This is a genomic window from Bordetella genomosp. 13 (assembly GCF_007679965.1).
Classification (GTDB): Bacteria; Pseudomonadota; Gammaproteobacteria; order Burkholderiales; family Burkholderiaceae_B; genus Bordetella.
The window spans coordinates 847,609-1,078,294 of record NZ_VEHL01000001.1 but is presented as its reverse complement, the minus strand read 5'-3'; the positions used below and the strand labels follow the sequence as shown (position 1 = coordinate 1,078,294).

General features: G+C 69.5%; 203 protein-coding genes and 2 riboswitches (2 of these 205 running past the window's edge). Of the genes, 112 read left to right on the top strand and 91 right to left on the bottom strand.

Annotation, left to right across the window (positions count from 1 at the left end; all coding sequences use genetic code 11):
- Positions 1-846 carry the 3' portion of a Holliday junction branch migration DNA helicase RuvB gene (gene ruvB, locus FS845_RS04940; RefSeq protein ID WP_144631325.1) on the top strand. 228 nt of this gene lie to the left of the window's left edge, so only the last 846 of its 1,074 coding nucleotides appear in the window; the start codon falls outside the window, past its left edge; the stop codon is at positions 844-846.
- Between the two features lie 113 nt (positions 847-959).
- Here ruvB and FS845_RS04935 read toward each other — a convergent pair whose 3' ends face one another.
- The 3 genes from FS845_RS04935 to FS845_RS04925 all read right to left on the bottom strand — a co-directional run bounded on the left by FS845_RS04935 (position 960) and on the right by FS845_RS04925 (position 4,107).
- Positions 960-2,444: an MFS transporter gene (locus FS845_RS04935; protein ID WP_144630977.1), complete on the bottom strand. Its 1,485-nt coding sequence runs from the start codon at positions 2,442-2,444 to the stop codon at positions 960-962.
- 79 nt (positions 2,445-2,523) lie between these two features.
- On the bottom strand, positions 2,524-3,027 hold the full coding sequence (locus FS845_RS04930; RefSeq protein WP_144630976.1) for a peroxiredoxin: 504 nt from the start codon (positions 3,025-3,027) through the stop codon (positions 2,524-2,526).
- A gap of 195 nt (positions 3,028-3,222) precedes the next feature.
- Positions 3,223-4,107: a dienelactone hydrolase family protein gene (locus FS845_RS04925; protein WP_144630975.1), complete on the bottom strand. Its 885-nt coding sequence runs from the start codon at positions 4,105-4,107 to the stop codon at positions 3,223-3,225.
- Positions 4,108-4,333: 226 nt separating this feature from the next.
- Between FS845_RS04925 and moaC the strand changes: the two genes are divergently transcribed.
- Genes moaC through glp form a run of 5 tightly spaced genes read left to right on the top strand, consistent with a single transcriptional unit; the run spans position 4,334 to position 7,267 of the window.
- Positions 4,334-4,822 carry a cyclic pyranopterin monophosphate synthase MoaC gene (gene moaC / locus FS845_RS04920; protein ID WP_144630974.1) on the top strand — a complete coding sequence of 163 codons (489 nt, stop codon included), beginning with the start codon at positions 4,334-4,336 and terminating at the stop codon, positions 4,820-4,822.
- On the top strand, positions 4,803-5,054 hold the full coding sequence (locus tag FS845_RS04915) for a MoaD/ThiS family protein (protein WP_144630973.1): 252 nt from the start codon (positions 4,803-4,805) through the stop codon (positions 5,052-5,054). The genes moaC and FS845_RS04915 overlap by 20 nt, the downstream gene beginning before the upstream one ends.
- 4 nt (positions 5,055-5,058) lie before the next feature.
- Complete coding sequence (locus tag FS845_RS04910; RefSeq protein WP_144630972.1) at positions 5,059-5,538, top strand: molybdenum cofactor biosynthesis protein MoaE; 480 nt, start codon at positions 5,059-5,061, stop codon at positions 5,536-5,538.
- Complete coding sequence (moaB, locus tag FS845_RS04905) at positions 5,535-6,050, top strand: molybdenum cofactor biosynthesis protein B (protein ID WP_144630971.1); 516 nt, start codon at positions 5,535-5,537, stop codon at positions 6,048-6,050. Before FS845_RS04910 ends, moaB begins: the two co-directional genes overlap by 4 nt.
- Positions 6,051-6,058: 8 nt before the next feature.
- Positions 6,059-7,267 (top strand): gephyrin-like molybdotransferase Glp, encoded by a 1,209-nt coding sequence (gene glp / locus FS845_RS04900; RefSeq protein WP_144630970.1) that lies wholly within the window; start codon positions 6,059-6,061, stop codon positions 7,265-7,267.
- A gap of 107 nt (positions 7,268-7,374) precedes the next feature.
- On the opposite strand, the gene mobA is transcribed toward glp, so the two are convergent.
- Genes mobA through FS845_RS04885 form a run of 3 tightly spaced genes read right to left on the bottom strand, consistent with a single transcriptional unit; the run spans position 7,375 to position 10,240 of the window.
- On the bottom strand, positions 7,375-7,989 hold the full coding sequence (gene mobA / locus FS845_RS04895; RefSeq protein WP_144630969.1) for a molybdenum cofactor guanylyltransferase MobA: 615 nt from the start codon (positions 7,987-7,989) through the stop codon (positions 7,375-7,377).
- Entirely contained in the window at positions 7,982-9,106 is a 1,125-nt protein-coding gene (gene moaA / locus FS845_RS04890; RefSeq protein ID WP_144630968.1) for a GTP 3',8-cyclase MoaA, read from the bottom strand. The genes mobA and moaA overlap by 8 nt, the downstream gene beginning before the upstream one ends.
- 24 nt (positions 9,107-9,130) lie before the next feature.
- Positions 9,131-10,240 carry a substrate-binding domain-containing protein gene (locus tag FS845_RS04885; RefSeq protein WP_144630967.1) on the bottom strand — a complete coding sequence of 370 codons (1,110 nt, stop codon included), beginning with the start codon at positions 10,238-10,240 and terminating at the stop codon, positions 9,131-9,133.
- A 160-nt stretch (positions 10,241-10,400) separates the two neighbouring features.
- On the opposite strand from FS845_RS04885, the gene FS845_RS04880 reads away from it, so the two are divergent.
- The 8 genes from FS845_RS04880 to FS845_RS04845 all read left to right on the top strand — a co-directional run bounded on the left by FS845_RS04880 (position 10,401) and on the right by FS845_RS04845 (position 20,407).
- Complete coding sequence (locus tag FS845_RS04880; RefSeq protein WP_144630966.1) at positions 10,401-10,964, top strand: formate dehydrogenase subunit gamma; 564 nt, start codon at positions 10,401-10,403, stop codon at positions 10,962-10,964.
- Between the two features lie 163 nt (positions 10,965-11,127).
- Entirely contained in the window at positions 11,128-12,648 is a 1,521-nt protein-coding gene (locus tag FS845_RS04875; RefSeq protein WP_144631322.1) for a formate dehydrogenase beta subunit, read from the top strand.
- A gap of 13 nt (positions 12,649-12,661) precedes the next feature.
- Positions 12,662-15,538, top strand: coding sequence for a formate dehydrogenase subunit alpha (gene fdhF / locus FS845_RS04870; protein WP_144630965.1), 2,877 nt, complete (start codon positions 12,662-12,664; stop codon positions 15,536-15,538).
- 22 nt (positions 15,539-15,560) lie between these two features.
- Entirely contained in the window at positions 15,561-16,382 is an 822-nt protein-coding gene (gene fdhD / locus FS845_RS04865) for a formate dehydrogenase accessory sulfurtransferase FdhD (protein WP_144630964.1), read from the top strand.
- A gap of 13 nt (positions 16,383-16,395) precedes the next feature.
- Positions 16,396-16,650 (top strand): formate dehydrogenase subunit delta, encoded by a 255-nt coding sequence (locus tag FS845_RS04860; RefSeq protein ID WP_144630963.1) that lies wholly within the window; start codon positions 16,396-16,398, stop codon positions 16,648-16,650.
- 131 nt (positions 16,651-16,781) lie between these two features.
- Positions 16,782-18,449: an OFA family MFS transporter gene (locus FS845_RS04855; RefSeq protein WP_144630962.1), complete on the top strand. Its 1,668-nt coding sequence runs from the start codon at positions 16,782-16,784 to the stop codon at positions 18,447-18,449.
- 530 nt (positions 18,450-18,979) lie between these two features.
- On the top strand, positions 18,980-19,270 hold the full coding sequence (locus FS845_RS04850) for a type II toxin-antitoxin system RelE/ParE family toxin (protein ID WP_144630961.1): 291 nt from the start codon (positions 18,980-18,982) through the stop codon (positions 19,268-19,270).
- A gap of 6 nt (positions 19,271-19,276) precedes the next feature.
- Positions 19,277-20,407: a 50S ribosomal protein L11 methyltransferase gene (locus tag FS845_RS04845; protein WP_222129958.1), complete on the top strand. Its 1,131-nt coding sequence runs from the start codon at positions 19,277-19,279 to the stop codon at positions 20,405-20,407.
- 39 nt (positions 20,408-20,446) lie between these two features.
- On the opposite strand, the gene FS845_RS04840 is transcribed toward FS845_RS04845, so the two are convergent.
- Genes FS845_RS04840 through FS845_RS04820 form a run of 5 tightly spaced genes read right to left on the bottom strand, consistent with a single transcriptional unit; the run spans position 20,447 to position 25,372 of the window.
- Entirely contained in the window at positions 20,447-21,751 is a 1,305-nt protein-coding gene (locus FS845_RS04840; protein ID WP_144630960.1) for an MFS transporter, read from the bottom strand.
- Positions 21,752-21,811: 60 nt separating this feature from the next.
- The gene (locus tag FS845_RS04835) at positions 21,812-22,561 is read right to left on the bottom strand and encodes an SDR family NAD(P)-dependent oxidoreductase (protein ID WP_144630959.1); all 750 of its coding nucleotides are present in this window, start codon (positions 22,559-22,561) and stop codon (positions 21,812-21,814) included.
- Between the two features lie 15 nt (positions 22,562-22,576).
- Positions 22,577-23,350, bottom strand: a complete 774-nt coding sequence (locus FS845_RS04830; RefSeq protein ID WP_260986152.1) for an acetoacetate decarboxylase family protein — start codon at positions 23,348-23,350, stop codon at positions 22,577-22,579.
- Positions 23,347-24,522 carry an alpha-hydroxy acid oxidase gene (locus tag FS845_RS04825; RefSeq protein WP_144630958.1) on the bottom strand — a complete coding sequence of 392 codons (1,176 nt, stop codon included), beginning with the start codon at positions 24,520-24,522 and terminating at the stop codon, positions 23,347-23,349. The genes FS845_RS04830 and FS845_RS04825 overlap by 4 nt, the downstream gene beginning before the upstream one ends.
- 4 nt (positions 24,523-24,526) lie before the next feature.
- Positions 24,527-25,372 (bottom strand): fumarylacetoacetate hydrolase family protein, encoded by an 846-nt coding sequence (locus FS845_RS04820; RefSeq protein WP_144630957.1) that lies wholly within the window; start codon positions 25,370-25,372, stop codon positions 24,527-24,529.
- A 212-nt stretch (positions 25,373-25,584) separates the two neighbouring features.
- Between FS845_RS04820 and FS845_RS04815 the strand changes: the two genes are divergently transcribed.
- Complete coding sequence (locus FS845_RS04815) at positions 25,585-26,610, top strand: GntR family transcriptional regulator (RefSeq protein ID WP_260986151.1); 1,026 nt, start codon at positions 25,585-25,587, stop codon at positions 26,608-26,610.
- Positions 26,611-26,658: 48 nt separating this feature from the next.
- Here the strand turns inward: FS845_RS04815 and FS845_RS04810 are convergent, their stop codons facing one another.
- Both FS845_RS04810 and FS845_RS04805 read right to left on the bottom strand, forming a co-directional pair.
- Positions 26,659-27,183, bottom strand: coding sequence for a chromate transporter (locus tag FS845_RS04810; RefSeq protein WP_144630956.1), 525 nt, complete (start codon positions 27,181-27,183; stop codon positions 26,659-26,661).
- Positions 27,180-27,752, bottom strand: coding sequence for a chromate transporter (locus FS845_RS04805; RefSeq protein WP_144630955.1), 573 nt, complete (start codon positions 27,750-27,752; stop codon positions 27,180-27,182). The genes FS845_RS04810 and FS845_RS04805 overlap by 4 nt, the downstream gene beginning before the upstream one ends.
- A 378-nt stretch (positions 27,753-28,130) precedes the next feature.
- On the opposite strand from FS845_RS04805, the gene FS845_RS04800 reads away from it, so the two are divergent.
- Complete coding sequence (locus FS845_RS04800; protein WP_144631314.1) at positions 28,131-28,931, top strand: EamA family transporter; 801 nt, start codon at positions 28,131-28,133, stop codon at positions 28,929-28,931.
- A gap of 103 nt (positions 28,932-29,034) precedes the next feature.
- Here the strand turns inward: FS845_RS04800 and FS845_RS04795 are convergent, their stop codons facing one another.
- The 6 genes from FS845_RS04795 to atzF form a co-directional block, all read right to left on the bottom strand.
- Positions 29,035-29,856, bottom strand: coding sequence for an anti-sigma factor family protein (locus FS845_RS04795; RefSeq protein WP_144630954.1), 822 nt, complete (start codon positions 29,854-29,856; stop codon positions 29,035-29,037).
- Between the two features lies 1 nt (position 29,857).
- A complete protein-coding gene (locus FS845_RS04790) occupies positions 29,858-30,382 on the bottom strand; it encodes an RNA polymerase sigma factor (protein WP_144630953.1) in 525 nt (174 codons plus the stop codon).
- 20 nt (positions 30,383-30,402) lie between these two features.
- On the bottom strand, positions 30,403-30,780 hold the full coding sequence (locus tag FS845_RS04785) for a hypothetical protein (RefSeq protein ID WP_144630952.1): 378 nt from the start codon (positions 30,778-30,780) through the stop codon (positions 30,403-30,405).
- 123 nt (positions 30,781-30,903) lie between these two features.
- Positions 30,904-31,626: a GntR family transcriptional regulator gene (locus tag FS845_RS04780; protein WP_144630951.1), complete on the bottom strand. Its 723-nt coding sequence runs from the start codon at positions 31,624-31,626 to the stop codon at positions 30,904-30,906.
- A 1-nt stretch (position 31,627) separates the two neighbouring features.
- Entirely contained in the window at positions 31,628-35,299 is a 3,672-nt protein-coding gene (gene uca, locus FS845_RS04775) for an urea carboxylase (RefSeq protein WP_144630950.1), read from the bottom strand.
- Positions 35,300-35,321: 22 nt separating this feature from the next.
- Positions 35,322-37,145 carry an allophanate hydrolase gene (gene atzF / locus FS845_RS04770; protein ID WP_144630949.1) on the bottom strand — a complete coding sequence of 608 codons (1,824 nt, stop codon included), beginning with the start codon at positions 37,143-37,145 and terminating at the stop codon, positions 35,322-35,324.
- A gap of 442 nt (positions 37,146-37,587) precedes the next feature.
- Here atzF and urtA point away from each other — a divergent pair, with 442 nt between their 5' ends.
- The 8 genes from urtA to FS845_RS04730 all read left to right on the top strand — a co-directional run bounded on the left by urtA (position 37,588) and on the right by FS845_RS04730 (position 47,830).
- On the top strand, positions 37,588-38,841 hold the full coding sequence (urtA, locus tag FS845_RS04765; protein ID WP_144630948.1) for an urea ABC transporter substrate-binding protein: 1,254 nt from the start codon (positions 37,588-37,590) through the stop codon (positions 38,839-38,841).
- 20 nt (positions 38,842-38,861) lie between these two features.
- Positions 38,862-40,505 carry an urea ABC transporter permease subunit UrtB gene (gene urtB / locus FS845_RS04760; RefSeq protein ID WP_144630947.1) on the top strand — a complete coding sequence of 548 codons (1,644 nt, stop codon included), beginning with the start codon at positions 38,862-38,864 and terminating at the stop codon, positions 40,503-40,505.
- Positions 40,502-41,659 carry an urea ABC transporter permease subunit UrtC gene (gene urtC, locus FS845_RS04755; protein ID WP_222129957.1) on the top strand — a complete coding sequence of 386 codons (1,158 nt, stop codon included), beginning with the start codon at positions 40,502-40,504 and terminating at the stop codon, positions 41,657-41,659. The genes urtB and urtC overlap by 4 nt, the downstream gene beginning before the upstream one ends.
- A complete protein-coding gene (urtD, locus tag FS845_RS04750) occupies positions 41,656-42,501 on the top strand; it encodes an urea ABC transporter ATP-binding protein UrtD (protein ID WP_144630946.1) in 846 nt (281 codons plus the stop codon). Before urtC ends, urtD begins: the two co-directional genes overlap by 4 nt.
- 73 nt (positions 42,502-42,574) lie before the next feature.
- Positions 42,575-43,273: an urea ABC transporter ATP-binding subunit UrtE gene (gene urtE, locus FS845_RS04745; protein WP_144630945.1), complete on the top strand. Its 699-nt coding sequence runs from the start codon at positions 42,575-42,577 to the stop codon at positions 43,271-43,273.
- A 202-nt stretch (positions 43,274-43,475) separates the two neighbouring features.
- Positions 43,476-45,482: a gamma-glutamyltransferase family protein gene (locus FS845_RS04740; RefSeq protein WP_144630944.1), complete on the top strand. Its 2,007-nt coding sequence runs from the start codon at positions 43,476-43,478 to the stop codon at positions 45,480-45,482.
- Between the two features lie 156 nt (positions 45,483-45,638).
- On the top strand, positions 45,639-46,730 hold the full coding sequence (locus FS845_RS04735) for a tartrate dehydrogenase (RefSeq protein ID WP_144630943.1): 1,092 nt from the start codon (positions 45,639-45,641) through the stop codon (positions 46,728-46,730).
- Between the two features lie 119 nt (positions 46,731-46,849).
- A complete protein-coding gene (locus FS845_RS04730; RefSeq protein ID WP_144630942.1) occupies positions 46,850-47,830 on the top strand; it encodes a Bug family tripartite tricarboxylate transporter substrate binding protein in 981 nt (326 codons plus the stop codon).
- 18 nt (positions 47,831-47,848) lie between these two features.
- Here the strand turns inward: FS845_RS04730 and FS845_RS04725 are convergent, their stop codons facing one another.
- The 10 genes from FS845_RS04725 to FS845_RS04680 form a co-directional block, all read right to left on the bottom strand.
- Positions 47,849-48,142: an addiction module antidote protein gene (locus FS845_RS04725; protein ID WP_144630941.1), complete on the bottom strand. Its 294-nt coding sequence runs from the start codon at positions 48,140-48,142 to the stop codon at positions 47,849-47,851.
- Positions 48,143-48,152: 10 nt separating this feature from the next.
- Complete coding sequence (locus FS845_RS04720; RefSeq protein WP_144631309.1) at positions 48,153-48,443, bottom strand: type II toxin-antitoxin system RelE/ParE family toxin; 291 nt, start codon at positions 48,441-48,443, stop codon at positions 48,153-48,155.
- 192 nt (positions 48,444-48,635) lie between these two features.
- A complete protein-coding gene (locus FS845_RS04715; RefSeq protein WP_144630940.1) occupies positions 48,636-49,781 on the bottom strand; it encodes a mechanosensitive ion channel family protein in 1,146 nt (381 codons plus the stop codon).
- A 361-nt stretch (positions 49,782-50,142) separates the two neighbouring features.
- Positions 50,143-51,063, bottom strand: coding sequence for a LysR family transcriptional regulator (locus FS845_RS04710; RefSeq protein WP_144630939.1), 921 nt, complete (start codon positions 51,061-51,063; stop codon positions 50,143-50,145).
- Positions 51,064-51,078: 15 nt separating this feature from the next.
- Complete coding sequence (locus FS845_RS04705) at positions 51,079-51,561, bottom strand: YajQ family cyclic di-GMP-binding protein (protein WP_144630938.1); 483 nt, start codon at positions 51,559-51,561, stop codon at positions 51,079-51,081.
- A gap of 165 nt (positions 51,562-51,726) precedes the next feature.
- Entirely contained in the window at positions 51,727-53,316 is a 1,590-nt protein-coding gene (ggt, locus tag FS845_RS04700; protein ID WP_222129956.1) for a gamma-glutamyltransferase, read from the bottom strand.
- A gap of 42 nt (positions 53,317-53,358) precedes the next feature.
- A complete protein-coding gene (locus FS845_RS04695; protein WP_144630937.1) occupies positions 53,359-54,336 on the bottom strand; it encodes a Bug family tripartite tricarboxylate transporter substrate binding protein in 978 nt (325 codons plus the stop codon).
- A gap of 142 nt (positions 54,337-54,478) precedes the next feature.
- Positions 54,479-55,159: a M23 family metallopeptidase gene (locus FS845_RS04690; protein WP_144630936.1), complete on the bottom strand. Its 681-nt coding sequence runs from the start codon at positions 55,157-55,159 to the stop codon at positions 54,479-54,481.
- A gap of 304 nt (positions 55,160-55,463) precedes the next feature.
- Positions 55,464-56,840: a methyl-accepting chemotaxis protein gene (locus FS845_RS04685; RefSeq protein WP_144630935.1), complete on the bottom strand. Its 1,377-nt coding sequence runs from the start codon at positions 56,838-56,840 to the stop codon at positions 55,464-55,466.
- A gap of 163 nt (positions 56,841-57,003) precedes the next feature.
- Positions 57,004-58,380, bottom strand: a complete 1,377-nt coding sequence (locus FS845_RS04680; protein WP_144630934.1) for a ClcB-like voltage-gated chloride channel protein — start codon at positions 58,378-58,380, stop codon at positions 57,004-57,006.
- Positions 58,381-58,674: 294 nt separating this feature from the next.
- Between FS845_RS04680 and FS845_RS04675 the strand changes: the two genes are divergently transcribed.
- From FS845_RS04675 to FS845_RS04650, 6 genes are all read left to right on the top strand, one after another.
- Positions 58,675-58,992: a glycine zipper domain-containing protein gene (locus FS845_RS04675; protein WP_186332156.1), complete on the top strand. Its 318-nt coding sequence runs from the start codon at positions 58,675-58,677 to the stop codon at positions 58,990-58,992.
- Positions 58,993-59,053: 61 nt separating this feature from the next.
- Complete coding sequence (locus FS845_RS04670) at positions 59,054-59,608, top strand: hypothetical protein (RefSeq protein ID WP_144630932.1); 555 nt, start codon at positions 59,054-59,056, stop codon at positions 59,606-59,608.
- Positions 59,609-59,789: 181 nt separating this feature from the next.
- The gene (locus tag FS845_RS04665) at positions 59,790-60,971 is read left to right on the top strand and encodes an MFS transporter (protein ID WP_144630931.1); all 1,182 of its coding nucleotides are present in this window, start codon (positions 59,790-59,792) and stop codon (positions 60,969-60,971) included.
- Positions 60,972-61,171: 200 nt separating this feature from the next.
- Positions 61,172-61,477, top strand: a complete 306-nt coding sequence (locus tag FS845_RS04660) for a hypothetical protein (RefSeq protein ID WP_144630930.1) — start codon at positions 61,172-61,174, stop codon at positions 61,475-61,477.
- Positions 61,478-61,854: 377 nt separating this feature from the next.
- Positions 61,855-62,241, top strand: a complete 387-nt coding sequence (locus FS845_RS04655; RefSeq protein WP_144630929.1) for a DUF4148 domain-containing protein — start codon at positions 61,855-61,857, stop codon at positions 62,239-62,241.
- 291 nt (positions 62,242-62,532) lie between these two features.
- Positions 62,533-64,689: an EAL domain-containing protein gene (locus tag FS845_RS04650; protein WP_144630928.1), complete on the top strand. Its 2,157-nt coding sequence runs from the start codon at positions 62,533-62,535 to the stop codon at positions 64,687-64,689.
- Between the two features lie 199 nt (positions 64,690-64,888).
- Here the strand turns inward: FS845_RS04650 and FS845_RS04645 are convergent, their stop codons facing one another.
- Positions 64,889-66,202: an MFS transporter gene (locus FS845_RS04645; RefSeq protein ID WP_144630927.1), complete on the bottom strand. Its 1,314-nt coding sequence runs from the start codon at positions 66,200-66,202 to the stop codon at positions 64,889-64,891.
- Between the two features lie 218 nt (positions 66,203-66,420).
- Here FS845_RS04645 and FS845_RS04640 point away from each other — a divergent pair, with 218 nt between their 5' ends.
- Positions 66,421-67,092 (top strand): ArsR/SmtB family transcription factor, encoded by a 672-nt coding sequence (locus FS845_RS04640; RefSeq protein ID WP_409929252.1) that lies wholly within the window; start codon positions 66,421-66,423, stop codon positions 67,090-67,092.
- A gap of 75 nt (positions 67,093-67,167) precedes the next feature.
- Here FS845_RS04640 and FS845_RS04635 read toward each other — a convergent pair whose 3' ends face one another.
- Positions 67,168-67,431, bottom strand: a complete 264-nt coding sequence (locus tag FS845_RS04635; RefSeq protein ID WP_144630925.1) for a hypothetical protein — start codon at positions 67,429-67,431, stop codon at positions 67,168-67,170.
- 174 nt (positions 67,432-67,605) lie between these two features.
- Between FS845_RS04635 and FS845_RS04630 the strand changes: the two genes are divergently transcribed.
- From FS845_RS04630 to FS845_RS04620, 3 genes are all read left to right on the top strand, one after another.
- Positions 67,606-68,265: a response regulator transcription factor gene (locus FS845_RS04630; protein WP_144630924.1), complete on the top strand. Its 660-nt coding sequence runs from the start codon at positions 67,606-67,608 to the stop codon at positions 68,263-68,265.
- Positions 68,262-69,671, top strand: coding sequence for an ATP-binding protein (locus FS845_RS04625; protein WP_144630923.1), 1,410 nt, complete (start codon positions 68,262-68,264; stop codon positions 69,669-69,671). Before FS845_RS04630 ends, FS845_RS04625 begins: the two co-directional genes overlap by 4 nt.
- Before the next feature lie 113 nt (positions 69,672-69,784).
- Complete coding sequence (locus FS845_RS04620) at positions 69,785-71,236, top strand: DegQ family serine endoprotease (RefSeq protein ID WP_144630922.1); 1,452 nt, start codon at positions 69,785-69,787, stop codon at positions 71,234-71,236.
- A 285-nt stretch (positions 71,237-71,521) separates the two neighbouring features.
- Here the strand turns inward: FS845_RS04620 and FS845_RS04615 are convergent, their stop codons facing one another.
- Positions 71,522-71,986 carry a MarR family winged helix-turn-helix transcriptional regulator gene (locus tag FS845_RS04615; protein ID WP_144630921.1) on the bottom strand — a complete coding sequence of 155 codons (465 nt, stop codon included), beginning with the start codon at positions 71,984-71,986 and terminating at the stop codon, positions 71,522-71,524.
- Positions 71,987-72,248: 262 nt separating this feature from the next.
- On the opposite strand from FS845_RS04615, the gene FS845_RS04610 reads away from it, so the two are divergent.
- Positions 72,249-73,574, top strand: a complete 1,326-nt coding sequence (locus tag FS845_RS04610; protein WP_144631305.1) for an MATE family efflux transporter — start codon at positions 72,249-72,251, stop codon at positions 73,572-73,574.
- 696 nt (positions 73,575-74,270) lie between these two features.
- Here FS845_RS04610 and FS845_RS04605 read toward each other — a convergent pair.
- The 3 genes from FS845_RS04605 to zigA all read right to left on the bottom strand — a co-directional run bounded on the left by FS845_RS04605 (position 74,271) and on the right by zigA (position 79,001).
- On the bottom strand, positions 74,271-76,067 hold the full coding sequence (locus FS845_RS04605) for a gamma-glutamyltransferase family protein (protein ID WP_144631303.1): 1,797 nt from the start codon (positions 76,065-76,067) through the stop codon (positions 74,271-74,273).
- A 20-nt stretch (positions 76,068-76,087) separates the two neighbouring features.
- On the bottom strand, positions 76,088-77,590 hold the full coding sequence (locus tag FS845_RS04600; protein ID WP_144630920.1) for an ABC transporter substrate-binding protein: 1,503 nt from the start codon (positions 77,588-77,590) through the stop codon (positions 76,088-76,090).
- A 208-nt stretch (positions 77,591-77,798) separates the two neighbouring features.
- Positions 77,799-79,001: a zinc metallochaperone GTPase ZigA gene (gene zigA, locus FS845_RS04595; RefSeq protein ID WP_144630919.1), complete on the bottom strand. Its 1,203-nt coding sequence runs from the start codon at positions 78,999-79,001 to the stop codon at positions 77,799-77,801.
- 120 nt (positions 79,002-79,121) lie between these two features.
- On the opposite strand from zigA, the gene aztA reads away from it, so the two are divergent.
- The 3 genes from aztA to FS845_RS04580 are packed head-to-tail and all read left to right on the top strand — an operon-like array spanning position 79,122 to position 81,840.
- The gene (gene aztA, locus FS845_RS04590; RefSeq protein WP_260986150.1) at positions 79,122-79,877 is read left to right on the top strand and encodes a zinc ABC transporter ATP-binding protein AztA; all 756 of its coding nucleotides are present in this window, start codon (positions 79,122-79,124) and stop codon (positions 79,875-79,877) included.
- Positions 79,874-80,752, top strand: a complete 879-nt coding sequence (gene aztB / locus FS845_RS04585) for a zinc ABC transporter permease AztB (protein WP_260986149.1) — start codon at positions 79,874-79,876, stop codon at positions 80,750-80,752. The genes aztA and aztB overlap by 4 nt, the downstream gene beginning before the upstream one ends.
- Before the next feature lie 14 nt (positions 80,753-80,766).
- The gene (locus FS845_RS04580; protein ID WP_144630918.1) at positions 80,767-81,840 is read left to right on the top strand and encodes a metal ABC transporter substrate-binding protein; all 1,074 of its coding nucleotides are present in this window, start codon (positions 80,767-80,769) and stop codon (positions 81,838-81,840) included.
- Positions 81,841-81,902: 62 nt separating this feature from the next.
- Here FS845_RS04580 and FS845_RS04575 read toward each other — a convergent pair whose 3' ends face one another.
- The 9 genes from FS845_RS04575 to FS845_RS04535 all read right to left on the bottom strand — a co-directional run bounded on the left by FS845_RS04575 (position 81,903) and on the right by FS845_RS04535 (position 90,933).
- On the bottom strand, positions 81,903-82,895 hold the full coding sequence (locus FS845_RS04575; protein ID WP_144630917.1) for a Bug family tripartite tricarboxylate transporter substrate binding protein: 993 nt from the start codon (positions 82,893-82,895) through the stop codon (positions 81,903-81,905).
- A gap of 43 nt (positions 82,896-82,938) precedes the next feature.
- Positions 82,939-83,604 (bottom strand): RraA family protein, encoded by a 666-nt coding sequence (locus FS845_RS04570; RefSeq protein ID WP_144630916.1) that lies wholly within the window; start codon positions 83,602-83,604, stop codon positions 82,939-82,941.
- Between the two features lies 1 nt (position 83,605).
- Positions 83,606-84,421 (bottom strand): carbon-nitrogen hydrolase family protein, encoded by an 816-nt coding sequence (locus FS845_RS04565; protein WP_144630915.1) that lies wholly within the window; start codon positions 84,419-84,421, stop codon positions 83,606-83,608.
- Entirely contained in the window at positions 84,418-85,371 is a 954-nt protein-coding gene (locus FS845_RS04560; protein ID WP_186332155.1) for a LysR family transcriptional regulator, read from the bottom strand. Before FS845_RS04560 ends, FS845_RS04565 begins: the two co-directional genes overlap by 4 nt.
- Entirely contained in the window at positions 85,368-86,273 is a 906-nt protein-coding gene (locus tag FS845_RS04555) for a TauD/TfdA dioxygenase family protein (RefSeq protein WP_144630913.1), read from the bottom strand. The genes FS845_RS04560 and FS845_RS04555 overlap by 4 nt, the downstream gene beginning before the upstream one ends.
- Before the next feature lie 181 nt (positions 86,274-86,454).
- Complete coding sequence (locus FS845_RS04550; RefSeq protein WP_144630912.1) at positions 86,455-87,615, bottom strand: metallophosphoesterase; 1,161 nt, start codon at positions 87,613-87,615, stop codon at positions 86,455-86,457.
- A gap of 230 nt (positions 87,616-87,845) precedes the next feature.
- Positions 87,846-88,907, bottom strand: a complete 1,062-nt coding sequence (locus tag FS845_RS04545) for a phosphotransferase (protein ID WP_144630911.1) — start codon at positions 88,905-88,907, stop codon at positions 87,846-87,848.
- On the bottom strand, positions 88,904-90,100 hold the full coding sequence (locus FS845_RS04540; RefSeq protein ID WP_144630910.1) for an acyl-CoA dehydrogenase family protein: 1,197 nt from the start codon (positions 90,098-90,100) through the stop codon (positions 88,904-88,906). The genes FS845_RS04545 and FS845_RS04540 overlap by 4 nt, the downstream gene beginning before the upstream one ends.
- A gap of 80 nt (positions 90,101-90,180) precedes the next feature.
- Positions 90,181-90,933: an SDR family NAD(P)-dependent oxidoreductase gene (locus FS845_RS04535; RefSeq protein ID WP_144630909.1), complete on the bottom strand. Its 753-nt coding sequence runs from the start codon at positions 90,931-90,933 to the stop codon at positions 90,181-90,183.
- A 73-nt stretch (positions 90,934-91,006) separates the two neighbouring features.
- On the opposite strand from FS845_RS04535, the gene FS845_RS04530 reads away from it, so the two are divergent.
- The 11 genes from FS845_RS04530 (at position 91,007) to FS845_RS04480 (ending at position 107,702) form a co-directional block, all read left to right on the top strand.
- On the top strand, positions 91,007-91,654 hold the full coding sequence (locus FS845_RS04530) for a GntR family transcriptional regulator (RefSeq protein WP_409929250.1): 648 nt from the start codon (positions 91,007-91,009) through the stop codon (positions 91,652-91,654).
- A 159-nt stretch (positions 91,655-91,813) separates the two neighbouring features.
- On the top strand, positions 91,814-92,992 hold the full coding sequence (locus FS845_RS04525; protein WP_222129955.1) for a YbfB/YjiJ family MFS transporter: 1,179 nt from the start codon (positions 91,814-91,816) through the stop codon (positions 92,990-92,992).
- A gap of 15 nt (positions 92,993-93,007) precedes the next feature.
- A complete protein-coding gene (locus FS845_RS04520) occupies positions 93,008-93,889 on the top strand; it encodes a LysR family transcriptional regulator (RefSeq protein WP_144630907.1) in 882 nt (293 codons plus the stop codon).
- Positions 93,890-93,913: 24 nt separating this feature from the next.
- Entirely contained in the window at positions 93,914-94,999 is a 1,086-nt protein-coding gene (locus FS845_RS04515; RefSeq protein ID WP_144630906.1) for an NAD(P)H-dependent flavin oxidoreductase, read from the top strand.
- Positions 95,000-95,209: 210 nt separating this feature from the next.
- Positions 95,210-96,880 (top strand): Na/Pi symporter, encoded by a 1,671-nt coding sequence (locus FS845_RS04510; protein WP_186332154.1) that lies wholly within the window; start codon positions 95,210-95,212, stop codon positions 96,878-96,880.
- Between the two features lie 132 nt (positions 96,881-97,012).
- Positions 97,013-97,783 (top strand): hypothetical protein, encoded by a 771-nt coding sequence (locus FS845_RS04505; RefSeq protein ID WP_144630904.1) that lies wholly within the window; start codon positions 97,013-97,015, stop codon positions 97,781-97,783.
- Positions 97,784-98,028: 245 nt separating this feature from the next.
- Positions 98,029-100,053: a glucan biosynthesis protein G gene (locus tag FS845_RS04500; RefSeq protein WP_313960314.1), complete on the top strand. Its 2,025-nt coding sequence runs from the start codon at positions 98,029-98,031 to the stop codon at positions 100,051-100,053.
- The gene (gene mdoH, locus FS845_RS04495) at positions 100,034-102,529 is read left to right on the top strand and encodes a glucans biosynthesis glucosyltransferase MdoH (RefSeq protein ID WP_144630902.1); all 2,496 of its coding nucleotides are present in this window, start codon (positions 100,034-100,036) and stop codon (positions 102,527-102,529) included. The genes FS845_RS04500 and mdoH overlap by 20 nt, the downstream gene beginning before the upstream one ends.
- A 4-nt stretch (positions 102,530-102,533) precedes the next feature.
- Entirely contained in the window at positions 102,534-103,235 is a 702-nt protein-coding gene (locus FS845_RS04490; RefSeq protein ID WP_186332153.1) for a tetratricopeptide repeat protein, read from the top strand.
- 262 nt (positions 103,236-103,497) lie between these two features.
- Entirely contained in the window at positions 103,498-105,753 is a 2,256-nt protein-coding gene (locus tag FS845_RS04485; RefSeq protein WP_186332152.1) for a putative bifunctional diguanylate cyclase/phosphodiesterase, read from the top strand.
- Positions 105,753-107,702, top strand: a complete 1,950-nt coding sequence (locus FS845_RS04480; RefSeq protein WP_144630899.1) for a sensor histidine kinase — start codon at positions 105,753-105,755, stop codon at positions 107,700-107,702. Before FS845_RS04485 ends, FS845_RS04480 begins: the two co-directional genes overlap by 1 nt.
- A gap of 26 nt (positions 107,703-107,728) precedes the next feature.
- Here FS845_RS04480 and FS845_RS04475 read toward each other — a convergent pair whose 3' ends face one another.
- The gene (locus tag FS845_RS04475; RefSeq protein WP_144630898.1) at positions 107,729-109,156 is read right to left on the bottom strand and encodes an amidase; all 1,428 of its coding nucleotides are present in this window, start codon (positions 109,154-109,156) and stop codon (positions 107,729-107,731) included.
- 173 nt (positions 109,157-109,329) lie between these two features.
- Here FS845_RS04475 and FS845_RS04470 point away from each other — a divergent pair, with 173 nt between their 5' ends.
- Entirely contained in the window at positions 109,330-110,319 is a 990-nt protein-coding gene (locus FS845_RS04470) for a Bug family tripartite tricarboxylate transporter substrate binding protein (protein WP_186332151.1), read from the top strand.
- A gap of 43 nt (positions 110,320-110,362) precedes the next feature.
- Here FS845_RS04470 and FS845_RS04465 read toward each other — a convergent pair whose 3' ends face one another.
- Positions 110,363-111,244, bottom strand: coding sequence for a LysR family transcriptional regulator (locus tag FS845_RS04465; RefSeq protein WP_186332150.1), 882 nt, complete (start codon positions 111,242-111,244; stop codon positions 110,363-110,365).
- A gap of 91 nt (positions 111,245-111,335) precedes the next feature.
- Positions 111,336-112,208 (bottom strand): LysR substrate-binding domain-containing protein, encoded by an 873-nt coding sequence (locus FS845_RS04460; RefSeq protein WP_260986148.1) that lies wholly within the window; start codon positions 112,206-112,208, stop codon positions 111,336-111,338.
- A 203-nt stretch (positions 112,209-112,411) separates the two neighbouring features.
- Here FS845_RS04460 and eno point away from each other — a divergent pair, with 203 nt between their 5' ends.
- The 3 genes from eno to FS845_RS04445 are packed head-to-tail and all read left to right on the top strand — an operon-like array spanning position 112,412 to position 115,458.
- Positions 112,412-113,704, top strand: a complete 1,293-nt coding sequence (gene eno, locus FS845_RS04455) for a phosphopyruvate hydratase (protein WP_144630895.1) — start codon at positions 112,412-112,414, stop codon at positions 113,702-113,704.
- 42 nt (positions 113,705-113,746) lie between these two features.
- The gene (locus FS845_RS04450) at positions 113,747-114,205 is read left to right on the top strand and encodes a MarR family winged helix-turn-helix transcriptional regulator (protein ID WP_186332149.1); all 459 of its coding nucleotides are present in this window, start codon (positions 113,747-113,749) and stop codon (positions 114,203-114,205) included.
- Positions 114,202-115,458 (top strand): multidrug effflux MFS transporter, encoded by a 1,257-nt coding sequence (locus tag FS845_RS04445; RefSeq protein ID WP_144630893.1) that lies wholly within the window; start codon positions 114,202-114,204, stop codon positions 115,456-115,458. The genes FS845_RS04450 and FS845_RS04445 overlap by 4 nt, the downstream gene beginning before the upstream one ends.
- Before the next feature lie 48 nt (positions 115,459-115,506).
- Here FS845_RS04445 and FS845_RS04440 read toward each other — a convergent pair whose 3' ends face one another.
- The 4 genes from FS845_RS04440 to FS845_RS04425 form a co-directional block, all read right to left on the bottom strand.
- A complete protein-coding gene (locus tag FS845_RS04440; protein ID WP_144630892.1) occupies positions 115,507-116,043 on the bottom strand; it encodes a GNAT family N-acetyltransferase in 537 nt (178 codons plus the stop codon).
- Between the two features lie 8 nt (positions 116,044-116,051).
- Entirely contained in the window at positions 116,052-116,624 is a 573-nt protein-coding gene (locus FS845_RS04435) for an XRE family transcriptional regulator (protein WP_144630891.1), read from the bottom strand.
- Positions 116,625-116,754: 130 nt separating this feature from the next.
- The gene (locus FS845_RS04430; protein ID WP_144630890.1) at positions 116,755-117,264 is read right to left on the bottom strand and encodes a GNAT family N-acetyltransferase; all 510 of its coding nucleotides are present in this window, start codon (positions 117,262-117,264) and stop codon (positions 116,755-116,757) included.
- Complete coding sequence (locus FS845_RS04425; RefSeq protein ID WP_186332173.1) at positions 117,261-122,132, bottom strand: response regulator; 4,872 nt, start codon at positions 122,130-122,132, stop codon at positions 117,261-117,263. Before FS845_RS04425 ends, FS845_RS04430 begins: the two co-directional genes overlap by 4 nt.
- 286 nt (positions 122,133-122,418) lie before the next feature.
- Here FS845_RS04425 and FS845_RS04420 point away from each other — a divergent pair, with 286 nt between their 5' ends.
- Together FS845_RS04420 and FS845_RS04415 are read left to right on the top strand one after the other, a co-directional pair.
- Positions 122,419-126,567 (top strand): CheR family methyltransferase, encoded by a 4,149-nt coding sequence (locus FS845_RS04420; protein ID WP_260986145.1) that lies wholly within the window; start codon positions 122,419-122,421, stop codon positions 126,565-126,567.
- A 52-nt stretch (positions 126,568-126,619) separates the two neighbouring features.
- Positions 126,620-129,079 (top strand): glycogen/starch/alpha-glucan phosphorylase, encoded by a 2,460-nt coding sequence (locus FS845_RS04415; protein ID WP_144630888.1) that lies wholly within the window; start codon positions 126,620-126,622, stop codon positions 129,077-129,079.
- Between the two features lie 54 nt (positions 129,080-129,133).
- Here the strand turns inward: FS845_RS04415 and FS845_RS04410 are convergent, their stop codons facing one another.
- Together FS845_RS04410 and FS845_RS04405 are read right to left on the bottom strand one after the other, a co-directional pair.
- Complete coding sequence (locus FS845_RS04410) at positions 129,134-129,535, bottom strand: hypothetical protein (protein WP_144630887.1); 402 nt, start codon at positions 129,533-129,535, stop codon at positions 129,134-129,136.
- A 58-nt stretch (positions 129,536-129,593) separates the two neighbouring features.
- On the bottom strand, positions 129,594-131,384 hold the full coding sequence (locus tag FS845_RS04405; RefSeq protein ID WP_260986173.1) for a bifunctional diguanylate cyclase/phosphodiesterase: 1,791 nt from the start codon (positions 131,382-131,384) through the stop codon (positions 129,594-129,596).
- Between the two features lie 289 nt (positions 131,385-131,673).
- Here FS845_RS04405 and FS845_RS04400 point away from each other — a divergent pair, with 289 nt between their 5' ends.
- A complete protein-coding gene (locus FS845_RS04400) occupies positions 131,674-132,579 on the top strand; it encodes a DNA-3-methyladenine glycosylase 2 (RefSeq protein ID WP_144630885.1) in 906 nt (301 codons plus the stop codon).
- Positions 132,580-132,672: 93 nt separating this feature from the next.
- Here the strand turns inward: FS845_RS04400 and FS845_RS04395 are convergent, their stop codons facing one another.
- Complete coding sequence (locus FS845_RS04395) at positions 132,673-133,071, bottom strand: acyl-CoA thioesterase (protein WP_144631290.1); 399 nt, start codon at positions 133,069-133,071, stop codon at positions 132,673-132,675.
- Between the two features lie 121 nt (positions 133,072-133,192).
- Entirely contained in the window at positions 133,193-134,137 is a 945-nt protein-coding gene (locus FS845_RS04390) for a LysR family transcriptional regulator (protein ID WP_144630884.1), read from the bottom strand.
- Between the two features lie 111 nt (positions 134,138-134,248).
- On the opposite strand from FS845_RS04390, the gene FS845_RS04385 reads away from it, so the two are divergent.
- The 6 genes from FS845_RS04385 to FS845_RS04360 all read left to right on the top strand — a co-directional run bounded on the left by FS845_RS04385 (position 134,249) and on the right by FS845_RS04360 (position 139,894).
- Entirely contained in the window at positions 134,249-135,484 is a 1,236-nt protein-coding gene (locus tag FS845_RS04385; RefSeq protein WP_260986143.1) for an MFS transporter, read from the top strand.
- A gap of 94 nt (positions 135,485-135,578) precedes the next feature.
- Positions 135,579-136,424: an STAS domain-containing protein gene (locus tag FS845_RS04380; protein WP_144630882.1), complete on the top strand. Its 846-nt coding sequence runs from the start codon at positions 135,579-135,581 to the stop codon at positions 136,422-136,424.
- A gap of 2 nt (positions 136,425-136,426) precedes the next feature.
- The gene (locus FS845_RS04375) at positions 136,427-136,801 is read left to right on the top strand and encodes an STAS domain-containing protein (RefSeq protein ID WP_144630881.1); all 375 of its coding nucleotides are present in this window, start codon (positions 136,427-136,429) and stop codon (positions 136,799-136,801) included.
- A complete protein-coding gene (locus FS845_RS04370) occupies positions 136,798-137,211 on the top strand; it encodes an anti-sigma regulatory factor (protein WP_260986142.1) in 414 nt (137 codons plus the stop codon). The genes FS845_RS04375 and FS845_RS04370 overlap by 4 nt, the downstream gene beginning before the upstream one ends.
- Positions 137,196-138,209, top strand: coding sequence for an ATP-binding SpoIIE family protein phosphatase (locus FS845_RS04365; RefSeq protein ID WP_144630880.1), 1,014 nt, complete (start codon positions 137,196-137,198; stop codon positions 138,207-138,209). The genes FS845_RS04370 and FS845_RS04365 overlap by 16 nt, the downstream gene beginning before the upstream one ends.
- Entirely contained in the window at positions 138,206-139,894 is a 1,689-nt protein-coding gene (locus tag FS845_RS04360) for an ATP-binding protein (protein WP_144630879.1), read from the top strand. The genes FS845_RS04365 and FS845_RS04360 overlap by 4 nt, the downstream gene beginning before the upstream one ends.
- A gap of 84 nt (positions 139,895-139,978) precedes the next feature.
- Here the strand turns inward: FS845_RS04360 and FS845_RS04355 are convergent, their stop codons facing one another.
- Complete coding sequence (locus FS845_RS04355) at positions 139,979-140,452, bottom strand: BON domain-containing protein (protein ID WP_144630878.1); 474 nt, start codon at positions 140,450-140,452, stop codon at positions 139,979-139,981.
- 219 nt (positions 140,453-140,671) lie between these two features.
- On the opposite strand from FS845_RS04355, the gene FS845_RS04350 reads away from it, so the two are divergent.
- Positions 140,672-141,727, top strand: a complete 1,056-nt coding sequence (locus FS845_RS04350; protein ID WP_260986141.1) for a diguanylate cyclase domain-containing protein — start codon at positions 140,672-140,674, stop codon at positions 141,725-141,727.
- A gap of 108 nt (positions 141,728-141,835) precedes the next feature.
- Here FS845_RS04350 and FS845_RS04345 read toward each other — a convergent pair whose 3' ends face one another.
- Positions 141,836-142,561 (bottom strand): hypothetical protein, encoded by a 726-nt coding sequence (locus FS845_RS04345; RefSeq protein WP_144630877.1) that lies wholly within the window; start codon positions 142,559-142,561, stop codon positions 141,836-141,838.
- 201 nt (positions 142,562-142,762) lie between these two features.
- Between FS845_RS04345 and FS845_RS04340 the strand changes: the two genes are divergently transcribed.
- The 25 genes from FS845_RS04340 (at position 142,763) to FS845_RS04220 (ending at position 168,370) form a co-directional block, all read left to right on the top strand.
- Entirely contained in the window at positions 142,763-144,211 is a 1,449-nt protein-coding gene (locus FS845_RS04340) for an MFS transporter (RefSeq protein WP_144630876.1), read from the top strand.
- Positions 144,212-144,444: 233 nt separating this feature from the next.
- Positions 144,445-145,374, top strand: coding sequence for a LysR family transcriptional regulator (locus tag FS845_RS04335; RefSeq protein ID WP_144630875.1), 930 nt, complete (start codon positions 144,445-144,447; stop codon positions 145,372-145,374).
- A gap of 244 nt (positions 145,375-145,618) precedes the next feature.
- Complete coding sequence (locus tag FS845_RS04330; RefSeq protein ID WP_144630874.1) at positions 145,619-146,593, top strand: tripartite tricarboxylate transporter substrate binding protein; 975 nt, start codon at positions 145,619-145,621, stop codon at positions 146,591-146,593.
- A gap of 37 nt (positions 146,594-146,630) precedes the next feature.
- Positions 146,631-147,779 carry a mandelate racemase/muconate lactonizing enzyme family protein gene (locus FS845_RS04325; protein ID WP_144630873.1) on the top strand — a complete coding sequence of 383 codons (1,149 nt, stop codon included), beginning with the start codon at positions 146,631-146,633 and terminating at the stop codon, positions 147,777-147,779.
- Positions 147,776-148,783, top strand: coding sequence for a D-2-hydroxyacid dehydrogenase (locus FS845_RS04320; protein ID WP_144630872.1), 1,008 nt, complete (start codon positions 147,776-147,778; stop codon positions 148,781-148,783). Before FS845_RS04325 ends, FS845_RS04320 begins: the two co-directional genes overlap by 4 nt.
- 241 nt (positions 148,784-149,024) lie before the next feature.
- Positions 149,025-149,579: a DUF3455 domain-containing protein gene (locus tag FS845_RS04315; protein WP_144630871.1), complete on the top strand. Its 555-nt coding sequence runs from the start codon at positions 149,025-149,027 to the stop codon at positions 149,577-149,579.
- A gap of 142 nt (positions 149,580-149,721) precedes the next feature.
- A complete protein-coding gene (locus tag FS845_RS04310) occupies positions 149,722-150,291 on the top strand; it encodes a sigma-70 family RNA polymerase sigma factor (protein WP_144630870.1) in 570 nt (189 codons plus the stop codon).
- A complete protein-coding gene (locus FS845_RS04305; protein WP_313960313.1) occupies positions 150,288-151,013 on the top strand; it encodes an anti-sigma factor domain-containing protein in 726 nt (241 codons plus the stop codon). Before FS845_RS04310 ends, FS845_RS04305 begins: the two co-directional genes overlap by 4 nt.
- Before the next feature lie 90 nt (positions 151,014-151,103).
- Entirely contained in the window at positions 151,104-151,649 is a 546-nt protein-coding gene (locus FS845_RS04300; protein ID WP_144630869.1) for an RNA polymerase sigma factor, read from the top strand.
- Complete coding sequence (locus tag FS845_RS04295; RefSeq protein ID WP_144630868.1) at positions 151,646-152,326, top strand: anti-sigma factor domain-containing protein; 681 nt, start codon at positions 151,646-151,648, stop codon at positions 152,324-152,326. The genes FS845_RS04300 and FS845_RS04295 overlap by 4 nt, the downstream gene beginning before the upstream one ends.
- Before the next feature lie 149 nt (positions 152,327-152,475).
- On the top strand, positions 152,476-153,411 hold the full coding sequence (locus FS845_RS04290) for an alpha/beta hydrolase (RefSeq protein ID WP_144630867.1): 936 nt from the start codon (positions 152,476-152,478) through the stop codon (positions 153,409-153,411).
- Between the two features lie 79 nt (positions 153,412-153,490).
- Entirely contained in the window at positions 153,491-154,267 is a 777-nt protein-coding gene (locus FS845_RS04285; protein WP_144630866.1) for a hypothetical protein, read from the top strand.
- 74 nt (positions 154,268-154,341) lie between these two features.
- A complete protein-coding gene (locus tag FS845_RS04280; RefSeq protein WP_144630865.1) occupies positions 154,342-155,358 on the top strand; it encodes an acyl-CoA desaturase in 1,017 nt (338 codons plus the stop codon).
- Positions 155,355-156,656, top strand: a complete 1,302-nt coding sequence (locus FS845_RS04275) for an NAD(P)/FAD-dependent oxidoreductase (RefSeq protein ID WP_313960312.1) — start codon at positions 155,355-155,357, stop codon at positions 156,654-156,656. Before FS845_RS04280 ends, FS845_RS04275 begins: the two co-directional genes overlap by 4 nt.
- Positions 156,657-156,661: 5 nt before the next feature.
- On the top strand, positions 156,662-157,474 hold the full coding sequence (locus tag FS845_RS04270; RefSeq protein ID WP_144630864.1) for a DUF1365 domain-containing protein: 813 nt from the start codon (positions 156,662-156,664) through the stop codon (positions 157,472-157,474).
- Positions 157,471-158,772 carry an SAM-dependent methyltransferase gene (locus FS845_RS04265; RefSeq protein WP_144630863.1) on the top strand — a complete coding sequence of 434 codons (1,302 nt, stop codon included), beginning with the start codon at positions 157,471-157,473 and terminating at the stop codon, positions 158,770-158,772. Before FS845_RS04270 ends, FS845_RS04265 begins: the two co-directional genes overlap by 4 nt.
- 79 nt (positions 158,773-158,851) lie before the next feature.
- Entirely contained in the window at positions 158,852-159,646 is a 795-nt protein-coding gene (locus FS845_RS04260; RefSeq protein WP_144630862.1) for a DUF1295 domain-containing protein, read from the top strand.
- Positions 159,643-160,734 (top strand): SAM-dependent methyltransferase, encoded by a 1,092-nt coding sequence (locus FS845_RS04255; RefSeq protein WP_144630861.1) that lies wholly within the window; start codon positions 159,643-159,645, stop codon positions 160,732-160,734. Before FS845_RS04260 ends, FS845_RS04255 begins: the two co-directional genes overlap by 4 nt.
- Positions 160,735-160,745: 11 nt before the next feature.
- Complete coding sequence (locus FS845_RS04250) at positions 160,746-161,291, top strand: lipocalin family protein (RefSeq protein WP_260986140.1); 546 nt, start codon at positions 160,746-160,748, stop codon at positions 161,289-161,291.
- A 149-nt stretch (positions 161,292-161,440) separates the two neighbouring features.
- The gene (locus FS845_RS04245) at positions 161,441-162,322 is read left to right on the top strand and encodes a DUF3348 domain-containing protein (RefSeq protein ID WP_144630860.1); all 882 of its coding nucleotides are present in this window, start codon (positions 161,441-161,443) and stop codon (positions 162,320-162,322) included.
- Between the two features lie 10 nt (positions 162,323-162,332).
- Positions 162,333-165,464 (top strand): DUF802 domain-containing protein, encoded by a 3,132-nt coding sequence (locus FS845_RS04240; RefSeq protein ID WP_186332148.1) that lies wholly within the window; start codon positions 162,333-162,335, stop codon positions 165,462-165,464.
- Complete coding sequence (locus FS845_RS04235) at positions 165,461-166,237, top strand: OmpA family protein (protein WP_144630858.1); 777 nt, start codon at positions 165,461-165,463, stop codon at positions 166,235-166,237. The genes FS845_RS04240 and FS845_RS04235 overlap by 4 nt, the downstream gene beginning before the upstream one ends.
- Positions 166,234-166,989: a DUF2894 domain-containing protein gene (locus tag FS845_RS04230; protein ID WP_144630857.1), complete on the top strand. Its 756-nt coding sequence runs from the start codon at positions 166,234-166,236 to the stop codon at positions 166,987-166,989. The genes FS845_RS04235 and FS845_RS04230 overlap by 4 nt, the downstream gene beginning before the upstream one ends.
- Positions 166,990-167,225: 236 nt before the next feature.
- Positions 167,226-167,774: a hypothetical protein gene (locus tag FS845_RS04225; RefSeq protein ID WP_144630856.1), complete on the top strand. Its 549-nt coding sequence runs from the start codon at positions 167,226-167,228 to the stop codon at positions 167,772-167,774.
- 8 nt (positions 167,775-167,782) lie between these two features.
- Positions 167,783-168,370, top strand: coding sequence for a hypothetical protein (locus FS845_RS04220; RefSeq protein ID WP_144630855.1), 588 nt, complete (start codon positions 167,783-167,785; stop codon positions 168,368-168,370).
- Between the two features lie 83 nt (positions 168,371-168,453).
- On the opposite strand, the gene FS845_RS04215 is transcribed toward FS845_RS04220, so the two are convergent.
- The gene (locus tag FS845_RS04215; RefSeq protein ID WP_144630854.1) at positions 168,454-168,798 is read right to left on the bottom strand and encodes a hypothetical protein; all 345 of its coding nucleotides are present in this window, start codon (positions 168,796-168,798) and stop codon (positions 168,454-168,456) included.
- 426 nt (positions 168,799-169,224) lie between these two features.
- Here FS845_RS04215 and FS845_RS04210 point away from each other — a divergent pair, with 426 nt between their 5' ends.
- Positions 169,225-169,602 (top strand): YXWGXW repeat-containing protein, encoded by a 378-nt coding sequence (locus FS845_RS04210; protein ID WP_144630853.1) that lies wholly within the window; start codon positions 169,225-169,227, stop codon positions 169,600-169,602.
- Between the two features lie 118 nt (positions 169,603-169,720).
- Here the strand turns inward: FS845_RS04210 and hutG are convergent, their stop codons facing one another.
- Entirely contained in the window at positions 169,721-170,512 is a 792-nt protein-coding gene (gene hutG, locus FS845_RS04205; RefSeq protein ID WP_144630852.1) for an N-formylglutamate deformylase, read from the bottom strand.
- Positions 170,513-170,587: 75 nt separating this feature from the next.
- Positions 170,588-171,499, bottom strand: coding sequence for a LysR family transcriptional regulator (locus FS845_RS04200; RefSeq protein ID WP_144630851.1), 912 nt, complete (start codon positions 171,497-171,499; stop codon positions 170,588-170,590).
- 154 nt (positions 171,500-171,653) lie between these two features.
- On the opposite strand from FS845_RS04200, the gene FS845_RS04195 reads away from it, so the two are divergent.
- The 3 genes from FS845_RS04195 to FS845_RS04185 all read left to right on the top strand — a co-directional run bounded on the left by FS845_RS04195 (position 171,654) and on the right by FS845_RS04185 (position 176,986).
- A complete protein-coding gene (locus tag FS845_RS04195) occupies positions 171,654-172,673 on the top strand; it encodes a Bug family tripartite tricarboxylate transporter substrate binding protein (RefSeq protein WP_186332147.1) in 1,020 nt (339 codons plus the stop codon).
- A gap of 61 nt (positions 172,674-172,734) precedes the next feature.
- Entirely contained in the window at positions 172,735-174,339 is a 1,605-nt protein-coding gene (locus tag FS845_RS04190; RefSeq protein WP_144630849.1) for a gamma-glutamyltransferase family protein, read from the top strand.
- A gap of 457 nt (positions 174,340-174,796) precedes the next feature.
- On the top strand, positions 174,797-176,986 hold the full coding sequence (locus FS845_RS04185; protein WP_260986139.1) for a TonB-dependent receptor: 2,190 nt from the start codon (positions 174,797-174,799) through the stop codon (positions 176,984-176,986).
- A gap of 154 nt (positions 176,987-177,140) precedes the next feature.
- Here the strand turns inward: FS845_RS04185 and FS845_RS04180 are convergent, their stop codons facing one another.
- Entirely contained in the window at positions 177,141-177,887 is a 747-nt protein-coding gene (locus tag FS845_RS04180; protein WP_144630848.1) for a glucose 1-dehydrogenase, read from the bottom strand.
- Between the two features lie 290 nt (positions 177,888-178,177).
- Between FS845_RS04180 and FS845_RS04175 the strand changes: the two genes are divergently transcribed.
- The 3 genes from FS845_RS04175 to FS845_RS04165 all read left to right on the top strand — a co-directional run bounded on the left by FS845_RS04175 (position 178,178) and on the right by FS845_RS04165 (position 180,515).
- A complete protein-coding gene (locus FS845_RS04175) occupies positions 178,178-179,179 on the top strand; it encodes a Bug family tripartite tricarboxylate transporter substrate binding protein (protein ID WP_144630847.1) in 1,002 nt (333 codons plus the stop codon).
- Complete coding sequence (locus FS845_RS04170; protein WP_144630846.1) at positions 179,176-179,949, top strand: class II aldolase/adducin family protein; 774 nt, start codon at positions 179,176-179,178, stop codon at positions 179,947-179,949. The genes FS845_RS04175 and FS845_RS04170 overlap by 4 nt, the downstream gene beginning before the upstream one ends.
- A gap of 68 nt (positions 179,950-180,017) precedes the next feature.
- Complete coding sequence (locus tag FS845_RS04165) at positions 180,018-180,515, top strand: TspO/MBR family protein (protein ID WP_144630845.1); 498 nt, start codon at positions 180,018-180,020, stop codon at positions 180,513-180,515.
- Between the two features lie 63 nt (positions 180,516-180,578).
- On the opposite strand, the gene FS845_RS04160 is transcribed toward FS845_RS04165, so the two are convergent.
- From FS845_RS04160 to FS845_RS04150, 3 genes are read right to left on the bottom strand one after another with little or no spacing between them, the layout of a single operon-like run.
- Positions 180,579-181,433 carry an HpcH/HpaI aldolase/citrate lyase family protein gene (locus tag FS845_RS04160; protein ID WP_144630844.1) on the bottom strand — a complete coding sequence of 285 codons (855 nt, stop codon included), beginning with the start codon at positions 181,431-181,433 and terminating at the stop codon, positions 180,579-180,581.
- Positions 181,424-182,677 (bottom strand): CaiB/BaiF CoA transferase family protein, encoded by a 1,254-nt coding sequence (locus FS845_RS04155; RefSeq protein ID WP_144630843.1) that lies wholly within the window; start codon positions 182,675-182,677, stop codon positions 181,424-181,426. Before FS845_RS04155 ends, FS845_RS04160 begins: the two co-directional genes overlap by 10 nt.
- Positions 182,674-183,669, bottom strand: coding sequence for a tripartite tricarboxylate transporter substrate binding protein (locus FS845_RS04150; protein WP_144630842.1), 996 nt, complete (start codon positions 183,667-183,669; stop codon positions 182,674-182,676). Before FS845_RS04150 ends, FS845_RS04155 begins: the two co-directional genes overlap by 4 nt.
- 81 nt (positions 183,670-183,750) lie before the next feature.
- On the opposite strand from FS845_RS04150, the gene FS845_RS04145 reads away from it, so the two are divergent.
- The 3 genes from FS845_RS04145 to FS845_RS04135 all read left to right on the top strand — a co-directional run bounded on the left by FS845_RS04145 (position 183,751) and on the right by FS845_RS04135 (position 186,066).
- On the top strand, positions 183,751-184,218 hold the full coding sequence (locus tag FS845_RS04145; RefSeq protein WP_144630841.1) for a MarR family winged helix-turn-helix transcriptional regulator: 468 nt from the start codon (positions 183,751-183,753) through the stop codon (positions 184,216-184,218).
- A gap of 61 nt (positions 184,219-184,279) precedes the next feature.
- Positions 184,280-185,479, top strand: a complete 1,200-nt coding sequence (locus FS845_RS04140) for an MFS transporter (RefSeq protein ID WP_260986138.1) — start codon at positions 184,280-184,282, stop codon at positions 185,477-185,479.
- 140 nt (positions 185,480-185,619) lie between these two features.
- Positions 185,620-186,066, top strand: a complete 447-nt coding sequence (locus FS845_RS04135; RefSeq protein WP_144630840.1) for an SRPBCC family protein — start codon at positions 185,620-185,622, stop codon at positions 186,064-186,066.
- 11 nt (positions 186,067-186,077) lie between these two features.
- On the opposite strand, the gene FS845_RS04130 is transcribed toward FS845_RS04135, so the two are convergent.
- A complete protein-coding gene (locus tag FS845_RS04130; RefSeq protein WP_260986137.1) occupies positions 186,078-186,479 on the bottom strand; it encodes a DUF1801 domain-containing protein in 402 nt (133 codons plus the stop codon).
- Between the two features lie 146 nt (positions 186,480-186,625).
- On the opposite strand from FS845_RS04130, the gene FS845_RS04125 reads away from it, so the two are divergent.
- Entirely contained in the window at positions 186,626-187,126 is a 501-nt protein-coding gene (locus FS845_RS04125) for a DUF6985 domain-containing protein (RefSeq protein ID WP_144630839.1), read from the top strand.
- Between the two features lie 27 nt (positions 187,127-187,153).
- Here FS845_RS04125 and FS845_RS04120 read toward each other — a convergent pair whose 3' ends face one another.
- Positions 187,154-188,071, bottom strand: coding sequence for a LysR family transcriptional regulator (locus tag FS845_RS04120; RefSeq protein WP_144630838.1), 918 nt, complete (start codon positions 188,069-188,071; stop codon positions 187,154-187,156).
- Between the two features lie 113 nt (positions 188,072-188,184).
- On the opposite strand from FS845_RS04120, the gene FS845_RS04115 reads away from it, so the two are divergent.
- The 3 genes from FS845_RS04115 to FS845_RS04105 are packed head-to-tail and all read left to right on the top strand — an operon-like array spanning position 188,185 to position 191,373.
- Positions 188,185-189,123, top strand: coding sequence for a hydroxymethylglutaryl-CoA lyase (locus tag FS845_RS04115; RefSeq protein ID WP_144630837.1), 939 nt, complete (start codon positions 188,185-188,187; stop codon positions 189,121-189,123).
- A complete protein-coding gene (locus tag FS845_RS04110; RefSeq protein WP_144630836.1) occupies positions 189,120-190,334 on the top strand; it encodes a CaiB/BaiF CoA transferase family protein in 1,215 nt (404 codons plus the stop codon). Before FS845_RS04115 ends, FS845_RS04110 begins: the two co-directional genes overlap by 4 nt.
- A gap of 46 nt (positions 190,335-190,380) precedes the next feature.
- The gene (locus FS845_RS04105) at positions 190,381-191,373 is read left to right on the top strand and encodes a tripartite tricarboxylate transporter substrate-binding protein (RefSeq protein ID WP_260986136.1); all 993 of its coding nucleotides are present in this window, start codon (positions 190,381-190,383) and stop codon (positions 191,371-191,373) included.
- A 142-nt stretch (positions 191,374-191,515) separates the two neighbouring features.
- On the opposite strand, the gene FS845_RS04100 is transcribed toward FS845_RS04105, so the two are convergent.
- The 13 genes from FS845_RS04100 to FS845_RS04040 form a co-directional block, all read right to left on the bottom strand.
- Positions 191,516-192,553, bottom strand: a complete 1,038-nt coding sequence (locus tag FS845_RS04100; RefSeq protein ID WP_144630835.1) for an alpha/beta fold hydrolase — start codon at positions 192,551-192,553, stop codon at positions 191,516-191,518.
- Positions 192,554-192,760: 207 nt separating this feature from the next.
- Entirely contained in the window at positions 192,761-193,225 is a 465-nt protein-coding gene (locus tag FS845_RS04095) for an Lrp/AsnC family transcriptional regulator (protein WP_144630834.1), read from the bottom strand.
- A 7-nt stretch (positions 193,226-193,232) separates the two neighbouring features.
- Positions 193,233-194,444, bottom strand: coding sequence for a diaminopropionate ammonia-lyase (locus FS845_RS04090; protein WP_144630833.1), 1,212 nt, complete (start codon positions 194,442-194,444; stop codon positions 193,233-193,235).
- Positions 194,445-194,696: 252 nt separating this feature from the next.
- Complete coding sequence (gene pdeM / locus FS845_RS04085) at positions 194,697-195,347, bottom strand: ligase-associated DNA damage response endonuclease PdeM (RefSeq protein WP_144630832.1); 651 nt, start codon at positions 195,345-195,347, stop codon at positions 194,697-194,699.
- Positions 195,328-197,793 (bottom strand): ligase-associated DNA damage response DEXH box helicase, encoded by a 2,466-nt coding sequence (locus tag FS845_RS04080; RefSeq protein WP_144630831.1) that lies wholly within the window; start codon positions 197,791-197,793, stop codon positions 195,328-195,330. Before FS845_RS04080 ends, pdeM begins: the two co-directional genes overlap by 20 nt.
- Positions 197,790-199,394 carry an ATP-dependent DNA ligase gene (locus tag FS845_RS04075; protein ID WP_144630830.1) on the bottom strand — a complete coding sequence of 535 codons (1,605 nt, stop codon included), beginning with the start codon at positions 199,392-199,394 and terminating at the stop codon, positions 197,790-197,792. Before FS845_RS04075 ends, FS845_RS04080 begins: the two co-directional genes overlap by 4 nt.
- On the bottom strand, positions 199,391-200,392 hold the full coding sequence (locus FS845_RS04070; protein ID WP_222129970.1) for a ligase-associated DNA damage response exonuclease: 1,002 nt from the start codon (positions 200,390-200,392) through the stop codon (positions 199,391-199,393). The genes FS845_RS04075 and FS845_RS04070 overlap by 4 nt, the downstream gene beginning before the upstream one ends.
- Positions 200,393-200,489: 97 nt before the next feature.
- On the bottom strand, positions 200,490-201,689 hold the full coding sequence (locus tag FS845_RS04065; protein ID WP_144630828.1) for an alpha/beta hydrolase: 1,200 nt from the start codon (positions 201,687-201,689) through the stop codon (positions 200,490-200,492).
- A gap of 121 nt (positions 201,690-201,810) precedes the next feature.
- A complete protein-coding gene (locus tag FS845_RS04060; protein ID WP_144630827.1) occupies positions 201,811-202,824 on the bottom strand; it encodes a Bug family tripartite tricarboxylate transporter substrate binding protein in 1,014 nt (337 codons plus the stop codon).
- 70 nt (positions 202,825-202,894) lie between these two features.
- Complete coding sequence (locus tag FS845_RS04055) at positions 202,895-203,959, bottom strand: isocitrate/isopropylmalate dehydrogenase family protein (RefSeq protein ID WP_144630826.1); 1,065 nt, start codon at positions 203,957-203,959, stop codon at positions 202,895-202,897.
- A 19-nt stretch (positions 203,960-203,978) separates the two neighbouring features.
- Positions 203,979-204,392: a cupin domain-containing protein gene (locus FS845_RS04050; protein WP_144630825.1), complete on the bottom strand. Its 414-nt coding sequence runs from the start codon at positions 204,390-204,392 to the stop codon at positions 203,979-203,981.
- A 27-nt stretch (positions 204,393-204,419) separates the two neighbouring features.
- Complete coding sequence (locus tag FS845_RS04045) at positions 204,420-205,814, bottom strand: NAD-dependent succinate-semialdehyde dehydrogenase (protein ID WP_260986172.1); 1,395 nt, start codon at positions 205,812-205,814, stop codon at positions 204,420-204,422.
- A complete protein-coding gene (locus FS845_RS04040; RefSeq protein WP_144630823.1) occupies positions 205,814-206,650 on the bottom strand; it encodes an amidohydrolase family protein in 837 nt (278 codons plus the stop codon). The genes FS845_RS04045 and FS845_RS04040 overlap by 1 nt, the downstream gene beginning before the upstream one ends.
- A 133-nt stretch (positions 206,651-206,783) precedes the next feature.
- Here FS845_RS04040 and FS845_RS04035 point away from each other — a divergent pair, with 133 nt between their 5' ends.
- Complete coding sequence (locus FS845_RS04035; protein WP_144630822.1) at positions 206,784-207,662, top strand: GntR family transcriptional regulator; 879 nt, start codon at positions 206,784-206,786, stop codon at positions 207,660-207,662.
- A gap of 11 nt (positions 207,663-207,673) precedes the next feature.
- Here FS845_RS04035 and FS845_RS04030 read toward each other — a convergent pair whose 3' ends face one another.
- The 4 genes from FS845_RS04030 to FS845_RS04015 form a co-directional block, all read right to left on the bottom strand.
- Positions 207,674-209,281 (bottom strand): UdgX family uracil-DNA binding protein, encoded by a 1,608-nt coding sequence (locus tag FS845_RS04030; protein ID WP_144630821.1) that lies wholly within the window; start codon positions 209,279-209,281, stop codon positions 207,674-207,676.
- The gene (locus FS845_RS04025; RefSeq protein WP_144630820.1) at positions 209,278-210,489 is read right to left on the bottom strand and encodes a putative DNA modification/repair radical SAM protein; all 1,212 of its coding nucleotides are present in this window, start codon (positions 210,487-210,489) and stop codon (positions 209,278-209,280) included. The genes FS845_RS04030 and FS845_RS04025 overlap by 4 nt, the downstream gene beginning before the upstream one ends.
- Positions 210,490-210,608: 119 nt before the next feature.
- Positions 210,609-210,818: a DUF2945 domain-containing protein gene (locus FS845_RS04020; RefSeq protein WP_186332146.1), complete on the bottom strand. Its 210-nt coding sequence runs from the start codon at positions 210,816-210,818 to the stop codon at positions 210,609-210,611.
- A gap of 23 nt (positions 210,819-210,841) precedes the next feature.
- Positions 210,842-211,120: a hypothetical protein gene (locus FS845_RS04015; RefSeq protein ID WP_260986135.1), complete on the bottom strand. Its 279-nt coding sequence runs from the start codon at positions 211,118-211,120 to the stop codon at positions 210,842-210,844.
- Positions 211,121-211,167: 47 nt separating this feature from the next.
- Between FS845_RS04015 and FS845_RS04010 the strand changes: the two genes are divergently transcribed.
- Positions 211,168-211,719, top strand: coding sequence for a Bug family tripartite tricarboxylate transporter substrate binding protein (locus tag FS845_RS04010; protein ID WP_260986134.1), 552 nt, complete (start codon positions 211,168-211,170; stop codon positions 211,717-211,719).
- A 21-nt stretch (positions 211,720-211,740) separates the two neighbouring features.
- Here the strand turns inward: FS845_RS04010 and FS845_RS04005 are convergent, their stop codons facing one another.
- A complete protein-coding gene (locus FS845_RS04005; RefSeq protein WP_222129954.1) occupies positions 211,741-212,670 on the bottom strand; it encodes a DMT family transporter in 930 nt (309 codons plus the stop codon).
- Between the two features lie 224 nt (positions 212,671-212,894).
- Complete coding sequence (locus FS845_RS04000) at positions 212,895-213,800, bottom strand: AraC family transcriptional regulator (protein ID WP_144630817.1); 906 nt, start codon at positions 213,798-213,800, stop codon at positions 212,895-212,897.
- A gap of 97 nt (positions 213,801-213,897) precedes the next feature.
- Between FS845_RS04000 and FS845_RS03995 the strand changes: the two genes are divergently transcribed.
- The 3 genes from FS845_RS03995 to FS845_RS03985 all read left to right on the top strand — a co-directional run bounded on the left by FS845_RS03995 (position 213,898) and on the right by FS845_RS03985 (position 216,853).
- Positions 213,898-214,650 carry an SDR family oxidoreductase gene (locus FS845_RS03995; protein WP_144630816.1) on the top strand — a complete coding sequence of 251 codons (753 nt, stop codon included), beginning with the start codon at positions 213,898-213,900 and terminating at the stop codon, positions 214,648-214,650.
- Between the two features lie 86 nt (positions 214,651-214,736).
- Positions 214,737-214,828: riboswitch (glycine riboswitch) on the top strand.
- A gap of 3 nt (positions 214,829-214,831) precedes the next feature.
- Positions 214,832-214,916, top strand: a riboswitch (glycine riboswitch).
- 49 nt (positions 214,917-214,965) lie between these two features.
- Positions 214,966-216,198 (top strand): D-amino acid dehydrogenase, encoded by a 1,233-nt coding sequence (locus FS845_RS03990; protein ID WP_144630815.1) that lies wholly within the window; start codon positions 214,966-214,968, stop codon positions 216,196-216,198.
- 127 nt (positions 216,199-216,325) lie between these two features.
- On the top strand, positions 216,326-216,853 hold the full coding sequence (locus FS845_RS03985) for a ferritin-like domain-containing protein (protein WP_260986133.1): 528 nt from the start codon (positions 216,326-216,328) through the stop codon (positions 216,851-216,853).
- 108 nt (positions 216,854-216,961) lie between these two features.
- Here the strand turns inward: FS845_RS03985 and FS845_RS03980 are convergent, their stop codons facing one another.
- Positions 216,962-217,870 (bottom strand): manganese catalase family protein, encoded by a 909-nt coding sequence (locus FS845_RS03980; protein WP_144630814.1) that lies wholly within the window; start codon positions 217,868-217,870, stop codon positions 216,962-216,964.
- 312 nt (positions 217,871-218,182) lie between these two features.
- Between FS845_RS03980 and FS845_RS03975 the strand changes: the two genes are divergently transcribed.
- The 3 genes from FS845_RS03975 to FS845_RS03965 all read left to right on the top strand — a co-directional run bounded on the left by FS845_RS03975 (position 218,183) and on the right by FS845_RS03965 (position 220,272).
- Positions 218,183-219,073, top strand: coding sequence for an MBL fold metallo-hydrolase (locus FS845_RS03975; RefSeq protein ID WP_144630813.1), 891 nt, complete (start codon positions 218,183-218,185; stop codon positions 219,071-219,073).
- Positions 219,074-219,165: 92 nt separating this feature from the next.
- Complete coding sequence (locus tag FS845_RS03970; RefSeq protein ID WP_144630812.1) at positions 219,166-219,687, top strand: DUF421 domain-containing protein; 522 nt, start codon at positions 219,166-219,168, stop codon at positions 219,685-219,687.
- 123 nt (positions 219,688-219,810) lie between these two features.
- Entirely contained in the window at positions 219,811-220,272 is a 462-nt protein-coding gene (locus tag FS845_RS03965; RefSeq protein ID WP_144630811.1) for a response regulator, read from the top strand.
- Here FS845_RS03965 and FS845_RS03960 read toward each other — a convergent pair.
- The 3 genes from FS845_RS03960 to FS845_RS03950 form a co-directional block, all read right to left on the bottom strand.
- Positions 220,197-223,214 carry a PAS domain-containing protein gene (locus FS845_RS03960; protein ID WP_144630810.1) on the bottom strand — a complete coding sequence of 1,006 codons (3,018 nt, stop codon included), beginning with the start codon at positions 223,212-223,214 and terminating at the stop codon, positions 220,197-220,199. The genes FS845_RS03965 and FS845_RS03960 overlap by 76 nt on opposite strands.
- A 199-nt stretch (positions 223,215-223,413) precedes the next feature.
- Complete coding sequence (locus FS845_RS03955; RefSeq protein WP_144630809.1) at positions 223,414-225,318, bottom strand: LTA synthase family protein; 1,905 nt, start codon at positions 225,316-225,318, stop codon at positions 223,414-223,416.
- A gap of 156 nt (positions 225,319-225,474) precedes the next feature.
- Entirely contained in the window at positions 225,475-226,221 is a 747-nt protein-coding gene (locus tag FS845_RS03950; protein WP_144630808.1) for an FkbM family methyltransferase, read from the bottom strand.
- 194 nt (positions 226,222-226,415) lie between these two features.
- Between FS845_RS03950 and FS845_RS03945 the strand changes: the two genes are divergently transcribed.
- Complete coding sequence (locus FS845_RS03945) at positions 226,416-227,783, top strand: dihydrolipoyl dehydrogenase (RefSeq protein WP_144630807.1); 1,368 nt, start codon at positions 226,416-226,418, stop codon at positions 227,781-227,783.
- Between the two features lie 71 nt (positions 227,784-227,854).
- Here the strand turns inward: FS845_RS03945 and FS845_RS03940 are convergent, their stop codons facing one another.
- Positions 227,855-228,406 carry a type 1 glutamine amidotransferase domain-containing protein gene (locus tag FS845_RS03940; RefSeq protein ID WP_144630806.1) on the bottom strand — a complete coding sequence of 184 codons (552 nt, stop codon included), beginning with the start codon at positions 228,404-228,406 and terminating at the stop codon, positions 227,855-227,857.
- Between the two features lie 128 nt (positions 228,407-228,534).
- On the opposite strand from FS845_RS03940, the gene FS845_RS03935 reads away from it, so the two are divergent.
- Positions 228,535-229,602 carry a DNA topoisomerase IB gene (locus FS845_RS03935; protein ID WP_222129953.1) on the top strand — a complete coding sequence of 356 codons (1,068 nt, stop codon included), beginning with the start codon at positions 228,535-228,537 and terminating at the stop codon, positions 229,600-229,602.
- 99 nt (positions 229,603-229,701) lie between these two features.
- On the opposite strand, the gene FS845_RS03930 is transcribed toward FS845_RS03935, so the two are convergent.
- Positions 229,702-230,686, bottom strand: partial view of a succinylglutamate desuccinylase/aspartoacylase family protein gene (locus FS845_RS03930; RefSeq protein ID WP_144630804.1) — the 3' portion only. 23 nt of this gene lie beyond the right edge of the window; only the last 985 of its 1,008 coding nucleotides appear in the window; its start codon lies beyond the right edge, outside the window; its stop codon occupies positions 229,702-229,704.

Below are 230,686 nucleotides of genomic sequence, written 5' to 3'. Positions count from 1 at the left end.
CTGGGCAAGACCACGCTGGCGCACATCATCGCGCACGAAATGGGCGTGCAGCTGCGCCAGACGTCCGGCCCCGTGCTGGAGCGCCCCGGCGACCTGGCCGCGCTGCTGACCAACCTGGAACGCAACGACGTCCTGTTCATCGACGAGATCCACCGGCTGTCGCCCGTGGTCGAGGAAATCCTCTACCCTGCGCTGGAAGACTTCCAGATCGACATCCTGATCGGCGAAGGTCCGGCCGCGCGCAGCGTCAAGCTGGATCTGCAGCCCTTCACGCTGGTGGGCGCCACCACGCGCGCGGGCATGCTGACCAACCCGCTGCGCGACCGCTTCGGCATCGTCTCGCGGTTGGAGTTCTACGACGTGGCCGACCTGTCGCGCATCGTCACGCGCAGCGCGGGGCTGCTGAACGCCACCATCACGCCCGAGGGCGCCCAGGAAGTGGCGCGCCGCGCACGCGGCACGCCACGCATCGCCAACCGCCTGCTGCGGCGCGTGCGCGACTACGCGGAAGTGAAGGCGGGCGGCATCATCGACGCCGACGTGGCCGGCCGCGCGCTGTCCATGCTGGAAGTCGATCCGCAGGGCCTGGACCTGATGGACCGCAAGCTGCTGGAAGCCATCGTGCACAAGTTCGACGGCGGCCCGGTGGGCGTGGACAGCCTGGCCGCGGCCATCGGCGAAGAGCGCGACACCATCGAGGACGTCATCGAGCCCTACCTGATCCAGCACGGCTATCTGCAGCGCACCCCGCGCGGGCGCATGGCCACGCAGACCACGTGGCGGCACCTGGGGCTGGCCGTGCCGGCCGGCCGCACCGGCTCGGGCAGCGGCGAACTGTTCGACTGACGGCACGGCGCGCCGGGCGAGGAATCCGGCGGCGCCTTCCCGCACCGGGGTGCCGGCCGACGCCCGTCGGTGCGTCAGGGCAGGCCGCTGCCGACCCCTTCCCCGGATGCGACTCAAGTACCCGTACGCACGTCCTGCTTCGGCGGGTCGACGCCCGGCGCAGCAGCCCCCGAAGCAACGACGCCCGACCGGGCACCCCCAGGCGCCTCGGCGCCCGGGATCAAGGCATCTTCGGCAGACATGTCCGGCATGTCCGCCGCGCGATGGACGGCGCTCTCTTCCACTGCGGGCGCCTCGCTGGCCGAGGCCGGCGGCGTCACCACGTCGGGCTGGGGCTCGGCCATTTCCATGGTCACGTCCAGCTCGGGATCGACCCGCGGGTCCAACTGGACCGACGCGGGCGAGCTCTGCAGCGAATCGGGCATGGGCACGAAGTGCGTGGGCGCCTCGTCGACCTGGTGCGCGCCGGTGACTCGGCTGGGCTGCACGCGCCACACGAGTATGAGCGCGCAGGCCGAGATGAAGACGTAGTACATCGCCGGCCCGGCCATCGACATCAGGAAGCCGGCGATCAGCGGACCCAGGCAGGCGCCCACGCCGTACGTCATCAGCAGGATGGCGCTGAGGCTGACGCGCCGCTGCGGCTCGACGTGGTCGTTGGCGAAGGCGGCGCCCAGCGGATACAACGTGAACTGCAGCACGCCGAACACGCAGGACAGCGCGATCAGCAGCCAGTACGGCAGCGTGACGAAGCCCCACATGGCCACCGGCAGCAGCACCAGCAGCGCCGCGTTGAAGCGGATCAGGCCCGCGCGGTTGATGCGGTCGGACAGCCAGCCCATGGGCCACTGCGACAGCAGGCCGCACGTGACGGCCGAAGCCACGAACACCGCCACCTGGGGCGTCGTCAGGCCGTATTTCAGTGCGTACACCGGCGCCAGGCCGTAGAACGCGCCGGACAGGTTGCCCGCCACGAACAGCACCGTCAGCGACAGCGGCACTCGCTTCACGTAGAAGCGCAGGTCCAGCGGCGCCGGCAGCGGCGTGGGCGGATGCGAACGCGCGGTGATGGCGATGGGCACCAGGCACAGCACCATGCACATGGCCACCATCGTCAGCGGGCCGTTGTCCATGGTGGCGTACAGCGTCAGGGCCAGCTGCCCCAGCACGGTGCCCAGGCCGGACACGGCCATGTAGAGGGAGAACACCCGGCCGCGCTGGCTGTTCTCGGTCTGTTCGTTCAGCCAGCTTTCGATGACCATCAGCTCGGTCACCATCACCACGCCGGCGATGATGCGCAGCGGCAGCCAGTAGATGGGATCGGGGATCAGCATCTGCCCCAGGATCATGCTGGTGGCGACGGCCGCGCACGCCGAGAACGCGCGTATGTGGCCCACCCGGATGATCAGCTTGTGGCCCAGGCGGGCGCCGCAGACCAGGCCGAAGTAATAGCCGGCCATCAGCAGGCCGATCCAGGTCTCGCTGACGGCCGCCTGCGACAGCCGCAGGCCCATGTAGGTGTTGAACAGGCCCGTGCCGATGAGCATCAGCAGCGTGGCGCTATACAGCGGGGAGAACGTCGAGAGTGTGGAAATCATGGCAACGCGGCCGGTGCGCGGCGGGATTGCCGGCCGGGGCGCGCATGGCGTGCCCGGCCGTGGGTGCGACGGGAAAGGATCAGGCCTGCGACAGCATCGTGTCGACGTCGCTGACCTCGAACTTGCCGGGGGCCTCGACGTTCAGCGTCTTGACGACGCCATCGTCGATCAGCGCCGAGTAGCGTTGCGAGCGCACGCCCATGCCGCGTTGCGTCAGGTCCAGTTCCAGGCCCAGCGCGCGCGTCCAGACGGCAGCGCCGTCGGCCAGCATGCGCACCTGGCCGGCGGCCTTCTGCTCGCGCCCCCAGGCGCCCATCACGAAGGCATCGTTGACCGACACGCACCACACTTCGTCCACGCCCTTGTCGCGCAGTTGCTGTGCCTTGGTGACGAAGCCGGGCAGGTGCTTGGCCGAGCACGTCGGCGTGAAGGCGCCGGGCACGGCGAACAGCGCGATCTTCTTGCCGCGGACCAGGTCGGACACCTGGAAGGCATTGGGACCGAGCTGGCAGCCCTCGGTCTCGGTTTCGATGAATTCGGTCAGCGTGCCGTCGGGCACGCGATCGCCGACTTTGATGGTCATGGACCTCTCCGTGATGGGGGAATGAGACGCGGCATGCGCCGCGTCCGCTGCCTCAATCATAGATCGACTCGGCGGCCGCGACGGCGGCCGATGCTGCAAGCTGCAACCACCCGCAACCGGCAGGAACGGCGCCCGTCCGGATCCAACGGCGATCAGGCCGGCTTCGGCCCGGATCGGGGCGTGATCAGGCCGCGATCAAGCCGACAGGCCGTGCGTGGCGAACCAGTCCATCATGCGCTTCCAGGCCTGCTCGGCCTCGGTCTTGCGGTAGCTGGGGCGGTAGTCGGCGTGGAAGGCATGGCCCGCCTCGGGGTACACGTCGATGCGCGAGGCGCGGGCCGCCTCGGGGCCCTTCGCCAGGGCGGCGCGCATCTTGTCCACGTCTTCCAGGGGAATGCCGGCGTCCTTGCCGCCGTACGCGCCCAGCACCGGCGCGTGCAGCTTGTCGACCAGGCTGAGCACGGGGGCCGGCTTCAGCTCGCTGGGCTGTCCGCCCAACTGGCCGTACCACGCGGCGCCGGCCTTCAGTTTGGGATTGTGCGCGCTGTACAGCCAGACGTTGCGGCCGCCCCAGCAGAAGCCCACGATGCCCAGTTTCTCGGCCGCGCCGCCTTCGGTGGTGGCCCACTTGGCGGCGGCGTCCAGGTCGCCCATGACCTGCGCGTCGCCGGCCTTGTCGACCACTTCCGCGCGCAGCGTGGGGATGTCGGTGTACTTGGAGGGATCGCCGTGGCGCGCGAACAGTTCGGGCGCGATGGCCAGGTAGCCCGCGTGCGCCAGGCGGCGGCAGACATCCTGGATGTACTCGTGCACGCCGAAGATCTCGGACACCACCAGGATGGTGGGCAGGTTCTTCTTGCCGGCCGGCGCCGCGCGGTAGGCGGGCATGTTGCCGTCGGCGGTGGGAATCTGCACCTTGCCGGCCGTGAGGCCCTTGGCATCGGTCTGGATGGCGGTCTGCGCGTTGGCCTGGCCCGCGGCCAGCGAGAAGCCCGTCGCCACGCTGGTGACGATGAAACCGCGGCGCGAGACGCGCAGCGGGGGCAGCAGACTGTCGAATTCGGGATCCTTGACTTCCATGGTGCGAGCCTCCGGGAGTGGACGGAAATGATGTGGGATGTACCGCGGGAAAAATCGACGTGCATGCATCGGCGTGCGCGCGCCGGCGCGTCATGGCATCCGGACGGCCGGCGTGGACTGCGGCGATTATCGCGCCCCGTCCCCGGCTCGTCTATCATAGGCGCGAGAGGCGGCCAGCCTGCTGCGCCGCCCGATGAACCAACCTCTGTTCGATCGAAATCCCACCATGTCGTCATCCCTACCCACGCTCAGCCACCTGGATGAATCCGGCCAGGTCCGCATGGTCGATGTCGGTGCCAAGTCCGACACCGACCGCGTGGCGATCGCGTACGGCCGCGTACGCATGAATGCCCACGCCTATGGCCTGTTGACCGCGCCCGGCCAGGGCAAGGGCGAAGTGCTCAACACCGCCCGCGTGGCCGCCGTGCTGGCGGCCAAGCGCTGCGCCGAGCTGATCCCGCTGTGCCACAGCCTGCCCCTGGCCTTCGTCGGCATCGACTTCGGCCTGCTGGACCAGGCCCATGCCGTCGAGATCCGCGCCACCTGCCGCACGCAGTACAAGACCGGCGTCGAGATGGAAGCCATGACCGCGTGCAGCGTCGCCGCGCTCACCATCTACGACATGTGCAAGGCCGCCGACAAGGGCATCGTCGTCGAACAGATACGCCTGGAATACAAGGCAGGAGGAAAAAGCGGTGAATGGCGCAACGATTAACCTGCTGTACTTCGCCCGCGTGGCGGAGCTGATCGGCAAGCGTTCCGAAAGCTGGCCGCTGTCCGGCGCCACCACCGGCGCCCAGCTGCTGGCCGAGCTGCAGCAGCGCTATCCCCAGCTGGGGCCCGCGCCGCGCCTGCGGCTGGCCGTCAACCACGAGCACGCCAAGGGCACCGTGCCGGTGCAGCCGGGCGACGAGGTGGCCATCTTCGAGCCCGTCACCGGAGGCTGACGCCATGATCCTGGTGCAGGAAGCCGATTTCGACACGGCCGCGCTGGCGGCCGAACTGCGCGCCCGCACGGGTGCGCAGGCGGGCGCGCTGGTCACGTTCACGGGCTACGTGCGCGATTTCTCGCCCGGCCAGCCCACCGAGACGCTCTACCTGGAACACTATCCGGGCATGTGCGAGCGCGAGCTGGAAGCCATCGCCGCCACCGCGCGCCAGCGCTGGAACCTGGCCGGCACGGTCATCGTGCATCGCGTTGGCGCCCTGTCCCGCGAGGCCCAGATCGTGTTCGTCGCCGCCGCCAGCGCGCACCGCGGCGACGCCTTCCGCGGCTGCGAATACATCATCGACGCGCTGAAGACGCGCGCGCCCTTCTGGAAGCGCGAGACCCTGTCCTCCGGCAAGCAGTTCTGGGTCGAGCAGCGCCAGGCCGACGACGACCGGACCCAGGCATGGGACGCCGGCGCCTCCCCCAAGGAAGAACAATGACAGACCCCATCAAGCTGGGCTGCGCCATCATGACGGTCAGCGATACGCGCACCGCCGGCGACGACACCTCGGGCAACCTGCTGGCGCAGAACGTGGCGCATGCCGGCCACCTGTGCGTCCGGCGCGAGATCGTGCCCGAGAACATCTACCAGATCCGCCGGGTCATCAGCGACTGGATCGCCGACCCCGCGGTGCAGGTCATCCTGACCACGGGCGGCACGGGCTTCTCGCACAAGAACTCGCTGCCGGAAGCGGTGGCGCCGCTGTTCGACAAGGAGATCACCGGCTTCGGCGAACTCTTTCGCCAGCTGTCGTACGCCGACGTCGGCAGTTCGACCATCCAGTCTCGGGCGCTGGCCGGCTACGCCAACGATACGGTGATCTTCTGCATGCCCGGATCGAACCACGCCTGCGAGATGGCCTGGACCCAGATCATCCGCGAGCAGCTGGACAGCAGCTACAAGCCCTGCAACTTCGCCACCCACCTGCACCGCCGCGCCAACGCGGCCTAGGTTTCTCCATGCTCGAATTCGATCAGGCGCAGGCCCGGCTGGCCGACGCCGCGCCCGCCCCCACCCGCACGGAAACCGTCTCGCTGGCCGATGCGCCGGGCCGCGTGCTGGCCGTCTCGCTGGACGCCACGCTGGACCTGCCGCCGGCGGACAACAGCGCCATGGACGGCTATGCCATCCGCCATGCCGACTACCGGCCCGGCGCGCGCCTGCCCGTCCAGCAGCGCGTCTACGCGGGCGACATGCCGCAGCCGCTGGCCGCCGGCCAGGCGGCGCGGCTGTTCACCGGCAGCCTGATTCCCGACGGCGCCGACACCGTCATCATGCAGGAGGACGCGCGCGAGGCCGACGGCCACGTCGAGATCACCGAGGCGCCGCGCGCCTTGGGGCAGCACATCCGCCGCCGCGGCGAGGACACCCATGCCGGCCGGCCGCTGCTGGCCGCGGGCACCGTGCTGCAGGCCGCGCACGTCGCGCTGCTGGCGTCGCAGGGCCTGGCCGACGTGCCCGTTTACGCCCGGCTGCGCGTGGGCGTGCTGACCACCGGCGACGAACTGGTGCCCCCCGGCGCGGCGCGCCAGACGCAGCAGATCTACAACTCGAACGCCAGCATGCTGGGCGCGCTGGTGCGCGGCATCGGCGCCGAACTGACGCATGCCCTGCATGCGCGCGACGACGAGGCCGACCTGCAGGCCGCGCTGCAGACGCTGGTGGACGATTGCGACCTGGTGCTCAGCGTGGGCGGCGTGTCCGTGGGCGAGAAAGACCTGGTCAAGCCCGCCATCGAGGCTCTGGGCGGCGACCTGGCGTTGTGGAAGGTGCGCATGAAGCCCGGCAAGCCGGTGGCGCTGGCGCGCATCGACGGCACGCCGCTGGTGTGCCTGCCGGGCAATCCCGTGTCGGCCTATGCGGTCTTTGCCGTGCTGGTGTCGCCCATGCTGCGGCGCATGCAGGGCCGCGCCGAGATCCATCCTCCGCTGCCGCGCGCCACGCTGCGCACCGAGCGGCCCCGCCAGGACAGCCGCGAAGAGTTCGTGCGCGTGCAGGCCCGCCCGCTGCCCGACGGCGGCATGGAGCTGACGCCTTACGGGCATCAAGGGTCCGGCGTGATCAGTTCGCTGCCGTGGGCCGATGGCCTGGCGCGCCTGCCGGCCGACGTGATGGTGCAGGACGGCGCGCAGGTGCCGTACTACGACCTGAAGCACTGGCTGGCGTGACGGGCACCCCGTCGGCACGGCGGGCGGCGCGCATGCCGATGCGTCGTTCGCGGCATGCCGGGACGTGACCGGCATGGCTGGCACGTCGCTGATCGCAGCCGCGTGCGCTAGCCGCCGACAAGACGCGCGGCGTCCTCGAGATCTTCCGGCGTATTGATGTTCAGGAAGGCATGCGGCGCGGCATCGTCGAAGTCGACGTCGATGGCGCCCGCATCCTGCTGCCATCGCTCCACCTTGCGGTCGCCCGCCGCCAGGAAATCGTGCAACCCTTTTGCCTGGTCCGTGCGCACCGCCATGCAGACGGAATGGCGGCGACCGCCCGCGCACGCCACCGCAAGGGGCACGCCACGGTCGTCGGCCGCCCGCACCAGGCGCGCCGCGAGGTCTGTCGGCAAAAAAGGCGTATCGCATGAGGCCGTGACCAGCCAGCGGCCCTGCCATGCCGCCAGGCCCGCCGCGATGCCGGCCAGTGGGCCGGACCAGGCGGGCAGCGCGACATCGTCGGCCAGCACGCGGCCCAGTGCGGCATAGCGTTCGAGATTGCGATTGGCGCTGATCAGCAGCGCATCGACCTGCGGCGCCAGGCGCCGCGCCACATGGCGCACCAGCGGCGCGCCGGCCAGTTCCACCCACCCCTTGTCGGCCTGGCCCAGCCGCGAACCGCGCCCGCCGGCCAGGATCAGCCCGCCGATGCCCGCCGTGGCGGTGCCTGGCTCAGCCACCGATGTAGCTCATCTCGATCTTGCGCGTGACGGGACCCGCGGGCTCGGCGTCGGATGGCTGGCCGGCACGGCGCTCGGAATAATTGTCGGCGCGCGCGCCCCAGATGGAGGCCAGGCGCGCGGCCAGCTGGTCGTCGGACGCGCCGCCGCGCAGCGGCTCGCGCAGGTCGTGGCCCTGCGTGGCGAACAGGCACAGGAACAGCTTGCCCTCGGGCGACAGGCGCGCCCGTGTGCAGCCCTCGCAGAAGGCATGCGAGACGCTGGAGATGACGCCGATCTCGCCGCCGCCGTCCAGATAGCGCCAGCGCTCGGCCACGCGGCCCATGGGATCGGTCTGCAAAGGCGCCAGCGGCCACACCGAGCCGATGCGCGCCAGCACCTCGGCGCTGGGCAGCACTTCGGTCAGGTTCCAGCCATTGGTGGAGCCCACGTCCATGTATTCGATGAAGCGCAGCACGTGCCCGCTGTGGCGGAAGCGCCGCGCCATGGCCACGACCTGGTCGTCGTTGACGCCGCGCCGCACCACCATGTTGATCTTCACGGGCGCCAGGCCCGCGTCGGCGGCAGCGTCGATGCCGCGCAGCACGTCGTCGGGCGTGAACTGGCTGTCGCTCATGCGCGCGAACAGCGCCGGATCCAGCGCGTCAAGGCTGACGGTGACGCGGTTCAGGCCGGCCTCCTTCAACGCACGAGCCTTGCGCGCCAGCACCACGCCGTTGGTGGTCAGCGTGAGATCCAGCGGTCGCCCCTGCGGCGTGCGCAATTCGGCAAGCATGCCGACCAGGGTCTCGATGTTCTTGCGCAGCAGCGGTTCGCCGCCGGTCAGGCGGATCTTCTCGGTGCCATGCCGCGCGAACACGCCGGCCAGCCGGGCGATCTCCTCGAAGCTGAGCAGGGCCGAATGCGGCATGAAGGCATAGTTGCCGTCGAATACTTCGCGCGGCATGCAATAGGTGCAGCGGAAGTTGCAGCGGTCGGTGACCGAGATGCGCAGGTCCCGCAACGGCCGCGCGCGCCGGTCGAACAGGTCCTGGCCCGGCGCGGGCATGGGGCCCGCGGGGGTCTCTGCTACGCCTTCCTTGAGGCGGCGATCGGCCAGGAAAATCACTTTCTTCATACGGAGATCATATCGCGGCGGACCTCAGGATGCCTTGCGCCCAAAGGAGCGATCCTCGGGAAACGCGTCGCGTATCGTCTGCAACCGCCCGGTCTCGGACGCGTCGTAGCCGACCAGTTGCCCCACGTACCCCACGTACTCCGGACTCTGCATGATCGCCAGCAAGTCCTGCATGGCCGGCGTATCCAGGGACACCTTGCGGATGGCAAAGAAATAGCGCTCGTGCGCCAGCGGGATGAAATCCAGGCCGAAGCGCCACGCCGCGGTCTCCACCCCCACGCCCGTGTCGGCCATGCCGCTGGCGATATGCGCCGCGATCGCCATGTGGGTGAACTCGTTGGTCTCGTAACCCTGCACCTGGCTGATCGACACGCCCGCGCGTTCCAGCATCACGCCCACCAGATAGCGCGTGCTGGAGCCGATCTGGCGGTTGACGAAGCGCACGTCGGGGCGCGCCAGGTCCGCCATGCCGTCGATGTGCTTGGGATTGCCCGGCTGCACGAACAAGCCCGTGCTGCGCGTGGCCAGGTGGATCAGCATGTAGTCGTCGGGGTCCAGCCAGGCGGCATAGCGCGCCATGATGGCGGCCTCGAAATCGCCGCAGGGAATCTGGAAGCCCGCCAGGTCGCACTCGCGCCGCTCGAGCGAGGCCAGCGCCTCGATGGCGGTGCGGTAGCGCAGCTCCATGCCAGGGCTGCGGCCGCTCATGTGCTGCATCAGTGCCTCGACGGCGAAGCCGTGGCTGGCGTGCAGGCGCAGGTGCGGACCGCTCTGCGGCAGCAGGCGCTGCAGCTCTTCCTGCAGTTCGGACGCCATGCTTTCCAGCGTGGGCATCAGCCGCGCCTCGATGCGGCGGTTGGCCCACAGCAGGCGCTGCGCGAACTCGGACAGCTGCGTGCCCTGGCGCCGCCGCGTGATCAGCAGCTGCGTGCCGAAGATGCCCTCGAAGCGGCGCAGCACGCCCCAGGCGTGCCGGTAGGACAACCCGCAGGCGCGGCAGGCGCCGGCAATGTTGCCGGTGGCGTCGATGGCCGACAGCAGGGCCAGCACGTCCTGCAGCGGCAGGTCGCCGTCTCCGGGCGCGCCGGACAGAAGCCATTGCGGACGCAGGCCCAACTGGAACTTATATGTCATTTATTTCTTATTGAGACGCTGAAATTTCAGGATTAGAGTTAGCGCCACCGGAGTTTTGTGCGAATAAATATGTCTTTCAAAACATATTAATCACGCACGCCTCCCAAGGCAATCACGAAACAGGCCCCCTCTTGAAGCGGGCCATACAAGGAGACACGCCATGCGCCAGCGCGAGGCCAAGTCCGATCTCTCGTCCAACGGTGGCGCCCGCGGGGGTCCCCAGTCCCTGGCGAATGCCCAGTCGTCCGCATCCGCGCCAATCGCCGCCGCCGCCCGTGTCCTGGCGCGGCTGAAAGACCAGCCCGGCGCCCTGCTGCCCATCCTGCACGGCATCCAGGAAGAACTGGGCTGTATCCCGCCCGAGACCGTGCCGCTGATCGCCGAGGCGCTGCACCTGTCGCGGGCCGAAGTGCATGGCGTCATCACCTTCTATCCGCACTTCCGCCTGGCACCCCACGGCCGTCACACGCTGGAAGTGTGCCGCGCCGAGTCCTGTCAGGCCCTGGGCGCGGAACACCTGGCCGAGCATGCGCGGCAGCGCCTGGGCTGCGACTTCCACGCCACCAGCGGCGACGGCGCGTTCACGCTCGAACCCGTGTATTGCCTGGGCCTGTGCGCCCAGTCGCCCGCGGTGATGCTGGACGGCCGGCCGCACGCGCGCGTCACGCCGGCCAAGCTGGACAGGCTGCTGCAGTCGGCCCGCGACACGGAGGCCGTGCAATGAACATGCCGAACCGTCCCACCTGCGGCGGCGGCGCGGCCGTCGGCATCGCAGATGCCCGCCTCGCGGAAGCCGCCCTCGGACACTGTCCGCGCCGCAACGGGAGGGCCCCCCTGTGAACGCACCCATCACTCTCTACATTCCGCGGGATGCCGCCGCGCTGGCCATGGACGCCGATGCGGTCGCGCAAGCCATCGAACAGGAAGCGCAGCGCCGCGGCCAGGCCGTGACCCTGGTGCGCAATGGTTCGCGCGGCCTGTTGTGGCTGGAACCCCTGGTGGAAGTGGCCACGCCGCAAGGCCGCGTCGCCTACGGCCCCGTGCAGCCCGAGGACGTGCCCGCGCTGTTCGACGCCGGCTGGCTTTCGGGCGGCGCGCATGCGCTGGGCCACGGGCCTACCGAAGACATTCCGTACCTGAAGAAGCAGGAACGCCTGACCTTCGCGCGCGTGGGCATCACCGATCCGCTGTCCACCGAGGACTACCTCGCGCACGGCGGCATGCAGGGCGTACGGCGCGCGCTGGGCATGACGCCGCAGCAGATCGTCGATGAGGTCACCGGCTCCGGCCTGCGCGGCCGCGGCGGCGCGGCGTTTCCCACGGGCATCAAGTGGAAGACGGTGCTGTCCTCGCCCGCCGACCAGAAGTACATCGTGTGCAATGCGGACGAGGGCGACTCGGGCACCTTCGCCGACCGCCTGCTGATGGAAGGCGATCCCTACGTGCTGATCGAGGGCATGACCATCGCCGGCCTGGCCGTGGGCGCCACGCTGGGCTATATCTACGTGCGCTCCGAATACCCGCACGCCATCGCCGCCCTGGAAGCCGCCATCGAACGCGCCCGCGACGCGGGCTGGCTGGGCCAGGACGCGCACGGCAGCGGCCGGCGCTTCGACCTGGAAGTGCGCAAGGGCGCGGGCGCCTACATCTGCGGCGAAGAGACCTCGCTGCTGGAAAGCCTGGAAGGCAAGCGCGGCGTGGTGCGCGCCAAGCCGCCGCTGCCCGCCATCAGCGGCCTGTTCGGCAAGCCCACCGTCATCAACAACGTGATCTCGCTGGCCTCCGTGCCCATCATCCTGGCGCGCGGCGCGCAGTTCTACCGCGACTACGGCGTGGGCCGCTCGCAGGGCACCCTGCCCTTCCAGCTGGCCGGCAACCTGAAGCAGGGCGGGCTGGTCGAGAAGGCCTTCGGCCTGACGCTGCGCGAACTGCTCTACGACTTCGGCGGCGGCAGCGCCACCGGCCGGCCGCTGCGCGCGGTGCAGGTGGGCGGCCCGCTGGGCGCCTACCTGCCCGAGTCGCAATGGGACGTGCCGCTGGACTACGAAGCCTACGCCAAGGTGTCCGCCATGATCGGCCACGGCGGCCTGGTGGCGTTCGACGACAGCGTCGACATGCTGCGCATGGCGCGCTACGCGATGGAGTTCTGCGCGGTCGAATCGTGCGGCAAGTGCACGCCCTGCCGCATCGGCTCGACGCGCGGCGTCGAGACGCTGGACAGGATCGCCGCCGGCGGCCCCGCGCGCGAACAGCAGGTACATCTGCTGCGCGACCTGTGCGACACCATGCTGGGCGGCTCGCTGTGCGCGCTGGGCGGCATGGCGCCGTATCCGGTGCTGTCCGCGCTGAACCACTTCCCCGAAGACTTCGGCGTGTCCGCCGACCATGCCGCCACGGCGGCGGCCTGAAGGAGAGCACGCCATGCTCGAAACCGTCATCAAGCGCGAGCGCGACCTGGGCACCCCGGCCCGCGTCTCCGAAAAGCTCGTCACCCTGACCATCGACGGCCAGGAAATCTCGGTGCCCGAAGGCACATCGGTGATGCGCGCGGCCGCCGAGGCCGGCATCAACATCCCCAAGCTGTGCGCCACCGACAGCCTGGAGGCCTTCGGTTCGTGCCGCCTGTGCCTGGTGCAGATCGACGGCCGGCGCGGCTATCCGGCCTCGTGCACCACGCCCGCCGAAGACGGCATGATCGTCTACACCGAGACGCCCAAGCTGCACGAGCTGCGCCGCGGCGTGATGGAGCTGTACATCTCCGACCACCCGCTGGACTGCCTGACCTGCCCGGCCAACGGCGACTGCGAACTGCAGGACATGGCCGGCGTGGTGGGCCTGCGCAACGTGCGCTACGGCTACGACGGCGCCAACCACCTGGACGACGCCAAGGACGAATCGAATCCGTACTTCTCGTACGACCCGTCCAAGTGCATCGTCTGCAACCGCTGCGTGCGCGCCTGCGAGGAAACGCAGGGCACCTTCGCGCTGACCATCTCGGGCAAGGGCTTCGAGTCGCGCGTGTCGCCGGGCCAGAGCCAGTCCTTCCTGGACAGCGAATGCGTGTCGTGCGGCGCCTGCGTGCAGGCCTGTCCGACGTCCACGCTGCAGGAAAAGACCGTCATCATGATGGGCCAGGCCGAGCACTCGGTGGTCACCACCTGCGCCTATTGCGGCGTGGGCTGCGCCTTCAAGGTCGACATGAAGGGCCAGGAAGTGGTGCGCATGGTGCCGTGGAAGGACGGCCAGGCCAACCGAGGCCACTCGTGCGTGAAGGGACGCTTCGCCTGGGGCTACACCACGCACAAGGAACGCGTGTTGAAGCCCATGATCCGCAAGCACATCAGCGACCCGTGGCAGGAAGTGTCGTGGGACGAGGCCATCAATTACGCGGCGTCGGAGTTCCGTCGCATCCAGGGCGAGCACGGCCGCGACGCCATCGGCGGCATCACCTCGTCGCGCTGCACCAACGAAGAGACCTGGCTGGTGCAGAAGCTGGTGCGCGCGGCCTTCGGCACCAACAACGTCGACACCTGCGCGCGGGTGTGCCATTCGCCCACGGGCTATGGCCTGAAGCAGACGCTGGGCGAATCGGCCGGCACGCAGACCTTCGACTCGGTGATGCACACCGACGTGGTCATCGTGATGGGCGCCAATCCCAGCAGCGGCCACCCGGTGTTCGCCTCGCGCCTGAAGCGGCGCCTGCGCCAGGGCGCCAAGCTGATCGTGATCGATCCGCGCCGCATCGAGCTGGTCAGCTCGCCGCACATCAAGGCCGATTACCACCTGCAGGTGCGGCCCGGCACCAACGTGGCGCTGCTGTCTTCGCTGGCGCACGTCATCGCCACCGAGGGCCTGATCGACGAAGCCTACGTGGCCGAGCGCTGCGAACCCAAGGCCTTCAACGAATGGCGCGAATTCGTGTCGCGCCCCGAGAACTCGCCCGAGGCCATGGAGGCCACCACCGGCGTGCCGGCCGAGGCCGTGCGCGGCGCGGCCCGCCTGTACGCCACGGGTGGCAACGGCTCCATCTACTACGGCCTGGGCGTGACGGAACACAGCCAGGGCTCGACCACCGTGATGGGCATCGCCAACCTGGCCATGGCCACCGGCAACGTCGGCCGCGAGGGCGTGGGCGTGAACCCGCTGCGCGGCCAGAACAACGTGCAGGGTTCGTGCGACATGGGCTCGTTCCCGCACGAACTGCCGGGCTATCGCCACATCTCCGACGACGTGGTGCGCGGCCAGTTCGAACAGGCCTGGGGCGTGACGCTGCAGCCCGAACCGGGCCTGCGCATTCCCAACATGTTCGAGGCCGCGCTGGGCGGCAGCTTCAAGGGCCTGTACTGCCAGGGCGAGGACATCGTGCAGTCCGACCCCAACACACAGCACGTGGCGGCCGCGCTGGCCTCGATGGAATGCATCGTGGTGCAGGACCTGTTCCTGAACGAGACCGCGAAGTACGCCCACGTGTTCCTGCCGGGCTCGTCGTTCCTGGAGAAGGACGGCACGTTCACCAACGCCGAGCGCCGCATCTCGCGCGTGCGCAAGGTGATGGAGCCCAAGAACGGCAAGGCGGACTGGGAAGTGACGGTGGCGCTGTCCAACGCGCTGGGCTACCGCATGGACTACACGCATCCGCGCCAGATCATGGAAGAGATCGCGCGCCTGACGCCGACTTTCGCGGGCGTGACGTACGAGAAGCTCGAGCGCCTGGGCAGCCTGCAATGGCCGTGCAACGACGATGCGCCCGAGGGCACGCCCACCATGCACATCGACCACTTCGTGCGCGGCAAGGGCAAGTTCATGATCACGCAGTACATCCCGACGGACGAGCGCAGCACCCGCAAGTTCCCGCTGCTGCTGACCACGGGCCGCATCCTGTCCCAGTACAACGTGGGCGCGCAGACGCGCCGCACGCCCAACGTGGCCTGGCACAGCGAGGATCTGCTCGAGCTGCATCCGCAGGATGCCGAGGACCGCGGCGTGGCCGACGGCGACTGGGTTGGCATACAGAGCCGGGCCGGCCAGACGGTGCTGCGCGCCATCATCACCGACCGGGTGCAGCCGGGCGTGGTATACACCACGTTCCACTTTCCCGAGTCGGGCGCCAACGTCGTCACCACCGACAACTCGGACTGGGCCACCAATTGCCCCGAGTACAAGGTGACGGCCGTGCAGGTGACCCGCGTGTCGCAGCCTTCCGAGTGGCAGCGCCAATGGACGCGCTTCTCCGACATCCAGGAAAAGCTGCTGCGCGAACGGGCCCGCGAGAACGAAGCGGCGCTCAGCGGGAAATAACCCGACAGCCGCCAAGGATCGCATGCCCGACACTCCAGCTTCCCGCGCCGACAGCGCCCAGGTGCGCGTGACCCGCGTGCGCGCGGGCGCCATCGCCTCCGCGGCGCAGGACGACCACGTCGCCGACGAAACCCCGGTGGCGCTGGAGTTCAACGGCATCAGCCACGCCACCATGCTGGCCACGCCGGCCGACCTGGAGGACTTCGCGATGGGCTTCGCCCTGACCGAAGGCATCGTGGGCAGCGCCTCGGACGTGCGCGGCATCGAGCTGCGCCCGCAGTGCGACGGCATCGTGGTGGAGCTGGAGATCGCCACGGCCTGCGCGGTGCGGCTGCGCGAGCGCCGCCGCGCCATGGCGGGACGCACGGGCTGCGGCCTGTGCGGCGTCGAGACCCTGCCCGAAGTGCTGCGCGACGTGCCGCCCGTGACGGCCGGCGCCCGGGCGTCCGCGGGCGCGGTGCTGCAGGCCATGCGCGACATGCGCGCGCGCCAGCCGCTGCACGACCTGACGGGCGCCACCCACGCGGCCGGCTGGGCGCGGCTGGACGGCGCCATCGAGCTGGTGCGCGAGGACGTCGGCCGCCACAACGCCCTGGACAAGCTGATCGGCGCCCTGGCCCGCGACGGCCGCGACGCCTCGGCGGGCATGATCGTGGTGTCCAGCCGTGCCAGCTTCGAGATGGTGCAGAAGGCGGCGTCCGCCGGCACCGGCGTGCTGGCCGCCGTGTCGGCGCCCACCGCCCTGGCCATCCGCACCGCGCAGCGCGCGAACCTGACGCTGCTGGGCTTCATGCGGCAGGCCGACGCCACCATCTATACCCATCCCGAACGCATCATCCCCTGAGGGCGGAACCCGCATGGAAATCGGCAACCTCATCCGCATGGCCAACCGCATCGGCGACTTCTTCGCGGCCATGCCCGACCACGACGAAGCCACTGAAGGCGTGGCCAATCACATCCAGAAGTTCTGGGAGCCGCGCATGCGCCGCGAGCTGCTGGATTTCCTGGCCGAGCATCCGGATGGCGACGCGGGCACGCAGCAGTTGCATCCGCTGGTGCTGGCCACGGTGACGGCGCAGCGCACGCGCCTGACGCCGCGCGTGGCGCAATGATCTTTTCAGGGCACAATACCGCCCCTTGAAACGCCGCGCGTCCGACCGGGCGCGCGGCGCGCAGCTTTCCCTTGCAGCAAGCCGATCACATAAAAGCGGCACAGAGCCGCGACCCAGGAGGAGACACCACCATGAGCCAATCCACCACGCTCGACCTGCCGGGCTCACGCCCGGGCATTCTGGCCAAGGAGCGCACCATCGCCGGCCCCGGCTTCAGCCGATGGCTGGTGCCGCCCGCCGCGCTGGCCATCCACCTGTGCATAGGGATGGCTTACGGTTTTTCCGTGTTCTGGCTGCCGCTGTCGCGGGCCGTCGGCGGTTCCGCGCCGCTGGCCTGCCCGGCCGACATGAGCCTGATGGCGGAACTGTTCACCACGCAGTGCGACTGGCGCATCTCCACGATGGGGTGGATGTACACGCTGTTCTTCGTGCTGCTGGGATGCTCGGCGGCGCTGTGGGGCGGCTGGCTGGAACGCGCCGGCCCGCGCAAGGCCGGCGTGGTGTCTGCCGTGTGCTGGTGCGGCGGCCTGGTCATCTCGTCGATCGGCATCTACCTGCACCAGATGTGGATGCTGTGGCTGGGCTCGGGCGTGATCGGCGGCATCGGGCTGGGCCTGGGCTACATCTCGCCCGTCAGCACCCTGATCAAGTGGTTTCCGGACCGGCGCGGCATGGCCACCGGCATGGCCATCATGGGATTCGGCGGCGGCGCGATGATCGGCGCCCCGCTGGCCGACATGCTGATGCGCCACTTCGCCACGCCCACCTCGCCCGGCGTGTGGCAGACCTTCCTGACCATGGCGATCGTCTACTTCGTCTTCATGATCTCGGGCGCCATGGGCTACCGCGTGCCGCCCACCGGCTGGAAGCCCGAGGGCTGGGCGCCGCCGGCCAACCAGGCCAACAACGCCATGATCACCAAGGGCCATGTGCACGTGAAGCGCGTGTGGGGCATCCCGCAGTTCTGGCTGGTGTGGCTGGCGCTGTGCCTGAACGTGACCGCCGGCATCGGCATCCTGGGCATGGCCTCGCCGCTGCTGCAGGAGGTGTTCGGCGGCATCCTGATCGACCAGCCGCAGCTCGGCTACGGCGAACTGGACAAGGCGCAACTGGCCGCCATCGCCGCCATCGCGGCGGGCTTCACCGGCCTGCTCAGCCTGTTCAACATCGGCGGCCGCTTCTTCTGGGCCAGCCTGTCGGACAAGCTGGGCCGCAAGCTGACCTACATGACGTTCTTCGTGCTGGGCTTCGCGCTGTACGCGTCGATCCCGTGGTCGGCGCACGCCGGCTCGCTGGCGCTGTTCGTGGGCGCGTTCTGCATCATCCTGTCGATGTACGGCGGCGGCTTCGCCACGGTGCCGGCCTACCTGGCCGACCTGTTCGGCACGCAGATGGTGGGCGCGATCCACGGCCGGCTGCTGACGGCGTGGTCGGCGGCGGGCATCTTCGGCCCGGTGCTGGTGAACTACATCCGCGAATACCAGCTGTCGCTGGGCGTGCCGCGCGCGCAGGTGTACGACGTCACCATGTACATCCTGGCCGGGATGCTGGTGCTGGGCTTCCTGTGCAACCTGGCCATCCGGCCGGTGAATCCCAAGTACTTCATGAACGACGAGGAACTGGCGCGCGAGAAGGCGCTGGCGCACGAACGCGCGGCGGCCTCCGAGGTGCGCGGGCAGTCCAGCTCGACGTTCCGCACGCCCATCGCGCTGGTGCTGGCGGCCTGGGCGTGCGTGGGAATCCCGATGGCGTGGGGGATCTGGATCACGTTGCAGAAGGCGGTGGTGCTGTTCCACTGAACGCGAGGATGTCCGTGCGCGGTCGTGGCTCGGTGTTGGACCTGGATCGTGCGTCGATTCGAGTTCTTCTGGCCGCCGCGGACTTACCTGCGAAGTCTCGTCCTCGCGCTGCCGCGCTGCGGGCGTGACTTCTCCGGCAAGTCCGCGGCTGACAATAATTCAATGCAACGAACGTGAACACGCCGCCTGGCGTCCGTGCGTAGGTACGGACGATGGCGGTGGGGGCACTGTGTCCGATAAATGGCACCCTGTGCCCGCACTCAGGCCAAGACGTTAAAATACGGAGTTAAATCCTCCTGGCCGGACAAACGAATGGGCATCAAGGCTTTCCCTGACCGCGTAATCGACCTGCCGGCTACCCGTGCCGAACAGGACGACCGAGACGCCCTGACGCGCACCGGCCTGGCTAGCGTTCGGGCTGGCCAGGTGGTGTCTCATGAACGCGTACGGGCCTGGGTCGAATCCCTCGGCCAAGCCGCTCCCCTGCCCACGCCTCGTCCTCGAACTGGAAAATACGACCCGAGCCGTTGATGCTGCGGATCGTATGGGCGGACGAGGCCGTCCAGGATCTTCAACGCCTGTACCTCTTCCAATCGGTTCATAATGGCGAAGCGGCTGCCGAGCGCGTCGCCTCCGGATTGCTCCATTTTGTGGAGCGCCTGCCGATCAATCCGCGCGTTTGGCGCCAACTCAAGCAATTCGAAGGCGAGGTGCGTCGCGGATTGTGGTCCCGTTATGAAATCCGCTACGACATCGACGAGCACGTTGGCGAGCTACGCGTGATTCGTCTTTTCGAGCACCGAGAGAACCGGCAACACTGACACTCCGTGACTGAACACTCCCCCTTCCCCATCCTGACCTGGACCGAATCCGGCGCCGAACATCAACTGCGGTGGCGCTCCGAGCGCGGCCTGGCGCCCCCCACCCGCGTGATCACGGCCGACGACACGCTGTCGGCCGACGCGGCGTTCCGGTTGGCCAGCGAGGGCACGGCGCTGCTCTGGCAAGGCGACTTCCAGAATGCGCGGCTGCTGCTGCAGGCCATCGCGCGGCGCATCGACAAGCGCGCCAAGCCGATCGAGGGCGAGCCGCGCGAGCGCTTCAACCGCGTGCGCATGGCGCAGGCGCAGCGGGCCCGCACGCTGGGCATGATCCTGGTGCCCGTGCAGGCCGACCACACCATCACGCTGCGGCGCGCGCCAGACGTGCGCGAGGCCTGCCAGGAGGTCTATGGCGACGTGGACGAGGCCTATGCCATCTCGCTGCGCGAGTTGCAAGGCCTGATCGGCGCGCACGAATGGCGCCACAAGGGTGTCGAGATCGGCCCGCTGGCCGGGCGCATCCATCCTCACTACGGGGTGTTCTCACCCGTGCGCGGCGAATACCTGGACCTGGTCGCGCGCGCGCCGCTGCCCACGCAGGACCTGGCATTCGACGTCGGCACCGGTACCGGCGTGCTGGCCGCGGTGCTGACCAAGCTGGGCGTGAAGCGCATCATCGCCACCGACCAGGACGAGCGCGCCCTGGCCTGCGCCAAGGACAACGTGGGCCGGCTGGGCCTGAAGCAACGCATCGTGGTCAAGCGCGCCGACCTGTTTCCCACGGGCACGGCGCCGCTGATCGTGTGCAATCCGCCCTGGCTGCCGGCCAAGCCCGGATCGCCGCTGGAACATGCCGTGTACGACCCCGACAGCCGCATGCTGCGCGGCTTCCTGCAGGGCCTGCGCGAGCACCTGGCGCCGGAAGGCGAAGGCTGGCTGATCATGTCGGACCTGGCGGAACGGTTGCAATTGCGCGCGCCGGGCGATCTGCAGGCGTGGATCGAGGCGGCCGGCCTGAAGGTGCTGGACCGCCTGGACGCCAAGCCGCGCCATGGCCGCGCGGCGGACACCAGCGACCCGCTGCATGCGGAAAGGGCCGCGGAAGTGACGTCGTTGTGGCGGTTGGCGGCGGCTTGACTCCCCGCCGCCCCGGCCGGTCCAACACCACCGACAGCGCTAGCGCAAGCCGGTCTTCAAGGTTTCCTTGTAGGCCAGCACCGCAATCAAGGTAAGCACCGCCGCGCCCACCACGATCCAGGATGGCGACAATGGATTGCCGGTCTGCGCGACGAAATACGTGGCGAGGAACGGCGCGGTGCCTCCAAGCAGCGTGACCGGGATATTCAGGCTGATGGAAAGGCCGGTGTAGCGCAGGCGCGTGGGCATGATCTCGGACATCGCGCACAGCGCCGTGGCCGAATGCGGAGCGAAAGCCAGGCTCATCAGGCACAGGCCGAACACCGTCTGCCCGAAGTTGTTGGGGTCCAGCAGATGGAACGCCGGATACGTGACCAGCGCAACGGCCAGCGCGCTGATCAGCATCAAGGGCTTGCGGCCGACGATGTCGCTGAGCAACGCGAAGAACGGCAGCAGCACGCAGTAGAACACCAGGCTGTACAGGTTCGCCCGCTGGGCCTCCGCCAGGCCGAATCCCAGTACACGCGCCAAATAGGTGGGCGAGTAGATGTAGTAGATGTAGATGCACGCGGACGGGGCGGATATCAGTCCCATGCCGATCAGGATGGCGCGCCACTCCTTCTTCAGCCCGGTCAGCAGCGGTGCCTTCTCGACCTCGGCGTGTTCCTGCACGGACGAGAAGTGCGGGGTCTCCTCCAGCTTCAGGCGCAGGTACAGGCCGACCAGGCCCAATGGCACGCCGGCCAGGAACGGCAGCCGCCATCCCCAGGAATGCAACTGCTCGGTAGTGAGCATGCCCGTGATCAACGAGGCCACCCCGCCCCCCACCAGCAGCGCAAGGCCGATCGTGAAAGTCTGCCATCCCGTGTAGAACCCGCGCCGGTTGGGCGGCGCATATTCGGAGATGAATGAGGTCGCTCCGCCGTACTCGCCGCCGACGGAAATCCCCTGAATCAGCCGCGCCACCGTCAGCAGGATGGGCGCGGCGATGCCGATGGCCGCATACGTAGGCATCAGCCCGATGGCGGTCGTGGCGGCGGCAATCAACAGGATCGCGACCGCCAGCGGGGTCTTGCGGCCGTAGCGATCTCCCAGGTGGCCGAACACCAGGCCGCCGATCGGCCGGGATGCATAGCTGATGGCAAACACGGCAAAGGTCAGCAGCAGGCTGGCCGCGGGATCGTCCGACGGAAAGAACAGCAGCGCGATGACCGGCGCGAAATACCCATAGATGACGAAATCGAAGTACTCGATGAAATTGCCGATGCACGCGGCGATCAGCGCGCGCTTGTGCTGCGCCGTTGCCGGCCGGTCCACGGGCAGCGGATTGGCGATGGTCTGCATGTCTTGTCTCCTGTTGGTCTGGTCCATGCAAGGATGGGGAATGGGGCGCGCAACGGCGCGCTAGGCCAGCGTGCTGCCCCCGTCGATCACGAGCGCCGCGCCATTCATGTGCCGCGAGGCGTCCGAGAGCAGGAAGGCCACGCTGGAGGCCACGTCGTCCGGAACGCCCTCGGGCGCCGCCACCGCGCGCGCGACGGCGCCCCCTGGATGCCTGTTTGCCGCCATCGCCTTGATGGCGTCGATCATGGCGGTCTGTGTCGGACCGGGCAGGACGGCGTTGATCCTCACCGGGGTGCCGACCTGTTCCAGCGCCGCCGTGCGCACCAGGCCAAGCACCGCGTGCTTGCTCGCGACATAGCCCGCGAGATTGGCCCGGCCGCGGATCGACGAGGTCGATCCCACCGCCACGAAACTGCCGCCGCCGGCCGCGCGCAGCGCCGGCACGGCATGCTTCAGGCACAGGAACGTGCCCAGCACGTTGACGGCCATGGTGTGCTGGAAGACCTCGGCCGAGCAGGCCTCGATGGGCTGCATTTCACCCGCCACGCCGGCGTTGCTGACGAACCCGTCCAGCCTGCCGAAGTGTTCCAGCCCCTGCCGCACCAGTGCCTGCACCTCTGCCTCGCGCGTCACGTCTGCGGCCACGGCGAGCACCTCCGTGGCGGCCTCACACGCGCGGATCGCCACATCCAGCGGCTGGCCGGCACGGTCGGTCAGGACCAGCCGCCATCCCTGCCGCGCGAGGGTCGTCGCGACGGCCACGCCGATGCCGCCCGCCGCCCCGGTAACAACTGCCACGTTGCCGGTCATGTCCGATGCGCCATATCAGGGAGTGAGGCGCTTGAGCAGGCGCCGGTCTTCGACGGCGAAACCGCCGCCGTAGACTTCGGAGACCATGAAGTGCGCGCTCAGCACCTCGGGCTCCAGGTCGGCAATGGGATCGTATTCGCTGGCGTGCAACCGCCAGTCGATGCGGCCGGCGACAGGCGCGGAATACTGCAGCGGCGTGCGGCGATAGACGATGTCGGCATAGGCGGTTCCCACCCGCTCGGGATCGGGAAGGCGGCGCACGTGGATCTCCCCGCCCGGCTGATCGGCGTCGTCGGTCAGCAGTACCAGCGGCGCGGCGCTGTCGGGCGTGAAGCGGTAGTCCACCAGCGGTACGTTCCGGCGGCGCACCCATCCGCTGACGCCGCCGTCCGGCGTTTCGTCGAAGGCATAGTGGGTGTCCTTCTTCGTGTACCCGAACAGTTCGCGTCCCGCGCAGATGCCCATCGGGTCGCTGCAGTACATGTAGATATGCGTCTGCGTGTATAGATCCTGGTAGCGGACCGGCACGGTGACCATCAGGTCGAACATCTGCCCGGCATGGATCGCCAGCGTATGCCCGGGCGACAGCATGAAGCGGAAGGCGACCCGGTCGTTGACCAATTCAAAGGGCGTGTCCGCCAGCAGCTTCTCGACCTTACGGGGATCAACACGCGTGACGACCTCCAGCGTACGCAGGGGGCACTCCCATTCGACGGGATAGGCGGGCGAGTATGGCGGATTGACGCCGCTGCCATCGTGCATCTTGTAGTTTCCAAACATCCGGGTCATACAGGGTCTCCTTGGGTCATCGATGCGGAATAAGGATTGAGAATGGCGGCGGGGCTGGCATCCGCGATGCGGGCAAGGCCGCACAGGGCCATGGTGGCCTCCAGTTCGCGGCGCAGGATGTCCAGGCAGCGGGTCACCCCTGCCTCGCCCTGCGCGCCCAGCCCGTATAGATAGGCGCGGCCGATGAATGCCGCTCGCGCCCCAAGCGCCAGGGCGCGCAGCACATCCTGGCCGCTGCGCACGCCGCCATCGAAATAGATCTCGGCGTGGTCGCCCACGGCGCGGACCACGGCGGGCAGCTCCCGTATGGAGGAGGACGCGCCGTCCAGTTGGCGGCCGCCATGGTTCGAAACGATCAGTGCGTCGGCGCCGGCGTCCACGGCGCGGCGCGCGTCGTCGGGATCGAGGATTCCCTTGACCACGAGCCTGCCGCCCCACTGCTTCTTGAGCCATCGCACGTCGTCCCATGACACCGTGCGGTCGAACTGGTGGCCAACCCATTCCGAGAAGCCTAGCGTGCCTGACACGCCCTGCGCATGGCCGACGATGTTGCCGAACGTACGGCGCGGCGTGCCCAGCATGCCCGCGCACCAGCGGGGCCGCGACAGCAGGCGGGATAGATTGCGCAGGTCGATGCGCGGGGGCACCGACAGTCCGTTGCGTATGTCCTTGTGCCTCTGACCCTGGATGGGCAGATCCATGGTCAGCACCAGAGCGGAACACCGGGCGGCGCGAGCACGCTCGATCAGGCGCTCGATGAAGTCCCTGTCCTTCATCACATAGAGTTGGAACCAGAAGGGCCCCACGTCGTGCTGCACGAGGTCCTCTATGGAGCAGATACTGACGGTGGACAGCACGTAGGGCACGCCGGCCCGTGCGGCTGCGCGGGCGGCCAGGATCTCGCCATCGGGGTGCAGCATGCCAGTCAGACCAGCTGGCGCCAGTCCCACCGGCATGGCGGCCGGCAGGCCCAGCAGCGTGGTGCCCACCTGGATATCGGCGACGTTGCGGCCCACCCGCTGACGGAATCGCAGTCCGGCCAGGTCTTCGCCGTTCGCCCGATAGGTCGATTCGCTCCAGGAGCCGCTGTCCACGTAGTCATAGAAGATGCCAGGCACGCGGCGGCGGGCCATGGCCTGGAGATCGCCGATGCAGGTGATGGGCGTCGCCATGGGTTCAAGCCGCCGCGACCAACGGCGTGCGTTGCTCGCCCAGGCCCTCGATGCCCAGGCGCATGGCCTGGCCGGCCCGCAGATAGACGGCAGGCTGATGCCCCATGCCGACGCCTGCCGGTGTGCCCGTTGCAATGATGTCGCCGGGGTGCAGGCTCATGAATCCGCTGACGTAGGCAATCAGTTGGGCGACGCCGAAGATCATGTCCGCGGTGGTGCCGTCTTGCCGGCGCACCCCGTCGACGTCCAGCTGCAGCGCCAGCTTCTGCGGGTCCGCCACCTCGTCGGACGTGACCAGCCAGGGACCCAGCGGCGCGAAGGTGTCGGCGGACTTACCCTTGTCCCACTGCCCGCCTCGTTCCATCTGCCAGGCGCGCTCCGAGACATCGTTGACGATGCAATAGCCGGCCACGTGCGACAACGCCTGGTCCGCAGCGACGTCGCGCGCTGTCTTGCCCATGACCACGCCCAGCTCGACTTCCCAATCGACCTTGTGCGCACCGCGCGGCACCACGACGGGATCGGTCGGGCCCACGATCGCACTGGCCGCCTTCAGGAAGATGATCGGCTCCTTCGGTTCGGGCAAGCCGGCCTCGCGGGCGTGATCGCGATAGTTCAGGCCGATGCAGACAATCTTGCCCACCCGGCCGACGCAGGGCCCCAGCCGGGCGCCGGCCGGCACGACGGGCAGGTCCTCGCGCGCCAGGCCGGCCAAGCGGGCCCTGCCGGCATCGGACAATACCTCGCCCGCGATGTCGGGAACCACGCTCGACAGGTCGCGGACCTGGCCGTCCATGTCCAGCATTCCTGGCCGCTCCATGCCTGGCTCTCCCCAACGTACCAACTTCATGCCGCAGTCTCCTTCCTAGGGTTGCGGCACGGCGCCGCCTGTTCGGTCATGACTTAAATGTACATTGTGTGCGAAGTACATTTTATTAGGGAAAGTCCGTACTACGCACATCCAGCGCCAGGGGACCGGCACGGCGCGCGCGCCATGCCGGCTGCGACACGCTGCGCGGCCGCGCTACCATTCCTTCCGAGAGGGTGCCCGCCGAGGCACCCGTGGCCGAAGAACGCATGCTGGAACTGACCCACGAATCCCCCGACATGGCGCGCTATTCCATTCAGGAGCGGGCCTACTTGTTGCTCAAGGGCATGATCGATGCCGGCCGCCTGACGCCGGGCGAACGCCTGCTTGAAGCTCAGGTTGCCAAGGCGTTCGGCATCAGCCGTTCGCCCGCGCGACATGCGCTAAAGCAGCTGTGCATGGAAAACCTGATACGGGAATCGGCGGGCCGTGGCTATGAGGTTGTCGGCCTGCCGCGCGAGCCGCGGCAGCTCGGCAAGCCGGGGCCCGCCATGCGGCGCGCGGTCTTGGAGACGGTCAAGATCCAGTCGGTGCCCCAGTGGGAACGCATGTATGGGCAATTGGAGCGAGAGCTCTGTACACGGATGATCTTCTCGTCCGTGCGCATCGTCGAGGAACGGCTGGCGGAGCATTTCGGCGTCAGCCGCACGGTGGTGCGCGATGTGCTGGCCCGCATGCACAGCGTGGGGCTTGTCGCCAAGGACGCGCTGGGCGGCTGGATCGCGCCCCAGGTCACGCCCGACAAGACGCATCACCTGTACGAACTGCGCTGGCTGCTGGAGCCCCAGGCGCTGCTGCAGGCCGCGCCGCACGTGCCCGCCGAGTATCTGGAGCACGCGCGCCGCACGGTGTTGGAGGCGCTGGACGGCTTTCCGCGGGAGAATTTCGATACCGACGTGGTGGAGAACGACCTGCATGTCCGGCTGCTGTCGCACTGCCCGAATGAGGAAATACTGCATGCGCTGGCGCGCACCCGCGTGCTGTTCGTCCCCACGCGATACCTGTTCGATCCGGTGCTGCACATTCCGCTGGTGCTGATCGAGGACGCACTGCGCGAACATGCGCGGATCTATGAGTTGCTGCTTGCGGGGCAGGCCACGAAAGCCGCGCAGGCCCTGCACGATCACCTGAAGCAGGCGGACGACCGATGGCTGCAGCGCTTTCATGGCGCCCAGAGCATGCGGCAGGACGCCATGCCGTCCTACCTGGCCAAGGCGTGATGGCGCCGGCGCCTCGTGGCCGCACGCCTGGGCGACGCGGCACAGGCGTCAGAAACTCCCCGCCAACCCCAGCACCGCCCCCGCCGCCAGCGTCCACAGCGGATGCACGCGCGTCAGCACCGACGCGGCCGCGGTGCCCGCCGCGATCACGGCCAGCAGCCAGTTGTGGACCGAGCTCTCGATGATCAGCCACGCGCTGGCGGCCACCATGCCGGCGGTCACGGGGACCAGGCCGGCCTGCAGGCGCATGCGCCACGGCTTGTGGCGAAAGCGTTCCCACAGGCCCATCACGATGATGGTGACCAGCGAGGACGGGCCGAACTTGGCGAGCGAGGTGACCAGCATTCCCGCCCAGCCGGCCACGTGCCAGCCCACCAGCGGCACGATCATCAGATTGGGGCCGGGCGCGGCCTGGCTCAGCGCGAACAGGGCGCTGAAGTCCGCGGCGGACATCCAGCCGTGGATCTCCACCACCTGGCGCTGCATCTCGGGCAGGATGGTGTTGCCGCCGCCGAAGGCCAGCAGCGACAACTGGGTGAAGATGACCACCATGGCGATCAGGGTGGCGCTCATTTGGGCCTCCGCGCCAGCAGTACGCTGATCGGCGTCAGCACCAGCATGGTCGGCAGGAGCGGCGTGCGCAGCACGGCGATGGCCAGGCAGGCGGCGGCCACCAGCAACAGGCCCACCACGTTGCGGCGCAGCGGCATCACGATCTTGATGGCCATGGCCACCAGCAGGCCCGCCGCCGCGGCCGCCAGGCCGGCGAAGACGTGCTGCACGTGCGGATCGGCGCTGTAGCGGTCGTACACCACCCCCAGCATGATGACCACCGCGGTGGGCACGGCGATCAGGCCCATCATCGCGGCGAAGGCGCCCGTGGGGCCGCGGAACTTCATGCCGATGGCCACCGACATGTTGATGATGTTGCCGCCCGGCAGAAATTGGCACAGGCCCAGCAGCTCGGTGAATTCCAGGCCGGTCAGCCAGCGGCGCCGCTCGACCATCATGCGGCGCGCCAGCGGCAGCGCGCCGCCGAAGGACGTCATGCCCAGCGTGAGGAAGCCCATGAACAGTTCGAGGCGGGTGGGCGGCGGCGCGGTGTCGGCGTCGGACGGCTGGACGGGCTGGGTCGGATCCATGGACGAAATGGCCGGGCGGCCCCGGCGGCAAGGCGGGTTGGACGAAACCGGGGAGCCTACTCCCGGTACGATGCGCTGTCCATGTGTAAAGAACCGTGCCCCTCGCCTCGGCCCGCGCTTGCCGCACCGGTGCACGCGCGCCTGTGCTCGCGCGGCGGCGGAGAACTGCAATGGAAACCTCTGGCGCAGGCGATCCGGCCGCCCAGGCGCGCCCGCGCAACACCGCTGCGTGCCGCCCGCCGCGAACGCGCGGCCGTCCCGCCACGCTCACGTAGAATGGCAGCGCCGCGACCACGCGGCCCCCGCATCATGAACACCGCCGCCCTCTCCGCCTCCCGCCAGAACGCCCTGTTGCCCATCACCATGCTGGTGATCGCCATGATCTCCATCCAGGGCGGGGCGGCGCTGGCCAAGACCCTGTTTCCCGCCGTGGGGGCCATCGGCACCTCGGCGCTGCGGCTGTCGTTCTCCGCCGTGATGCTGACGCTGGCGATGCGTCCGTGGCGCCTGAAGCTGGACCGTGCCGGCTGGCGCGCCGCCGTGCCCTACGGGCTGTCGCTGGCCGGCATGAACCTGCTGTTCTACCTGGCGGTGGAGCGCATCCCGCTGGGCATCGCGGTGGCAATCGAGTTCACCGGACCGCTGGTGCTGGCGGTGCTGTCGTCGCACCGCGCCGTCGATTTCCTGTGGGTGGCGCTGGCCGCCTGCGGCCTGTGGGTGCTGCTGCCGCACGATGCGGGCGGCAGCGCGCTGGACCCGTGGGGCGTGTTCTACGCCGCGGCGGCCGGCGTGTGCTGGGCGGCCTACATCGTGTACGGCCGGCGGGCCAGCCTGAAGGGCGGCGTGCCCATGGTGGCGCTGGCCTCGATCGTGGCGGCCGCCGCGGTGCTGCCCATCGGCCTGGCGCAGGGGGGCACGGCGATGTTCTCGCTGGAGATTCTGCCCTATGCGCTGGGCGTGGCGTTCCTCTCCAGCGCCCTGCCCTATGCGCTGGAGGTATGGGTGCTGGCGCGCCTGCCGGCGCGCGTGTTCGGCACGCTGCTCAGCCTGGAATCGGCCTGCGCGGCGCTGTCGGGCCTGGTGTTCCTGGGCGAGACGCTGACGCTGGCGCAATGGCTGGGCGTGGCGGCCATCGCTGCGGCCTCGGCGGGCGTGACGGCCACGCGCGGGCGGGATTGAGGCGGCAGCGGCATCGCGGCTCGGCGCCGGCGGGCGCTTGCCGCCAGCGGCCAACGCAAGGACTGCGCGCTACTGCCGCTCACGTCAAGCGATCCCGCGCGGATCAACTCAGCTGCTTGTAGACCTCGTCGGCCACGCGCTGCAGCGTGGCCCGGTCGACCTCGCCCGACAGGGCATAGCCGAAGCTGCCCTCGACCCAGTAGAACACCCGCACCGCGCCGTCCTGCGTGAAGCGGAACGCGGTCTGGTCGCCGGCCGCTTCGCGCGTCACGTACAGCGTCAGGCGCTGGCCGTCGGTGGCCGTGTACATGAACTGCGCCACGGGACCCTGGCCGCCGGGCAGCAGCCTCCCCCCTACCAGCTCGTAGCCCAGCCCGCCCAGCGCGGGCGCCTTCACGGAGGCGCCCAGTCGCTTGGTCAGCCAGGTCACCAGGGCCTGCTGCTGGTCGGCGCCGACCTCGACGGGACGGCGCACGTCTGCCGCGTACACGGCATGCGCCACGGCCGCACGGCGCGCGAACGACGTGCCATCCGCGCCCTGCGCGACGGCCGGCACGGCCCCGGCCTGCCGCGCGTCCACCGCGCCGCGAACGAACCACGCCGCGCAGGCGCTGACCACGGCCACCGCCAGTCCGGCCGCCAGCACACCCCAGCGGCCCGCGAAGGCGGACGGGCGGCGCGGCGGCGCCAGCGGCAGGCGCAACGGCAAGGGTTCGTCCAGCACGGGATCCAGGAACTCGCGCAGGGCCTCGTTCTGGCGGCGCCAGCCGTCGACACGCGCGCGCGCCTCGGGCTGCTGCGCCAGCAAGGCGGCGACCCCGGCGCGGCGCGCCTCGGGCAGTTGGCCGTCGGCATAGGCATGCAGATCGGCCTCGGTGATGGGCGTCCCGGTGGCCGGGACGGCGCGCAGGGTTTCATCGCTCATGTCATTTGACGCTTTGCAGCCGGCCTGACGGCCGGGCTTCCTCGTCCGGCAGTGCCATCAGCACGGCCAGGCGTTCGCGGGCCCGCGACAGGCGCGACATGACGGTGCCGATGGGCACGTCCAGCACCTGCGCGGCTTCGCGGTAAGTGAATTCCTCGACGGCCACCAACAGCAGCACCTCGCGCAGGTCGGCCGGCAGCCGCTGCAGGCAGCGGCCCAGGTCGCGCAGCGCCAGGCCGTCGGCCTGCGCCGCGCGCACCGGGATCTCGGGCACCTCGGCTTCGGCGCCGTACTCGGCCTGGCGCCGCTGGGCACGCAGGCTGTCGATGAAATGGTTGTGCATGATGCCGAACATCCATGCGCGCAGCTCGCCACGCCGCTGCCAGCGCGAGAACCGGGCCCAGGCACGCTCCAGCGTGTCCTGGACCAGGTCGTCGGCCTGCTGGCGGTCGGCGGTCAGGCCGCGCGCGTAGCGTCGCAGGCTGGGGATGCAGGCCACGATCTGGGCCTCGTCCTCGGCGCGCATGGCGGTCCGGCTGCCGGCGATCAGGGCTTGATGACGTGCCAGACGCCGTTGACGCCATCGCCGGTCTTGTCGCCGGCCTTGGTGTCCTTGACGAACAGGTACACCGGCTTGCCCTTGTGGGCCCACTGCTTGGCGCCGTCGTCGCGCGTGACGATGCTCCAGTCGCCTTCCGCCTTGGCGCCCGACGAGACCATGACGGGCGGCCAGTTGGTGGCGCACTGGCCGTTGCAGACGCTCTTGCCGCTGTTGGCCTGGTCCTTGTCGAAGGTGTAGAGGGTCATGCCCTTGCTGTCGACCAGGACACCGTCCTTGGTCATGGCGGGCGACTGGGCCTGGGCGCCGGCGGCGTACAGGGCGGAGGCGGCGACGAAGGCCGCGGCGGCGATACGGATGGACATGGTCTGGCTCCTTTGGGGACGGGGCGGGCCGGAATCGGCAGGCACCTCTCCCACAGACGACGGCGGCCCGCGATTTATTCCATCCACTGTATTCCAACCGCCGCCCGCCGGAACGCGCCGCCGTCAGCGATGCCCGGCGCGCGCCTGGTGCAGCATGTGCACGGTGATCTTGCGCACCTCGGCCTTGCTGATCTCGATGTGCGATTTCAGCATGATCCGGGCCGGCTCGGCGTTGCGCGCCAGGATGGCGCGCAGCACCGCGCAATGCTCGTCGTAGGTCGCGTCCACCCGGAACTCCTTGGTGAAGTCCAGGCGCCGAACGATGCGGATCTTCTCGGTGACGTCGCGATGGATCTGGGCCATCTCGGGGTTGCCGGCCGCGGCCACCAGCGCGCAATGGAACGCCTCGTCCAACTGGGCGACCAGCCGGCCGTCGCGGATGCGCTGCGCGGGCGGAACCAGCCAGACGTCCTGCAGCGCGCCCAGGATGCCGGAAGGATCCATCTCCGTGCGGCCGCACAGCCGGTCCACGGCCGCCAGCTCCAGCACGATGCGCACGTCGTACAGGCCCTCGAAGCGCTCGAAGTCGAAGGGACGCACCTGCCAGCCGCTGCGCTGCCGCGAGACCAGGAAGCCCTCGCGCTCCAGGCGCGCCAGCCCCAGCCGCACCGGCGTGCGGCTGACGCCCAGCCGGGCCACGATGTCGCCCTCGCTGAACAGGTCGCCGGGCAGCATGCGGAATTCGAACAGGTCTTCCTTCACCTGTTCGTACACCGCATCGGACAGCGATCCCGAACCCGCGGGCAACTGGCGCAGCCCCGGACCGATCTGCACGGAAGACGGCATGTCAGGCTCCGGCGCCGATTTCGGCTGCGGGCGTGCGTTCGGCATCGGCGTCGGCCTGGACTGCGTCGAGCACCACCAGGGGATCGCCCATGTCGATCCGCCTGCCGCGCGCGCAGCGGATGGCGGCGACCACGCCCGCGCGCGGCGCGGCCACGGTCAGCTCCATTTTCATGGCCTCGATCACCACCAACGGATCGCCCGCCTCGACCCGCTGGCCGACCTCCACGGGAATCTTCCAGACGCTGCCGGACATGTCGGCGGCCACCAGGCTCTGCCCCGCCGCCAGCGGCACGTCTTCTTCCTCGACGGGCGGCGGCGCATCCTGCGCGGCGCTGTCCTCGGCCTGCCACAGCGCCACTTCGGCGTCGAAGGCCGCGCGCTGCCGCTGCTGGAACGACGCGATGCCGTCCGCGTGCTCGGCCAGGAAACGCTGATGCTGCGCGTAGTCGAACACCTCTTCCTCGATGCGCAGCCCGATGCGGCCCGCGCGGAAATCGGCGCGCAGCACGTCCAGCTCGGCCTCGCTCACCGGATAGAAGCGCACCTGGTCGAAGAAGCGCAGCAGCCAGGGCTTGCCGTCCTGGAACACGGAATTCTTCAGGAACTTGTTCCAGATGGGCAGCGTGCGGCCCACCAACTGGTAGCCGCCGGGCGAGTCCATGCCGTAGATGCACATGTACACGCCGCCGATGCCCACCGTGCCTTCGGCGGTGAAAGTCCGTGCGGGGTTGTACTTGGACGTCAGCAGCCGGTGACGCGGGTCGATCGGCACCGCGCACGGCGCGCCCAGGTACACGTCGCCCAGTCCCATCACGAGATAGCTGGCCTCGAACACGATGCGGCGCACGTCCTCGCGCGAATCCAGGCCGTTGATGCGCTGGATGAAGTCCACGTTGTTCGGCAGCCATGGCGCGCTGGCGCGCACGGTCTCGCGGTAGCGCTCGACTGCGCCCAACGTGGCGCCGTCCTCGAAGGCCATGGGCAGGTACACCACGCGGGTCGGCACCTTGACCTGCGAGGCGTCCGGCAGGCCCTGCTCGATGCGCAGCAGCCGCTCGACCAGTTCGCCCTGCGAGATGCGCCGGCCTTCGTAGCGGATCTGCAGCGAGCGCACGCCGGGCGACAGCTCTTCGATGCCAGGCACCGGGTCGGCCTGCAGCGCCTGCATCAGCAGGTGCACGCGCAGGCGCAGCGCCAGGTCCAGCACATTCTCGCCGTACTCCAGCAGCAGGTAGCCGTCGCCGGCCTGCCGGTAGGCCACGCCAGGGCGGCCGGGCGCGGGCGGCAGGCTGGCCACCAGCGTGGTGGCCGCGCCATCCGCGTGCGCGGCCAGGGCGACGTGCGTGGCGCCCGGGGCCGACAGCGTCTCGATGCGCGCGTCCTGCTCGCGTTCCAGCGCCACGGCTTGCGCGTAGTCGATGCGCTTGAAGCGGATGCGGTCGCCCGGCTTCACCTGCCCCACCTTCCACAGCTCGGCGCGCGCGATGGTGACGGGGCACACGAAGCCGCCCAGGCTGGGGCCGTCGCGCGTCAGGATCACGGGGCTGTCGCCCGTGAAGTTGATGCTGCCCACGGCATATTCACAATCGTGGATGTTGGACGGATGCAGGCCCGCCTCGCCGCCGTCCTGCCGCGCCCACGTGGGCCTGGGGCCGGTCAGCCGGACGCCCAGGCGGTTGGAGTTGTAGTGCACTTCCCAGTCGGCGGCGAAGAACTCGTCGATGGCTTCCGGGGTGAAGAAGTCCGGCGCGCCATGCGGCCCGTACAGCACGCCGATCTCCCAGTGGCTGCCGTAGGCGGGTATCAGCGCGGCGGCTGGCGCCTGCGGGGCACGCGGCGCGATGGGCGCGTCGGACAGCCGCGCATCGCCGCGGCCCAGCGGCAGCATGTCGCCCATGCGCAGGATGCGGCCGGCGTGCCCGCCGAACTGGCCCAGCGCGAAGGTCGAGCGGCTGCCCAGGTACACGGGCACGTCGAACCCCTCGCGCACCGCGAGATAGACACGGCACCCCTCTGTGACACGGCCGGTGGCCAGCACCTGGCCGGACCGCACGGCCACGGGCTGCCACATCGCGATGGGCGCGCCGTCCAGCGTGGCCGCGCAGGCGCCGCCCGTCAGCGCGATCACCGTATCGGCATGGAAGCGCAGCGTGGGGCCGGCCAGCGTGGCCTCCAGGCCCGCCGCCTCGGGCGCGTTGCCGACGATGCGGTTGGCCAGGCGGAACGCGTAGTCGTCCATGGGGCCCGAGGGTGGCACGCCGATGTCCCAATGGCCCGTGCGGCCCGGATAATCCTGGATGCTGGTGTAGGTGCCGGCCTCGATCACCTCCACCGCCGCGGGGCGGTAGACGAACGAATCGAGAAAGCGCGTCGACACCTTGCCCGCGCGGAACGCCGGATCGTCCACGATCTGGCGCAGGTAGTCCAGGTTGGTGGCGATGCCATGCAGGCGCGTGCGCGCCAGCGCGTCGGCCAGGCGGTCCAGCGCCTCGGCGCGGTCCTTGCCATGCACGATGAGCTTGGCCAGCAGCGGGTCGTAGAAGGCCGGCACGTCGGTGCCCGTCTCGACCCAGCCGTCAACGCGCGCATCGTCCGGAAAGCGCACTTCGGTCAGCACGCCCGGCGACGGCTGGAACTGCCGCAGCGGATCCTCGGCATACAGGCGCACCTCGATGGACGCGCCTTCGGGCCGCACCTGCATCGCCTGCCAGTCCAGCTCGCCCGCGGCCACGCGCAGCATGCAGGCGATCACGTCCAGGCCCGTGACCGACTCGGTGACGGGATGCTCGACCTGCAGGCGCGTGTTCACCTCGAGGAAGTAGAAGCTGTCGCGCGCGCCGTCGTAGATGAACTCGACCGTGCCCGCCGAACGATACGAGACCGACTCGCCCAGCCGCACCGCGGCCTGCAGCAGGGCCTGCCGCGTGGCGGGCGGCAGCAGGGGCGCGGGCGTCTCCTCGATCACCTTCTGGTTGCGCCGCTGCACCGAGCAGTCGCGTTCGCCCAGCGCGGCCACGCGGCCCTGGCCGTCGCCGAAGATCTGCACCTCGACGTGGCGCGCGCCGTCGACGTAGCGCTCGATGAACACGCCGCCATCGCGGAAGAAATGCGTGCCCATGCGCTGCACGCCTTCGAACGCGGCCCGCAGTTCGTCGGCGTCCGCGCAGCGCGACAGCCCGATGCCGCCGCCGCCCGCGGTGCTCTTCAGCATGACGGGATAACCGATGCGCTCGGCCTGGTCCAGCGCCTCGTCCAGGCTGGCCAGCAGGCCCGTGCCCGGCGTCATCGGCACGCCTGCGGCCGCGGCCAGCTCGCGGGCCCGGTGCTTCAGGCCGAACTCGCGGATCTGCTGCGCGGTGGGCCCGATGAACGCGATGCCGGCCGCTTCGCAGGCCTCGGCGAACTCGGCGCTTTCGGACAGGAAGCCATAGCCGGGAAAGATCGCCTGCGCGCCGGTCTGCCGCGCGGCGTCCAGCAGCGCATCGATGCGCAAATAGCTGTCGGCTGCCTTCTCTCCGCCCAGCGCCACGGCCACGTCGGCGGCACGCACGTGCGGCGCGTCGCGGTCGGGGTCCGAGTACACGGCCACGCTGCGGATGCCCAGGGACTTGAGCGTGCGGATCGCGCGCACGGCGATCTCGCCGCGATTGGCGATCAATACGGTGTCGAACATGTTCCTTCCCCTTGTATGGTGATCAGCGCGTGGCGGCGTTCAGGCTGGCGATGTAGGCGCGCCAGCCGCCGAATCCGGTGATGTCGCGCGCACCTTCCAGGGCACGCGGCTCGCAGATGAAACCCTTGACCAGCCGGCCGTCGGCCAGCTCCAGCGTGCCGATGCCCAGCGGGCCCGGAATCTCCGCCACGAAGCTGCCGAACGCGGCGGCGGGCACGTCCCACAGCTCGACCAGGATGGACGCGCCGTCCGCCGCGCGCACCAGCCCGGGCTTGGGCGGCGTGGTGTTGGCCAGCGCATACAGGCGATAGCCGTCAGCGGTCGCGGTCTGCTGCGCCAGCACCGCGCCGCGCGAGGTCAGCTGGTGATTCAGCGGCATGCCGGTCAGGTGGGCGCCCACCACGGCCACGCGGATGGTGCCGGCCTGCGGCTCCGTGCGTGGCGCGGACGCGGGCAGCGGCGCGCCCGTGGCGCCCAGCGGCAGTCCCAGGCGGGCCTGCCACACGCGGCCGAACTCGGCCAGCGCGGCGTCCTGCCAGGCCATGCCGATCAGCGTGATGCCCACGGGCAGGCCGTCCTCGCGCAGGCCCGCAGGCACGGCCAGCGCGCTGAGGTCCGCCAGGTTGGCGAAGTTGGTGTAGTGGCCCAGGCGCGAATTCAGCGTGACGGGATCCGCCTGCAGCTGCTCGATCGTGTAGATGGACGGCGAGGTCGGCACCACCAACGCATCGAATCCGGCCAGCGCGCCGTGGATGGCGCGCGCCAGGTCGGCGCGGCGGTACTCGGCGCGGAACGTGTCCGCGGCCGTGTAGCGCGACGCCTGCTCGACGATGCCGCGCACCACCGGATGGATGGCGTCGGGCTGCTCGCGCCACAGGCCTTCCACCGCGCAGAAGCGCTCGGCCACCCAGGGGCCCTGGTACAGCAGTCCGGCCAGCTCGACGAAGGGCGTGAAGTCTATCTCATGCACGTCGGCGCCCAGCTCGCGCAACTGCCGCACCGATTGCTCGAAGGCCAACCGTGCCTGCTCGTCGCCGTGGAATTCCAGTTGCGCCGGGATGGCCAGGCGCGGCTTGCCCGGCCATGGCGACGCGGAGGCGGGACGCTCTCGCGAATACGGATCGGACGCATCGAAGCCGCCCGCGATCTCGGCCACCCGGCTGGCGTCGTCCACTGTCAATGCGAACACCGACACGCAATCCAGCGTGCGGCAGGCCGGCACGACCCCGGCGGTGCTGAGCCAGCCTCGCGTGGGCTTGAGGCCGACCAGGTTGTTGAAGCCCGCCGGCACGCGGCCCGAGCCCGCGGTGTCGGTGCCCAGCGAGAAGACGGCCAGGCCGCGCGCCACCACCGAGGCCGAGCCCGAGCTGGAGCCGCCGCTGACGTAGGCGGGATCGAAGCTGTTGGCCACCGCGCCGTACGGCGAGCGCGTGCCCACCAGGCCCGTGGCGAACTGGTCCAGGTTCGTCTTTCCCACCAGGATGGCCCCCGCCGCGCGCAGGCGCGCCACCACGGTGGCATCGCCCACGGGATCATGCGCGAACGCGGGGCAGCCCGCCGTGGTGGGCCAGCCGGCCGCGTCGATGTTGTCCTTGATGGCGAAGGGCACGCCGTACAGCGGCAGACTCGCGAGGTCGCCGCCGGCCGACGCCAGGCGTTGCGCCAGCTCGCGCAGTTGCGCATCCAGCCGCGCGCGGTCCAGCCGGGCTATCCACGCGTTGTCGTGCGCATCGAGCTCGAGGTACGGCGCCAGCAGGTCCTGCGGCGCGGCGCCGGCCGCATAGGCCTCTTGCCATTGGGCGATGGTCCAACCGGACCGGGACTGCATGGAGGTGCTGGCGTTCATCGAGGGATTCCGTCTTGTATGCAAGTAAGGATTCCTCAAGCAATGCGCATGCCATGTTGCTGCCGGAGACCGCGCACGTGCCGCATTTCCCCAGGGAAACGCCTGCGCGCGACGCGTCGCGGCAAGCGCGCGGGGGCAAGGCCGGCCGATGCATCCGGCGCGTGCCAACGCACAACGGTGGTGCGCTCCATGCACCGAAGCCAGGCGACGCGCACCATCGCGGCCAAGCCTCGCCGAGGCGGGTTTACCCCTGTCCGGACGGCCGCTTCCCAATGAGCGCACGCCGTTGCCGGCGTATTGGCATGGGTATTGCTTTTGATCCCATGTCCACGCTTGCCGCGCAGTCCGCCATCAAGGATGCCAGCCAGCGATGGGCCGAGCAGTGATCCCGCTTTCGGAACCCCGCATGCCGGCACGACCGGCCTCTATCACAGGAGTCACCATGCAACGCAGACTAGTCCTCAAGCACCTTGCCGCGGCCACCATGCTGGCCACGGCGGGAGGATGGGTGTCGACCGCCGCAGCCGCCGACACCATCAAGGTCGGCATCCTGCATTCGCTGTCGGGCACCATGGCCATCTCCGAGACGTCGCTGAAGGACGTGGCCTTGATGACCATCGACGAGATCAACGCGAAAGGCGGCGTGATGGGCAAGAAGCTCGAACCCGTCATCGTGGACCCGGCCTCGAACTGGCCGCTGTTCGCCGAGAAGGCCCGCCAGCTGCTCAGCCAGGACAAGGTCGACGTGGTGTTCGGCTGCTGGACCTCCGTGTCGCGCAAGTCGGTGCTGCCCGTCTTCAAGGAGCTGAACGGCCTGCTGTTCTATCCCGTGCAGTACGAGGGCGAAGAGCTGGAGAAGAACGTGTTCTACACCGGCGCCGCGCCCAACCAGCAAGCCATCCCGGCGGTCGAATACCTGATGAGCGAAGACGGCGGCGGTGCCAAGCGCTTCGTGCTGCTGGGCACCGACTACGTCTACCCGCGCACCACCAACAAGATCCTGCGCGCCTTCCTGCATTCCAAGGGCGTGAAGGACAGCGACATCGACGAGGTCTACACGCCGTTCGGCCATTCCGACTACCAGACCATCGTGGCGAACATCAAGAAGTTCGCGGCGGGCGGCAAGACGGCGGTGATATCGACCATCAATGGCGACTCGAACGTGCCGTTCTACAAGGAGCTGGGCAACGCGGGCCTGAAGGCCACGGACGTGCCGGTGGTGGCGTTCTCGGTGGGCGAAGAGGAACTGCGCGGCGTGGACACCAAGCCGCTGGTCGGCCACCTGGCCGCGTGGAACTACTTCCAGTCGATCAAGAACCCGGCCAACGCCGAGTTCGTGAAGAAGTGGAAGGACTACGCGAAGGCCAAGAACCTGCCCAACGCCGCCAGCGCGGTCACCAACGACCCGATGGAAGCCACCTACATCGGCATCCACATGTGGAAGCAGGCCGTCGAGCAGGCCAAGACCACCGAGGTCGACAAAGTGATCTCGGCCATGGGAGGCCAGAAGTTCACCGCGCCGGACGGCTACACCATCGAGATGGACAAGACCAACCACCACCTGCACAAGCCGGTGTACATCGGCGAGGTGCAGGCCGATGGACAATTCAACGTGGTCTGGAAGAGCAAGGGTCCGATCCGAGCCCAGCCGTGGAGTCCGTACATCCCCGGCAACGAAGGCAAACAAGGTCTGTAAACGCGGAATAGGGCGCAGCCATGCGACTTGCGGCAATCACCGGCCGGCTGGGCCGGTTCCTGCTGGGCTGCGCGCTCGGCCTGGCGGCCCTGTCCGCCGGAGCCGGCGCGCAGGGCCTGGATCCGGCCTTGCTGGCCCCATTGGCCGGCGACGAGACCGATGCCAAACTGGGCGCCATCGACCGCCTGGGGCGCCTGCCCGACCCGCTGGCGGCCGAGGTGCTGAAGGCGCTGGGCGACGGCCAGCTGCTGGCCACGCCCGATGGGCGCGTGCTGGTGGAGCGCGGCGGCCAGCCGGGCGACCAGGTGCTGGACCCTGCCACGGGCCAGTCGCTGGCCAGGCCCGACGACGCCGACGGCGTGATGATCAACAACCGCCTGCGCCGCGCCATCAGCGCCGCGCTGGCGACCTCGCAGCTCTACGCCAAGACGCCCGCCGAACGGCTGGCCGCGGCGCAGCGCCTGCAGCAGAGCAGCGACGCGAGCCGCCTGCCGCTGCTGGACGAGGCCCTCAAGCGCGAGACCGATCCCCAGGTGCGCGGCGCGCTGGAGATCGCGCAGGCGCGCCTGCAGCTGGCCTCGGACGACCCCGCCCTGCGGCGCGCGGCGGCGCAGTCCCTGGGCCAGACGCGCAACGCGGCATTCCGCCCGCTGCTGGCCGCGCTGGTGCAGACCAACCCCGACGGCACCCATGCCGAGCCCGACGCCGGCGTGCGCGAGGCCGCCGAGACCGCGCTGCGCGCGATCGACCGGCACATGGCTACGCTGGAATGGGCTGGCAACCTCTTCTACGGCATCAGCCTGGGCAGCGTGCTGTTGCTGGCCGCGCTGGGCCTGGCCATCACCTTCGGGCTGATGGGCGTGATCAACATGGCGCACGGCGAACTGCTGATGATCGGCGCCTACACCGCCTACATGGTGCAGACGGCGTTCCGCCAGTACCTGCCCGGATGGATCGACTGGTACGTGCCGGCGGCGCTGCCCGTGGCCTTCGTGGTGACGGCGGCCGTGGGCATGGCGCTGGAGCGCACCGTGATCCGCTGGCTGTACGGCCGTCCGCTCGAGACCCTGCTGGCCACCTGGGGCATCAGCCTGATGCTGATGCAGACGGTGCGTACGCTGTTCGGCGCGCAGAACGTCGAGGTCAGCAATCCGGGCTGGATGTCCGGCGGCATGACGGTGCTGGGCGGCCTGGTGCTGAGCTACAACCGCATCGCCATCATCGTCTTCGCGATGGCGGTCGTGTTCCTCGTCTGGCTCCTGCTGAACCACACGCGGCTGGGATTGTTCGTGCGCGCCATCACGCAGAACCGCCGCATGGCCGACTGCGTGGGCGTGCCCACGGGCCGTGTCGACATGCTGGCGTTCGGCCTGGGCTCGGGCATCGCCGGCCTGGCCGGCGTGGCGCTGTCGCAGCTGGGCAACGTGGGCCCCGACCTGGGCCGCGGCTACATCGTGGATTCGTTCATGGTGGTGGTGCTGGGCGGCGTGGGCCAGCTGGCCGGCACCGTGATCGCCGCGCTGGGCCTGGGCGGCGTCAACAAGTTCCTGGAGCCCTACGCGGGCGCCGTCATGGCCAAGATCACCATCCTGATCCTCATCGTGCTGTTCGTCCAGAAACGGCCACAGGGTCTGTTCGCCCCGCGCGGCAGGAGCGTCGATTGAATACCGTCCCGTTTCCTCCCGACCTGGCGGCCTGCGCGCGCCAGCCGCTGTTCCCGCCGCGCGCCTGGCTGGCGCTGGCCGTGGTGGTGGCGCTGCTGGCGCTGCTGCCCGCGCTGAACCTGTTCTACGCGCCCGGCGACGCCCTGCACGTGTCCTCGTACATGGTGGCGCTGGCCGGCAAGTTCATGTGCTATGCGCTGGCCGCGCTGGCGCTCGACCTGGTGTGGGGCTATGCCGGCATCCTGTCGCTGGGCCATGGCCTGTTCTTCGCGCTGGGCGGCTATGCGCACGGCATGTACCTGATGCGCGCCATCGGCCGCGACGGCGTCTACCAGAGCGACCTGCCCGACTTCATGGTGTTCCTGAACTGGAAGGAATACCCCTGGTACTGGGCGTTCACCGAGCACTTCGCCTACGCCATGCTGCTGGTGGCGCTGGTGCCGGGCGCGCTGGCCTTCCTGTTCGGCTACTTCGCGTTCCGCTCGCGCATCAAGGGCGTGTACTTCTCCATCATCACGCAGGCGCTGACGTACGCGGCCATGCTGCTGTTCTTCCGCAACGACACCGGCTTCGGCGGCAACAACGGCTTCACGGACTTCAAGCGCATCCTGGGCTTCGACATCACGGCGCCCTCGACCCGGGCGGTGCTGTACTGGACCACGCTGCTGGCGCTGGCCGGGTCGCTGGTGGTGGCGCGCATGGTCACGCAGTCCAAGCTGGGCCGCGTGCTGACCGCCGTGCGCGATTCCGAGAGCCGCCTGCGCTTCCTGGGCTACGAGCCGCTGGGCTTCAAGCTGTTCGTGTGGACGCTGTCCGCGGTGATGTGCGGCATCGCGGGCGCGCTGTACGTGCCGCAGGTGGGCATCATCAATCCCGGCGAGATGTCCACCGAGAATTCCATCGAGATGGTGATCTGGGTGGCCACCGGCGGCCGCGGCACGCTGATCGGGCCCATCCTGGGCGCGGGCGTGGTCAACGGATTGAAGACGTGGTTCACCAGCGTGGCGCCGGAGTTCTGGCTGTACGCGCTGGGCCTGATCTTCGTGCTGGTCACGCTGTTCCTGCCGCAGGGCATCGTGGGGCTGGCGCGGCGTTGCGCCGAGCGCTGGCGCGAGCGCCGCGCGGCGGTGCGCATCGAGGAGCAGAAGGCATGACGCATCCCATCGACACGAACCCCGACGCCGCGCTGCAGGGCGGCGCGGGCGGCGATCCCAGCTACGGCCGCGTCAGCGCGGGCGGGCTGGACACCACGCACGGCGCCATCCTGTACCTGGAAGACATCACCGTCAGCTTCGACGGCTTCAAGGCGTTGAACAACCTGACGCTGGACATCGGCGTGGGCGAGCTGCGCTGCATCATCGGTCCCAACGGCGCCGGCAAGACAACCATGATGGACGTCATCACCGGCAAGACGCGGCCCACCTCGGGCACCGCGTACTTCGGCCAGACCATCGACCTGACCGCCCTGTCCGAGGCCGAGATCGCGCACGCCGGCATCGGCCGCAAGTTCCAGCGGCCCACCGTCTTCGAGCAGCACAGCGTCTTCGAGAACCTGGAACTGGCAATGAAGACCGGCAAGCGCGTGCGGCCCACGCTGTTCGCGCGCCTGAGCAGCGAACAGGCCGACCGCATCGCGCAGACACTGGACCTGATACGCCTGCGCGCGCATGCCGCACGGCCCGCGGGACTGCTGTCGCACGGCCAGAAGCAATGGCTGGAGATCGGCATGCTGCTGATGCAGGAGCCGCGCCTGCTGCTGCTGGACGAACCCGTGGCCGGCATGACCGACGCCGAGACCGAGCGCACCGGCGAGCTGTTGAACGAACTGCGCGGCCAGCATTCGCTGATGGTGGTGGAGCACGACATGGATTTCGTCACGCAGATCGCCGGCCCGGGCAAGGTGACGGTGCTGCACGAGGGCTCGGTGCTGGCCGAGGGCACGATGGCCGCCGTGCAGGCGCATCCGCGCGTCATCGAAGTCTATCTGGGACGATGACGCGCTCCCTCTTACCACCTTCGCCATTGTTGAAAAGGCCAGGCCGCCGGCCGGCGGCCGCCGAGGAGTTTCCATGCTCGACGTAACGTCAGTGAACCAATACTACGGCGGCAGCCACACGCTGCGCGGCATCTCGCTGTCGCTCAAGCGCGGCGAATGCCTGGCCCTGCTGGGCCGCAACGGCGTGGGCAAGACCACCCTGCTGAAATGCCTGATGGGCGTGCTGCCCGTGGCCAGCGGCGGCGTGACGCTGGACGGCCGCGACGTCACCCGGCTGGCGCCGCACCAGCGCGCCGCGCGCGGCATGGCCTACGTGCCGCAGGGCCGCGACATCTTCGCGCGGCTGACGGTGCAGGAGAACATCGTGATGGGCATGGCCACCAAGCCCGCCGCGCGCGCGCGCCGCATCAAGGAGGAAGTATTCGAGCTGTTTCCGGTACTGCGCACCATGCTGAACCGGCGCGGCGGCGACCTGTCGGGCGGGCAGCAGCAGCAGCTGGCGATCGCCCGCGCTCTGGTGGCCGAGCCCAGCCTGATCATCCTGGACGAGCCGACCGAGGGCATCCAGCCCTCCATCATCAAGGACATCGGCCGCGTCATCCACATGCTGCGCCAGCGCGGCGACATCGGCATCCTGCTGTGCGAGCAGTACTTCGACTTCGCCAAGGAACTGGCGGACCAGTTCGTGGTGCTGTCGCGCGGCGAGGTGGTGGCCCGCGGCGACCGGACGCAGATCGACGGCGACGACGTCAGGAAACACCTGTCGGTGTAGCGCCGGCCGGCGTCGCGGCGCAATTGCTTGACCCTTCAATCAAAGGGAAAACTCCGGGTGTCGGAAGCCCACCTTATGTGGGAGGATTTGGCACGCCCATGGGATCACCGGCAAGGCTTTGTTCGACAAGCAAGGGGAATTGCAGGACATCGCCGCGTCCACCATGGCGCCAACCGCTTTCCAACGCTATCAAGGATTCTCGATGAAGAAGAAAACCCTGCCGTTGCTCGTACTCATGGCCCTGACGGTGCCGCTGGCCGGCTGCGGCGGCAGCGACTCGGACGATGAATCGCCCCCGGTCGTCACCAACCCGCCGCCCACGCAGGAGCCCACCATCGTGGCCGACTCGGACCCTGCCAGCTGCTCCGTCGTGTCCAGCAGCGGCAGCGCCGTCGTGGTGGGTTCCGGCCAGGCCGGGGACCCGGCCGCGCCGGAACCGGCCTCGGGCTACCGCCTGGGCTACAAGGCCAAGTACGCCAGCAAGTACATGGTGGTCGCCAACACGCCGCTGGCCACCAAGGCGGGATGCGACGTCCTGAAAGCGGGCGGCACCGCCGCCGACGCGGCCATCGCCGTGCAGGCGGTGCTGGGCCTGGTCGAGCCGCAGTCCAGCACCATCGCGGGCAGCGCATTCATGATGTATTACGACGCGGCCACGAAGAAAGTCACCGCGTACGACGGCCGCGAGACCGCCCCGGCCGCCGCCACCGGCTATTACCTGGCCCGCCAGGACCAGGCCGACCCGACCTCGCCCGCTCCCGTGCCCAGCGCGCGCCGCAGCGGCCGCTCCATCGGCGTGCCCGGTGTGATGCGCATGCTGGAAATGGCCCACAAGGAGCACGGCAAGCTGGAATGGAGCGAGTTGTTCGACGAGGGCATCCGCCTGGCCGACGACGGCTTCAAGATCCCCGGCCGCATGGGCAGCGCGCTGGCCGGCTCGGCCAGCTCGCTGCGCCTGGATGCCGATGCCGTGGCGATCTATTTCGACGTGAACGGCAACGTCCGGCAGACCGGCGACGTGATGACCAATGCGCCCTACGCCCAGACGCTGCGCATCCTCGCCCAGAAAGGGGCGGACGGTCTGTACACCGGCCGCATCGCGCAGGACATCGTCGCCAAGGCCAGGCAGACGGTGGGCGCCGATCCGGCCCGCACGCCCATCACCCCCAGCCTGATGACCACCGACGACCTGGCCGCGTACCAGGCCAAGAAGCGCGAGCCGGTCTGCACGACGTACCGCAATGCCTACTACGTGTGCTCGATGTCCCCGCCCTCGTCCGGCGGCATCGCCATCGCGCAGGCGCTGGGCATCCTGGAGAACTTCGACCTGTCCGCCTACGGCCCCACCGGCCCGCTGGACGAAGGCGGCATTCCCAGCGTGATGGGCGTGCACCTGGTGTCCGAGGCGGAACGCCTGGCTTATGCCGACCGCGACAAGTACGTGGCCGACACCGACTTCGTTCCCCTGCCCGGCCGCGGCGTGTCCAGCATGCTGGACAAGAACTACCTGAAGTCGCGCGCCAACCTGATCAACACCGCCGCCAGCATGGGCACCGCCACGGCGGGCGTGTTCGACTCGGCCACGGCGCGCTTCGGCATCGACAACACGGTGGAGTACGGCACCACGCACTTCTCCATCGTCGACACCTACGGCAACGTGGTGTCCATGACGACCACCGTGGAGTCGAGCCTGGGGTCTTTCCACATGACCAACGGCTTCCTGCTGACCAACCAGCTGACCGACTTCAACTCGCCTCCGAACGGCACCGACGGCAATCCCGTCGCCAACCGGGTCGAGCCGGGCAAGCGGCCGCGCAGCACGATGGCGCCCACGCTGGTATTCCGGGGCACCGAGCCGGGCGACTTCCTGATGGCCACGGGTTCGCCCGGCGGCGGGACCATCATCCAGTACGTGGTCAAGACGGTGGTTGGCGCGTTGGACTGGAACCTCAACGCCCAGCAGGCGACCTCGCTGGTCGACTTCGGGGCGACCAACTCGCCCAATACCAACATCGACACGGCCAACACCACCCTGGACCTGTTGCCACTGCAGAACGGCCTGCGCGCCATGGGCCACGGCATCAACGCCGGCGCGCAGTCCAGCGGCATCTCGACCATCATGCGCGTGCAGAAGGATGGCGCGGTGCAACTGGAGGGCGGCGTCGACCCGCGGCGTGAAGGCATCGTGCTGGGCAACGGCGCGCTGTAACGCGCGTGCATGCGGCGTGGCGGCCCGATCCGCCACGCCGCATTGTTAACTCTGGGTAAACGCAGTTTTGAACTGTCCACGCATCGGCGCGCGGACGGCGCGCGTAGAGTCCAGCGGGAGTCCCGCCGCATCCGGCGGGCGCTGGAGACCCACGCAATGAAGACGTACCGCATCGCCACCATACCCGGAGACGGCATTGGCAAGGAAGTGATTCCCGCCGGCCGCCGCGTGATGGAAGCCCTGGCCGAGACCCAGGGCGACTTCCGCTTCGAGTTCGAGGATTTCGACTGGGGCGGCGACTACTACCGCCGCCACGGCATCATGATGCCCGAGGACGGCCTGGACGACCTGCGCGACAAGGACGCCATCCTGTTCGGCTCGGCGGGCGATCCACACATTCCCGACCACGTCACGCTGTGGGGCCTGCGCCTGAAGATCTGCCAGGGCCTGGATCAGTACGCCAACGTACGGCCCACGCGCATCCTGCCCGGCATCGACGCCCCCCTGAAGCGCTGCGGACCCGACGACCTGAACTGGGTGATCGTGCGCGAGAACTCCGAGGGCGAATATGCCGGCGTGGGCGGCCGCGTGCACCAGGGCCTGCCCATCGAAGCCGCCACCGACGTGTCGATGATGACGCGCGCCGGCGTCGAACGCATCATGCGCTATGCATTCCGGCTGGCCCAGTCGCGGCCGCGCAAGCTGCTGACCGTGGTGACCAAGTCGAACGCGCAGCGCCACGCCATGGTGATGTGGGACGAGATCGCCGTGCAGGTCGCCGCCGAATTCCCCGACGTGAAGTGGGACAAGGAACTGGTCGACGCCGCCACCGCGCGCATGGTCAACCGCCCCGCCTCGCTGGACACCATCGTGGCCACCAACCTGCACGCCGACATCCTGAGCGACCTGGCCGCCGCGCTCGCCGGCAGCCTGGGCATCGCGCCCACCGGCAACATCGATCCCGAGCGGCGCGGCCCGTCGATGTTCGAGCCCATCCACGGCTCGGCCTTCGACATCATGGGCAAGGGCCTGGCCAATCCGGTGGGCACGTTCTGGTCCGTCGTGATGCTGCTGGAGCACCTGGGCGAGACGGCGGCCGCGCAACGCGTGATGGCGGCGGTGGAGGCCGTGACCGCGGACCGCTCGCTGCACACCGGCGACCTGGGCGGCCGCGCTGGCACCGAGCAAGTCACCGAGGCGGTGTGCCGGCACGTCCGGCAGGCCGGTTCGGCGCAGAAAGCGGCGTAGCGGCCATCGCGCGGCCGCCCCGGCCTGAGGCCGGACAGCCGCGCGGGACGCACGCCCAGCCCCGCCCGCCCAACACCACACAACAGCGGCGCGGCTTTCCATCCCTGGAGGAGACACGCATGAACAAGACGCTGCAACACGCGCGCGGCCTGCTGGCCGTGGGCATCGCACAACTGCTGCTGGCCGGCGCGGCCTCGGCGCAATCGTATCCGGCCAAGCCCATCACGCTGATCGTGCCCTTCCCGGCGGGCGGCACCACCGACGTGCTGGCCCGCGCGCTGGGGCAGGACCTGGGCAAGCGGGTGGGCCAGCCGGTGATCGTCGAGAACCGCCCCGGCGCGGGCTCGACGCTGGGCGCCGACTACGTCGCGCGCACCGCGGCGGACGGCTACACGCTGCTGATGGGCGCGGTGCACCACACCATCGCAACCAGCGTCTACCGCAAGCTGAACTACGACTTCCAGAAGGACTTCGCGCCCATCACCACGGTGGCGCTGGTGCCCAACATCCTGGTGGTGAATCCGGCAGTGAAGGCCGCGTCGGTGCAGGAGCTGCTGGCCTTGGCGAAGGCCCAGCCCGGCAAGCTGACCTTCGGCTCGAACGGCGTGGGCACCGGACAGCACCTGATCGGCGCGCAGTTCGAGGCGCTGGGCGGGGTGAAGCTGCTGCACGTGCCGTACAAGGGCAGCGGGCCGCTGACGACCGACCTGCTGGGCGGCCAGATCGACATGTCGTTCGACACCATCACCCCCGTGCTGCCGCACGTGCAGCAGGGCAAGCTGCGCGCGCTGGCGGTGACGACGGCGCAGCGCTCGAAGGCCCTGCCCGACGTGCCGACCATGCAGGAAGCCGGACTGAAGGACTTCGACATGGGCACGTGGTTCGGCGTGCTGGCGCCGAAGGGCACGCCGGCCGACGTGGTGCAAAAGCTGAATACGGAGATGGTGGCGATCATCCGCTCGCCAGACTTCGGCCGCCGCATGGCGGAGATCGGCGCGGTGCCCGTGGGCAACACGCCGGCCGAGATGGCGACGCAGATCCGCGACGATACGCGGAAGTACGGGAAGCTGGTGAAGGAGGCGGGGATTTCGCTGGAGTAGCAGGTGCGGAGGACGGGATCAGGCGGCTTGCGGATGCAACCTGATCCCCAATGCACGAGTCACCTTCAGGATCGTTGCGAAGCTTGGGTTGCCGTCGCCAGACAGCGCTTTGTAAAGGCTCTCTCGGCCCAGGCCGGTGTCCTTGGCAAGCTTTGCCATGCCTTTGGCCCTTGCGATATTGCCAAGCGCCTTGGCGATGAATGCCGCATCGTCGCCTGCTTCTTCCATGCAGGCTTCCAGATACAGCAGCATGTCTTCATCGGTTTTCAAGTACTCGGCACTGTCCCACTTGCGCAGCTTTACGGTTTCCATGATGGGAGTCCTAAAGTAGCCTGGACAACGCCAGCGCAGTCTTGATGTCTCTTGACTGGGTGGACTTGTCGCCACCAGCCAGCAAAACCACTACTTTGGAACCGTGCTGCGCAAAATACACGCGATATCCCGGACCATAGTGGATCCTCATCTCAGACACACCTTCGCCGACCGGTTCGCAATCGCCGAAATGTCCGTCTTCTGCGCGATCGATCCGAACCTGGATGCGATGCACCGCTTTGCGGTCTCTCAAACCCGCTAACCAGCGATCAAAAACCGAGGTTGTCTGGATGTTCCTGATGGGCATTATTGTATAAAACAGGATACAACCAAGCAACCTTGATGATAGTGGCCGGTTACGCGGCCCGAACTCAGAGGCCGCGCCAGGAAGCTTTCATCGTAAAAGGCGAGTCTTCAACGCAGCCCTGGCTGCCCACAGAACAAGACGAACTTACCGTTTCGCACCGGCGGCATTCCATCAGAACGCTCCGAATCACGCCGGCCCCAACGGCCCCAGCGCCCCGCCGTCCACCGCGCCCTCGTCCGCCTTGCGGCCCGCCGGCATGGCGGGGGCGTCGCGGTCTTCCCGCGATTGCGGATCGTCTTCGTGCAGGCGCAGGCGCGGCAGGTATTCCGGGCGATTCGCGTGCACCCAGGCGATCAGGCCCTCGCGCACCTTGCAGCGCAGGTCCCAGGCATCGCCCGAGGCGCGCGCGCTGACCAGCGCGCGGATCTGCATGGCGCGGTCGTTGGTGTCGGTGACCTGCAGCACGCAGACGCGGCCGTCCCACTCCTTGGCCCCTTCGCACAGGCGCTTCAACTCCTCGCGCAGCGGGTCCAGCGGGGTTCGGTAGTCCATCCACAGGAACACCGTGCCGATCAGCTGCGAGGTCGTGCGCGTCCAGTTCTCGAAGGGGTTCTCGATGAACCACTGCAGCGGCACCACCAGGCGGCGCTCGTCCCAGATGCGGATGACCACGTACGCGCCGGTGATCTCTTCCACGCGGCCCCACTCGCCCTTGACGATCAGCACGTCATCGATGCGGATGGGCTGCGTCAGCGCGATCTGCAGGCCGGCGATGACATTGCCCAGCACGGGCTTGGCGGCGAAGCCCGCCACCAGGCCCATCAGGCCGGCGGACGCCATCATGCTGGCGCCCAGCTGGCGCGCGCCCGGCAGCGTCAGCAGCATGGCCGCGATGCCGATCACCAGGATCAGCAGGTTCACGCAGCGTCCCAGCACGCGCGTCTGCGTCTGGATGCGGCGCGCGCCCAGGTTGTCGGCCACGTCGGCGGGATTGAGCATGACGATGCCGTCGGCCACGCCGCCGCAGCTGCGTATGGCCAGCCACGTCAGCATGCCGATCAGCACCAGGCGCGACAGCATGATCATGCCCGCCAGACCGGGCAAGGTCTCCGGCGCGCCCTGGATGACGACGTGGACCGCGAAGGCGATCAGCAGCCACAGGCTGGGCACGTAGGCGCGGCTGACCACCAGCGAGGCCAGCGGTCGATGGCGGGTGACGCGGCGCAGGACGGCCGCGCCGATGCGGTGGACCACCCAGGCGACGGTAACGGCGACGGCCAAGGCAATGGCGAAGACAAGCAGGGGATGGCGCGAGACGAACTCAGGTTCCATCGATCAGCTCCCGATGGCGGCAGGCGTTGCAACAGCCTCTACCGTACCGAACGTTGCAGCGCCGCAAAACACAAGCGGCACCTTTTTTACATCCCGAACGGTTTGGTCAATCAGGGAGGTGACGGCGGGCGGCTGCGCCCACCTGGCAACCGGTATTCAAGACGCCAAGCGATGAAGCAACTCGCACCAAGGATTCTGGCGAAGGGCGCGCGGCGGCGCCCTTCTGCCCGAGGCCGCGTGAGGGCGGCGCTCAGGGCAACGACATATTACTTGTTGTAATTGAATATTTAACCCGGCCGGCGGATTTATTGACGTTGCTTGTCATTCGAGCGTGGCGCCTCCCGCTCGAGGGCAGCCCGAATCACCAGCTAGCCTCGTCGTCGCCGCCCTGCCTCCTGGCCTCGAAATGCTCCACCAGAAAATCCACGAACAGCCGCACCTTGGCCGACAGGTGGTGCTTCTCGGGGAACACCGCGTAGATGTCCGCCGGCGGCAGCTGATAGCCGGCCAGCACCTGCTCCAGCCGGCCGCTGCGCAGGTAGCGCGCCAGGTCCCATTCGGCGCGCTGCAGGATGCCCAGTCCGGCCAGTCCCCAGGTCATGGTGACCTCGCCGTCGTTGCTGCTGAGGGCGCCGCGCACCTTCACGGTCTCGCTGCCGCGGCCGCGCGTGAAGCGCCACAGGTTGTACGCGGCCTCGTTCTGGCGCAGCAGGATGCACTGATGGCGCAGCAGGTCGTGCGGCGTCTCGGGGCGGCCGTGCTCGTCCAGATAGCGCGGGGCCGCGCAGACCAGCCGGCGATTCGGCGCGATCTTGCGGGCGATCAGCCGCGTGTCGGGCAGGTCGCCGAAGCGGATGGCCAGGTCGAACCCATCGCGCACGAAGTCCACGGCGTGATCGGTCAGTTCCAGTTGTATGCCCACGGCGGGATGGCGCCGGCAGAACAGCGCCACCGCGGGCGCGATGTAGCTGCGCCCGAAGCCCAGCGGCGCATTCACTTTCAGCAGCCCGCCGGGCTCGGCCTGGCGGCTGGAGATCAGCCGGTCCAGGTCTTCGATCTCGCCCAGGATACGGCGGGCGTTCTCCAGGTACAGCTCGCCTTCGGCCGTCAGGCCGATGCGGCGCGTGCTGCGGTTCAGCAGCCGCACGCCCAGCCTGGCTTCGATCTGCGCCAGGCGCTTGCTGACGGCGGCGGGCGTGACGCCCAGTTCGCGCGCGGCGGCGGAGAAGCTGCCGGCGCGCACCAGCTCGACCACCAATGCGAGTTCCTGGGAATGGCCCATTCGCCCGCCAGGCGCTCAGTCGCGGAAGTTCTCGAACTGCAGCGGCAGGTCGACGTCGGTCTTGCGCAGCAGCGCCATCACGGCCTGCAGGTCGTCGCGCTTCTTGCCGGTGACGCGCAGCTTGTCGCCGTTGATCTGGCTTTCGACCTTGATCTTGCTGGCCTTGATGGCGGCCACGAGCTTCTTGGCGGTGGCCTGCTCGATGCCCTGCTTGATGGTGACCTTCTGGCGCGCGCCGCCCAGGTTCTCCAGCGGGTCGGCCACGTCCATGCAGCGCACGTCGATGCCGCGCGCCGACAGGCGGCCACGCAGGATGTCCAGCATCTGCTTCAGCTGGAACGCCGACTCGGCGACCTGGGTCACGTCATAGCCTTCCAGTTCGAAGCTGGCCTTGGTGCCCTTGAAATCGAAACGCGTGGACAGTTCGCGATTGGCCTGGTCGACCGCGTTGGTCAACTCGTGTTTGTCGACCTCGGAGACGACGTCGAAACTGGGCATGGCGGTGATCCTCTTGCTTGCTGATGGGGGAAAACCGCAGTGTATGCCGATTCGACGCGATGCCTGAAGGCATGCGACCCGGCGCCGCCAGATGCCGGCCACCGTCGGTGACCGAACGACGAGGCCGCCCGAAGGCGGCCCGCTCGCGATGCGCCGCGGGTGGGATCAGAACCCGACGGCCTGCCCGTCGCGGCGCGAATCCGATGCGGCGATGTAGCCGTACTCGCCACGCTGGATCAGCTGCGCGGCGCCGAAGTCCAGGCTGTGCGGCGCGGCGACTTCCAGGTTGTGGCCGCGGTCGCGCAGCGCCTGCACCACGTCGCCGGACAGGTGCGACTCCACCGTCACCACCGGGCCGTTCTCCACGCGGAAGCGCGGCGCGTCGCTGATGGCCTGCGGGTTCTGGTTGAACGCGCCCAGGCGCGCCATGACCTGCAGATGGCCTTGCGCCTGCATCGAGCCGCCCATCACGCCGAACGCCATCACCGGCTGGCCGGCACGGGTGACGAAACCCGGGATGATGGTGTGCAGCGGACGCTTGCCCGGGGCCACGCGGTTGACGTGGCCCGGCGTCAGCACGAAGCCGCAGCCGCGGTTGTGCAGCGCGATGCCGGTCTCGGGCACCACCACGCCCGACCCGAAGCCGTGGTAGTTGGACTGGATGAAGGACACCATGGTGCCGTCGGCATCGGCCGCGGCCAGGTACACCGTGCCGCCTACCTTCGGCGCGCCCGCGCCCGGCGTGCCGGCGCGGTCCATCGACACCAGCCTGGCGCGCTCGGCCAGGTAGGCCGGATCCAGCAATTGCGACGTGCTCACCTGCATGGTGGCCGGGTCGGAGACGTGCTGGTGCAGGTCGGCGAAGGCCAGCTTCATGGCCTCCAGTCCGACGTGATAGAAATCGGCGCTGTCGCGGCCCATCGATTCCAGGTCGAAGCGGTCCAGGATGCCCAGCGCGATCAGCGCGGCGATGCCCTGCCCGCTGGGCGGGATCTCGTGCAGCGTGTAGCCGCGGAAATCCTGCGACACCGGCTCGACCCACATCGGCTGGTGCGCCGCCAGGTCCTCGGCGCGCAGCGCGCCCCCGGTGTTGCGCGCATGCGCGTCGATGCGCGAGGCCAGCTCGCCGCGATAGAAGCTTTCGCCGCCGCTTTCGGCGATCAGGCGCAACGTGCGCGCCTGCTCGGGAAAGCGCCAGTGCTCGCCCGCGTGCGGCGCACGGCCCAGGCGCAGGAAGGCGTCCTTGAAGCCCGGCTGCTCGGCCAGCTTGGGCGCCTGCGCGGCCCACTGGCGGGCAATCGTGGGCGACACCGGGAAGCCTTCCTCGGCATAGGCGATGGCCGGCTCGAACAGGCGCGCGAACGGCAGCTTGCCGTGCCGGTCGGACAGCGCCTTCCAGCCCGCCACCTGGCCGGGCACGGTGACCGTGTCCCAGCCGATGGGCGGCATGGCGTCGCGGCCGGCGAAGCGTTCGTCGGTCCAGCCCGCCGGCGCGCAGCCGGTGGAGTTCAGGCCCTGCAGCTGGCCATCCTTCCAGACCTGCACGAACAGGTCGCCGCCGATGCCGTTCATCACCGGCTCGACCACCGTCAGCGCGATGGCCGTGGCCAGCGCCGCGTCGACCGCGTTGCCGCCCTGCAACAGCATGCGCAGGCCCGCCTGGGCGGCCAGCGGCTGGCTGGTGCTGACGACGTTGCGCGCCAGCACGGGCATCTTCTGGGAGGGATAGGGAAACGACCAATCGCGGGACGACATGGGATGAACTCGGCGATGAATGGGAAAGACGAACCTTAACGCTTACTGCAGCGTCATGCCCGATTGTTTGATCAGGGCTTCCGTGCGGGGCAGTTCGGCGTTGACCATGGCCTCGAAGTCGGCGACCGAGCCGCCGACCGGCTCGGCGCCGGTGGTGGCCAGCTTGGCGCGGAAATCCGGATCCTTCAGGGCACGGTTGATCGAGGCGTTGAGCTTGTCGACGATGGGCTTGGGCGTGCCCTCGGGCGCGACGATACCGTACCAGGGCGCCACGTCATAGCCCGGATAGCCCTGTTCGGCCACCGTCGGCAGGTTCGGCGCCATCTCCGAACGCCTGGCGGTCGAGATGGCCAGCGCGTTCAGCTTGCCCGACTGCACGTAGGGCAGCGCGGTCATGATGGTGTCGAAGTACATGGAGACCTGGCCGCTGAGCAGCGCCGGAATGGCGTCGCCGGCGCCCTTGTAGGGCACGTGCACGATGTCGATGCCGGTCAGCTGCTTCAGCAGTTCGCCGGCCAGGTGCGACGTAGTGCCCGCGCCGAACGAGGCGTAGGTCAGCTTGCCCGGGTTCTTCTTCGCGTACGCGACCATCTCGGGCAGCGTCTTGAAAGGCTCGCTGGGATTGGACAGCAGCACGTTCGGCGTGACGGCCACGACCGCGACCTTCGCGAAGCTGGCGGGATCGTAGCTCAGGTTCTTGTACAGGAAGCGGTTGGTGACCATCGAGGCCGGGCCCGACATCAGCAGCGTGTAGCCGTCGGCGGGCGAGCGTGCCGCAGCCGAGCTGCCGATGGCCGCGGCGGCGCCGGGCTTGTTCTCGACGATGACGCTCTGGCCGTATTCCTTGCCCAGCGCCTGGCCCAGCTGGCGCGAGATCAGGTCGGTGGCGGCGCCGGCCGAGAACGGCACGACGATCTTGATGGGCCGCTCGGGCCAGTTGTCGGCGCTTTGCGCCGCGGCCGGCAGGATGGCCGAGCCCGCCATCAGGCCCAGGCCCAGCAGGTAGTGTTTGATGCCCATGGCATTCCCCTTGTGCTTTGTCGGATGAGCGTCCGGCCCCGGCCGAACGCAAGTCCGCTATTAGAAGCGCGGCAGTGGTCCCGGGACGGGACCACTTTTGCACTGCAACAAGGAACCAATGTTCCGGGTAAACCCGGATCGATCAACGCTTGGGCAGGGCGCCCAGCGGGTTCACCGGCTTGCCGTTCTGGCGCAGCTCGAAGTAAACGGCCACGCGCGAGGCGTCGCTGTTGCCCATCTCGGCGATGGTCTGCCCCTGCCTGACCGCCTGGCCCTGCTTGACCAGCAGCTTGTGGTTGTGGGCATAGATGCTGAGGAAGCCGCCGGCATGGCGCACGATCACCAGGTTGCCGTAGCCGCGCAGCCCGTTGCTGGCGTATTCGACCGTGCCCGCCGCCGCGGCCTGCACCGGCGTGCCGACCTTGTTGGCGATGGTGATGCCCTTGGAACTGACGCCGTTGTAGCCGGACACCAGCACGCCCTCGGCCGGCCATGCCAGCGAGATGCCGCGCACCGGCGTGGCGGGAGAATCGGGAATGGGCGCGCGGCCCTTGGGCCTGGGCGAGCTGGGCGGAGTGGCGCCGGCGTCGGGCAGGCTGCCGTCGTCGCCGGGCGGCCTGACGCGCAAGACCTGGCCTTCGGTGATGCGGTCCGCGCTGCCCAGGTTGTTCCAGCGCACCAGGTCGTTGACCGACTGGCCGTTGTCGCGCGCGATCTTGGTCAGCGTGTCGCCGTCCTTCACGCGGTACTCGCCGGGACCGACCTTGGTGCTGGCGCAGGCGGCCAGCAGCGCCAGGGCCAGCACGCCGCCCGCCATGCGCATCCGCCTTGCCGCACGCCGCCAGCCTGGCCCCGCCCCGGCCGGCATGCTGGACGGAAGGGAGGGGGAAAGCACGGGCGGGATAAGCGGCTGCGGCACGGTCCGGAGGCGAAGAATGTAAATGTAAATTGGGCCCGCCAAGGGTACCAAGAAACGCCGGCCTTATCCGCCGCCAATTATGGCGGGGCGTAAAGGCTGTAAGAAGGCATGTAGGAAGGCGCACGAACGCGGCGACGCGCCGGTCGTCTGCGCAGCACGGCGCGCGACCACGTGCGCGCAGACGCGAGGGGCGACGCGCGCGCCGCCTTCAGGCGGCCCGCAGGCGCGGCACCGGCGCCAGTATGCGCGGCGACGGCGAGGTCGGGCCGCTGCCCACCGCCTGTGCCGTCAGGTCGTGCGTCACCTCCCCCAGGCTTGCCGAGTGCGCCAGCGACACCTCCACCACCTCGCCCATGATCTCGGTGACGCTGCGCGACGAGGCGACGATCTCCTCCATCGTGGCACCGGCGTGGCGCACCTGCTCGGCGCCGCGCTCGACTTGCAGGCGCGACGACTGGATCAGCCCCTTGATCTCCTTGGCGGCCGACGCGCTGCTCTGAGCCAGGTTGCGCACTTCCGAGGCCACCACCGCGAAGCCCTTGCCGTGCTGGCCCGCGCGCGCGGCCTCGACCGCGGCGTTCAGCGCCAGGATGTTGGTCTGGAAGGCGATGTTGTCCATCACGCCGATGATGTCCGATATCTTGCGCGAACTGGCCGTGATGGCGTCCATGGCGCCGATCACGCCCTGCACCGTCTGGCCGCCTTCCTCGGCCACGCGACAGGCGTCCAGCGCCAGCTGGTTGGCCTGGCCCGCGCGCTCGGCGTTCTCGGTCAGGCCCTGCACCGCCACGCGCAGCGTCTGCGCCGCGGTGAAGCGGCGCGTGATGTCCGTGGCGTACTTCACCACCTTGAACGGCCGCCCGTCGGCATCCAGGATGGGGTTGTAGCTGGCCTCGATCCACACCTCGCGGCCGTCCTTGCCAATGCGCAGGTACTGTCCGGCGTCGTGCGCGCCGTTGCCCAGCTTGCGCCAGAAATCGGCATAGGCCGCGGTGCGGCGCTCGCCGGGCTGCACGAACATGCTGTGATGCCGGCCGACCACCTCGTCCAGCCGGTAGCCCAGCGCACGCAGGAACAGGTCGTTGGCATGCAGGATGGTGCCGTCCAGCTCGAACTCGATCACCGCCTGTACCTTCGAGATGGCCGCCAGCTGGCCCTGCGCGTCGTCGTTGCGGCGCTGCTCGCCGGTGACGTCGGTGGCGTACTTCACCACCTTGAACGGCTGGCCGCGCCCGTCGAAGATGGGGTTGTAGCTGGCCTGCAGCCAGACCTCGTGGCCGTCGTGCGCCACGCGCCGATAGCGGCCGGCATCGTGCAGGCCCTCACCCAGGCGGCGCCAGAATTCGGCGTAGGCCTCGGACTGCCGCATGTCCTGGTCGACGAACATGCGGTGGTGCTGGCCCACGACCTCGTCCAGCTGGTAGCCCATGGTGTCGAGGAAGTTCTGGTTGGCCGCCAGCACGTGGCCGGCCAGATCGAACTCGATCACGGCCTGCGAGCGATGGATGGCGTCGATCTGGCCGTGCAGGTCGGCCAGTCGGCGCTGGCGGGCGCGGCCGAGAAGTTTGTCAAGGAAGCGCGACATTGCACCCTCCTTTCCCTGGTTCGCAGGGACTTTTATGGAATTCACCGGGCTGCGATTTCTACATGTTGTAGATGAAACATATCGTGTCGATAAGAACCGAACATCAGGGTAATCCCGCTTGTCCGCGTCGTGGCGCCAGGCGGAATCCGCGCGCCAGGGGCGTTCAGTCCTCGCGGCCCTTGGGCAGCCGCGCGCCCAGCAGCGCCTGCATGCGGCGATTGCGCGCCAGGGAGCGCGAGTACATCGAATCGGCGCGCAGCCCGCGCGCGATCACGAAGCCCGTGACGCAGGCGAGCATCAACGGCAGCATGGCCTCGTAGCTCAGCGTCATCTCGAAGATCATCAGAATGGACATCAGCGGCGCATGCGTGGCGGCGGCCAGCAGCGCGCCCATGCCGACCACTGCGTAGCTGCTGACCGAGGACACCGAGCCCGCCGGTAACAGGCCGTGCAGCGCGGCGCCGTACAGGTGGCCCACCGCCGCGCCCACGAACAGCGTGGGCGTGAAGATGCCGCCCACCGCGCCCGAACCCACGCTGCCAGCCGTGGCCACCATCTTCATCAGCAGCAGGATGGCGACCGCCTGCCAGGCCCAGGGCTGGTGCAGCATCGAATTCACCACGCTGTAGCCGTTGCCCCAAACCTCGGGCCAGCCCAGCGAGATCACGCCCACCACCAGCCCGCCCAGCGCCAGGCGCAGCCACAGCGGCCGCGCCAGGCGCACGAAACCGCGCCGGGCCGCATCCAGCAGCGCCAGGTAATACGGGGCCGTCACGCCGGCCAGCAGGCCCAGGCCAAGGTAGCTCAGCACTTCCCAGCCCGACACGAAGTCGAAGGCGGGCATGTGGTAGACGGCGTCGTAGTTCAGCAACTGGCGCGTGACCATGTTGGCGGCCACGGACGATACCACCAGCGGCACCAGCGTGGCCGACGACACCGCGCCGTAGACGATCTCGGACACGAACAGCGCGCCCGCAATCGGCGCGTTGTAGGCCGCGGTGATGCCCGCGGTCGCGCCACAGGCCACCAGCAGGCGCAGATGGCCGGGCGGCAGCACCAGGAAGCGGCCCAGCGCCGACGACAGCATGGCGGCCAGTTGCACCATCGGGCCTTCGCGGCCGATCGACGCGCCCGAGCTGATGAAAACGAGCGACGCAAGGCTGCGCGCCAGCGTCTGGCGCATGCCGACGATGCCGCGGCCCAGCGCGATGGCTTCCATGTAGTCGCCCGCGCCACGCTTGGGCAGGCGTGTGTTGGCCCAGTGCAGGACGAGGCCGGCTACCGCGCCGCCCGACGCGGGCAGCAGCAGGCGCTCCCACCACGCCAGGCCGCGGGCCAGCGACACCATGCCGTGCGCGGGCGCGCCGCCCAGCCATGCCTGCAGCCATTCCAGCGCCTCGCGGAACGCCACGGTGGCCAACGCCCCTAGCACGCCGGCCACCGCCGCGGCCAGCAGCGTGGCGGGCAGGCGATCGGCGATCAATTGGCGGCGTACCCACGCGGCACCGGGCACGCGCCGCGTTTTCAGCAGCGGGAACATGGGGCCGGATTGTAGTGCGCGCGGCAACCGAACGTATCGAATTGCGGCCCATGCGACGGTAAAACAGGCGTTTGGGGCCAGCGGGGACACAGCCTCTTACCCCTAGTAGCCAAACCCTAGCCCATGGCCGCGCTCCACGCTCAAAATGGTCTCAGCCCTGCCGGTTCCGGAGTGCACCCCAGGCGCCCTCCACGGCACGCGGCGTTTTGCCCGATGCGGCCAGGCGCCGCCTGCTTCGGCAGTTCTCCAAATCCCGCGGCGCGCGCGGCGCCGCTTCGAACTAGGAGTCAGACTATGTCCAACCTTCGCCATGCTCTCTCGGATTCGCAACTGGAAAACGCCAAGGATTCGGTGCAATCGCTGCTGACGCGCGTCGATGAATTGCTCGAGGCCAATGCCGCCCGCGCGGACAAGACGGCCCACGGCGTAGCGGAGCGCGTGAAGAGCCAGGCACACGGTTTGCGGCGCATGGCGCGGTCGCGCAACGTCAAGCGCATCGCGGCGCGCACCGATCGCCTGGTGCATCGCAACGCCTGGAAGTCCATCGGCCTGGCCGTGGTGGTCGGCGTGGCGGCGGGTGCCCTGTCGGCCGCGACCGCACTGCGCCGCTGAAGCGTTCCAGGTCCGGCATCGCGCCGGTCCGCGCCGCGGCCTTCACGCAAAGGAGACCTCCATGTCGTTGATCGTCGCAGCACGCTTTGATACGTTCCCCGCCGCGGAGGACGCGGCCCGCAAGCTGTTCGCCAGCGGCTTCTCCGAAGACGCCGTGAACATTTTCTACGTCAACCCGCCCGGCTGGCACGATCGCCATCCGGCGGGTGGCGACCGTACCGCGGACCCCGATTCGCGCGGCGCCAGCAAGGGCGCCGTTCTGGGCGCGGGCCTGCTGGCCACGCTGGGCGCGGCCATCGGCGCGGGCATCGTGTTCGCGCTGGGCCACAGCGGCTTCGGGCTGATCGTCGGCGCCGCGCTGGGCGCCTACATCGGCTCGTTGATGGGCGCCATGCGCGTGGCGGGCCGGCGCAGCCACAAGGAACCCGACCGCCCCGACGTGCAGATCCGGCACGCCGGCGTGCTGACCGCGGTCCATGTGTCGCCAGACCAGGAGAACCAGGCCGCCCGGATCCTGCGCGAAAGCGGCGGCATGGACGTGGAGCGCGCCAACGGCCGCTGGCGCGAGGGCAAGTGGGTCGACTTCGACCCGGTGCAGGCCCCGCAGCCGCAATAGCCTCATGGACGACGGAAAGAACCCCGGAGGGCTGGTGTAAAGCCAGACCGACGCGCGGTTCTTTGCGCCAGTACAATACCTATTCCCGGCGCGGGTCCCCGCGCCATCGCGACTCCCCCTTATCTTCGCCTCCGCATCGCCTCGCGCGGCGCGCGTCCGGCGCTTCGCGCTTCACCGTGGCATGCAGCAACAAGACGCTTTCGACTTCAAGAAGATCGCCATCCCGGCGTTCGGCCCCTCCCTGTTCTACGGCCTGAGCAACGGCGCCATCCTGCCGGTGGTCGCGCTGACCGCGCGCGACCTGGGCGCCTCGGTGGCCATGGCCGGCCTGATCGCCGCGCTGATCGGCATCGGCTCGCTTCTCAGCAACATCCCCTCGGCGCTGCTGACGGAACGCTATGGCGAAAAACGCGCCATGGCGGGCGCCGCGGGCCTCAGCGTGATCGGGCTGCTGCTGGCCGTCACCGCGCCGCACGTGTGGGTGCTGGCGGTGGCCATGCTGATGCAGGGCATCGCGCAATCGGTGTTCCAGCTGGCGCGCCAGAGCTACATGATCGAAGTCGTGCCGCTGCGGCTGCGCGCCCGCGCGCTGTCGACGCTGGGCGGCACCACCCGCATCGGCGTGTTCGTCGGCCCGTTCGCCGGCGCCGCGCTGATCCACTTCATGGGCCTGGACGGCGCCTATTGGGTCGCCATCGCCGCCATGCTGTTGGCGGGCCTGATCGCCCTGACCACGCCCGACATGGAACCCAAGCCGGCCACCGGCGGCGACGCGCCGCAACGCGTCGGCATCGCGCAGGTCGCGCGCAGCCACGGCAAGGTCTACATGACGCTGGGCGTCGGCGTGATGCTGGTCAGCGCGCTGCGCGCCTCGCGGCAGGTCGTGATCCCGCTGTGGGCCGATCACCTGGGCCTGGACGCCACTACCACGTCGCTCATCTACGGGCTGGTCGCCGCGGTGGACATGTCCGTGTTCTACCCCGCGGGCAAGGTCATGGACCTGCGCGGCCGGCTGTGGGTGGCCCTGCCCTGCACGCTGCTGATGGGACTGAGCCTGATGGCCATCCCGCTCACCGGTGGCATGGCCAGCTTCGTGCTGGTGTCGCTGCTGCTGGGCTTCGGCAACGGCATCGGCTCGGGCATCGTGATGACGCTGGGCGCCGACTCGGCCCCGCCGCAGGCCCGCACGCAGTTCCTGGGCATCTGGCGCTTCATGGCAGACCTGGGATCGAGCGGCGGTCCCGTCGCCCTGTCGGGCCTCACCGCCCTGATGTCCCTGGGCGCGGCCTCGTTCGGCGTGGGCACGCTGGGCTTGATCGCGGCGGCGGTGTTCTGGCGCTGGCTACCGCGGCGGACGCAATAGCCTTACGCAGACCGTATGGTTTCGAAACAATCAGGCGGTCTGGCTGGTGATTTTTGGCGTCTGTTGAATAATCATTTCCGGATTGCTGTATTTATCCTGAACGCCCCGCCGCGCAGAATGCAGTCACCGGGACACGAAACGGTCCTCGACGGAATGACCCGTCGGGTCCGGTCCCATGACTGAGATCCAGGAGGTCCACCATGAAAGCCCTCACCCTGACTGCCGCCGCGCTGACCCTGTCCACCCTGTTCGGCGCCGTTGCCCAGGCCGCCGACAACGTCGAACCCAACAACGTGCCCTTCCAGGGCGTGTACGGCCGGCACGACGCCGGCTCGACGCGCGCGCAGGTCCAGGCCGCCCCCGATGCGGGCCTGGCCCGTGCCCAGGCGCGCACGGATCTGGCGCAAGGCCAGGCGCATGCCGCGGCGTCGAACGTCGAGCCCAACAATGTGCCCTTCCAGGGCGTGTACCGGCCCGCGCGCTCGCACGTCGCCAGCGCCGAATAGGCGGCCGCCATGGCCGCGCCAACCGGCACCCTCGGCGGGCAGGCGTAGCGATGACGCCCCGCTGCCACGCTGACCAGAGGAAACGCCCTCCCCGGAGGGCGTTTTCGCGCCGCGCCGGCGCCCGACTCGCTGCGCGGGCTGCTTTGTTACGGCTGACGTCTCAATCCGCCCCCAAGGAACCGTCATTGAGCCAAATACATACCGAGTCAACGTAACAAAAATTTATTAGCCGTCTTTTTGGAATAATCATTTTCGGAATACAGGGTTTATCCTTATTACCGGGAAGTGCAGAATTCAGTCATCGGGAAACAAACACGAACCTTGACGGATTGACCCGCCAGATTCGGTCCCAGGACTGATGACCAAGGAGGTCTACCATGAAAGCCTTTACTCTGACTGCCGCTGCCCTAGCAATGTCCACCCTGATCGGCGCCAGCGCCTACGCCGCAGACAACGTCGAACCCAACGACACCCCCTTCCAAGGCGTGTACGGCCAGCAAGACGCCAACGGCGTCACGCGCGCCCAGGTCGAAGCCGACCTGGCCCACGCTCGCTCCAATGGCCTGGTGTCCAACGTCGAACCCAACGACCGCCCCTTCCAGGCCGTCGCGCAGACCGAATCGGCCGGCAAGACCCGCGCCCAGGTGCAGGCCGAACTGGCCGATGCCAAGGCCCGCGGCCTGGTGTCCAACGTCGAGCCCAACGACCTGCCCTTCCAGGGCGCGTACCACTCGGCGCCGTCGCAAGTCGCCGCTGGCGAATAAGCCAAGCTTGGCGAATGTGCAGGACAAGGCTGACAGCGTGGGCCGTTCGATGATGCCCACCAATGCCTGACCAAACGAAACGCCCTCCGCAAGGAGGGCGTTTCGTTTTTCGCCCTCATGCCACACGGCTCCGCGCCAGGATTGCCCTGGGTTTACAAGCGCCGGGCATTCCCTTAACGTCCCCGGATACGTGCACACCCCGTAGGCGGGCGCCGATGGCAGGCGCACCACGGATGCTCCCTTGTGTCGAGCTCGCTGGCGCCCTGCCCGCCGAAATCCCGGGAATGCCTCATGCCTAGAACACGCATCGTGCAGCTGAACCGGGCCGGCCTGAGCCGGCTGGCCAGCGCCACGACGCTGCGCGTGATGCGCGAAGGCATGGTCTGGACCTTGCCCTGCCTGCTGGTCTCGGCCCTGATGCTGCTGCTGTCCCAGGCAGCCCTGCGGTTGGGCCTGTCCGACGCGGCCGGGATGCTGAACGACGCCCACGAGCAGCTGGACGCCATCATGCCGTTCCTGGTCTGCGCGGCCATCGGCTACATGCTGGCCCTGCGCTACCGGCTGCCGCAACTGCCCTGCGCCTTCCTCTGCCTGGCCTACGTAGGCGTGGTGCACAGCCTGCTGCAGCCGCATCCGCAGGCCGCGGCCACGCTGACCATCTTCATCGCCATCGTGGCGCCGCTGGTCAACGTGCCGCTGATGGCCTGGCTGCATCGCTGGCGCTGGACGCGACTGGCGCCCGCCGACTTCGTCGACGACAACGTCCGCGACACCCTGAACATGGTCATTCCCGGCCTGCTGAGCACGGCCCTGGTCATGGCGGCGCTGTCGCTGCTGCTGCGGGTACCCGCGGTCACCGACTTCAGCATCCCGCTTGAACTGGCCGCCTCCGCCCATCCCTATCTGGGCGGGCCGCTGATCGCCGGCGTCAACGCGCTGCTGTGGTTCTTCGGCATCCACGGCTATCACGCCCTGCTGCCGCTGACCCAGGCCCTGGACGAGGCCGTGCGGCTGAACGCCGTCGGCGCGCTGCCGGGCGACGCGCTGGACTATGCCCTGAACAGCGCCCTGCTGGGCGCCTTCGTCTACATCGGCGGCGCGGGCGCCACGCTGTCGCTGGTCGCGGCGATCCTCGTGTGTTCGCGCAGCAACTCGCTGCGCGTGCTGGCGCTGGCGGCAATCCCCGCATCGCTGTTCAACGTCAACGAGATCCTGCTGTTCGGCCTGCCGCTGATCCTCAACCCCCGGCTGGTGGTGCCGTTCGTCCTGACGCCCATGGTCAACGCCGCCCTGGCGCTCGCGGCGGTGCAGGTAGGCTGGCTGGCCATCCCTTCCGTGGGTCTGCCGATGACCGCGCCGCTGGTCTTCAACGCCTATCTCTCCACCGGCGGCCAATGGGGCGCCGTGGCGCTGCAGCTGGCCCTGCTGGCGCTGGGCGCGCTCATCTATGCGCCCTTCGTGCTGGCTCACGAGCGCCGCCGCAAGGAGCCCGTGTCGATTCCCCTGGGCTCGCTGGACACCACCTTCACGCGCCTGGAAGAGAAATCGATGCTGTATGCGCGCGATCCCGTCATCGACGCACGACGCAAGGAAGAGGCGCAGCGGGAAGAAATCGCCCGCATCCGCCGCATCGACGAGCACGAGTTCTACCTGGAATTCCAGCCGCAAGTGTCCGTGGACACGGGCCTGTGCACCGGCTGCGAGGCGCTGCTGCGTGCCAAGGGGCCAGGCCGACGCGACGAGGACGGCTCGCCCATCGAACTGATGCAATGGCTGGCCGAGGCCGACCTGATCTGCGACCTGGACCTGTGGGTGGCCACGCAGGCCGTGCGGCAGCACCACGCCTGGCAGGCACAGGGCTTCTCGCTGCCCATCACCATCAACATCACCGGCGGCACGCTGGCGTCCGCGCGCCATTGCGAACGCTTCATGGCCATCCTGGAGCAGGCGCGCGGCCAGGTGTCGGTGGAGCTGACCGAAAACGCCCTGGTCGACGACACCGACGCCTTGCACAAGGCGTTCGCGCGGCTGCACGGCATGGGTGCGCGGATCTACCTGGACGACTTCGGCACGGGCTATTCGGCGCTGAGCTACCTGCACCAGTTCGACATCGACGCCATCAAGATCGACCGCAGCTTCATCGTCGCGCTCGATACGCCGCGCGGCGCGCAGGTGCTGGCGGGTTTGCTGCGCTTCTGCGAGACGCTGGACCTGCGCGTGGTGGTCGAGGGCGTGGAAACGGCGGAGCAGTTGCGCGCGCTGAAGTCCAGCGCGGAGATCATCGTGCAGGGGTGGTACTACAGCAAGGCGCTGCCGGCGCAGGAGATTGCGGCGTTCGCGCAGGGGCGCGTGCAGGAGAGCGCCATGGCCAGTGGCAAAGCGGGTCGCGACGCGGGCGGGGCGGCAACGGGTGGTGCCGTGGCGACGGCCCGCCGCGAGCGCACCTGACGGCGTTGCTGCGCGGTCGCAGGGGCCAGCGGTAGATGAGACCTTGCGCAACCGGATCGACGAGCCGCTGCTGGGCCAGCGGCCAGCGGCAGTGGGACGCCGTGCGCGGGGGCCCGACCCGCGCCGCGGCCAGCCTGGATGCGGTGATCGTGCACAGGCACTGACGGCCGCATTCGCTATTGCAAAGCCCCCTCCCCTCTCACGACACGACGACGGCCGGCGCGCGCCGGCCAGCCAGCAGGCTGGCGATGGCCGCGGCCTGCAGGATCGCCGCCAGGCCGAACAGCATTGCCGGCGCGGCGGCTTCGTCCAGCGCGCGCAGCGCGCCGAACACGGCCGGCGCGAACGCATATCCGCCCTGCGCGATGGCCACCATCAGCGGCACGGCCCGCTGTGCATCGGCGCGCACGAACTCGGCCTGCGCGATGGTGGGCGGCAAAGACGTCGCATTGCCGATGCCCAGGCCGAACAGGGCCATGCCCAGCCAGATGGCGATGGTCGCGCCGGCGCCGGCCGCGCCGATGCCGGCCGCTCCCACCCACAGCACCATCGAACCCAGCACCTGCAAGGCATAAGAGGCGCAGGCCGCCAGGCGACGGTCGGCGCCCGCCGGCACCAGCCAACCCGCAAGGCTGCGGCCCAGGATGGCGCAGGCGGTGGCCAAGCCCATCGCCATGCCGGCCACGCGCTCGCCCAGCGCAGGCGCCAGCAGGGAATACAGGTGCGCGATAAGACCGATCTGCGCGAACAGCCCCAGCGCCATGGCGCCCGCCAGCGTCAGGAAGCGGCGGTCGGCGCGCCAGGACAGCACGGGTGGTGGCGGCCGGGTGGTCGAGGTGGCCGCGGTGGCCGATGCCGCCGAGGAGTTCGAGGCGGAGACCGGGTTCGAGTTCGACTCCGGCAGGCCGTCGGGCGCCTGCCCCAGTCGCTCCGGCGTGCGCGAGAAGACGCTTTTGCACAGCACCGCCAGGCACGCCACCATCACCACGCCCACCAAGACCGAAGCGCCGCCGAATCCCAGCATGCCGATCAGCAGCACCCACAAGGGCGAGAAAATGACGCCGCCCACGCTGGCGCCGTTATAGGCCATCGCCAACGCCCACGGCCGCCGCGCCACGAACCACGGCGCGATCAGCGCGTTCACCGCGGCCGCGCCCAGCGCCACCCAGCCCGCGCCGCTCAGGGCGGACGCCACGAACAACTGCCACGGCGCCTGTGCCCAGGCCCAACCGCACGTGCCCAGCGCGGACAGCACCGCGCCCGCGAACGTGAGGCGCGCCGTGCCCCAGGCGCGGTACAGGCGCGGCAGGTTGGCCACCACCAGCGCCCCCACCACGAAATGCGCCGTCACGGCGGCCGACACCATGGCCACCGGCCACTGCGTGCGCTCGACCACCGCGTGCAGGAACACGGGCGGCCCATAGAACCCCACGCCCCAGCCGAACACGGCCAGCACGAAGGTGGCGGCCAGCACGCGGTGGCCGAAGAAACCGGATTGCACGGGCGCGTTCATGCGTCGACGTCCTTGGTGTTGAGGATTGCGGATGGCGGCAGTATGCTCGCTTGCATCACGCACACTTCGACAGGGAACGAACCATGGATGCAACTCCCTTCCCCACGGCTTCCGCGGCTGGCCCTGCTTCGGCATCTGCCTCTGCTTCCGCGTCGGCGCCTGCCTCGGCTTCGAGGTCCGCTCCGGCGTCTGTCTCCGCCGACGCCGGCCTGTCTGCCGTGGCCGCCGCCATCGGCGACCCGGCACGCGCGCGCATGCTGTGCAGCCTGCTGGACGGCTGCGCTCGCACCGCCACCGAGCTGGCGGCCCTGGCGGACATCGGCGCCTCCACCGCCAGCGCGCACTTCACGCGCCTGCGCGAACAGGGCCTGGTCGAGATCGCCGTGCAGGGCAAGCATCGCTATTACCGCCTGGCCACGCCACAGGTGGCGGCCGCGCTGGAGGCCTTGCTGGTGGTGGCAGGCGTGCCGCACAGTCCCTTCAAGCCATCCACGCCGCAGCATCTGCATCACGCACGCACGTGCTACGACCACATGGCCGGCACGCTGGCCGTGCGCATGCACGACGCGATGCTGGCGCAAGGCTGGCTACGCGCTGCGGGTGAGGACTACGAACTGACGCCCGCGGGCAGCGCGGCGTTGCAGAAGCTGGGTTTGCAACCCGATGCGTTGCGCCGGCAGCGCCGGCGCTTCGCCTATCCCTGCCTGGACTGGAGTTCGCGCCGGCCGCACCTGGCGGGCGGCCTGGCGGCGGCGCTGCTTGCGCATTGCAGCGATCGGGGCTGGGTGGCCCGCGACATGGATTCGCGGGCGCTGCGGTTCAGCGCGAAGGGAGAACGGCAGTTCGCCGCGGCGTTCGGGTTGGCCGCGGAGCCGGGCCAGGGCGATTGAGCGGTCCCGCCCCGGTCGCATGATGGGGCCTCGGCTCCCCCCCGGTCGCACGACGGGGCATCAGGCACGCGCCGATCAGTCCCGCAGCGACTTTTCCAGCAGGCTGCCGACCAGATCGTTGATGGCCACGTCGTCGGCCTGTGCCTTGGCACGCAGCGCGTCGACCAGCGGCTGAGGAAGCTTCACCGCGAACGGCACCAGGCCGGCCGCCTGGTCGAGCTTGCGCTGCTCGCGCCGGTCGGGCACGGCCGCGCCGGCGAAGCGGCTGGGCGGCAGCGAGGACTTGAGCTGGCCCATGATCTTCAGGCCCTTGTTCTTTTCGAGGTCGGTTTTTTTCAAAGCAGGCAATCCAATAAGCGCCGCAGAAGCGGCATGAGTCGGTGAGGGATTTTAGAGCCAGCCGGCGCGCCGGCCGGAATTACTTTGCGGGCCGAGGCAAGTCCGCATGCGCTCTCCCGGCATGACCAGAAATCGCCTATCCTTTGAAATACATCCGTCCCTGACTTCTCCCCTATGCGCATCCTCCTGGTCGAAGACGACGCCATGATCGGCGAAAGCGTGCTGGACTGCCTGCGTGCCGACGGCTACGCGGTGGACTGGGAGCGCGACGGCCGCGCGGCCGCCGCGGCCTTGCGTGCCACCGTCTACGACCTGGTGCTGCTGGACCTGGGCCTGCCGCAGCAGGACGGCCTGTCGGTGCTGCGCGACCTGCGCGCGCGGCGCGACCGCACGCCCGTGCTAGTGGCCACCGCCCGCGATGCCGTCAGCGACCGCATCGCCGGGCTGGACGCGGGCGCGGACGACTACGTGGTCAAGCCCTACGACCCCGATGAACTGCTGGCGCGCATGCGCGCCCTGCTGCGCCGCAGCCAGGGCCGCGCCGAGCCGGTGTTCGAGCATCGCGGCGTCACGGTGGATCCGCAGACGCGCGAGGCCTCCATCAACGGCGAACCCGTCGCGCTGACCGCGCGCGAATGGGCCGTGCTGCAACCCTTGATCGCGCGGCCCGGCGTCATCTACTCGCGCGCCCAGCTCGAGGAAAAGCTCTACAGCTGGCAGGACGAGATCGCCAGCAACGCCGTCGAGGTCTACGTGCACGGCCTGCGCAAGAAGCTGGGCCACGACTTCATCCAGACCGTGCGCGGCGTGGGCTACGTGATCCCCAAGCAATGAAGATTCCGCTGGGCCATTCGCTGCGCGCGCGGCTGCTGCTGTTCCTGCTGGCCTCGATCTTCGCGGCCGCTCTGGCGCAGGCGGTGGTGGCCTATCGCGGCACGCTGGCGCAGACCGACGCCATCTTCGACGCGCAGTTGCGCAACACCGCGCTGTCACTGAGCGCGGGCGGCGGACGGCTGGGCGCGCCGCCCATGCCGGTGCCCGGCGAGCCCGTGGCGCGCACGGAAGACCTGATCATCCAGATCTGGACGGCCGACGGCACGCAGCTCTACAAATCCGCGTCGGGCCGGCTGCTGCCGGATCCCGTGCTGCTGGGCTTCTCCGACGTCAAGGCGGGCGATGCCTCGTACCGGGCCTATGCGATGGCCACGCCGCTGCAGGTCACGCAGGTGGCGCAGGACGTGCGGGTGCGCAGCGCCACGGCGCGCGCGCTGGCGCTGCGCTCGGTCGGTCCCATCGTTGCCACCGCGCCGCTGCTGATGCTGGTGGTGTGGTGGGTGGTCAGCCTGTCCTTGCGGCCCGTGGCGCGCACGCGCGCGCAGCTGGCCTTACGACAGCCCGACGACCTGTCGCCGGTGTCGGACCTGGGCCTGCCCGACGAGATCCGCCCCCTGCTGCAAGAGCTGAACCTGCTGCTGGCCCGCGTGCGCCAGGCCTTCACCTTGCAGCAGCAGTTCGTCGGCGACGCCGCGCACGAGCTGCGCACGCCCCTGGCCGCGCTGGCGCTGCAGTTGCAGGGCCTGCGCCGCGCGGGCGACGACCCGGCCGCGCGCGAACTGGCCATCGCCAGGCTGTCCGACGGCGTGACGCGCGCCACCCGGCTGATCGAACAGCTGCTGTCGATGGCGCGCTACGACGCGGGCAGCCCGCCGCCCACGCTGGTGCCCACCGACCTGGTGCAGGCGGTGCGCGAAGCCGTGACGCAGGTGCTGCCCTTGGCCAATGCGCGGCGCATCGAGATCGTGCTGGACGGCCCCGACCGCGCGGTGGTGGCGGGCCAGTCCGATGCGCTGGTGCTGCTGGCGCGCAACCTGCTGGACAACGCCGTGAAGTACTCGCCGGAAGACGGGCACGTGCGCATCGGCATCGCCGCCGCACCGGGCGGCCTGGTCACGCTGGCCATCGAGGACGACGGCCCCGGCATCCGGCCCAGCGAGCGCGAGCGGGTCTTCGACCGCTTCTATCGCACCGACCCCGGCCTGGCCCAGGGCAGCGGGCTGGGCCTGTCGCTGGTTCGCACGCTGGCGCGGCGCCACGGCGCCGACGTCGAGCTGTCGGATGCGCCCGGCGGCGGCTTGCGCGCGGCGGTGGCGTTCCATCCGCCCGATCGGGCGCCGGGGGGCGCATGGCCGGAAGCCCCCGACGCGGGGTCCGGGCAGCCCGGCAACGGCAAGCCGTCATAGCCACGCGAGCCGGGCGGGCGGGACCGGCGCGACGATGTCCCGGCCTTAAGATTCGCCTAAGACGGGCCCGGCACCATGGCGTCATGTTCAAAAACATGCTCCAAGGAGCCGACATGACCTCGACGCAAATGAACCCCGGACGCCTGGTTGTCGCCATGCTTGCCGCAGGCGCGATCGGCGGGGCAGGCACCGCCGCCATCTTTGCCAGCACGCCCGCGCACGCCGCGCCCGACACGCAGGCCACGGCCCCGGTCAACACGGTGGCGCCGCCCAATTTCGCGCAGATCACCCGCCAGTATGGTCCCGCGGTGGTCAACATCAGCATCACGGGCAGCACCAAGGTCTCGGATGAAGACGATCCCATCGCCCAGTTCTTCGGCCAGTTCCCGGGCTTTCCCGGCGGCGGCCGCATGGGCCCGCGCGGCCAGCGCGAGGTGCCGATCCGCGGCGAAGGCTCGGGCTTCATCATCAGCGCCGACGGCACCATCCTGACCAACGCGCACGTGGTCAAGGACGCCAAGGAAGTGACGGTCAAGCTGACCGACCGCCGCGAGTTCCGCGCCAAGGTGCTGGGCTCGGATCCGCAGACCGACGTGGCCGTGCTGAAGATCGACGCCTCGAACCTGCCGGTGGTGAAGATCGGCGAGGTCAGCGGCCTGGAAGTGGGCGAATGGGTGCTGGCCATCGGCTCGCCGTTCGGGCTGGAGAACACGGCCACCGCCGGCATCGTCAGCGCCAAGGGGCGTTCGCTGCCGGACGACACCTCGGTGCCGTTCATCCAGACCGACGTGGCCGTCAATCCCGGCAATTCGGGCGGCCCGCTGTTCAATTCGCGCGGCGAAGTGGTGGGCATCAACTCACAGATCTATAGCCGCACGGGCGGCTACCAGGGCCTGTCCTTCGCGATCCCCATCGACGTGGCCTACAAGATCAAGGACCAGATCCTGAAGCATGGCAAGGCGCAGCACGCCATGCTGGGCGTGACCGCGCAGGAAGTGAACCAGGCATTGGCGGACTCGTTCAAGCTGAGCTCGCCGTCGGGCGCGCTGATCGCCAGCGTCCAGCCGGGCAGCGCCGCCGAGAAGGCCGGCCTGCGCGCGGGCGACGTGATCCGCAAGGTCGACGGCCACGAGATCGTGTCGTCCGGCGACCTGTCCTCGATGATCAGCCTGTCCTCACCCGGCCAGAAGGTGTCGCTGGAGATCTGGCGCGACGGCGCGCCCAAGGAGGTGAGCGCCACGCTGGGCAGCATGAGCAAGTCGCAGGCGGCGGAAGAAGACACGGGCGACAACCCGGCCGGCCAGGGCCGCCTGGGGCTGGCACTGCGCCCGCTGACGCCGCAGGAGCAGCAGGCGGTCGGCGCCCCCGGCGTGCTGGTCCAGCAGGCGGGCGGCCCCGCAGCACGCGCCGGCATCCAGCCGGGCGACGTGATCCTGTCGGTCAACGGCGTGCCGGCCAGCAGCGCCGAACAGGTCCGCACCGAGGTGGCGCGCGCCAAGGGCACCGTGGCCCTGCTGGTGCAGCGCGGCCACGACAAGATCTTCGTGCCGGTGCGTATCGGATAAAGGTTCGATTGGTCGATGGGCTGGTGTATGCCGGCCTTTTGGAGGGCGTGCGTCGCGAGGCGTACGCCCTTTTTTTATGTGGCTGCGGCGTCACGGGCCTGGCCGACCACAGGCTTCGGCCCGCGACGCCATCGCGCTGCGGCGCCAGCGTGACGTCTCCGGGTTGCCGGTGGTCCAGGGCAAGAAGCTCATCCGCATCGTCTTGTCATGCGCGTCCGGCCTCGCCTCCAACTGCACGCCGGGGCCGATTCCGTGCCCCCTACCCGGAAGTGGAAGCGACGCGCTTCAGGATTGCTCGCCGAATCGCTCGGCGAAGTCCGGCGATGCGATGGCGTCGAGCACGGCGCGCAACTGATGGGCATTGTCGGCGCCGAAGGTTTCCTCGAAGCGCCGATGCGCGCCGTCCCACAGCACGCGCGCCTGCTTCAGCCTGGCGCGGCCGGCGCGCGTGAGGCGCACGCGGCGGCTGCGGCGGTCGTTCTCGTCGGGGCGCACCTCGACCAGGCCATCTTTTTGCAGCGCGCGCAGCGTGTGGCCCAGCGCGGACAGGTCCATGACCAGCAGCTCGGCCATCCGGCCCACCAGCGGCTCGCCGCCCGCGCGCTCGATCTGCGACAGGATCGAATACTGCGTGGCGCGCAGGCCCACGGGCGCCAGCGCATCGTCGTACAGCTGGCCGATGCGCCGCGTGGCGCGGCGCAGCGCGGAATTGGTGCAGACGCTGACGCGCAGCGCGTCGGTGTCATCCATGATGCAGTCTCCTGGGTTGCCGGCCGGTGCGCGGGGCACGCGGCGTCCGCCGCCATTCTGCCAGCGGCGATGCCCCGGTGCCATCGGCGCGGCGTCGGTTCGCGAACGCGATTGACGGATCAAACGGCCCGGTCAGATAATACTGGCATATACCAACATTTGATTCAACGGCAGCATCGCCACGTTCCAGGCCACACTCTTGAACGCACCCACCGCCGCGGCGCCCACGGCCGCAAAACCCCACAATCCACGGCTGAACGCGATGCTGCAGGCGCCCATCCTGCCCACGCTGCTGCGCATGAGCTGGCCCAACATGCTGATGCTGCTGGCGCAGTCCGGCGCGGCGCTGGTCGAGACCTGGTTCATCTCGCGGCTGGGCACCGACGCGCTGGCCGGCGTGGCGCTGGTGACGCCGCTGCTGATGCTGATGCAGAACATGTCGCAGGGCGCGATGGGCGGCGGCATCTCGTCGGCGGTGGCGCGCGCGCTGGGCGCGGGGCGGCACGACACGGCCGACAGCCTGGCGCTGCACGCCCTGGTCATCAACCTGTTCCTGGGCCTGTTGTTCACGGCGCTGTTCCTGCTGCTGGGCCGGCAGATCTACGGCGCGCTGGGCGCGCATGGCGCGGCGCTGGACGCCGCGCTGACCTATTCCAACGTACTGTTCGGCGGCGTGGTGCTGATGTGGCTGATGAACGCGCTGGCCAGCACGGTGCGCGGCACGGGCAACATGATGGTGCCGGGCGCGGTCATCTGCGGCGGCGCGCTGCTGGTGGTGCCGTTGTCGCCGTGCCTGATCTTCGGGCTGGGACCCTTCCCCGCCCTGGGCATCGCGGGCGGCGCGTGGTCGCTGCTGTGCTATTACGGCGTGGGCACGGCGATCCTGGCCTGGTACTGCATCAGCGGCCGCAACGCCGCGCGCCTGCGCCGGGGTTCGCTGCAGGGCGCGCTGCTGCGCGACATCCTGCGCGTGGGCGGCCTGGCCACGCTGAATCCGCTGATCACCAACGGCCTGATCGCGGCCGTGACCGCGCTGGTGGGCGCCTATGCGGGCACCGCCGCGCTGGCCGGCTACGGCACGGCGGCGCGCCTGGAATACCTGCTGATCCCCATCGCCTTCGGCCTGGGCGCGCCGATGGTGGCCATGGTGGCCGCCAACATCGGCGCCGGCCAGCCGCAGCGCGCGATGCGCGCGGCGCTGACAGGCGGCGCGATCGCCTTCGCGCTGGGCGAATGCGTGGGCATCGCCGCGGCCCTGTGGCCGCACGCCTGGCTGCGCCTGTTCGGCGACGACCCGGGCATGCTGGCCGCGGGCAGCACCTACCTGCACATCGTGGGCCCGTTCTACGGTTTCTTCGCGATGGGCTTCTCGATGTACTTCGCGTCGCAGGGCGCGGGCCGCCTGATGTGGCCGCTGCTGGCCGGCCTGATCCGGCTGACGGTCGCCGTGGCCGGCGGCTGGCTGGTCCTGCAGGTGACGGGATCGCTGCGGGGGTTGTTCGTGATGACGGCGGTGGGGATGGTGTTGTACGGGGTGGTGGTTTTGCGGGCGGTCGCGGCGCCGGGGTGGGCGTCCAGGAATCGTTGATGTGGATTGTGGCCGGTGATAGCTTGAGTTCTTGAGGCCGCCCGGGTCTGCCAGTGGGCCGTGCCGGCCAAGTCGTCGGGCTCGGGCGCGCCATCAGGCGCCCTCGGCCGCTACGCGGCTTCCCCTCCTCCAATTGGCCGGCACGGCCCACTGGCAGACCCGGGCTGCATGATCGTCATGCATCGTCCGTAAAGGACAGCGTGTGATCGGCGGATTGCTTCGTGGGGGTACGCCAGCGCTTTGGGGGGAGAGAGGGGGATGGCGTAATGCGGCGGCCAATTCAATTGCGATGGGCGCCAAGCCTTGAATGCAAGGTGTGGGCCCATGCACAGGAACTCCATCGCCACTGGCACTTGTCGCAAGCGAATCCTGACGATCGCCGGCATCGCCGCACCGCGGATGCCCTCACCGGACAGTAGCCCCACGACAACCCACTGCGGCGCCACAAAAGCAGCGTGTTTCCACTCTCACCAGCGCCCGTGATTGCGGCCTGCGCATTGAGACGGCGGGAGTCCTCGTGGAGGGTCGGCCTTGCCCGTGACGGCCAATTGGAGGAGGGGCAGTCCCCGTAGGGGACCGAGGGCGCCTGATGGCGCGCCCGAGCCCGACGACTTGGCCGGCGCGGGCAAGGCCGACCCTCCACGAGGACGGCCTACGAAGCAACCACACCCACCATCAAACCCAAAACCAAAGCAATCACCGCCCCACCGCGTAGGCTTGCATCAGGCGGGGGGTGGCGGCCGCGTGCAGCAGGCCGTCTTCGTCGCGGCTGGCGGCGGTCAGGCGGCCGACCGACCATTCGGGGACCTCTTCCACCTGGTGGCCGCGGGCGCGCAGGTCGGCCAGCACCTCGGGGCCGAACGAGGCTTCGGCGGCCAGGTGGCCCGGCTTGCGGTCGCGCGGGTAGAACGAGCTGGGGAAGTGCATCGTGTGCGACATCGGCTGGTCGATGGCTTCCTGCAGGTTCAGGCCGTGGTGCACATGGCGCAGGAACAGCAGCAGTTGCCATTGCTCCTGCTGGTCGCCGCCCGGCGTGCCGAACACCATGTAAGGCTTGCCGTCGCGCAGCGCCAGCGACGGCGTCAGCGTGGTGCGCGGGCGCTTGGCCGGGGCCAGCGTGCCGGGCAGGCCGGGTTCCAGCCAGAACATCTGCGCGCGCGTGTTCAACGCGAAACCCAGTTCGGGCACGATGGGCGAGGACTGGAACCAGCCGCCGGACGGCGTGGCCGACACCATGTTGCCCCAGCGGTCGATCGCGTCCACGTGCGTCGTGTCGCCACGCTTGACCGAGGCGCGCATGTCCGCCATCGTGGGCTCGCCCGCGCCGGCGCTGCCGTCCGCCACCTTCGACAGGCGGCCCAGCACCTCCATCACGCGCGCCACCTGGGCCTCGAAGCCCGGCACCGTGCCGGGCCGCAGATCGTGCGAGGCCCGCTCGCCGATCAGCGCGCGGCGCGCCGCGTTGTAGTCGTCGGACAGCAGGTGGGCCAGCGGCACGTCCACGAAATCGGGATCGCCGTAGTAGGCCTCGCGGTCGGCGAACGCCAGTTTCATGGCCTCGGTGACGCGGTGGATGAATTCGGCGCTGGACGAGCCCGTGCCCTGCAAATCCATGCCCTTCAACAGGGCCAGCGTCTGCAGGAAGACCGGGCCCTGGCTCCACCCGCCCGCCTTGGCCACGGTGTAGCCGTGATAGTCGTAGGCCAGCGGCGCTTCGTAGTGGGCCGACCAGCCGGCCATGTCATCGGCGGTCAGCACGCCGCGATGCGGCCGGCCGCTTTCGTCCATGAATTCGTTGCGTGCGTGCCGGTCGATGGCCTCGGCCACGAAACCGCGATAGAACGCGTCGCGCGCGGCCTCGATCTGGCGTTCGCGGTCGGCGCCCGCCGCCTCGGCCTCCTGCAGCACGCGTTGCCACGTGCGCGCCAGCGCCGGGTTGCGGAACAGCTTGCGCGCCTGCGGCAAGGCGCCGCCAGGCACGTAGACCGCGGCGCTGCTGGGCCAGTGCTGTTCGAAGAAGTCCTTCAGGCCGGCGATGGTGTTGGCGATGCGCGGCATCAGCGCATGGCCTTGCTCGGCATAGTAGATGGCAGGCTCGAGCACGTCGCGCACGCGCATCGTGCCGTGGTCGCGCAGCATCAGCATCCACGCGTCGAAGGAACCCGGAATCACCGCGGGCAGCAGGCCGTTGCCCGGGATCAGGTCCAGGCCCAGCGCGCGATAGCCGTCCAGCGTGGCGCCGGCCGGCGTGCTGCCCTGGCCGCACAGCACCTCGGTGCGGCCGGTGCGCGCGCTGTGGAACACGATCGGCACCTCGCCCGCCGGTCCCACCAGGTGCGGCTCGACCACCTGCAGCACGAAGCCGGCCGCCACGGCGGCGTCGAAGGCATTGCCGCCGCGCTCCAGCAGCGCCATGCCCGCCGAGCTGGCCAGCCAGTGCGTGGAGGTGACGACGCCGAACGTGCCCAGGATCTCCGGGCGCGTGGTGAACATGCGGTGTCCGGATTCCATGGTCACTTCCCGGCGATGGTGACGCCCTTCAGGCGAATCAGGCCGTCGGGATAGGCCACGAAGCCCTTCACGGTCTTCTGCACGCCGAACACCCACGGCAGGTAGTACAGGTAGATGGCGGGACGCTCTTCCTGCATCTTCTTCAGCACCTGCGAATACAGCGCTTTACGCTTGCCCTCGTCGGCCACGGCCTGCGCCTCGGCCAGCCACTTGTCGACCTCGGGATCGCAGTAGCGGCCGTCGTTCAGGTTGCCCTTGCAACTGACGTACTGGAAGATGTTGCCGCCCGGATCCACGCGCCCCGACCAACCGGTCTGGCCCACTTCGAAATCGCCGCGAGGCAGCGCCGATTGCAGCGCGGCGAACTCCATCGGACGCAGCGTGATGTCGAAGCCGGCCTCGGCCCCCATGGCCTGCACCAGCTCGTAGACCTGCTGCATGGTGGTGTTGTTGCCGTAGGTGATCTCGAACTTCACGCGGTCGACGCCGGCTTCCTTCAGCAGCTTGCGCGCCTTTTCAGGATCGCGGCCGGCGTGCTCGACGCTCTTGTCGAACGCGAAGCTGGCCGGCGGGAACGGCTGGTGCGCGGGCTGGAACATGCCCTCGCCCACCACCTGGTTGATGACGTCGCGGTCGATGGCCAGCTCCAGCGCCTGGCGCACGCGCTTGTCCTTTGCCAGCGGGTTCTCGGCGCGTTTGCCGTTGCCCAGGTTGACGGCGAAAGACTGGAAGCCCAGGCCGGTGACGGCATCGAGCACCAGCTTGGGATCGTCCTTCACCGTCTTGGCGTCGCTGGGCGCGATGCGCTCGACGATGTCCAGGCCGCCCGCGCGCAGGTTGTTCAGGCGCACCGTGGAATCGGGCATGGGCGTGAACACCACGCGGTCGAAGTGATAGCTGGCGGCGTCCCAGTACTTGGGGAATTTCTCGAGCACGATGCGGTCGTTCTGCACGCGCTCCTTGAACTGATAGGGGCCCGAGCACACCGGCTTGGCGCCGGGATCCTTGTCGAAGCTGGCGGGCGACTGCATCATGCCGGCGCGGTCGGACAGCTGCGACAGCAGGCCGGCGTCGGGCTGCTTCAGATGCAGCACCACGGTCTGCGCGTCGGGGGCCTCGACGCTGGCCACGCTGACCAGTTCGCTCTTGCGGTTGCTGTCGGGCAGCGCGATGGCGCGTTCCAGGTTGGCCTTGACCGAGGCCGCGTCCACCGGCGTGTTGTCGTGGTAGAAGGCGCCCTTGCGCAGCTTGAAGGTCAGCGACTTGCCGTCCTCGCTCGTCTGCCACGATTCGGCCAGCTGCGGCACGAACTTCAGGTCGGGCGTGATGTCGACCAGGCGGTCGCACAGCGACGCGAACACGATGCGGCCCACGAAGGTGCGCGCACGCGCCGGATCCAGCACGTCCGGGTCGTCCTGCAGGCCGATGCGTAGCGTGGATTGGGCGGCGGCGACGCCGCTGGCGAACAGGCCGGCCGCAGCCAGCGCGAGGCAGATCTTGCGCATGTAGGTTCCCCCGGGATAACGGATCGAAGCGCCGCGCGGCACCCAGGCCGGGCGGCGAAAAGGCGATATAGGAACATACTGCGGGAAGCGGCGCAAAACCACCCCGGCAAGGGCCGGCGGGCCGCGTCTCGATGATGCGCTGCGGCAAGGGCGGCGGCCCGACGACGGCCGGCCGCCGCCGCGCCCTTCCCGCGACTGCCGGGTGACCTCAGTCCCAGCCCGTGAACGGGTTGTGCCAGGACGTCCACGCCTGCGGCCCGCACGCCATCTCGGCATCGCTCAGCAGGCAGGCGTCCAGCCGGCCGCGCAGCGCGGCCTCGTCCATGTCGATGCCGATCAGCACCAGTTCCTGCCGCGCATCGCCGACCTCGTCCGTCCAGCTGCCGCGGATCGCGGCCAGGTAATCGGGGTCGTCCGGCCATTGGTCGGGCGGCACCGCCGCCCACCAGTAGCCCGCCGCGCCATGGCGCGCCACGGCGCCGGCCTGCGACCACGAACCTGCCATCTCGGGATGGCTGGCCAGCCAGAAATGGCCCTTGGAACGCACCACGCCGGGCCACTCCTGCTGCACCAGCGAGTGGAAGCGTCCGGGATGGAACGGCCGGCGCGCACGGTAGACGAAGCTGCGTATGCCATACGCCTCGGTTTCGGGCGTGTGTTCGCCGCGCAGCTCGCGCAGCCAGCCCGGCGCCTTCGAGGCCTCGGCGAAGTCGAACAGGCCGGTGTCCAGCACCCGGTCCAGCGGGACACGGCCGAACCGCGCGGGCTCGATGCGCGCACGCGGATTCAGCGTGTGCAGGATGGCCATCAGCCGTTCGCATTGAACGTCGTCGACCAGGTCCATCTTGTTCAGCACGATGACGTCGCAGAACTCGACCTGCTCGACCAGCAGGTCGACCACCGTGCGCTCGTCCTCGTCGCCCAGCGATTCGCCGCGCGCCCGCAGGCTGTCCTGCGAGCCGTAGTCGCGCAGGAAATTGCAGGCGTCCACCACGGTGACCATGGTGTCCAGCCGCGCGACGTCGCCCAGGCTGCGGCCGTCGTCGCCCTCGAAGGTGAAGGTCTCGGCCACGGGCAGCGGTTCCGAGATGCCGGTGGACTCGATGACCAGGTGATCGAAGCGGCCCTCGCGCGCCAGGCGCCCGACCTCCAGCAGCAGGTCCTCGCGCAAGGTACAGCAGATGCAGCCGTTGCTCATCTCGACGAGCTTTTCGTCGGTGCGCGACAGCGCCGCGCCGCCGCCGCGCACCAGCGCGGCGTCGATGTTGACCTCGGACATGTCGTTGACGATGACCGCCACGCGGCGGCCCTCGCGGTTGTTCAGGATATGGTTCAGCAGCGTGGTCTTGCCCGCGCCGAGAAAACCCGACAGGACGGTGACGGGCAGGCGGGACTGGGGATCGATGGCCATGATCAGTACCGTTATGTTATAACATAACTATTTAGCGCATAAATCGCGCGGCTTGGCAAGTTCCGCCGGCACGCGCCGCATGGCCATCCAGTGCACTCCGCATCCGTTTCCGTTCTTCCATTGGCGCCCTCTCCCGCCGACCCGTGCATCGTCTTCGACGCGCTGGCGCTGGCCTATCGCGACCATGTTGCCCTGCACGGCCTGTCCGGCGCCGTGCGCCGCGGCTCGCTGACGGCGGTCGTGGGCCCGAACGGCTCGGGCAAGACCACCTTGATGAAGAGCATCGCCGGGCTGCTGGGACCCGCGTCCGGCCGCTGCGCCGTGGCGCCAGGCGTACAGGTGGCCTACCAGCCCCAGCTGTCGGGCCTGGACCGCGCCTTTCCGGCCCGGGTGGCGGACGTGGTCTCGCTGGGCTTGTGGCCGCGGCGCGGGCTGCTGGGGCGGCACTGCAAGGAGGACCGGCAGGCCATGGCGGCCGCCCTGGACGCAGTCGGCCTCGCCGGCCTGTCGGAGCGTCCGATCGACACGCTGTCCGGCGGACAGCTGCAGCGTGCGCTGTTCGCGCGCACGCTGCTGCAGGACGCCGACCTGATCCTGCTGGACGAGCCCTTCAGCGCGGTCGATGAACGTACCGTGCAGGACCTGGTGGCCATCATCCATCGCTGGCACGCGGAAGGCCGCACCGTGCTGGTGGTGGCGCACGACGTGGACCTGGTGAGGCAGCACTTTCCCGACACGCTGCTGCTGGCGGGTTGCGTGGTCGATTGGGGCCCTACTGCCAGCACGCTCACACCCGAGAACATCCGGCGGGCCCGGCAGGCCGGCGCGCCTGGCCGGCCACCGGCGGACGCCGCGCGGCGCGAGGCGGCACGATGATGGACACGCTCCATGGCCTGGCCATCGCGCCCTTCGCCGACTACGTCTTCATGCAACGCGCGTTGTGGGGCGCGCTGATGCTGGCCGTCAGCGCCTGCCCCATCGGCGTCTTCCTGATGCTGCGTCGCATGAGCCTGACCGGCGATGCGATGTCGCATGCCGTGCTGCCCGGCGCGGCGATCGGGTTCCTGCTGTACGGGCTGGAGATCATTCCCATGACGCTGGGCGGCCTCGCGGCCGGCCTGCTGGTGGCCGCGGGCGCCGGCGCGGTGTCGCGGCTGACGGCGCAGAAGGAAGACGCCTCGATGGCCGCTTTCTATCTGATCTCGCTGGCCCTGGGCGTGCTGCTGGTGTCGCTGCGCGGCTCCAGCGTGGACCTGATGCACGTGCTGTTCGGCGCCGTGCTGGCGCTGGACGGCGACGCGCTCTGGCTGATCCGCATCGTGGCCGCGGTCACCGTGCTGGGGCTGGCCGTGCTGTGGCGCGGCCTGGTGGCCGAATGCCTGGACCCGCTGTTCCTGCGCAGCGTGTCGCGGCTGGGGCCGGTCATCCACTTCGCTTTCCAGGGCCTGGTGGTGTTGAACCTGGTGGGCGGCTTCCAGGCGCTGGGCACGCTGCTGTCGGTGGGCCTGATGATGGTGCCCGCCGCCGCCGCCCGTTTCTGGACCACGCGCGTAGGCCCGATGTGCGCGCTGGCCGTGGTCATCGGCGCGCTGTCCTGCGTGAGCGGACTGCTGCTGTCGTATCACGCGTCCCTGCCTTCCGGTCCGGCCATCGTGCTGTCGGCCGGCGTCATTTACCTGTTGTCGGTCGTCGCCGGCACGCGCGGCGCGCTCATCGGGCGCGTGGGCCGTGCGCCGCGCGCGGCCGGCTGATTCCGGAGTCCTGCATGAAACCGAAAATCCTCGCCGCCGCGGCGCGCCTGGCCTTCCGCGGCCCTGCCCTTGCATCGACGGCCGCGCTGGCCGCCGCGCTGCTGGCCGCGCCCGCGCACGCCAAGGAACTGAAGGTCGTGGCGACCTTCTCCATCATCGGCGACTTCGCCCGCCAGGTCGGCGGCGACCGCATCGCGCTGGCCACGCTGGTGCCGGCGGGCGGCGACGCGCACGTCTACGAGCCCCGGCCCGCCGATGCGGCCGCCGTCGGCCGCGCGGACGTAGTGCTGGCCAACGGCCTGCATTTCGAGGGCTTCCTGCAGCGCCTGATCGACGCCAGCGGCAGCAAGGCGCGGGTGGCGACGCTGACCGAGGGCGTGCAGGTGCTGCGCAACGTCGAGGACCACGGCCAGAAAGATGGCGAGGAAGGCCATGGCGGACACGCGGACGCCGACGGCCACGATCACGGCGACGGGCAAGGACATGACCATGACCACGGTCACGAGGGCAGCCATGATCACGACCACGGCCATGCCGCCGGCCATCACCATCACGGCCCCGACGACCCGCACGCCTGGCAGTCGGCGGCCAATGCGCAGGTCTACGTGCAGAACATCGCCGACGCCTTCTGCCAGGCGGACCAGGATGGCTGCGCCGCCTACCGCGCCAATGCCCAGGCCTACACGCGCCAGCTGCAGGCGCTGGACGCCGAACTGAAGGCCGAGGTCGCTCGCATCCCGGCGGACAGACGCACCATCATCACCTCGCACGACGCCTTCGGCTATTACGCGCAGGCCTACGGCTTCACGTTCCGGGCGCCTCAGGGCATCAGCACCGACTCGGAAGCCTCGGCCGCCGACGTTGCCGCGCTGGTGCGCCAGATCAGGGAGCAGAAGGCCTCCGCGCTGTTCACCGAGAACGTCAGCAATCCGCGCCTGATCCGGCAGATCGCCGACGAGACGGGCGTGCGGCAGGGCGGCGTGCTGTACTCGGATGCACTGTCCAGGACCGGCGGGCCGGCCGCGACGTACGTGGACATGATGCGCCACAACACGGCGACGATCCGGGAGGCCATCCTGGGCCATTGAGGCCCACGGGCCGCGGCATGGGCGCACCGACGCATCGGCGGCCGCGCCCACCGGCCCAGGGTTCAGTTCGAAGCGGCGCCCGACTGCTCGACCAGCCTCTTCCATTTGGCCGACTCCGCGGCCAGGAAGCCGCCCATCTGCTCGGTGGACATGTCCATCGGAACCAGGCCTTGGGCATTCAGGCGTGCGCGCACGTCGGACAGGCGCATCAGGGCAGCCACTTCCTTGCGCAGCCGCGCCACCACGTCCTCGGGCGTACCCGTGGGCGCCAGCAGCAGGATCCAGCCCTGCAGGTCGAAACCGTCGAGTCCCTGCTCCCGCAGCGTGGGAATGTCGGGCAGGGAAGGAATGCGGGTGGCGGAGGTGACACCCAGCGGCTTGACCTTGCCGGATTCCATCAGCGCGCTGACCACCGGCACGTTGTCCGAGATGAAGTCGATCTGGCCGCCCACCAGGTCGGTCGCGGTCTGCACGCCGCCCCGGTACGGAATGTGCGTCGCCTGCAGGCCGGCCTGCGCCAACATGGCCGAAATCACCAGGTGGGGCGTGGTGCCGTTGCCCGAGGAGCCATACGTCAGCCTGGCATCGGGCTTCTTGCCATAGGCCACGAACGCCTTGAAGTCCGACGCCGGAAAATCCTTGCGCACCACCATCACCTGGGGCGCCCAGGCCACGGCGCCCACCGGCACGAAGTCGCGCGCGGCGTCATAGCCCAGCGTGCCTGGCCGCAGCCATTGCGCGATGGTCATCGGGCCCGTGGACCCCATGGCAAGCGTGTACCCATCCGCCGGCTGCTTGGCGACATAATCGGTGCCGATGGTTCCCCCCGCGCCGGTGCGGTTCTCCACGACCACCGACTGTCCCAGCGCCCCGGTCAGCTTCTCGGCGATCAGGCGCATGGACACATCGGAGGAATTGCCGGGCGGAAACGGCACGATGATCCGTACCGGCCGCTCGGGCCAGGCCGCCATGGCAGGCCCGGCGCATGCCAGCGCCAGCAAGGCGCCAGCCGCCAGGCGGCGCAGCGCCGCCCGGCAGTCAGTTGCTGCGTTCATGTACTTCCCCTTGACGTTATGAGACGGGCGTATCGCCCTGACTTCACTGGGCTCGCGCGACGTGGGCGCTCGCTCCAGACAGATCGCCCAGGCGTTCGCCCCGGCTGATCTTCTCCGCGTTGGCGGCCTGCCTGGCCTGTTTCTGCAAGGCGGCGCGCGCCACTTCCTCGACCTCGCCGGGCGGCAGCACCAGCACGCCGTTCTCGTCGGCCAGGATCACATCGCCCGGATTGACGACCACGCCCCCGCAGGACACCGGCATGTTGAGCATGCCGCCGATGTCGTAGATGCGCGTGGTGATGGGCGAGACGCCGCGGCACCATACGGGCAGGCCGGACGCCGCGATCTCGGACGGATCGGTGCACATGCCGTCGACCACGGCGCCCGCGGCGCCGGCGGCCACCGCGCCCTGCGTGACGCCGCCGCCCCAGCAGGCATGCTTGCGATCGCCCAGGCGGTCCACCACCACGATGTCGCCGGGCGCCAGCTGGCTGAGCGCGTGGTGCAGCAGGGTCGAGTCCTGTCCCGGCAGCGCCACGGTGATGGCGCGGCCGATGACGCGGCGCCGATGCTCCAGCGGCTGGATGCGGGCATCCATGAACCCCCAATGGCGGAAATGTCCGACCGTGGCGGTCTCGACGTCTTTCAGCCAATGGAAGACCTGGGGATCCAGCGCGGGCGGCGTGGCGCCGATTGCGTACTTTTTCATGTCAGAACACCTTGTGGTCAGCCAACGGAATCTGCTTGCGCGCCTGCGCCACGCGCTGGAAATCCAGCGTGGCCGTCAGCGCGCCCACGCCGTCGGAGGCCTTGGCCACGATATGGCCCCATGGATCGCACACCAGCGTGTGGCCGTAGGTGTAGCGGCGCTCCCCCTCCTGATCGAAGGGGCCGTACTGCGCCGGTGCCAGGAAATAGGACTGCGTCTCGATGGCGCGCGCGCGGCACAGCACGTCCCAGTGGTCCTTGCCGGTCTGCAACGTGAAGGCGGCCGGCAGCACGATGGCCTGCGCGCCCTGCTCCACCAGCTTCTGGAACAGCTGCGGAAAACGCAGGTCGTAGCAGATCGCCAGGCCGAAGCGCACGCCGTCGATGTCGGCCACCACGACGTCGCGGCCAGCGCGCACGGCGTCGGACTCGCCGTAGCGCAGGCCGTCGGGCGTGACGATGTCGAACAGGTGGATCTTGCGGTAGCGGGCGATCTCGTTGCCCTTGGGGTCGAAGACCACCGAAGTGTTGTAGACGTGCGTGCCGCCCGGGGCGCGCTCGTAGAAGCTGCCGCTGTGCACGTGGATGCCATGGTCCACCGCCAGCTGCCTGCACATGGCGTACGCGGGGCCGTCCCGCTCGGCCTCGCCCGCGGCCACTTTGTCCGCCACGCTGCCGCCCGCCCAGTCGAAGTGCTCGGGAAAGCTGACGAAACGCGCGCCATCGCTGCTGATGGCCTCGCGCGCCAGGCGGTCGGCCTCATCGACGTTGCGGCGCTTGTCCGCGACCGAATTCATTTGCACCAAACAGACTTTCATGGGTTCTCCTGGAAAACATCGTCGCGATCCTCCTGCCAGGCCAGGCCCGGATCGGAGGCTTCGCAATAGCGGGATGCCGCCTGCCGGGCCAGCGCCGCCACGGCGCGCGCCAGACCGGGCTCGTCGTTGCGGATGTACGCGGCCACGTAATGCACCGCGACGAAGGGCTTGGTCACCGGCAGCACCACCAGCGCGCCCTGCTGGATCTCGCGCTGCACCGACGCCAGCGGCACGGCGGCGATGCCGATCCCCGAGGTCACCATCTGGACGTTCGTGGGCAGCGCCGCCGATGCGTGGATGACCACGGTCTGTTGCGCCTCGTCGGCGAAGTACGCCTCGATACGGGCCTGCGACGGCGTGCCCGGCGGATAGCCGATGATGGGATGGCGCGCCAGATCCTGCGGCGTCAGCGGTTGGCTGACATCCGCCGCCAGCAACGGACTGGCCACGAAATCCATCGAGAACGAGCACAGCGGCGTCAGTTCGAACTGCGCGCCGCTGGCCGACAGGTCGGAGACCAGGACCATGTCCAGCCGTCCCGCCTCCAGCTCTTTCAACAGGCGTTCGGACAGCTCCGTGGTCACGCTTAGCGAGACGTGCGGGTACTCTTCGCGGACCGTGCGGACCAGCAACGGAAACACCGTGGGAATCAACGTGCTCACCGCGCCCAGCCGCACGTGGCCGCGCAGGCGCCCGGGATCCAGCATGACGTGGCGCAGCTTGTGATAGGCGTCGATGATGACCTGGGCCTGGTCGATGAAGCGCAAGCCTTCGGGGGTCGGTTCGAACCCCTGGTCCGAGCGCACGAACAACTTCACGCCCAGGTCGTGCTCGATGGAGGCGATGCGGTTCGAGATGGCCGCGTGCGTGATGCACAGCTGTTCGGCGGTCGCCTTGATGCTGCGCAGCCGGGCCAGCCACAGCACGGTCTCCAGGAAGCGGATGTTCATGGCAGCGCGATGCCGGCGGATGCCTCGGCCATGACCGGCACGTCGCCTTCCAGCGTGGTTCGATACATGGTGCGCACGTACTTCGCGTCGTCGAACCCCGTCGCGCAATGCTGGGTGCATCGGTTGTCCCACAGCACGGCGTCCCCCGCCTGCCATTGCTGGCGGAACTGGAAGCGCGGCTGTTGCGCGAAGACCTGCAACCAAGCGATCAGGCGGCGGCCTTCGTCGGGCGGCAGGCCTTCGATGTCGCAGGCCCAGCGGCCGATGTACAGCGAGGTACGGCCGCTGACGGGATGCCGGCGCGCCAGGGGGTGATACACGTCGGGCCGGTCCCGCTTCTCTTCTTCCGTCAGCGGGTCCATGTGCGGATAGTGCACGGCATGCAGGTCGATACGGCTGTAGCGGGCGCGGCGGCCGGCGATGGCGTGGCGCGCCGCCGCCGGCAGCGCTTCGTACGCGGCGTACATGTCCACGAACAGCGTGTCGCCGCGTTCGGGCGGCACGCGCAGCGCATACAGGAACGATCCTGCGTTGGGAACGCGCTTGTCCTCGCCGTCGGTGTGGAACCCCTCGCCCGCGCGGCGCAGTCCGGCCTCGCCGGCCTCGTTGCGCGTGACGGGCCTGGCCGGATCCTCCTTGGAAGCATTGGAGACCACGAAGACTTCGGGGTACCCCTCCAGGTTGAACTTCAGCGGCTTCATGATGTGCAGCGGACCCAGTGCCCGCGAGAACGCGATGTGCTGCTCGGGAGACATCTCCAGGCCCCGGAACCGCAGCACGCTGTGGGCGGTCCAGGCGTCGGCCACCTGGTCGAGTTGCCCGGCCGTCAGGGCCAGGTCGGCGGGGATGCCGCGCACCTCGGCGCCGAATCCGCGTTCAAAGGGTACGATTTCCAGCGCCATGACGTCCTTGCCTCCAGGGGTTGATGGAGCCAAGTATGGCCAGCGGCACGATCGCGTGTCGAACGTATTTTTCTTGCGCCGTCAGCAAGTTTTTCTGACGCCAGGCGCCGGGCCGCGGGTTATCCCGCAACGCTCGCGGGATAACCCTGGCTGGCCCGGGCACCGCCTCGGTAGGCCCCGCCTATCCCCCGCGCACCAGCCGCAAGCGCGTGATCTCGGACGGCGCCCCCAGCCGCTTTGGCGGCCCCCAATATCCGGTGCCGCGGCTGGTGTACACCCACATGCCTTCGTAGCGATGCAGGCCTGCCACGAAGGGCTGCTGCAGCGGCACGAAGAATCCCCACGGGAAGAACTGCCCGCCGTGCGTGTGGCCGGACAACTGCAGCGTATAGCCCAGCGGCGCGGCAGCCGCGGCACTGCGCGGCTGGTGGGCCAGCAGCAGGCGCACCGCCGCATCGGCGGGCGCGCCGGCCAGGGCGCGCGCGGGGCTGCTGCGCTGGGCGGCATCGAATGCGCCCGCGCTGAAATCGGTCACGCCGGCCACCACCACGCAGTGGCCCGCGGGGCGGACGACGGCATGCTCGTTCAACAGCACGCGCAGGCCGATGCGGCGGAACTCCGCCACCCAGGCGGACGCGCCCGAGTAGTACTCGTGGTTGCCGGTGACCAGATACACGCCGTGCGGCGCGCGCAGGCCGCCCAGCGGCCGGGTGTGCTCGGCCAGGCGCTCGACGCTGCCGTCGACCACGTCGCCCGTGATGGCCACCATGTCAGGGTTGGCGGCGTTGACCGCGTCGACGATGGCCTGCACGTAGCCGCGCTTGATGGTCGGCCCCACGTGCACATCGCTGATCTGCACCACGGTGAAGCCCCGCAGGGCCTCTGGCAGTCCTGCGACGGGCACCTCTACGTCGACCACCCGCGCGCGCCGGCGCGCATTGAAGAAACCCGCCACGCTGGCCGCCAGCGCCAGCAGCGGCACGGCCACGGCCGAGTCCGCGCGCAATGCGGCCCAGGGCACGGCCACGCCCGCCAGGCCGGCCAGCCAGGCGATCAGCAGCGCGGCGTCGCGCAGCAGGGTGAAGACGAACAGCGACGAGAACAGGCCCATGGCCAGCAGGCCGATCCAGGCCATGCGGTCGCCGTGGCGCTGGCCGGCGGTGGCGCGGCTGAGCATGCCCAGCGGAATGACCCCGCACGACAGCGCCAGGTACAGGGCGGCCGCCCAGGCGGCCAGGGGCGTGACCGGCGCGTCGGGGATCAGGCGCAGGCCCACGTAGGCGTGCGCCAGCGCGCCGACGGCCACGAAACGGATGAAGAAAGCGGATTGGCGTAGCGACACGATGGCAGGAGTAGAGTCGCCGCGCGCGGTCGGCTTGCGGACCTCGGGCGCGGCTGGGCGGGATGGATGACATGCGCGGCGGCGAGCCGCCGGGCCGGGCCAGCCATTCTATGCCCATGGAACCAGGGCGGGCGGGACGGGCCTGCGCGCGCGCCCGGCCCGGGATCCGCCGCCAGGCAGGCAAGGCCGGCGCTACGATGCGCGGGCCCGACGCCGCGCGGCAAGCCGGATCACCCTCGCGCGCCCGCCGCCCGCGCCTGCTGCCAGGCCAACGCCGCCACGCGCTCGACGCGCGCCGCCATGTCGCGCGCATCCGCGCCCGCCGCGGTGCCGCGCGCCACGCGGCCGCGGATGCCGTGCAGGATGGCCGCGAAGCGGAACATGTTGAAGGCCACGTAGTAGTCCAGGTCGGCGATGCCGTCGCGGCCGGTGCGCCGGCAGTACGCCGCCACGTACTCGGCCTCGCCGGGCAGGCCCGCCGCCTTCAGGTCGACGCTGGCAATGCCGCCCAGGATGTCGGACGGCATGCGGTACATCATGGCGTGATACGCGAAGTCGGCCAGCGGATGGCCCAGCGTGGACAGCTCCCAGTCCAGCACCGCGATCACACGCGGTTCGGTGGGGTGGAAGATCATGTTGTCGGCGCGAAAGTCGCCATGCACGATGGCGGTCTCGTCTTCCGCCGGGATGTGCTCGGGCAGCCATTGCACCAGCCGGTCCATGTCGGGAACGCGGCCCGCGGCCTCGTCCTGCAGGTACTGGCCTGACCAGCGCGCCACCTGGCGCGACACGTACTGCCCGCTGCGTCCGTAGTCGCCCAGCCCCGCCGCCGCCGGATCGATGCCATGCAGCTTGGCCAGCGTGGCGTTCATCGCGTCGAGATAGGCGGCGCGCTGCGCGGCCGGCACCTCTGGAAAACTGGCATCCCAGAAGATGCGGCCCTCGACCATGTCCATCACGAAGAACCAGCTGCCGATCACCGCGTCGTCGGTGCACAGCGCATGCACGCGCGGCACCGGAAACCCCGCCTGGCCCAGGGCCGCCATCACGCGCGCCTCGCGCTCGACCGCGTGCGCGCCCTTCAGCAATTGCCCGGGCGGCTTGCGGCGCAGCACGTAGGCGCGCGCGGGCGTGGCCAGCCGGTACGTGGGATTCGATTGACCGCCCTGGAACTGCTCGACGCGCAGCGGACCCGCGTAACCGGGCACGTGCGCCGTCATCCACTGGTGCAGCCGCTCTTCGTCGAAGCGATGCGCCTCGCGCACCGGCATGGTCGCGCCGCCCTCGCTCATCCCTTGTCCTCCGCCAGCGCCGCGCGCTTGATGTGCTTGGCGATGGACCACTTGTGCACCTCGGTGGGACCGTCGTAGATGCGGAAGGCGCGCAGCTCGCGGAAAATCTGCTCGACCACGGTGTCGCCCGATACGCCGGTGCCGCCCATGACCTGCACGCAGCGGTCCACCACGCCATACAGGCCTTCGGACACCGACACCTTGGCCATGGAGCTTTCCACGCTGGCCAGCGACCCGGCGTCCAGCGCGTCGGCGCACCAGTCGATCATCAGCTCGGCCTGGCGCAGCGCGATCTGGTTCTCGGCCAGCATGAAGCCCACGCCTTCGTGGTCGATCAGCAGCTTGCCGAAGGCGCGGCGCCGGGTGGCATACGCCACGGCGATCTCGTGCGCGCGCGTGGCCGCGCCGTGCCAGCGCATGCAGTGCGACAGCCGCGCGGGCGACAGGCGGATCTGCGCGTAGCGGAAGCCCTCGTCCACCTCGCCCAACACGTGCGCCTGCGGCACGCGCAGGCCGTCGATGAGAACGATGGCATGGCCGCCCGGCATCGAGCCGTCGATGGTGTCCAGCACGCGCTCGATGCGGATGGCGGGGTGCGGCAGGTCGACCAGGAACATGGTGGCGCCGCCGCGCGTGTCGTCGGAGGTGCGCGCCATGACGATGCCGACCGCCGCGCCCTGCGCGCCCGTGATGAAGGCCTTGCGGCCGTCGATGACCCAGTCGCCGCCGTCGCGCCGCGCCCGCGTGCGCAGCATCGAGGGATCGGAGCCCGCGCCGTCCTCGGATGCCGGCTCGGTCATGAAGAAGGCCGAGCGCGCCTGGCCGCTGACCAGCGGCGCCAGGAAGCGCTCGCGCTGCGCCGGCGTGCCGATGCGGCCCAGCAGGAACATGTTGCCCTCGTCGGGCGCGCCGGTGTTGACGGCCACCGGGCCCAGCGGCGACAGGCCCGAGGGCTTGAGCACCGTGGCCGTCTCGCGCTGCGTAAGGTGGCTGCCGTCGGCCAGGATGTGCGGCGTCATCACGCCGGCCTGGCGGGCGCGGTCGCGCAATTCGGCCACCAGCGCGGCGTCGGGCCCGTGCGCCCCCCAGCGCGGGTCCTGCTCGTACGGGAACACCACGTCGCGCACGAAGGCCTCGACGCGTCGGGCGATCTCCAGGCTGCGGGGGGAGGAAGGCGATGCGGAAGCTTGCATGAGGCGTATTCCTGCGCGGGTAGCGCGATGAATCCTGCTTGGGTACGTGAGTGCGTGGATCGACGGCGCGGCCCGGGCCGCTACAGCCCGCTGACCATGTGCCCGCCGTCGATCACGATGACGGACCCCGTCATGTAGCGCGAGGCGTCGGAGGCAAGCAGCAGCATGGGGCCATCCAGGTCCTGCAGCTGCCCCAGCCGCCGTTGCGGGATGCGCTTGATCAGCGCCTGCCCGGCCTCGGAGGGCCAGAAATCGCGGTTCAGCTCCGTGTCGACGTAGCCCGGCGCCAGCGCGTTGACGCGCACGCCGTGCCGCGCCCATTCGAGCGCCAGCGACTTGGTCATCTGGATCACGCCGGCCTTGGACACGGCATACGGCAGCACGCCGCCGCCCTGCCGCAGCCCCAGGATGGAGGCCACGTTGACGATACTGCCGCCGCCGCGCGCCTGCATGCCGGGCGCCATGGCCTGCGCCACGAAGAACATGCCTTTCAGGTTGGTGTCCACCACGGCATCCCAGTCGATCTCGCTTTGCCGCAGGGCCGGCGCCTGGCGCACGATGCCGGCGTTGTTGACCAGGATGTCGACCGGACCCGCGGCCTGCGCCAGCGCCTGGCGCGACGCGGCGTCGGTCACGTCCAGTTCCACGCTGGCCGCGCGGCCTCCCGCGGCGCGGATGCCTTGCGCCACGGTCTCGAGCGCCGACATGCGGCGCGCCGCCAGCACCACCTCGGCGCCGTGCGCGGCCAACAGCGCCGCGAAATGCGCGCCCAACCCGCTGGACGCGCCCGTGACCAGCGCGCGCCGGCCATGCAGTTGCTTGGGAGGGCTCATGGGCCGTTGTCTCCGTTGTCTCCAAGTTCGAAAATTGTAGGACAATCATGTACCACAAACAAGGATGAACGCCGTGCCGTCCACCGACTTCCCGCCCTCGCCCGACACCGCTTCCGGCGCCGTGTTCGCCGGCATCGTCCACGGCCTGGAAACGCGGGCCTTCCTGCCGGGCCAGCGCCTGGTCGAGGCAGAACTGGCGGAACAGTTCGGCGTGGGCCGCAACAGCGTGCGCGAAGCCTTGCAGAAGCTGGCGGCCGACGGCATCGTCGAACTGAACCGCCACCGCGGCGCGGCCATCCGCACGCTCACGCTGGCCGATGCGCAGGACGTGCTGGAGATCGCGGAGTACATGACCGGCCTGCTGGCCGCCCGCGCGGCCCGCCGCGCGAAAACGTCCGAGCACGCCCCGGCCCTGCGCGCCGCGCTGGCCGAACTGGACGGCGCGGCCGACCGGCAGGCCTTCCTTGCGGCGCGACGCCATTTCTACCGCGCGCTGCTGGACATCGCGGCCAATAGCGAACTCAAGCGCCTGTTTCCCGCCATCCAGATGCACGTGGTGCACGCGTGCTTCCGCGTGGCCGGCCTGCGCGACCTGCGGCTGGCGGACTATCGCCGTATCGGCGCGGCCGTGCTGGCCGGACGGGTCGATGCCGCGCGCCAAGCGGGCGCTGACCACGTGCAGCGCGTGCGCCGGGCCATCGAGGACCTGGCGGGCGATTGACGGGCTGCGGCCGGCGGCCGGCCGCTATGCCACATCAATCTCTATAAAAGAACAAAAAATTAATATCTATCTTTTTTAGAGATTTGAAAGTATGCTGGGGGCATGCCATCGGCGGCGGCGGTTCGTGCCCTGCCCGGCGCCATTGCAAGCGAGCCCGCCATGCCCACATCCATGTCTTCCCTGCGCCCCGTCGCGGCCGCCCTGGCCGCCAGCGCGGCGCTGGCCGTCGCCATGGGATTCGGCCGCTTCGCCTTCACCGGCATGTATCCGCTGATGCTGCGCGACGGCTTCCTGCACCTGTCCGGCGGCTCGCTGGCTGCATCGGCCAACTACGCCGGCTACCTCGCCGGCGCGCTGGCGCTGGGCCGCATGCGCGCGACGCAGGCCGCGCGGTTGTGCGGCATCGGGCTGGCGGCCACTGTCGTGGTGCTGGCCGCCATGGCGTGGCACATGCCGGATGCCTGGCTGTACGCATTGCGTTTCGTCGCCGGCGCGGCCAGCGCCCTGGCCATGGTGGCCGCCGCCGTCTGGCTGTTCCAGGTGGTGGGCCATCACGCCGGCGCGCCGCTGCTGTTCGCGGGCGTGGGCGCGGGCATCCTGGTGTCGGCCGAGCTGATCGCCGCCGGCAACGCGGCGGGCCTGCACAGCGGCGCGCTGTGGGGCATCCTGGCCGCCGCCGCCGGATTGCTTGCCGTGGCGCTGTGGCCGCTGCTGTCGGCCCGCGCGCCTGGCCACGCGCAGCCCCACGCGGCGGCCGCGGCGCCGCGCGCGAGCCTGGGCCCCTGGCAGCTGATCGCCAGCTACGGCCTGGCGGGCTTCGGCTACATCGTCACCGCCACCTATCTGCCGCTGTTCGTGCGGGATGCCCTGCATGGCATCGATCCGGTCCACCTGTGGGCGGCCTTCGGCCTGGGCGCCATCCCGGCCTGCTTCGGGTGGCACCGCCTCCATGGCGCGCTGGGCGCGCGCCGCGCCATGGCGCTGAACCTGTTGCTGCAGGCCGTGGGCGTGCTGCTGCCGGTGCTCAGCCATAACCTGCCCGCCTATCTGGCCAGCGCGCTGCTGGTGGGCGGCACCTTCACGGGCACGGTCACCATCGCCATGCCGGCCGCGCGGCACGTGGCCGGCCAGGTGCCCTTCAATCTGGTGGCGGCGATGACGGCCGCCTACGGCGTGGGCCAGATCGCCGGCCCGCTGGCCTCCGGTTGGCTGTATGGTCTGGGTCATGGCTTCGATCCGGCCCTGGCCGCCGCCAGCGCGGCGCTGGTGCTGGGCGCCGCGCTGTGCATGCGGCCCGCGGCCGTACGGCGCGCATCTGGCGCGCATGCCCCGTCCTGACTTCCCGCCCCGATCATGGAATTCGCCGAACTGGAAATCTTCCGCGCCGTGGCGCGCGAACAAAGCGTCACCCGCGCCGCACAGGCGCTGGACCGCGTGCAGTCCAACGTCACCACGCGCCTGAAGCAGTTGGAGGACGACCTGGGCGTCGCCTTGTTCCTGCGCGACGGCCGCCGCATGACCCTCACACCCGAAGGCCATGGCTTCCTGGACTATGCCGAACGCATCCTGGCGCTGGTCGAAGAAGCCCGCCAGTCGGTGCACGCCGGCCGGCCCAGCGGCACGCTGCGCGTGGGCTCGATGGAAAGCACCGCGGCCAGCCGGCTGCCCGGACCGCTGGCGCGGTTCCATTCATGCTGGCCCGAGGTCCGCGTCGAGATCCGCACCGGCACCACGCAATCGCTGGCGGACGCCGTGGCCGCGCATCAACTGGATTGCGCGGTCGTCGCCTATCCGGGCGACGAATCGCCGGCATCCGCCGACATGGACAAGCTGGGGCCCGGCCTGCAGGGCAGCTATCTCTTCACCGAGCAATTGATGCTGGTGCTGCCGCCCGGCCATCCCGCGGTGCGCGGCCCCGCCGACGTGCAGGTGCGCAGCCTGGCGGGCTTCGCGCGCGGCTGCATGTACCGCCAGTGCGCGGAGGATTGGCTGACCCTGCCGGGCCTGCCGCGCTGGAACGTCGTCGAGGTCAACTCGTATCACGCCATCATGGCCTGCGTGATGGCCGGCACCTCGGCGGCGGTGCTGCCGCAGTCGGTGCTCGACCTGCACCGAGATGCAGCTGCCGTGCGCACGGTGTTCCTGCGCGATGCGCACATCTTCATGATCCGGCGCGCAGGCTACGACACCGCCTCGTACCACGCGCTGCTGCGCGAAATCCAACGCACCCCCTGAGCCCCCCTTTTCCAGGAGCCCTTCATGCCCACTTCCTTCGCCGCCCGGCTGGGCCTGTCCCACCCCATCGTCCAGGCCCCCATGGCCGGGGTCAGCACGCCCGCCATGGCGGCGGCCGTGTCCAATGCCGGCGCGCTGGGCTCGCTGGGCGTGGGTGCCATGGACGCCGCCGGCGCGCGCCAGGCCATCGAGCAGACGCGCGCGCTGACCGACCGCCCCTTCAACGTGAACCTGTTCTGCCATGCGCCCGCGGTGGCCGATCCCACGCGCGAGCAGCGCTGGCTGCACTACCTGGCCGGCGAATACGCCGCCTTCGGCGCCGCACCGCCCGCGCAACTTCGCGAGATCTACACCAGCTTCCTGGTCGACGACGCCATGCTGGAGATGCTGGTGGCGCAGCGGCCCGCCGTGGTCAGCTTCCATTTCGGCGTGCCCGACGCGGCGCGCGTGCGCGCCCTGAGCGAAGCCGGCATCTACCTGATGGCCTCGGCCACCAGCCTGGCCGAGGCTCGGCGCATCGCCGGCGCGGGCATCGACGCCATCGTGGCGCAAGGCATCGAGGCGGGCGGGCACCGCGGCGTGTTCGACGAGGATGGTCCCGACGAACAGCTGGGCACGCTGGCGCTGGTGCGCCTGCTGGCCACGCGCGTCGAACAACCGGTGATCGCGGCCGGCGGCATCATGGACGGCGCCGGCATCGCCGCCGCCTTGGCCCTGGGCGCGCAGGCCGCGCAATTGGGCACGGCCTTCGTGGCCTGCCCCGAATCGGCGGCCGACGCGGCCTACCGACAGGCCCTGCTGTCGGCCGATGCGCCGCCCACCACCCTGACGCGCGCCATCTCCGGCCGTCCGGCGCGCGGCCTGGCCAACCGCCTGACCGCGCTGGGCGAGGCGGCCGGCAGCCCGCCCGTCCCGGCCTACCCCATCGCCTACGACGCCGGCAAGAGCCTGCATGCCGCGGCCAAGGCCCAGGGCAACGCGGGCTATGCCGCGCAGTGGGCCGGGCAGGCCGCGCCGCTGGCCCGCGGCCTGCCCGCCGCCGAGCTGGTGCGGCACCTGGGCGCCGAGCTGGACGAGGCTGTGCATGCCCTGGTCGCGCTGCGCGCCTGACATAGCCGGGCCCCGCTTGCGCGGAAGGCCCCTCCGAGGGCAACAACGTGAACACAATCACAAAAACGTCATATTTCATGTCATTCCCGTCTCATACAATCCGCAGCGACCTCTAGCCGTACGTCCGCGTGCATCCCAGGCTGCGGCGCCCCACGGCGCCCGCCCCGCATGGCGTACCGGCCATCACTTCATCGCCGGATACGTTTTCACGTGGACATCGCTGCGCCAATCTTCGCGGGACTGGGCCTCTTCTTCATCGGCATCCGGCTGATCAGCGCCAACCTCAAGCAGCTGGCCGGCCGCAAGATGCGCATGATGATCGCCCGCGCCCTGTCGGGCCACGGCTCCATCGCCGTGTTCGGCCTGTCGGCCGGCGCCATCATGCAAAGCGTCAACGCGGTCACCTTCGTGCTGGTGGCCCTGGTGACGGCGGGCGCGGTGCAGACCCGGCGCGCCTTCCCCGTCATCAACTGGGCCAACCTGGGCACGTCCATGCTGGTGCTGGTGGCCGCCATCAACATGCACCTGCTGGTGCTGATCCTGGTGGGCCTGACGGGCTTCGCGTACTACCTGAAGCTGGACGACTCGGCGCGTTATCGCCATCTGATCGGCGCGCTGCTGGGCGTGGGACTGCTGTTCCTGGGGATCGATTTCATCAAGGCGGGCACGGGGCCCCTGAAGCAGCTGGACACGCTGCGCGTGTACCTGGAGTTGTCCTCGCACTATTACGTGCTGAGCTTTGCCATGGGTACGGGCGTGGCGCTGATCGCGCAATCGTCCACCACCGTCAGCGTGCTGACCATGGCGATGGCGGCGGGCGGATTGATCACCTTCGAAAGCGGCGCGCTGATCGTGCTGGGCGCGGGCCTGGGCTCGGGCCTGTCGGCGAAGATGCTGGCCGGCAAGCTGGAAGGCAGCGCGCGCCAGCTGGTCACCTACCAGGTGCTGCTGAAGGCCCTGGGCGTGGCCGTGACCGTGCTGCTGTTCGCCGTCGAATGGAGCACCGGCTGGCCCATGCTGACGGCCGCGATCCACGCGCTGAACCTGTCGGCCTCCGCGCAGCTGGCGGCGGTGTACGTCATCCTGCAGATAGTGTCCGACCTGACGGTGCGGCTGGCCTACGGGCCCATCGTCCGCTACGTCGAACGCAGCGCGCCGCCGTCCGTGCAGGAGGTGCTGGGCAAGCCGCACTACCTGAACGACCATGCCCTGGACGAACCCGAAAGCGCCCTGCTGCTGGTCGACCTGGAACAGCAGCGCCTGCTGGCCACCCTGCCCGGCTACCTGGACGCGCTGCGCGCCGACGTCGAGCAGCCCGGCGTCGCGCCGGCCGTGCGCCATGCCGCCGAACGCGGCGTGCTGAAGCAATGCGAACACTTCATCACCGACCTGGCGGACCGCAACCGCTCGCGCGAGGTGCTGGAGCGCACCATCGTGCTGCGCGATCGCAACGAACTGCTGCTGGCCATGCAGGAGACGCTGGCCGAACTGCACGTGGCGGTGGCGGGCGGCGGCCAGGCCGGCGACGTCAGCCGCCTGACGGGCAATCTGGTCGAGGGCCTGCACATGATGCTGCAGACGCTGGCCGAGGCCGCGGCGTCGGCGCAGGCCGACGACCTGGCCGTGCTGCGCGCGCTGACCCACGACCGCTCCGAACTGATGGACGGCATCCGCAGGCGCCTGCTGCGCGACAATGGCGACCTGTCGCCGCAGGCCCAGCAGGCCGCCTTCGCCGCCACGGCGCTGTTCGAGCGCGCCGTGTGGCTGATGCGGCGCTACGTGATGCTGCTGGACGCGGCCTTCCTGGGCGCGCACGGCATCGGCGCGGACGGCATCAGCGCGGCCGACACCGCGGCGCGCGAGACTCGGACGCCGGCCTGATCCCCACGCGCCGGGCCGCCTCGACGGCGATGCCGGCCCGAGCCGCGCGTAGGCATCCCGGTCCTGCCGCCCGGCGCGCCGCGATGTGCTAAGGTTTCGCCCGCATCAGCCCTTGCGGCAGCCCGTTTTTCCATGGCCCTGGTTCTCGCCCGCTTTCTCTTCGGTTTCGCCCTGTCGCTGGCCTGCGTGTCGCTGCTGATCGCGGCCACCTGGATCAGCACCCGCCTGGTCGCCCAGGCCATCCGGCGCTTTCCCACGCCCCGCGCGCAAGACGCCGCCAGCGGCACGGCCGTGCTGGCGATCGTCGTCCTGACGCTGGCGGGGATGTACGCGTGCGGCCACCTGCTCTACCGCACCATCGGCGATTCGCCGCTGGCGCGATCGCTGCCGCACTGGCTGGCGGGCGACGACCACCTGTCCGCCGCCGCCGTGCTGGGCGCGCTGGCCGGGTTGGGCAGCCTGGCCTATGTGCCCGCGCTGTGGCGGCGCTGGCGCGACCGCGACACCACAGCGCCAGCCGCAACCAGGTCGAAGGCGGCGGACAAGCCGGCCAAGGCCAGCTACACGATCACCGAAAAAGCGCCGGCCAGATCGACCGCGGCCGCCAGGCCGCGCGCCAAGGCGGCCGCGCAGCCCAAGGGGCCGCGCATTCCCCAGCTGGGCTGGCTGGCGCTCTTTCTGCTGGCCATCGGCGGCGTGCTGCTGGCCTTCGCCTTCATCATCGCGCCCCCGAGGCCGGATGCGCCCGCCGCCGCGCTGGCGCAGGCGGGCCGCGCGCGGCCCGTCTACCTGGCCGCGGCCGGCCTGCTGGGCACGGGCACGCTGTGCCTGCTGGCCTGGCTGGCATGGCGGCGGCCCGCGCCCGAACCCCGCAGCGGCAAGTCCGGCCGTGCGGCAAAATAACCCGTCCTTTCCGATACGCACCCCGGCAGGCCATCCGCCGCATGGCGCCACCCGACGCCACGCTGCTGCGACGCAACATTCATGCGAAAATGGCCATCAAGCCCTAGATATCGGAAGCAACACCGACAACGTTGCACCCTGCCTATACTTCCATGTGTCAATCCGGTGTCAGGTACTTGCGCCTTGCGCCGGCTGTGCAAAAATTCCAGTTGCCCTTTTCCTCGCTTTTCTGCCTGAGGCTCCCCGTGTCCGTTTCCTCCGCTGGCCGCTATCTGCGCCAACCGCTGCTGGGCTGTACGTTGGCCCTGACCACGCTGTTCAATTGCGCCACAGCCGCCGACACCCCCGCACCGGACGCGCCAGCGACGGCCACCGGCGCGGCGACCCAGCCGGCGCCTGCGCCGCAGGCCGCCGATTCCGCCGGCAAGAGCCCCGCGCCGGCAAAAGAGCCGGTGAAGGAACCCGCCGCCAAGGAAACGCCCAAGGCGCCCGCCAAGGAGCCGGCGAAGGAAGCGACGCCGAAGCCCGCGGCCAAGGAAGCCGCGTCCAAGGACGCGCCCGCCAAGGACGCGCAAGCGAAGGATGCCGCCGCGAAGGATGCGCAAGTCAAGGACGCCGCGGGCAAGGATGCCGCCGCGAAGGCCCCCGCGACCAATGACGCCGCCGCCAAGGACGCCCCGAAAAACCACGCACATGCCAAGGATGCGGCCGGCAAGGACGCCGCCCAGGACGCGAAGGCTTCCACCGCCCCCAAGCCTGACGCCGCCCCCGCGCCCCAGCCCTTCAGCTTCGCCGACGTGCAGAAGCAGGCTCGCGAACTGGCCGCGCAAGGCTATAAGCCGCCGGTCTCGAACCTGCCCGACGAACTACAGGACCTGAAGTACGCCGGCTACCAGAACGTGCGCCTGCGCGACGACCACCTGCACTGGCGCGACGCCGGCACTCCGTTCCGCCTGGGCTTCTATCACCAGGGCATGCACTTCAACACGCCGGTACGCATCAACGAGATCGACGACAAGGGCGCCGTCACCGAGATTCCGTTCGACGCGTCCGAGTTCGACTATGGCCAGCTGGCCGTCAACCCCGACCTGCTCAAGGGCCTGGGCTTCGCCGGCTTCAAGCTGCTGTATCCGGTCAACACTCCGCTCAAGCCCAATGACGAGCTGGCCTCGTTCCTGGGCGCCAGCTACTTCCGCGTGATCGGCCGCGGCCAGGCCTATGGCCTGTCGGCGCGCGGCCTGGCCATCGACACGGCGCTGCCCTCCGGCGAGGAATTCCCCGCCTTCCGCAAGTTCTGGATCGAGCGGCCCAAGGGCGGCAACCACCAGATCGTGCTGTACGCCCTGCTGGATTCACCGCGCGCCACCGGCGCCTATCGCTTCATCATCCGCCCCGAGGTCGACACCGTCGTCGACGTGAAGGCGCAGATCTACCTGCGCGACAAGGTCGGCCGCCTGGGCCTGGCGCCCCTGACCAGCATGTTCCTGTACGGCGCCAACCAGGCGCCGGCCACGCCGAATTACCGGCCCGAGATGCACGACTCCGACGGCCTGGCCATCCAAACCGGCAGTGGCGAATGGGTCTGGCGCCCGCTGAACAACCCGCGCCGCCTGGCCGTCAGCGCGTTCAGCGCGGACAGCCCGCGCGGCTTCGGGCTGCTGCAGCGCACCCGTGAATTCAGCCGCTACGAAGACCTGGACGACCATTACGAAAAGCGTCCCAGCCTGTGGATCGAGCCCGTGGGCGACTGGGGCAAGGGCAGCGTGCAGCTGGTCGAGATTCCCACGCCAGACGAGACCAACGACAACATCGTGGCCTTCTGGGTGCCGGCCAGCCAGCCCGCCGCCGGCAAGCCGCTGGACATCGAATACCGCATGGTCTGGACGCTGGACGAGCCCCGCCTGCACGACACCTCGCTGGCCTGGGTGAAGCAGACGCGCCGCTCGCGCGAAGAGGTCAAGGGCCCCGACCTGATCCGCCGCGGCGACGGCAGCCAGGCGCTGGTGGTCGACTTCGTCGGTCCCGCGCTGAAGGACGTGCCCGCCGACACCACCATCACCGCCGAGGTCTCGGTCGACGGCAACGGCCAGATCGTCGAGAACACCGTGCGTCCCAACCCGGTCACCGGCGGCCGCCGCATGATGCTGCGCGTGAACGTCAAGGACCCCGCCAAGCCCGTGGAGTTGCGCGCCTTCCTGACCAACGGACAGACCGCCTTGTCGGAAACCTGGACCTATCAGCTGCCCGTCAATGCTCCCGAAACCAAGTGATCGCGACGACCTCGTCCACACCTACCTGCAACGCCTGCCGCTGCCTGAAATCCAGCGGCTGACGCTGGAGCGCGAGGTCGAGGCCCTGGTCGCGCGGGGCGAGGATCCCTGGACCGCCCTGCACGAGACGCTGGGCCAGCACGACGCGATCCGCGAACCGTCCATGGCTTCCGAAGGCCAGCGCCTGGTGCTGGGCTATGGCGCGGACGCCACCGTGGCCGGCGTGATGCGCAGCGACGCCACCGGCGCCACGCTGGGCGCCATGCCGCCGCACCGGCGCCAGTCGATGGCGCCGCACCCGTGGGTGCCCAATCCCTTCGTGCGCTTCTGGCGCCGCCTGAAGACCGACAAGCCGCAGGATCCGCCCGACACGCGCGCGGCGCTGCAGGCCAACCGCGGCGAGGCCTGGCGCCTGGCCGGCAGCCGGCGACGCCTGGCGCTGCTGACGCTGGTGGGCGTGCAGACCACCGTGGCCACGTGGTACATGCGCGGCGTGCTGCCCTACCAGGGCGGCAACCCGCTGGAAATCGCCATCCTGCTGCTGTTCGCGCTGCTGTTCTGCTGGGTCTCGGCCGGCTTCTGGACGGCCATGATGGGCTTCCTGCAGCTGATGATCGGGCGCGACCGCTACAGCGTGTCCGCGCGCGGCCTGAGCGACCAGCCGCTGCCCGCCGACGCCCGCTGCGCGCTGGTCATGCCCATCTGCAACGAGGACGTGGCGCGCGTGTTCGCGGGCCTGCGGGCCACCTACGAATCGCTGGCGCGCACCGACGCGCTGCAGCAGTTCGACCTCTACATCCTCAGCGACAGCTACCAGGCCGACATCTGCGTGGCCGAGCAGCAGGCCTGGCTGGAGCTGTGCAAGACCGTCAACGGCTTCGGCCGCATCTTCTACCGGCGCCGGCGCCGGCGGGTCAAGCGCAAGAGCGGCAACATCGACGACTTCTGCCGCCGCTGGGGCGGCAACTACCGCTACATGGTGGTGCTGGACGCCGACAGCGTGATGACCGGCCATTGCCTGAAGTCGCTGGTGCAGCTGATGGAGGCCCACCCCGAGGCGGGCATCATCCAGAGCGCCCCGCAGGCCAGCGGCATGCAGACGCTGTACGCCCGCATCCAGCAGTACGCCACCAGCGTGTACGGGCCGCTGTTCACCGCCGGCATGCACTTCTGGCAGTTGGGCGAATCGCACTACTGGGGGCACAACGCCATCATCCGGCTCGAGCCCTTCATGGAACACTGCGTGCTGGCGCCGCTGCCGGGCAAGGGCGCGTTCGCGGGCGCCATCCTGTCGCACGACTTCGTCGAGGCCGCGCTGATGCGCCGCGCCGGCTGGGGCGTGTGGATCGCCTACGACCTGCCGGGCAGCTACGAAGAACTGCCGCCCAACCTGCTGGACGAGCTGCAGCGCGACCAGCGCTGGTGCCACGGCAACCTGATGAACTTCCGGCTGTTCTTCATCGAGGGCTTCCATCCGGTGCACCGCGCGGTGTTCCTGACCGGCGTGATGTCCTATCTGTCGGCGCCGCTGTGGTTCCTGTTCCTGGCGTTGTCCACCGGCCTGCTGGCGGTGCACACCCTGACCGAACCGCAGTACTTCGTCGAGCCGCGCCAGTTGTTCCCGATCTGGCCGCAATGGCATCCGGACAAGGCCATCGCGCTTTTCTCCACCACCTTCGTGCTGCTGTTCCTGCCCAAGGTGCTGGGCGTGCTGCGCGTGTGCGTCCGCTATCCGCGCGAGTACGGCGGCCGCCTGAAGGCGCTGCACAGCATGCTGCTGGAAGTGCTGTTCTCGATGCTGCTGGCGCCCGTGCGCATGATCTTCCACACCCGCTTCGTGGTGGCGGCGTTCCTGGGCCTGAAGGCGCGCTGGGTCTCGCCGCAACGCGACAACAACGACACGCCCTGGAGCGAGGCGGTGCGCCGCCACGGTTCGCAGATGGCGCTGGGGCTGGCCTGGGGCGCGCTGGTGGCCTGGCTCAATCCGGTGTTCCTGTGGTGGATGGTGCCGATCCTGGCGGCCTGGCTGCTGATCATCCCGATCTCGGTCTACTCCAGCCGCACCGGACTGGGCATCAAGAGCGCCGAGGACGGCCTGTTCCGCATCCCCGAGGAAACCCACCCGCCCCGCGAACTGACCGACACGCGCATCTACACCGACGCGGCGCGCGACGCGCCGCACGGCGCCCCCACTTTCCGCGACGCGGTGTCAGACCCGCTGGTCAATGCGCTGGCCTGCGCGATGGGCACGGCGCGGCATCGTCCCGTGCCGGCCAACCTGGCCGCGCGAGCCGCCTTGGTGCAGCAGGCGCTGGCCGAGGACGCCCGCCTGACCGAGCCGCAGCGCATCAAGCTGCTGGACGATCCGGTGGCCATGGCGCAGCTGCACCATGGGGTATGGATGGGCCCGCCGCCCGACGCCACACGCGCCGCGCGCGCCACCGCCGACGCGGCGGCCCTGCCCGAGGCTGCCTGACGCCATGCGCCGCCTGCGCGCCGTCCTTGCCGTGCTGCTGGCCCTGCTGGCGGCACCCGCGGCGGCGCAGCAGCTGCCTTTCGACGACGCCTATCGCGACGCGATGGCGCAATCGGGGCGCGACATGCGCGAGCGCATCGCGCGATTTCCTCCCGGGATCGCGCAGCAGTACGCCCAGGCAGGGGAAGCCTCCAGACGGGGCGACCGCCCGGCCGCGCTGGCGCATCTGCGGTCCATGGCGCGCGCCCGGCCCGACGACCCGGCCATCCAGCAGTTGCTGGCGCGCGGCGCACACCTGGCCGGCGACCTGGCCACGGCGGAGCAGGCGCTGCGCGCCGCGATCCGCATCGATCCGAAGGACGGCTGGCCATCCATCAACCTGGCTGGCCTGCAGGCCGAGACCGGCCAGCCGCAGGCGGCGCTGGCCACCCTGGACGCGCTGCAGGCGCATGTGCCCGACTGGAGCATCGCGCTGAACCTGCGCGCCGCCCTGCTGGATACGCTGGGCCGCAGCGACGACGCGCTGGCCGCCTACGCCCGCGCCGTCCGCGCGCAGCCTGCCAGCGCCCAGATTCTGGTCAACCAGGGCGAGCTGTACGAACGCCTGGGCCGGCGCGCCGAAGCCGCCCGCGCCTATGCCGCGGCGCTGCGCGTGCAGCCCGACTACGGCCGCGCCATCGAGGCCGCGCAACGCCTGCCGCGCTGAAGCCCACGCGTCCGAACGCGTCCCGCATGCGCCCCGAGGCGTCCCAAACGTGCTGCCAGTACGCCCCGAACGCGTCGCCGTCCCGCCGGATCAGGCGTTCATGACGCGCTGATGACGTGTATCTCGGAGACACACCTCGTACACCCTATTGTTTCAGACTGTATCCTGAGATATAACTGCACGGATGCGACAAACGCCCACCGTCGAACTTGCGACGATCGTGGGAAACCCCTCCAGGCAACATATCAGCGAGGAAAACGCAATGGGGACGCAAGGCGGTAGTTCTGAAGGCGCGCAACTCGAAGGCGCGTTCGCCTTCGCACCCGAAACGGACGTCGCGACAGTCCCCGAGGCCGCACTGGCGCGGACCGCGCTACCCACGGTCCTGACCGTCGACGACGATGCCGCATTCCAGCGCTCCATCCAGCTCGCGCTGGGCGAGTTCGAATTCCAGGGCGAGCCCGTGCGGCTGCTGTCGGCCAGCTCGGCCGCCGAGGCCGGCAAGATCCTCGCCGCCACGCCCGACGTCGCCGTGATCGTGCTGGACGTCGTCATGGAAACCGACGACGCCGGCCTGCGGCTGGTCCGCAGCGTGCGCGAAGTGCTGGGCAACGCCGAGGTGCGCATCGTGCTGGTCACCGGCCAGCCCGGCATGGCCCCCATGGGCGCCAGCCTGGCCACGCTGGACATCAGCGACTACTGGCTCAAGACCGACCTCACCTTCGCGCGGCTGCGCGGCGTGCTGACCAGCAACCTGCGCACCTGGCGCCAGATCCGGTCGCTGGAACAGGCGCGCAAGGGCCTGCAGACCATCGTCGAGGCCAGCAATGGCCTGACCCGCGCCCGCAGCCTGCCCGACTTCTCGCAACGCATGATCCTCGAACTGTCGCGCCTCTTGGGCGTGGGCGCCGAAGGCCTGGTGTGCGTGCAGGAAGACCCCGAGGCCCCCGAACCCCTGTCCGCGCGCATCATCGGCGCCGCCGGGCGGCTGGCGCACAGCGTGAACCGCGAGTTGCGCTGCCTGGGCGACACGCCCGTGCGCGACCTGCTGGGCAAGGCGCTGGCCGAGCGCGCCAACGTCGAGACCGCCGACAGCCAGGTATTGTTCTTTCCCGGCGCGCAGCATGGCCCGCACGCCGCCACCTACATCGCGACCGACCGGTTGCTGGACGAAACCGAGCAGGAACTGCTGCGCGTGTTCGCCACCCACATCAACTCAGGCTTGATCAACGTCTCGTTGACCAGCCGTCTGGACCGCCTCGCCTACGAGGACAGCCTGCTTAGCATGCCCAATGCCAATGCGCTGCTGCGCAGCCTCACCGCCATCCTGGATTTACCGGCGCCCCGTGACCGCAGCATGCTGCTGATCGAGCTGGACCAATATTCGTCGACCTGCCTGTCGCTGGGCGTGGAACAGGGCGACATCATGCTGCAGCAGATGGCGCGCCGCCTGCGTGCCATCTTTCCCGCGCCCACGCTGGTGGCGCGCCTGCACGACGACACCTTCGCCATCCTGGGCCACACCGAATTGCTGCAGCAGGACCGCATCGACGAACTGCAGTCGGTGGACATCGACGATCCCGACCACCCCTCCTTCATCCGCGTGCGCTCGGCGCGCGTCAACCTGGACGAGTACTGCGGCACCGCGCGCGGCGCCATGGCCATGGGCACCCTGCTGCTGCGCCGGGCCCAATCGCGCGGCGCCACCGAGATCGTCGAGTACGAACCCGGCCTGGAACGCGAGATGCAGCAGCGCTTCACGCTGTCACGCGAGCTCTACCGCGCCCTGCGCTGCGGCGAGATCAGCATCGAGCTGCAGCCGCAGATCGACCTGCGCAGCGGCCGCATCACCGGCGCCGAGGCGCTGGCGCGCTGGACGCGGCGCGACGGCACGCGCGTGCCGCCCAGCGAGTTCATCCCCGTGGCCGAGGCCAACGGCCTGATCGTGCCCATGGGCAAGCAGGTGCTGCGGCTGGCTTGCGAGGCGCTGGCCCAGCTGCGCGACGCCGGCTATCCCGACATCTCGGTCTCGGTGAACGTGTCGCCGCTGCAGCTGGTGCGCCGCGACTTCATGCAGGAGCTGATCGACATGACGCGCCAGTACGGCGTGCCGCCCGAGCGGCTGGAAATCGAGATCACCGAGACCGCCGCCATCGAGGACTACGAGGCCAACGGCCAGCTGCTGCGCGGCCTGCGCAGCGCCGGCTTCCCCATCGCCATCGACGATTTCGGCACGGGTTATTCCTCGCTGGCGCACCTGAGCTCCATGCCGGCCACCACGCTGAAGGTCGACCGGCACTTCGTCAACGAGATCGACACCGCCCCCGGCCGGCACACCATCGCCGACATGATCATCGGCCTGGGCCGCCGGCTGAACATGCAGGTGCTGGCCGAAGGCGTCGAATCCGAGACGCAGGCCGGCTGGCTGGTCGACCACGCCTGCTCGCGCGCGCAGGGCTTCTTCTATGCGCGGCCCGAGCCCTTGTCGGCCTTCATGCAGCGCCTGGCCGCCCGCTGATGGCCGCGCCGGCGGCCGGCACGTTCAGGCGCCAGGCGCGGCGGTTCGCCGCGCTGCCCCGCGCCGCCCGGCGGCGCTTCGCGGCCATGGTGTCGCCCTGGCTGCTGGCCTGCCTGATCGGCTTCCCGCTGCTGTGGATGGAAGTCAGCAGCGTGGCGCAGGCGCCGCAATGGCGCGCCCGCGAAAGCCTGCAGGACGAGACCCTCGAAATCCTGCGCCGCACGCTGGACGGCCTGCAGCGCGACGTCGCATTCCTCAGCGACCAGGCCGCGCAGGCGCCGCACGACGATCTCGGCCCCGAGTCGCCTTTCGCCCGGCTGTTCCTCAGCTTCGCCGGCAGCTCCGGCGCCTTCGAGCAGGTGCGCTGGCTGGACGCCGACGGCCGCGAGCGGCTGCGCATCGGCATGCGCCAGGGCGAGCCCGAGGTCGTGCCGCCGATCAATCTTGAGAACCACGCCGACCGGCCCTATTTCCAGGACACCATGGCCATGCCGCCCGGCTCGGTATACGTGTCGGAATTCGAGCTGAGCACCGAGTACGGCTACGTCGAGCGGCCGCTGGAACCGATCCTGAACGTGGCCACGCCGCTGTACGAGAACGGCAAGCCCCTGGGCATCGTCGCCGTCAACTACCGCGCCTCGCGGCTGCTGCACCGGCTGGCGGCGCTGGGGCAGCGGCAGGGCCTGGACATCTACCTGGTCAACGACGCCGGCTTCTGGCTGGAAGGCCCCACGCCCGCCGCCAGCTGGGCCTGGCAGCTGCGCCGTCCCGACCAGGCCGTGTCGGCCACGCATCCCGAGCTGTGGCGCGCGCTGCAGCAGGCCCCCTCGGGCCGCTACAGCGACGGCTCGGGCGACTGGGTGTATCGCCGCCTGCAGTTCGACAACGGCACCATGGCCGACCCCGGCCGCGGCATCAACGTGATCAGCCGCGTGGGCCTGCGGGTGCTGGTGCACAGCAGCCGCGCCAAGGCCGACGCATCGCACTGGCGCTGGCAGGCGTCGCTGGGCGCGCTGATGGCGCTGGCGCTGCTGCTGGTCGCCCGCTATGCCTGGCAGACCGTGCGCACGCTGACGGAAGAAGAACGGCAGGCGCATGAGCTTAAGGCGGCGAACCGCGCCCTGACCGACGCCAACGCCACCCTGCGCACCATGCGCCAGGAGCTGGAACGCGCCGAGCGCCTGTCGTCGCTGGGCCTGATGGTGGCGGGCGTGGCCCACGAACTGAACACGCCGCTGGGCAGCGCCACGCTGTCGCTGTCCACGCTGCAGCAATCCCTGTCGACCTTGCACGCCAGGCTGGAGGCCGGCCTGCGCCGCTCCGACCTGGACACCTTCCTGCGCGACGCGCGGGCAGCCATGGACCTGGCGCAGCACGCGGTGCAGCGCGCCGCCAGCCTGCTGCAGCGCTTCAAGCAGGTGGCGGTGGACCGCACCACCATGGAACGGCGCGCGTTCGACCTGGCCGAGGCCGTGCTGGACTCGCACCCGGACCTGCGCAAGTGGGACGCATCCAACGGCATCACGCTGCACCTGGAGCTTGCGGCGGGCCTGCGCATGGACAGCTATCCGGGCCCGCTGGAACAAGTGGTGGCCAACCTGGTCAACAATGCCCTGATCCACGCCTTCCGCGGCCGCGAGACCGGCGCCATCACGATCCGCGCGGCCGCCAGCGGCGCGTCGCACGTGGTGGTGCACGTGGCCGACAACGGCGTGGGCATCGACCAGCGCAACCTCAAGCGCATCTTCGACCCGTTCTACACCACCAACCGGCACGCGGGCGGCACGGGCCTGGGCCTGCACATCGCCTGCCAGCTGGTGACGGAAGTGCTGGGCGGCACGCTGCGCGCGCAGAACCTCAGCGCCAGCGGCTCGGGCATGGTGTTCACCCTGCGGCTGCCGCGGGTGGCCGACGGCGGCAAGGCGCCGCGGGCGAACCGCGCCTCGTAGCAGCCGGCTTCTGCCTGGCTCGGACGCTACCACACGGGCCTGCGCCCCGCCCACGGCCGCGCCCGTTCCAGTTGCGACGCGATCCGGAACAGCATGGCCTCGTCGCCGAAGCGCGCCATGAACTGCACCCCGATCGGCAGGCCGTCCGCATTCCAGTGCAGGGGCACCGAGCACGCGGGCACGCCGGTCCGGTTGGCCAGCGTGCAGAAGGGATTGAAGGCCTGGCTGAGCGGCCGGGCGCCGTCCGGGTCCACGTCGGACGTGCCTATCGTGCCCACGGGCACCGGCGGCTGCGCCAGCGTGGGCATCAGGATGAGATCCCAATCCGCCTGGAAGGCCGCGAGCTGCCGCCCCGCGCGATGGCAAGCAGCGATTGCCGCGGCGTAATCGTGCGCCGAGTAGCGGCTGGCCAGGTCGTACATCGTCCTGGCGGCCGGCTCCAGGTCGTCCGCCGTGGGGCGCCGCCCCAGCGCCGCCGCGCGCGTGTCGATCAGCAGGCGGGTCGAGGCAGCCATGACGACGATGCCGGCCCGGTCCAGGGCAGCGGTGTCCACGACGGGCGCGACGGCATCGACGACGTGTCCGAGGTCCCGGCACAGCGCCGCCGCGTCGTCCAGGGCGCGCCGGCAGTCGGAATGCAGCGCCACGCCTGCGGGCGGCGTTCCCCACACGGCGATGCGCAGGCGGCCGGGTTCCTCGCCGACCTCGTGCAGCCAGGGCCGCCGCGGCGGCGCGATGCCATAGGGCGCGCCGAGATCCGGGCCGGCCGTCGCGTCCAGCAGCGCGGCGCTGTCGCGCACCGTGCGCGTCACGGCGTGCGCCGAGCCGAAGCCGCCGCTGGATTCGCCGCGATCCGGGCCCATGGGCATCCGCCCGCGGCTCGGCTTCAGTCCGAACATGCCGCAGCACGACGCGGGAATGCGCGTCGAGCCGCCGCTGTCGCTGGCATGCGCCATCGGCAGCATGCCGGCGCCGACGACCGCCCCCGCCCCGCCGCTGGAGCCGCCGGACGTATGGCCGGGATTCCAGGGATTGCGCGTGATGCCATGGGCCTGCGTCTCGGTCGCGGGGCCGAAGCCCAGCTCCGAGGTCGTGGTCTTGCCGAAGATCGCGAAGCCCGCCCGGCGATAGCGGGCGAAAAGTTCGCTGTCGTGCGCCGCCACGGCGCCGCTCCAGAAGCGCGACCCGTTGGCGGTCACCTCGCCCCGGTAGTACATGAACAGGTCCTTCAGCGCGAAAGGCACGCCGCGAAACGGCCCGTCCGGCAGGCCGGCCCGGATGTCGGCCCGCGCGCGGGATTCGAACAGCGATGCGAAGGCGTTGATCGTGGGGTTCCTGTCGGCCACGCGCGCCATGGCCGTGTCCAGCAGGTCGTCGGGGGATACCTTGCCCTGCCTGACCAGGCCGGCCAGGCCCAGGCCGTCGTACTCATCGTAGTCGTCGAATATCGCCATCCATCGCTCCTTGGTCGTTGCACCGCATGCCGGGATTGCGAGCTTAGCGAGCGGCCGCGCGCCATACCAATCGACTTTCCGATGGATTCCCATCGCAAACTCGCGTCGAAACCGCGTGCGTTCGTCCTTAACATCGAATGGCCTGTCAAAACTTCGAATATCAGGGGAATTCCATGCGCATCATCCAGACCCTGGCAGCGGGACTGCTGCTGGCCTGCACAACGCAGCTGTCCGCGCAGCCCGCGGCGCCCGGCATCAAGGGGCCCGTATCGCTGCTCGTGCCCTATCCCGCCGGCGGCGCCAGCGACATCACCGCGCGCATCTTCGCGGAACCGCTGAGCCGCGAACTGGGCGTGCCCGTCGTCGTCGAGAACATCGGCGGCGCGACGGGCGCCATCGCGGCGCAGAAGATGCTGAACGCCCCGGCCGACGGCCGGATCCTCTACCAGGGCTCGCAAAACGAACTGATCCTGCCGCCCCTGACGGTGCCCGGCACGCGCTACAGCCCAGCCGACTTCGAGATCGTCCAGCCCATCACCACCACCCGGCTGGTGCTGGTGGCGCGCAAGGGCCTGCCGGTGAAGACGCTGGACGAGTTCGTCGCGCTGATCCGCGCGCGCGGCCAGGCGGACCCGATCACGTGCGGCATTCCCGGCGTGGGGTCGCTGTATCACCTGATCCCCGCCGACATGGCCAGGCACGCGGGTGCGCAGCTGAACTTCATCCCGTACAAGGGCACCGCGCCCATCGTGCAGGACATCCTGGGCGACCGCATCGACTTCACCATCATGGCCTATTCCACGACGATGCTGCAGTACGTGCAGGAAGGCCGCTACCGCATCATCGCCAACCTGTCCAAGGACAAGCCCAAGGAACTGGCGGACCTGCCCAGCCTGTCCGAACATCCCTTGTTCAAGGAGATGGACTACGCCAGCCGGGCGGCCTACTACGTCAGGAAAGGCACGCCGGCCAACGTGCGCCAGGCCTTGAACGCCGCCATCGGCAAGGTCGTCGAATCGCCGGCGGTGATCCAGGGCCTGGAAGGCGATGGGCGCCGCGTGCTGAAGCACATGCCCGTCGCGCAGGCGGAAGGTTTCTATCGGGACGAGGTGGAGACCTACCGGAAGATGGTCGAGACCACGGGGTTCAAGCCGGCCCAGTAGCGTGCAGGCGGCGGTGGTGCCATTGGCCAGGGCCCCGCGCCGCTCAGATCCGCATCTTCAGCACGTGTTCGAACACCGCCAGGATGACGGGATCGGTCTCGTCCTGGCGGCGGGCCGCCACGAACTCGACCGTGTGGGCCGGCTGCGGCATCCGCAGGCGCCGCAGCGCCCCCGAGGACAGGCCGTCGAGCACCTGCTGCTGTTCGGCCAGCAAGGCGATGCCCCGGCCCGCGCTGACGATTTCGATCAGCACCTGCACGTGATTGCAGGTGTTGATCGAGGACGTCGGCAGGCCATGCGCGCGCATGAGGCCGGCCACCACGCCGTAATGCGTGGACGGCCGCGGCAGCGACCAGACCGGGCCGTCCGCCAGCGATGCCGCGTCGCCGTGCGCCGCGAAGAACGACGCGGCCGCGATCCACGACAGATCGATCCGGCCGATGGGCGCGACCACCAGCTCCGAGGCGTCCACGGGCGCCGCCATGACCGCGATGTCCAGCGCGGTGTCCAGCAGCTTCTGGCGCAGGTTGGCGGTGACGTCGACCGTGATGTCCCAGCCGAGCTTCGGCATCGCCGCGGAGGTCTCGCCCAGAAAGGACGGCAGGCAGATCATCGCGGCCGACTCTCCCAATCCCAGCGACACCGTGCCCGACGGATCGCTTTCGTCCGCGACCGACAGCAGCACGTCGTTCATCTGCCGCAGCAAGGGTCCGCAGCGCTCGACCAGGTCCCGTCCCTGCACCGTCAGCAGCATCCGTCGCCCCTCCTTGCGGAAGATGCGCGTCTTCAGCCGCGCCTCCACTTCCCTGACGCGGCTGGATATGCCCGATTGCGTGGTGTTGAGCCGATCGGCGGCGGCGGCGTAGGAACCGAGATGCGCGATGCAGCACACGGTCTCGAGATGATGGAGCCCGATTCGAACCATGATGGCCTGTATCCCTTTCGTACGTCTGTCTGAAGATTTCGTTGAGGCCCGGCCCACGCCTGCGGGCGGATGCGTACGGCGCGGCTGGAGACTAGGAGCCGTCGGCCTCCTGCAATGCCTGCCGCATCCAGTCCACAAAGGCCTGCGCATGCGCGGACAGCGGCCGCTCGTCCATCGGCACCGCGCGCAGCGCCGCCGGAAACGGCACGAACCCATACGGCGCCACCAGCACGCCCTCGTCCAGTTCGCGCCGCGCCATGCGCTGCTCGACCAGCGCCACGCCAAGGCCAGCCGCAGCGGCCTCGATGCACAGGTGCGTGTGCGGAAAGCGCAATTCGCCCTGCGTGGCGATGCGCCGCCCCGACAGCGCTTCCCATTGCGTCCAGGCGCTGGAGGTGAAGTCGTGCGCGATGCGCGTGCCGCGCGCGGCGCGGCGTGCATACGTGGGCGCGCACACCGGCCCGAAGTGCACGGGCGCCAGTTCGACGGCGCGGCGCTGCTCCGCCACGCTGTACGAAGCCAGATCCCAGGCCACCAGCAGGTCGGCGCCCTCGGCCCGCATCTGGCCGGCGGACGTCATCGACAGGCGGATCCGCACGTCGGGCCGCGCGCGATAGAACTCGGCCATGCGCGGCACCAGCCAGCGCATGGCGAAGGTGGCACTGCACGCCACGTGCAGGCCCGGACTGCGGCCCCGGTCCACCAGCCTGGCATAGCCGCTTTCGAGCTGTGCGAAGACGGCACGCGCCACCTCGTGGAAGTCGCGCCCCGCCTCGGTCAGGCGCAGGCCCGTGCCGGCCTTCTCGAACAGCGGCGTGCCGGCGTGCTCCTGCAGCAGGCGCAACTGGCGGCTGACGGCGCCGTGCGTGCGGCGCAGTTCCTCGGCGGCGCGCGTGACGGAGCCGGTGCGCGCGGTGGCCTCGAAGGCGCGCAGCGTGGAAAGCGGCGGCAAGGGGTTCGTCACGATAGAGCGTCTATGTGAGAAAAACTGACGAATGGCGCAAAAGAAATCGATTTTGCGCGCGATGGACCGAGTTTAGTATCTGCGACATCAAAGGTCATCTCTGACCGCTTCCCATTCGTACACCACGCCAATCCGCCCGCGCCGCCGCGGCGCGGCGGGGCCCGCTTTTCCTCAATTTTCCTCACATATCAGGAGCCTGCCCAATGTCCCCCATCGACACCCTCGCCGCCCATGAAGTGCTGGACAGCCGCGGCAACCCCACGCTGGAAATCGAGGCCACGCTGGCATGCGGCGCGGTGGGCCGCGCCATCGTGCCGTCCGGCGCGTCTACCGGCGCGCGCGAGGCGCTGGAACTGCGCGACGGCGATGCCCGCCGCTATCGCGGCAAGGGCGTGCGGAACGCCGCCGCGGCGGTGAACACGGTGCTGCGCGACACCCTGCGCGGCATGGACCCCACCGACCAGCGCGGCATCGACGATGCGATGATCGCCGCGGACGGCACGCCGGACAAGCGCCGGCTGGGCGCCAATGCCTTGTTGGGCGCCTCGCTGGCCGTGGCGCGCGCGGCGGCAGCCGGCCAGCGGCTGCCCTTCTACCGTTACATGGGCGGCGCGCAGGCGTGCGTGCTGCCGGTGCCGATGATCAACATCATCAACGGCGGTGCGCATGCCGACAACGCGCTCGATTTCCAGGAATTCATGATCCTGCCGCTGAACGCGCCCACCTTCGCCGAGGCGCTGCGCATGGGCGCCGAAGTGTTCCACGCGCTGCGCCTGGGCCTGAAGCAGGCCGGCATGAACACCAACGTGGGCGACGAAGGCGGCTTCGCGCCCGACCTGCGCAGCGCCTCGCAGGCGCTGGACTTCATCATGCAGGCCATCCGCGAAGCCGGCTGGCGCCCGGGCGCCGACGTGGCGCTGGCGCTGGATCCGGCGGCCAGCGAGTTCCATCGCGACGGCGCCTACCGCTACGCGGGCGAGGGCCTGGTACGCAGCGACGAGGAACAGGCCGCCTACCTGGCGCAACTGGCCGCCGACTATCCCATCGTGTCCATCGAGGACGGCATGGCCGAGGACGACCTGCACGGCTGGCGCCGCCTGACCGAGAGGGTGGGCGAGCGCTGCCAGCTGGTGGGCGACGACGTGTTCTGCACCAACCCGCAACTGCTGCGCGAGGGCATCGCGCAAGGGTTGGGCAATGCCGTGCTGGTGAAGATGAACCAGATCGGCACGCTGAGCGAAACCTTCGACGCGATCCGCATGGCGCAGCAGGCGGGCTGGACGACGGTGATGTCGCACCGGTCCGGCGAGACGGAGGACAGCAGCATCGCCGACCTGGCCGTGGCCGCCAACTGCGGCCACATCAAGACCGGTTCGGTGTCGCGCGCCGACCGCACGGCCAAATACAACCAGCTGCTGCGCATCGAGCGCGACCTGGGCGCCAGCGCGATCTATGCGGGCGCGGCCGCCAACCGGCGATATGCGAGGCTTATTTAGTGATATACAATTAATTTGTATGCCATCTAATTTTTGCCAGATATGACCGATGCCACCCGGGCCCGCTTCGGCTCGCTGCTGTCCCAGACCTCGCGGGCCTGGCGGCGCGCCGTCAACCGCCGTCTGCAACCCTATGGGCTGACCGAGGCCACCTGGCTGCCGCTGGTGCACCTGTCCCGCGCCCAGACGCCGATGCGCCAGAAGGACCTGGCCGCCTCGCTGGGCCTGGACGGCTCTTCGGTGGTGCGCCTGCTGGACGCCCTGCAGGCCGGGGGGCTGGTCACCCGTCGCGAGGAAGACGGCGACCGGCGCGCCAAGGCCATCGTGCTGACGCCGCAAGGCCAGGCCACGGTGCAGCGGGTCGAGCAGGTGGCCGCCCAGGTGCGCGCCACCGCGCTGGCCGGCATTCCCGACCGCGAGCTGCAGCGTGCCTACGACCTGCTGGAAGGCATCGTGCACAAGCTGGATGCCGAGCCCGATGAGCAGGAGGATCGCCAATGAGCCCGCCGACCGCCGCCACCGCCTATCGCGCCGCGCCGCCCACGGCCAAGCCCGCCGACGAACGTCCCGCCGCCTCGGCCCAGCTGCCGCACGTGCCGCTGTGGCTGCTGGCGCTGTTCACCTTCAGCGGCACGCTGGCCATGCATATCTTCGTGCCGGCGCTCAGCCTGGCCGGCAAGGACCTGCACGCCGCCAACTCTGCCATGCAGATGACGGTAAGCCTGTACATCCTGGGGCTGGCGGGCGGCCAGCTGGTGTACGGGCCGCTGTCCGACCGCTACGGCCGGCGCCCCGTCCTGATGGTGGGCCTGGTCATCTATACCGTGGCCGGCCTGGCCGCCGCCCTGGCGCCCGATGCCTATTCGCTGATCGCCGCGCGGCTGTTCCAGGCGCTGGGAGGCTGCGCCGGCCTGGTGTTGGCGCGCGCCATCGTGCGCGACACCGCCACGCAGGACAACGCGGCCAAGCGCCTGGCGCTGATGAACCTGATGGTCACCATCGCCCCCGCGACGGCGCCCATCATCGGCGGCGCGCTGGCCGGCGCGCTGGGCTGGCGGGCAGTGCTGGGCATGCTGTGCCTGCTGGGCGTGACCAACCTGCTGCTGGTCTGGCGGCTGCTGCCCGAGACCGGCCCTGTGGCCGCGCAGGTGTCGGCGCGCAGCCTGGCGCGCGACTACCTGCATCTGCTGCGCTCGCGCGCGTTCCTGGGCTTCGCGGTGGGCGGCGGCTGCGCCACCACCTCGATGTTCGCGTTCATCGCCTCCGCGCCCTTCATCTTCGTCGACCAGTTGCATCGCCCGCCCCAGGAAGTCGGCGTCTACCTGGCCATCCTGGTATCCGGCGTCTGGCTGGGCAGCGCCGCGGCCACGCGGCTGATCGGCCGCCTGCCGATCGAGCGCGTCATGCTGGGCGGCAACCTGCTGAGCGTGGCCAGCACCTTCGTCATGCTGGCGCTGGTGCTGTTGGGACTGGCCAGCGTGCCCGGCCTGGTGGGTCCGATGTTCGTGTTCACCGTGGGTGCGGGCATCGCCTCGCCCGCGGCGCTGACGCTGGCCGTCGGCGTCAATCCGAAGGTGATCGGCTCGGCCTCGGGCCTGTACGGCTGCGCGCAGATGGCCATGGGCGCGCTGTGCACCGCGCTGGTCGGCCTGGGCGATTCGCCCGCGCTGGCCGCGGCGGTCGTGCTGGCGGGCGCGGGCGTGGTGTCGCAACTGGCGTTCTGGATCGCGCTGCGCGGACGGCAGCGCGGCTAGGACCTGTCAACACTGAATAGCCGTGCGCGCGATCCAGCGTTGCCAGGCCTAGGCCAGCGCCTTGTACATGTACGTCGTGGCATCCAGCCGCGACGCGTCGTACGCGTCCCGCGCATAGCCGGGAATCACGCCCGCCGCCTGATACCCCAGCCCCGCATACAGCGACTGCGCCGCATCGCCGGTACGCGTATCGAGCGTCAGCAACGTGCGCCCGGCGTCGCGCGCCAGGTGTTCCACCTCGATCATCAGCGCGCGCGCGATGCCCTGCCGCCGGTGCTCGGGGTGCACCAATACCTTGCACACGTCGGCGCGATGCTGCTGGTTGGGCATGGCGGCGCAATCCAGCTGCGCCGTGCCCACGATGGCCCCTCCCTGCCGCGCCGCCAGCAGCGACAGCCCGCCTCCGGACAACGCGGGCAACACCTTGAGGCGCCAATACGCCTGGGCATCGGCCTGCGTGAACGGCATCACGAAGCCCACGCTGGCGCCGCCCGCCACGCAGGCATGCAGCACGGCGCCAAGCGCATCGACGTACGGCTCGGCCTGGCCGGCCTTCAACTGGATGATTTCGCAGGAAACGGACATGGCGGGTCTCAGACGAGGAACAGCAGATAGCGGGCGCCGGCGTCCGGCGGGGTGAGGAATTCAGTGGCGCCATGCAGTTGATAGCGCAGGCAATCGCCCGGCTTCAACACATGCGCGCGCTGTTCGACGGTCAGCCGCAGGCTGCCTTCCAGCAGCACCAGGTGATGTTCCAGACCGGGCCGCGGCGGCGCGTCGTACGCGATGCGGGTATTGGCGGGCAGCGTGCATTCCAGCACTTCGCCCGCCAGGGCGTGCGCCGGCGGCGATACGGAACGCCGCTGGAAGCCCGTCTGCGGATCGGCCCATACGGGCTGCTGCCCGCGCCGCAGCACGGGCACGTAATCGTCCTCGATCAGGCGCATCAGGCGCGACAGCGTCAGGCCGTAGGCCGTGCACAACCGGCCCAGCACCTGGGTGGTGGGACTGACGTCGGCATTTTCCAGGCGCGAAAGGGTGGACCGGCTGACCTGGCTGCGCGTGGCCAGATCGTCCAGGGACCATCCACGCTCGGCGCGCAGCGACTTCAGGCGCTGCGCGATGTGGCGGTCCATATTCTCGATAGAGACAGCAGTTTTTTCCATATTAGGGATTTCATCCCATATACGGAAATCCGCCATCTTCTGTCGGTGGCCGGCCGGACCCGTTCGGCCTCGCCCTTCCCGTGCTGCTGCTATCCCTGGGCGTGCGTCCCCTGCACCTGGCCGGCCCGTGTCATCGCACCGCCCGGGTCATCAGGATCTCGTCGTAATAGCGCCCGCCAACCTTCAACGCCCGCGGCTCGCGCGCGTATTCCTCGAAGCCCGACTGCCGATACAGTCGCAGCGCCGCCTCGTTGCCCACCGTGACCGTCAGGCTGACAGCGTCGACTCGGCCGCGGGCCTCATCCAGCACGGCCTGCACCAGGGCAGGCGCCGCGCCGGCGCCCCGGGCCCGCGGGCTGACGTACATGCCCCACAGCATGCCCTTGTGCCGCAGCTTCGTCGATGCGGGCACGAGCAGGCCCGCCGTGCCGACCAGCGCGCCCTGCGCGTCGAAGGCGCCGGCGACGAAGCCATCGCGCAGGCGCGAAGCGAACCAGGCTTCGTCATGCGCCTGCTCGTCCTCCCACGACGAGGCGAAGGCCTCGGGGTGGCGCCGCAGCGCCTCGAGACGGATCTCGCGATAGGCCCGCGCATCCCCGGCGCCGAGCCGGCGCACCGTATGACCCGCGTCCACGCTCATCCCTTCGGCCCGGCGGCCGCGCGGCGCGCCTGGGCGATGCGCCGCATCACCTCGTCCAGGTCATTGAGGTTGTAAGGCTTGAGCAGGTGGATCGCGTCGTTCAGCAGATCGCGGTCCTTGCCGCCCGGCAATACCTCCATGCCCGAGGCGAACACCAGGCTCAGGCCCGGCATGATGCGGCGCGCGCGTTCGGCCAGCTCCACGCCCGACTCGCCGGGCAGGCTGACGTCGGTGATCAGCACCTGCGGCCGGCGCGTGCGCAGCACCGCCAGCGCCTCGTCGGCGTTGCCGGCCTCCGACACGGAGTGGCCCAGGCTGTCCAGCATTTCGGCCGTATTGCTGCGGATCAGTTCGTCGTCCTCGACCAGCAGCACCTGCAGGCCGGATTCCGCGGGCGGGCGCGGCGCCTGCGTCTGCGTCTGCGCAGGCGCCGGCGCGGCGGTTTGCTGCGGCGCCTCGGCCGCCTGCCGCGCCGCGTTGTGCTGCTGCTGGTTGCGCAGCACGTGGCGGATCTTGCGCGCCAGCGCCTCGCGCGTGTAGGGCTTGCTCAACAGCTCGATGCCTTCGTCCAGCCTGCCGCCGTGCACGATGGCGTTGTCGGTATAGCCCGAGGTGAAAAGCACCGCCACGTTGGGCAGGCGTTCGCGCGCCTTGCGCGCCAGTTCGGGGCTGCGCAGCGGGCCGGGCATCACCACGTCGGTGAACACCAGATCCATCGGCATGCCGCTCTCGATGATGGCCAGCGCGCTGCTGGCGTCGCGGGCGCGCAGCACGCGATAGCCCAGTTCCGACAGCATGTCGACCACCGTGGTGCGCACCTCCTCGTCGTCCTCCACCACCAGCACGGTCTCGGTGCCGCCGGCGATGGGGCCGGCGTCCACCTCGGTCTCCAGGTCTTCTTCCTGGACTTCGCGCGGCAGGTACAGTCGGACAGTGGTGCCCTGGCCGGGCTCGCTGTAGATCTTCACGTGGCCGTTGGACTGGCGCACGAAGCCGTAGACCATGCTCAGGCCCAGGCCGGTGCCCTGCCCTTCGGGCTTGGTGGTGAAGAACGGTTCGAAGACTTGCTCCAGCACCTCGGGCGTCATGCCGGCGCCCGTGTCGGTGACCGCCACCATGACGTAGCGGCCGGGCGCCACGTCGGCATGGCGGGCGGCATAGGTCTCGTCCAGCAGGGCATTGCCGGCCTCGATGGTCAGGCGTCCGTGGCCCTTCATCGCGTCGCGCGCGTTGATCGCCAGGTTCAACAGCGCGTTCTCGACCTGATAGGGATCGACCAGCGTGTTCCACAGTCCGCCCGAGATCACCGTCTCGACCTCGACGCCGTCGCCCAGCGCGCGCCTCAGCATGTCGTCCATGCCGCGGATGAAGCGGCCCAGGTTGACCACCTTGGGCGCCAGCGGCTGGCGTCGGCCGAAGGCCAGCAGCTGCGAAGCCAGTTGCGCGCCGCGCGCCACGCCGCCCAGGGCATTGCGTAGGCGCTGCTCGGCGCGGTCGTTGCCCGCCACGTCGCGGGTCAGCAGCTGCAGGTTGCCGCTGATGACCTGCAGCAGATTGTTGAAGTCGTGCGCGACGCCGCCCGTCAGCTTGCCCACGGCCTCCATCTTCTGCGCCATGCGCAGCGCCTCCTCGGCCTGGCGCAGCGCCGCGGCGGACTCCAGGTCGGCCGTCACGTCGCGGCCCACGCCGTGCAGCCACGGGCTGCCGGCGTCGGCGTACAACGTCCAGGCGATGTTGCGCCAGCCGCCCTCGATGGTGCGAACGCGGTTCTGCAGGCGCAGCGGCCGGCCGGTGGCGCGCAGCGTTTCCAGCTGCCGCAGCAACTCGGGCAGGTCGTCGGGATGGATGAGGTCGGCATACGGCTGCGACAGCAGCATGTCGTGCGGATAGCCCAGCACGCGGGTCCACGCCGGGCTGAAGCGCAGCAGCTTGCCCGTGTAGTCGGCCACCACCAGCAGGTCCTCGCTCAGGTCCCACAGCCGGTCGCGCTCGGCCAGCACTTCCGAGACACGCTGCTCCAGCCCTTCGTTGAGCTGCGCCAGCGCGCCCTGCGCCTTGGCGCGCTCGTCGATCTCGACCTGCGCCGCGCGATACAGCCGCGCGTTGTCGATGGCCACCGCCGCCTGCGCGGCGATGCCGACCAGCACGCGTTCGGACCGGTCGGTGAAGACGCCGGGCTCGGAATGGCCGAAAAACAGGCCGCCCAGCACCTCGCCCGTGCGCGACACCACGGGCGCGGCCAGGTAGCTGCGCACTGGCAGGTGCCCGTCGGGCATGCCGTGGTGCGGCGCGTTGCGGCCGTAGCGCGCGTCCTGCGTGATGTCGTCGGAACGAACGATGCCTTCGCCGCGGAACGTGGGCCCGAACACCGCGGTGTTGCGCGGCATGGGGAATCGCTCGAATGCCTCGCGGGGCACGCCGGACAGGGCATACAGCGTGTACGACTCGCCCTTGTCATCCAGCACGTTGTAGAAAAAGGATCCGAACGCGGCGCCGGTCAGTTCGGTGGCCGCGTCGGTGACGATCTGCACGGCGCGGCTGACGTCCAGTTCCGCCGCCACCGCCACGCCCACCTGGTTCAGCAGTTCCAGCATGCGCGTCTCTTCGCGCAGCCGCTGGGCCGCCTCCTGCCGCACCCGCGCCAGCTGCAGGTTGCTGGCCACCCGGGCCAGCAGCTCGCGCGCCGAGAAGGGCTTGGTCAGGTAGTCGTCCGCGCCCGCGTCCAGGCCCTCGACGCGCGCCTCCTCGCCCGCGCGCGCCGACAGCAGCAGCACCGGAATGCCGCGCAGTTCGTCGTCGTTGCGCAGCGCGGCCAGCAGGCCGAAGCCGTCCAGCCTGGGCATCATCACGTCGGACAGCACCAGATCCGGCGGGTCGGCGCGCACCTGGCCCAGCGCGGCCGCGCCGTCCACCGCGGTCTCGACGTCGTAGCCCACGGCGCGCAGGATGCGGCTCATGTAGTCGCGCAGGTCGGCATTGTCGTCCACCACCAGCACGCGGGCGGACATGCCGCCCGCGTCGGCGGCCGCGGGCGCGGCCGCCGGCAGCGACGGCTCGGGCAGGATGCGGTCGCTGTCCGGCAGCCAGCGCAGCGTGGCGTCGGCGTAGGCCCGCGCGTTCAGGCTGGTGGAGGTGGCGGCCGGCGATCCGGCGGCCGGCGCACTGGCGGGCGCTGCGCCGGCGGACTGCACAGGCGCATACCCCATGCCCCACGGCAGCTCGATGGTGAACGTCGTGCCCCGTCCCAGCTGGCTGTCGGCGCGGATGGTGCCGCCCTGCAGCCGCACCAGCTCCTGCACCAGCGCCAGTCCGATCCCGCTGCCCTCGATGCTGCGGCCCGCCGCGCCGGCCACGCGATGGAACCGGTCGAAGATGCGCGGCAGTTCGTGCGGCGGAATGCCGATGCCCGTATCCCGCACCTCGACCCGCACCGCGCCGCCGTCCGTGCTGGGCGCCACGCGGATCGCCACCGAGCCCGTCATCGTGAACTTGAATGCGTTGGACATCAGGTTCAGGACGATCTTTTCCCACATGTCGCGGTCGATGTAGACCGGATGCGGCAGCGGCTCGCAATCGACCACCAGTTCGAGCTCCGCGCGATCCATGGCGGAACGGAACAGCGAAGCCAGGTCGGCCGTCAGCGCCGACAGGTCGGTAGGCTGGTAGTTCACGTGCACGCGCCGCGCCTCGATGCGCGAAAAATCCAGCAGCGTGTTCACCAGCGTCAGCAAACGCAGGCCGTTGCGGTGCGTGACCTCGACCAGGTCGCGGCTGTCGTCCCCGGTCTCGGCGGCGCGCGCCAGCAGCTCCTCCAGCGGCCCCAGCATCAGGGTCAGCGGAGTGCGGAACTCGTGGCTGATGTTGGAGAAGAAGGTGGTCTTGGCACGGTCCAGCTCGGCCAGCGCCTCGGCGCGGCGGCGCTCTTCCTCGTAGGCATAGGCGGCGCCGATGGTCGTGCCGATCTGGGCCGCCGTCATCAACAGGAAGTCCCGATAGGCCGGACCGACCAGGCGATAGGGATTCAGGCCGACGACCAGGAAACCGATGCGGCCGTTCTCGCCCGCGGTCGGCACGGGCACGATGGCCGCCTCGTCCGGCGGCTGCTTCCACGGCCCGGTCGGCAGCGCATTGCCGAACCGCTCGCGCAGGCCCGACAGCACTCGCAGTTCGCCGGCGGGACCGTCCAGCGGCCACACACCTTGACCGTCCACCGGCAGGACTTCCGGCGCGGCCGGATGCCCCGGGTCGATGCCGCAGGCGCCCACCAGCGCGGCCTCGGCGCTCTGCGGCTCGGCCAGGTACAGCAGCGCGAAGGGCATGTCGTGCGCGTCGGCGCTCAGCGCCCGGGCGCTGAGCTCGCAGGCCTCGCGCCAGGTGCGCGCATTGGCGGTGGACGCACCCAGTTCGCGCAGCAGGCTCAGCTGGCGCTCGCCGACCACGCGGCGCGTGTCGTCGCTGTTGGCGCAGATGATGCCCGCGGCGCGGCCCAGCTCGTCGGGAATGGGGCTGTAAGAGAAGGTGTAGTACGTTTCCTCGGGATACCCGTTGCGCTCCATCAGCAACAGCTTTTCCTCGACGTAGGTGCCTTCTGCTCCCTGCATGGCGGTGTCCAGCAAGGGCGCGATGTCGTCCCAGATCTCGCGCCACACGACCCGCGTGGGCTGCCCGAGGGCGTCGGAATGCTTGCCGCCGATGATGGACTTGTACGGATCGTTGTAGAAGAAGATGAGCTGCGCGCCCCAGCCGATCCAGATGGGCTGGCTGGACGACAGCATGATGCGGATGGCTGTCTTCAGGCTCGGCGGCCAGTCTTCGGGCGGCCCCAGGTCGGTGGCACGCCAGTCGAACGCCCGCATCAGGGCGCCCATCTCGCCGCCGCCGGCCAGGAAGTTGGGGACCGAGGCGGCTGCGCCGGCTGTCTCGTCGGGGAAATCCGCTTGTCTCACTGCTGCTCCTGGCTTCGCGCGCGCAGGGATGCACACACGCGCGCATGTGAAGTCTGGGTTCGTGGCTGATGACGCGCCAAAAAATATAGCATTGACGTCCCGTCGGGCCATGCATGGGGCGCGAAAACCGCTTACAAGCCGGTACGCCCCGCACCGCAGGCTATCATGGCGGACTGGTAGGCTTCCCGAGATTGATTGACACCCCAGCATGACCACCGACATGCCCGACTCCGGTCCTCCGCCCGACAACCAGAAGCACCTCATGACCAGCGACCTGCCATTCCCGGTGGTCGGCATCGGGGCGTCCGCGGGCGGGATCGAGGCCCTGAAGGTGTTCTTCGAAAATATGCCGGCCCAGCCCGACATGGCCTTCGTGGTGGTCCTGCACCTGTCGCCCCGGCACGAAAGCGTGGCGCACCGCATCCTGCAGGGCGTCACCGACCTGCCCATCGTGCAGGTCACGCAGACCATGCCGGTGCAGAAGAACCACGTCTACGTCATCCCGCCGGCCGCCGCGCTGCAGATGAACGACGGCTACCTGCGGCTGAAGGCGCACGAGCGCCCCCTGGGCCAACCCATCGCCATCGACGTGTTCTTCCGCGCGCTGGCCGACGTGCACAAGAGCCGCGGCATCGGCATCATCCTGACCGGCGGGGGCTCGGACGGCTCGGTGGGCCTGGCCCGCATCAAGGAGCAGGGCGGCATCACCATCGCCCAGCAACCCGACGACGCCCAGCACGACTCCATGCCGCGCAATGCCATCGCGACCGGCATGGTGGACATCATCCTGCCCGTGGCGGAGATGCCCGCGCGCCTGATGGGCATCGCCAGGAACATGGCCCGCATCCACATGCCCGCCCCCGTGGGCGACCCGCTGGACCCGGACAACGCCGAGCAGGCGCACGAGGAAAGCCCCGCCGAGCGCACCGCGCTGCGCGACATCCTGACGCTGCTGCGCACCCGCACCGGCCACGATTTCCGGCACTACAAGAAGGCCACCGTGCTGCGCCGCATCGAGCGGCGCATGCAGGTCACCGGCGTTCCCGACATGCAGAGCTACGCGGTCATGCTGCACCAGACGGCCGACGAGACGCCCAAGCTGCTGGGCGACATGCTGATCGGCGTCACGCAGTTCTTCCGCGACAAGGAAGCCTACGAGGCGCTGGAACAGCAGGTGATCGGCCCGCTGGTCAACGGCCGCGACGGCCATCCGCCGCCGTCGGTGCGGGTCTGGACGGCCGGCTGCGCCACCGGCGAAGAGGCCTATTCCATGGCCATGCTGCTGTCCAGCTACGCCGACAAGCTGCCGTCCGCGCCGCGCCTGCAGGTGTTCGCCACCGACATCGACGAGCCCTCGCTGGCCACCGGCCGCGCCGGCCTGTACCCGGCCGCCATCGACACCGACGTGTCCGCGGCCATGCTGCACAGCTATTTCACCAAGGACGAGGCGGGCTACCGCATCAAGAAAGAGATCCGCGAGCGCGTGCTGTTCGCGCCGCACAACGTGCTGCGCGATCCGCCCTTCTCCAAGCTCGACCTGGTCACCTGCCGCAACCTGCTGATCTATCTGGACCGCGAAGTGCAGGTCGACGTGTTGCGCATGTTCCATTTCGCGCTGAAGCCGGGCGGCTTCCTGTTCCTGGGCAGTTCCGAGTCGGCCGACGCCTGCGAGAACCTGTTCACGGTCGTGGACAAGCGCAACCGCCTGTACCAGGCCAAGGGCACGGCCTACGTGCACCGCACCATCCCGTCCCTGCCTACCACCAATTTCGACAAGGTCATCCGCGCCGTGCCCACCGAAAGTTCGCCCAGCCGGCGCGGCAAGACCTCGTTCGCCGAGATCCACCAGCGCGCGCTGGAGCAATACGCGCCGCCCAGCGTCATCGTCGACCACGAAGCCAACATCGTGCACATGTCCGACCGCGCGGGCCGCTTCCTGCGCCATGCGGGCGGCGAGCCCTCGCGCAACCTGCCCGCACTGGTGCAACCCGAGCTGCGCATGGAACTGCGCACCGCCATGTTCCAGGCGCTGCACTCGCGCAAGAGCGTCGAGGCGCGCCGCGTCGAGATGAGCATGGGCGAGCGGCGCGTGTACGTCAACATGGTGGTGCGCCCGTTCCGCCATGAGGAAAGCGGCAGCGATTTCATGCTGGTGATCTTCGACGAGGTCGAGGCCATCATGAGCGAGGACGACGGCGCGCAGGCGGGCAAGGCCGCCACCAGCATGCTGGCGCAGCTGGAGGCCGAGCTGCAGCAGGCCAAGGACCGCCTGCAGCTGACGATGGAGCAATCCGAGACGTCCACCGAGGAGCTGAAGGCCTCCAACGAAGAGCTGCAGGCGATCAACGAAGAGCTGCGCTCGGCCACCGAGGAACTGGAGACGGGCAAGGAAGAGCTGCAGTCCGTCAACGAGGAACTGGTCACGGTCAACTCCGAGCTGAAGTCGAAGGTCGAGGAAACCGCCAAGATCAACGACGACCTGCAGAACCTGATCGCCTCGACCGACATCGCCACGGTGTTCGTCGACCGCGGCATGCGCATCAAGTGGTTCACCCCGCGCGCCACGGACATCTTCAGCGTGATCGCCAGCGACGCGGGCCGCTCGCTGCTGGACATCACGCATCGCCTGAACTATCCCGACCTGGCGCGCGACGCCGCCAGCGTGTTCGAATCGCTGCGCACCGTCGAGCGCGAGGTCAGCAGCGGCGACGACCGCTGGTACCTGGCGCGCCTGCTGCCCTACCGCAGCGCCGAGCACCGCATCGAGGGCGCGGTGCTCACCTTCATCGACATCACCGACCGCTGCAAGGCCGAGGAACGCCTGCGCCTGGGCGAGGCCCACATGCGGCTGATGGCGCAGAGCACCAAGGACTTCGCCATCATCACCATCGGCAACGACGGCCACATCGCCACATGGAACGTGGGCGCGCAGATCATCTTCGGCTATCCCGAGAACGAGGCCGTGGGCCAGCCGCTGGACATCATCTTCACCCGCGAGGACGTCGAGAACGGCGAGCCGCGCAAGGAAATGGAACGCGCCCGCACGCGCGGCTACGCCTCGGATGAGCGCTGGCTGCGCCGCAAGGACGGCTCGCGCATCTTCTGCACGGGCAGCATCAACCCGATGCGCGACGAATTCTTCGACGGCTACGCCAAGATCGCGCGCGACGTCACCGAGCAGCGCCGCAAGGAAAGCGAGCAGGAGAACCGCCTGGAATCCTCGCGCGCAGACAGCAGCCTGAAGGACGAGTTCTTCGCGGTCATGTCGCACGAGCTCAAGCATCCGCTGAACCTGATCCAGCTCAACGCCGACCTGCTGGCGCGCACGCCCGCGGTGCGCGGCTCGCCCAGCATGTCGCGCGCGGCCGAGACCATCCAGCATTCGGTGCGCAGCCAGGCGCGCATCATCGAAGACCTGCTGGACATGGCGCGCGTGCAGACGGGCAAGCTCAAGCTCAACCGCGGCGTGGTCAGCCTGACCGACACGGTGGAAAGCATCCTCAGCGTGCTGCGCCACACCGCGGCTTCGGCCGAGGTGAACCTGCGCAGCGACTACGACGCCGCCGACGCGCTGCACATCGACGCCGACTCGACCCGCGTCGAGCAGATCATCTGGAACCTGCTGAACAACGGCATCAAGTTCACGCCCAACGGCGGCACGGTCAGCGTGACGCTGGCACGCGATGGCAAGATGGCGCGGCTGGACGTGGCCGACACCGGCGAAGGCATCGAACCGGCCTTCCTGGCCAAGGTGTTCGACATGTTCAGCCAGGCCGACATGCGCCATCGCGGCATCAACCGCGACGGCCTGGGCATCGGCCTGGGCGTGGTCAGCCAGCTGGTGCAGGCGCACGGCGGGCGCATCGAGGCGTACTCCGAAGGCAAGGGCCGCGGCGCGTGCTTCTCGGTATGGCTGCCCCTGGCGCTGCCCGCGCAGGAAGACGCGGTCCACGTGCCCGAGCCGCCCGCGGACGGCCAGCTGACGGGCCTGCACATCCTCATCGTGGACGACTCCGAGGACATTCTGGACACCTTCCAGGCCCTGCTGGAAATGGAAGGCGCCCAGGTCGCCGTCGCCAACAGCGGCGAGCGCGCCCTGCAGTCCCTGGATGCCTCCACGCATTACGACCTGATCATCTCGGACATCGGCATGCCCAACATGGACGGCTACCAGTTCATGACCGAGGTGCGCAACCGCTTTCCCGACTTGAAGATCCCGGCCATCGCGCTGACCGGCTACGGCTCGAAAGACCACGTGGACAAGGCCGCGCAAGCCGGATTCACCACCCACCTGAACAAGCCCATCCCCCTGGACGCGCTGGTCGAGGCCGTGTCGCGCACATTGGGACGTTCTTGAGGCACGGGGCGGCGCCCTGCCGCCCCGGCGCCCGCAGCCACTGGAGGAGACCATGCCCGACTTGCCCAGGAACGCATCGTCCGATCAGACCGTACAGGAAGCCGCGGTCATACAGCAGGAACTGGCGAGCGAACTGAAATACCGCCTGGCCAAGACCCCCGAACGCGCCACCGAGGACGACTGGCTGGTGGCCATCTGCATGGTGGTCAGGCGCCGCATGGTGACCTCGCTGCTGGCCACGCAGCACCGCAGGCAGGCCAACCCGACCAAGAAGGTGTACTACCTGTCGATGGAGTTCCTGGTCGGCCGCTCGCTGGTCAGCAACCTGCTGGCCATGGGCATGCTGGAGCCCGCGCGCATGGCCATGCGCAACCTGGGCCTGGACCTGGAGCGCATCGCCGACCGCGAGCACGACGCGGCGCTGGGCAACGGCGGACTGGGCCGGCTGGCGGCCTGTTTCGTCGAATCGCTGGCCACGATGGACCTGCCTGGCATGGGCTGCGGCATCAAGTACGACTACGGCCTGTTCCGCCAGGAGTTCGACGGCCCGGCGCAGGTCGAGCGTGCCGACTACTGGGGCAGCGACAACAGCCCGTGGCTCATCGAGCGCGCCGACGAGAGCTGCATCGTCAACCTGTACGGCCACGTCGAGGAAGCCCACGCCCACGACGGCGCCTACCGTCCCGCGTGGATACCAGGGGCCACGCTGCTGGGCATCCCGCACGACATGCCCATCATCGGCTACGGCGGGCGCGCCGCCAATCTGCTTCGGCTGTATTCCGCGCGCGCCTCCGAAGTGCTGGACATGGGCGTGTTCAACGCCGGCGACTACGTGCGCGCCGTGCAGCACCAGATCAGCACCGAGACCATCTCGAAGGTGCTGTATCCGTCGGACGAGCCTTCCCAGGGGCGCGAGCTGCGCCTGATCCAGGAGTACTTCCTGACGGCGTGCGCGCTGAACGACATCCTGCGCGAGTTCTCCGACAGCGGGCTGCCCATCGAGCAGTTGCCCAGGCGCGCCGCGATCCAGCTCAACGACACGCACCCCACGCTGGTGATCGCCGAGCTGATGCGCATCCTGGTCGACCACTACAAGCTGCCGTGGGATGTGGCGTGGTCCGTCACGCAGTCCACCTGCAGCTACACCAACCACACGCTGCTGCCCGAGGCGCTGGAGCGCTGGCCAGTGGACCTGATGACACGCGTGCTGCCGCGCCACATGCAGATCATCTACGAGATCAACGCCCGCATGCTGCGCATGGCGCGCAAGCATTGGGGACACGACGATCCGCGCGTGTCGGACGTGTCGCTGATCGAGGAAGGCGGCACGCGCCACGTGCGCATGGCGCACCTGGCCATCGTGGGCAGCCACTCCATCAACGGCGTGGCGCAGCTGCACACCGAGCTGATCAAGCAGTCGCTGGTGCCGCATTTCTACGAGCTGATGCCCGAACGCTTCAACAACAAGACCAACGGCATCACGCCGCGCCGCTGGCTGGCGCAGGCCAATGCGCCGCTGGCCGCGCTGCTGGACGACACGCTGGGCCCGGACTGGGTGGTCGACCTGGAACGCCTGCGCGAGCTGACGCGGTACGAGGACGACCCGGCCTTCATCGACCAGCTTGCGCGCATCAAACGGGCCAACAAGGAACGGCTGGCGCGCTATGTGCACGGCAGCATGGGCGTGCTGCTGGACCCGGCCTCGCTGTACGACGTCCAGATCAAGCGCATCCATGAATACAAGCGCCAGCTGCTGCACGTCCTGCACATCATCCACCTGTACCTGCGCCTCGTCGACCATGGCCACGACCTGGCGCCGCGCACCCACGTGTTCGCGGGCAAGGCCGCGCCCGGCTATGCCGCCGCCAAGCGCATCATCCATCTGATCCGCAGCGTGGCGCGCACCATCAACGGCGACCCGCGCTGCCGTGGCAAGCTCAACGTGGTGTTCCTGCCCGACTACAAGGTGACGCTGGCCGAGCGCATCATCCCGGCCGCCGACGTGTCCGAGCAGATCTCGACGGCGGGCACCGAGGCCTCGGGCACGGGCAACATGAAGCTGGCGCTGAACGGCGCGCTGACGGTCGGCACGCTGGACGGCGCCAACATCGAGATCCGCGACTGCGTGGGCCCCGAGAACTTCTACGCCTTCGGCCTGCTGGCCGAGGAAGTGGGCGCCATGCGGCGCGACGGCAGCTACCGGCCGTCTGAGTACGCGGCCAGCAGCCCCGCGCTGGCCGAGGTGCTGGGCACGCTGATCGATGGCCGCTACGACTCGGACCGCGCGCAATACCAGCCCCTGTACGACGAGCTGATGCAGCGCGACCATTATTTCCACCTGGCCGACTTCGACGCCTACGCCGACGCGCATCGCACCATCGCGCAAGACTTCGCGGACGAACAGGACTGGCACCGCAAGGCGCTGCACTGCATGGCGCGCCTGGGGCATTTCTCCAGCGACCGCACGGTGCGCGAGTACGCGCGCGAGATCTGGCGGCTGGAAGGGGCGTGACGGCGCGGGTTCCGGCGTGCGCCGAGCGCGCCGGTCCTGGCGCGCGGAACGCCGTCACGCGTCGCGCAGCAGGCCGCTTTCGTTCAGGATCGCGAACGCGATGTCCGGATTGCGCTCGAAGCAGCGCCGGATGGCCGCGGGGATGGACTGGCGCGTCTTGCTGCACAGCCCGGGGCGCTCTTCCAGGCGGATGTTGAAGCCGCGCATGGTGCGCACTTCGTTGTCGCTGGGGGTGATGGTCAGCGTCACGCCCAGCAGCGACTGGATGCGCGCCTCCATGCGGCGCAGCTCCTCCAGCGTGGCCACGCTCTCCAGCCGCTCGACCAGCTTCTTCTCTTCGGCCTTGGTCAGCATCAGGATGCGCTTGTCGCCCGCGGGATCGTCGCGCAGGGCATCGTGGCCGCAGTCGCAGGCTCCGGGCGGACAGGGTTGGCGCAGCGGGGGGAAGTCAGTCATGGGCAGCGGTGGCGACACGCGGGTCGCGGGCGTTACGCGGGCAGGACGCAAACGCTATTTATACAGCGTCCCGGCTGCGCGGCGCGCCTCGGCGCTCGACGCGCTCGCCCAGCAGCGCGTAGAGCGCCTCCGCTTCCATGGGGCGCGCGATGAAGAAGCCCTGCACCTCGTCGCAGCCCCACAGCACCGACAGGTCGCGCAGATGCCCGGTCTCGACGCCTTCGGCCACCACGCGATGGCCCAACTGCTTGGCCAGGCCGACGATGGCCTGCACGATCAGCGCGGCGCGTGCGTTGGACGTGACCGAGCGCACCAGCGAATTGTCCAGCTTCAGCACGTCGTAGGGCAGCTTGGCCAGCTGCGACAGATTGCTGTAGCCGGCGCCGAAGTCGTCCACGGCGATCTCGATGCCGCAACGCTCCAGGCCTTCCAGCATGTCCATGGTGGCGGCGTCCGCCCGCACCAGCGAGCCCTCGGTCAGCTCCAGCTCGATGCAGCCGCCGCCGATGCCGTTGGCCTCCATGGCGCCGCGCAGCACCTGGCTGAAATCGGGCCGCTTCAGGTCGGACGCGGCGATGTTGATCGACATCTTCAGCTTGGGCAACGTCCTGCGCCATTCGGCCAGCTGCCGCATGGCGTGCGCAAGCACCCAGTCGGTCAGCAGCGGCATCAGCGTGGTGCCTTCCAGCAGCGGTATGAACTCGGCGGGCGAGAGCTCCCCCAGCAGCGGATGGCGCCAGCGCACCAGCGCCTCGACCGAGGTCCATATGCCGTCGCTGAGCCGCTCGCGCGGCTGGTAGACCAGGCGCAACTGGTCCGGCGCCTTCACCGCGCCGCGGATCGAGTTGATGATGAGCACGTGGCGGCGCTGGCGCTGCACCAGCTGCAGGTCGAACACGCCGACCGCCACGCCCCGCTCGCGCGCGGATTCGGACACCGCGAACAGCGCGCTGATCAGCTGCGGCAGCTGGTTTCGCTGCACCGGCAGCACGCCTGCGTGGGCCGACAGGCTCAGCGGCAGGTCGTCGTCCACCGTGATCGGACTGTCGAAGCGCGCGACGCAGCCGGCCGCCAGCCGGCGCACGTCTTCCTGCTGGCCTTCGCACAGGAAGCCGAAGCGCGCCAGGCCCAGGCGATAGGCGCGGCATTCGGGCGGCAGCGACGCCATGACGCGCGCGGCCATCCGCTCGATGGCGCGCTCGACCTGCACCAGGCCGACCGCCACCACCAGGCGCGTGATGTTGTCCAGCGGCATGACGTCGATCATCGCGGCCCACAGCCCCACGCCGGGCTCGCGCGGCAGTTCCATGGCCGACCAGGCGTCGCGCACGAACTGCCCGCGGTTGCCCAGGCCGGTAAGGCGGTCGCGGTAATGGAAATCGCGCAGCGTCTGCATGCGGTCGACGATGTGCGCGGCCACGCGTCCCAGCAGTAGCTGCCCCTTGGGCGTGAGCGGCGGACGGCGCGCGTCGTCAAACAGCATCAGGGTGCCCAACGGCTGCCCGTCGTGGTCGATCAGCGGGCACTGCGTGAACACGGCCAGCGGCGCATCGTCCTGCGCCGGCCAGGGCTCGGCCAGCGCGTATTGCGGGGCCGCGGCGACCAGCCTGCCGGCCGCGTCCAGGGCATAGCCGGGCGTGGAATAGTGGCAGCCCGCCGCGGCCGGGGGGGTGCGGGCGGGCAAGGCCCGGGTGGCCCCATGCGAGAAGGCATCGGGCAGGTCCGCCTCGATGCGGATGACGGCGCAGGGAGCCTTGAACAGCGAAGCGGCAAGCAGGGCGGCCGACTCGTAATAGTCGCCCCCTGCGAATCCGATCGGATGCGGGGCATCCGACTCATCGATTGTCATCACGCTGTCACCCACTCGCAAGGCGCAACCAGTAGCGGGCATCCGGAAGCCGCCGTCGGGCCGATGATACGGCGGCCGGGCAGGCGCCAAGCACGCAAGCAGCGGACAACAGAGCCCTCATATTCGGGTAATGGCCCGCCCGCGCGATTCGCGTGACACGTCATGAACAGATCAGTAGGCGGCCAGGGCGCCTGCGGGCTGGCCGGCAAGGCGTGGCCGGCGCGCAGCGACCTGCAAGATGCGGCAGGCACGGGAGGACTCGCAGGCCCGGCAGGCCTAACATCGACGCATGGATCCCCTGCCCGCCTCCAACTTCGCCGCCCCGCCGACCCTATCCCTGCCCTACCGCCTGCCCTATGCCTGGGGCGGCGTGCTGGGCTTCCTGGCGCATCGCCGGATCGACGGCACCGAGCATGTGGATGACTGCAACCATGCGCGCGCCCTGGAATGGATGCATGACGGCGCCCTGGTATCCGGCTGGATCACGGTGTCCCACGTTCCCGAACGTGCGATGTTATCGATAACACCCTCTCCAAGTCTGGCGGCGGCCGCGCCCGCGCTGGCGGCGCGGGCCGCCCGCGTATTCGGCACGGCCTGCGATCCCGCTCCCATCGATGCGCACCTGGGCGACCTGGCGGCGAGCCTGCCCGGCATGCGCGTGCCGGGCGCCTTCGACGGGTTCGAGATCGCCGTGCGCGCCATCGCGGGCCAGCAGATCTCGGTGCGGAACGCGCGCGCGATCCTGGCCCGGATGGCGCGGCGCCACGGCGCGCCGGTGTCCGATGCGCCGCATGGCCTGACCCATGCCTTTCCCGGAGCGTGGCGCATGGCGCGGCTGTCGCTGGAGGAGGTGATCGCCTGCGGCCTGATCCGCATCCGCGCCGAGGCGATCCTGGCCATCGCCCGCGAGATCGACGCGGGCCGTCTCGACCTGGACCCCGACGCGCCCCTGGACGCGACGCTGGCCTCGCTGCGCGCCATACGCGGCGTGGGCGATTGGACCGTGCAATACATCGCGATGCGGGCGCTGGGCTGCCCCGACGCTATGCCGACCGGCGACGCGGTGCTGAAGAAACGCCTGGCGGCGGCCGACGCCAAGGCGCTGGCGGCCCATGCGGCCCGCTGGTCGCCGTGGCGCGCCTATGCCACGGTGCACGTGTGGCGGCAGGACGAAACCGGAAAGAACCGGGACTGATGCCCGGTCGCGCGCGGTGCGGGTCGCCCGATACAGGCCCGCGGTTTCCTGGTCATCCCGACGCCCGTCCGCGTGGCGGCCGTGCGAGCGCGGCTATCCTCCCGCGGCGGCGAGGCGCAGCGGCGCCAGCGCCATGCGCGTGGCCTCGGGCACGTCGGCGGGCCGCCGCTGCTCGCGGTCCACGTAGACGTGCACGAAGTGGCCCTGCGCGCTGCACGCCTGGGCGCCGGCGCTGAAGACGGCCAGTTCATAACGCACGCTGGAGCGCCCGACGTGCGCCACGCGCACCCCGACCGAGAGGTCATCCGGAAACGTGATCGGCGCGAAGTAATGGCAGCCCGTCTCCACCACCAGCCCGATCACTGGGCTGCGCAAAGCATCGAGCACGCCCGCCTGCGTCAGGTAGCGGTTCACCGCGGTGTCGAAGTACGAGTAATAGACGACGTTGTTCACGTGCCCGTAGACATCGCAGTCCATCCAGCGCAACGGCATGGGCTCGAAGTGCGTGAAGTCGGCGCGCGTCAGGGGCGCGGGTCGTGCGGGCTTGGGCGCTGTCGGGTCGGCGGACAAGGCGGATTCCTCGAGTCGGGCGTCGTGGCGACGCGAGGTCCCATCATAGGCCGGTCGTGCCGCGCAGCACCGTCGGCACGAACTCCCGCATGATGTCGATGAACCGCCGCAGCCGCGCCGGATAGAATCGCGCGGGCGGATAGACCATGTACACCGGCAGCGGCTCGGCCTCCCATCGCGGCGCCAGGTGGACCAGGTCGCCGCGCGCCAGGTCCTCGCGCATCAGCCACGACGAGCCCATGCCCACGCCCAGCCCCAGCACCGCGGCGGTGCGTACCGCATACAGGCTGTCTGTGTACAGGCGCGGCCGGATGTCGAACGACTCGGTCCGGCCGCTGTCCAGGTGCGTCAGCGTGACCTCGCTGCGATAGAAGGTGCGCAGCGAGATCCAGGGCAGGCCGGCCAGTTCCGCGGGCTGCGTCGGCGCCGCGGGGCCGTCCAGCACGCCCGGCGCGGCCACGATGATGCGCGGCACCTCGCCCAGCGGCAGCGCGACCACGGACGGATCGGTCACCGGACCCACGTGGATGGCGCAGTCGATGCCGCCCGCGATGAAGTCCGGCGTGCGGTCGTACAGCAGCCACTCCACCGTCATGCGCGGGTACTGCTTCAGGTACCGCACCAGCGGCTCGACGAACTGCTGCTGGCCGAAGGCATGCGGCGCCACCACGCGCAGCGTGCCCGAAGGCTCGTCGCCCGCGCTGCGCACGTCGCTCTCGAAAGCCTGCCACTGGGCGAGCAGGTCCTTGGCCCGTTCGTAGCAACGCGCGCCGTCGTCGGTCAGCGTCATCGCGTGGGTGGAGCGTTGCAGCAAGCGCACGCCCAACGCGCGTTCCAGGGTCTGCAGCCGGCGGCTGATGGTGGGCTGGGTACCGCCCAACTGGGCCGCCGCCGCGGACAGGCTGCCCGCCTCGACGATGCGCACGAATGTTTCCATCAGCACGAGCCGGTCGGCGCCGCCCGGAGGCAGTGGGATGAAGTCCGTCATACGTCAAGCGTATAACCCATGTACCCGCCAGCCGTCTACCGTGGGACGCCGCGACGCTTCACAATGCCGTCCATTGCCTGCCATCGGGCTGTTCCAGCACCCTATATTCCCATGACGCATATCCATCCTGCCCCGCGCCCCACCGGCGTTTCCCGGCCGCTGTTGCTGCTGCTGTCCGCCGGCACCGGCCTGGCGGTGGCCTCCATCTACTACAGCCAGCCCATGCTGGGCATCCTGGGCGACGAGCTGCACGCCAGCGGCAACGCGGTGGGCTGGATCCCGACGCTGACCCAGCTTGGCTACGCGCTGGGCATCCTGCTGCTGGCGCCGCTGGGCGACCGCTACGACCGCAAGCGCATCATCCTGGCCAAGGCCGCCATCCTGTTCCTGGCGCTGCTGGCCAGCGCGGCCGCGCCGTCCATCGGCGTGCTGCTGGCCGCCAGCCTGGCCGTCGGCCTGACCGCCACGGTGGCGCAGGACATCGTGCCGGCCGCCGCCACGCTGGCCCATCCCGAGCATCGCGGCAAGGTGGTCGGCACGGTGATGACCGGCCTGTTGCTGGGCATCCTGCTGTCGCGGGTGGTCAGCGGCTTCGTGGCCGAGCAGTTCGGCTGGCGCGGCATGTTCCTGGCCGCGGCGGCCAGCATCGTCGCGCTGATGGCGGCGCTGTGGCGCGGCCTGCCGTCCTTCCCGCCGTCCACGCAGATGCCGTACGGCGCGCTGCTGGGCTCCCTGGCCACCCTGTGGCGCCAGCACGGCCAACTGCGCCGCGCCGCCCTCGCGCAAGGCCTGCTGTCCGTCGGCTTCAGCGCGTTCTGGTCGACGCTGGCCGTGATGCTGCACGGCGCGCCGTTCCACCTGGGCTCGGCCGCCGCCGGTGCCTTCGGCCTCGCTGGCGCCGCCGGCGCGCTGGCCGCCCCGCTGGCCGGCCGCGTGGCCGACCGCCGCGGCCCGAGCCGGGTCAGCCGCATCGGCGCGCTGCTGACGGCCGTGTCGTTCGCGGCGATGGCGCTGTCGCAGTGGCTGTCTCCCCATGCCGCGCTGTGGCTGATCGGCGCCAGCGCCATCGGCTTCGACCTGGGCATCCAGGTGTCGATGATCTCGCACCAGACCATCGTGTACGGCATCGACCCGGCCGCGCGCAGCCGCCTGAACGCGGTGCTGATGACCTGCGTGTTCGTCGGCATGGCGGCCGGCGGCGCGCTGGGCAGCCATGCGCTGGCCGCCTGGGGCTGGATGGGCGTGACGGCCCTGGGGACGCTGGCCGGCCTGGGCGCGCTGGTCCTGCGTTCGCTGCCGGCAGGCAACAACCGACCGATATCGAGGGCGGGCACGGTTCAGACCTGATAAGCTACGCGGGCGCCGCATCTTGTGCACAACGGATGCGCCGGACTTTTGCAGCGACAGTCCGCCGCGGCGCCCACCCCCCGGAGCTTAAAACGTGACCCTATCCAGCAGCCTGTCGGCCATCCTTCATGCCCATCAGCAAGAAATCCTGAAAGAATGGATCAAGCTGCAGCTGGAGGCGTCGAACAGCCGGGGCTTGATCAAGGAATCGGAACTGCAGGCGCAGTCGGCCAATTTCCTGAAAGTCTTCGCCGCGGCAGTCCAGGACACCAGCGACACCAGGATGCAGGGCGCCGCCTGGGACGAAGTGCGTACCTTCCTGGCCGCGTTGTCGCGCAGCCGCGCCATCCAGGGCTTCTCTCCTTCGGACACCGCCGTCTTCATCTTCTCGCTCAAGCAGCCGCTGCTGGACAAGCTGCGCGACGATCTCGACGGCGACGGCAAGCTGGCCGACGAGTTCTGGCACACCACCATGCTGCTGGATTCGCTGGGCCTGTACACCATCGAGGCCTTCCAGAAAGGCCGCGAGCAGATCATCCAGCGCCAGCAGCAGGAACTGCTCGACCTGTCCACCCCCGTCGTCGAGATCTGGGACGGCATCCTGGCGCTGCCCCTGATCGGCACGCTGGACAGCGAACGCACCCAGACCGTGATGGAAAGCCTGCTGGAGGGCATCGTGCAGAACGAAGCCACCATCGCCATCATCGACATCACCGGCGTGCCCACCGTCGACACCCTGGTCGCACAGCACCTGCTGAAGACGGTGGCCGCGGCCCGTCTGATGGGCGCCGAGTGCATCATCAGCGGCATCCGGCCGCAGATCGCCCAGACCATCGTGCACCTGGGCGTGGACCTGGGCGACGTGGTCACCAAATCGTCGCTGTCCGAGGCGCTGCGCATCGCGCTGCGCAAGACCGGCCAGCAAGTCGTCAAGGCCTGAGCATGGACCGCATCCCGATCCTGCGGCTGCAGAACTACCTGCTGGTCACCATCCAGGTCGAACTGCACGACCAGCTGGCCATCACGCTGCAGGACGACCTGACGCAGCAACTGGCTGCCACACGCGCGCAAGGCGTGCTCATCGACATCTCCGCGCTGGAAATCGTCGACTCCTTCATCGGCCGCACGCTGGCGCACATCGCGTCCATCGCCAAGGTCATGGATGCCAACACGGTCCTGGTCGGCATGCGTCCGGCCGTGGCCATCACCCTGGTCGAACTGGGCATGTCGCTGAAGGGCGTCAAGACGGCCCTGAACGTCGACAAGGGCATGGAGATGCTCCGCGGGGCCGGCGGCCTGGCCGCGGACACCTTGTGATCACCGAGATCCGGCAGGAAACGCTCGAGCTTCGCACGCAGGAGCAGCTGAGCATCGCCCGGCGCACCGTGCAGGACTGGGCCACCGCCCTGGCATTCGGCACCCTGGACCGCACCAAGCTGGTGACCGCGGCCAGCGAGATCGGCCGCAACGCGCTGGTGCACGGCGGCGGCGGACAGATGACCATCACCGAGATCTCCAATGGCCAATACCCCGGCCTGCGGCTGGTGTTCGAGGATCAGGGCGTGGGTATCCCCGACATCGAACGCGCCATGACCAATGGCTACACTACCGCGAAGAGCCTGGGCCTGGGCCTGGGCGGTTCGCAACGGCTGGTCCACGAATTCGACATCTCGTCGACCGTCGGCCAGGGCACACGAGTCAGCTTGATCCAATGGAAACGCCGATAAGCGTCGTCGAGAGCAGCCAGGTCTCCCAGGCGCGCCGGCACGCTCGCGACGTGGCGCAGGCGCATGGCCTGTCGGAAGACCTGCAGGGCAAGGTCGCCCTGGTGGTGACCGAAGCCGCCACCAATCTGGTCAAGTACGGGCGCAATGGCTACATCATCGCGCGCGCCTACGAGGACGGCGCCGAGGCCGGCATGGAAGTGCTGGCGCTGGACAGCGGCCCCGGCATGCCCGACACCCGGCTGAGCCTGAACGACGGCTATTCCACCGGCGGCAGCCTGGGCGTCGGACTGGGCACCATCGCCCGGCTGTCCTCGTGCTTCGAAATCTACTCTACCGACGACCGCGGCACCGCCCTGCTGTCGCGCCTGCGCGACGAGCGGCGCCCCACCGCAGCCCCGTCCCGCGATTTCGGGCTGGCGGTCAGCGGCTTGTCCGTCGCCAAGGAAGGCCAGGAAGCCTGCGGCGATGCCTGGACCTTCCGCCGCATGGACGGCGCGCTGTGGGTCATGGCGGTGGACGGCCTGGGGCACGGTCCCCACGCGGCCACGGCATCCGCCGCGGCAGTGCGCGTGCTGCACGACAGCGCGCCGGACGCCACGCCCTACGACGTGCTGCGCGCCGCGCACAAGGCGCTGAAGGCCACGCGCGGCGCCGTGATGGCGGTCGCCGCGATCCGCCCCGTCATCGGCACGATGGAGTTCGCAGGCGTGGGCAACATCACCGCCGCGCTGGTCGAGGGCGACAACCAGCGGCGGCTGCCTTCCACCGACGGCATCGTGGGCTACGGCGTCCACTCCATTCGGGAACAATCCTATGCATGGTCGGCACGATCCATGCTGGTGTTGACCAGCGACGGCCTGTCGTCGCGCTGGAATCTCGCTGGCCAGACCGCCCTGGCCGCCCGTCATCCGTCGCTGGTAGCCGGGGTCATGCACCGCGACCATTCCCGATCCAACGATGACGCCACCGTCGTCGTCGTCAAAGGCACGACCCCATGACCCACCGCATCCTGTCCACCCGCATATCCAGCGACCATGGCCTGGTGGCCGTGCGCGACCGCACGCGCCAGGTCGGCGAAGTGTTCGGCCTGGATGGCCTGCAACGCACGCGGCTGGTCACGGCCGTCTCCGAGATCGCGCGCAACGCGGTCGACTATGCCGGCGGGGGCCGCATCGATTTCCTGTTCCGCGAGGCGCGGGACGACGTGCCGCAATCCATCGTGGTCGAAGTGACGGACGAAGGCCCGGGCATCAAGGACCTGGCGTCGATCCTCGCGGGCCCCACGCGCGCCGGCCGCAAGACGCGCCTGGGCATGGCTGGCGCGCAGCGCCTGGTCGACCAGTTCGACGTCGTCTCGACGCCGCAGGGTACGCAGGTCACGCTGGAAATGCGGCTCGGCGCGAGCGCCCGTGTCATCGAAGGCCGGCAGTTGTCCGACCTGGTGGAACAGCTGTCGCGGCGCAGGATGCAGACGCCGGTCGAGGAACTGGAGCAGCAGAACCGCGAAATGCTGCTGGCGCTGGACGAACTGCGCGTACGCCAGACCGAACTGGAGCTCGCGGACGAGCGCAAGGACGAATTCCTGGCCATGCTGGCGCACGAGCTGCGCAACCCGCTGTTCGCCATCACCACGGCGCTGGGCCTGCTGAAGCTGAAGAAGTCGCCGTCCGAGGCCGACATCCGCAAGCTGACCGACCTGATGACGCGCCAGACCGACCAGTTGGCCCGGCTGGTGAACGATCTGCTGGATGCGTCGCGCGTCACGCGCGGCAAGATATCGCTGACGCAAGAGCCGATGCTGGTGGGCGAGCTGATCGACCAGGCGCTGGAAATGACCTCTGCGGCGATCAACGCCAAGCAGCATCGCGTCGAATACACGCGCTGCCCCGACCTGTGGATCAACGCCGACCGCGTGCGGTTCCGCCAGATCCTGAGCAACGTGCTGCACAACGCGGCCCGCTATACGCCGGCGGGCGGCGTGATCCGCATCGCCGTCCAGACGGATGACGAAGGCCAGGTGCGCATCGCGGTGCGCGACAACGGCATCGGCATCGACGCCGGGATGCTGCCGCGCGTGTTCGACCTGTTCGTGCAGGCCGACACCGGCCTGGGCCGGCAGGACGCGGGCCTGGGCATCGGCCTGACGCTGGTGCACAGCCTGGCGCGTGCGCATGGCGGCAGTGTCACGGTGGCGTCCGAAGGCCTGGGACTGGGCAGCGAATTCACGTTGGTCATGCCGCTGATCGCCGCGCCGCAGGCCAGCGCAGTGGCGGCCGCCGAGCCGCAGGCTCCCGTGCGCGGCCTGCGCATCCTGCTGATCGACGACAATGCCGACGCAGTGCAGTCGCTGGGCCAGTTGCTGGAGACGTCGGGCCACGTGGTCACGCAGGCCAACACCGGCAGACACGGCATCGACCGCGCGGCCGAATTCCTGCCCGACGTCGTCGTGATCGACATCGGACTGCCCGACATGACGGGCTTCGACGTGGCCAACACGCTGCGCCAGACGCCGCACGGCAGCCGCGCCACGCTGGTCGCCCTGTCGGGCTACACCGCGATGACGATGAAAGAGCGTGGACGCGAAGCCGGCTTCGACCACTACCTGATCAAGCCCGTGGACATGCCTCGCTTCGAGGCCCTGCTGCGCGGCCTGGCCCAACCCCAGCCCGCCGCGCGCACGTAGCGCCTCCGGGGCAGGCAGGGGTTGATGCCCACCCGCGCCCCGGCAGGACGTCCCGACGCCCGGCGCCGCAGCCATCCGCTGTGATCAGTGCAGGCTGTGCGGCGCCGACGTCTGCAGTTCGGTCACGTTGTCGGGCAGGCCGACCACGCGCATGCGGTCCAGCACCTCGAACACCCCGTCCACCGCCATGATGGCGTCCACCAGGCCGGCGTGCTCCGACGCGGGGATCCGGCCTCCCAGGCAGACGGCGCCGTCCGTCACTGTGACCTCGATGGCGCCGGGCCGGCTGACCAGGCGGCCCAGGCGCGTGCGCACGCGGCCTTCCAGCTGCTGGTCGCTCTCGGGCGCGGGGCTGCCCTTGATGTGCGCGGCGGCGCCCCGGACGTGGTTGGCGAGGTTGCGTCCCTGGGCGCGGGCGTAGCGGCCCGCGCTGTGGTAGTTCGACAGGGCCTTGTCGCGCACGACGGCGCGGCGCCGGCGTCCCGTTTCCGGGTCCAGGAAATACATGGCGGCGGCGCCCGCGGCGACGGCGGCTGCAAGATTCAACAGGGCTTTCACAAAGGATCTCCTTCAGATCGAAAGAATCGGACCCGCGGCCCATGGACCGCCGGACGAGCCCTGTTCGCCAGCACGATCCATACCCGCTGCGTTTCCTCGCCGCGGCCGATGCGCGGCATTACCATTTTTCAAAATGGGGCTTGATCTGATACCAGTTACCCCTTTCGGCGGAAAATTTGATGACAATAGAGAGCGTCCCTTGCTTTACAGGAGGCCCCATTGGATCCGATTCTTGCCCAGTTGTCGGCATCGATGCCGCACGCCAAATCCCTAGAAGATCTGACGCGTCCACTGCTCGAGATGCTCGGTGCGGTGACGGGTCTTGAGTCCACCTACCTGACGTCGATCGACCTGCAGAAGAACGAGCAGCACGTGCAGTACGCGCGCAACGTGGGCGAGATGACCATCCCCGAAGGCCTGACCGTGCCGTGGTCGGACACCCTGTGCCGCCGCGCGCTGGAAGAGGGCCGCGCGTACACGGACGACGTGGCGTCGTGCTGGGGCGACTCCGACGCAGCCCGCCAGCTGGGTATCCAGACCTACGTCAGCGCCCCCGTACGCGCCGAGGACGGCGCCCTGCTGGGTACGCTGTGCGGCGCCAGCGCCAGGCAGCAGCCGCTGAAACCCGATGCCGAGACGGTGCTGCGCCTGTTCTCCAGCATCGTGGCGGGCTACATCGAGCGCGAGCGCCTGCTGGAGAACCTGAAGACCGCCAACAGCCAGTTGCACGCCTACGCGATGACGGACACACTGACCGGCCTGCCCAACCGGCGGTCGCTGTTCGAATCGCTGCAGCGCCTCTTGGCGCAGGGCGTCAACCAGGGCGCCAGCGTGCTGGTGGGCGTGATCGACCTGGACGGCTTCAAGGGCATCAACGACACCTACGGCCACCAGTGCGGCGACCAGTTCCTGCAGCAGATCGCCGCGACACTCACCGGCGCGCTGGGCCCCGGCGACGTGCTGGGCCGCATCGGCGGCGATGAATTCGTGGTGGCGGGCCCCGGGCCGGCCGTGGCGGGCAGCGACGCCCAGCCGGGCCGCATCATCGGCAACGGCGGTCCCCAGGCGGCCGCCGCGCTGATGCAGGATCGCATCGGCGCGGCCACCATCGGGCGCTACCAGCTGGGCGATCGCTGGGTCGAATACGGCGGCGCCAGCGTGGGCATCGTGGCGGTCGAACCCACCAACCTGGGCGCGGATGCCGCGGTGCGCCTGGCCGACTCGCTGATGTACGAGGTCAAGCGCACCCGCAAGCGGTCCATCCGCGAACGCTGAGCGCGGCGGTCCTCCATCTTTGGCAGGTCGGGACGACCGCCGTGGGTGGCGCCGCGGGGCCGGCTCCGCGCCTGACGACACGCGGCTGCCGGCAGCGCGTAGCCGCGTTCAATGTTTCGAAGCGTCCGGGTCCTCGATGGCCAGGCCCGCGCCGAGTCCCAGCCCCATGCCGGCCCCGGCGCCGCCCATGCCGCCGCCACCTCCGCCCCCGCGGCCACCCGCGCCGCCACCGCCTTCCTTGCCGCCATCGCCCCTGCCCCGCGCGGACGACGCCACGGCGCGCGCCGGCCCCTGGCTGGGGATTGTCACGCCGGCCGGCACCGGGTCCAGGTTCAGCACGCCGCGGATGAAATCGCGCAGCGACACGACCAGCGCGGCCGTGTGGATCGGCCGCCCCGCGGCCAGTTCGGTGGCCGCATGCGCCGCCAGCCGGACCTGCTCTTCCGTGCCCAGCAGGATGATGTCGGACAGCGCGGCCTCGACCGCGTCGCGCACGCGCCGGGCGCGGTCGGACAAGGGCGTGGCCTCGGCGGCGGGCAGGTCTTCCGGCGCGGGCACCACGGGGTCGGCCGCGGCCGCCCGCTGGGCCAGGCGCAGGTCGCGCAGGTGGCGCGGATCGACGGCCAGGTTGCCGGTGAACGAACCGCCCAGCGTCTTGTAGGCGGCGATCAGCGTACGCAGGCGCTCGTTGATCTGGCGGTTCTCGCGCTCGCGGCGCTGCTGCAGCGTCTGCATCACCAGCAGGCGGATGCCCACGCCGATCAGGGTGATCAAGGCCAGGCCCAGCAGGGTGGACAACAGGCCCTGCCAGGAAGTGAAGTCCAGGTTTCGCATGCGAGAGTCTCGTCCGGGCGCAGCCCCCATCTTGCCAGAAACGTTCCGAGGCCTCGGGGGCGCCTCCATGACGCAATCGACCCGCGTCGGGCAACATCACCCTTATCAGGGTTTATCCTGATTTTTTTGCGGCGCCGCAATATACTTCGCGCCTCTTCCCTCTTTATGCCGCGCGCCGCCTCGCCGCGCAGGCGCCGTGCCATGACCTCCGCCTCAACCAGCGCCCCGCTCAGCCGGGCCGGACTGTACCTGCTGCTGGCGGGCCAGTTGCTGCCCCTGATCGATTTCTCCATCGTCAACGTCGCCCTGGACGCCATGGCCCAATCGCTGCATGCCAGCGAGGTGGACCTGGAGCTGATCGTGGCCGTATACGGCGTGGCGTTCGCGGTCTGCCTGGCCATGGGCGGCCGGCTGGGCGACAACTACGGCCGGCGCCGGCTGTTCTCGTGGGGCATCCTGCTGTTCACGGTGGCGTCGGCGCTGTGCGGCCTGGCGCATTCGGTGTGGCTGCTGCTGGCCGCGCGGGCCCTGCAGGGCGTTGCCGCGGCGCTGGCGGTGCCGCAGATCCTCGCCACCATCCACGTCAGCCTGCGCGACCGCGAGCATTCCCGCGCGCTCAGCCTGTACGGCGCCATCGGCGGCCTGGCCTTCGTGGTCGGCCAGGTGCTGGGCGGCGTCCTGGTCTCGGCCGACGTGGCCGGCCTGGGCTGGCGCCTGGTGTTCCTGATCAACCTGCCCATCGGACTGGTGGTGTTGGCCTACACGCGCCGGCTGATCCCCGAGACGCGCTCGCCGCATCCGGCAAGCGTCGACCGCGCGGGCACCGTGCTGCTGGCGCTGGTCATCCTGTGCCTGCTGCTGCCGCTGTCGCTGGGCCCTTTGCAGCACTGGCCGTGGTACTACATCGCCATGCTGGTTGCCGTGCCGGTGCTGCTGGCGGCGCTGTGGCGCACCGAACTGGGCCTGGAGAAGCGCGGCGCGCTGCCGTTGCTGCCGCCCAGCCTGATGCGCCTGCCCAGCATCCGCTTCGGCCTGCTGATCGCGGTGCTGTTCTTCGCATGCTGGAGCGGCTTCATGTTCGCCATGGCGCTGACATTGCAGGCCGGCGCGGGCCTGACGGCCCTGCAATGCGGCAACTGCTTCGTGGCCATGGGACTGGCGTACTTCACCGGCGCCATCCTCACCAACCGCGCCGCGGCGCGCTTTCGCAAGACATCGATCCTGCTGTTCGGCTGCGTGGTGCAGATGGCCGGCCTGCTGGGCCTGGTGCTGACGCTGCGCCACGTCTGGCCCGAGCCCAGCCTGGCCCACCTGGTGCCGGCCACGATATTCGTGGGCTTCGGCCAGGCCTTCATCGTGGCCAGCTTCTTCCGCATCGGCCTGTCCGAGGTGCGCCCCGAGCAGGCCGGCGCGGGCAGCGCCACGCTGTCCACCGTGCAGCAGGCCGCGCTGGGCCTGGGTCCGGCGCTGTCGGGCGCGGTGCTGACGCACTTCCTGGGCCGCACCGGCCGCGACTACCTGCACGCCATCACGGCCGTGCTGGTGGCCGAACTGTGCGTGATCCTGGTGCTTGCCAGCGCCACGTACGTCTATGCGCGGCGCGAACAGGCCGGGCGCGATCGCGCAGCGGCGAGTCCGCAGCGGGCCTGAAACACGGGTACTGGCAACCAGGGCCCGTATGGCCCTGCCTCGGCGGGCGCCGCCCGATCACGTCGGCCGCAGGCGCCAGGAGTGCAGGCCCCTGGCATGGCGCAGGCCGGACAACGCCCGTTGCACGGCGCACATTGCATGCCGCCCGTTGCACGGCGCCCGTTGCACGGCGCCCGCTAACATACCGCGTACATGACGGCCGGCGCGGCGTGCGACTGGCCGCGGGAGACGCCATGAATCTATCCGTGCGCCACATGCGGGCCTTCACGGCCCTGGCCAGCCTGCGCAGTTTCACGCGCGCGGCCGAGCACTGCTGCCTGACGCAAAGCGCCTTCAGCGCGCTGATCGCCAACCTGGAAAACGACCTGGGCGTGAAGCTGTTCTCGCGCAACACGCGCAACGTCGAGCTGACCGCCGAAGGCCAGGCCTTCCAGGACATCGTGGCGCACCTGCTGCCCGAGACGGAACGCGCGCTGGCGGAAATGCGCGACCACGTCGAGAAGCGCAAGGGCAAGGTCGCGCTGGCCGCCCTGCCCTCGATCTCGGCCGGCATCCTGCCCGGCCTGATCGCGCGCTATTGCGCCGCCTACCCCGGCATCGCGGTGCAGGTCGAGGACGTGGCCAGTTCGGTGTGCCTGGACATGGTGCGCGACCGCAAGGTCGACTTCGCGCTGTGCGCGGCCGCCTCGCCCAGCCTGGACCTGGACATCGAGGTGCTGGCGCGCGACACCTTCTACCTGATCTGCGCGCAGACGCATCCGCTGGCCCGCCGCCGGCACCTGAAGGTACAGGACGTGATCGACCTGCCCATCATCGGCTTCGAACGCAACAGCAGCATCCGCCAGCACCTGGACGCGGCCGTGTATCCGCGCCAGTGGCTGCGCGGCCATCAGGTCAACAGCCTGTCGACCGCCGCCGGCTTCGTGGCCGCCGGCCTGGGCGTGACCATCGCGCCCACGCTGGCGCTGTACCAGTTCCGCATCGCGGGCCTGCGCGCGGTGCCGCTGGCCCTGCCCATCAACGAGCGCGACATCTGCCTGGCGCGGCGGCGCGACGCCACCGACTCGCTGGCCGCGCAGGCCTTCATCGCGCTGCTGCGCGAGCACCTGCCGCCCGCGGTGCGCGCGATGGTGCCGTCCGGACGCGGTGACCTGGCGGCCTGAACCGCCGCGCGGGCGCACGCGCCATGGCAGCCTAGCGGCATGGCAACCGGCCTGCCCGGCGGCGTCCGCCCGAACCCTCCACCGCATGGACGGCACCGGGTGAACGATGCGGCGCCAGCCGGGGTCGATTCAGTCAATCCCTAACTGAATTCATCAACATTATCCATCTATCGACTGAGACCACGGCGCTAGGATTTCCTTCAGAAGCACACACCAACACCAACGCTTCCGAGGAGACTCCATCATGCAACGCATCGCTCGCGCCCTTGCCGGCGCCTGCCTGGCCGCCGGGCTGGGCGCCGCATCCATCGCCAACGCCGCCGACGCCTTCCCCGATCGTCCCGTCCGCCTGATGGTGGGCATGGCCCCCGGCGGCTCCAACGACACCGTGGCGCGCCTGGTGGCCGCCGAGCTGTCCAAGTCGTGGCCCCAGCCCATGATCGTGGAGAACAAGCCCGGCGCCAACAGCACCATCGCCACCAACGAGCTCAAGCGCGCCGCGCCGGACGGCTACACGCTGATGCTGGTCATCTCCTCGCACGTCACCAACACGCTGCTCTATCCCAAGCTGAACTACACGCTGCAGGACTTCGCGCCGGTCTCGCTGATCGCCAACACGCCTTTCCTGCTGGTGGCCAATCCCGCGTTCCAGCCCAACGACGTCAAGGAGCTGATCTCCAAGGCGAAGTCGCAGAAGGACCCGATCGATTTCGGCACGCCCGGCCAGGGCTCGACCCAGCACATCGCCATGGAGCTGATGGACCAGATGGCGGGCATCAAGCTCAATCCCATTCCGTACAAGGGCGGCGCGCCGGCGCAGAGCGACCTGCTGGCCGGCCAGATCCCGCTGATCTTCGCCACGCCCACGCAGAGCCTGCCCTTCGTCAAGCAGAACAAGCTGAAGGCGCTGGGCGTGACGTCCAGCCAGCGGCTGCCGCAGTTGCCCGACGTGCCAACGCTCGCCGAGTCCGGCATTCCCGGCTACGAGGCCGACGTGTGGTTCGGCATCATCGCGCCGGCCGGCACGCCGCCCAAGGTGGTGGACTTCCTGCACAAGGAAATCGCCCGCGTGGTGAAGACGCCGGACATGCAAGCCAAGCTGACCGAGCTGGGCCTGACGCCCCTGAACGAATCGCCCGCGCAGTTCCAGCAGCTGATCGACCGCGAACAGAGCAAGTGGTCCGGCGTCATCAGGCAAAGCAACCTCAAGCTCGACTGAACCCATTCACCAGACACCTTCCATAAGCGAACCCGCCATGCCCATCATCGAATCCGTCTCCGTCTGCATCGCCCGCGTGCCCCTGTCCAATCCGGTCACGTTCTCCACCCGCCAGGTCACGGCGCGCGAGTATTGCCTGGTGCGCGTGCGCACCCGCGATGGCCATGAAGGCCTGGGGTACTGCTATGCCGTCAACAGCGCCGGCCGCCTGCTGTCGGTGGCCGTGACCGACCTGCTTGCACCGCGCCTGGTCGGCCAGGACTCGCTGCGGGTGGAGGGGCTGTGGAACGAGCTGTACCAGGAGGCGCTGCTGCTGGGCCGTGCGGGCGGCGTGATGCGCGCGCTGTCGGCGCTGGACACCGCGCTGTGGGACGTGAACGCGCGCAGCGCCGGCTTGCCGCTGTACCAGTACCTGGGTGCCGTGGCGCACGACCGCGTGCCCGCCTACGCCAGCGGCGGCTACTACCTGCCCGGCAAGACGCCCGACAAGCTGGCCGCCGAGATGGCCGGGCACGTGGCCGAGGGTTTTCGCGCCGTGAAGATGAAAGTGGGCCTGGAAAGCGTGGCCAACGAACGCAAGCGCATCGCCGCCGTGCGCGAGGCCATCGGCGAGGACGTGCGCCTGATGCTGGACGCCAACAACGCCTGGCGCGACCTGCCCACCGCGCTGGAATACATGCGCGCCTTCGAGCCCTACCATCCCTTCTGGATCGAGGAGCCGTTTTCGCCGGACGACGTCGAGAACCACGCGCGGCTGGCGCGCGCCACGCCCGTCACCGTGGCCACCGGCGAGATCGAGGCGGGCCGCTGGCGCTTCCAGGAGCTGATCACGCGCGGCGCGACCACGCTGCTGCAGACCGACGCCACCGTGTGCGGCGGCATCACCGAATTCCGCCGCATCTGCGCCACGGCCGACAGCCACGGCCTGACGGTGGCGCCGCACGCCTGGCACGACGTGCACGTGCACCTGGTGGCCAGCACGCCCAATGCCACCTACGTCGAGTGGATGCCGGACGACCACATCGTGAATTTCCGCCGCCTGATCGACCGCCAGCTGCAGGCGCGCGAGGGCCAGCTGCTGCTGCCGACGCAGCCCGGCCTGGGCTTCGATTTCGATCCGGACGCGCTGAAGCAGTACGGCGTGGTATATCCTGGCGCAAAGGACATCTGGCAAATCGTGCAATGAGCGACACCTTCCGCGCCGACACCCCCATCGACCTGCTGCTTTCCGATACGGTAGACCGGCAGCACGGCCCGCGCTTCGATGCGCTGGCACATGCGGCGGGGGTGCGGTTGCGGCGCCATCCGCTGTCGCGGGCGGCGCAGGCGCTGCCCGACCTGAACGCCGCGTTCTTCTCCCGCGAAATGTACGCGGACAGCACGCTGCACCGGCCAGGGCCGCTGTCCAACGCTTTCTTCGAGGTGGCCGACGCCGCGCCCAACCTGCGCTGGCTGCACGTGTTCTCGTCGGGCCGCGACCTGCCGCAATACGCGGCCTCGCTGGCGCGCGGGGTGCGTCTGACCACGTCCACGGGCGTGTCGGCCAAGCCCATCGCGCAGACCGCCGTGGCGGCCATCATGGCGCAATCGCGCGGCTTCGGGCACTGGCTGTCCGCGCAGTCGCGGCGCGAATGGACGCCCATGCGCGGCGACGCGCGTCCGCCCGAACTCGAATCCCTGCGCGTGGTGCTGCTGGGCACGGGCGCCATCGGCGGCGAGATCGCGCGCCTCCTGACCGCGCTGGGCCTGCACGTCACCGCCGTGCGGCGCCGGCCCGATCCCCATCCGTCCTGCGCGGCCGTGCTGCCGATGGACCAGCTGGACAGCGTCCTGCCGGGCTGCGACTGGCTGGTGCTGGCCCTGCCGCTGACGCCCGACACCGCGAACCTGGTCGACGCGCGGCGCCTGGCGCTGCTGCCGCCCCATGCGCGCATCGCCAACGTCGCGCGCGGCGAACTCATCGACGAGCCCGCGCTGACGCAGGCGCTGGAAGCCGGCCGGCTGGCCGGGGCCTACCTCGATTCGTTCGTGAAGGAGCCCTTGCCGCAGGACTCGGCACTGTGGCGCCTGCCGTCGGTATGGATCAGTCCGCACGACAGCGTGGCCTCGCGCGGGCATGAAGACCGGGTCGTCGACGCCTTCGTGCGCGAGCTGGAGACCGAACTGCGCAACCGTCGCGCGGCGGCCTGACGCGGGCGCGTACGGCCGCCCGCCCGCTGCGGGCCCCGCCGGACTCCGGGCAGGCGGGGCGGCGCGGCCGCGCTCCGGAGCGCAGTCCGGTCCCGCCGGCGCGCCTCCTTCCTCCGTGTCGCCTGATCGCCCTCAAAAAAATTTTCGCGGTCCCTGCATCCGGATGCGCCGCTCGCGTGTAGTCCCTATGACGGACCACGCAAACGCCGTCTTCCCTTCCTTCTGATGCCGGAGACATTCCATGAATTTCCCCCACGCCACCATTGCCCGGGCCGCCGGCCTGGCCGCCCTCGGCCTGCTGAGCGCCTGCGGCGCCATGTCGTCCAAGCCCTATTCCCAGTCCGAACTGCCCGCGCAGGTGCAGGTGCCGTCGGGCAACCGCGTCGCCTGGGAGACCGTCGGCCGCGGCGACATCACCTACGAATGCAAGGCCAAGCCGAACATGCCCGGCCAGGCGGAATGGACCTTCGTCGGGCCGAACGCGGTGCTGGAAGACCGCAAGGGCAAGCAGGTCGGCAAGTACTACGGCCCGCCCGCCACGTGGGAAGCCATGGACGGCTCGAAGCTGACCGCCACGCAGGTCGCGGTGGCGCCGGCCGGCGCGGGCAACCTGCCCTATCAGCTGGTGAAGGCCAATCCCGCCATGGGCAGCGGCGCGCTGACGGGCGTCACCTACATCCAGCGCGTCGCCCTGAAGGGCGGCGTGGCGCCCCAGACGCCGTGCACCAGCGCCTCGATGGGCCAGCGCAGCACGGTGCAGTACCAGGCCGACTACATCTTCTGGAAGGCCAACTGAGGCGAGCGGGGCGTCCTGGCGCGGCCCGGCGCGGCGAGTTGCCGCTGACCGGCCGCCCGTCTTACGTTCTCCTGTAAGATGGGCGGCCATTCAGTGCGCGCCGCACGCCTCGGCGCGCCCCCAGACGCCCACTTCGCCCTGCATGCCGCCCTCTCCAGACGAAGCGTTCGACTATGAAGCCGCCGTGCAGGCATGCGCGCGCCAGCAGCGCGATGCCCTGCAGGCGCTCTACCGGCAAGAGGGCGCGCGCCTGCTGGGCGTGGCCCGCCGCATCGCGGGCAACACCGCGCTGGCCGAGGACATCGTGCACGACGCCTTCGTCAACATCTGGAACAACGCCGGCAGCTTCGACGCGTCGCGCGGCTCCGCGCGCGGCTGGATCTACAGCATCACCCGTAACCAGGCCCTGAACACGGTGCGCGACTACGGCCGCGCCTATACGCTGGACGAGGCCACCGTCGAACGCCTGGACGCCGAAGCCGCCCTGCAGGACTGGCGCCAGCGTGGCGCCTTCGCGCACTGGAGCGACGAGGCGCACCGCCTGGCCGCGTGCCTGGACCAACTTCCCGCCGAAAGGCGCCGCTGCATCGTGCATGCCTATGTCGAGGGCCTGACCCACACCGAAATCGCCCAGCGGGTGGATACGCCGCTGGGCACCGTCAAGGCCTGGATCGCGCGCAGCCTGAAGTCGCTGCGGGAGTGCCTGTCGTGAGCGCCCCGATGGAGTTCGACGACGCGCGCGATGCCCTGGCCGGCGAATACGTGCTGGGCACGCTGCCCGAGGACGAACGCGACTACGTGGAGGAAACGATGGAGCACGACGCGCAACTGCGCGCCGCCGTCGCCTTCTGGGAAGCGCGGCTGGCCCCGCTGGCCGAGCTGGCCGAACCGGTCCCGCCCTCGGACCGCCTGTGGAAGCGCATTTCCGGCAGCATCGGCGGACGCACCGCGAGGCCCGCCTTCCGCCTGCGCCGCCCCCTGCGTCCCGCCTGGACCGATTTCCACTTCTGGCGCGCCCTGGCCGTGGCCTGCGTGTCTTTCGTGGTGCTGTTCAGCATCGTGGCCTACGTGCGCAAGCCCGTGACGCCGCCGCGCTACGTGGTGGTGCTGGTGGCGCCGCAATCGCAGACGCAGGCGCCGGGCTGGCTCGTGCAGGCGGCCGGCCGCGACGACGTGAAACTCGTGCCGCTGGGCATGACCCCGGTGCCCCAGGGCCAGGCGCTGGAGTTCTGGACCAAAGCCGACGACTGGCCCGCGCCCGTGTCGCTGGGCTTGGTGCAGCCCGGCCAGGCCGTGACGATACCGCTTGAGAAACTGCCGCCGCTGGTGCCCAACCAGTTGTTCGAACTGACCCTGGAACCGGCCACCGGCTCGCCCATCGGCCGGCCCACGGGCCCCATCCAGTTCATCGGGCGCGCGGTCAAGGTGATGTAACCGTGCGCGGCATGGCCCCGCGCGCAACTGCGCTAGGATACGGGGGCTCGTCCCCCAAACACCTGGCAGGTCCCACAGGGGAACCCACGAATGCCCGATCCGAAACACCTGGAAGCCTTGATCCAGGACTGCGCGCGCGGCAAGGAGCCCGCGCTGGCGGAGCTCTATCAGTTGTGCGCCCCGCATCTGTTTGCCCTGGCCACCCGTATGTTGAGGCGTAGCGACTGGGCCGAGGAGGTCATCCAAGAATGCTTCCTCAGCATCTGGCGCAATTCCGACCGATATTCCGCCCAACAGAGCCAAGCCATGACATGGATGACGCGCATCGTGCGCAACCGGTGCATCGACCAGTTGCGCCGGCCGGACGTCGAGCGTCCGGACCCGGATGGCGCCGTCCAGGACGCCTGGGCCGATGAGGCCCCCGGTCCCCTGCAACGCCTGCAATCCAGCCAGGACGGCACGCGGCTTGCAGACTGCATGCAGCAACTGGAGGCCGGTCCGCGCCAGGCCATCGCGCTGTCGTTCTTCGACGACCTCAGCCACGGCGACATCGCGCGCCGGCTCGATACGCCGCTGGGCACGATCAAGAGCTGGGTGCGCCGCGGCCTGGAACGCCTGAAGAGGTGCCTGTCATGAACTACGGCGATCCGACTCTGCGCGACCGCCTGGCGGCCGATTACGTGTCCGGCGCGATGCGCGGCGGCGCACGCCGCCGCTTCGAGGGCCTGATGGCCGCCGACGCCAACCTGCGCCGGCAAGTGCGCCAGTGGGAGGAACAGGTCTATCCGCTGGTGTGGGCCATCCCGCCCAGGAATCCGCCGCGCCGCGTCTGGCGCGCCATCCAGGGCCGCCTGCGGGCGGCCGCGCCCGTCTCGCCGTGGGGCTGGCAGGGTGCGAACCTGTGGCGCCTGTTCAGCGGGGCGCTGGCCGCGCTGCTGATCGCGGGCGTCATCGTGTATCCCGGCCAGGTCGACCGCGCCGCGCAGCAACAACTGATGGCGGTGCTGCAGTCGCCCGAGGCCCAGGCCATGCTGCTGGTGAAGGCCGACGCCGACGGATCGGTGCACGTGCGCACGCTGCGCGATCTTGCGCCGTACGCCACCAACCGCGCGCTGGAACTGTGGGCCATTCCGCCCGGCCAGAAGCCGCAGTCCCTGGGCCTGCTGTCGGCCGAGGGCGCCACCACGTTGAAGCGCGCGCAGGGTTTGGCCGGCGTGGCCCAGCTGGCCGTCACTGTCGAGCCGCCGGGCGGCGCGCCGGGCGGCGTGGCCACCGGTCCCATCATCATGAGCGGCGACGTGCTGAAGATCTGATCCCGCCGGCTTGGGGCGCGGCGCATGCCGCGCCGTAAGCGTGAGGCATCCGCGCAGCGCTTCCAGCGTGGCTGCTTCCAGCGCGGCTGCATCCAGCGCGGCACGGGGGCCGTATGACACAGGGTCGACCCCTGATCCGTACGTCCGCCATGTCCCTGTTCTCCCAATACCCGCTGGCGCGCTGGCTGCTGGTCCCCGGCGCGCTGGCCTGCGCGCTGCTGGCCCTGTCGGCCTGCTCGCCCTTCACCCTGCTCAATGGCGCGGTGCCCGAAGGCGCGAGCCGCGTCACCCCCGACGTGGCCTACGGAGACGCGCCGCGGCAGCGCCTCGACGTGTATGCGCCGCCCGCGGCCGCGCATGCGCCGGTCGTGGTGTTTTTCTACGGCGGCAGCTGGCGCAGCGGCTCGCGCAAGGACTACGCCTTCGTGGGCGATGCCCTGGCGTCGCGCGGCATCGTTGCCGTGCTGGCCGATTACCGGCTCTATCCCGAGGCGTCCTATCCCGAATTCCTGCGGGACAGCGCCCAGGCCGTGGCCTGGACGCTGCGCCATGCCGGCGAGCTCGGCGGCGACCCGCGCCGCGTCTACGTGGCGGGCCACAGCGCGGGCGCCTACAACGCCGCCATGATCGCGCTGGACGCGCGCTGGCTGGGCGCGTACGGGGCCTCGCCCGACGCCCTGGCCGGCTGGATCGGCATGGCCGGCCCTTACGACTTCCTGCCCATCGAGACGCGCGACGTGCGGCCCGTCTTCCATCATCCCGACACCCCGCCGGACTCGCAGCCCGTCGTGCACGCCACGGCGGCCGCGCCGCCCGCGCTGCTGATGACGGGCACGGACGACACCCTGGTCGATCCGGTGCGCAACACCGGCCACCTGGAGGCCGCGCTGCGGGCCGCCGGCGCGCCGGTGCGGGTGGTGCGCTATCCCGGCCTGGGGCACCGGCTGCTGGCGGGCGCCCTGGCGCGGCCGCTGCGGTGGCGGGCCCCCGTGCTGGACGACCTGGCCAGCTTCGTGTCGACAGTCCCAGCCCCTGCGCGGGGCGACAGCGGCGCTCCGGACACTCCGCCCACCGTGTCCCGCTGACGGGCCGGGCGCATCCAGCGCGTTCCCGCAAACGTATGTCGTGCGGCAAGCGACTTCACTGGAGCGCCATGCCATGGCCATGATTCGTAGCCTTTTCCTCGCCGCGCTGTGCGCCGCCTCCGCCGTGCACGCGCAGGGCCGGGCGCCCGCGGCTGAACACTACTCGGGCATCGCCCTTGGCGACGATGGCCGGCAAGCCTACCGCGAGGCGCACTGGGTGCTGCGCGCGGATGGCCGCCAGATGCGCCTCGTGCTGTACCTCTGCCCCGACGGCCGGCCCTTCGCCCGCAAATGGGTGCGCGGCGCCGTCGGCGACGCCGCGCCCGACTTCGCGCTGGAGGATGGCCGCGACGGCTACCTGGAAGGCGCGCGCGACGGCGTGGTCTATACCCGCGCAAGCGCGGCGGCGCCGCGCGAATCCCTACGGCTGCAACGTCCGGCCGACCCCGTGATCGACGCGGGGTTCGACGATTACCTGCGTACCCACTGGGACGGCCTGCAGGCGGGCACGGTCGGCACGATCGACTTCCTGGTGCCGGGCCGGCATGCCTTCCTGCGGCTGAAGCTGCGCGCCGAGGACGGCATGGCCGACGCAACGCCCGTACGGATTTTCCGCCTTCGGCTGGATGCCTGGTATGGCTTCGCGGCGCCCACTCTCGAGCTGACCTACCGCGCGGCGGATCGACGCCTGTTGCGCTTCGTCGGCATCAGCAACCTGCGCGACGGCAACGGGGGATCGCAGCACGTCCGCATCGATTTCCCGGATGAATTGCGCGCCGCCGCGCCCACCCGCCAGGACATGGACGACGCCGCCGCGCTGGCGTTGGTGCCGCGCTGCGCAGATGGACCGAAATAAGGGTTTACCCCAAGCATCTGTCACGGATCGCCCCGCGTATGTCGGAAAAAACAATCTCTTCTTCTGGACGCGTCATGCCGCTGAGCCAATCCGAGTCGCCCTCCCCGCCTTCCGCCGTGGCCGCTGCGCGGCCCCGCGGCGCGCGCTGGCTGCGCTCCATCGTGCGCTGGTTCGACACGCAGGCCGAAAGTGGCGACGCGGCGGAACTGCGCGACGACCGCATCGACTGGACGCGCGCCGTCCCCTTCGTGCTGATGCACGTGGCCTGCCTGGGCGTGCTCTGGGTGGGCGTGTCGCCGGTGGCGCTGGCCGTGGCCGCGCTGCTGTACGCGGTGCGCATGTTCGCGCTGACCGGTTTCTACCACCGGTATTTCTCGCATCGCACCTTCCGCACCTCGCGCGCGACGCAGTTCGTCTTCGCGGTGCTGGGCGCCTCGTGCGCGCAACGCGGCCCCCTGTGGTGGGCCGCGCATCACCGCCATCACCATCGCCACGCGGACTCGGAGCAGGACCTGCATTCGCCCCGCCAGGTGGGCTTCCTGCGCAGCCACATGGGCTGGTTCCTGACGCGCCGCGCCTTCCGCACCGACTTGTCGCGCGTGCCGGACCTGCGCGGCCATGCCGAGCTGCGCTGGCTGGACCGCTACGACGCCGCCGTGCCGGCCGCGCTGGGCGTGGCGCTGTACGCCCTGGGCGCGCTGCTGGAACGCGTGGCCCCGGACCTGGGCACCGACGGCCCGCAGATGCTGGTGTGGGGCTTCTTCGTCTCGACCATCGTGCTGTTCCACGCCACCGTCACCATCAACTCGCTGGCGCACCGCTACGGCAGCCGCCGCTTCGACACCCGCGACGACAGCCGCAACAACCTGTGGCTGGCGCTGATCACCTTCGGCGAGGGCTGGCACAACAACCATCACTACTATCCCGGCTCGGCGCGCCAGGGCTTTCGCGCGCGCGAGATCGACATCACCTGGTACGGCCTGCGGTTGCTGGCCGCACTGGGCCTGGTGTGGGACCTGAAGCCCGTGCCAGCCTGGGTGCTGGAGCGCGTGGGGCCCGCCGGAACGTGGAACACGAAGGCACGCCAATGACCCTGCGCATCGCCGTCATCGGATCGGGCATCGCGGGACTGGCCAGCGCGTGGCTTCTGGCCCGGCGCCACAGCGTCACACTCTACGAGGCCGGCAGCTACTTCGGCGGCCATACCCATACCCACGAGGTCGAGCAGGCGGGGCGACGCTACGCGGTGGACAGCGGCTTCATCGTGCACAACCCGGCGCACTATCCGCTGTTCAACAGCCTGCTGGACGAGCTGGGCGTGGCCTCGCAGCCCACCACCATGAGTTTCTCGGTGCATAACGCCGCCACCGGCCTGGAATACAACGCCACCAGCCTGGACACGCTGTTCTGCCAGCGCCGCAACCTGTGGTCGCCGCGCTTCCTGGGCATGGTGCGCGACCTGCTGCGCTTCTATCGCGAGGCCCCGCGCCTGCTGGAGGGCGACGAGGCCGGCCCGGCGCTGGGCGACTATCTGCGCGAGCACCGCTACGGCGCGGCCTTCCGCGACGAGCACCTGATTCCCATGGCCTCGGCGCTGTGGTCTTCGCCGCCCGCGGACATTCTGGCGTTCCCGGCGCGCTACCTGGTGCAGTTCATGGCCAACCACCAGATGCTGCAGGTGGCGGACAGGCCCGAATGGCGCGTGGTGCAGGGCGGATCGTCGGCCTACGTGCGCGCCATGCGGCAGCGCTGGACGGTGCGCGAGCGCCTGGACTGCCCGGTCAGCGCGGTGTGGCGCAACCCGGACTGCGCGATGGTGCAGTCGCGCGACGGCCGGCATGCATATGATCACGTGGTGCTGGCCTGCCACAGTGACCAGGCTCTGGCGCTGCTGGCCGATCCCAGCGCGGCCGAGCGCGAGATCCTGGGCGCCATTCCGTACCAGTGCAACGATGTGGTCCTGCACACGGACGCCGCGCTGCTGCCCCGCAACCGCAAGGCCTGGGCGGCCTGGAATGCGCACGTCTCGGCCGATCCCGCGCAGCCTTGCACCGTCAGTTACTGCATGAACCTGCTGCAGGGATTGCAATCGCCCGATCCCTTCGTGGTCACGCTCAACCGCGGCCAGGACGTGGACCCGCGCCGCGTCCTGGCGCGCATGCAGTACCACCATCCCGTCTACACGCAAGCCAGCGTGGCCGCGCAGGCGCGCAAGCCGGAGATCTCGGGTGTCGCCCGCACCTGGTACGCAGGCGCGTACTGGGGCTGGGGCTTCCACGAAGACGGGGTGCGCAGCGCCATGGACGTGGCGGGCGGACTGGCCGCGCAAGCGTCCCGCGCGCTGCGCGGGACGGCGATGCCGGACGTGTCCCGGGGGCTGGCGGCATGAGACCCATGCACCGTTCCGAGGATGCGTGCCCTGGTGCGCCGCACGAAGGCACCGCGCTGCACAGCGCCGTCTACGAAGGCCGCGTGCGGCATACGCGCCATCGTCCCCGGCACCATGCCTTCCAGTACCGCATGGCGCAGCTGTACCTGGACCTGGACGAACTGGACCAGGTGTTCGACCGCCGCCTGCTGTGGTCGGCGAATCGCCGCAACCTGGCCGAATGGCGGCGCACGGACTACCTGGACGGCGCCGGCGGGCTGCCGCTCGCGGACGCCGTGCGGCAACGCATCGCGGCCGAACGCGGTCACGCGCCCCATGGGCCCATCCGCATGCTGGCGCACCTGCGCTACGCAGGCTACGTCTTCAACCCCGTCACCTTCTACTACTGCTACGCCGGCGATGGCCAGACCCTGGACACCATCGTCGCCGACATCACCAATACGCCCTGGCGCGAACGCCACGCCTACGTGCTGCCCGTGGACCGCGCCGAGCGCCTGGGCCGCACGCTGCGCTGGCGCTTCGACAAGCGCTTTCACGTCTCGCCGTTCATGGCGATGGAGCGCGGCTACGACTGGCGCTTCACCGCGCCGGACGACGAACTGCGCGTGCACATGAAAGTGCTGCACGGCGCCCATCCCGAATTCGACGCCGACCTGGCGCTGCAACGGCGTGCGCTGGACGGCGCATCGCTGGCGCGCGTGCTGTGGCGCTATCCGCTGATGACCGCGCAGGTCATCGGCGCCATCCATTGGCAGGCGCTGCGGCTTTGGCTCAAGCGCACGCCCGTGCACGACCATCCTCCTGGAGACCACGCATGAAGCCGATCTCTTCCGCGGAACGCCACGCCCTGGACGTGGCGCTGAACCAGCCGGCGCACGTGCCGGCGCTGGACCGGCTGCTGCGCGGCCGGCTGCTGCGCAGCCTGGACGGCCTGGCGCACGGCCGGCTCGTCATCGACGACCCGCTGGGCCACGCCGAGGTCGGCCAGCCCGGCACGCCGGCACTGCGCCTGCGCGTGCTGGACATGGGCTTCTACCGTGCCGTGGCAGCGCAGGGCAGCGTCGGCGCGGGCGAGGCCTACGGCGACGGCCTGTGGCAGTGCGACGATCTGGTCGCGCTGGTGCAGTTGCTGGTGCGCAACCGCGACCTGCTGGACGGCATGGAATCGGGACTGGCCCGCGTGGGCGGGCTGGCGCTGAAGGTCTGGCACAACCGCCGGCGCAACACGCGCGACGGCAGCCGCCGCAACATCGCCGCGCATTATGACCTGGGCAATCCCTTCTTCAGCCTGTTCCTGTCGCCCGATCTGATGTATTCGTCGGCGCTGTGGACCGACGCGAACGACACGCTGGAGGCCGCCTCGCGCCGCAAGCTGGACGCCATCTGCCGCAAGCTGGACCTGCGGCCAGGCCAGCACGTCGTGGAGATCGGCAGCGGCTGGGGCGGCTTCGCCCTGCATGCCGCGCGCGAATACGGCTGCCGCGTCACCACCGCCACCATCTCGCGCGAGCAGCACGCGCTGGCCTCGCAGCGCGTGCGCGAGGCCGGACTGGCCGACCGCGTGGACGTGCTGCTGCAGGACTACCGCGACCTGCAGGGCCAGTACGACAAGCTGGTCTCCATCGAGATGATCGAGGCCGTGGGCGCCGACTTCCTGGAAGGCTATTTCGCCAAGGTGGCCAGTCTGCTCAAGCCCGAGGGCAGCGCGCTGATCCAGGCCATCACCATCGAGGACCACCGTTATCGCCAGGCCGTGAAGGCGGTCGACTTCATCAAGCGGCACATCTTTCCGGGCAGCTTCATTCCCTCCATCGAGGCCATGCTGTCCGCCAAGACGCGCGGCTGCGACCTGGCGCTGGTGCACCTGGAAGACTTCGGCCACTCGTACGCGCGCACGCTGGCCGCGTGGCGCGAACGTTTCCTGGCGCGGCTGGACGAGGTGCACGCCCAGGGCTTCGACGCGCGCTTCGCGCGCTTGTGGGAGTTCTACCTGGCCTATTGCGAAGGCGGCTTCCGCGAACGCTCCATCGGCGTGTCGCACCTGCTGCTGACGCGGCCCGGCGCGCGGCCCGCGGCGGCACGCTGGACCGGCCGGGAGCTGGCCACGGCGCCTTGAGGCGCCACGCATTCCTGCTGGCCCGTCCGTACCGCAGGCCCGCTCACATCCCTTTCACTTCCGAAAGCGTAGTCCAAGTATGAATCCCCTGCTTCAACTCAGTCTGCTGGCCCTGTTGATGACCGCGGCGATGAGCGCCGCCTGGTCCTGGCAGCGCCGCCATCGCAACGCCGGCATCGTGGACGCCGTCTGGGCCCTGGGCGTCGGCCTGGGCGCGCTGCTGACGGCGCTGACCGGCTCCGGCGCGGTCGCGCCCCGCGTGCTGCTGGCCCTGCTGGGCGGCCTGTGGGCCGCGCGCCTGGCATGGCACATCTGGCGCCGTGTGTGGCTGGGCGAGGACGGCCGCTATCGCGCGCTGCGCGAGCACTGGCAAGGCCACCAGGGCAAGTTCTATGGCTTCTTCCTGTTCCAGGCCGGCCTGGTAGTGCTGTTCGCCATCCCCTTTACCGCCGTGGCGGCCAATACCGACGGCCCGCCTCCCATGGCGATGATCGCGGCGGTGGCCGTCTGGGCGCTGGCCGTGGCGGGCGAATCCCTGGCCGACCGCCAGCTCGACGACTTCCGCAACGACTACGCCAACGAGGGCCGCACCTGCCGCGCCGGCCTGTGGCGCTATTCGCGCCATCCCAACTACTTCTTCGAATGGATCCACTGGTTCGCCTACGTGCTGCTGGCCGTGGGTTCGCCGCTTTTCGCCTACAGCTGGGCGGGGCCGGTGCTGATGTACGTGTTCCTGCGTTGGATCAGCGGCATCCCCTACACCGAGAAGCAGGCGCTGCGCAGCCGCGGCGACGACTACCGCGACTACCAGCGCACCACGTCCATGTTCTTCCCGTGGTTTCCAAAATCCTCATCCCGCAGGGAGCCGTCATGACCCACACCGCGACCATGCCCGACCGCGACGAACTGCCCGCAGACCTGCCCGCGCCCGGCCTGCTGGGCCTGGCCGAACGGGGCCTGCTGCCCGATGCTCTGGTGCGCCTGGGCATCCGCCGCATGTGCGCGCAACGCCTGGCCGACGAGCACGCGGGCGGGCCGGCCGAGCGAGCGCACCGCTACGGCGCGCTGATCGACACGCTGCGCGCCAGCCCCGTGGCCATCCATGTCGACGCGGCCAACACGCAGCACTACGAACTGCCGCCCGAGTTCTTCCAGCTGTGCCTGGGCCCGCGCCTGAAGTATTCGAGCTGCTACTACGCCACCGGCCGAGAGACGCTGGCCGAGGCCGAACTGGCCATGCTGGAGCTGTACGGCGAACGGGCGCAGCTGCAAGACGGCCAGGACATCCTGGAGCTGGGCTGTGGCTGGGGCTCCCTGACGCTGTGGATGGCCGAGCGCTATCCGAACGCCCGCATCACCGCCGTCTCCAACTCGGCGGGGCAGCGCGGCCACATCGAAGCGCAGTGCGACGCGCGCGGCCTGCGCAACGTGCGCGTGGTCACCTGCGACGTGAACACGCTGCAGTTGCCCGCCGCCGCGTACGACCGCTGCGTGTCGGTCGAGATGTTCGAGCACATGCGCAACTACCGCACGCTGCTGGGCCGCATCGGCGGCTGGCTGCGTCCCGGCGGCAAGCTGTTCGTGCACATCTTCACGCACCGCGAGCTGATGTATCCGTTCCAGACCGACGGGGCCGGCAACTGGCTGGGACGCCACTTCTTCACGGGCGGCATCATGCCGGCCGACGACACGCTGCTGTGGTTCCAGGACGACCTGCGCATCGAGTCGCGCTGGACCGTCGACGGCACGCACTACCAGCGCACCGCCGACCATTGGCTGGCGAACCAGGACGCGCAACGCGACGCGGTGCTGCGCGTGCTGAATCGCGCCTACGGCCGTGCGCTGGCGCCGCTGTGGAACCAGCGCTGGCGCATCTTCTGGATGGCCTGCGCCGAACTGTTCGGCTACGAGGCGGGGCGGCAGTGGCATGTGTCGCACTACCGCTTCGAACGTCCCGCATAAAGGAGGCTCTCATGCAAGCACCCAAGCGATCCCTGGCCGCCGCGCTCACCGCATGGCTGGTGGGCGGCTGCTCGTCGCCCACGCCCATGCCGCCCGTGGCCCAGGTCGACCTGCCACGCTTCATGGGCGACTGGTACGTCATCGCCCACATTCCCAGCCGTCCGGAGCGCGACGCCTACAACGCCATCGAAACCTACAAACTGGACGAGGACGGCCGGATACGCACCACCTTCCGCTACCGCGACGGCAGTTACCAGGCCGACGTGCAGACCATGCATCCCGTGGGAACCGTGCGGCCCGGCACCAACAATGCCATCTGGGGCATGCAGTTCATCTGGCCCATCAAGGCCGAATACGTCATCGCCTACCTGGACCCGGACTACCGACAGACCATCGTGGGGCGCTCCAAGCGGGACTACGTGTGGATCATGGCGCGCACGCCGACCCTGCCGGATGCGGACTACGACCGGCTGGTCGATACCGTGAAGTCGCTGGGGTACGACGTGGCCAAGTTGCGCAAGGTACCGCAGCGCTGGCCCGAGGACGCCGCGCGCTGAGCCGTCGCGCCAGGCCCGCTGGATGGTCCGACGACCAGCGAGGCTGGCGTCTTGCTACCAGCTGTTACCAGGCGCTGCGCGCCAGGCCGCCGCCATGCCCGTTCCCAGCCGGCCATTGTGTAAACTGCTGGGCTTTTGACCCTTACGGCATGGAGCAGACCGCCAGGCGCGCAGGGTCTGGCGCAGCGGCGTTCATACGCCTGCTGTCACGCCTGACCGCGACCCACGTACCCGAATCCGGACAACCCCTGTCGGACCGGCTCGGCCAATGGCTGACCTGGACCGACGCGGTCGCGCTGTCCGCCGTTTTGGGGGAAGGCCGCCCGGTGGTCAAGGCCACGGCGCGCGACGACGACGATCCGGCCCGCGAAGTGGCCCGGCTGCGAGCCGACCTGACCAGCGCCATCGTCCACGACGGCGTGTTCGCCCCGGCCCGCGCTTGCGCTACCCGTTCGTCCGGCGCACGCCGGCCGGCCGTGGCCATGTCGGCGCCGGCCGCGGCCTCCGCCGACGCGGAACCCGAATACGCCGTCTATCGCCAGCGCTACCTGGCCTTGCAGCAGACGATGGAAACCGGCATCGGCAACCTGCGCAGCCGCCTGCGCGGCATGCTGGCCGCGCGCACGCCGGATGCCCGTATGCCGGATGCCCGTATGCCGGATTTCGCCAGCCTGGCGCTGGTGGACGCCATCATGGAGCGCTCGCTGGGCGCGCGCGAACGCGTGCTGCTGACGTCCGTGCCCAGGATGCTGGAGAAGCACTTCGACCAGTTGCGCCAGGCGGCCCAGGCCGGCGCGGTTGCCGAGGCCGCGGCGGTGGATGGCGTGGCAACGGATGGCACGGCGGCCGCAGCGGCGCCCAACGCAGCATCGCCCGCAGCAGGAGCGCCTGCCGCAGGGTCGCCTGCCGCCCCATCGGCACCCGCCTGGCTGGAGACGTTTCGCTCGCACATGCAACAGGTATTGCTCGCCGAACTGGATGTTCGCCTACAACCGGTCGAAGGGGTGCTGGCCGCCCTGCAAGGCCGCTGACAAGAACGCAATGACCCGCTATCTCGTTCCCACCATCGTTTTCCTGGCCGGCCTGGCCGTGCTGGGCTGGATCGGCGCCGGCTACGTCGGCGCCAACCCGCTGGCCCTGTCCGTCCTGCTGCTGATCGGCCTGTTCTACCTGGCCGGCGCGCTGGAGCTGCGCCACTATCACCTGGCCACCCGCTCGCTGGCACGCGCCGTGTCCGACGGCGCGCCCGAGGGCGGGTTGGATGACTGGCTCGCACGGCTCCCCGCCAGCCTGCGCAATGCGGTGCGCCTGCGCATCGAGGGCGTGCGGGTCGGCCTGCCCGCCCCGTCGCTGACGCCCTATCTGGTGGGCCTGCTGGTGCTGCTGGGCATGCTGGGCACCTTCCTGGGCATGGTCGTGACCCTGCGCGGCACCGGGGCCGCGCTGCAAAGCGCCACCGACCTGCAAGCCATGCGCGCCTCGCTGGCCGCGCCCGTGCAAGGCCTGGGCTTCGCCTTCGGCACCTCGGTGGCGGGCGTGGCCACTTCGGCCATGCTGGGCCTGCTGGCCGCGCTGTGCCGCCGCGAACGCATGCATGCCGCGCAGGCGCTGGACGCGCGCATCGCCACCAGTCTGCGCGCGCATTCGCCCATGCACCAGCGCGAGCAGGTCGTCACGCTGCTGCAGCGGCAGGCCGACGCCATGCCGGCCATGCTGGACCGCCTGCACGCCCTGGCCACCGACATGGCGCAGCAGAACCGCGCCCTGCAGGACCGCATCGCGGCGGGCCAGGACGCCGCGCAGGCCCGCGCCGACGCCGCGCACGACCGCCTGGTCCAGGCCGTCGAGCAGGTGCTGCAAAGCCACGCCGCCTCGGGCGGCGACCTGGTGCAGGCGCTGGACCGCGCCATGCAGCAGAACAACGCCGCCAGCGAGCGCCTGATGCAGTCCATGGACAAGACGCTCCTGGAGAATGCCGCGGCGGGCAGCCGCCTGGCCCAGGCCATGGACCAGGCCTTGCAGGACAACGTGGCCGCCGGCAATCGCCTGGCCGACAGCATGGACGAACGCCTGCACGCGCACGCCGCGACGGTCGACCGGTCGCTGCGCGACAACGCCGCAACGGGCGACCGTCTCACGCAAGTGCTGGACGAGGCGCTGAAGGCCCACGCGGCCACCGTGGACCGCACGCTGGCTGCACATACACAGACGCTGGACACCACGCTGCAAAAGAACGCCGCCACCGGCGACCGCCTGGCCGAGGTCCTGGACGAAGCGCTGAAGACCCACGCCGCCACCGTGGACCGCGCACTGCTGGCCCATACCGAAACCCTGGACGCCTCGCTGCAGAAGAACGCCGCCACCGGCGACCGCCTGGCCGAGGTCCTGGACGAAGCGCTGAAGTCGCATGCCGCCACCGTGGACCGCACACTGCTTGCCCACACGCAAACCTTGGATACGGCGCTGCAAAAGAACGCGTCGACCGGCGACCGCCTGGCCGAAGTCCTGGACGAAGCGCTGAAGTCACACGCCGCCACCGTGGACCGTACCCTGCTTGCCCACACCGAAACGCTGGACGCCTCGCTGCAGAAGACCGCCGCCACCGGCGACCGCCTGGCCGACATCCTGGACGAAGCGCTGAAGTCACACGCCGCCACCGTGGACCGTACCCTGCTTGCCCACACCGAAACGCTGGACGCCTCGCTGCAGAAGACCGCATCCAATGGGGACCGCCTGGCCGACATCCTGGACGAAGCCCTCAAGGCCCACGCCGGCACCGTCGACCAGGCCCTCCAATCGCACCGCAGCGCGCTGGACGAAGCCCTGCAAGCCAGCGCGGCCGCCGGCGATCGCGTGGCACAGTCCGTGGACCAGGCCTTGCAGGCCCATGCCCGCACGCTCGAGCAATCCCTGCAGGAAAGCGCCGCGACCGGCGGCCGCCTGACCGACACGCTGGATCAGGCGCTGCAAGCGCACGCCAGCACGCTGGATCAGACCCTGCAGGCGCACAACGCGGCCAGCGAGCGCCTGTCGCAGGCCATGGAGCAGGCCGTGCAGGAGACCGCCGCCGCCACGGTGCGCGCGGCCGGCACGGCCATCCAGCCGGCCGTCGAGGCCACCATGCAGGCCCTGGCGCGCGAGACCGCCACGCTGCACGAAGCCATCGGGCAATCGGCGCAGCAGCAGGTCGACGGCATCGCCGCCCGCCTGGACAGCGCCGCCACCGCCGTGGCCAATCAGTGGGACGAGGCGCTGGCGCGCCAGCGCCAGGCCGGCGAAGCCCTGGCCGGCGGCCTGCGCGACACGTTGGAAACCTTCACCAGCGGTTTCGAGTCGCGCCTGGACGGCCTCATGCGCAATGTCGACCAATCGCACGCCGCGCTGCAGACCACGCTGACCTCGCAGGACGAGCAACGCCTGCAAGCCTGGACCGATGCGCTGGGCGCCGTGGCCGCCGACCTGCGCGGCGAGTGGTCGCAGCTGGGCGCGCAGGCTGAACAGCGCCACCAGGCCCTGGGCGAGTCCCTGACCCACACCGCGCGAGACCTGGCCGAGCAGACCCAGGCGCACGCCCGCGATACCGTCAACGAAGTGGCCCGCCTGGTGGAAGCGGCGGCGCAGGCGCCCAAGGCCGCCGCGGACGCCATCGACGAACTGCGCCGCAGCCTGTCCGACGCCACCGCGCGCGACAACGCCATGCTGGAAGAACGCGCCCGCCTGCTGCAGACGCTGGATACCCTGCTGGGCGACCTGACCCACGCGGGCACCGAGCAGCGCGCCGCCGTGGACGCGCTGGTCACCAGCGCCGGCGAGCTGATGGATCGCACGGGTGCGCGCATGACCGAGCAGGTCGGCGCCGAGACGGGCAGGCTGGCCGACGCCGCCGCGCAAGTCACCGGCAGCGCCGTCGAGATGGCCAGCCTGGGCGAGGCCTTCGGCGCCGCCGTGCAGTCGTTCGGCCAGTCCAGCGAGCAACTGACCGCGCGCCTGCAGGGCATCGAGAGCGCGCTGGACCGTGCCATGGCGCGCAGCGATGAACAGCTGGCCTACTACGTGGCCCAGGCCCGCGAGGTGGTCGACCTGAGCGTGCTGTCGCAGAAGCAGATCATCGAAGACCTGCGCCAACTGGCCGCCCGCCAGGAAGCCCCGACCGACGCGGCGGCGGCGCAATGAGAGACGAGCTCGACACCGACCTGGAGTCCACGGCGCCCATATGGGCCGTGTTCGGCGACCTGATGTCGGTGCTGCTGGGCGCGTTCGTGCTGATCCTGGTCGGCGTGGTCGGCATGCAGCTGGACCTGACCGCCAGGCTGCAGGACGCCTCCAGCAAGCTGGATGAAGCCGTCAGGCAGGGCCAGGCCGAAACCCAGCGCCGCGAGGCCCTGGAGAGCGCGCTGGCCGGCCCCGTGGCCGCCGGCCGCGTCACCCTGGTCAACGGCCGCATCGGCATCAACGGCAACGTGCTGTTTGCGCTGAACTCCGCGCAGTTGCAGCCCGAGGGCCGCGACCTGCTGCGCAGCCTGTCCGCGCCCCTGAGCACCTATCTGCGCGACCGCGACGAGATGCTCATGGTCAGCGGCTTCACCGACGACCGCCCCATCCACGACAACAACCGGCGCTTCGCGGACAACTGGGAACTGTCGGCGCAGCGCGCGCTGACCGTCACCCGCGTGCTGATCGAGGAAGGCGTACCCGCCTCGTCCATCTTCTCGGCCGCGTTCGGCTCCGAGCAACCGGCCGCGTCGAACGACGATGCCGAGGGCCGCGCGAAGAACCGCCGCGTCGAGATCGCGCCGGTGCGCAAGCCCGAGGCGGCGCCCGCGCAGGCGGCACAGGTGCCGCAGGCAGCGCCGCCGCCGGCCGCGAAGACGCCTGCCGCCTCGCAGGCAGGCGCCGCGAGCAACGCGGCCGCCTCCGAACCCACGCCTGCCGCGAAGGCCCCATGACCGACGTCCAGGCCACGCTGCACGCCTGGCGCGAAAGCGGCCTGGACCACGTCGACCCGGTGCGTTTCCGGCTGATCGAAGTGCTGGCGCAACGCGCCCAGGGCTACGCCGGTGCCGCGCGGCGCGTGCTGGACGAACGCTTGGCCGCATTGCTTGCCGCGTATGCGCAACTGGCGAACGCAGACGCCGTCAGCGCACCGGCCGCGCCGCGTTCAGCAGCCACCGCGGAAGGCGGGGATACGGTGGCCCACCACAGCCTTCCCGCCGAGGACGGCGCGGCGTCCGCCCAGGCCGAGGATCCCATCGCGGCCGCGCATCCACACAGCAGCCCCCGCCAGGACGACGCGGCCGTGGACGGACACACCCTGTCCGCGTTGACGGCCTACCTCGTCGAGCGTCCCCGCATCGGCCCGCAAGACAGGGCCGACGCCCCGGCTCCGCGCGACCCCTACCCCGAACTCCCCGCCCTGGATGACTTCCGCGCCATCTGGGAGCACCTGCGCACCGACAAGCAGGTGCAGGAGTCCCTGCAGCAGTTGCCCGGCGAAAACGCCGGCCCGCTGAACTCCGGCAATATCGTCCACCGTTCGCTGTCGCTGATGCGCACGCTGTCGCCGGAATACCTGCGCCAGTTCATGACCTACCTGGACGGCCTGTCGGCGCTGGAACGCCTGTGCCAGGCGGCCGACCCCGCTGGCATGCTGGTGGCCAAGCTGGACGGCAATCGCAAGGGCGGCCGCAAGGGACGCTAGACGCGCGCCGTCACGGTAAGACAGGTCGCCTACATCCCCGGCTGGCTTGGCCGCCTGCGTCAAGGCCAGGCACCTTTCGCTTCGAGCGAATGAACAACCCATTTTCTGAATCGGGCCGCACCAGGCAATCCGCGTCCGTGTCGCGCGTATACCAATAATGCCTGGATAATTTGAAACAAACAGAATTATAAAGAAATAAACACTTATAATCGCTGCTTCGTTTCGAAGGCCATCCCATGAAGAAAATCGCGGCAATAACCTTGTTGGTTTCGTCATTGTGCGGCTGCTCGATGAGCGCGCCCAATTACCAGCCTTCCGTCGACAACGTCGAAACGCTCAAGAAAGCGGGCGATTTCAAGGCGAAGGTTTCGGAATTCAAGAACGAACCCTCGAACGAGAACCGGTATCCCATCGGCATGCGCGGCGCCAGCATGACGTCTCCGTACCAGGACTCCTTCGCCGGCTACCTGGCCGAGGCGGTCACGCAGGAACTGAAGCTGGCCGATCGCTACGATCCCGCATCGCAAGTGGATATCTCGGGCGTCCTGCTGAAAAACAACGTGGATACTTTTCCCCGCGGCGCGGGCAGCATGGAGGCGCGCTTCATCGTGACCAATGCGGGACAGGTCCGCTATGACCAGGTGAAGTCGACCGAAACGGTATGGCGCACCTCATTCATGGGCGCGGTCGCGGTTCCGAATGCGATCGCCGCCTATCCCGACATGGTCAGGAAACTGATTTCCACGCTTTTCAACGACCAAGCCTTTCTCGACGCCCTGAAATGAAACCCACCATGATCAAAATAATCCGCTGGGCCAGCATGGCCGCCGCCCTGGCATTGGTTGCCGGTTGCGCGCACAAGATCGACGTAAGCCCCGAAGTGACCAGCATCACCGCCCCCGCCGGCACGACGCGCATCAACGCCACGGCGGCCTACTACATTTCGCCGGAAGACCTGGCCCGCACGGTTACCACGCCGGGCGGCGGCGGCGACAAGGTCAGCTACCAGCCGTACAAGGATATCGAGACCGCTTTCTACAAGATGCTGTCGAACGTGTTCAGCAGCGTCAGCCGCCTGAAACAGGCGCCGGCCGCCGGAGCGCAGGACGCGGATGTCGTGCTCACGCCGTCGATGGTGACCAACTCGTCGTCGCCCAGCCCGTTCACTTGGCCGCCTACGGTCTTCAACGTGCAGCTCACGACCACCGTGGCCGACCGCGACAACAGACAACTGGGCATCATCAAGGCCGAAGGCGAAGGCAAGGCCGAATACGACGAGTTCATCAAGAACTTCGGCCTGTCGGGCCGGCGCGCCATGGAAGACGCCGTGCTGAAGACCCAGGCCCAATTGCTGCAGATGCCGGAACTGCAGAAAAAATAAAGGCGGCCGATGCCGCCGCCATGAAGAACGCGCACGCCGGCCAAAGCCATGCGTGCGCGTTTTGCGTTCGGGACGTCAGGAAATCAGGACGCGCACTTGCCCCGGCGCGCATGGCTGCCCGGCGCGCATTGCGGCTTGCCGGCGGGCTCGGCCAGCCACAGGTCGGCGCCCGTCATCGTATGGCGCAGGTTCACGATCTGGCCGCTTTCCACCAGGCGCTCCAGCGTGTCGTACACATGCGGCGACTGCCCGGCCGCTTCGTCGTTCACCGGCGTGGCCATCGCCACTTGCGATGCCCCCGCGCAAGGCAACGCGACCGCCGATGCGCGCGCGCCGTTCCACTCGGATTGTTCCGCCGTGCCGGCCTGCGCCTGGCACATCGCCACGATCATCATGGCCCCCAACATCGGCCCTATCTTTTTCTGCATACACCACCTCCATCATCGTGGTTTGGCCACTGGCCCGATTCTGCGGCATGCGGGACCGAATAGCCAGCCATACATGGTGATGAGGGCGCCCCATACGCAAAGGTTAGGTCACTGCGCGTAACGCAGGGGCGTCGGAGGTATCGCAACCCGCACAAGTCTTGCGAACTGTACGCTGCTTGAGCCATCAACCGTTGATGCGCCAATCACATCGCAACGTCGCGGTAGTGCGCACGCCACCGCATGCGCGGCGCGATCATCCACGCCTGAAATGCGCTGAAATCGCATGACCCAGCCTGCGAAACACGCTGAAATCCGGCCCCTGCCGGCGTAATCCGGCAGTCAGCATCTTCCCTAGATAATCAAATCGCGCCCCCAAGGCAACCGCCCCAGGCAGTCGCCGGGCCGCTTTTCCAGGAGGATCCTGACATGAACCGCTACCGCAACTTCGCCATGGCCGCCGCCGCGGCCGCCGCCGTCTCGCTGGGCACGCTCGTCGCGCCATCGGCCGCGCAGGCACAGGTTTCCGTCACCATCGGCGTGGCGCCGCCGCCGCCCCGCGTCGAAGTGGTGCCGCCGCCGCGCGCCGGTTATGTGTGGGCTCCGGGCCATTGGGAATGGCATCGCAATCGCCACGTCTGGACACAAGGCGTGTGGCTGCGCCAACGGCCGGGCTACGTGTACCGCGCGCCAGCCTGGCATCAGGACGGCAACCGGTGGGCCTATGCGAAGGGCGGCTGGGACCACGACCGCGACGGCGTGCCGAACCGCCACGACCACCATCCCAACAATCCGCATCGCCGTTGAGCGCTGAAAACGGCAGGGGCCGCCGCGATCATCGCGGCGGCCCCTGTCTCTCCACGACGTCCGCCAGCACGGCGGCCGCCACGTCTCCAACGGCCTGGATGCAGCGTCCTGCCTGCCTCTACAGCTGCTCGAACGCCGCGCGCACCAGGCGTTCCACCACCGGCGCCACGCGGCTGGCCTGCTCTTCGCGCCAGCCGTATGGATGCCGTTCGTCCATGTAGGTCGACTGGCACATCTCCAGCTGGATCGCATGCACGCCCTGCTGCGGTGCGCCGTAGTGGCGCGTGATGTAGCCGCCCTTGAAGCGGCCGTTGATCGCCCAGGTGTAGTCGTCGCACGCGTCCAGTTGCGCGCGGATGGCGGCTTCCATGGCCGGCGCGCAACTCGCGCCGGCGGAGGTGCCGATGTTCAGGTCGGGCAGCTTGCCCTCGAACAGGCGCGGAATGACGCTGGCGATGGAATGCGCCTCCCACAGCAGCACCTTGCCGTGCGCGGCGCGCAGACGGTCGATCTCGGCGCGCAGCTGCGCGTGATAGGGCTGCCAATAGGCATCGCGGCGCGCATCGCGCTCGTCCACCGCGATGGCCTCGCGCCCGTCGCGGTACAGCGGCTGGCCATCGAAGGTATGCGTGGGGCACAGGCCGGTCTTGGCCTGGCCGGGATACAGGCTCTCGTCGTTGGGCGGCCGGTTCAGGTCGACGGCGTAGCGGGAGTAGCGCGCCCACAGGAACGACGCGCCCAGCGCGCGGCCGAAGGCGTACAGGCGGTCCAGGTGCCAGTCGGTGTCGCCCGAGCGCAGCGCCAGCTCGGTCATCGCCGGCTTTTGCGTCTCGGGAATCAGGCTGCCCAGATGGGGAATGGAGATGAGCAGCGGCGCGGTGCCCGCCTCGAAATGGAAGATGTCGGTCATGGAATCCTGCTTGGGTGTAGCGACTTCAGCCCTGCATTATCCTCGCATGCGGATCGAGACGCGCGGCAGGCGGACTCAGCGCGGCTGCCTGGCCATGCGAGCCGCCGTCGCGTCCAGCTCGCGCGCCAGGCGCTGCACGAAGCGTTCGGTCGTGTCCGGCAGCCCCGATCCCGCCAGCACCTGCAGATAGCGCGCCTCGAAGGCCGGCAGGGCCATCGGACGCGCCACCAGCGTGCCCGCGGCCAGCGCGTCGGCCAGCGGCAGCTCGCCCGCCAGCGTCACCGCGTCGCCCGCCTCGACAAGCGCGCGGATCACCGACGACGAATTGCTGGAGTACGTCAGTCGGATGTGCTGGCCCTCGCCCTCCGCGAAATGATCGAACAGCAGCCGCGCCGTGAAGCCCGAATCCGTCAGCCCCACCGGATGCGGGCGCAGGTCGCCGATGGTGATCGAGGACAGCGCCGCCAACGGATGATGCGGCGCCATGATGGCGCGCAGCGGCGACGCGATCTCGTGGCGCACCCGCGCGCCGCCCGGATGCAGGCTGAAGGCCAGCCCCACGTCCAGGCCACCGTCGCGCACCTTCTGCGCCACCACGCCCGGCGAGGCCACGTGCACCTGGAATTCCGCGTCGGGGCCGTCCTGGCGGAAGCCGCCGACGATGGCGGGCAGCAGGTTGCGCGCCACGGCCTCGTTCGAGCCGATGCGGATGGTGGTCAGCTCGGCCCGGTGCAGGTTGCGGATCTCGCGCATGGCCTGCTCGGTATCGATAGCCATGCGGCGCGCATGGCTGGCCAGCAGTTCGCCTGCGCCCGTCAGCACCATGCCCTGCGGCCGGCGCTCGAACAGCGCCGCGCCGCACTGGTGCTCCAGCTTGGCGATCTGCCGGCTGACCGCCGAGGGCGCCACATGCAGCGACACGGCGGCGTTCTTGACGCTGCCGTATCGCACGACCTGCAGGAAATAGCGATGGGCGGTACTGAGCATGGTGGCATCCGTCAGATTCTAAAAAAGGCAATCTGCGTGCGAATTATTGTTATTGCTTGCGCAAATGGCAATACATAGAATCGTCCGAGACGGCCCTGAAGGCAAGCACACGACTCTGCCGGGCCGCACCATCGACCTACAGCAAGGGGAACACATGACATCCAAGGCTCATCACGGCGGCGCGCCCGGCCTGCGCGCACTCACAGGACGCGTGGCACGCGCCGCCTTCGTCCTGGCCTTCTCGGCCGGCGCCACGCTGGCGCAGGCGGCCGGCTTTCCGGACCGCGCCATCCAGATCATCCTGTCCTTTCCGCCGGGCGGCGCCACCGACGTGCTGGCGCGCGAACTGGGCAAGGAAATGGGCCAGGCGCTGGGCCAGTCCATCGTCATCGTCAACCGGCCCGGCGCTGGCGGCCTGATCGGCATGCAGGCCGGCGCGCGCGCCGAGCCCGACGGCTACACGCTGTACATCTCGTCGGTGATGTCCAACTCCATCAACGAGGCCATCAACGGCAAGGCGCAGGTCTCGCTGGACGGCGACTTCGACGCGGTGGGCGCCATCGCCAGCGCGCCGCACATCCTGGTCACGCCGACCAAGCTCGGCCTGAAGGACTACGCCAGCCTGGTGCACTACCTGAAGCAGGCGCCGGGCAAGTACAACTACGCCACCATGGGCGCGGGAACGCTGTCCAACCTGGAAGGCGAGATCTTCAAGGAACAGGCCGGCGTGGACGCGCTGCAGATCCCGTACAAGGGCAGCGGCCAGGCCATCCCCGAAGTGATCGAGGGCTCGTCGGCGTTCATGTTCGACAGCGTGGCCAGCACGCTGCCGCACAAGCAGGCCGGCCGCCTGCAGGTACTGGGCGTCGCCTCGCAGAAGCGCCTGGCCGCCATGCCCGAAGTGCCCACGCTGAAGGAACTGGGCATGCAGGGCCTGGACGCCGAGAACCTGTTCGCGCTGATGGCGCCGCGCGGCACGCCGCCCGAGCGCATCGCCGTCATCCAGAAGGCCCTGGAAGCCACCAAGGACAACGCCGCCTTCAGCAAGGCCATCGAGGCCCAGGGCTTCCAGACCAGCGAGATCGCCGCGCAGGCCCTGCCCAGGTTCATCCTGGACCAGCAGGCCTTCTGGCTGGCCAAGGTCAAGGCGCTGAACGTCACGGCCGGCAAGTAACCCGCACCTTTCGCATTCCCCTGCCCGGCCTCGCCGGGCGTTTTCCATGGATCCCTACGCCATGCCCTTTTCCGACAATCCCTTCTGGCAACTGCCCTACCCCTCTCAGCGCCAGCCGGTGCTGGCCGACAACGTCGTCAGCACCTCGCAGCCGCTGGCCAGCGCGGCCGGCCTGCAGATGTACGCGCGCGGCGGCAACGCCATCGATGCCGCGCTGGCCACGGCCATCGCGCTGACCGTCGTCGAGCCCTGCATGAACGGCATCGGCGGCGACATGTTCGCCATCGTGTGGCACGAGGGCAAGCTGCATGGCCTGAACGCCTCGGGCCGCGCGCCCGCCAACTGGGAGACCTCGCGCTTCGCCCACATGGACGGCATGGACGCCATCGGCTGGGGCAGCGTCACGGTGCCCGGCACCGTATCCGGCTGGCGCGCCATCTGGGAGCGCTTCGGCTCGCTGCCCTTCGAGGACCTGTTCGAGCCAGCCCTGCGCTATGCGCGCGACGGCTACCTGGTCTCGCCCACCGTGCATCGCCAGTGGGACAAGCAGGTCGCCAAGCTGTCGAAGCAGCCGGGCTACGCCGAGTCCTTCATGCCCAACGGCCGCGCCCCGCGGCCCGGCGAACGCTTCCGCTGCCCGGGCCAGGCCGCCACGCTGGAAAGCATCGCGCGCAGCAAGGGCGACAGCTTCTACCAGGGCGAACTGGCCGCGGCCATCGCCCGGCATGCGCGCAACACCGGCGGCGACATCACCGAGGCCGACCTGGCCGCGCACCGCGCCGATTGGGTGGACCCCATCGGCATGCGCTATCGCGACGTCGAACTGTTCGAGATCGGCCCCAACGGACAGGGCATCGGCGCGCTGATGGCGCTGGGCATGCTGGACAACTTCGATCTGGCCGCCGGCGGCGCCGATACGGGTGCAACGATGCACCTGCAGATCGAGGCCATGCGCCTGGCCTTCGCCGACCTGTACGAACATGTGGGCGATCCCGATCACATGCGCCTGTCCAGCGCCGAGCTGCTGGATCCGGCCTACCTGGCGCGGCGCGCCAAACTGATCGATCCGCGCCGCGCGGGCGCGCCCAGGCCCGGCAATCCGCACGATGGCGGCACGGTGTACCTGACCGCGGCCGACCAGAACGGCACCATGGTCTCGTTCATCCAGTCCAACTTCAAGGGCTTCGGCTCGGGCGTGGTCGTGCCCGGCACCGGCATCGCGCTGCACAACCGCGGCTGGGGCTTCTCCACGCGCGCGGGTCATCCCAACGTGGTCGCCCCGGGCAAGCGCCCCTTCCACACCATCATCCCCGGTTTCCTGATGAAGCAGGGCCAGCCGCTGATGAGCTTCGGCGTGATGGGCGGCTCGATGCAGGCGCAGGGCCACCTGCAGGTGGTCAGCCGCCTGGCCGACTTCGGCCAGAACCCGCAGGCCGCCAGCGACGCGCCGCGCTGGCGCGTGAAGGACGACAACGTGGGCGTGGCCGTCGAATGGAACTGCCCGGCAGAGACCGTGGACTTCCTGCGCGCCGCGGGCCATCAGGTCGAGGTGTCCGAGCGCTTCAATCTTGAATTCGGCAGTGCCCAGCTGGCCATGAAGCTGGAAGACGGCGGCTATCTGGCCGCCTCGGACCACCGCAAGGACGGGTACCCGGTCGGGTATTGAGGCGCGGGCCGCCCGGCCGCCCCAAGGGCGTACACCGGGCGCGCAGCACGAGGCGGTGACCGGCCGGCGCCGCTGTCCGTCCACGACGGACACGGCGCACCCGGCCCCGCGCGCCGCATGTCGCAAATCCCCCGTAATAGGCGAAGGCAACGCTATAACGTTGCTTGGTTGCCACGCCCCCGTCGCCTTCCTGACTTTGCCTTGACAGGTTTCACATACAATCTGTAATAATAACTATTATTATTAGCAACCGTACTTCTCCTCTTCTTTACACCCGCCAGAGATGTGTCCCGGCGCGGGTGCCGGCGGGTTCGTCCCGCTCCCTGCAGTTCCCCAGACATACCCCTCGTCCGGCAACGCCGGGCCGCGCCCGCGGCCCGGCGTCGCGGCGCCGTGCCCGCGCGCTCATGACGGACGAGGCCGTTTCACCCTTACCGCTGACAACAACAGAAAGGCCATGATGAAAGACCCCCGCGCGCCCAAGCGCCTATCCCTCCGTTCCCTGCGCCGCGCGGCTTCGGCCCGCCTGGCCGCCCGAGCCGCCATCGGTACCCTGGCCGCCGCGCCCCTGGCGCTGCCGCTGGGCGCGCACGCGGCCGAGCCGACCACGCTGGCGCCCGTCGTGGTCACCGGCATCGCCGCCGACGACCTGCCGCCGCCCATGGCCGGCGGCCAGGTGGCCCGCGGCGGCGGCCTGGGCGTGCTGGGCACGTCGGACGTGATGGACACGCCGTTCAGCACCGTCAACTTCACCTCGCAACTGTTGGAAGACCAGCAGGCGCGCACGCTGTCCGACGTGCTGGTCAACGACTCGTCGGTGCGCGCGCTGACCTCGACTAGCGGATTCAGCGAGGAGTTCCAGATCCGCGGGTTCACAGTGGGCGGTGAAGACGTGAGCCTCAACGGTCTGTACGGCCTGGCCTCCGACAACCGCATGCCCGCAGCGATGATGGAGCGCGTCGAGGTACTGAAAGGCCCCGGTACGTTGATGTACGGCATCAGTCCCAGCGGCGGCATCGGCGGCAGCGTCAACATCGTCACCAAGAAGGCGACCGACGATCCGATCACGCGCGTGACCGGCACGTACGAAAGCAAGTCGCAGCTGGGCACCCACCTGGACGTGGGCCGCCGCTTCGGCGCCGACAACGCCTGGGGCATCCGCTTCAACGGCGTGTACAAGAACGGCCAGACCAACCTGGACAGCGGCTACAGCAAGTTCGGCTTCGGCGCGCTGGCGCTGGACTATCGCTCGCCCAAGCTGCGCTGGTCGTTGGACACCTATGCACAACGCGAGGACACGGACGGCTTCCGTTCGCAGTTCGGCTTCCGCCCGACCAACACCGGCATCCCCAAGGCGCCCGACGGCCACCGCATTGCCTATCCGGATGCCGCGCTGATGTTCCGCGACTCTACAGTCGCCACGCGCCTGGAGTACGACATATCCGATCATGTAATGGTCTATGCCGCAGGGGGCTATCACTACAATGCGACCGAACAGGACTTCCCATCGGCACGAGCTGGGAACGCCCCGGACATGAATGGTAATTTCAGAGTCACCAATGCCTGGTACGACGCTTACTCGCGCAACAAGACCGGTGAGGTAGGAACGCGCCTGAAATTCAACACGCTGGGCCTCAAGCACATGGTTACCTTGTCGGGCTCGCGCCTGGATCAAGAAGCAGGCAATTTTTACCTGAGCGCTCCGGCCAGCCAATCGGTTGCGTCGAACCTTTACAACCCCGTGTCGCTGATTCCCATGACGGGTGAGCGCCACGGTCCGCGCAAGACGTCGGAAACCGAGCTGACCAGCTTGGCAATCACCGACACGATTTCGTTTCTCGATGATCGTATTCTGATCACCGGAGGGTTGCGGCACCAGAACGTAAAGGTCGACAGCTTTAGTGCCAATGGCACCATCCTTTCTTCGTATGACGAAAATGCCAATTCGCCGGTAGCTGGTTTCGTCGTCAAGCCTCTGTCGAACGTGTCCGTCTACGGGAACTACACAGAAGGTCTGACCCGCGGCACAATCGTCAACCCGCCGAATGATAACGCAGGCGAAGTTTTCCCTCCGTTCAAATCCAAGCAATACGAAGCCGGCATCAAGGTGGACTGGGGCCGGGCCGTTACCAGCATTTCGGTCTTCCAGATTGACCGCCCGAATGCCATCGAGGAGAACAAGATCGTCAGCATGGACGGCGAGCAGCGCAACCGTGGCCTGGAGTTGGCCGCTGTTGGCGAAGTGATGCCCGGCTTGCGCGTGATGGCCAGCGCCACGTTCTATGACGCCACGCAGACACGTACGGCTGGCGGGGTCAACGACGGCAAAGACGCCAATGGCGTACCCAAGCGCGCCTTCAGCGCTGGTATCGATTGGGATACGCCCTGGGTGCAAGGCTTGGGATTGAACGCGCGTGTGATCCACACCGGTGCCACGCCATTCAATGCCGCCAATACGCTGGAACTGCCTTCATGGACGCGCTTCGACATAGGCGCCCGCTACCGCACGGAAGTGCTCGGCCGATCGGTGGTGTTCCGCGCCAATGTGGAAAACGTCACGGGCAGGGATTACTGGATAGCCAGTGGCTCGTTCGCCCAGGCCGCCGCGCCGCGCACGGTCATGCTGTCGGCGCAGGTCGACTTCTAAGCCTCCGTTTCGCCCAAGGCTGGCATCGGCCGCCCCGTCGTGCTTTGCACGGCCGGGCGGCCGATTTCTTTGGTTCATCGAGCTTTACGGGGGAGGCAGCGCGGATCTTGCCGACTCGACACGCGGGAGCGGGCAACGCCTGCTTGGAGGCGGCTCAGCGCATGCCGCCCGACGCCAGGATGATCTCGCCCGTCAGCCAGCCGGCATCGTCCGACGCCAGATAGGCGATGATCGGCGCGATGTCCCGCACCTGGCCGATGCGGCCCAGCGGCGTCTGGCTTTCATTCCAGGTCTGGAAATCCGACCCCATCGCCCCGGCCGCGTGGGTGCCTTCGGTCTCGACCAGACCGGGATTCACGGCATTGACGCGGATGCCGCGCGGGCCGAGTTCGCGCGCGAGCACGCCGGTGATCGCGTCGATCGCGCCCTTCGTGCCGGTGTAGATGGCGCTCTCGGCCGGATGAACGCTCGTCACGTTGGAACCGATGTTGATGATGCTGCCGCCCTTGCCCAGGTGCGGCGCGGCGGCGGCGGCGACCAGCAGCGGGCCGAGAACATTGATGTCGAACTGCTTGCGATAGAGCGCCTCGGTGGTCTCTTCGATCTTGGCGAACTGATAGATCCCGGAATTGTTCACCACGATGTCCAGGCGCCCGAAATTCTCGATGGCGGCGCCGACCAGCGCCTCGACCTGCGTCCTGTCGGTGACGTCCGCGCCGATTGCCACGGCCTGCCCGCCCGCGGCTTCGATGTCGGCGACCACCTGGTCCGCGCCGCTCCTGCTCGACGCATAGTTGACGACGACCTTCGCGCCGTCGGCCGCCAGTCGACGGGCGATGCCCGCGCCGATGCCCTTTGATGCGCCCGTCACAATGGCCACCTTGTCCTTCAACTTGTTCATGTCGTCGATTCCTGATGAGGCCGCTGCGGCCGGTTCTCGAAGACGCCATGGTGGTATCTACAAAGTTGTTTGGGAACTGCCATTTCTGTATGCCAGGCGTTCATTCTTGAACACGGCGCCGGCGGCGCGCGCCCGCGCGTACCCGTCCTGGCGGCGCCCAAGCGGGCTGCTTCGCTTCTGCCTAACTCTCCCTTTCTGCATTTCTAATAGCCCCGCGCGGCGTGCAGCCCCTAGGCTAGAGGCCCGGCCCCAGAGCAGGGCCGGCCATAGTCATCAGAAACGGAGACACGATGCACACCTTCCGCAGCCTCACCCTGCGCGCATTCGGCGCGCTGGCGGCATGCACGGCCATTGCCCTTCCCGCCGCCCACGCGGCCGACGCGAATACCGACTGGCCGCAGAAGCCGGTCAGCGTCTACATCGGCTTCCCGCCCGGCACCTCGACCGACATGGTGGCGCGCCTGCTGGCCGAGCAGTTCAGCAAGCGCTGGGGCCAGCCCGTCATCGTCGAGAACAAGCCGGGCGTGGGCGGCAGCCTGGGCGCGGCCACCGCCTCGCGCATGCCGCCCGACGGCTACACGCTGCTGCTGAGCGCGTCCGGTCCCATGAGCATCAACCCGCATATGTACGACAACGTGGGCTACGACAGCGCGCGCAGCTTCGCGCCCATCACGCAGACCACGTGGCTGCCCTATGCGCTGGTGGTGCGCCCCGACTTCAAGGCGAAAACCTTGCAGGAACTGATCACGCAGGCCAAGTCGCAGCCCGGCAAGCTCACCTACGCCAGCACCGGCGTGGGCACCAACAGCCATCTGATCATGGCGCTGCTGCAATCCAAGACCGGCATGAAGCTGACCCACGTGCCGTACAAGGGCAGTTCGCAAAGCCAGGCCGACGTCATCGGCGGCAACGTCGACATGACCTTCGACACGCTGGCCTCGGAACTCACCATGATCCAGAGCCAGCGCCTGCGCGCCCTGGCCGTCAGCAAGGGCCAGCGCACCGACCTGGCGCCCGACGTGCCCACCGTGGCCGAACAGGGCTTCCCGGGCTTCGAGGTGGGCGCATGGTTGGGCCTGTTCGCGCCCGCGGGCACGCCCGACGCCATCGTGAAGAAAGTGTTCGACACCACCCAGGCCGTCATGAAGGATCCGGACGTGCGCCAGAAAATGACCACCATCGGTTCGGAAGTACGCCTGAGCGAGAGCCCGGCCGCATTCGCGACTATGATGAAACAGGACTACGCCATGTGGGGCCAACTCGTAAAAGAAACAGGAGCCAAATCCCAATGAACCAACCGCATCCCCTGCCCGAACGTCCGCTGGGCATTTCCGATTCCGAATGGCAGGTGCGCGTCGACCTGGCCGCCTGCTACCGCCTGATCGCGGTGTTCGGCATGAGCGACCTGGTCTACAACCACATCACGGCGCGCATCCCCGGCACCGACGACGAACTGCTGATCAACCCGTACGGCATGATGTACGAAGAGATCACCGCGTCCAGCCTGGTGCGCATCGACATCGAAGGCAACGTGCTGCACAACCCGTATCCCGAGTTCGGCGTGAACCAGGCCGGCTACGTGATCCACAGCGCGGTGCACGGCGCGCGCCACGACGTGGGCTGTGTCATCCACACGCACACCCGCGCCGGCATGGCGGTCTCCGCCATGGAGTGCGGGCTGCTGCCGCTGACGCAGACCGCGCTGCGCTTCGCCGACATCACCTACCACGACTACGAAAGCGTGGCGCTGGACCTGGACGAGCGCGCCCGGCTGGTGCGCGACCTGGGCGACAAGGAAGCGATGATCCTGCGCAACCACGGGCTGCTGGTGGCCAGCGCCAGCATCGCCCAGGCGTTCAACAGCATGTACTGGCTGGAGATGGCCTGCAAGGCGCAGGTCGACGCGCTGGCCGGCGGCGTCAAGCTGACCACGCCGCCGCAGGCCGTCATCGACAAGACCTGCCACCTGTACAAGCCCACCACCCGCCGCCCCTTCGGCGAGATGGAATGGCCGGCGATGCTGCGCTACCTGGATCGCCGCGATCCCAGCTTCCGCAGCTGACGGCGGCGCGGCTCCGGCCGTGCGATGATGGCGGCAACGCCTTCATCGGCCACGACCCGGAGCCCCGCATGACCGCTTTCACACGCAAGCAGCAAGTGACTGGACTGATCGGCTGGCTGGCGCTCAGCTTCGTGGCGTCGGCCGTCGGCGCCATCGCGTCGGTGCAGGCCGGCGCCTTCTACACCAGCCTGGACCAGCCCGGGTGGGCGCCGCCCGCCGGCGTGTTCGGTCCCGTCTGGACCACCCTGTATGCGCTCATGGGCATCGCCGCGTGGTTGTGCTGGCGCGAAGGCGGCTGGCGCGCCCAGCGCGGGCCTCTCACATTGTTCCTGGTGCAGCTGGCCGTCAACGCCATCTGGAGCTGGCTGTTCTTCGTGTGGCACCTGGGCGCCCTGTCGGTGGCCGATATCGCGCTGCTGTGGGTGCTGATCGTGGCCACGCTGGCGGGCTTCTGGCGCGCGCGGCCGCTGGCCGGCGTGCTGCTGCTGCCGTACCTGGCCTGGGTCAGCTTCGCGGGCTTCCTCTGCTATTCGGTGTGGCAACGCAACCCGCAGGTGCTGGGCTGAGGGCCTTTTCCAAGGCCCTCCGGCCGCGGCGCCAGCCCTGCATTCAAGATAGGCGCAAGCCGCTCAACCCGCCGGGGCCGACCTGCCCTGCCGCATCCACCGGTTGGCCCGGTCGACCAGAGGTTGGTCGATCATGCGCCCGTCCAGCAGCACCACGCCCTTGCCCTGCTGCCGTCCTGCTTCCGCCGCGGCCAGCACCCGGCGCGCCCATTCCAGGTCGGCCTCGGTGGGCGAGAAGCCCCGGTTGACCAGCGGCACCTGTTTCGGATGGATGGCCACGCTGCCCGTGAAGCCCAGGTTCCTGGCCTCGCGCACCGCGGCCTCGAAGCGCGCCATGTCCGTCAGGTTGGCGATGCTGTCGGCAAGGCCCCAGCCCGCCAAGCCGAACGCGCGGGCATTGAGCGCGACATATTGCGCCGCGCTGCGCAGGTTCTCGGGCTCGGGCGCGATCGACATCGCCGCCGCGTAATCCTCGGCGCCGAAGCCCAGCGCGCACAGGCGCGGCGAGGCCTGGGCGATCTCGGTGGCGCGCACCACGCCCAGCGGGGACTCGACCAGCGCCGCGATCCCGGCCCGCGCATCCTGCGCGTCCAGCGCCTGGGCCAGGGCGGCCACCTGCGTCGCCGACTCCACCTTCGGCAGCATCACCGCGCGCAGGTCGCGCAGGTCGACGCTGCCCAGGTCGGCGCGCCACGCCTCGGGATCCGCATTCACGCGCAGCAGCACGCGCAGCCCGCGCGCGGCCAGCGACCGCGCCGCGTCGCCGGCCACCTGGCGGGCCGCGTCCTTGCGCTCGGGCAGGATGGAATCCTCCAGATCGACGATGACCGCGTCCGCGCCGCGCTCGTGCGCGCGGGCCAGGAACGCCGGCGCGTCGGCCGGCAGGAACAGCAAGGACCGCAATTCGTTCATCTGCATTTGACGTCTCCCTGCGCATGCAGCGCATCGATCTGGTCGCCGCTCAATCCCAGGTCGGTCAGGATGTCGCGCGTGTGCTGGGCATGCCGGGGCGCGCGATGGCGCAGGGTGCCGGGGGTTTCGCTCAGGCGGGGAAACACGGCATGCATGACGACCTCGCCGTCGCCGCTGCCGTCGTCCGCGGACACGTACACGCCGCGTCCGCGCACGTGCGCATCGCCATGCACGCCGGCTGCGTCATAGACCGGGCCCACCGTGACGCCGTGCGCGCGGAAGTGCGCCAGGCAGGCGTGCAGATCCAGCCGGCCGATGTAGTCCTGCATCATGGCGTCGATCTCGGCATCGTGCGCCAGCCGCGCGGCGTTGGTGCAGTAGCGCGCGTCGTCGTACAGGTCGCCCTGGCCGATGGCCTGGAAAACCTTGCGCGCCATGGCGTCCGTGGAACCGGACATCGCCACCCACTGGCCGTCGGCGCAGCGGTACGCCCCGCGCGGCGACGCGATCTTCACGCCCGCCTCGGGTTTGATGCCGGTGCGCGCGTAGTTCGTCACGTCCGGGCCCATCAGGGCCATCATCGGTTCGAGCAGCGACAGGTCGATCACCTGTCCCTGCCCCAGGTTGACCTCGACCTCGCGCAGCGCGGCCATCACCGCGAAGGCGCCCGTCATGCCGGTCACCATGTCCGCCAGCGCGATGCCCGGCAGCACCGGCGCGCCGTCCCTGTCCACGCTCTTCAGGGCATAGCCCGAGAAGCCTTCGATCAGGCTGCCGAAACCCGGCAGGTCCTTGTACGGCCCCGTCTGGCCCCAGCCGGACAGGCGCACGACGATGAGGCGGGGATTCTGCCGGTGCAGGGCGTCGGGCGCCAGCCCCATGGCTTCCAGCGTGCCGGGGCGGAAACTCTCGATCAGCACGTCGGAGGTGGCGCACAGCTCCCGCAGCAGCTCGATGGCGCGAGGGCTGCGCAGGTTCAGCGCCAGGCTGCGCTTGTTGCGTCCGTACACCTGCCACCAGCCGTCGTAGCCCTCCGGGCAATCCGCATGCGGCTGGCGCCACTGGCGCAGCGTATCGCCGCCGGCGGCGGGCTCGACCTTGATGACGTCGGCGCCGAAATCGGCCAGTTGCACCGTCAGCATGTTGCCGGCCACCAGGCGGCTCAGGTCCAGCACGCGCACGCCGTCCAGCACGCCGCGGGCCGCGCTGCCGAACGCGACCTTGGGCAGGTCCTGCGGTGATGCCGTCATTGGCGCGTCTCGGGTTCCAGCTGGCGTGCCGCGGCCTCCCAGCGGGCCTGCTCCTGCGCCATCAGGGTCGCGAACTGCGCGCGCGGCACGTCCAGCACCTCGGTATTCAAGGTGGCGAAGCGCTGGCGCACCTCGTCGCTGCGCATCACCTTGGCCATGGCCGCCGCCATGCCGTCCACGGCGGCCGGGCTCGTGCCCTTGGGCGCGAACAGGCCGCCGATCACGGCCAGCGACAGGTCCGGATAACCCGCCTCGGCCAGCGTGGGCACGTCGGGCAGGGATTTCTCGCGCGCGGCGCCGGTCACGGCCAGCGGACGCAGGCGCCTGGCCTGGATCAAGGGCATCGAGGCGGTCAGCGAGTCGCTGGAGAACGACACCTGCCCGCCAACCAGGTCGTTCAGCGAGGCGCCGCTGCCCTTGTACGGCACGTGCGTGGCCTTGACGCCGGCGCTCTGCAGCAGCATCTGGCTGACCAGGTGCGTCATGGTGCCGTAGCCCGCCGAGGAATACGCCTGCGGCCTGGCGCGCAGGCTGGCGACCAGGTCCTTCAAGCTGGCGGGCGCGCCGTCGGCCTCGGGCACCAGCACGACGAAGGGCGCGGACATGACGGACGCCACCGGCACGAAATCGGCATAGCGGTACGAGGCCGCCGTGTTCAGCACGGGCACCACGAACATCGGCGCGGTCGAACTGAAGACGAAGGTGTGGTCATCGGCGGACCGCAGCACGGCCTCGTGGCCGATCACGCCGCCCCCGCCCACCTTGTTCTCCACCACCACCGGTTGGCCGAGCGCCTGGCCCAGGTACTGGCCGATGAGCCGGGCCAGCACGTCGCTGCCCGATCCCGGGCCTTGCGGAACGACGATCTTGATAGGGTGCGCGGGCCAGTTGCCGCCCTGAGCGCTGGCCGCGTGCATGCCCACCATGGCCGCCGGCAATGCCAGCAGCGCGGCGGCCAGGCGCCGGCGCGTCCGGTTGAGTGTTTCTTGCATCCTTGTCTCCCCTGTCGGTGTAATAGTGGCGAGATACTAGAATAAATTGGTTGCCACAGCAACAGTTGCTACTGAGAATATATGCCCGAACGCATCCCGATAGAAGACCTCATCACCTTCAAGACCTCCGTGCTGGCCCAGCTGCTGGCGCGCGTGGTCGATGCCTCGGTCGGCACCGACCTGGGGCTGAGCAGCCGACAGTGGCGCACCATGATCACCGTTCATCGGCTGGGGCCCGTCACGCCGTCCGAGATCGCGCGGTTCTCGCACCTGGACAAGAGCCAGATCAGCCGCGCGGTGTTCGAGGCCGAGAAGGCCGGCCTGCTGGTGCAGGCCACCGACGAGGCCGACCGGCGCCGCACCATCGTGTCGCTGACGCCCGAGGGGTTGGCGGTGCTGGAGAAAGGGCTGCGCGGCACGCGGCAGCGGCAGAAGGCCCTGGAAGACAGCCTGGCGCCGGAAGACCGCGCCGCGCTGCACCGCATCCTGGACACCCTGACCGCACAGGCACGAGGCATGCTTGCCCGGGCGCGCGCGAACAAGGAATAGCCCGCCAGCGTCCGGCATCGAACGATGTCATAGTGCCGAACCTTCCATCCCGCCGACGCCCATGACCTTTGCAGCACCCCTGGCCCACGCCGCCCGCCGCGCCACCTTCCCCACCATGGCCCAGTTCTTCGTGAACGGCGCCACCTTCGCCACCTGGGGCGTGCAGATCCCCGCCATCAAGGCCGCTTTCGGCGCATCGGACGCGATGATGTCCGTGGCCATGCTGTGCGTGGCCGGCGGCGCGGTGCTGGCCATGAAGCGCGTGGGCAACTGGGTGGCGCGCGTGGGCAGCGCGCGGGCGCTGACGCTCAGCGGCCTGGCCTACGGGGCCACGCTGCTGGCCATTCCGTTCGCCGCGCCGTTCTACGCGCTGCTGGCGGTGCTGGTGCTGTTCGGCATGGCGATGGCCGCGTTCGACGTGGCCATGAACGTGCAGGCCGCGCACGTCGAGACCCATCTGGGCCGGCCCGTGATGTCGACCATGCACGGCATGTTCAGCGTGGGCGGCATGGCGGGCGCGGCGCTGGGCGGCACGCTGCTGTCGCTGGGCGTATCGCTGCAGGCCCACGCGGCCCTGGCGGCGATGCTGCTGGCGGGCACCGCGCTGGCGGGCGCCAGCCGCCTGATGGACGATCCGCCGGACGATGCGGGACACGGCGCCGATGGGCCGGCCAGGACGTCGGGTATCCCGCGCGCGCTATGGGTGCTGGGCACGGTGGCGTTCCTGGGCCTGGTCTGCGAAGGCGCGATGTACGACTGGGCCGCCATCTACATGCGCGACGTCGCCGGCACCTCGCTGGAACGCAGCGGCTACGGCTATGCCGCGTTCTCCACCGGCATGGCGGCGGGCCGCTTCAGCGCGGACTTCCTGCGCAGGCGCATCAACGAGTCCACCCTGCTGGCGGGCGGCGCGTGGCTGGGCTTCGCCGGCGTGTCGCTGGCGCTGCTGGCGCCCACGCCCATCGCCAGCCTGGCGGGATTCGCCATGATGGGCCTGGGCGTGGCCAATTTCATGCCGTTCTTCTTCCTGGCCGGCTCGCGCCTGCCCGGGATGAGCCCGGCGGCGGGCGTGGCCGGCGTGGCGCAGTTCGCCTACGCCGGCATGCTGTTCGGCCCGCCGATGATCGGCGCCATCACGCACCTGTCCACGCTGCGCGGCGGCCTGGCCTCCGTGGCGGTCATCATGGCGGGTATCGCGCTGGTGGGCATCCGGCAGATCGGCAAGGTCACCCGCCCGGGCCCGCGGCGCGTCGATCAGTAGCGAAAAGCGGGAGACGACGGGAAGAACCGGCTGGCGGCGTGTCGTTCGACAAGGGTTATCCCTGAGTGTCGCGTTGTCGATCCGGGCGCCGCCGGATCGTCGTACCCATACACTCTCCACTTCCTCAAAGGTGAATCACCATGGCTACCGGAACCGTCACCCTGCACCGCGTGCTGCGCGCCACCCGCGACCGCGTCTACCGCGCCTTCCTCGAACCCGACGCCATCGCACAATGGCTGCCGCCCTACGGCTTCACGTGCCAGGTCGACCATCTGGACGCCAAGGTGGGCGGCACGTTCAAGATGTCCTTCCGCAACTTCGGCACGGGGCACAGCCACGGCTTCGGCGGCGAGTTCCTGGAACTGATGCAGAACGAGCGGATCCGCTACACGGACCGCTTCGACGATCCCAGCCTGCCGGGCGAGATCACCGTGACGGTGGTGTTGAAGGCGGTGACCGGCGGCACCGAGATGCACGTCGAGCAGTCGGGGATCCCCGAGGCCATACCCGTGGAGATGTGCTACCTGGGCTGGCAGGAATCGCTGACGAAGCTGGCGCGGCTGGTGGAGCCCGAGATTCCGGGTTGAACCCGGCAGGGCTATGGCGTCCAGCCCGGCAGCTGCGACGCCTGACGTATCCAGCCGGCCAGCCGTTCCTCGTCGATGGCGTCGTGCTGCCGGATATCCAGGTAGCGCACGCCCTCGCTTTTCGATTCGCCGGGCGGCACGGGCTGCAAGGACGTTCCCTTGAAGAACGTCACCTTCACGTACTTGTCGAAGCAGTGGAACGCGATGAACCAGCCTTGCCCCTCGAGGCCGTAGAAAGGCGTGTTCCACTTCACGGCCTTGCGCACGTCGGGCACGGTGCGCACGATCAGCGCGTCCAGGCGTACGCCGACGTCGCGCTTCCATTCGGGCATGGCGGCGATGTAAGCCTGCACGGGTGCGTCGCCGTCGCCCTTGGCAATCTGCGGATTGCCGCCGGCCAGCAATTTGGGCATCTGTCGGTCTCCTCGACATCCAGCGCCAACCATAGCCCACATCCCACGCATGCGGAATCCGCGGAAAGCGCACTCGCCGTCGCGCGCCACGGTTAACATCGCGCGATGAGCCCGACCGGGCTTGCCTCTTCCCTTCGAGGAACGCCATGCAACCCTCCGACCAAGATCTGCCCGACTGGCAGGGCGGCGAGCCGCTTGCGCTGCCGATGCTCGGCGGCCAGGAATTCGGCGTGTACGCCGACGCCTATGACGACGACGACAGGCCCGACGACTACGACAGGGCCGTGAAGAACCTGCTGGCCTGCGACTTCTCTGTGATGCAGGCCGCGCAGGACCACGTCTACCGCTATTACCAGGACATGCGCGAGGCCTGGGGCGACGATGCGGACATCCCCGAGATCGCCTCGCCGGCCGACGTGTGGAACCACGTGGAGTTCGGCGGCGAGGTCGAACTGGGCCGCCGCAGCAAGGACGGCCTGGTCTATGCGTCGTTCGAATGCAATTGCGACTGGGAGCCGGAGCACGGCTTGCAGATCGTGCTGCGCAACGGCCAGGAAGTCACCAAGGTCGGCCCGTACGACGGGCACTACACGCAGTCGGACGCGTTCGCCGACGACGACCTGGAAGGCGTGGTCTACCGACCCTGACTGGACTGGCCGGATACCTGGAAGGCGTCAGCGCATGGCCGCATCGTCGGCGCCCACCGACACCAGATGGTCCAGCAGCAGCCTTGCCGCGGCGGGCAACGACTGCTCGTCGCGCATGCAGATGGCGAAGCGCCGGCGGCTCCACGCGTCGGTTAACGGCAGCACCCGCAGGCCATGCGCCATCGCATAAGGCGTGGCCACCTCGGCGGGCGCCACGCTGATCGCCAGCCCCGCCAGCACCACCCTGAAGGCCGAATCGAAATTGCTGACCGTCACGCGGTGCCGCAGGGGCTTGCCGCAGCGGCCGGCGGCTTCCTGCAGCATGCGCAGCACGGCGCTGGCCGCGGGCATGTTCACGTGTTCGTAGTCCAGCGTGTCCTCGAAACGCACGCGCCTGCGCCGCGCCAGCGGGTGGCCCGCGTGCGTCACCACGGCCAGCCGGTCGCCGCGATACGGCCTCGTATGCAGGTCGCGAAAATCCGCCGCATCCCAGCAGATGCCCAGCGCCGCGATGCCTTCGCGCACGTCGCGCACCACGTCCTGGCTGACGCGTTCTTCCATGTCCACGCGGATGCTGCCGTGCGCCGGCGCCTGCAGGAACGCGGCGATGTCCTCGGCCAGCGACTCGGCCAGCACCGACGCCGTGGCCAGCACCCGCACCTGACCCTGGACGCCGCGGGCGTAGGCCGCCATGTCGCGCTCGACACGCGCCGAACTGGCCAGGATGGCGCGCGCGTGTTCCAGCAGGGTCTCGCCCGCCGCGGTGGGACTGACCCCGCGCCGTTCGCGCACCAGCAACGGCGTGCCCACGGTCTCCTCCAGTTGCGCCAGGCGCTTGCTGATGGCCGAGCCCACGATGTTGGCGCGTTCGGCCGCGCGGGCGATGTTGCCGGTGTCGCATACCGCCACGTAGAGCCGCAGCGTCGTCATGTCGAGGTCGCGCATGCGCGGCTCCAGATATTCCAGATGGGAACTTCACACGTTCCGAAATTGCACTTGTAGCACGAACCAGAATATCTAAAACTGGATGTTCCGATCGCCCTGGATAGGATCGTTTCATGTCTTTCGTGCTTCCTCCAAGCGCCATCGTGCGGGAAGTCGGCCTGCGCGACGGGCTGCAAAGCGTGCCGCAGGTACTGCCCACCGAGTCGAAGCAGCGCTGGATCCGCGCGGCCTATGAAGCCGGCCAGCGCGAGATCGAGGTTGGCTCGTTCGTGCCGCCGCGCCTGCTGCCGCAGATGGCGGACACCGAGACGCTGGTGGCCTATGCCCGCACCCTGCCCGGCCTGTCCGTGTCGGTGCTGGTGCCCAACGAGAAAGGCGCCGAGCGCGCGCTGGCTTCGGACGCGCACCTGATGCTGGTGCCGCTGTCGGCCAGCCATGCACATAGCCTGGCCAACCTGCGCAGGACGCCTGACGAAGTAGTGGCCATGGTCGCGCGGATACGCGCCATGCGCGATGCCGGCGGTTCGCGCGCATTGATCGAGGGCGGCGTGGGGACGGCCTTCGGCTGTACCTTGCAGGGCCGCGTCGCGCCCGAGGAAGTGCTGCGGCTGATGCAGGCGCTGCTGGACGCCGGCGCCGACCGCGTCAGCCTGGCCGACACCGTGGGACAGGCCGATCCGGCGTCCGTGCACCGCCTGTTCGAGCACGCCCGCGCCATCGCCGGCGAGCGGCTGTGCTGCGCGCACTTCCACGACACGCGAGGCCTGGCGCTGGCCAATGTGCTGGCCGCGCTGCAGGCGGGCGTGAACCGCTTCGACGCCTCGCTGGGCGGCATCGGCGGCTGTCCGTACGCTCCCGGCGCCAGTGGCAACGCCGCCACCGAAGACCTCGTCCACATGCTGCACAGCATGGGCGTAAGCACCGGCCAGGACGCCGCCGCCCTGCTGGCGCTGCGCGCCGAGCTGCAATCCTGGCTGGGCGACACACCGATGCACGGTTCGCTGTGGCGCGCCGGCCTGCCCCGCCCCATCGAACCGGAGATTCCCGCATGACCGCCGCCACTGATTCCTCGCCGTCACGCCCCCTGCCCCTGGCCGGCCTGCGCGTGGTCGAGTTCACCCACATGGTGATGGGTCCCACCTGCGGCATGGTGCTGGCCGACCTGGGCGCGGAAGTCATCAAGGTGGAGCCCGTGCAGGGCGACCGCACGCGCCACCTGCTGGGCGTGGGCGCGGGCTTCTTCCCCATGTTCAACCGCAACAAGCAGAGCATCGCGCTGGACATCCAGAGCGTGGAAGGGGCCGAGGCCGCGCGCCGGCTGGCGGCCACCGCCGACGTGGTGGCCGAGAACTTCCGGCCCGGCACCATGGCCAGGTATGGCCTGGACTACGCCAGCCTGTCCGCGCGCAATCCCAAGCTGATCTACGTCAGCCACAAGGGCTTCCTGCCCGGTCCCTATGCGCTGCGCACGGCGCTGGACGAGGTGGTGCAGATGATGGGCGGGTTGGCCTACATGACCGGCCGCCCCGGCGATCCGCTGCGCGCCGGCACCAGCGTCAACGACATCATGGGCGGCATGTTCGGCGCCATCGGCGCCCTGGCCGCCCTGATCCAGCGCGGCATCACCGGGCGCGGCCAGGAGGTGCAGTCGGCGCTGTTCGAGAACAACGTCTTCCTGGTCGGCCAGCACATGCTGCAGTACGCCATCACCGGCCAGCCTTCGGCGCCCATGCCGGACCGCGTCTCGGCCTGGGCGCTGTACGACGTGTTCACGGTGAAGGACGGCGAGCAGATCTTCCTGGCGGCGGTCAGCGATGCGCAGTGGAATACGTTCTGCGACGCCTTCGGCTTCGCCGACCTGAAATCCGATCCGGCGCTGGCCACCAACAATGCCCGCGTGCGCGCCCGACCCACGCTGCTGCCCGACCTGCGCGCGCGGCTGGCGGAATACGACGCCGCGGAGCTGGCACAGCGTTTCGAGGCGGCCGGCCTGCCCTATGCGCCCATCACCAAGCCCGAGGCGCTGTACGACGACCCGCACCTGCGCGCCACCGGCGGCCTGGCGGACATCCGCCTGCCCGACGGCGACAGGGCCGGACAGACCGTGGGCACCGCGCTGTTCCCACTGCTGATGGACGGCGCGCGGCTGGGCGTACGTAGCGACCCGCCGGGCCTGGGCGCGCACACGGCGCCGCTGTTGCGCGGATTGGGCTATACGGAAACCGAGATCGAGCACATGCAGGCGCGCGGCACGATCCGCTGAGCACGGCGCCGCAAGGTAGTACCCATAACAACGAGGAGACGAGGACATGGACATGCCGAATGCGGGCCGCACCCGCCGCAGGCTGCTGGGCGCCGCGGCACTAGGCGCCACCGCGCTGGCCGCGCCCGGGCTGCTGCGGGCCCAGGGCGACCGCCCGATCAAATTCATCCTGCCGGTTGGCGTGGGATCGGGCGTGGACACCATCACGCGCTCGGCCGGCCCGGCGCTGTCGGCCGCGCTGGGCCGCACCGTGGTGGTCGAGAACCAGCCCGGCGCGGGCGGCATCGTGGGCACCTCGGCGCTGGTGCGCGCGCTGCCCGACGGCGACACGCTGGGCATGCTGTCGAACAACCACGTGATCTTTCCCAGCGTGTACCGTTCGCTGCCCTTCGACCCCATCGCCGACATCACGCCCATCAGCATGGTGGGCATGACGCCGTTCCTGCTGGTGGTCAATCCGCGCAAGCTGGCGGCACGCGACGCCCGAGCATTGGCGGCCGAGCTGAAGAAGGCGCCGGACAGCTACAACTACGCATCGTCAGGCAACGGCACCATCCTGCAATTGGCCGCCGAGATGTATCTGCAGCAGGCCGGCGTGCGCGTGCGCCACATTCCGTACAAGGGCGTGGGCCCGATGATGACGGACCTGATCGGCGGGCAGGTCGACCTGGGCGTGCTGTCGCTGCCCTCGGTGCTGCCGCACCTCCAGAGCGGCGCGCTGGTCGCCATCGGCGCCTGTGGCGCGTCGCGCATGGCGGGCCTGCCCGACCTTCCCACCCTGCGCGAGCAGGGCATGCCCGCGTACGAGATCGGCGGCTGGTTCGCGGCCGCCGGGCCTGCCAGGCTGCCGCCAGACGTGACGCAACGGGTGTACGAGGCCCTGAAGAAGGCCTTCGCCGCGCCCGACGTGAAGACGGCCATGGCGACGCAGGGCAACACCATCCTGCTGATGCCGCCCGACCGGACCGCTGCGTACTTCCGCAGCGAAATGAAGAAGTACGCCGACGTAGTCAAGGGCGCCGGGCTGGAGCCGATGTAGCCTCGCTCGATCCAGGACGCGCCCCGGATACGAGGGGCCGTTGGAGTCCGGCGCGGGCGCGGCATGCCGGGATCGGGCTGCAGGCGCAGCATCGGCCGCGCGATGGCTCATGTGGCCGTCTGCTCGCTTTTATCGGTAGTTCTCAGCGCTTGCCGCGCGCGGCCATGTCGTCCAGCGATTCCAGCAGCGCCTCGTGGAAGCGCTCCGGGTCCTGGATCTGCGGCGAATGGCCCAGTTCGGGAAAGGCTACCAGCTTGGCGCCCGGAATGGCGCGCGCCGCCTCCGGTCCCAGCCGCGCGTAGTTGCCCAGGCGCCGGGCCACCTCGGGCGGCGCGGCGTCCTTGCCCGGCGCCGTGTTGTCGCGCTCGCCGATCAGCAGCGTGGCGGGCACGGCCACGTCGCGGAACTCGTGCACCACCGGCTGCGTGTAGATCATGTCGTAGGTCAGCGCCTGGCTCCAGGCCACGCGCTTGCGGCCCTCGGGGTCGCGCAGCATGCCCGCCGCCATCAGCACCCACTTGTCGTACTCGGGCCGCCACTGGCCCGCGTAGTACGTGCCCTGCTGGTACTTCTTCATGCCCTCGAAGCTGGTCTTCTGCTCGCCTGCATACCACTGGTCCACGGTGCGGTACGGCACCCCACGCTGCTTCCAGTCTTCCAGGCCGATGGGATTGACCAGCACCAGCCCGTCGGTCTCCTTGCCGTACATCAGCGCATAGCGCGTGGCCAGCATGCCGCCCATCGAATGGCCCATCACCGTGGCGCGCCGCACGTCCAGGTGCTCCAGCAGCGCATGCGTGTTGGCCGCCAACTGGTGGAAGGTGTACTGGTAGGAAGCCGGCTTGTCGGACTTGCAGAAGCCGATCTGGTCGGGTACCACCACGCGGTAGCCCGCGCCGCTCAGCACCTCGATCGTGCCTTCCCAGGTGGCGCCGCAGAAGTTCTTGCCGTGCATCAGCACCACGGTCCTGCCGTTGGGCTCGGCCGCCGCCACGTCCATGTAGGCCATCTCCAGCTTCCGGCCCTGGGTATCCAGGCCGAAGCGCTTGACCTCGTGCGGATAGTCGAAACGCTCCAGGTTCGGACCGTAGTCGGGCACGTCGGCGGCGAAGGCGGAGGCGGCCACGGCGCACGCGCCGGTGGCCAGCGCGGCCTGTCGGATGGATCGGGGAGTGATCATGCTTGCGGCTCCTGTAGGGGCGCCGGCCCGCTGCCGGCGCGATCCGAAACGGACAATGCAGGGCGGCGCAGGTTCAGCAACCATGTCGCGAACGCATTTCCAGGCGGCAATAGCGCCACGGCATGCGGCACGCGCGCGCCATACACTGCGCCTGGCCGGCGCGGCTGCGCGCAGCCTTCCCGCGCGCCCATCCGCGTTGGCGGGGTCCTACGGCGCCAGCGGCACTTTCAGCGTCGCCTTGGCCACGCCCATCGCCACCAGCGTCTTGAAGGTCTTCACGTTGCCGGCCTCGAAGAACAGCTCGCGCGTCAGGCGCTGGTACTCGTCCATGTCGCGCACGTTCAGCACCAGCAGGAAGTCGAAGTCGCCGGTGACGTAGTACACCTGCTGCACCTGCGGGCACTTCGCGAAGCGTTGCGTGGCCTCGTCCAGCAGGTCCATGCGCTCGTTCTCGATCTTCACCTCGGCCATCACCGTGATGGGCCGGCCGGCGCGGGCGGGATCGACCACGCTGACGTTGCCGCGGATGACGCCGCTGGCTTCCAGGTTGGCGATGCGGCGGTTGACCGCCGAGGACGACAGGTTCACGCGCTCGGCCAGCTGCCGCTGCGAAATGCGGTTGTCGTCCTGCAGCAGGTCGAGGATCTTGCGGTCGTAGGCGTCCAGGTCCATGGGGTCTCTAGGCTTGCGAAGGCGGCCGGCGGCCCGCCAGCACTTGTCGCGGCGTGCGGCCCACCAGGCGCGCGTACAGCGCGGGATCGGTCGCGCCTTCGGTGTTGATGGCCAGGATACGGGATTGCGCGTCGATGCCCAGCGCCGCCCGCATGCCCGTATCTTGCGCCGCCGCGAGGAACCCCGCCAGTCCCGCCGCGCCGCTCTCGCCCGCCACGATGGCGGGATCGCCGGGCAAGGGATCGGCCAGCCTTCGCATCGCGGCAACGGCCTGGTCATCGTCCACGGTCAGGTAGGCATCCGCCGCGCGCGTGAGGATGCGCCAGGCCACCAGCGATGGCTCGTAGCACTCCAGCATCGCCATGACGGTCGGATCGCCCGCCGCGATGCGGGTGCGCACGCCCGCGCGCGCGCTGTCGTACAGGCAGGCCGCTCGGGCCGGCTCGACCACCACGAAGCGCGGCCGTCGCGCGCCGTGCGCAAGGCTGAACCAGGCGGCCGCCGCCGCGGCGATGCCGCCCACGCCGGCCTGCACGAAGACGTGCGTGGGCGGAGTGGGCATGCGGCGTCCCGCCTCGGCCAGCAAGGTGGTGTAGCCCTGCATCACCATGGCGGGAATGCGCTCGTAGCCGGGCCAGGACGTATCCGAGAGCACCGTCCAGCCGCGTTCCTGGCTGACGGCGGCGGCCCGCTCCACCGAATCGTCGTAGTTGCCGTCCACGCGCACGATCTCGGCCCCGAATGCCGCGATGGCGTCGATGCGGGCCTGGCTGACGCCGGCATGCACGAAGATCACAGCTTTCGCCCCTACCCATTGCGCGCCCTGCGCCACCGAGCGGCCGTGGTTGCCGTCGGTGGCGCAGGCCACGACGACGCCGCGTGCGACGACCTGCACGGCGGGATCGCGCAGGTCATCGACGTCCAGCGGCCGCTTCAAGGCCTGCGAGCCTGCCTCCAGCACCAGCCGCGTCACCGCGTAGGCGCCGCCCAGGGCCTTGAAGCTGCCCAGGCCGAAGCGGGTGGACTCGTCCTTCAGCAGGAGCCCCGCCACGCCTTGCTCGCGTGCGAGCGCGTCCAGGCTGACCAGCGGCGTTTCGGCATAGCCGGGGCGTGCGCGGGCATGGGCCTCGGCCTGGCGCACGGCTTGCGGGCCGAACGTGTCCTGGTCGGCGGGGTCCAGCGGCTTGCCGTGGTCGGCATGGCGATTCAGGAAAAACATGGAGATCCTGGCAGGCAGGCGCGGCATGGCGGCGCGCAACGCGGTGGCTCCATCGTATTGCGCCGCCATGTGCGCGGCGCCCCAGAATCCGGGCCCGCCGCGCAACGGCGTCCCGCATGCGCGCGGTCCCGTGCAACGTCGCTGCGCGGTCCCGCGGCTCCGCCCCGGCACACGCCTGCATGGTCCGCCACCGACCGGGCGGCCGCGGGCGAACCCACGCCCGTCGCGCCCACGCTCGACCGCCGCGCCGCATCACCCCAGCGCCACAACCGCCCCATCCACGCACGCCACCAGCCGCTCCTTGCCGGCCTCGACCGCGTGCCCACCCGTGAAGGCCGAATACGCCGGCAGCACCGTCATGCCCGGCCGCAGCCAGAACACCGGCCAGCTGCGCGGCACGCCGGGCACGCGCGTGGTGGGATGCACGTGGCCCGCGATCACGTGGCGACCCTGCGTATCCGGCTCGGGCAGGTGCTGGAATACGAACGGTCCGTCGGTCCAGGCCTCGCCCAGCTGGCGCACGCCCAGGTCCGCGCCGTCCAGCGCACGGTCGTGGTTGCCGGTCAACGCCGCCACGTCCAGCGCGGCATGCGCCCGGCGCCATGCCGCCCAGGCCTCGCGCCAGGCCGCCTGCGTGGAGGGTCCATGCAGCACGTCGCCGACGATCCAAAGCTCCTTCGCCGCGGTCTCCGCGACCAGGTCGGACAGCCGTCGCAGGTCGTCCTGCGTGGCGCCGCTGGGCACGGCGATGCCGGCCTGGCGGAACACGTGCTCCTTGCCGAGATGCAGGTCGGCGATGATCAGCCGGTCGCGCGCGGGCCAGTACAGCGCGCGGGCACCCAGCAGCACCATCGTCTCGCCCCCCAGGGCCATCGCCAGTGCGTCATCCCGCGACTCGGGCATAGCGCTTCTCCAGTTGCTCGGCGGCGCGCTTCACGCGCGCCTGCCAGGTCTCGGTGCTCAATTGCCCGCGCAGGCTTTCCGTCCACAGGGGGAACGACAGCGGCGTCAGCGCGCGCGGCGCGCACAGCGCCAGCGTGCGCGACTGGCAGTCGCGCAGCGCGGCCAGCAGGCGCGGCGCCTCCAACTGCAGCTCGAACACTTCGCGCTCGGCCTGCGCCAGCAGCAGATGATCGGGATCGTAGCGGCGCAGCACGTCGTACAGCAGGCCGCTGGACGCCTGCACCTGGCGCAGCGACTTCACCTCGCGGCCCGGCATCGAAGGCACCAGCAGGCCCGCCACGCGGGCGATCTCGCGGAACTGCCGGCGCGCCAGCTCGCCCAGGTTCACGCCGTCGCGCAGGTCGTCCTCCATGCCGTCGGGCCGCAGCAGGCGGCGCAGCAAAGCCTCGTCCAGCTCGGCGGGCTCGGCCAGCGTCAGCATCAGCCCGTAGTCGTTCACCGTGTACGAAAACGTATTGGCCTGCATCCGCCCCCAGCGCAGCGCCATCATCGCGGCCATGCCTTCATGCACGGCACGGCCCGAGAAGGGAAACAGGAACAGGTGCATGCCGCGCCGCGTGGCGATGCGCTCGGCCACCAGCCGGCCCGCGTCGGGCAGCGCGCTGGCCTGGGCCTGGATGCGCAGCAACGGCTCGACGGCGCGCATCTCGGGATGCGTGCCCGGATGCGCGTACAGGCCTTCCACCTCGCGTCCCAGCTGCGTGGACAGCGGCATGCGCCCGCCCTGCCACGTGGCCACCGGGCCATCGCCGCCCTTGGCGCGCCGCACGTACGCCGTCATGCCTTCCAGCCGCACCAATTGAAGCGTGCGGCCCGCGAACTGGAAGCGGTCGCCCGGACGCAGCCGCGCCAGGAAGCCCTCTTCCACCGAGCCCAGCCCGCCGCCGCGCAGGTACTTCACCGACACGGCGCCGTCCGACGTGATGGTGCCGATGGACAGCCGGTGGCGCAGCGCGATGCGGCGGTCGTGCACGCGGTACACGCCGTCCTCGTCGCGCTGCACGCGGCGGAACTCGGGATAGTTCGCCAGGGCATTGCCGCCCTGCACGATGAAGTCCAGCACGGCCAGCCAGGTGTCCGCATCCAGCGACGCGTAGGCATGCGTGCCGCGCACCTCTTCGTACAAGGCTTCCGCGGTGAAGCCGCCGCCCAGCGCCAGCGTGACGGCGTGCTGCGCCAGCACGTCCAGGCTGCCGCGCGGCGGCGGACGCGATTCGATCTCGCCGCGCGCGATGGCCTGCCGGGCGGCCGCGTATTCGATCAGTTCCAGCGCCTGCGCCGGCACGCAGATGACGTGGCCGGACTCGCCCGGCCGGTGCTTGGCGCGCCCCGCGCGCTGCAAGAGGCGCGCCACGCCCTTGGGACTGCCGATCTGCAGCACCTGGTCCACCGCGGGGAAATCCACGCCAAGGTCAAGGCTGGACGTGGCCACCACGCAGCGCACGCTGCCATCGCGCAGGCCGTTCTCCACCGTGGCTCGCAACTTGGGATCCAGCGAGCCATGATGCAGCGCCAGCGTGCTCAAGTCTTCAGGCCAGATCGATTCCAGCGCGCGATGCCAGAGCTCGGCCTGCGCGCGCGTGTTGGTGAACAGCAGGCTGGCGCGCACCTGGAACAGCCGCTCGAACACGTCGCCCAGCTGCGACAGGCCCAGGTATCCGGCCCATGGCAGCGACCGCCCGCGTTGCGGCAGGATCGTCGACACCGTCACCTTGCGCGGCGGCGCGCCCGACACCATCGCGGCCTGCTCCACGTGCGGCAACAGCACCGCGCGCGCTTCCTCCAGGTTGCCCAGCGTGGCCGACAGGCCCCAGGTGCGCGTGTCCGGCGACAGCCTGCGCACGCGCGCCAGGCACAGCTGCAGCAGCACGCCGCGCTTGTTGCCCAGCAGTTCGTGCCACTCGTCGACCACGATGGCGCGCAGGGCGCGAAAGCGCTGCGATGCGTCCGCATACGACAGCAGCAGCGCCAGCGACTCGGGCGTGATCACCAGCACGTCGGCCTTGCCCTGCCGCGCCAGGCGCTTGTCGCGCGCGCTGGCGTCGCCGGTGCGCAGGGCCACCGTCCAGGGCATGCCCAGCTCCTGCAACACCTGCGTCAGCCCCTGCGTGGTGTCGGCCGCCAATGCGCGCAAGGGCGTCACCCACAGCACGCGCGGCCCCTGCCCCGCCGACGGCGCGGCCGCATCGGGATCGGCCAGTGCCTGCAGCAAGGGTCCACCGAACGCGGCCAGCGTCTTGCCGCTGCCGGTCGGCGTGTGCAGCAGGCCGGATTCCCCGGCCAGGTAGCGGCGCCAGGTCTCGCGCTGGAATGGCGCGGGCTTCCAGCCGCGCGCCGTGAACCAATCCGCCAGCGCGGCGTCCCAGCCGCGTTTCGGCGCCCTCATCGCGCCAGCGCCTTCAGGGCATCGAGACGGTCGGCCTCGGAGGCCGGCTTGTCGCGCCGCCAGCGCAGGATGCGCGGGAAACGCACCGCCACGCCGGACTTGTGCCGCTTGGAAATGTTGACGCCCTCGAAGCCCAGCTCGAACACCTGCACGGGCTCCACCGACCGCACCGGCCCGAAGCGTTCGCGCGTGTGCGCGCGCAGCCAGCGGTCCAATTCCAGGATCTCCTTGTCGTCCAGCCCCGAATACGCCTTGGCCACCGGCACCAGCGCATCGTCCTGCCACACGCCAAAGGTGTAGTCGGTGTACAGCGTGCTTCGCCGCCCATGGCCGGCCTGCGCATACAGCAGCACCGCATCGATGGTCAGCGGATCGATCTTCCATTTCCACCAGTCGCCGCGCCGCCGCCCGCTCTGGTAGGGCGCGCTGGCGCGCTTGAGCATGAAGCCTTCCACGCCGCGTTCGCGCGACTCCTCGCGCAGGGCGGCAGCCGCTTCCCAACTGGCGGGCGTGACGACGGGCGACAGGCACAGCCGCGGATCGGGATGCCGCGCCAGGAGGTCCTGCAGCCGCGCGCGCCGTTCGAACTGCGGCAATTCGCGCAGGTCCTCGCCCTGCAGTTCCAGCAGGTCATAGGCCAGCATGCGCACGGGCGCCTCGGCCAGCCATTTGGGTCCGGGCTTCAGGCGCTGGATGCGCGTCTGCAAGGCGGAGAACGGCATGGGCTCCGTCCCGTTGTCTTCCCAGGCCAGCAGCTCGCCATCCACCACGCAGTCCACGCCCAGGGCCGATGCGGCGGCCTCGACCTCGGGAAAGCGGCCGTCCAGGCGCTCCTCGCCACGCGACCACAGCGCCACCTCGCCATGGCGGCGGATCAGCTGCGCGCGGATGCCGTCCCATTTCCATTCCAGCTGCCAGTCCTCGATGGGGCCCAGGCTTGCCGGGTCGTTCTCCAGCGGCGAGGCCAGGAAGAAGGGATACGGCTGTTGCCGGTCGCCCGGCAATTCTTCGGTGCTCAGCAGGGCCAGCAGGAACGCCGGGCTGGGCGCCCACGTGCCCAGCATGCGCTGCGCGATGCGGGCGATGGGCACGCCGGACATCTCGGCCAGCGCCTGCTGCACCATGCGCTGCGACACGCCCACGCGCAGCGCGCCCGTCAGCAGCTTGTTGAACACCAGCCGCTCGGCGAACGGCAGGCCCCGCCAGGCCGACACGATGACCTCGCGGCGCTCGGCCTCGTCGCGGTTCGCGACGGGCACGAGCACCTCTTCGATCCAGTCGGCCAGGCCGCGCTCGGGCGCGGGATGTTCGGGATCGGGCATCAGCAGCGCCAGCGTCTCGGCCAGGTCGCCGACCTGGTCGTAGCTGGCGTCCACCAGCCAGGGCGGCGTGCCGGACGTCTCCGACACCCAGGCGCGCAGCTCGCCCGTGCCCGCGATCTTGCGGCGCGCGCTGGTGATCTTGCCGCCCGCCAGCAGGTACAGCGCCCACACGGCATCGCGCGGCGGCGCGTCGCGGAAATACGCCACCAGCGCCGCGCGCTTGTCCAGCGTGGCGGTGCTGCGGTCCAGGTCCTGGTACAACGCGGCGAATCGCTTCATCCTTCCTGCTCCTCGTCGCCATATTGCGTGACCAGGGTCTCGGCGGCCACGCCGTTGTCGTTCAGCATGCGGACCAGCGCGTGCGTATCGCCATGAGTGGCGATCACGCGCGTGGCGCCGGTCTCGCGGACGGTCCGCAGCAGATCGGGCCAGTCGGCGTGGTCCGACACCACGAAACCCCGGTCCATGTTGCGGCGGCGCCGATTGCCGCGCAGCCGCATCCAGCCCGATGCGAAACCATGCTGGGCGCGGCGGAAGCGCCGCAGCCACGCGCTGCCGGCGGCCGAGGGCGGCGCCAGGATAAGCTCGCCCGCGAACCCCGCCGGCACGTCGTCCGCCTCGCTGACCAGGCGCGTGTCGGCCATGGGAATGCCCGCCTGCCGATAGACCTCCACGCCCGCGGCGATGGCGCCGTGCAGGTACACCGGCCGGTCAAGAAATGGCTTCAGCTCGGCCAGCACGCGCTGCGCCTTGCCCAGCGCGTAGCAGTAGAGAATGGCTGCCTCGCCGCGCGCGGCGCAGTGGTCGCGCCACTGCGCGATGTCGCGCGCCACGTCCGCGGCGCTGGGCCAGCGGTAGATGGGCAGGCCGAACGTGGCCTCGGTGATGAAGGTGTCGCACGGCACCACCTCGAACGGGCTGCACGTGGGATCGGGCTGCCGCTTGTAGTCGCCCGACACGACCCATACCTGTCCCTCGGCCTCGATGCGTACCTGGGCCGAACCCAGCACGTGGCCGGCCGGATGCAGCGACACGCGCGCGCCGCCCAGGACGAACGGTTCGCCGTAGGCATGCACGCGGTAGTCCTGCTCGCCCAGCCGCCATTGCAGGATGGGCAGCCCCTCGGCACTGGTGTGATAGCAGCCCATGCCGGACCGGGCATGGTCGCCATGGCCGTGCGTGATGACTGCCGTCTGCACGGGACGCCAGGGGTCTATGTAGAAGTGGCCCGCGGGGCAATACAGGCCTTCGGGGCGGAGTTGCACGAGGTCAGGTATGGCTGGCTCCTGATACGGCCCGGCGCCGGGCCGATGCTTTGTTATACCCCGGCCGCCCAGGCCGCCGGGGGGCGGGCGTCCCGGGTCGTACGACCGCTTATCTACCCGTCGCCGGCACGGGACCGCTGCTGCCGAACGAAGCGCGCAGCCGTTCGCCGGCATACGCCTGGGCCTGGCGCGCCTTCTCGATCACGGCCGCGCCGCCGAAGAACTCGTGCGTCACGCCCGTGTAGTCCTGGCGCTGCACGGACACGCCGGCATCGCGCAGCGCCTTCTCCAGCATGGCGCCATCGCTGCGCAGCGGATCCAGTTGCGCATTGATGATGGTGGTCTCGGGCAGGCCGCGCAGGTCGGCATGCACCAGGTCCAGGCGCGTGTCCTGCTTGTCTTCCGGACGGGACAGGGTGTGTTCCATGAACCACCCCATCATCGCGCGGTTCAGCGGCCTGGCCACGGCATTCTCGATGTACGAAGGGGTGCTCATGCTGCCCGTCTGCGCCACCGGATACACCGCCAGCACGTGCGCCGGCGCGGGCAGGCCCGCGTCGCGCGCGGCCACCGCGGTCGCCACCGCCAGGTTGCCGCCCGCGCTCTCGCCGGCCAGCGCCACGCGCTTGGGATCGCCGTTCAGGCGCTTGGCGTTGCGCATCACCGCCTTGTAGGCGGCCAGCGCGTCGTCCCAGGCAGCCGGGAACCTCGCCTCGGGCGCGCGCCGGTAGTCCACCGACACGACGATGGCATTGGCATGCTCGGCCAGGCCGCGCGCGCCGGCATCGTAGACCTGCTTGTCCGCGATCACCCAGCCGCCGCCGTGGTAGTACACGATGACCGGAAACGGCCCTTTGCCCTTGGGCGTGTAGATGCGCGCCGGCAACCGGCCCGACGCGCCCTGCACGGAGCTGTCGCGCGTGGTCACCCCCGGCGTCGGCGCGGCGGGGTCGGCGTCGCGGCCCTGCTGCGTCAGCACCGCGCGCACGGCATCGGCGAAGGTGGGCTGCTTGCGCGCCTGCTGCGGCGTGATCTTCTCGATCGCCTTCGGATCCATCGCGGCGTAGGCGTCCAGCACGGCCTTCATGTCGTCATCGGCGCGCACGGCGGCGCTGGCCTTGGACACGGCATCGGCGGCGGGCGACGGCTTGTCGGGAGCGGACGCGCAGGCGCCCAGCACCAGGACCGACGCGACGGCGCATGCCGCCCAGGTGCCCGGGATGGCCGCGCCGCGGCGGGCGCTCTGGCGGACGGTCGGGTGCCCATCGCGCGCGTCCTGCGGCGCCTCCTTGGGAGTATCGTGCTTCATCGTGGCCTGTTCCTCGGGTCGGGGGGGGTTAGTGACCGCACGCTTCAGCAAGCCACATGCCCACCACCGACCAAGCGCGCGCCCGGGCCGGCCTGTCCGGAAACCGCGAGCAAGGGGCGTCTCAGTCGACCCTCACCCCGGCGCTCTGCACCACCGCCTTCCAGCGCGCCGACTCCTTCGCGATGAAGGCGCCGAAGGCCTGCGGACTGCCTTGCACCGGCACCGAACCCAGCTGGGCCAGTCGCTGGCGGGTCTCGGGCTCGTCCAGGATCTGGTTTACCTGCGCGTTCAGGTATTCCACCACCGGCTGCGGCACGCCGGCCGGCGCCATCAGCCCATACCAGACGGGCGCATCGAACGAGCCAAAGCCCGCTTCGGCGAACGTGGGCACGCCGGGCAAGCCCTGGAGCCGCCGCGGCCCGCTGACCGCCAGCGCGCGCACCTTGCCGCCCGCCACCTGCGGCAGCGCCGACGGCGCCGTGTCGAACATGGCCTGGATGCGGCCGCCCATCAGGTCCACCATGGCGGGGCCGCTGCCCTTGTAGGGCACGTGGGACAGGTCCACCTTAGCGATCGAGCCGAACAGATGGCCCGCCAGGTGCACCGACGTGCCCGTGCCGCCCGATCCGTAGTTGGTCTGCCCCGGATGCGCTTTCGCATAGGCCACGAACCCCTGCACGTCCTGGATGCCCGTGGCCGGGTTGACCAGCAGCACCGTCGGCGAACTGGCGATCTGCGCGATCGGCGTGAAGTCCTTGGCCGTGTCGTAGCGCAGCGTGGGATACACGTAGGGATTGATGGACAGCGTCACCTGGCCGAACAGCAATGTGTAGCCGTCGGGCTTGGCGCGCGACACGTACTCGTTGCCGATGTTGGTTCCCGCCCCCGGGCGGTTTTCGATGATGACGGTGCCGCCGATGCGGGCGTCCAGGCGCGAGGCGATGTAGCGGGCGATGTTGTCGCTGCCGCCGCCCGGCGCGAAGGGCACCACCAGGGTGACCGGCCGGGCGGGATACCCGGACGGACCGTTGCCGGCCAGCGCGGGCGCGGCCAGGCCCAACGCGGCGGCCACTGCCGCGCCGGCTGCCGCACTCGCCGCAGTACTCGCCGCCGCGCCACGAAATATGGAAATCATGGAGGTCTCCTCGAAGAGGGACGGCGGGTGGCTCTGACGGCCGCCCTGCCGCCTGAAGATGGGAAAAAGACTACAGAAGACGCGCGACTTCCCCGCCGAAAGCCTGGGTGCCGATGCGCCCGCCGATGTCCGGCGTGCGCGTGGCGGGGTTGTCCAGCACCTGGTCGACCGCGGTGTGGATGGCGCGGCCCGCCCGCGTGAACGCGTCCAGCCCCCGGCGCTCGCCCAGCCACTCCAGCAGCATCGCCACCGACAGGATCATGGAGGTCGGATTGGCCTTGTCCTGGCCCTGGATGTCGGGTGCGGAGCCATGCTGCGCCTGCGCGCAGCACAGGTCGTCGCCCGCCATGATGGAGCCCGCCAGCCCCAGGCTGCCCGACAATTCGCTGGCCAGGTCGGAAAGAATATCGCCGTAGAAGTTCTCGGCCACCAGCACGTCGAAGCGCTCGGGCTGGCGCACCAGATGGGCGGTGGACGCATCGACCAGCAGGTCGTCCAGGGCGACGCCCGGAAACTCCGCGGCCACCTTGCGCACGCACTCCAGGAACAGGCCGTCGGTCATGTGGAAGCTGTTGGCCTTGTGGATGGCGGTCACTTTTCCGCGGCGCTTGGCGGCCAGCTCGAAGGCGCGCCGCGCGATGCGCTCGCTGCAATGCCGCGTGATCCTGCGCACCGACAGCGCCATGTCCGGCGACGGCATCATCTCGCCCCAGCCGCGGCTCATGTTGCGATCGGGATAGAAGCCCTCGGTGGCCTCGCGCATGATGACCAGGTCCATGGTGCGGCCCTCGCGCATGTTGCTCGGAATGCCGGGGCGCGTGCGCGCCGGACGCACGTTGGCGTACAGGTCCAGGCCCACGCGGAACGCGCCCGAGATGTTGCGCCCCCCCTGCCCGGGCGCCGGATAGTCGGCGTGCGACTGCGTGCCCAGGATGATGCCGTCGTAGGCGCGCGCGCCCTGCAGTACCTCTTCGCGCAGCGTGGTGCCGTGCTTTTCCAGGCTGGCGAAGCCCACGTCCTGATAGTCGAAGTCCAGCGCCAGGCCATGGCGCGCGTTGGCCGCCCGCAGCACGTGCACGGCCGCCTGGCCGATTTCCGGGCCGATGCCGTCACCGGGTAGAACGAGAAATTTCATGGGAGAAATCCTGAAAGAATCAGTTGGCGTGCTCGGCCGCGACCGGCCGGGTTTCGCCGCTGTCGACCAGCGTGCGGGTGGCGTCCTGCGAGCCGTAGATCCACAGGATCTTCATGGGCTCGGTGGTCGAGGCGTTGCGGAAGCGATGCGGCACGTTGGGCGGGATGAAAGTCACGTCCTGCGGCTTCACCGGGAATTCTTCGCCGTCGATGTCGAAGATGGCGTTGCCCTCGACCAGCATCACACTTTCCTCGCAGTTGTGATGATGGAAGGGAATCTGCGCGCCGCCCTGGAACTCGGTGTAGCCCGTGATGAACGCGGTGGCGCCCACGCCGCGCGTCACCAGCGGCGTGGTGCTCGCGCCGCCGCCACGGTCGTGCTTCTTAACGGTTTCGGGCTGAATCAGCACCGCGTCGGATGGGGTCTTGATCATGGGGTCTCTCCTTTGAAACGCCCGCGCTCAGCGCGCCGGGCCGACCCAGAGGGTCTTGATGTTGGTGAACTCGCGGATGCCGAACTCGCCCAGTTCGCGGCCATAGCCCGACTGCTTGATGCCGCCGAACGGCAGGCGCGCGTCGGACGCCACCAGGCCGTTGACGAACACCGCGCCGGCTTCGATGCGCCGCGCCAGGCGTTGAGCGCGCGGCAGGTCGCCGCTCCACAGCGCCGCGCCCAGGCCGAACTCGGTGGCGTTGGCCACCGCGAGCGCCTCGTCCTCGTCGGCCACGCGGATCACGGCCGCGGCGGGGCCGAAGGTTTCCTCCACGGCAGCCGCCATCTCGGGCGTCACGTGGTCCAGCACGGTGGGCTCGTAGAAATAGCCCGGGCCGTCCACCGCCTTGCCGCCGGTCAGCAGCGTCGCGCCGGCCTCGACCGTGCGTCGCACCTGCGAATCGATGTCGGCGCGCAGGCTCTCGCGGGCCAGGGGACCGATCTGCGTGGCACGGTCCAGTGGGTCGCCGACGCGCAGCTCGCGCACCTGCCGCGCGAACGCGGCCACGAACCGCTCTGCCACGGCCTCCTGCACGATGAAGCGCTTGGACGAGATGCAGCTCTGCCCCGTGTTGGAAAAGCGCGCCTTCACGGCGGTCCTAGCGGCAAGCTCGACGTCGGCGTCCGCCAGCACGATGAAGGGATCGGACCCGCCCAGCTCCAGCACCTGCTTCTTCAGCAGGCTGCCCGCCTGCGCGGCCACCAGCTTGCCCACGGCGGTGGAGCCCGTCAGCGTGACGGCGGCCACGCGTGCATCGGCCAGCACGCCGGCCACCTCGGCCGCGTCGATCAGCAGCGTGCGCACCAGACCCTCGGGCGTGCCCGCGGCGCGGAACACGCGCTCCAGCGCCAGCGCGCAGCCGGGCACGTTGTTGGCATGCTTCAGCAGCGCGGCATTGCCCGCCGCCAGCGCCGGCGCGGCAAAGCGCACGAATTGCCAGAAAGGGTAGTTCCAGGGCATCACGGCCAGCACCACACCCAGCGGATCGAACACGACGCGGCTGTCGGACGCATTGCTGGCCACGGGCTGGTCCGCCAGGAAGCACGGCGCCGCGTCGGCATAGAACTCGCAGGTCGCCGCCGACTTCTCGATCTCGGCCTCGGCCTCGGCGATGGGCTTGCCCATCTCGGTGGTGATCAGCAGCGCGAACTCGGCGCGGTGGGCGCGCAGGGCCGCCGCCACCTTGCGCAGCAGCGCGGACCGCACGGCCACGTCCTGCCGCGCCCAGGCCGCCTGAGCGCGGTGCGCGTCGGCAAGGATCAGCTCGATTTGCTCCGGGCGGTGGTTGTCGTAGGAGGCGATCGGAAGGCCGGTCGCCGGATTGATGGATCGGATCATGCGGGTTCTCGATGAAAGAAAAATCAGAAGCCGTACAGGCGCGCGGGGTTGTCGGCCATCACAGCCTGGAAGACGGTGTCGCCCAGGGCGCCGCGCAACGCACGCAGGCCGGCCGCCACGTCCACCTGACGGAAAGGTTCGATGGCGTCCGGCGACCGGCCTTGGCCGCCACTGCCGCCGGTGTGCGGCCAGTCCGACGCCCACACCAGGCGGTCCGCCGCGCAGGTCCGCAGCAGGCCCAACAGCGGCAGCAGTTCGTCGAAGGTCTCGCTGACCCGATACGGCGCGGACAGCTTCACCCATACGTGGCCATGCAAGGCCAGCTGCGCCAACGTGTCGGCCGATGCCGCGCCGCCCGCGTAGTGGTCCAGCACCACGGTCAAGGGAAGGTCCGCGAGCGTCGGCGCCAGGCGCCGCAGCATGGCGGCGTCGACGTGCAGTTGCAGATGCCAGCCCAGGCCGCGCAGGCGCGCGGCCGCCGCACGGCATTGCGCTTCGGCGTGCTCCGCGCCCTGCACGTGGAAGTTCAGCCGCAGGCCGCGCACGCCGTCCGCATGCAGGCGCCGCAGGGTTTCGTCGGTGGCGGCGTCCGCATCGAGCGCCGCCACGCCGCGTGCCCGGTCCCGACCGTACTCGGCCAGCGCCGCGCACAGCCCGCGGTTGTCGTTGCCATAGCAGCTGGGCTGCACCAACACGGCGCGGCCGATGCCCAGGCCGCGATGCAGGGCCAGCAGGCCCGCCGTTTCCGCGGCGGGCGGCGTGTAGGCACGCCGCGGCGCATAGGGAAACCGCCCAGGGCTGAACACGTGGACATGGCAGTCGCACGCGTACTCCGGAAGCGTCGGATCGAGGGTGAGCATGATTGCCGTAAAATCGCCTTGTGGTTTTTTGTTAATTCAAAGTACCATTTAAATCGGCGGCCGCGCAAGCCTCGGGTCAACCCGAGGCGAGCCCTGCGATACCATACGAAAGCTTCCTCTTCTCCCTCGGCGCATGCCCCAGACCCTGCAATCCCAGCTCGCGGCGGACATCCTCCAGCGCATCAATACCCAGGCCATGCCGGTCGGCACGCGCCTGTCCGAACGCGGCCTGGCCGAGGTGCTGCGCGTGTCGCGTTCGCCGGTGCGCACGGCGCTGCGCCAACTGGCCGACCAGGCCTTGATCGACCCGCATCCCGAAGGCGGTTTCGTGGTGGGAGCAGGCGCGCTGCGGGCACAACCCGAGCAAGTGGCGGCGCCGTCCCTGGACGAGGCCATCTACCTGCGCATCGCACAGGAACGCCTGGACGGCGAGCTGCCCGACCGCGTGTCCGAAAACGAGTTGATGCGCCGCTACGACGTCACGCGCAGCCAGTTGGCGGATATCCTGCGGCGTATTTCCAACGAGGGCTGGATGGAGCGGCTGCCAGGCCACGGCTGGGCGTTCACCGAGGCCATGACCTCGTCCGTGGCCTATGCACAGAGCTACCGCTATCGCATCCTGGTCGAACCGGCGTCGATACTCGAGCCGGATTTCAAGGTGGACGTGGCGGGCCTGAAGCAATGCCGGCAAGAGCAGGCGGCATTGATCAAGGGCGGCATCGACACGGTGTCGCCCGCGCAGATCTTCGACGCCAACACGCGCCTGCACGAGACCATCGCGGCATGTTCGGGCAACACGTTCATCCTGGATTCATTGCGGCGCATCAACCGCATCCGCCGTCTGATGGAATACCGCAAGGCGGTGGACCGCAAGCAGTCGCTGCGCCGCTGCCGCGAGCACCTGGCGCTGATCGACCTACTGCTGGCGAACAAGCTGGAAGCCGCGTCGAGGATGATGCGCACCCACCTGCACGACGCCGCGCGGGAAAAGCACGCGCAGATCAGCGACTAGGCACGGTCGCATCAGCCCATGGCCAATGCCGCATCGGCCGTGCCACCAGCGTCCGGCGTCCCCGGCGCATCCGCATCGGCCAGCCGCCACCCCTGCGCCAGCGTGTCGCCGATGTCCCGTACGACGTCCTCTCGCGAGCCCTCGCCATCGACCCGCAGCGCATACGAGGGATGCCACGTGGCCAGCAACCACGCATCGCCCACCCGCACGGGCTTGCCCAGGTACTGCTGCAGGGAAGCCTTGCGGCCCAGCACCGCGCCCAATGCCGTGGCGCCCAGCGTGACGATGACGGACGGCTGTACGCGGCCCAGCTCTTGATGCAGCCAATGCGAACAGGCTTCGACCTCGCGCTGGGCGGGCGTCTTGTGCATGCGCCGCTTGCCGCGCGCGGTCCACTTGAAATGCTTCACCGCGTTGGTCAGGAACAGGCCGTCGCGCGGCACGCCGGCGCGCCGCAAGGCGTCGTCCAGCACCTGCCCGGCGGGGCCGACGAAAGCGCGGCCCGCCAGGTCTTCCTGGTCGCCAGGCTGTTCGCCGATCACCATCAGGCGCGCGGTGTCGGGCCCCTCGCCCGCCACCGGCTGCGTGGCATGGCGCCACAGCTCGCAGCGGCGGCACTGGTCCAGCGTGGTCGGCGCCGCGCGCACGGGCTGCGCCGCCTCGGCTTCGATGGCGATCTGCTTGCCTCGCATGTCGCCCACCGTGCCCGTCTGCCCCACGCGGCGCGCGCCGTTGCGGGCCTCGGCGATCATGCCGGGGATCAGCGGACCTTCGGGCAGGCCCTTCCAGAAACGCACGGGCATGCGTTGCTGCAAGGCCGTTTCATTCAGGCGCGCGGGATTGAAGATGCTCTTGTAGTAGACCAGCCACAGCGGTTCGACCTGGTCCTGCTGCGCGCCCGCGCGCATTGCCGCGGCATCGGGCGGCGTGTCGGTCAGGTGCAGCGCATGGCCGTCCCACAGCGCCGCGCCCTGCGGCGTGCCGATGCACCACGACGATTTCCCCATGCGCCGCGCGAAGTGCTCGGCGGCGTAGGCCAGCACGTCGTGATCGGGCTCGTACCACGACAGGTATTCCGGCATGGCCGCGCCCTCGTGGCGATGGAAGCGCACGTAGGCGATCATGTCGTGCTGCGCGCGCCGCACGGCCTTGGACATGAGATTGAGTTGCGCGCCGTCCTCGTCGGCGGGCGACGCCACGGCACGGTCGCCCTGCTGCCAGCGCCACAGCACGCGGTACAGGAAGGCCCAGCGTCGCGGCGAGCGGTACAGCGCCGCATCGCGCAGCAGCTGCGCCAGGTCACTGGAGACACGGACCTGCGGCAGGGCGCCGTATTGCGCGGAGGATTCGGATAGCGCATCACAGGAAGCCGATGCCGCGGCCGCCGCAGCGCCGGCTGCCGCAGCATCGGCTGCCGCAGCACCGGCTGCCGCAGCGCCGGCTGCCGCCCCTGCCTCCGCCGCATAATCCAGCCCCATCTGCTCGGCCCCCGCGGACCGCGCCCGCTCGACCCACGTGACGGCCTCGGGCGGCCAGCCCGCCGCCAGCGCGCGCAGGGCCTGCTTGCGCCAGTCCGCGTAGCCGCCCTGCACCACCAGGGTTGCCGATGCCGTCGTCATAGCAGAGACAGCTGCTGCGGCGCCGGCGCCAGCGCGCGCCGCAGATGGTCGGACGGCGGCTCGGCCAGGCTGGGCCGGTAGTCTTGCGCCACGATGAAGCGCTTGACCTTGTCGACCGCGCAACGCAGCAGGATCAGGTCCTGGTAGCGGATGGCGCGCAGGCGTCGCAGCTCGACCAGCCGCTGCGCATTGCGCATGCCGATGCCCGGCACCCGCGCGATCAGGCGCAAGGGTGCACGGTTCAGGTCCACGGGAAACACGGCGCGATTGGCCAGCGCCCAGGCCAGCTTGGGATCGATATCCAAGGGCAGGTCACCTTTGGTCTGGAACAGTTCTTCGGCCTGGAAGCCGTAGCCGCGCATGAGGAAGTCGGCCTGGTACAGGCGATGCTCGCGCAGCAGCGGCGGCGCCTGCGCGGGCACCGAAGAAGGACTGTCGGGAATGGGACTGAATGCCGAGTAATACACGCGCTTGAGCTTGTACGCGCCATACAGCGTCTGCGAGGTCTGCAGGATGGTGCGGTCGTCGGCCTCGTCGGCGCCGACGATCATCTGCGTGCTCTGCCCTGCCGGCGCGCGCTTGCGCGGCTGCTTCTCTTCCTGGGCCACCTCTTGCGCCAGGCGGATGGTGCCCATGGCGCGCTTGATGGTGTGCACGCTTTTCTCCGGCGCCAGCCTCAGCAGGCCGCCATCGGTGGGCAGCTCGATGTTGACGCTGAGCCGGTCAGCATACTGCCCGGCCAGGTCGATCAGCCGCTGGTCGGCGTCGGGAATGGTTTTCAGGTGGATGTAGCCGCGGAACAGATGGTCTTCGCGCAGCGTGCGCGCCACCTGCACCAACTGCTCCATGGTGTAGTCGGCGCTGCGGATGATGCCTGAGCTGAGGAACAGCCCGTCGATGTAGTTGCGGCGATAGAAGTCCAGCGTGAGGTCGACGACCTCGGCGGGCTGGAAACGCGCACGCGGCACGTTGCTCGACCGCCGGTTGACGCAGTACTGGCAGTCGTACTGGCAGAAGTTGGTCAGCAGGATCTTCAGCAGCGACACGCACCGGCCGTCGGGCGTGAAGCTGTGGCAGATGCCCGCGCCGGTGCTGGCGCCCAAGCCTTCGCGCCCCCGCGAATCGCGCTTCGGGGCGCCACTGCTGGCGCAGGATGCGTCGTACTTCGCCGCGTCGGCCAGGATTTCGAGCTTGGTAGACAGTTCCATCGCACAAATACTGTATATATATCCAGTATTGTACGGGGTTCGCCGGCCCGGGCAAGCCGGCAAAGGTAACCGTCAAAAAGGGACGAAACGGTCCGCCTCCGGCGCGCTCGGCCGCCGCCTCAGCGCGTCTTCTTCAGTGCCTCGGCCTTGTGGATCGCCTTCTTGCCCGACTTGGCGCTCTTCACCTCGTACTGCGGCGCGTCGGCCGAGGCCCGTGCGACGTGGCCGCCCGCCTTTGCGGTATGGGCGACCTTGCGCTGCACGGTGCCTTCGGTGCGGCCTTGCGAGGTCTCCCACTGCACCTTGTCGCCTTTGGATAACGCCGTCATCACGGACCTCCGGTCAGAAAGGGTCAGCGCACGCGCTGCAGCACGCGCGCCACGCGCGAGATTCCGCCCGTACCACTGGCCGCGCGCCCGACCAGCGCCGTGCCCGCCATCGACAACAGGGTACGGCGCAGCATCGTCGTGCTGCGCAGGCCCGCGCGCATCAACAGCAGGCCAAGGCCCAGCACGATGAGGTGCTCGCCCGGGAAATCCTTCCGGTTGGCATCAATGCGCTTCAACTGGGCCACGGGCGATTCGTCTTCGGTGAGCAGGCTGTCGGAACGGGAGAGAGGATGGATGGACATGCGGACCTCGCGCGGATGGATGGTGACCGCATCCCTCAGCAAACCGCGTGCCGCGCCTGATCGCCCATGCGCGCGCCAATCCGGGCAAGGTTAACTTCGGCGCCGGCTCGGCGGGCTACCAGTTGATGGGCGAATTGCTGAACGACGCGGCGAAGATCCAGACCGTGCACGTGCCGTTCAAGGGCGCCAGCGACGCCATCACCGCGGTGGCCTCGGACACGGTGGACGTCACCTTCGCCGAAGTGACCGCGGTGCAGGAACTGGCCAAGGACGGCCGCGTGAAGGCATTGGCCGTTGCGTCCGACAAGCGCGTGGCCACCTCGCCGGACGTGCCCACCGCCGCCGAGGCCGGCCTGCCCGGTTTCGAGGCCTATACCTGGGTCGGCGCCATGATCAGCGCGAAGACGCCCAAAGCCGAGACGGACCGGCTTGCCGAGCTGTTCACGGCCATCTCGAAGATGGACGAGACCCGCGCGTTCTACGAGCGCCTGGGCGCCACGCCGATGACGGGCGGCCCCGCGCAGATGCATGAGTTCCAGAAGAACGACATCGCGCTGTGGAAGCGCATCGTGCAGAAGGCGAACGTGCCCCGGCAGTAGGCCGGCCGGGCCCGCCGGGGCCTAACGCCATTCATCCGCCGAGGCCGCGCATGGCGTCGAGCCGGGCTGCGCGCCCGGCGAGCCTGCCTCGGAGCGTTCGCCGCGCACCACCATCCACACGCCCCAGCCGGACACGGCCGTACCGGCCGCCATCAGCCAGGACAGCGGCTCGCCGAACATGGCCCATGCCCACAGCAGCGTCAACGCGGGACTGAGATAGAGAACGCTTGCCACGCGCGTGGGCGACGAGCGCTGCAGGCAGACCCAGTAGAGCCCATAGCCGCCCAATGTCGGCAAGGCCGTCATCCACAGCACGCTGATCGCGAATCCCATGCTGGGCACCGGCGCCAGCCCGCTTTCCAGTCCGGCCAGCAGCGCGAAGACCACAGCCGACACCGTGCACTGCAGCCATAGATTGGCCAGCACGCCCATCGACGCCGACGCCGTCGGCCGCTTCTGCCACAAGGTCGCCACCGCCAGGGCCAACATGCCCAGCAGCGGCAGGCCGTAGGCCCACAACGGCGCCTCGCCCACCCCCAGCGCATCGTGCGTCACGATCAGCACGCCCAGCAATCCCACGAACAGCCCCATCCACACCGGCCTGCCCAGGCGCTGCCGCAGCACGCCCGCGGCCAGCAGCGCGGTGCCCATGGGCAGGAGGTCCGCGAACAGCGCGGCAAGCCCGGCGGGCACGCCCAGCTCGATGCCCTTGGTCACCCCCACCAGATAAGCAGTCATCGCCAGCAGGCCGACGCAGGCATGGCGCGCCAGCACGGCCCGGCTGGTATGCCGCACCTCCGCCCATACCCAGGGCAACAGCGCGAGCGACACCAACGCCAGCCGCCAGAACACCACGAGGAATGCCGGCGCATGGTCAATCGAAAACCGGGTGCCGACGAAGCCCGAACTCCAGGCAATGACCAGCCCGGCTTCCAGCGCCAACCTGGGCACCGCGGGACACGCAATACGTTGGAGAACCGGCTGGCCAGCGCCGGGACTGCCGGCAGTTTCCGCAGAGGGCGCCTTGTCGAGACGAGAACGGCGCCTGCGATCCTTCCACGAACCATCCATTGATTACCACACCCTGCGACTGCTTCATTTGCACGTGGGAATGGCGGCGCGCCGCCAGACCCGTCGCTGCAGATCCGCAAGGGCCATGCCTGTGGGGCAGAAGGTCAGTGCCCCGCCGAGCCTCGCGCGAACATGCCCGGGGACACGCCCACGTGCCGCGTGAACGCCACCGTGAACGTGCTGGCCGAGCTGTAGCCCACCTGCGCCGCCACCGCGGCCACGCTGCTCTTGGTCCGCCGCAGCAGCCCCTTGGCCAGCGCCATGCGCCACGACAGCACGTACTCCATCGGCGCCAGGCCGACGGCGTGGCTGAAGCGTTCGAAGAACGTGGAGCGCGACATGGCGGCCGCCTTGGCCAGCAGCGCGACCGTCCAGGCCTGGTCCGGCTTCTCGTGGAAACTGCGCAGCGCCACGGACAGCCTGGCGTCGGCCAATCCACGCAGCAATCCCGGCGTGGAGATCGCCTCGCGCGACGAGCGCAGCGCCTCGATCAGCAGCACTTCCAGCAGGCGCTCCAGCACCACCTCGCGCGCAGCGCGCTGGCTGCGCGACTCGTCGATCACCAGTTGCACCAGCACGGACAAGCGCGACTCGCCGCGCACCAGCACCAGCTTGGGCAACAGGGACACCAGCAGCGCGGCGTCGGGCGATTCCAGGTGGCACATGCCCACCAGGATGCGCACGTCGGCGGGCGCGTCGACAGCGCCATGCCGGTACTCGCCGTTAGGCAGCACGACCGGCATGCCGTCGAGCGCGTCCTCGTCGGGTGGCTCGAAGCTGGTCATGGTGAACGCGAGCGTCGAGGGGATCAGCACGAAATCGTGGGCCTCGAGCACGATGGGCTCCATGCCTTCCGGCATCAGGCGCGCGCGGCCTTCCAGCAGCACGAAGTACGAGGGCTGGCCGAATTCGATGCGGTTCAGGCCCCAGCGCCCTGCCCCGCTGGCCACCTTGGAATGCGCCATGCGCGGCTGCAGCAGCGTCACGACTTCAGTCAACGGGTCGGACATATCCGGACGATCTCAAAAGAAATTTGGATTTTCTATTGTAGATACTCCGGGCGGGACTGCCTACAGTAGAGCACTCCTCACCCGCAAAGGCCACCCTATGAAAACCGTCCTCATCACCGGCTGCTCGTCCGGCTTCGGCGTCGAGATCGCCCGCCACTTCCTGGACCAGGGCTGGAAAGTCATCGCCACCATGCGCACCCCGCGTACCGACGGCCTGCCCCAGTCCCCAAACCTGCGCGTGCTGCAACTGGACGTGACCGACGCGCAAAGCATCGAGCGCGCCGTGCACGAAGCCGGCCCCATCGACGTGCTGGTCAACAACGCGGGCATCGGCCTGCTGAGCGTTTTCGAGGCCACGCCCGTGCAGGCGTACCGCGACATTTTCGAAACCAACACCATCGGCCTGATGGCGCTGACCCGCGCGGTGCTGCCGCAGTTCCGCCAGCGCAAAGCGGGCGTCATCGTCAACGTGGCCTCGACCGTCACGCTAAAGGCCCTGCCGCTGCTGCCGGTATACACGGCCAGCAAGGCCGCCGTGGTGGCCTTCACCGAAAGCCTGGCCCTGGAACTGCAGCCGCTGAACATCCGCGCCAGCGTGGTGCTGCCGGGCCTGGCGCCCGACACGCAGTTCGGCGCCAACGCCATGCCGCGCCTGAACCAGGACGTGCCCGAGGAATACGCGCCCATTCTGGCGAACGTGCTGGCGGGTTTCCAGAACTACTCGGGTCCGATCACGCGCGCCTCGCAGGTCGCCGAGGCCGTGTGGCGGTCCGCGACGGATGCGTCGACGCCGTGGCGCATCCCGGCGGGCGACGACGCCGTCGAGCATTTCGCCGCGCAGGCGAAGTAGGCACGGAGCGCATCGCCAAGGCACGCCAGCCACGCGATCACGCTTGCGTTCCAATCGCGCCCGCGGCTATCCTGTGCGCGTCGAAGCAACGCCACGCAGAAGAGTCCGGCCGCACCAGGCCGGCGCCGACGGAGCAACCGCCCCGGAAACTCTCAGGCAACAGGACTGCGCAGGCTAGACGATCTGGAGAGAGGCGCACCGCGCCCACCGAAGGGGATGCCGCACGCATGCACGGGCGGCGCAAGCTCTCAGGTACCGAGACAGATGGGGTGCGATGGCCACGTGGCCGTCGCCCCATCCTGTTCGAGGACCGTCATGGCCCACATCGCCGTATTGGGCGCCGGTATCACCGGCGTCACCACCGCCTATCTGCTGAACCAGGCCGGGCACGACGTCACCGTCGTGGAACGGCACCCCTATGCCGCCATGGAAACGTCGTACGCCAACGGCGGCCAGCTGTCGGCCAGCAACGCCGAGGTCTGGAACCAGGCCGCCACCTTGTGGAAAGGCCTGCGCTGGATGTTCCAGCCCGATGCGCCGCTGCTGCTGAATCCGAAGCCCTCATGGCACAAGTACAGCTGGCTGGCCGAGTTCCTGTGGGCGATCCGCAAGTACCGCGACCATACCGTGCTGACCACGCAACTGGCCATCGAGGCGCGGCGCCACCTGTTCGCGATGGCGCGGCAGGAAGGCGTGGACTTCGACCTGGAGCAGCGCGGCATCCTGCACTTCTATCACGACGCCAAGAGCTTCCAGACGGCGCGCAGAAGCAACGGCCTGCTGCGCCAGGGCGGGCTGGAACGCCATGAGGTGACCGCCGACGAGATCCGCCGCATCGAGCCCACATTGACGGGCCGCTACGTCGGCGGCTTCTACACGCCGTCGGACGCCACCGGCGACATCCACAAGTTCACGCGCGGGCTGGCGCAGGCCACCGAGCGCAACGGCGCGCGCTTCCTGTACGGCCGCGAGATCGACGGGCTGCGGTTCGCGGACGGCGGCGTGGGGATCGGCACGTCGTCCATGGAACACGGGCCCGGCAGCGAAGAAGCGCTGCGGGCCGACGCCATCGTCATCTGCGGCGGCGTGGGCAGCCGAGCCCTCGCGGCCATGGCGGGCGACCGCGTCAACGTGTATCCGGTCAAGGGCTACTCGATCACCGTGCACCTGGACGACGAGGCCAGCGTGCAGGGCGCGCCCTGGACCAGCCTGCTGGACGAGCGCGCCAAGATCGTCACCTCCCGCCTGGGCCGCAACCGCTTCCGCGTGGCGGGCACGGCCGAGTTCAACGGCGAGAACCGCGACATTCGCGCCGACCGCATCGATCCCCTGGTGCGCTGGACGCGCGCCAACTTCGCGATGAACACCTCTCGCGTCGTGCCGTGGGCGGGACTGCGTCCGATGATGCCGGACATGATGCCGCGCGTGCGCCGCGGCAGGCGCGGCGGCGTGTACTACAACACCGGCCATGGGCATCTGGGATGGACATTGTCGGGGGTGACGGCGGCGCAGGTGGTGGATCTGATCCAGGCCGACATGAGGCACTGACTCCTCGGCGCCTCGCGCCGCCGAGGCCGCTCCGCGTCGCGCGAATCGCCGGACCACCCGGCCCGGCGCGCATGGGTACGCCGCATGCGGCCTTCCTGCGTTCCTTGACCATCACCTGGGAGATCACATGCAACCCGCTACCGACACCCGCGAGGCCGCCTCGCATTTCATGGACTGGCTGCGCGACGCGCATGCCATGGAAGAGCAGGCCGAGAGCATGCTGGACGGCATGGCCGGCCGGCTGGAAAGCTATCCGGACCTGCGCCAGCGCATCCTGGAGCACCTGGAAGAGACCCGCGATCAGCGCAGGCTGATCAAGGAGTGCATCGACCGGCGGGGCGGCGACAACTCCATGATGAAGGACCTGACCGGCAAGGCCATGGCCAGCATGCAGTCGTTCTCCGGCATGTTCGCCAGCGACGAAGTGGTCAAGGGCGGCATGTTCAGCTATGCCTTCGAACACATGGAGATTGCCGCCTACCGCAACCTGATCGAAGCCGCCCGCATGCTGGGCGATACGGCCACGCAGCAAGTGTGCGAACGCATCCTGCCGCAAGAGATCGCCATGGCAGCCTGGCTGGAGCAGAACATGGCAGCCGTGACGCGCCGCTTCCTGGAACGCGCCGACCAGCCGGGCGCACAGGCCAAGCGCTAGGGCAAGACAATGCGGCCATGGCATCGATGCCATGGCCGCATTCTTTAGGCTGAGTCATCCGCCGCACTCACGCACGGGCGTGCACGCGTGCGGCGGGCAAGCACGGCCTCACCCCTGCCGCGGGCTGCCGCTGTTGGGACCATCCGTGGACACACTGCCCAGGTCCGCGCCCGTCATCGGATCGGCGGCGGGATCGGAGGCGGTGCGCGTGGCCAGCGCCTGCACGGCCTGCGCCTGCACGTCGGTCAGCCCCACCTGCGGGATGCCGTCGCCGCCATCCACCGCGCACTGCTGCTCGCGGTCCGAGATCACCTTGAAGTGGGCCTCGTTGTTCCAGGGACCGCGCAGGTTGCCTTCGCCTTGCGACATGTCGAAGTACACGTCGGCAAAGCGCGGATCGCCCGGCAGCTTGCCCGGCGGGAAGTTGGGCTGCATCGAGTAGAGCGCCTTCTCGAACGAACGCTGGTGCGACACCTCGCGCGTCATCAGGAAGCCCAGGGCTTCCTTCACGCCCGGATCGTCGGTCACGTTGATCAACCGTTCGTAGACGATCTTGGCGCGCGCTTCCGCGGCGATGTTCGATCGCAGGTCGGCGGACGGATCGCCAATCGTATCGATGTAGCCGGCATTCCACAGCTGGCCGCCGGAGTTGGTCAGCGCGGGGCCGCCGCCATACAGGATCTGCGTCACGTGCGAATCGTTGCCCGCGCCCTGCAGGCTGCGATAGAGCTCGGCCTCGCTGTCGGTCGCTTCGGCCAGCTCGCCCTTCGCGCCCTTGTTCAGCATGGCGACCAGTGTGCCGATCACCTCCAGGTGGCTCAGTTCTTCGGTGGCGATGTCGAACAGCATGTCCTTGCGGCCCGGATCGTCTTCGCCGATGGCTTGCGTGAAGTAGCGACAGGCCGCGGCTAGCTCGCCTTGCGGACCGCCGAACTGTTCGAGCAAGAGATTGGCCAGGCCCGGATTGCATTCCCGGACCCGGACCGTGTATTGCAAACGCTTGTTGTGAGCGAACATGGATACGTACCTCTCGTCTGTGTCCCCGCGGTATTGCTGGGTGCGGTGCTTATCGCAAAGCGCGTTCCCGGACTCGTCCTTGTATTGCTGCGCGTGCAAGCGGCGTATCGCCGCTTCATGCTGGGCAGAAAATGCATCGTCAGTAAGAATGGCGTGACGGGACGCATTGCGGCATGTACCGCGCCGCGACGCGCAGCAAGCCTGCTCAGGCATCGCGATTGCGGCCACTGCAGGCCATCGATCCAACTCGCGGACACGAAGTGAGTGTTCGCAAAGAATGGCTCGCTGGCCGATCCCATTGCCGGAGTCCTCATGCGGATACATCACCTCAATTGCATCTCTACGTGCCCCGCCGGCGGCCGGCTCATGGATGGCCGCTCGCCGCTGCTGTCCTGGCGCGCCCGCCTGTGCTGCCACTGCATGCTGGTGGAACTGCCGCATGACGGCCTGCTGCTGGTCGACACCGGCCTGGGACTGCGCGACGTACAGGACCCGCGCTCCCGGCTCAGCGCCTTCTTCCTGGCGCTGGTGAAGCCGGAATGGCGCGAATCGATGACCGCGGTGCGGCAGGTCGAAGCCCTGGGGTTCAAGGCCAGGGACGTGCGGCACATCGTGCTGACGCACCTGGACTTCGACCACGCGGGCGGCCTGGACGACTTCCCGCACGCCACCGTGCACCTTATGCACAGCGAACGCGACGTGGCGCTGGCCCGCCGCAGCTGGATGGACAGGCAGCGCTTCCGCCCCCAGCAGTGGTCCTCGCGCCAGCGCTGGCGCCTGTATCCCGGTACGCAGGGAGAAGACTGGTTTGGCCTGCAGCGCGTGCGGCCGCTGGACGGGCTGCCCGCCGACATCGCATTGGTGCCGCTGCCCGGCCACACGCTGGGCCATGCCGGCGTCGCCATCCGCGGCGGGCCCAAGGACTGGCTGCTGCAGGCTGGAGACGCCTACTTCCATACGCGCGAGATGGATCTGGAACATCCAGGCTGCCCGCCGGGCCTGCGGTTCTATCAATGGATGCTCGAGCACGACCGCGCCGCGCGGCTGGCCAACCAGCAGCGGCTGCGCGGACTGCTGCATCGCCATGGGGACACGGTCGCGGTATGCAGCGGCCACGACGTCGCGGAGTTCGAACGCCTGGCCGGCCATGTGTTCAGCCACCCGGCCGGCGCGGCGCCGACGCCGATGGAGCCGCTGCGCTGAGAACCGCACGCGCCGGGCGCCCGACGCAACGAGCCCCTCGTGGCACGAGATTTGCATATCAGGGACCCATCTCATCCGATAGAGGAGTCGCCATGGACGCGGTAATCGATATTTTTTCGCTTCAAGCCGGCGTGGGCGAAATGATGTTGAGAGGAACCACGATCTACTGGGTTTTGCTGGTACTGCTGCGCATCTCGGGACGCCGGGACCTCGGTTCGCTGGGCGCGGCCGACATGCTGGTGTTGGTGCTGGTGGCCGACGCCGCCGGCAACGCCATGTCCGGAGATTCGGATTCGCTGGGCGATGGCGTGATCGTAGTTACTACCATCGTAGGATGGAGTTTTTTCCTGGACCGCCTGGCTTACTACGTACCGTGGGTACGGGGCTTGATGGAACCCGACCGCGTCTGCCTGATCCGCGACGGACGTATCGACGTGGCGGGCCTGCGCCGCGAACTGGTGACGCGCCAGGAATTGATGGAACAGCTGCGCCTGAAAGGCGTGGCGTCCGTGGGCATGGTGCGCCGCGCCTATATCGAATCCACCGGAGAGTTCAGCGTGATCCGATTTTCCGATGGCAAGGACGGTGGAGAAAGCACTTTGTCCGATCCATGACGCCCTAATTGCCTTCTTGCTGCTTTTACGACTGCCGCAAGCCTGACAGTATGTAAAAGGCGGCGGTATCGACTATCGCAGTGACGTAGCATGGCGAAAGGAAGCACGATTCCGGAGATGGCTATGTTGGAAGACAGCTTGCGCAACCGCCGCATATTGATCGTCGAAGACGAATACATGATCGCCGAGTATCTGCAGTCCGAACTTGAAGACGCCGGCGCCGTCTTGGCGGGAATGTTCGGCAGACTCGACGAAGCCCTTGAATGGATACAGCAGGAACGCCCCGTGGATGCCGCGATACTGGACGTAAACCTGGGCGGCCAGCAGGTGTTTCCGCTGGCCGACAAATTGATGGCGCGCGGCGTGCCGTTCGTCTTCGCCACCGGGTACGACGCCTCGTCGATACCGCCGCGCTTCGAACGCGTGGCGCGCTGCGAGAAGCCCTACAACACCGCGGCGATGCTGCGTGCGATCAGCCGCTCGCTCGCACCGCCGCCCGACCGGGCACGTCAGTCCGCCTCCAGCGTACTGAGCGACACGGGCAGCGATATGCGGCAATGCACCCCGTCCCGCTCCAGGGTGTAGACGGTCCTGGCCTGTAGCTGGTAGGGCAGCGCCTGTTCGATCAGCTCGCGTCCCTGTCCCGTGCCCCGGGGTTCGGCGCCGGGCGCGGGCATGTCGACGCCAGACTCGCGCCAGTCGATGTGCAGCCATGGCTTGCCCTTGTCGCCCTCGGGATCGAAGGTCCATCCAACGACCAGCCGGGCCTGCGGCTGGCCCAGCGCGCCGTATTTCACGGCATTCGTCGCCAGTTCGTGCAGCGCCATGGCCAGCATCTGCACGGTGGAGGATCGCAGCCGCACGCCATGCGGCCCATCCAGCACCACCCGATCGGACGCCCCCTCCATGGCGGACAGCTCCGTCCGGATCAACTCGTCGAACGTCACACGGTCGTGCTCGTTCAGCCGCGACAACAATCCCTGGACGCGTGCCAGCGCGTCGAGGCGGTCGCGGAAGCGGTGGCGGAAGTCTGGAAGGTCCACGCTGGCCCGCAGCGTCTTGTCCGCCATCGAGCGCACCACGGCCATCAAATTGCGCGTGCGATGCTGCAGTTCGCCCACCAGCACCTTCTGGCGGTCCTCCCAGTCGCGGCGTTCCGTCGTTTCCACCATCGCGCCGATCATGCGCACGGGCCGCTGCCCTTCGTCATAGAAGAAGCGGCCGCGGCCATACAGCCAGTGGATCGACCCGTCGTCGTGCACCACGCGGAACTCCCGCACGAACTCCTGCTGCGTCCGCATGGCGTGCCGCAGCGCCGTCTCGGCGGGCTCGCGGTCATCGGGATGCACGCGGGCAATCCACGCCTCGTAGCTCGGCCGCACCGCACCGACCTCATAGCCCGCCATGCGGAAGTGCTGATCCGACCAATGCACCTCGCCGGTGGTGACGTTCCAGTCCCACAGTCCCAGCTGGCCGACCTCGGTGGCGCTGCGCAGGCGCTCCTCGCTCTCGCGCATGGCCGTCTCGGCGCGCGCCCGCTCCACCGCCGCCCAGGTGCGCTCCGCGATGTCCTCCACCAGCGTGACGTCGGCCGTGGTCCATTCCCTGGGCTTGCGCTGGTGCACCCCCAGGAAGGCCACCAGCCTGCCCTCCTTGACCAGCGGCACCTTGACCTGCGCGGCGATGTCGAACTTCGTGTAGGCGCCCGCGACCTCCTCGGTCAGCGCCGCCCAGTCCGCCACGTCGAAGATGACCAGCGTGCGTCCGGCGCGCAGCGCTTGCGCCGGGGCGACGCCGAAGTCGTCCAGCCGGAACCGGTCGGGGATGGACGTCGTATGCGGGCTGCGGTACTGCGCGCCGATGACGGTCTGCCCCTGCCCGTCGACCTCGGCGTAGAACGCCCTGTCCGCGTGCAGGTGCAGGCCCAGTTGCCGTGCGGCCTCCAGCTGGATGGCCTGCGGCGCCGCCAGCGGACGCAACGCATCGGCCAGCGTCAGCACGAAGGCCTGCCGCTCTTCGCGTTCGCGCAGGGCCTGCTGCAGTTGCTTCTGCTCCGTGACGTCCACGTGCGCGCCGACCAGCCGCACCGGCTGGCCGTATTCGTTGCGCTCGATGTCGGCACGCGCATGGATCCAGCGCACGGCGCCATCGGACGGGCGCACGATGCGGTACTCGCCGTCGTACGTGCCGCCCTGGCCATACAGCGCGGTCATCAACACGCTCTGCGCCTGCTGGCGGTCGGCCGGATGCACGCGCGCCAGCCACTGGCCGTGCGTCTCTTCGCCTTCGTCTTGCAGCCCGTGCAGCCGCCGATACTCGGGCGAGCGCCAGCTGCGCATGCCGCCCGCCACGTCGATGTCCAGCCCGCCCACCTCGCCGATGCGCTGCACGCGCGCCAGGTCGGCCTCGCGTTCGCGCAGCTTGGCCTCGGCCCGCTTTCGTTCGCTGATGTCGATGTTCATGCCCAGCCATTTCGCCACGGTGCCATCGTCATGGCGCACCGGCACGGCGCGCGCGTTGGTCCAGCGATAGGCCTGCTCGTCCGCGTGCCACAGCCGGAATTCGGCATCCAGCTTCAAACCATCGGTCACGACCGTCTGCCATTGCTGCCTGACTCGTTCGCGATCGTCCGGATGTATGGCCTCCAGCCTGCCCTCGCCCAGCCATTGCTCCAGGCGCTGGCCTGTATAGGCCCGCCATGAGGGGCTGTCCGCCACGACCAGGCCCGCACCATCCGTTTCCCAGGTCGCCTGCGCGATGCCGTTGATCAGGCCGATCGACAGTACCTCGCGTTCGTGCTGCGCGCCCTCGGACTGGTCCAGGTCGCCCAGCGCCTGGCGCAACGTCCGGCCCGCCGCGGCGGCCTCGCTGCTGCTGACCAGGAGGGCGGCCAAGTCCGGATGCCGGGCCATGTAGGCGATGATGTCGGGCTCGTAGTCGAGCTCGGGGTGCATCTCGGTCCAGTAATGCGCGGTGCGCACGAAGGCCAGGAAGGCGACGATGAGTTCGAACGCCTGCGGCCCCACGCTGTTGCGCACCGCCTGGCGCGCTCGCGCGGCGCGCGCGGGCAGCAGGAACGCTACCGTCAGCGCATCGAACAGCCAGGTTTCCTGGTCCGTGTCGGGCGCCGGCAAGGCCGACGGCCGTTCGCAGGCGTCCAACTGCTCGAACGCCTTGGCCAGCCTGCCCGCGTCGGGAACCGGACGGCGCAGCAGCCGCATGATCTGCTCCAGCGTCAGCGGCGCCACGGCCGGGTCGCCCGCCGGATGCCCGTGCCCGGCCAGGAAGCCCGCATGCCGCACGATGCAGTACCGCACCTCGCAGAAGCGCGACAGATGGACGAACAGCCGCTCCTTGAACAACGAGGGCAATGGGCTGTCCAGATAGGCCGATTTCGCGAAGACCCAGAGTTCTTCGACCAGGCCGGGCGCCGTGGGCGCCGAGCAGAAAAAATTGGGCAACACGCCGAAGCGGCCAGCCACTTCGTTGCGGAAATCGCTGTCATGCCAATCGACGCTGCCGGCCATTCGATCCCTCTCGCTCGGACAAGGGTTGGGCTCGGATGAGCCGGAGGAAAGCCATTCTGCTTCGATTCTAGGGAATAAATGTGTTGCGTATGCCGGTTTTCAGACTTTGAGCCACGTCCGGTGCCGGCCGTGTGTTACGGGCAGTAAGGGCAGCACGGCATGCATGGCGGCGCGGTACCGGGCCGCGACGCCGCACAGATCAGGCCCGCGCCTGCGCGGACAGCGCGGGGAGTGTGTATGCCCGCTGGCAATAGGTCCGCTCCACCCACAGCACGTGCGCCAGCGCTTCGCGTTCCAGGTCGGCGTCGCGCTCGACCCGCTGGTAATGGTCGGGACGCGCGTACCTGAACTGGCTGGCGCCCTTGCGCGACTCCAGCACCGTCAGGATGTCGCCGCGCAGGTAGCCGTACGACTCGCCATACTGCATCATTGCCCGCCCGCCGGCCTGCGGCTGGGTCAGGTCGTGCCCGATCATGGGATGTTCGCCCGCCACGCCCAGCAGCGACAGCACCGTCACGGGCAGGTCGATCTGGCTGATGAGGCGGTCGTCGCGCCGCACGGGCACGTCCGCGCCCAGTATCAGCGCAGGAATCTGGAAGTGCTTCAGCGGAATGCGCTCGGCCCCGCCCACCCGGGCATCGTGATCCGCGGCCACCATGAACACCGAGTGGTCCCAGTAGGCGGCCTGCCTGGCGCGGTCGAAGAAGCGGCCCAGGGCCCAGTCGGCATACCGCACCGTGTTGGTCAGGCTGGCCGGTTCCCCGACGGGTTCGATGCGGCCCGACGGATACTCCCAGGGCGAATGGTTGCTGACGGAAAACGCCAGGACGAAGCAGGGCCGGCCATCCTCTTCCAGGATGCCGTGCACCCGCGCGAACATGTCCTCGTCACTCGCGCCCCAGGTGCCCACGAAGGCCGGGTCGTTAAAGGTCTTCAGGTCATGGAGCTCATCGAAGCCGTTGCCCAGGAAGAAGCTCTTCATGTTGTCGAAATGCGCCTCGCCGCCGTAGACGAAGCACGTCCGATATCCCTGCCGGCGCAGCAGTTGCGCCAGCGTGAAGAAATTGCGCTGCGCATCGGGCAGGCGCAGCACCGCTTCCGACAGCGACGGCGGAAAGCCCGCCACCAGCGCTTCCAGGCCCCGCACCGACCGCGTGCCGGTGGCATAGGCATTGGAGAACGACCATCCCTGTTGCGCCAACCTGTCCAGGTTCGGCGTCAGCCCGCTGCCGCCCAGGTGGCCGACGAACTGCGCGCCCAGGCTTTCCTCGACGATCATGACCAGGTTGCGGGGCCGTTCCCGCGGCGGCGCGACCGGGTGCGCATGCAGCGTGGGAATGCCGGGATCGAGCGGCTGCGGCGGCAGGCCGGCGGCCCGCAGCACGATGCCCTGCATCTGGTCGTCGGGCATCGTGCCGTAGGCGTCGCTGCTGGATCGTTCGTTCTTCAGGCTGTAGACCGCGTACAGCACGCTGTACAGCGAGTTCAGCGGCAGCGAATTGACCAGCGCGTCGCCGCAGAAGGCCACGGTCGACGGATTGATGGGCCGATGCTTCAGGGTGCCCCGTATGGCAAGCACCCCGCCCGCGATGGCGGCCAGCGTCAGCAGGCCGCGCAGCCAGATCGCATCCACGTCCCACTCCCAGTGCGGCCGGAAGAACAGCGCGTAGCCGGCCCAGGCCAGCAGCCCGGTCACTAGCACCACCGCCAGCACCGTGCCACGATAGCCCCGCCATAGCATGGTGAACACTTCGCGGGGATTGGTCAGGTAGACGATGTACAGGCGGTTGGGCCGCGTGTCGTACTCCACGATGAACTGCGGCGTGGACAGCTCCAGCAGTCCCAGCAGCAGCCACGCGATGACCAGCCAGGCCCCCGTGATGGACTGCGCCAGCGGGGAATCCCCCACCCAGGGGGCCAGGGCCAACGGCAGGACGGAGATGATCGCGATCATGTGCGCATCGATGCGCAATCCCCCCAGCGGGATGGCCCAGGGACGGCCGCTGGCCCGCGCGCGGGGCGCCTGCCATGCAGTCAGGGCGATGCGCGACAGCGACAGGAGGGCCAGGGCCGCGATGATGAAAACGATGGATTGTGCGTACATGAGAGACGGCCCGAGGCCGCCGACGGTCATTGCGATGGGCGAGTCTAGCCCGCCGAGCGTCAAATTTACGTCAATTCATCTTCATGTCACATTTATCTGGGCCAGATCCTCAGGCACAGGCCCGGCCGGCAACGGATGTTCGGGCATCCGTGCCGGTCATTTCACTTTGGCCAGGTCCGACCGCACCATGATGCAGTCCGATTCAACCAGGATCGGGAAGTGCCCCGCGTTGTTCGGCACCAGCGCGCTCAGCGTGAAGCCATGCTGCTCGTATACCGCGATCGCCTCGCGGAAATCCACCGAATCGGCGTACAGCTTCGCGATCGCCAGCTCGCTCTGCAGGCCGACGAAGTCGCGCACGATGTTCGACGAACCCTTGAAGATGTGCACGTCGTAGCCTTGCGTGTCCATCTTCAGGAACGGCCGGCGAAAGCCATGCTCGGCCTGCAGGCGGCGCAGGACCGTTTCCAGGCGTTCGGTTTGCACCGTGATGGTCTTGCTGACGGCGTTCATTTTGGAGAACAGCTGCACGTCTTCATGGCTGGGCATGCTCAGCGAGCTGAACTGGCTCGAATTCATGATGTTGAATTCGGCGGTCCCGTCCTTGTCGGAAATGGCCAGCTCGCTGATGATCCACTTGCGGTCGCCCTCGGCGCGCCTGCGCACGACGGCCGCGTCGTGGGGATTGGGTTCGAACGAGAAGATGTAGCCGTCGAAGCCCGCATGCTTGCGCAGCATCCCGGCATACTGGCCCTGGTTGGCCCCGATGTCGAAGACGCAATCGACCTCCAGGTAGGCCAGCAGCTTCTTCAGGTGCAACTGCTCCCACCTGGCGTACAGGCGCCGGGAGTCGACGAGATCCTGCTTCAACCTGGACAGCTTGTCCTTGAGGGCGCTAATCATGCTGGCCTTGAATCGATGATGGAGTGACGGGGGAAGCGGCGCGGGATGCGCCAGGCGCCAGCATACCGAAAAGATACAGAAGCGCTCTTTTGTGTCAAACGTAACACAGAGAGCCGGTCGGCACGGTGAATGCTGCACTAACTCCGTGCCTGGCGTCCCTGGGCGGCAGGCCGGACTGACACAGGAGAATCGTGATGAAGACGATGGATGTCGATGCGGTGGTGATCGGTGCGGGCACGGCCGGCGCAAACGCCTTTCACGTGCTGAAGTCCGCCGGCGTGAACGTGCTGCAGGTCGACCGCGGGCCACTGGGCACCACCTGCGCGCGGGTCGGCTGCATGCCTTCCAAGGCCGCGCTGCACGCCGCGGCGCGCTGGTCCACCGCCCGCGGGCTGGTCGCCGATCCGGCCGACCTCACGGTGTCGCCCAGCGTGCTGTGGCAGCAGGCCCGCGCCATACGCGACGAGCTGGCGAGCAGCGCCGCGGACAACACGCGCCGCGCCGCGGGCGACCGCCTCATCATGGAGCAGGCGCGCTTCGTCGCGCCCGACACCCTGCAGGCCGGCGACACGCGCATCCGGGCGCGGGCCTTCGTCGTCTGCACGGGGTCCAGCCCGGTCATCCCCGAAGCCTTGAGACCGTTGCAGCACAGGCTGCTGACCACGGATACCCTGTTCGAACTGGATACCCTGCCCAGCCGCATCGGCGTGCTGGGCATGGGCGCCATCGGGCTGGAAATGGGCGTTGCGCTGGCCCGCCTGGGGCTGGAGGTCATCGGCGCGGACCAGCAGGACGGCGTCGGCGGCGCCAAGGACCCCGAGGTCCAGCGCCGCGCGCAGACCCATTTCGGTTCCCTGATGCAGCTATGGCTCGGCGCCCCCGTCGAAGCCGACCCGGACGGCGACGCCGTGCGGTTGCGGCAGGCGGGCCGCCAGGCCATCGTGGACCGCCTGCTGGTGGCCACGGGCCGCAAGCCGAACGTGGAGGACCTGGACCTGCCCGCCGCGGGTCTGGATCTGGATGACAAGGCGCAACCCCGTATCGACGCGTCCCGCCTGACCGCCGGCCAGCCGGGCATCTTCTTCGCGGGCGACGTCTACCCCGACCGGCCGTTGCTGCACGAAGCCGTCGACGAAGGCGTGGCCGCCGGCAAGGCGGCGCTGGCCCACGTGCGCGGGCGGGCGCCCGCCGAACTGAAGCGGCATCCCGTCCTGTCCATCGTCTTCACCGATCCTGATGTGTGCGCCGTGGGAATGCCCTACGACGAAGCGGAAAAGCAGAACGCGCTGGTCGGCCAGGGGCCTGGCGACGAGAACGGCCGCGCCCGCATCATGGGCGCCACGGACAGCCTGCTGCGCGTCTATGCGCAGCCCAGGACGGGCAAGCTGCTGGGGGCGAGCATGGTGGTCACGCGTGGCGAGCATCTGGCGCACCTGCTCGCCTGGGCCATCCAGGCCGGCCAGACGGCCGAGCAGCTGCTGGACATGCCGTTCTATCACCCCACCATCGAAGAGATGCTGCAGTACGCGTTGAAGGACATCCGCAAACAGCTGGAGGCGTGATCGAGGCATCTGCCGCGCGGCATCGGCGGGGCGGCCGCAGCCTGCACGCGATCACCGCGCGGGTCTCGGCCTCAGCCCTGCGCGCCCTGCAGCAGCTTGATGAACTCGCGGTTGAAGGCCGGGATGTCGTCCGGCTTGCGGCTGGACACCAGCTTGCCGTCCACCACCACCTCCTGGTCCACCCAGTCGACGCCCGCATTGCGCAGGTCGTCCTGCAGCGAAGGCCAGCTCGTCATCTTGCGGCCGCGCACCACGCCCGCCGAGATCATCAGCCACCCGCCGTGGCAGATCACCGCCACCGGCTTGCCGGCCTGCATCATCGCCCGCACGATGGCCTGCGCCTTGGGCTGCATGCGGATCTCGTCGGCGTTGACCACGCCGCCCGGCAGCAGCAGCGCGTCGAAATTGCCGGTCTCGGTCTCTGCCTGCACGAAGGTCAGGTCCACGTCGAAACGGTCGCCCGGCTTGTCGTGATGCATGCCCAGGATGGGTTCGGTGCGGGCCGAGACCAGCACCGTACGCACGCCCTGCGCCTGCAGCGCATCGCGCGGGCCGGTCAGTTCCACCTGCTCGAAGCCGTCGACGGCCAGAATCGCGACGGTCAGATCTTTGCGTGTTGCCATTTTTGCTGCTCCTGGTGCATGGCCCCGTTCAAAGGATGCGACACGGCGCGCCGGGGCCGCGCGCGCCGCGACGCACGAACGACGCAAGCGCCATGCCCACGGGCACGCGGCTTGCTAAACGGCTCGCCATGAACGCACCCGAGACCCTGCCCCTGCCGCCGGCCCTGAGCGCCGGGTTGGTCTATGCCGACGACAGCCGCCCCGGCTATCGGCGCCGCCGCGTCAACGCGAAGACCTTCCACTACTTCGACACGCACGGCAAGCGCATCACGGACCCCGCCAAGGTGCAGCGCATCCAGTCCCTGGCGATTCCACCCGCCTATACCGACGTGTGGATCTGCCCGGACCCGCAAGGCCACATCCAGGCCACCGGCCGCGACGCCCGCGGACGCAAGCAATACCGCTACCACGCGGACTGGACGCAGGTGCGGGACGCGCAGAAGTACGGGCAGCTTGCGGAATTCGGCCTGTGCCTGCCGCGCATCCGCGCCCGCATCGAGCGCGACATGGCCCTGCCCGGCCTGCCTCGCGACAAGGTCGCCGCCACACTGGTGCGGCTGCTGGAGCTGACCCGCATCCGGATCGGATCGCGCGAGTACGCCCGCGCCAACCAGTCGTTCGGCCTGACCACGCTGACGCGCCGCCATGCCCAGGTCGCGGGCGACCGCATCCGCCTGCGCTTCGTCGGCAAGAGCGGCGTGCCGCACGACGTGACCGTGGCCGATCGGCGCATCGCGCGCCTGGTGCGCCGCTGCCTGGACCTGCCCGGGCAGCAGCTATTCCATTATCTGGACGAGTCGGGAGAACCGCGCGCGGTGGACTCCGATCTGGTCAACGACTATCTGCGCGAAGCCAGCGGCGCGGACTTCACGGCCAAGCACTACCGCACGTGGGCGGGCACGCTGTACGCCTATGCGGCGCTGCGCATGCAGATCGCGCAGGTCGAGGGCGAGGAAAGGTCTGTCACCGCCTTGCGCAAGCAGCTGACGGAAGTCATCAAGCGCGTGGCGCAGCGGCTGGCGAACACGCCGGCCGTCTGCCGCTCCTGCTACATCCATCCCGCGGTGATGGAGGCGTACCTGGAAGGAACGTTGGCGGCCGACGCGCGGGCGCCGGACACGCCGCGCGGCCTGGCAGCGGAAGAGCGCCGCCTGCTGGCCTTCCTGCAGGCCTTGCAGACGGCGGCCACGGCATGAGGCCTGGGGCTGGCGCCGCGGATGCCGCGCGAGCCGTGCATCATCTCCGCGCGTTGCCCAGGACCAGGAAATCAGGCTGCTTCAAGCAATGGCTATCCGTCACTCCAGCGGCGCCGCCAGATGGAACAGCCCATCCCCCCGCGCGCACAGCGTCGGAAAGCGCCGGCACGACACGATGCCGTCGATGTTGAAACGCAGCGTCAGCGGCTCGGCCAGCGGGTCCTCCAGGCGATACAGCCGCAGAGCCGGCTGTCCTTCGCGCACCGCCTCGCCGGCCTTGGCCAACGGCTCCACCATGCCGGCGCACGGCGCGTAGATGGCATGGCGCGGGCCGAGCGAACGCAGCAGCTTCGAGCCGCCCGCGGGTTGGCAGGCCAGCTCCGGCGCGATGCCGTAGTGCCTCAGTACCCGCCGCGTGCCCTGTTCGGCGATCGACAACCCTTGCGGATCCAGCGTCGCACCGCTGCCCAGTTCGGTGGTCAGCGCGGGAATGCCGCGCTTGGCCGCCGCCGCGTACAAGGTCGTCGCGCCGCCGCCGCCGGCCCCGTTGGTCAGCACGCTGTGCGGCGCGCCGAATACGTCCAGCAGCTTGCGCAGCGCCTGGTCCTGCGCCGGATCGGCGACGCGCTGCGCCAATGCCGTGTGCGAATAATCCAGCGACCGGCCGCCAGAATGCAGGTCGATGACCAGGTCGGACAGCGGGAACAGCACGCTGTCGACGTAGTGGGCGATCATGTCCGTGATGCCGCCGGCCGCGCGGCCCGGGAACAGGCGGTTCAGGTTGCCCTCGTCGATGGGCGAGACGCGCCGACCGGCCTCGACGGCCGGATAGTTCAGCGAGGGCACGATGATGACGCGGCCGCGCAGCGTGGCCGGGTCCAGCTCGCGCGCCAGGTTGCGCAGCGCGATCTGTCCTTCGTACTCGTCGCCGTGGTTGCCCGCCGTCAGCAGCGCCGTCGGGCCCTCGCCGTTGCGGATGCAGACGATGGGAATCTGCACCATGGCATAGGCCGACAGGTCCACCGAATGCGGAACGTTGAGCGTGCCGGACTGCTTGCCGTCCAGGTTGAAATCGATGTGGGTC

Coding starts and splice junctions, on each gene's coding strand:
- FS845_RS04935 (WP_144630977.1), bottom strand. CDS start 2,444: ATGATTTCCACACTCTCGACGTTCTCCCCGCTGTATAGCGCCACGCTG.
- FS845_RS04930 (WP_144630976.1), bottom strand. CDS start 3,027: ATGACCATCAAAGTCGGCGATCGCGTGCCCGACGGCACGCTGACCGAA.
- FS845_RS04925 (WP_144630975.1), bottom strand. CDS start 4,107: ATGGAAGTCAAGGATCCCGAATTCGACAGTCTGCTGCCCCCGCTGCGC.
- moaC (WP_144630974.1), top strand. CDS start 4,334: ATGTCGTCATCCCTACCCACGCTCAGCCACCTGGATGAATCCGGCCAG.
- FS845_RS04910 (WP_144630972.1), top strand. CDS start 5,059: ATGATCCTGGTGCAGGAAGCCGATTTCGACACGGCCGCGCTGGCGGCC.
- moaB (WP_144630971.1), top strand. CDS start 5,535: ATGACAGACCCCATCAAGCTGGGCTGCGCCATCATGACGGTCAGCGAT.
- glp (WP_144630970.1), top strand. CDS start 6,059: ATGCTCGAATTCGATCAGGCGCAGGCCCGGCTGGCCGACGCCGCGCCC.
- moaA (WP_144630968.1), bottom strand. CDS start 9,106: ATGAAGAAAGTGATTTTCCTGGCCGATCGCCGCCTCAAGGAAGGCGTA.
- FS845_RS04885 (WP_144630967.1), bottom strand. CDS start 10,240: ATGACATATAAGTTCCAGTTGGGCCTGCGTCCGCAATGGCTTCTGTCC.
- FS845_RS04880 (WP_144630966.1), top strand. CDS start 10,401: ATGCGCCAGCGCGAGGCCAAGTCCGATCTCTCGTCCAACGGTGGCGCC.
- FS845_RS04875 (WP_144631322.1), top strand. CDS start 11,128: ATGGACGCCGATGCGGTCGCGCAAGCCATCGAACAGGAAGCGCAGCGC.
- fdhF (WP_144630965.1), top strand. CDS start 12,662: ATGCTCGAAACCGTCATCAAGCGCGAGCGCGACCTGGGCACCCCGGCC.
- fdhD (WP_144630964.1), top strand. CDS start 15,561: ATGCCCGACACTCCAGCTTCCCGCGCCGACAGCGCCCAGGTGCGCGTG.
- FS845_RS04860 (WP_144630963.1), top strand. CDS start 16,396: ATGGAAATCGGCAACCTCATCCGCATGGCCAACCGCATCGGCGACTTC.
- FS845_RS04855 (WP_144630962.1), top strand. CDS start 16,782: ATGAGCCAATCCACCACGCTCGACCTGCCGGGCTCACGCCCGGGCATT.
- FS845_RS04850 (WP_144630961.1), top strand. CDS start 18,980: ATGCTGCGGATCGTATGGGCGGACGAGGCCGTCCAGGATCTTCAACGC.
- FS845_RS04840 (WP_144630960.1), bottom strand. CDS start 21,751: ATGCAGACCATCGCCAATCCGCTGCCCGTGGACCGGCCGGCAACGGCG.
- FS845_RS04835 (WP_144630959.1), bottom strand. CDS start 22,561: ATGACCGGCAACGTGGCAGTTGTTACCGGGGCGGCGGGCGGCATCGGC.
- FS845_RS04830 (WP_260986152.1), bottom strand. CDS start 23,350: ATGACCCGGATGTTTGGAAACTACAAGATGCACGATGGCAGCGGCGTC.
- FS845_RS04825 (WP_144630958.1), bottom strand. CDS start 24,522: ATGGCGACGCCCATCACCTGCATCGGCGATCTCCAGGCCATGGCCCGC.
- FS845_RS04820 (WP_144630957.1), bottom strand. CDS start 25,372: ATGAAGTTGGTACGTTGGGGAGAGCCAGGCATGGAGCGGCCAGGAATG.
- FS845_RS04810 (WP_144630956.1), bottom strand. CDS start 27,183: ATGAGCGCCACCCTGATCGCCATGGTGGTCATCTTCACCCAGTTGTCG.
- FS845_RS04805 (WP_144630955.1), bottom strand. CDS start 27,752: ATGGATCCGACCCAGCCCGTCCAGCCGTCCGACGCCGACACCGCGCCG.
- FS845_RS04800 (WP_144631314.1), top strand. CDS start 28,131: ATGATCTCCATCCAGGGCGGGGCGGCGCTGGCCAAGACCCTGTTTCCC.
- FS845_RS04795 (WP_144630954.1), bottom strand. CDS start 29,856: ATGAGCGATGAAACCCTGCGCGCCGTCCCGGCCACCGGGACGCCCATC.
- FS845_RS04790 (WP_144630953.1), bottom strand. CDS start 30,382: ATGCGCGCCGAGGACGAGGCCCAGATCGTGGCCTGCATCCCCAGCCTG.
- FS845_RS04785 (WP_144630952.1), bottom strand. CDS start 30,780: ATGTCCATCCGTATCGCCGCCGCGGCCTTCGTCGCCGCCTCCGCCCTG.
- FS845_RS04780 (WP_144630951.1), bottom strand. CDS start 31,626: ATGCCGTCTTCCGTGCAGATCGGTCCGGGGCTGCGCCAGTTGCCCGCG.
- uca (WP_144630950.1), bottom strand. CDS start 35,299: ATGTTCGACACCGTATTGATCGCCAATCGCGGCGAGATCGCCGTGCGC.
- atzF (WP_144630949.1), bottom strand. CDS start 37,145: ATGAACGCCAGCACCTCCATGCAGTCCCGGTCCGGTTGGACCATCGCC.
- urtA (WP_144630948.1), top strand. CDS start 37,588: ATGCAACGCAGACTAGTCCTCAAGCACCTTGCCGCGGCCACCATGCTG.
- urtB (WP_144630947.1), top strand. CDS start 38,862: ATGCGACTTGCGGCAATCACCGGCCGGCTGGGCCGGTTCCTGCTGGGC.
- urtD (WP_144630946.1), top strand. CDS start 41,656: ATGACGCATCCCATCGACACGAACCCCGACGCCGCGCTGCAGGGCGGC.
- urtE (WP_144630945.1), top strand. CDS start 42,575: ATGCTCGACGTAACGTCAGTGAACCAATACTACGGCGGCAGCCACACG.
- FS845_RS04740 (WP_144630944.1), top strand. CDS start 43,476: ATGAAGAAGAAAACCCTGCCGTTGCTCGTACTCATGGCCCTGACGGTG.
- FS845_RS04735 (WP_144630943.1), top strand. CDS start 45,639: ATGAAGACGTACCGCATCGCCACCATACCCGGAGACGGCATTGGCAAG.
- FS845_RS04730 (WP_144630942.1), top strand. CDS start 46,850: ATGAACAAGACGCTGCAACACGCGCGCGGCCTGCTGGCCGTGGGCATC.
- FS845_RS04725 (WP_144630941.1), bottom strand. CDS start 48,142: ATGGAAACCGTAAAGCTGCGCAAGTGGGACAGTGCCGAGTACTTGAAA.
- FS845_RS04715 (WP_144630940.1), bottom strand. CDS start 49,781: ATGGAACCTGAGTTCGTCTCGCGCCATCCCCTGCTTGTCTTCGCCATT.
- FS845_RS04710 (WP_144630939.1), bottom strand. CDS start 51,063: ATGGGCCATTCCCAGGAACTCGCATTGGTGGTCGAGCTGGTGCGCGCC.
- FS845_RS04705 (WP_144630938.1), bottom strand. CDS start 51,561: ATGCCCAGTTTCGACGTCGTCTCCGAGGTCGACAAACACGAGTTGACC.
- ggt (WP_222129956.1), bottom strand. CDS start 53,316: ATGTCGTCCCGCGATTGGTCGTTTCCCTATCCCTCCCAGAAGATGCCC.
- FS845_RS04695 (WP_144630937.1), bottom strand. CDS start 54,336: ATGGGCATCAAACACTACCTGCTGGGCCTGGGCCTGATGGCGGGCTCG.
- FS845_RS04690 (WP_144630936.1), bottom strand. CDS start 55,159: ATGCGCATGGCGGGCGGCGTGCTGGCCCTGGCGCTGCTGGCCGCCTGC.
- FS845_RS04685 (WP_144630935.1), bottom strand. CDS start 56,840: ATGTCGCGCTTCCTTGACAAACTTCTCGGCCGCGCCCGCCAGCGCCGA.
- FS845_RS04680 (WP_144630934.1), bottom strand. CDS start 58,380: ATGTTCCCGCTGCTGAAAACGCGGCGCGTGCCCGGTGCCGCGTGGGTA.
- FS845_RS04675 (WP_186332156.1), top strand. CDS start 58,675: ATGTCCAACCTTCGCCATGCTCTCTCGGATTCGCAACTGGAAAACGCC.
- FS845_RS04670 (WP_144630932.1), top strand. CDS start 59,054: ATGTCGTTGATCGTCGCAGCACGCTTTGATACGTTCCCCGCCGCGGAG.
- FS845_RS04665 (WP_144630931.1), top strand. CDS start 59,790: ATGCAGCAACAAGACGCTTTCGACTTCAAGAAGATCGCCATCCCGGCG.
- FS845_RS04660 (WP_144630930.1), top strand. CDS start 61,172: ATGAAAGCCCTCACCCTGACTGCCGCCGCGCTGACCCTGTCCACCCTG.
- FS845_RS04655 (WP_144630929.1), top strand. CDS start 61,855: ATGAAAGCCTTTACTCTGACTGCCGCTGCCCTAGCAATGTCCACCCTG.
- FS845_RS04650 (WP_144630928.1), top strand. CDS start 62,533: ATGCCTAGAACACGCATCGTGCAGCTGAACCGGGCCGGCCTGAGCCGG.
- FS845_RS04645 (WP_144630927.1), bottom strand. CDS start 66,202: ATGAACGCGCCCGTGCAATCCGGTTTCTTCGGCCACCGCGTGCTGGCC.
- FS845_RS04630 (WP_144630924.1), top strand. CDS start 67,606: ATGCGCATCCTCCTGGTCGAAGACGACGCCATGATCGGCGAAAGCGTG.
- FS845_RS04625 (WP_144630923.1), top strand. CDS start 68,262: ATGAAGATTCCGCTGGGCCATTCGCTGCGCGCGCGGCTGCTGCTGTTC.
- FS845_RS04620 (WP_144630922.1), top strand. CDS start 69,785: ATGACCTCGACGCAAATGAACCCCGGACGCCTGGTTGTCGCCATGCTT.
- FS845_RS04615 (WP_144630921.1), bottom strand. CDS start 71,986: ATGGATGACACCGACGCGCTGCGCGTCAGCGTCTGCACCAATTCCGCG.
- FS845_RS04610 (WP_144631305.1), top strand. CDS start 72,249: ATGCTGCAGGCGCCCATCCTGCCCACGCTGCTGCGCATGAGCTGGCCC.
- FS845_RS04605 (WP_144631303.1), bottom strand. CDS start 76,067: ATGTTCACCACGCGCCCGGAGATCCTGGGCACGTTCGGCGTCGTCACC.
- FS845_RS04600 (WP_144630920.1), bottom strand. CDS start 77,590: ATGCGCAAGATCTGCCTCGCGCTGGCTGCGGCCGGCCTGTTCGCCAGC.
- zigA (WP_144630919.1), bottom strand. CDS start 79,001: ATGGCCATCGATCCCCAGTCCCGCCTGCCCGTCACCGTCCTGTCGGGT.
- aztB (WP_260986149.1), top strand. CDS start 79,874: ATGATGGACACGCTCCATGGCCTGGCCATCGCGCCCTTCGCCGACTAC.
- FS845_RS04580 (WP_144630918.1), top strand. CDS start 80,767: ATGAAACCGAAAATCCTCGCCGCCGCGGCGCGCCTGGCCTTCCGCGGC.
- FS845_RS04575 (WP_144630917.1), bottom strand. CDS start 82,895: ATGAACGCAGCAACTGACTGCCGGGCGGCGCTGCGCCGCCTGGCGGCT.
- FS845_RS04570 (WP_144630916.1), bottom strand. CDS start 83,604: ATGAAAAAGTACGCAATCGGCGCCACGCCGCCCGCGCTGGATCCCCAG.
- FS845_RS04565 (WP_144630915.1), bottom strand. CDS start 84,421: ATGAAAGTCTGTTTGGTGCAAATGAATTCGGTCGCGGACAAGCGCCGC.
- FS845_RS04560 (WP_186332155.1), bottom strand. CDS start 85,371: ATGAACATCCGCTTCCTGGAGACCGTGCTGTGGCTGGCCCGGCTGCGC.
- FS845_RS04555 (WP_144630913.1), bottom strand. CDS start 86,273: ATGGCGCTGGAAATCGTACCCTTTGAACGCGGATTCGGCGCCGAGGTG.
- FS845_RS04545 (WP_144630911.1), bottom strand. CDS start 88,907: ATGAGCGAGGGCGGCGCGACCATGCCGGTGCGCGAGGCGCATCGCTTC.
- FS845_RS04540 (WP_144630910.1), bottom strand. CDS start 90,100: ATGCAAGCTTCCGCATCGCCTTCCTCCCCCCGCAGCCTGGAGATCGCC.
- FS845_RS04535 (WP_144630909.1), bottom strand. CDS start 90,933: ATGAGCCCTCCCAAGCAACTGCATGGCCGGCGCGCGCTGGTCACGGGC.
- FS845_RS04525 (WP_222129955.1), top strand. CDS start 91,814: ATGCCCACATCCATGTCTTCCCTGCGCCCCGTCGCGGCCGCCCTGGCC.
- FS845_RS04520 (WP_144630907.1), top strand. CDS start 93,008: ATGGAATTCGCCGAACTGGAAATCTTCCGCGCCGTGGCGCGCGAACAA.
- FS845_RS04515 (WP_144630906.1), top strand. CDS start 93,914: ATGCCCACTTCCTTCGCCGCCCGGCTGGGCCTGTCCCACCCCATCGTC.
- FS845_RS04505 (WP_144630904.1), top strand. CDS start 97,013: ATGGCCCTGGTTCTCGCCCGCTTTCTCTTCGGTTTCGCCCTGTCGCTG.
- mdoH (WP_144630902.1), top strand. CDS start 100,034: ATGCTCCCGAAACCAAGTGATCGCGACGACCTCGTCCACACCTACCTG.
- FS845_RS04490 (WP_186332153.1), top strand. CDS start 102,534: ATGCGCCGCCTGCGCGCCGTCCTTGCCGTGCTGCTGGCCCTGCTGGCG.
- FS845_RS04485 (WP_186332152.1), top strand. CDS start 103,498: ATGGGGACGCAAGGCGGTAGTTCTGAAGGCGCGCAACTCGAAGGCGCG.
- FS845_RS04480 (WP_144630899.1), top strand. CDS start 105,753: ATGGCCGCGCCGGCGGCCGGCACGTTCAGGCGCCAGGCGCGGCGGTTC.
- FS845_RS04475 (WP_144630898.1), bottom strand. CDS start 109,156: ATGGCGATATTCGACGACTACGATGAGTACGACGGCCTGGGCCTGGCC.
- FS845_RS04470 (WP_186332151.1), top strand. CDS start 109,330: ATGCGCATCATCCAGACCCTGGCAGCGGGACTGCTGCTGGCCTGCACA.
- FS845_RS04465 (WP_186332150.1), bottom strand. CDS start 111,244: ATGGTTCGAATCGGGCTCCATCATCTCGAGACCGTGTGCTGCATCGCG.
- eno (WP_144630895.1), top strand. CDS start 112,412: ATGTCCCCCATCGACACCCTCGCCGCCCATGAAGTGCTGGACAGCCGC.
- FS845_RS04450 (WP_186332149.1), top strand. CDS start 113,747: ATGACCGATGCCACCCGGGCCCGCTTCGGCTCGCTGCTGTCCCAGACC.
- FS845_RS04445 (WP_144630893.1), top strand. CDS start 114,202: ATGAGCCCGCCGACCGCCGCCACCGCCTATCGCGCCGCGCCGCCCACG.
- FS845_RS04440 (WP_144630892.1), bottom strand. CDS start 116,043: ATGTCCGTTTCCTGCGAAATCATCCAGTTGAAGGCCGGCCAGGCCGAG.
- FS845_RS04435 (WP_144630891.1), bottom strand. CDS start 116,624: ATGGAAAAAACTGCTGTCTCTATCGAGAATATGGACCGCCACATCGCG.
- FS845_RS04430 (WP_144630890.1), bottom strand. CDS start 117,264: ATGAGCGTGGACGCGGGTCATACGGTGCGCCGGCTCGGCGCCGGGGAT.
- FS845_RS04425 (WP_186332173.1), bottom strand. CDS start 122,132: ATGGGCGCCCTGATGCGGGCGTTCGACTGGCGTGCCACCGACCTGGGG.
- FS845_RS04420 (WP_260986145.1), top strand. CDS start 122,419: ATGACCACCGACATGCCCGACTCCGGTCCTCCGCCCGACAACCAGAAG.
- FS845_RS04415 (WP_144630888.1), top strand. CDS start 126,620: ATGCCCGACTTGCCCAGGAACGCATCGTCCGATCAGACCGTACAGGAA.
- FS845_RS04410 (WP_144630887.1), bottom strand. CDS start 129,535: ATGACTGACTTCCCCCCGCTGCGCCAACCCTGTCCGCCCGGAGCCTGC.
- FS845_RS04405 (WP_260986173.1), bottom strand. CDS start 131,384: ATGACAATCGATGAGTCGGATGCCCCGCATCCGATCGGATTCGCAGGG.
- FS845_RS04400 (WP_144630885.1), top strand. CDS start 131,674: ATGGATCCCCTGCCCGCCTCCAACTTCGCCGCCCCGCCGACCCTATCC.
- FS845_RS04395 (WP_144631290.1), bottom strand. CDS start 133,071: ATGCCGTTGCGCTGGATGGACTGCGATGTCTACGGGCACGTGAACAAC.
- FS845_RS04390 (WP_144630884.1), bottom strand. CDS start 134,137: ATGACGGACTTCATCCCACTGCCTCCGGGCGGCGCCGACCGGCTCGTG.
- FS845_RS04385 (WP_260986143.1), top strand. CDS start 134,249: ATGACGCATATCCATCCTGCCCCGCGCCCCACCGGCGTTTCCCGGCCG.
- FS845_RS04375 (WP_144630881.1), top strand. CDS start 136,427: ATGGACCGCATCCCGATCCTGCGGCTGCAGAACTACCTGCTGGTCACC.
- FS845_RS04365 (WP_144630880.1), top strand. CDS start 137,196: ATGGAAACGCCGATAAGCGTCGTCGAGAGCAGCCAGGTCTCCCAGGCG.
- FS845_RS04360 (WP_144630879.1), top strand. CDS start 138,206: ATGACCCACCGCATCCTGTCCACCCGCATATCCAGCGACCATGGCCTG.
- FS845_RS04345 (WP_144630877.1), bottom strand. CDS start 142,561: ATGCGAAACCTGGACTTCACTTCCTGGCAGGGCCTGTTGTCCACCCTG.
- FS845_RS04340 (WP_144630876.1), top strand. CDS start 142,763: ATGACCTCCGCCTCAACCAGCGCCCCGCTCAGCCGGGCCGGACTGTAC.
- FS845_RS04335 (WP_144630875.1), top strand. CDS start 144,445: ATGAATCTATCCGTGCGCCACATGCGGGCCTTCACGGCCCTGGCCAGC.
- FS845_RS04330 (WP_144630874.1), top strand. CDS start 145,619: ATGCAACGCATCGCTCGCGCCCTTGCCGGCGCCTGCCTGGCCGCCGGG.
- FS845_RS04325 (WP_144630873.1), top strand. CDS start 146,631: ATGCCCATCATCGAATCCGTCTCCGTCTGCATCGCCCGCGTGCCCCTG.
- FS845_RS04320 (WP_144630872.1), top strand. CDS start 147,776: ATGAGCGACACCTTCCGCGCCGACACCCCCATCGACCTGCTGCTTTCC.
- FS845_RS04315 (WP_144630871.1), top strand. CDS start 149,025: ATGAATTTCCCCCACGCCACCATTGCCCGGGCCGCCGGCCTGGCCGCC.
- FS845_RS04310 (WP_144630870.1), top strand. CDS start 149,722: ATGCCGCCCTCTCCAGACGAAGCGTTCGACTATGAAGCCGCCGTGCAG.
- FS845_RS04300 (WP_144630869.1), top strand. CDS start 151,104: ATGCCCGATCCGAAACACCTGGAAGCCTTGATCCAGGACTGCGCGCGC.
- FS845_RS04295 (WP_144630868.1), top strand. CDS start 151,646: ATGAACTACGGCGATCCGACTCTGCGCGACCGCCTGGCGGCCGATTAC.
- FS845_RS04290 (WP_144630867.1), top strand. CDS start 152,476: ATGTCCCTGTTCTCCCAATACCCGCTGGCGCGCTGGCTGCTGGTCCCC.
- FS845_RS04285 (WP_144630866.1), top strand. CDS start 153,491: ATGATTCGTAGCCTTTTCCTCGCCGCGCTGTGCGCCGCCTCCGCCGTG.
- FS845_RS04280 (WP_144630865.1), top strand. CDS start 154,342: ATGCCGCTGAGCCAATCCGAGTCGCCCTCCCCGCCTTCCGCCGTGGCC.
- FS845_RS04275 (WP_313960312.1), top strand. CDS start 155,355: ATGACCCTGCGCATCGCCGTCATCGGATCGGGCATCGCGGGACTGGCC.
- FS845_RS04270 (WP_144630864.1), top strand. CDS start 156,662: ATGCACCGTTCCGAGGATGCGTGCCCTGGTGCGCCGCACGAAGGCACC.
- FS845_RS04265 (WP_144630863.1), top strand. CDS start 157,471: ATGAAGCCGATCTCTTCCGCGGAACGCCACGCCCTGGACGTGGCGCTG.
- FS845_RS04260 (WP_144630862.1), top strand. CDS start 158,852: ATGAATCCCCTGCTTCAACTCAGTCTGCTGGCCCTGTTGATGACCGCG.
- FS845_RS04255 (WP_144630861.1), top strand. CDS start 159,643: ATGACCCACACCGCGACCATGCCCGACCGCGACGAACTGCCCGCAGAC.
- FS845_RS04250 (WP_260986140.1), top strand. CDS start 160,746: ATGCAAGCACCCAAGCGATCCCTGGCCGCCGCGCTCACCGCATGGCTG.
- FS845_RS04245 (WP_144630860.1), top strand. CDS start 161,441: ATGGAGCAGACCGCCAGGCGCGCAGGGTCTGGCGCAGCGGCGTTCATA.
- FS845_RS04240 (WP_186332148.1), top strand. CDS start 162,333: ATGACCCGCTATCTCGTTCCCACCATCGTTTTCCTGGCCGGCCTGGCC.
- FS845_RS04235 (WP_144630858.1), top strand. CDS start 165,461: ATGAGAGACGAGCTCGACACCGACCTGGAGTCCACGGCGCCCATATGG.
- FS845_RS04230 (WP_144630857.1), top strand. CDS start 166,234: ATGACCGACGTCCAGGCCACGCTGCACGCCTGGCGCGAAAGCGGCCTG.
- FS845_RS04225 (WP_144630856.1), top strand. CDS start 167,226: ATGAAGAAAATCGCGGCAATAACCTTGTTGGTTTCGTCATTGTGCGGC.
- FS845_RS04220 (WP_144630855.1), top strand. CDS start 167,783: ATGATCAAAATAATCCGCTGGGCCAGCATGGCCGCCGCCCTGGCATTG.
- FS845_RS04215 (WP_144630854.1), bottom strand. CDS start 168,798: ATGCAGAAAAAGATAGGGCCGATGTTGGGGGCCATGATGATCGTGGCG.
- FS845_RS04210 (WP_144630853.1), top strand. CDS start 169,225: ATGAACCGCTACCGCAACTTCGCCATGGCCGCCGCCGCGGCCGCCGCC.
- hutG (WP_144630852.1), bottom strand. CDS start 170,512: ATGACCGACATCTTCCATTTCGAGGCGGGCACCGCGCCGCTGCTCATC.
- FS845_RS04200 (WP_144630851.1), bottom strand. CDS start 171,499: ATGCTCAGTACCGCCCATCGCTATTTCCTGCAGGTCGTGCGATACGGC.
- FS845_RS04195 (WP_186332147.1), top strand. CDS start 171,654: ATGACATCCAAGGCTCATCACGGCGGCGCGCCCGGCCTGCGCGCACTC.
- FS845_RS04190 (WP_144630849.1), top strand. CDS start 172,735: ATGCCCTTTTCCGACAATCCCTTCTGGCAACTGCCCTACCCCTCTCAG.
- FS845_RS04185 (WP_260986139.1), top strand. CDS start 174,797: ATGATGAAAGACCCCCGCGCGCCCAAGCGCCTATCCCTCCGTTCCCTG.
- FS845_RS04180 (WP_144630848.1), bottom strand. CDS start 177,887: ATGAACAAGTTGAAGGACAAGGTGGCCATTGTGACGGGCGCATCAAAG.
- FS845_RS04175 (WP_144630847.1), top strand. CDS start 178,178: ATGCACACCTTCCGCAGCCTCACCCTGCGCGCATTCGGCGCGCTGGCG.
- FS845_RS04170 (WP_144630846.1), top strand. CDS start 179,176: ATGAACCAACCGCATCCCCTGCCCGAACGTCCGCTGGGCATTTCCGAT.
- FS845_RS04165 (WP_144630845.1), top strand. CDS start 180,018: ATGACCGCTTTCACACGCAAGCAGCAAGTGACTGGACTGATCGGCTGG.
- FS845_RS04160 (WP_144630844.1), bottom strand. CDS start 181,433: ATGCAGATGAACGAATTGCGGTCCTTGCTGTTCCTGCCGGCCGACGCG.
- FS845_RS04155 (WP_144630843.1), bottom strand. CDS start 182,677: ATGACGGCATCACCGCAGGACCTGCCCAAGGTCGCGTTCGGCAGCGCG.
- FS845_RS04150 (WP_144630842.1), bottom strand. CDS start 183,669: ATGCAAGAAACACTCAACCGGACGCGCCGGCGCCTGGCCGCCGCGCTG.
- FS845_RS04145 (WP_144630841.1), top strand. CDS start 183,751: ATGCCCGAACGCATCCCGATAGAAGACCTCATCACCTTCAAGACCTCC.
- FS845_RS04140 (WP_260986138.1), top strand. CDS start 184,280: ATGACCTTTGCAGCACCCCTGGCCCACGCCGCCCGCCGCGCCACCTTC.
- FS845_RS04135 (WP_144630840.1), top strand. CDS start 185,620: ATGGCTACCGGAACCGTCACCCTGCACCGCGTGCTGCGCGCCACCCGC.
- FS845_RS04130 (WP_260986137.1), bottom strand. CDS start 186,479: ATGCCCAAATTGCTGGCCGGCGGCAATCCGCAGATTGCCAAGGGCGAC.
- FS845_RS04125 (WP_144630839.1), top strand. CDS start 186,626: ATGCAACCCTCCGACCAAGATCTGCCCGACTGGCAGGGCGGCGAGCCG.
- FS845_RS04120 (WP_144630838.1), bottom strand. CDS start 188,071: ATGCGCGACCTCGACATGACGACGCTGCGGCTCTACGTGGCGGTATGC.
- FS845_RS04115 (WP_144630837.1), top strand. CDS start 188,185: ATGTCTTTCGTGCTTCCTCCAAGCGCCATCGTGCGGGAAGTCGGCCTG.
- FS845_RS04110 (WP_144630836.1), top strand. CDS start 189,120: ATGACCGCCGCCACTGATTCCTCGCCGTCACGCCCCCTGCCCCTGGCC.
- FS845_RS04105 (WP_260986136.1), top strand. CDS start 190,381: ATGGACATGCCGAATGCGGGCCGCACCCGCCGCAGGCTGCTGGGCGCC.
- FS845_RS04100 (WP_144630835.1), bottom strand. CDS start 192,553: ATGATCACTCCCCGATCCATCCGACAGGCCGCGCTGGCCACCGGCGCG.
- FS845_RS04095 (WP_144630834.1), bottom strand. CDS start 193,225: ATGGACCTGGACGCCTACGACCGCAAGATCCTCGACCTGCTGCAGGAC.
- FS845_RS04090 (WP_144630833.1), bottom strand. CDS start 194,444: ATGTTTTTCCTGAATCGCCATGCCGACCACGGCAAGCCGCTGGACCCC.
- pdeM (WP_144630832.1), bottom strand. CDS start 195,347: ATGCCCGAGTCGCGGGATGACGCACTGGCGATGGCCCTGGGGGGCGAG.
- FS845_RS04080 (WP_144630831.1), bottom strand. CDS start 197,793: ATGAGGGCGCCGAAACGCGGCTGGGACGCCGCGCTGGCGGATTGGTTC.
- FS845_RS04075 (WP_144630830.1), bottom strand. CDS start 199,394: ATGAAGCGATTCGCCGCGTTGTACCAGGACCTGGACCGCAGCACCGCC.
- FS845_RS04065 (WP_144630828.1), bottom strand. CDS start 201,689: ATGAAGCACGATACTCCCAAGGAGGCGCCGCAGGACGCGCGCGATGGG.
- FS845_RS04060 (WP_144630827.1), bottom strand. CDS start 202,824: ATGATTTCCATATTTCGTGGCGCGGCGGCGAGTACTGCGGCGAGTGCG.
- FS845_RS04055 (WP_144630826.1), bottom strand. CDS start 203,959: ATGAAATTTCTCGTTCTACCCGGTGACGGCATCGGCCCGGAAATCGGC.
- FS845_RS04050 (WP_144630825.1), bottom strand. CDS start 204,392: ATGATCAAGACCCCATCCGACGCGGTGCTGATTCAGCCCGAAACCGTT.
- FS845_RS04040 (WP_144630823.1), bottom strand. CDS start 206,650: ATGCTCACCCTCGATCCGACGCTTCCGGAGTACGCGTGCGACTGCCAT.
- FS845_RS04035 (WP_144630822.1), top strand. CDS start 206,784: ATGCCCCAGACCCTGCAATCCCAGCTCGCGGCGGACATCCTCCAGCGC.
- FS845_RS04030 (WP_144630821.1), bottom strand. CDS start 209,281: ATGACGACGGCATCGGCAACCCTGGTGGTGCAGGGCGGCTACGCGGAC.
- FS845_RS04025 (WP_144630820.1), bottom strand. CDS start 210,489: ATGGAACTGTCTACCAAGCTCGAAATCCTGGCCGACGCGGCGAAGTAC.
- FS845_RS04020 (WP_186332146.1), bottom strand. CDS start 210,818: ATGACGGCGTTATCCAAAGGCGACAAGGTGCAGTGGGAGACCTCGCAA.
- FS845_RS04015 (WP_260986135.1), bottom strand. CDS start 211,120: ATGTCCATCCATCCTCTCTCCCGTTCCGACAGCCTGCTCACCGAAGAC.
- FS845_RS04000 (WP_144630817.1), bottom strand. CDS start 213,800: ATGTCCGACCCGTTGACTGAAGTCGTGACGCTGCTGCAGCCGCGCATG.
- FS845_RS03995 (WP_144630816.1), top strand. CDS start 213,898: ATGAAAACCGTCCTCATCACCGGCTGCTCGTCCGGCTTCGGCGTCGAG.
- FS845_RS03990 (WP_144630815.1), top strand. CDS start 214,966: ATGGCCCACATCGCCGTATTGGGCGCCGGTATCACCGGCGTCACCACC.
- FS845_RS03985 (WP_260986133.1), top strand. CDS start 216,326: ATGCAACCCGCTACCGACACCCGCGAGGCCGCCTCGCATTTCATGGAC.
- FS845_RS03980 (WP_144630814.1), bottom strand. CDS start 217,870: ATGTTCGCTCACAACAAGCGTTTGCAATACACGGTCCGGGTCCGGGAA.
- FS845_RS03975 (WP_144630813.1), top strand. CDS start 218,183: ATGCGGATACATCACCTCAATTGCATCTCTACGTGCCCCGCCGGCGGC.
- FS845_RS03970 (WP_144630812.1), top strand. CDS start 219,166: ATGGACGCGGTAATCGATATTTTTTCGCTTCAAGCCGGCGTGGGCGAA.
- FS845_RS03965 (WP_144630811.1), top strand. CDS start 219,811: ATGTTGGAAGACAGCTTGCGCAACCGCCGCATATTGATCGTCGAAGAC.
- FS845_RS03960 (WP_144630810.1), bottom strand. CDS start 223,214: ATGGCCGGCAGCGTCGATTGGCATGACAGCGATTTCCGCAACGAAGTG.
- FS845_RS03955 (WP_144630809.1), bottom strand. CDS start 225,318: ATGTACGCACAATCCATCGTTTTCATCATCGCGGCCCTGGCCCTCCTG.
- FS845_RS03950 (WP_144630808.1), bottom strand. CDS start 226,221: ATGATTAGCGCCCTCAAGGACAAGCTGTCCAGGTTGAAGCAGGATCTC.
- FS845_RS03945 (WP_144630807.1), top strand. CDS start 226,416: ATGAAGACGATGGATGTCGATGCGGTGGTGATCGGTGCGGGCACGGCC.
- FS845_RS03940 (WP_144630806.1), bottom strand. CDS start 228,406: ATGGCAACACGCAAAGATCTGACCGTCGCGATTCTGGCCGTCGACGGC.
- FS845_RS03935 (WP_222129953.1), top strand. CDS start 228,535: ATGAACGCACCCGAGACCCTGCCCCTGCCGCCGGCCCTGAGCGCCGGG.